Here is a 230,686-nt window from a genome sequence, read left to right on the forward strand (position 1 = left end):
TATTTTCACGCGCTAAAGACCTCCTAGGTTTCTTCTCCGGTACGTGATATTCGCCCGGGCCCAATTAATACATCCTATGCAAAAAAGCCCAGATTTGACATCCGCGAAAATAAAAAAAGCAAAACAAAAAAAAGCCCCGCCATCCACTAGGGATGCGAAGCTCTTCTATGAATTTGAATTACCAGACTTTCAATCCGTCTTGATCAACGATGCTACGGAACTCTTCAAGCAGCTTCAGGGTTACAGGGCCTGCCTGACCACTGCCGATAATCCGTCCATCGACTTCACGAACAGCGATAACTTCAGCCGCCGTACCCGTCAGGAATACTTCGTCGGCCACATAAATATCGTGCATCGTGAACGGCTCTTCCTTCAGCTTGTAGCCCTTCTTCTCGCAAATTTCAATAATCGCTTGACGAGTGATCCCATCGAGTGCTCCTAAATAGCAAGGAGGCGTAGTAATAACTCCATTTTTGATAATGAAAATATTATCCCCGGATCCTTCAGTCACATAGCCTTGAGCATTCATCATAATCGCCTCACCAGCACCGGCAAGGTTCGATTGAATCTTCACTAGAATATTGTTCAAATAGTTCAGTGATTTGATCTTTGGATTGAGCGCATCCGGGATATTGCGGCGTGTCGATACAGATACAGCCTTAAGCCCGTTCTTGTATGCTTCCTCCGAGTAGATGGCGAGTTGTTCCACAATAATAATGACAGAAGCCTTGGCACAACGGTTTGGATCAAGCCCCAGATTACCTGGTCCACGTGAGACGATGAGGCGGATGTAGCCATCACGCATCTCATTACGGCGCAATGTCTCTACCAACGCTTCTTCCATCTCCTTATAGCTCAGCGGAATCTCCAGCATAATCGACTTGGCCGAATCGTACAGACGATCCAGATGCTCTTTACATTTGAATATATTGCCGTTATAGATGCGGATACCTTCGAAGATTCCATCACCATATAAGAAGCCGTGGTCGTAGACCGAGACGGTTGCCTTCTCCTTTGTTACATATTCCCCATCTAGATAAATCCATTGTTCTGCCATTAATATTGCACCTCCGAATTTAGTACTTTGCTAGAATAACTAGGATAGCTTCCAAGCACTCTGACTTGGCATCCTAAGGCCTCAATCTCTTCTATAGCAGAGGGAAGCAACACTGCATCCAGTGCGGCCAATACATCCATATAGAAATAATAACTGCCTAACCTCTTCTTCGTGGGACGCGATTCAATTCTTGATAGATTCAGCTTGCGCCAGGCAAATGCCGATAGCACCTGATGCAGCGCACCCGGGAAATCCTCCGGTAAAGTGACGAGGATACTCGTCTTCATTTGTGCACCATCTTCTATAGTTGGCAAAGGCTTAGGGCCAATCAGCACGAAGCGGGTGTAATTGTTATCATGATCTGTAACTTTACTCGCCAGCACATCGAGACCATGCCGCTTAGCCCCAATCATAGTACCGATCGCTGTCCAGCCTTCCCCTGGATTATGCTTAACTAACTCGACCGCCTCTGCCGTACTTCCTACATTCTCTAGTTCTGCATGCGGCATATGCGACTTAAGGAACTTCATGCATTGCGCCATCGCGACTGGATGGGACAAAACTCGAGAAACCTTGGAATAATCAACGCTATCATCGGCGTCAACAAATTCACTGCGCCGTCCGATCAGATTTTGAACAGAAGGATAGACCCATTCAACCTGCATTGGAACGTCAACTTCATGGACGAGCCAATCCATATGCAGACTCACCGAACCCTCGATGGTGTTCTCCATTGGAATTACGCTGTAATCCGTGAGACCATTCACGGTTGCCAGAAAAACATCAGAGATCTGCTTGTAATGGAGCAGCTCAACAGGCTCATCACCGAACAACCGAAGAACCGCCTCATGAGATACCGTCCCCTCAGGCAACAATGCTAATCGTATCATGCTTTGACTTCCCCTCTTACGTAATCCAGTAATGAACTATCTTTATCCATAGTAAGCTCCTGAGCTCCATGTGTGCAAGGTTTTAGCCAAAGCGTTCTTGCCTTTATATCATGAGACTTAAGCACTTGCAGTAGGTAGGATTCCAACCGCTCTCCCTGTCCCGCCTGAGCATCGACCAGGGCGAGTAGAGTAGGTCCAGCCCCGCTAAGTGCTGTACCTAGAGCTCCATGCTGCGTAGCCTCCTCGAGAATTTGCATCATTCCAGGAACAAGCGAAGCCCGGTAAGGCTGATGTAGCCGGTCTCGCATTGCTGCGGAGATAAGATCAAGCCGACCCATAGCCAGAGCCGCGGTAAGCATCGAAGTATGACTGACATTATAAACTGCATCACCTAGACTTACCTGCTTAGGAAGAACCTCTCGTGCCTTGGAGGTGGATAAATGAAACTCAGGTATAGCAACCAAGACCTCCAATTGCTGTGGCGGCTCAATGCGCAGTATATCGGCATGAGTCCCGTCCCACACAGCCGTAATGATTCCACCATATAGTGAGGCCCCTACATTATCGGGATGGTTCTCCAGCGCTGTGGCCATATCGAATAATCGAGCAAGTGGCAAAGGAGAGCCAATTAATGCATTGGCAGCATATAACGCTCCGACAATCGCAGAGGCACTGCTGCCTAGACCACGGGTTAACGGAATATCGGAGTAGATTGAAATTTCCAGTTCGGGAATCTCGACTCCGACTTCAGCGAATACCGATTGCGCCACAGAATAGATGAGATTGCTCTTATCCTTTGGAAGACCATCCAAATTATCGCCGTAGAGATGAAAAACTGTCGTATCTGCCGGCTTCATCTCAATCCATGAGTAGAGGGATAATGCCATGCCTAACGTATCGAATCCCGGACCCAAATTGGCCGTACTGGCCGGAACCTGAACCCGGACGCCCGAGCTGCGAGTCATACTCATAACCAACCACCTTCATATCTGTCAACAATCATCGTCATCTTGGAATCATTCATACTATATACTCCTTACTCTTAGCCCTCAACACGGTACACACTCTTCACTTTGCGAATAACATCCAACGATTCAAAGTGACTCATAACCTTATCCATTGCTGCCTTGCTAGCATTATGGGTAACAATAATGATCTCCACATCACTCATGCTAGCATTTGGAGACTGCACGACCGATTCCAAGCTCACGTCATATTCAGCAAATACCTGAGTGATCTTCGACAACACGCCTGCCTTATCAGCAACCTGAAGCAGCAAGTAATTTTTATAGGCGATTTGCTCATCATCCTTCAGCTTCTTCGGTTTGTATGGACCAATCGCTCTCAAGCCATTTACACCAAGCTTCTGATTCTTGATTACAGCGACCAGGTCCGCAACAATCGAAGTCGCCGTCGGCATCTCTCCAGCACCAGGACCGTAGAACATCGTCTCACCGACCGCTTCGCCGTACACATATACTGCGTTAAATACGCCATTAACTGCAGCAATCGGATGGCTATGCTTCACCATCGTCGGCTCAACACTGATACTGTACTCATCATCTTGCCGTTCCGCGATTCCGAGCAGCTTAATCTCATAGCCCATTCTCTTGGCATACAGAATATCTTCCTTAGATACTGCAGTGATCCCGCGAACCTTGACGTCTCGTAGATCAACGTTCGTCCGGAAACCAATCGAGCCGAGAATTGCCATCTTACGAGCGGCATCCAATCCCTCGACATCCGAAGTCGGATCTGCCTCTGCATAACCGAGTTCCTGAGCCTCAGCCAGTACGTCATCATATGATGCGCCTTCCTGACTCATTTTCGATAAAATATAGTTCGTTGTCCCATTCACGATTCCCATGATCTTCATAATACGATCCGAGGAGAAGCCCTCAATCAGCGTGCGGATAATTGGAATCCCTCCAGCCACGCTCGCTTCATAGAATATATCGCATTGCTTTTCCCTCGCTACGGCCATAATCTCGGCTCCATAGAGGGCCATCAAATCCTTGTTGGCAGTAACGATGTGCTTGCCGCGGTTCAGTGCCTCTAGAATATACTCCTTCGTCTGTTCCACGCCGCCCATCACTTCAATGATGACATCGATCTCAGGATCGTGAATCACTTCCCAAGGATCCTCCGTCAACTTGCTGCGCTCGATATCTACGCTACGGGTTTTCTCTATGTTCTTTACCGCAACCTTCTCAATCACGATCGGAGAACCTACCTGACTGCTCAGGTCCTCCTGGTGCCCTTCCACAATACGGACGACGCCAGTTCCAACCGTACCGAGTCCAAGTAAACCTACTTTTACTGATTTCACTCGCTGTCCCTCCTATATCCCATGATTGGGTAATTGAATTCAAACCTATCCTTGACCGACGATTTCTGTCTTTCTTACGCCGGGAGTTCCCTGAAGCATCTCAATGATCTCATCCAGTTCCTCTGTCAAACGCGAGGTCTCTACAGAAATTACTACATTCGCCTTGCCTTGCAGTGGAATACTCTGATTTATTGTAAGCACGTTACCTCCAGAGCCTGCGATCAGCCCCAGCACTTTGGATAAAATTCCGGAACGATGCTCCAAGTCAAAAGATATCGTGACGATGCTCTCGCGTTCAATCTGATTCAATAGATGTATTCCGTCCTTGTATTTATAAAAGGCGCTCCGGCTAAGTCCCACTCTCGCCACCGCCTCATTGACCGTCTTCACGTCACCTGAAGCCAGCAGCTGCTTAACCTGAAGCGTCTTGATCACAGCATCCGGCAGAATATCCTCACGAACCAAATAGTAGCGTTCCTTCACAAACGTCCTCTCCTTAGAGACTTCTGTTTTTGTATAGTGGACATTATAACGGAAATCTACTATTCCGGCAATCCATTTTTCGCATAAATTATGTAGGCACACATCCAAAAATAGCACAATTCATAAACTTTTCTCTATACAGATATACAGAAAACGGCTACTGTCCCCTCCAGGAGACGTACCCGTTTTCTGTTCATTGATGATTAATAATAGTAGCTGCTGCCTTCCACAAATTCAAATTCAAAATCGCCAATTCGTACGATCGTACCATCTTCAGCACCGCGTTTGCGCAGTTCTTCATCTACACCCATATGACGAAGTGTACGTGCCAGCTTAAGGATAGCCTCATGCGTATTAAGCTGCATCCGTTTCATCATGCGATCGATCTTTTCGCTCTCGACAACGAACGTCTCGTTCTCGCGGCGGATGGTGAAGCTGTTGTCTTCCTTCTTATCCAGCTTGTAGATCTTGCGTTCTGTTTGCTCGGCAACTTCCTCAACAGCAGGTGCCTCAGGGATCTGTTCCAACAGATCAGCAGCCTTGTACAGAACATCCTGAACTCCCTGCCGTGTCAGAGAGGACATCTCCAAGATTTCAAGCTCTGGGTTGATCTCCCCAATCTGCTTGCGGAATTCCTTCAGGTTGTCCGCCGCTTCAGGAATATCCATCTTGTTAGCGACAATGATCTGCGGCCGTTTTGCCAACTCAGCATTGTATTGCTCCAATTCGGCGTTAATCTTCTGCCAATCATCGAAAGGGTCGCGTCCTTCAGAGCCAGCCATATCGACCACATGAACAATCAGTCTTGTCCGCTCGACATGGCGCAGGAACTCGTGTCCCAGCCCTATCCCTTCATGCGCACCTTCAATTAGTCCAGGTAGGTCAGCCATAACGAAGCTACGGCCATCACCGACATCTACGACGCCAAGATTCGGTGTAATCGTAGTGAAATGATACGCTCCGATCTTCGGCTTCGCAGCGGATACTACCGAGAGCAGTGTCGATTTGCCTACGCTCGGAAATCCGACCAAGCCTACATCGGCCATGACCTTCAGTTCTAGCACAACCCAGCGCTCTTGACCCTCTTCGCCATGCTCAGCGAGTTCCGGAGCCGGGTTATTCGGTGTCGCAAAGCGGATATTCCCACGGCCACCGCGGCCGCCTCTCGCTACTACAACCTGCTGCCCGTGACGCGTTAGATCGGCGATAACTTCCTGGGTATCATCATCAATAATGACAGTACCTGGTGGAATCCGCACGATCATATTCTCGGCATTAGCGCCGTGCTGACTCTTATTACGCCCCTTCTCGCCGCGAGTGGCCTTAAAATGACGCTGATAACGAAAATCCATCAGTGTACGCAGACCCTCATCTACACGGAATATAACGTCAGCTCCTTTGCCGCCGTCTCCGCCGGCCGGGCCTCCTTCTGGTACATATTTCTCACGTCTGAAAGCAACAATACCGTCTCCGCCGTCGCCCCCTTTTACGTATACTTTCGCTTTATCTACAAACATACGTTCACCTCATTTGTATTTTGCACTGATGACTTCATCGGCACTCTTAATCTACAGGAGAAGCGGTTAGAGTCCGTTCGCTCTGCAAGAACTCTTCTGTCAGGGTGCCATTCCTCGATATATCTCTGTAATTTCTCGGCATTTCCCGCTTCACCTTCTGGACAGAACGCCGCAATAACTTCACCATTCTCCTGATACAAGCTCATATGAAGTTCTAGCACTTCATCCCATGAGGAACGCCCCATGAATTGAAAATTTTTAATTGTCTCCACAATCGCTTCCGTCAACTCTTCAGCATCTTCTACCCGAAGCATATGATTCAGCTGCAGTTCATCCCTAATCTCGATTCGGAGATCGATTGATCTGTTCACCTCACGGAAGGATTGCAGGAAGAATACAAGCGCAGGAATGCCAAGCCTTGATATTTTACTCTCAAGTGCCATTTGTTCTTTTATTCTTTCCACACAGCTACCCAGTTTATCATATTTACCTAGCTTCAAATAGCCATATATAAGCTGTAGATCATTCATCCAGTCATGACGATGATGACCCAGCGTAGCCGTGGCCGTTCTCTGTACCGATTCCAGCATATGCTTACGCTCATCTGCAGCCCGTCTCTGGATGTATCTGCTATAGCCCTGAAATAATATCAACAAACAAAGGCTGATAATGATAAATCCGTAAAGCGAATGAATGAAATACATGGACGTTAGACAAGTCAGTACAAGCATTGCGAAAGAGTCGGAATCGCGAATCGACGTTTCATAACCTTCCTCGTTTCTGCACAGATTAGGTACAATCATTACAACTCGATGTATACACAGTATATCACAATCCTTGTCCGAAAACGCTTATTACCTATTGTCCCTGGCAAAAAATACCGTTTGTAAAAATCAAAAAGTCCTTGGCATCTAGGTGCCAAGGACTTTGTAAACCTCGCTATATTAGCAAAGTTCTTAAGCTTCGACTGCAGCTGCTACTGGAGCAACTTCCACTGGGTAGACGCTCACTTTTTTACGGTCGCGGCCCCAACGTTCGAACTTAACTACGCCGTCAACTTTTGCAAACAGCGTATCGTCTTTGCCGATACCCACGTTAGTACCTGGGTGAATTTTCGTTCCGCGTTGACGAACGAGAATGCTTCCGCCAGTTACAACTTGACCATCCGCACGCTTAACGCCAAGGCGCTTAGCGATACTGTCGCGTCCGTTCTTTGTGGAACCTACGCCCTTCTTCGAAGCGAACAACTGAAGATCTAATTTCAACATTGTCCATCTACCTCCTTCTTCAAATAATAACGTTCTGTATCTGAATATACTGTCCGTATGAATCCTCGATATTCTTCAACATTACGACCATAGACGAGAGAAGCAGTTGTACCTGCTCCGACACCTCTGTGTTCAGACCAGCCGGCAGCTTTGCATTGAGAAAGCCGCTCTTCACCTTTGAGTCCATCACAATACCTGTGAGTTCCTCAATGGAATTAACTGTTCCAACAGTGATGGCCGAGACTCCGGCACATACTATATCTTTTCCGCTATCGGCGTAATTAGCATGACCAGACACTTTAAAGCCAACTATGTTGTCATCCTTACTACGTAGTACAGACACGATAATCACTTACCGCACCTTCTTACGCTTGGATTTTCTCGATAGTTACTTTAGTGTAAGGTTGACGATGACCTTGCTTCTTGTGGTAGTTCTTCTTAGGCTTGTATTTGTAAACGACTACTTTTTGGCCTTTGCCGTGCTTCTCAACTTTCGCTGTTACACTAGCGCCGGATACCAACGGAGCTCCCGTTACCAAACCTTCACCTTTGGATACTGCCAATACACGGTCGAACGTCACGCTAGCGCCGTCCTCAGCATTCAATTTCTCGATGTAAAGAACATCGCCTTCTTGAACACGGTATTGTTTACCACCAGTTTCGATAATTGCGTACATTTGCTTGCACCTCCTCATGTCTCAGACTCGCCTAATTCAGGTGCCGCCCTTCAAGGAAACGGTCTTGCATACCTGATCGGAGCGGTTGCAGCATGTGTACAAGGCTCACTCATAACACATACCATAGTATGATAACATGAGCCAAAACGAAAATCAATTATTTTATATGTAGTTCAAAAAGTCCGCTTTTGATCACGAAGAAACTCTAAGAAGTGGATTCGACATCGAATCTTGAATTCAGCCGGGCCTTCCGGTGCTCATGTACAAATTACGTACGTTCCGCTCCTCAGTCCCTGGCTTCATCCAACCTTCTCGGTGCTGAAAACCGGCCTTTTTGAACATTTATTTTTAGAGGTAGCTCAAAAAGTCCGCTTTGATCACGGAGCTAGTTCACCCCACCACTTCATTATTACTGCTGATTAGCACCTCGACATCCAGCTTATTCAATGCATCGATCCATTCCTGCGAACAGCCAGGATCGGTTACGATCATGGAAATCTGCTCTAGAGGGGCGATTTGCGCAAAGGTCGTAACTCCGAATTTGGAGTGATCAGCTACCAGAATAGACTCTTCCGTACGCAGCATCATTTTCCGGGACCATTGCGCTTCCTCCAGATTATACTCGGTAATCCCATCAACAAGCGATATACCTCCCGCGGAGATAAAAGCCTTGTTCACCTTGAACTGGTCAAGTAATTGATGAGCAATCGCATCCGTGGATGCCTGACAGACCTTGTTAACCTCCCCACCAGCAAAAATGATTTTCCCTGAAAATCCTCCAGTGCACTGGTGAGTACAGGTACGGAGTTCGTTATGACTGTCACGTCTGCGCGATGCTTCAGTTCCCGCATAATCTCAAGAGTTGTGGTTCCATTATCAAGGAGAATGGTCTCCCCCTCTCTAACCAATGAAGCCGCAAGTCTGCCAATGGACTGCTTCTCAGCGTGATGCATTTGCGATCGCTTCATAAAAGTCGGTTCAATCCATTCAGAACGGGTCTGAACCGCACCACCGTATACCTTACGCAATTTCCCTTCCTTCTCCAGTCGATCCAGATCACGGCGGATGGTCTCCGTAGAGACATTAAATATTCCCGCTAAATCATGTACCTGGACCTTACCTTCTTTGCTAAGCTGTGCGAGAATAGTCTGACGGCGCTCCTCGTAGGTTAAGGACATGTCGTTCCCTCCTGTATTCAACAAGCTTTATGATTTAAAAGATTGTTCAAAAAGTGTGCTTTTGAAAGAAAACCGATTTTTTTGAACACGCACTTTAATGTGTTTTGTTGTTGTTTTTGTTTTAAGTGTATCGTTTGCTTGGAAATTTTGTCAAACTTCTATCCGCTGCTTACGGCTTACTGCCTTAATAGCTGTCTCTATATTTTACGTAGATTTTACAAACTTCTATAAAAGCATTGACAAAAGCGTTGTCAGGGCATAAAATCAACACGAAAACAACACTAATAAACAAGAATCAACAACATAACAACGAGGAGGGGCATTATGAGCCGCCGTTTATCTTATCGTCAGGATGGAACGTTTACGATTGTACAATTTACTGATCTCCACTGGAAGACTGGAACGGATGCCGACCAGAGCACTCGCAAATTAATGGAATTGGTATTGGAAGCTGAAAATCCTGATCTGGTCGTATTTACAGGGGATGTCATCTACACCGGACACAATACTGATTGTGAGAATCCCGTTCAAGCTTTCAACGAAGCTGTAGCTGCTGTAGAAGAACGTAGTATTCCGTGGTCCGTTGTCTTCGGTAACCACGATACCGAGAGTTTAATTACCCGCAAAGAACTTATGCAGTTAATTTTATCTCATCAACATACCGTGACCGAGGCAGGTCCTGAAGAAATTTATGGTGAAGGTAATTACACCATTGAATTGATCGACACTAAAGGTAGATCTGCATTTAATTTATATTTCCTCGACTCTGGAAGCACCTCGCCACTGGAGCATGTCCCATACTATAACTGGGTACGCCGAGATCAGCTGAATTGGCTAGCCGGTGAATCGGCTCGACTTAATCCTGCGGATCAGGCAGAGAAAGTGCCAGCGCTCGCGTTCTTCCATATTCCTGTTCAAGAGTATCAGCAGATGTGGGATACACAGGTCTGCTATGGTAATAAATTTGAACCCGTTTGCAGTGCCCCCGTCAATTCAGGTCTATTCACCACTCTACTTGAAATGGGAGATGTAGTCGGGACCTTCTGTGGTCATGATCATGTCAATGACTATCATGGTAGTCTGTACGGCATTCGCCTCTGTTATGGCAGAGCGACAGGCATCAACACCTATGGCCGGGATGGATTCCCGCGTGGCGCCCGCGTCATCCGTCTTACTGAAGGAGAGAAGGACTTCGCAACCTGGCTTCGTCTGGAGGACGGTACAGCTATGACCGAGCAACCTGTTCATCAACCTGAAAATGCAAAATAATAGAGAGGCTGCTGTATAACCATGCTGATACCTATTTTACTAGTTCTGGCCTCCGGAATGTGTCATGCAGTCTGGAACCTATTTACGAAACGCAGCATTAATAAGGGCGTCTTCCTATGGACGATCATGATGATCCCATCAGTGCTTCTCCTGCCCTACCTTATTGTGGAGCTTTGGAGAACTCCATTATCTTGGGGCAGTTATGGACTATTATTGTTATCCGTTATTTTACAAGGTGTGTATTCCTGGCTATTGTCCAAAACCTATGAACTCGGTGACTTGTCGCAGATCTATCCGATCATGCGGGGTACGAGCACACTGCTCATTCCTATAATCGGAGTCGTATTTCTCAAAGAGTCCCTATCCGTATTTGGATGGATCGGCATTATACTCATGATCGGTGGATTTTTCGTGCTTAGCGGAGCCAGCCTAGGGAAGAAGCAGACAAATAGACAACCGCAAAGCCTAAAACCATTCGCCTTGGCACTGTGTGTAGGACTATGTACGACTAGCTATGTATTTGTAGATAAACTGAATCTTGGCAATATCTCTCCCTTGGCCCTGCTCGAAGTGACCAACATCGGTTTTGTTGCCGGATTAACCCCGCTCGTATTAACTTCGAAGGCGTTGAAGCGAGAGTGGAAAGCTAACCGTAACACGATTCTTCTTGGTGCGGTCTTGAATCCCGGTTCATATCTACTCTTCCTATTTGCCATGCAGCAGGCACCGATGGCTCATATCAGCCCTTTGCGAGAGATTGGAACCGTGTTCGCTACTTTCCTCGGAGTTCTGATTCTGAAGGAGCAGCAAGGTTTAAAAAGAATCGCCACCTCCATCGTCATCTTCTGCGGAATCTTGTGTATAGGGTTATTGGGATAAATATTGTGGAAGCCGAGTCTAGATAGATATCTCTGGACCCGGCTTTTTTAATACATACCAATCAATTTTTATAGTAATCACTGTTTCGTACTTATACGATTGTAATAATTATACATATTAGGTATCCTAAAATAAGATCATGGGTTTATTCCGAATAATCTTGTTAAGGGGAACTATGAAAAAAGACTTATTCTACTGCTGGTCGTTTGTTTTCTTATCTCCATACTGACATCATGTACGGAACTGAAGGGAATGGAGGATCAATACATACCTGAAACTGATTATCCTTATATGTTTGGCAATAACTTACAGGTAACAACTGGTAATGGCAGCTATTATTTTCGGAATGATGGCCAATTATATAAAATGGATCAAAATAGTAAAAAGCCTGAACCACAGCTAATCGATACCATATACTCAGCTCCCCGGTTACGAGCGGGTAGCGACTCTTTACTGCTGCAATTTTACCAAGACAAGCTATATACTATCGAGCCAAAAAGCCCTCAAACTGATCCAAGCATTCAATATGAACTTGTTCAGCGCGATACTGATGGGAGGAACCGACACACTGTTATAGATCTGCCTCATACCCCAGTTAGCACAGCCATTCATCGCGGTTACCTTTACTATAGCGTCGAAGTCAAAGATCAGGGGAAGAACAAGCAAATGCTCCTTCGCCTCGCTTTGAAAGAATCGTCGCAAGAACCTGAAGTATTATATGAGACTCACAATCGTGATGGAGGAATCGCTGCCGTCATTCCTTACGGTTCACAGATTTATTTCATCGAAAGTGATAAGCAAGCAATTTATACAATGCGCTATAATCTAAGAAACTCACAGGTCACCAGGCTGTTGGATAACGAAGATGAGGGAAGCCCATTCATTAAAGCGATTCATAATCAAAGAATTTATTTCAGCTATTACTATCCCCCTAAGAGTGACGAGATTTCAGATCTTGTAGAGGAACCCGCACTTAAGACGTATTCCTCCCAATTAAACGGCAAGGATATTCAGGTAGAGACTGGCATTCCACCGGCTCCTATCAATTTTAATGCGTTGATTGATGATCAATACAGCTATGTAGGGCCCAGTAGAATTGAAGGGATTTCTGACAAGCTGAAGATCTACAAGGACAATCATCTTATCCAAACCATCCGTATGTCTACTGATGCAGCAACACCAGAAATTCAGCTATTGATTGTCGGAGATGAACGCTATATGTTCATGCTCGGAACTGATTATAGCAAAACATATATCCAGTATCTGGATAAGCGTGAGATCGAAGCCGGGACGGCAAATTTCAAGATGTTGCTGGAAGCCCCGTCAATGTATAGATAGCAAACACAAAGAAACCACACTTCGATTTGATGTGTGGTTTCTTTGTGTTCTCCTTGTATTAACGATCGGGGCCTCGATTAATCATTCAATTGCAGTACACTTTCTTCCGTACCCGCTTACGGGTCATCTCGAGCAGGCCCAGCTTGGTCCAGCCCAGAACATGATGCTGCGTCCGATCCCCGTCCAGTGAAGATTCCAGCATATCTAGTACCTCACTCTGATGCTCTTCCCGATCCATATCAATGAAATCGATGATAATGATACCACCAGCATCGCGGAGCCGCACCAACCTGGCAATCTCCCTTGCAGCTTCCATATTGGTCTGGAATACCGTCTCTTCCAGCGTCTGTCCGCCGGTAAAGCGGCCGGTGTTCACATCGATAACAGTCATCGCCTCGGTATTATCCCATACTATGTACCCGCCGCCTGGTAGCCAAATCTTACGCTGAAAATCCTTCTCCAGTTGCTGACGAATTCCATAATGCTCAAATAATCCTACTTCCCCCTCATACACCGTAATCTTCGGGGATCTTCCTGGAAGCATCGTACCAAGAAAAGCACTCGTCTGTTCCAACTGCTCTGGACAATCCATAATCAACTCATCTGTCTCAGGACTATATATATCCCTCATAAGTCGTTGAACCATTCCAAGATCATGATGCAGTGGACTTGGTGCGCTCATCTCCTCCGCCGTAGCCTGTATATGGCTCCAGCGATCACGAAGCATGTTCAGATCCTCTGCGATAGAATTTGGCTCTGCATTCTCCGCAACCGTCCGCAGAATAAGTCCTTCTTCTTCCGTACGCAATTCCTCGCCAATCGTTTTTAATCTTGTTCTCTCGTCTTCATGTCCGATTTTCTTAGATACCGCAACATACCCTGCTGAAGGCATATAGACAAGCCATCTACCAGGTAATGAATAGTGGGTCGTCACCCTGGCTCCCTTGTTACCTAATGCATCCTTAACAACCTGTACAATTAGTTCTTGTCCTGCTTTGAGCAGGCTTGAAATTGCTGGCTTTTGCCGCGGCTGTCTCTCCAAATGCGGGTGAAGCAAGTCATCAATATAAAGAAATGCATTCTTCTTTTGTCCAATATCAACAAAAGCCGCCTGCATGCCAGGAACAACATTCACAACCTTGCCCTTAAAAAAGCTGCCCACCAATCCCCGTCTCTGGGAACTCTCTGCTGCATACTCCACCAATCTGCCGTCTTCCAGCAGCGCCATTTGGGTGGAATCAGGGCCGCAGTGAACAATCATTCGCTTCATCATCTCACCCTTTGCCTTACTTTCTATCAAAACTGCTCTACCATTATAACATGATATAGCCTTACTAATCCTTAGGCTTGCCCCGTAAAAAGAGGAAATAATTCTCTGTTCCGGCAGAACAACCTCGATATCGCCTTGCTTGTTCATGACATATATGAAATGGTACTTCTGTCTTCTAAATAGACGCAAAATTTGTTCCAAAGGTTTCGCTCTATTCGCTACAATTGGCTGAGCTAACCCCCCGGTCATCCAATGGCGAACAAAGGCCTGGTCCCGATTAACAAGAAAACGCATGAACCTATAGGGGATATTGCGGTAATCTGTCCAATTTGAATAGAGCAGAAATAACCCCACCAGCAGCAAATTCAAATTAGGCATGCCATGTCCTAGCATAGACGGAATTACAGAGTATATCACCACCATGAAGCTGAACAATAAGCTGATTCGCAAAGAATATACTAGTGTTAGATGGAATGGCAGAATTGAGCTGATCAAGGCTTGTGATACCTTCCCCCATCCAGTGGCAGAATGGGTAGCAAATTAAACAAGGCGATGAGAAGATTGCTATATATAAAATAGAGAAAGAAGGCCCCCTCCCATAATCCGCAAACATGCAGCAGCAGCGATACCCCAATCAGTAGAATATTCTGCAAAGGCCCGGCCAACGCAATCGCGATCTCCCGGCGTGCAGTCAGATGACTCGTGTCTTCCATCTCCGCAACCCCACCGAAGGGAAGCATCTGGATCGCCAGCACTTGAACACCGAAGCACCTGGCGGCGAATACATGTCCTAATTCATGAATAAATACGATTGTGAACAAGGCAATAAGCTCCAGGAAATGCCCAGTCAGTACCGAAGCCAGCATGATGATAACAAAGAAAGGATGCACCGAAATCTTGATGCCGCTCCACTTAATCAAACGAGATCACATCCGTTGGATCAATAAATCGATCATTCTTTTTTATCGCAAAGTATAGCGTCGGGAGTGTCTCCCCTCTCTAGAACCAAGGCTCCCGATAGGGTTGCCTCCTTCGACCCAGTCTCCCTTGCTGACCAAGGCTTGTTCCAAATGCCCATATATAGATTTATAGCCGTTCGAGTGCTGCACGGTTACCGTCATCCCTGTCAGGGCATCCAAATTCACGTCCAGGACCCGGCCAGTATCAATACTTCTTACCATCGTGTTATCAGCAGCAAGTTCCTTCGGAATCACTTCCACCCCCTTCAGACTGAGGGCAAAGGGATTTGCCAAATTTCCGGTTAACGGGGATATAAATCCACCAGCCGCGCCTACCTTCATTCCTTTGTCCTCATTATGATTGAAGATCGGAATAAAGGAAGGAGCGCCGCCTATATTCTTCTCATACCAGGCCTCGATAGCACCAAAATCCATTTCCTCCGTTAGAGCCCGGGCCACAAAAGCTCTAACCGGAAATGCCCAATCCGGTTCATAACGCTCGATACCCCAGATTCCGATAAAAATAAGCGCGCTAATGATAAGACGAAGGAACAGGGATGTCCAGAAGCTAGGCCGCCTCTTGTCACCGAAATAATCATCCCCCCGCTCCCTCCAGTATGATAGCTCATGCTATCCTGCCACCGGCCTTGCCCTTCTTCCAGAGCAGTTCTGGATCTGGTTCAGTCCTGTCCGACATACTATTATAGCCGGCCATGTTCCCCTGCTCGGACTGGACGGATGACCGGTATGGGTGATCGTTACGTGTCCTGTCCTGAAGAACCGCTTGTGCCCCTCAGTCGATGTTAGTTGTCTTATTCTCTCTTCACGACGCTTTTTTACATTTGACTTCACATCCATCGTTCTCATTCCTCCGCTCGGACTGCTTGTCATACTCTATATTTATGAACAGCCGCGTCAGAATATGAACAAGCTGATCTTCCGTTCTTATGAGTACTAGCATCAGGGATGCCTGCAGTACGACAACAAAAAAAAACCGATGCCACTGGCATCGGTTCATTCATGTATATATAAGATCAGCCCATCCCAAAAAACTTCTTAAAGCGTTTGAATTTGCCCTGCTTCTGCTCCAGAAGCATCAGCGGCACGGTATCACCGAGAATTCGCCTAGCGATATTGCGGTACGCAATCGCAGCCCTCGAATCGGGATTCATAACTGTAGGCTCGCCTGAATTGGCCGCCTTGATCACAAGCTCATCGTCTGGAACGATACCAAGCAGATCAATATTCAACACTTGAAGAATATCATCAATATCCAACATATCTCCAGACTTCACCATATTCGTGCGAATCCGGTTCACTACCAGTTTGGGAGAAGAAATTTGCGAATTCTCTAACAGCCCGATAATCCGGTCTGCATCGCGTACAGCAGCATTCTCCGGCGTCGTAACTACGATAGCCTGATCAGCACCCGCGATCGCATTTCTGAATCCCTGCTCAATGCCAGCAGGACAGTCGATAATGACATATTCATATTCCTTCTTCAATTCCAGAACGATATCCTTCACCTGCTCAGGCGATACAGAATTTTTGTCCTTCGTCTGCGCTGCCGGAAGCATATACAATTCCTCGAACCGTTTGTCCTTCACCAGTGCTTGATTCAAGCGACAGCGTCCTTCAGCCACGTCAATCAGATCATAAATAATTCTGTTCTCCAGCCCCATGACGACATCCAGATTTCTGAGGCCGATATCCGTATCGACCAGACAGACCTTCTTGCCGAGTAGAGCAAGTGCTGTACCGATATTGGCCGAGGTCGTCGTCTTGCCGACGCCGCCTTTGCCAGACGTGACAACGATAGCTTCTCCCATCAATTACACCCCTTTGAACACGTTTAAATCCGGCCTGACCCGGAGCATATTCGTAATCTTGTCTATCTGCATTTTCCCGTCTCTTAAAAAAGCGAACTCCATGCTTGTCTCCCGATTCTCCCACTCATCCGGTGGCCTGCTGATGACCTCAGCGATTCTGAGCTGCGTGGGTGCCAAATAAGAGGCTGCTATGACCGCTTCCTCATTACCGGCAACGCCGGCATGGGCCATCCCTCTCAGAGCTCCTAATATTAAAATATCACCGGTGCACGTGATTGTTCCCCAGGGTTAACATCCCCTAAGAAGAGCAGGTTGCCTTCATGATGCAGCACCTGCCCAGAACGAACCATTCCGCACATCGTCGTAATTTTTGCCGTATCCTCTTCAGTCACCATGCCCGGCGTGTCCACGGAACGAATCAGTAGATTCCCTTTTTGCTTCAGAATATCAAGCAGGGCTTCCTTCTCCTCGTCCGAGATTATTCTCATTCCGAACTTCACATCAATATGAATAATCGGACCGGTCAATATGTTCTGATGGCTGTGCTCCAATTTATAACGCAATTCGTCAAGAAGAGCTTCGAATTCGCAAGTATCGTCAAACAGGAAAACCAGGCCATCTTTGATGCCCTTTATTGTCACGTGGTTGGATTTCACCGTCATTTGCCTGTCCCTCCCTCTTATTCAATTCGCGCAGAGGCAAACAAGTTCCTGCTTGCATTCATTGAAATATACGAAGTTAGGACTTCTGTTCCGGAGAGCGGCGCTTCGTAATAATCTCAAGCTGACGTCTTAACGGCACATAAATCACTAGCGCAAACACAAATTGAACGAACAGGTTCGGTATAATATGATTGACGAACGCCCACGAATAAGGTTCATGTGTGAGCTCGAACAAAGAATAGATTCCAAACAGTGTGGAGTCCAGCATCAGGCTTCCGAGTGTAATGACAATCAGTACTACCGGAAGAGGCACCGCACGTGATCTCGAGGGAAGCCCCGCCAGATAGCCTATAAATCCCATTGCGAAGGAATAAGCCCCAATAATAGCTCCATAGAACACAACATCATGCAACAATCCGAAAACAATACCTAGAACCAGACCAGAGTGGCGGTTCTCAAAGATGGAGAAATACATAATCACAACGAAGACCAAATGAGGAAAAAGACGTGTCTGCCATGAGTAAGGGATCAGCCAAGGGATGATTGTACCTTCAACAATGAACAGGACGAACAACAGCAAAATCAATATAGATTTTCTCTTCCTCACTATTTCTCAACCTCCGGAGCAAACACTACGAACAGTTCCTTCCAATCAGTAAAGTTTGCTGCTGGTTCCACCGTGGCCGTATAAGTAAGACCATACTGACCGACATCAATCTCCTTCACTGTACCGATCACCATTCCGCGAGGGAATACGCCACCGATACCCGACGAGACGATCAAATCGCCCTTCGCAAGTGAGGTAGGCTCAGTCACCCGTGACATGAGGAATTTACCTGTCGACTGATCGTAGGATTCAATCACGCCGAACACATCATTCTCTTTGCCTTGGGCTGTTACGGCAATGCCATTGGAACTCGGATCTCTTGCATCCATTGTTGTCGCCAGTCTAACGGTAGAAGTAAAGTTGCTCACATGACTAATGACGCCAACCAATCCCTCTGCGGACGATACAGCCATGCCTTCCTTAACACCCTCCCGCTCGCCGATGTTCACGACGATTGAACGGTTAATGGGATCATCATTTACACTTATGACCTGGGCTATCTTCCAAATATAGTCATATTGTTCCTTCTGAGCATTGGTAAAATCGAGATCCTTTTGCAGTCTCTCATTCTCCTGCTCTATCCAGTTAAATCTCGCTTTGTCGCGCGTATAATGGGACAAGGCAATCTTCAATTGCTCATTCTCTTCTTGTAGGGAACGCAGGTTGGAAATATCCTCAGTAATCCCCGCTATATATGAGGTGGGTTTATAAAATACATACTGCACGAAACCAACTGTATCCTTCACAAACTTCTCCGGCCAGGACAAGCCTGCTCTCGATCCGAGGGTAAAGCCCATCACCGCGATAAATAGAATAAGTCCTATCAACAAAACAAATAATCTTTTGTTGCCAAGCAGCTTAAACAGTTTAAGCCCCCTCCAATCTTTTTTATTTCTTCTTATTGTACCTTTTCACAGATCCTCTTGAAACAAGCAATTTGCAAGAAGCACGCCTAGCGGCATGACTTCTTAGACAGCCTGACCGCAATATGTACGGCAATCATGAAATCCGCGATTTTAAACAAGCAGAAACGGCCCCTCGTCTATGACGAACGAATCCGTTTCTGGCAATGGTTAAAATAGAAAAGCGGCTTGGCCATCCATGTCTAGACGGCGCCGCTATTCAATGTGATGTTCAAATTATCCCGCCCACTATTAGCGCCTGGAGCGAAGAGTCGAACTGTTCTTTGTCTTAAACAAATGAATATTATCAAGAGCGCGGCCCGTGCCAATCGCTACGCAATCTAGTGGATTTTCAGCAACGATGACAGGCATTCCTGTCTCAGTGGCGAGCAGCTTATCCAGATTACGAAGCAGCGCACCTCCGCCTGTAAGTACAATACCGCGGTCCATTATGTCGGCGGCAAGTTCAGGTGGGCATTTCTCAAGCGTTACTTTTACAGCATCGACAATCGCGCTTACCGTATCATTAAGCGCTTCTGTAATCTCATCGGAAGTGATTGTGATCGTCTTTGGCAATCCGGTAACCAAGTCGCGTCCACGGATTTCCATTGTCTCAACTTTCTCCAATGCGAGTGCAGAACCAACATCCATCTTCAGTTGCTCGGACGTTCTCTCCCGATCATTAGATTATATTGACGCTTAATATATTGAATGATCGATTCGTCCATTTCATCACCGGCTACGCGTACCGACTTGCTCGTTACGATCCCGCCGAGGGAGATGACTGCAACCTCTGTTGTACCACCACCGATATCTACAACCATGCTGCCCGTTGGTTCCCATACTGGAAGATCGGCTCCGATTGCTGCTGCAAAAGGTTCCTCGATCGTGTAAGCCTCACGAGCCCCAGCCTGCTTCGTCGCATCTTCTACAGCACGCTGCTCCACGGCAGTAATTCCGGAAGGAACACATACCATTACGTTCGGATGGCGTTGAAACATCGAACGCTGTTTCTGTGCCGAACGGATGAAATATTTAATCATCGTTGCCGTTGTATCGAAATCCGCGATAACTCCATCCTTCATCGGACGGATCGCACGGATATTCCCGGGGTTCTACCGATCATCTTCTTGGCTGACTCTCCTACGGCTACGATATTCTTATTATCAGTATGGATGGCAACCACCGAGGGCTCCCTCACAATAATTCCTTTGCCACGGATATAAACAAGGGTATTCGCAGTACCCAAATCAATTCCTAAATCTTTTGAAAAGCCACCAAACATGCTGTAATCTTCCTTTCTTCCTGTATCTAATCAATTATATTACATCAAACCCTGCTCCTTCAAACTTACGAATTGACCGTCTCCAATCACGACGTGATCGAGTACATCAATTCCCACAATCTCGCCAGCCTCACACAATCGACGCGTCATCTGGATATCCTCCGGACTAGGCGTCGGATCCCCACTCGGGTGATTGTGAGCACAGACGATCGATGCACTGCTACATTTAATCGCAGCACGAAACACTTCGCGAGGATGAACAATCGATGCGTTCAAGCTTCCAATGGAAAGCGTCTCTTGAGCAATGATATGATTTTTCGTATTCAAAAAAAGACATACAAAGTGTTCCTTTGATAAATACCTGAGCTGTTCCATTAGTATATTAGCTGCATCATGTGGGCTTCGTATACTCACAGCCTCTGGTAAGCGCGATTTGGCCAGCCTCTGTCCGAGTTCAATCCCAGCCTTGATCTGTACGGCCTTCGCCATACCTATCCCCTTCATCTCGGTCAATTCGTCCAAGCTAAGATCCACCAGGCCGCGAATGCCACCGGTATCGGCAAGAATCCGCTGCGCCATGTGGACGGCTGACTCATTCTTCGTGCCGGTCCGCAGCAATATCGCTAATAGTTCAGCTTGACTTAGCGCCCCTGCTCCAAATTCCATCATCCGTTCTCTTGGGCGCTCCTGACTAGGAAGGTCACGCAGCATATACGGTATCAAATTCATAAAATGAATCCCTCTCTTCCGATTAATTAGTTGCTAAGTCCTTACTTACGGTCCTTAGACAGAAATCAATTCGGAAGGATATGCTTTATCACTTCCTAGAATAAACGGCTGTTAAATTGTTTTTGTTACAACTCTACAATACATGTACTCCGAATTTGCCAAGCATATCAACGAGCAACGATAACGGCAGGCCAACTACGTTAAAGTAGCAGCCTTCTATACCAGTCACAATCGTTGCCCCCAAGCCTTGAATCGCGTAGGCGCCGGCTTTATCAAGTCCTTCCCCACTAGCCGCATAAGCTTCAATCTCACGCTCGTTCAGCGGCTTCATCGTGACGATCGTCGCACGATAGTCAACCAGAGTCTCTCCCGTCCGGCTATCAATACAGGCGACTCCCGTATACACGGTATGGATTCTGCCCTGAAGTGATCGCAGCATGGAAGCAGCTTCCTGCTTGTCCTGCGGTTTACCAAGTACGGTCCCATCTCTGACGACAACCGTATCGCTTCCAACGATAATTCCTGCAGAATCTTCGTCGAATGATGTTGAATGATATACCGCCTCAGCTTTCCGTCTGGCAAGTTCCTGTACAATATGCTCTGGTGTCCACTTCTCCGATGTGCTCTCGTCAGCATAGCTAGGAACAATGTCAAAAGGAATTCCTAAGGTAGCAATCAATTCCCGGCGACGCGGTGAGGTCGATGCCAATATGATATGGCGCGGTGCATTGGATTCCAAGACTAGGTCTCTCCTTCAGGTCACAATATAGTGACAATTCAAAAATATAGTTAAAAACGTAGAAAATATCAAATCATGACGATACAACATACTAATCCGTTGTCAACCTCGCCATTTTTTGACACTTCATTATTATAAGGTTAATTCATCCGCAATACAAACACAAAAAAGGCAGGGGAACTATTTCCAATTCCCTCTCCTGCCCGGATCATCATTATTCCTATGCTTTCCAGCTATTTTAACTATTAAGCAATTCTTGCTCACTTAGAATGAAGTTCATCAGTTCATTTTGCACTTCCCATAAGAGCGATTTGGAAGGCTTCTTGTTGTATTCGGACAACGCTTCAATAGCGCTGTTCATCGCCTTCTCCATTGTGCCCGTCATCGCTTCCGAACTTGCGGATATTTGACCACGAACCTTGGCCGCACTCTCTGTCCATAGCTGATGCTTCTGGCTTAGCTCTGCAATCTCGTTCGCTCCCTGTGGACCCGGATCGACCTCGCTTAATTTTGCAGCCGAAAAAGTACTAAGTAGCTTCACCAGTTCAGCGCTTTGTGTCATATATTGTTCAAGAGGCTTGATATCCCCCTCATACTCCATCATGGCTGAAGTCGGTAAGGCTAGCTCATGCAAAATAAGATTGACTCCCGCTGATTTAAGCTGGCTACTCAGCAGCTTGGCCTGTTCACGGTCTACGGATACTCCCGCATACACCCGTTTGGTATCTACGGTATCCCTTGCTGCTGCAACCCCCGACGATTGCAGTTCTTTCTGAGCCAACTCGACACCTTGAGCCGTACTGAACACACCATACTGTAAGAAATAATAAGTTCCAGCCGGTAAATTGATATTCAGCAGTTCCTTTTGGCTAGAATCACCCTGATCAACTTCAATGATCTGTCCCATGACAGGAATATCTGTGGATTGCTCAGCTGCAGACTGCTTCGGTACACTAATGCCTGGAATCGGTAGAGTTATCTCCTGATTGAAGATAGATAGAACCACAAAACCGAATAACGCTCCGGTCACAATGGCTCCGGTTACCGACCCGATCATCTTCCACCAAGAATTTTTTGGAGGTCTCACAGAACTAGAGGAAACAACGACTCCCCCAGCTCCGGTGTATTCCGAGAAAGGGTCACCGTAATCCATCATGGTCTCGACTGTGCGGTACGTCCCGTGTGTGCGATCTAGGCCATAATCTTCGTATTCGTCGTATTCTGAATCGGTCTTGTGTGATACCTCTGGATTAGCTTGTCCCACCGCTGGATAGGCTCCGGAGATACGAGGCGCTGGTGTCTGATCTTCAAGATTGCGATCCATCGATGTGTGAACCGCTGGAGCTTGAACATGTCGATCATCATTTTGCTCCAATTCATGGTTTTCCTGCGCCATATCTGCATGAATCGATTGTCTGTCATCCCTATGAATCCATGCCTGGTATAATGGTTCTTCTGATACGATCTCCTTGCCCTGCTTGTCAAACCGAAAGGTCATTTTGGCCTTGTTCACGATCCGCACGCTCCTTGTCCATTCTCCTAACATACCTTATGTCCCTACACTGGAATATATGCTCCCCGCAGGACAAGTTGCGAAAAAAAGAAACAGTTCAGACGATGTAAGCTATCTTTTAGACGGACATAGAGTTCTGGCATATATAAAAAAACCTTCATATTCATATGAAACACACATGAACAAGAAGGTTCTTTCTTTCGAATCGATTGTCAGATGCTAAGGAACTACTGGGAGATTCGCTTGGATAATTCGTCGCCAACTCTCCAGATATCGCCAGCTCCCATGGTGAGTACAAGATCCCCAGGTTGGAGTCGGTTCTCCAGATCAGCGATTACATCTTGCTTGGTGGGCAGATATCTCGCTCCGGCATTGCTGTTCTCCTTAATTAAATCAACCAGCTTCGAGGAATTTACCCCTTCAATCTGTTTCTCCCCTGCCGGTGAATAGATATCGGTAATGATTACTTCATCTGCACCGCCAAAGGCCCTACTAAAGGCATCAAGCAGGAAGAAGGTTCTCGTATAACGCTGTGGTTGGAACACAGCGATAATCCGTTTGCCAGTTGCCTTGGCAGCAGCAATCGTCGCTTCGATCTCTGTCGGATGATGCGCATAATCATCGATGATGAGAATGTCCTTGCTGTCGCCGAGCACCTGAAAACGACGCTTAGCTCCATGGAAATGCTTAATAGCCCCAGCTATATCCGCAAATGGCACTCCGGCTTCCAGACAAACAATAACAGCTGCCATGGAGTTATACACATTATGCTTACCTGGAACTGACAGTTCCACGGTTCCCAATTTCTCATCGCCACGCTTCATTGTATACGACACATATCGATCGCCAAGCTCTATATCCTCAGCGTTATAATCGCAGACAGAGTCAATTCCGTACGTGATGATATTACAGTTCAACTTAGGCAGTAGTTCACCTAGAATATCGTCGTCGCCACAAACGATGGCTGCCCCGTCCGGCTTAATCTGATTAAGGAATTGTACGTACGCTTCCTTCAACCGTCCGAAATCCCCGCCGTAATTTTCAAGATGATCCGCCTCAATATTCGTTACAATGCCTAGCGAAGGATGATATTGAAGAAATGAGCCATCGCTCTCGTCCGCCTCAGCAACGACGTAGTTTCCTTGTCCTGCCTTAGCATTCGTACCGATATCCATGATTTCTCCGCCGATAATATATGTTGGATCAACTCCACAATGCTCCATCGTAAGTGCGATCATCGAGGAAGTCGTTGTCTTTCCGTGCGCTCCGGCAACCGCTACACCCGTTCGCTCGTTAAGCAGACGCGCCAGCATTTGTGAACGATGCAGAACCGGGATTCCCCGCTCCTGTGCTTCGACTCGTTCAACATTATCCTTCGGCAGGGCTGTCGAATATACAACCAGATCGGCACCGTCAATTTGCTCGGCCGTATGGCCGATATAGATTTTGGCCCCCTTCGCCTTCAGCTTCTCGATCAATTCCTGGGAAGCTACATCTGAACCGGTCACTGTATAGCCCATCTCCAGCATTACGCGTGCGATGGCGCTCATTCCGTAACCGCCTATACCTATAAAATGTACATGTTCTCTAGTATTTAACAATATGGTCACCAGCCTTTTTCAGAATCGGTGTGATGTAAGAGGGTCGCGCGCACGTCAGAAATCATATACAACGTACCTGTAACCACTCCCAAATCCTCCCGTTCCGTCCGCGACATCAATAGCTCTAGAGCCTTTTTCCAGTCGCGTTCTACGATAATTTCCAAGTTTTCTTTTGCTTTCGTTTCTTTAAGCTGCTCCACAAGATCATGGAGCGCCTCCACATCCATTTTCTTACGAAAATCAGGCTCGGTCAAAATAAGCGTATCCACTATTGGTAATATATGCTCCAAGTAGCCACGATGATGCTTATTTGCCAGCATGCCCATCATCAAATTCAGCTTGCGATACTTATAGATGTCCGGAATGCTTCTGGCTAACATCTGGGCTCCTTCCGGATTATGCGCCCCATCCAGTACAATTCGCGGCTCGCTGTTCACCAGTTCCAATCTTCCCGCCCAAGCCGTACTGCGGAAGCCGGACTGAATCGCTTCATCCTCAAGCACAAAAGCCATATACTGACGAAGCACCTCAAGCACCATCATAACCCCGGCCGCGTTCTTGCATTGATGTTCACCAAGCAGTGAAAGTTTCAGCACAAGCTCCCGGAACGGACCATGAAAACTCATGGACTGCTCATGATCATCGCCTTCTAGCCGTTCATAGCTGAACTGTTCTCCAAGTAAGTATAAGGGAGAACGTTGCTCCTGAGCTGTCTTGCGCAAAACTTCGATCGCTTCCGGCTGTTCTACACAGCTCACAACAGGAACACCTGGCTTAATGATCCCGGCCTTCTCCTTAGCGATCAGTTCTATTGTATCACCCAATACATCCGTATGGTCCATGCCGATATTCGTGATCAGCGAGACGATTGGCGTAACAATATTTGTTACATCCATCCTTCCCCGAGACCTGTCTCCCATACTACGACATCAGGATAACATTCTTCTGCAAAATATAAAATCGCAATCGCTGTGCTTACCTCGAACATTGTAGGCGAACCTAGCTCCGAATCAGCGATTTCCTCTACTAGAGGCAGAATTCGATTCGATAACGATACGAGAGTAGCTTCTGGAATGTCCTGACCATTAAATTGAAACCTGTTCGTAAACTTAGTGATATAAGGAGAAGTAAAGGTCCCTACATCAAAACCGGCCTTCATTAGCGTAGATGTCAGAAAAGCGCACGAAGAACCCTTACCATTTGTTCCTGCAACATGGATAAATTTCAGCTTACGCTGCGGCTCCCTAGACGCTCCATCAAGAGCTCAATACGCTCCAGTCCCGGACGGATCCCGAACGCAATAAGCCCATTAATCCATTCTACCGCTTCGTTATAATCTTGCAGAAACCGCTTGTTTCCTTCCTCAGTATGAGCCCCCATGAAATTCACCTTCGTCTATAATTTAGGTAGTTCAAAAAGTTCGCTTTTGATAAGAAAACCAATCGAGGCCAATTCATGGATGAGCGACCGCGATTCAAAGGTAGGTTTTCTTTCATCCAATCTTCTCGGTGCTGAAAACCGACCTTTTTGAACAACATATAGTTAAAATTATGGATTGCCTGTTCCCTGATCCAAATCCTTATGCCTCAGCGCAGAACAATCGGACTGTTACCTCTGATAACAATCCGATTGTTCTATTGCAAGGACGTAGAGGCAATGGCACTATGCTCTTAATTCATTGATTCGTGCAAGCACCTTGTCACGTTTGGCAGAGTAATCATCCATCTTGGCGCGCTCTTCTTCAATCACCTTGGCCGGTGCTTTGGAGACAAAGCCTTGATTGGACAATTTCTTCTCCACACGCTCTACTTCTTTATTCAAATGGTCGACTTCTTCTCCAGACGAGCGATTTCCTGACTGATATCGATCAGACCGGCCAGTGGCAGATATAATTCCGCACCTGTAACAATCGCTGTCATTGCTTTATCCGGTGCCTCTACCTTCAGTGAAGCCTCGTAGTCAGACGTGTTACAGAACCGGCGAACATAGTGCCCGTTACGGCTAAGGATGTCGAGCAATTCAGAAGAGCCTGGCTTAACGATCAGCTCGATCTTTTTGCTCATTGGCACGTTCACTTCAGCACGAATATTACGAACCGAGCGAATAATGTCAATCAGTAGATTCATTTCCTGAACTGCATCCGGTGCTTCCAGAGCAGGATCATACTTAGGCCACTCAGCCAAAGTAATCGTATCGCCACTATGCGGCAAATGCTGCCATATTTCCTCGGAAATATACGGCATAAACGGATGGATAAGTCTCAGCGTACGATCGAGTACATAAGCAAGTACCGATTGGGTCTTACGCTTGGCAGCCGCATCTTCCCCATAGAAGCTCAGCTTCGCGAATTCGATATACCAGTCGCAGAGATCATCCCAGATGAAATTGTACAATACACGGCCGGTTTCGCCAAATTCATAAGAATCGATCAGACGGGTTACATCCCGAGCCGTCTCATTGAAACGATGCAAAATCCAGCGATCTGAAGTCGAAAGGTCTCCACTGATGTCAATGTCCTCATAGGACACTCCTTCCATGTTCATCAGCGCGAAACGTGAAGCATTCCAGATCTTATTAGCGAAATTACGCGCTTGTTCTACGCGTTCCCAATGGAAGCGAACGTCCTGCCCAGGCGTACTACCCGTCGAGATCATGTAGCGCATCGCATCAGCGCCGTATCTCTCGATAATATCGAGCGGATCTACCCCGTTACCCAGGGATTTGGACATCTTCTTGCCTTCGCTATCCCGAACAAGGCCGTGCATCAATACATGCTTAAACGGCATTTTGTCTGTGAACTCAAGCGAAGTAAAGATCATACGAGCTACCCAGAAATAAATAATATCATATCCAGTAACTAGTACGTCTGTCGGGAAGTAACGTTTGAAATCCTCGCTCTCCTCATTCGGCCAACCTAGAGTAGAGAATGGCCACAATGCAGAGCTGAACCATGTATCAAGTACATCCTCATCCTGCTTGAGGTCATCCCGTCCCAACTTAGCGCGAGCTTCTTCCTCACTTCGAGCAACAACCATCTCTCCGGTCTCTTCACTATACCAGGCCGGAATACGGTGCCCCACCATAACTGCCGGGAGATACACCAGTCGCGAACGTTCTCGATCCAATGCAGGTAAGTCTTCTCGAACCGATCTGGAACAAACTCTACACCTTTGCCCGAGCTTTGTTCAGCGATCGCAGCATCAGCGAGCGGCTTCATTTTAACGAACCATTGAGTCGACAAATAAGGTTCTACAACAGCTCCGGTCCGTTCGCTGTGACCCACTTGATGCAGGTGATCTTCAATCTTAATCAATACACCCATATCCTGCAAATCTTTAACGATCTGCTTGCGACATTCACTGCGGTCCAGGCCCTTATACTTACCAGCAGCATCATTCATCTGGCCGCTCTCGTCCATCACTGTAATCTGCGGAAGATCATGACGCAATCCTACCTCGAAGTCATTTGGATCATGGGCAGGAGTGATCTTAACAGCGCCACTACCAAATTCCTTCTCTACATATTCATCGGCAATAATCGGAATTTCGCGGTCAACAATTGGCAGAAGAAGCGATTTACCGATCAAATGGCTGTAGCGTTCGTCCTTAGGATGAACAGCAACGGCTGTATCACCGAGCATCGTCTCCGGACGTGTGGTCGCTACAGTAATATATCCGTCTCCATCCTTAAGTGGATATTGCAGATGATACAAATGTCCATTAACTTCCTTGTACTCTACTTCAATATCGGACAAAGCCGTACGAGCAACCGGATCCCAATTGATGATATATTTGCCTCTATAAATCAGGCCTTTTTCATACAACTTCACGAATACTTCGCGTACGGCCTGAGACAGACCTTCATCCAGTGTGAAGCGCTCGCGAGAATAGTCAAGAGACAGCCCCATTTTAGCCCATTGTTCATGGATCGTATTGGCATACTGCTCCTTCCAATCCCATACTTTCTCGAGGAACTTCTCACGGCCCAGATCATATCGGCTTATCCCTTGCTCACGCAGTTTCTGCTCCACTTTGGTCTGGGTAGCGATTCCCGCATGGTCAGAGCCTGGCAACCATAAAGCATCATAACCTTGCATCCGCTTGGTACGGATCAGAATATCTTGCAGCGTGAAGTCAAGCGCATGTCCGATATGCAGCATACCGGTTACGTTAGGCGGTGGAATTACAATAGTAAAAGGCTCGGCTTCTGGCCGCATGCCCGCTTTGAAGAACTCGTTCTCCATCCAGTAACGGTACCATTTGTTCTCTGCTGCTTTCGGATCATAAGTCGTTGGCATTTCTGCCGTAGTTTGTGGTGCTTGGTTTTCTGTCATTTTTGCTTCAACCTCCATTAACAATTCAGCGTAGCCTAGGCGAACTCAGGCCAACAAGTTCAAGAAACCTGTATTCATTCGCGACGGCAGAAAACACAAAAAGCCCCTCGTCTCAAAGGACGAAAGGCTTTATCTTTCGCGGTACCACCTTTGTTTCGCAAGCTGCCGGAATTCACCAGGCGCTTCAATTAAGCATAGCTATATCGCTTGCGACACTTATACAGATAACGGCTGCGACCTGCCGTTCTAATGGTGAGACCTCACCAGCTCAAACGGACGACTCCCGGGCGACTTCGGATAGTAGTATCCTGCGGAATCTTCCAGCGCTACAACTCCGCTCTCTGAAGGGCTCACTTCCTACTCTTCCCGTTCCAAGTCTTTTCATTAGTTTGTTCATAAAATCCCATTTTGATAACTATGGGCGTCTAAAAATACGAAAAACCTTGTAAATCTATATCATCATAACTTGGATGAGGCCGAGAGTCAATATGACAAACGCACATTTGGCCCACTTCCTTCTAAGTTGCTAGCTCACCCTATCAAAAAGGACCATCCTTATCGGGCCTAAATTGTCCTCTGGACAGCCCTCTGAATGGTCCTTCACTTAACTTAAATAGATGATTACGAATTAAGGTAAATATAACACTTGTCCTTCAGCTACATTATGCTCGGACAGACGGTTATACAGTTGCAGTTCGCGCGTGCTTAGTTGGTAACGCTCCGCTATGTCGTCCAGCGTCTCTTCCCGTTGCACGATAACTAGGCGGACCTTACGGAACGGAGTTTGATCTTCGGTATTACCCAGGAACAGGCTCTTCCAGCGAACTTCCTCTTCTTCTTTATCCGGGATGACGACAGCTTCCTCGAAGTAATCTACACTACCATCCTTATCTGGACGATTGTGTAACAGCTTACTGATGCCAAAGCCTTCATCGTGACCCTTGCCATCCTGCTTCTTACTGCCAAAGGCGACCTTCATCTCCTTCTTCTCTTCTTGAGCTGGGGCTACCTCTTCCTTCTCATGTTCAATACTTTCCTCAAAAACATCTATAGCTTCCGCCTCATCAGCGTCCGCGGTTACATTTACTGCTTCAGCCTCAACATAGTTGTCTGTCTCCAGAACGGCTTCCTTCTCATCCACTCGCTCGGAATAAGTATAGACTTGATCTTCATCTCCGGACCAAACCGCCGAAACCGGCTCCTCTGATTCTTCCCACTCCGCTGTCTCCAATGGACGTTCTTCGTCATGCCCCTTGTCCGTCGTAAATGTCGGCGTCAACAAAGGAGCAGAGTCAAGCCACGATAACGCCTCTTCATTCTGTTCTTCGTGCTGCTCACGAGCCCCGAACTGCTCTGCAATTGAGAAAACTTCCTGTACAGCATACGAATGATCTTCTGAAACTTCAGGTACCTGATACGAGTAATCATTTTGCTGCGCCTGAATCGTTCTCTCTTCTTCTGCACCTAGAACGGGTTCATGTGCTGCAACATACTCCCTGTCCATCCATTCTTCTGCCTCCGAACGAATAGTGGCCGTCTCAATTCCCTGCAGAGAAAGAACTCCGTAATATTCAAGCTACGAGCGCTAAGCAAATCAACGTCAAAATTATCGATTTCAACCGTGATCTCCTCCAGCTTGTTAACCCGACTGAGCGGAATCGTAATCTCAACAGGGATCCAATGCTCCAGTTGCTGAGTCTCCCCCTCACCACGATAAAGGCCCGACAACAGTAAATGACCGCGCAGAGCCGCATATTCATCACCGGGATATACTTGGATTTTCGGGAAAAGTTCAATCTCCTCCAGTTCCTCGATACCGATCACATCTTCGGACAGATGGACGCGCTCGTAAATATCAAAACGCAGGCCGTAGGAATGATCTACCAAGAACACTACCTCCTTTTTAGCAAATCTGAAAATGACCCACATCCCCATAAAGAGGTCGTTCAAAAAACCGACCTTTTGAACTCGTACTTAAAGATGGATGGTCCAAATCTTCGCTCGTTCTATCTATATGCAAAAAAAGGAAGAGCATGCCTTCTATTTCCCGGCTTGCTCTTCAGAATCACTTCACACTCTTTTATTTAGTTAGCTGCTCGCGTAGTCGAAGCCACTCCTGTGGCCAAGGATCATCTACCTGGATCAACTCACCCGTAAGCGGATGTGCGAAAGTTAAGCTCTCGCCATGCAGCGCCTGGTAGGGAATCAGCTTCGTGCTACCTCCATATAGAGCATCCCCAAGCAGAGGATGCCCGACATAACTCAAATGGACACGGATCTGATGAGTTCTTCCAGTCTCTAGCATCAGCCGAACCAGACTGGTCTGATCCAGTGTCTCTACTAGTTCAACATGCGTAACCGCGATTTGCCCGGATGGAGAGACTCGCCGGCGCTGATTATGGTGCCGATCTCGTCCAATCGGCTCATCAATCCTCTTAAGAGTAGGACTGACAATCCCTTGCACCAACGCAACATACACCCTTGCGATCTCTTTCCGTGCCATCGCCGCATCGAGCTTAAGCTGGGCATAAGCATTCTTCGCATACAGTACAGGTCCAGACGTATATTCATCCAGCCGATGAATATGCAGCGGTGCGATTCTCTCTCCGCGTTCCGCATAAATAGCAGAGACTTGATTTGCCAACGTAGGTTCATTGCTCTCTCCATCAGGATGAACCTTAACCCCGGCAGGCTTGTGTACGACGAGACAGAAGTCATCCTCATACAAGATTGCCGGAAGCGTGCCCTTGGGTTCAAAAGACGACTCTTTGGCGGGAACAAATGCAGACGGAGGCGATCCCCCGCCAGCTTGATGCCGTCCTCGGCTTCTAGCATCGTTAATAGTTTGGGCGGGGCTGCTAGTTCATTTTCCAGCCAAGCCATAACCGCTTCATACCGTCCGCCATTCTCCAGAACCGGTAGCTTGCCAGGCATTAGTTCCAACCATTCTCCCCGCCTCTGCCCTGCCGACTTCAAACTCACAGCCGCTTCAGCGCATTGCGATGCGCTTCAATAGTCAGCTCGATATCTTCATCCGTATGCACGCCTGAGATGAACATGCCTTCGAATTGAGATGGCGCGACATTAATTCCTTCCTCAGAAAGCGCGGCGAAGTAGCGGCGGAATAGGTCGAGGTCACTCGTCTTAGCCGTCTCAAAATTAACAACCGTCTGTTCTGTCAGGAAGGGACACATCATCGAACCAACACGATTGATCGTGCAAGGAAGCCCACGTTCCTTCGCATTTGCCGTAAAACCTGCCTCTAACTTGGCCGACAAGCTCTCAAGTCGATCATATACTTCCGGAGTCAGAGAGACAATGTCGTGAAGCCTGCGGTCATCGCGAGCGGGTTCCCGCTCAGTGTTCCCGCTTGATAAATAGGACCAGATGGAGCAATTTTCTCCATAATCTCTTTCTTACCGCCATAGGCGCCGACAGGCAAACCGCCTCCGATCACTTTACCGAGACAGGTCAAATCTGGCGTGATGCCAAACCGCCCCTGCGCACAGTTCAATCCTACACGGAATCCGGTCATTACTTCATCAAAAATAAGCACGCTGCCATACTCTGTCGTCAGACGGCGCAAACCTTCTAGAAAGCCTGGCTGTGGCGGTACAACGCCCATATTACCGGCTACCGGTTCTACAATGACACCAGCAATTTCTTCACCGAAGCGCTTGAATGCCAGTTCAACCGATTCCAGATCATTATAAGGCACGGCAATCGTATTAGAAGCAACCCCTTCAGGAACGCCCGGGCTGTCCGGGAGGCCTAATGTCGCTACCCCAGAACCAGCCTTGATCAACAAACTATCCGCATGACCGTGATAAGAACCTTCGAATTTTAAAATTTTGCTTCTGCCTGTGTATCCCCGAGCTAGCCGGATAGCACTCATCGTCGCTTCGGTACCTGAGTTAACCATCCGTACGATATCGATTGACGGTACACGTTCTACTACCAGTTTCGCCATCGCTGTCTCTAACAATGTAGGCATACCGAAGCTCGTACCCTTGGCAGCAGTTTCTTGGAGTGCCTTCACTACTTCAGGATGAGCGTGGCCCATAATGAGCGGACCCCAGGAGCCCACATAGTCAATGTAGCTGTTGCCGTCGATATCATATACTCTTGAACCGGAAGCATGCTCCGCATAGATCGGCGTTAATCCGACGGACTTGTAAGCCCGCACCGGACTATTTACACCTCCAGGCAAATATTGCTTCGCTTCCTCAAAAGCCGTATAAGAACGTCCATCTTGCTTGCGTCCTAGCATTTCATTCATTGCAGCTTCACTCCTCACCTTGTTCGGTATAATCTATTGGAATCAATTATTTACCTTCACGCAGCCAACGTGCAGCATCTTTGGCAAAATACGTAATGATGATATCCGCGCCCGCCCGCTTCATGCCAAGCAGCATCTCAGTGACAATCGCGCGTTCGTTAATCCAGCCCTGCATCGCTGCAGCTTTAACAAGAGAATACTCACCGCTGACATTGTAAGCCACAAGCGGAAGATCAAATTGATCACGGACGACACGAAGTACATCAAGGAAAGCCAGGGCCGGCTTCACCATCAGCATATCTGCACCCTCTAGTACATCGGACTCAGCTTCGCGTAGCGCTTCCCGTACATTGGCCGGATCCATCTGATACGTCTTGCGGTCACCGAACTGAGGAGCAGAGTCAGCCGCCTCACGAAATGGGCCGTAGAATGCAGAAGCATATTTTACAGAATAAGCCATGATTGGCACTTGGCTGAAGCCTGCTTCATCCAAACCTGTACGAATCGCCGCGACATAGCCATCCATCATGTTAGATGGAGCTATAATGTCTGCTCCTGCCTCAGCCTGGGAAACCGCCGTGCGAACCAACAATTCCAGCGACTCATCATTCAGCACATCGCCGCATACATGGCCGTCTCGCTCATAGGTATGTACCATACCGCAATGCCCATGATCTGTGAATTCACACAAACAAGTATCAGCCACAACGAGCAGATCCGGATACATCGATTTAATCTTGCGTGTAGCCTGTTGCACGATACCGTCCTCAGCGTATGCTCCCGAGCCTACACTGTCCTTGGACTCCGGTATACCGAACAGCAATACCGCACTGATTCCCAGTTCGGCAATCTCCTTAACTTCTTGTTCCAAGGTATCCAGTGAGAACTGATATACCCCAGGCATCGAAGATATTTCATTCTTAATTCCGCTGCCAGGAACAACAAAGATCGGTTGGATAAAATCATCCACGGTTAATACAGTCTCACGCACCAAGCCTCGAATAGACGCGGATTGGCGTAAACGGCGATGTCTTACGATTGGAAAAGCCATATATAATTCCTCCTAGTTCTATCAGTAGGTTAACGTATGTCTTGAATTTTGCTTCCAGGCGCATAGCCCGGCTACTAGACTTGGAATCGTGGACTCCTCAGCAATCACTGCCACATTCAATCCGGCTTGCTGTGCCGTCTTGGCAGTAACAGGACCGATACAGCAAATTGCTGCACCTTCAAGTACCTGAACCGGATCAGGTACCCCCATCCTGCTCAGAGCTGCCAGGAAATTGGTGACGGTCGACGAGCTGGTAAAAGTGACGGCATGAATTCCACCTTGCTCCAGCAGATTAAGCAATTCATTGTCTTCATCCCCAGTCGGTACGGTCTCGTACATTACGGCATCCGTTACATTGAGTCCTCTATCCTGAAGCACCTCAGTCAACCAGGCGCGAGCCAGATTGCCACGGGAAGAAGAACTTTCTGGCTGGCCAGCAATTGCTGATCAAAAGCTTCGAACAAACCTTCCGCCTGAAAATGGCTAGGCAGCTCCTCAGCAGCAATTCCGTAACGGCGCAGCGCTTCCTTGGTCGCTGGACCAACCGCGGCAATGCGTGCGGCGTGCAGTGCGCGAATGTCTTTTCCAAGTCTGTCCAGATGCCTGAAGAAATACTCTACCCCATTCACGCTCGTAAAGAATACCCAGTCGTACTGCCCTAAATCCTCTAGAGCCTTGCTTGTCTCAGTCCATCTTTCTGGACCAGGCATCACCGTCTCAATGACCGGGAATTCATAGGTTTCCCCGCCCAGTTCCTCGATCTGCTTCACTAATTCGCTTGCCTGTGAGCGAGAACGGGTCACCAGAATCCTAGTGCCGAAGAGAGGCATATCCTCGGCCCACTTCAGCAGTTCACGCTGCCGCACCGCTTCGCCGACGACGATCACAGCCGTGCTCGAACCTTGAATCGAGTACCTTCTGTTCGATATCTTCCAGCGTACCGATCAATACAGCCTGCTCAGCGCGGGTCCCCCATCGAATAAGGGCCACCGGCGTCTCCGGTGGTCTGCCGTGGATAGTCAACTGATTAGCGATATAGCCAATCTTAGCCAAGCCCATCATAAAGACGAGTGTACCTGTAGCTTGGGTCAGCTTAGCCCAATCAATCGATTGATCCAGCTTGTCCTGGCTTTCATGTCCGGTAATGATCGATAGGGATGAGGCAATATCTCGATGGGTCACGGGAATCCCCGCATAGGCTGGAACAGCAATCGCTGCGGTAATACCCGGAACGATCTCATACGGAATTCTATGCTGCCTCAGCAAACCGGCTTCCTCGCCAACACGGCCAAAGATCGTTGGATCCCCGCCTTTTAGACGAACGACGATTTTACCCGATAGTGCAAGATCAACAAGTAGCTGATTAATCTCTTCCTGCTTCATCGTGTGTCTATTTACCGTCTTGCCCACATAAATCTTCTCTGCGCCGCGCTTCATCCGCGTCAATAGACTGGGATTAGCCAGCCTATCATATACGACTACGTCCGCTTTCTCCAGGCACTCAAGCCCTTTCAGCGTAATTAAGCGCGCATCCCCTGGGCCTGCGCCAACTAAATATACCTTTCCTGCTCCAGCCATTCCTCCATCACTCCCTGGCCGCGGCCAATATTCGATCTGCACCTTGTGATTTCAACTTCTGTGCAACATCTTCCCCAAGCTGGACCGGATCATCTCCGGTAAGGCTTTCTTTTAGAATCTGGCTTCCGTCAGGTGCACCAACCATACCGGTCAAAGTAATCAATCCTGTGCCCGATCCAGCTGCAACACCGTCAGCGCCACCGTTCCAGATGGCATAGGCCCCAATTGGAACCTGACAACCTCCGTTCAATACGGCTAGGAACCGCCGTTCCGCGGTTACGGTAAGCGAAGTAATGTGATCGTTATACAAAGACAGTAGAGCCTTGAGTTCTGTATCATCCTCACGGCACTCCAGTCCAAGAGCCCCTTGTCCAACGGCCGGAAGACAGGCATCAACAGGAAGCAGTGATGTAATTTTATCTTCCCAGCCCATCCGCTTGAGTCCAGCAGCTGCTAGAATAATTGCATCGAAGCCTTCTGTCTCCAGCTTGCGTAGGCGAGAATCAATATTGCCGCGAACCGACTCCAGCTGTAAGTCAGGCCTCAGCGCACGAAGCTGACTGGAACGACGTAGGCTGCTCGTCCCCACTTTGGCGCCATAAGGCAGTTCCTCCAAGCTAAGCCCATCTTTAGAGATTAGCGCATCCCTAGGTTCAACCCGCTGCGGAATAGCTCCATTAATAAGCCCTTCCGGAAGCTCAGAAGGCATATCTTTCATGCTATGTACAGCCAGGTCTATCTCCTTGTCAATCATAGCCTGTTCGATCTCTTTGACGAACAGACCTTTACCGCCTACTTTTGACAGGGTCACATCCAGAATACGATCGCCCTTCGTCACAATCTTGCGAATTTCAAACATAAACGGAAGCCCATGCTCAGCACAAAGCTTCTCCAGGGCATCGATAACCTGTCCCGTCTGGGTCAGAGCTAATTGACTCTGTCTCGTTCCGACTACTATCGTACGCTTCGTCATTCCTTACTCCTCCTGCTGTACATTTATCCAAGATATCAGGTCGTTCTCACTGCTAAGTGAGAACTTCCCTGTTCGTATCTCTTTCAATACATCGATCGCAGCCAATTTCTTAAATAATAGCCTCCTTCGGGAGACATCATGTACTTGCTTCTTAATCACCTGTCTAGCCCATGACAAAAAACGGATATATTCTTCGTGCTCATCTCCGAATTGCTCCTCGATCTCGGCACATACTCTCTTGGCCGCTTCTGGAGCTGCTCCGGAAGTAGAGACGGCAACGACTAGATCCCCTCGTCTGAAAGAGCTCGGTGAGATAAATGATCCCCGTGCACCCTCCCCGGAGTGGTTAATCATAATCCCTAGTTCCTGGGCCTCAGCAGCAATCTGATCGTTAACGGACGGCTGGTCTGTCGTAGCAAAGACCATAAATGATCCCTGTAAATCACCTTTTTGATAACAGCGCTGGATCCAGGTAATCTGCCCCTGCTGCCAAGTCTGCTTAAGCTTTGGTGTAAGTCTAGGACTGACGATCAGGATCTCGGCTCCGGAAGGCAGTAATGTTACCACCTTTCGTTCGGCGACAAGACCACCGCCAACCAGAAGGCATTTACAACCTCGAAGATCAAGCATGATCGGTATATAATGTGCCATCGTATCCAACACCTACTCCCGAGTCCACTTTTGATAAGAAAAACCACTAACTTAAGCGTAAAACATGGTAATGAGTATAGGATAACCTACCCTGTTGCATTTTTCCATCGAGCTTTCGCGATTAAGGTTTCAGCCTGTAAGTCTATTTCGATTAAAAAACAAGCCCCGTTGCCAATCTGTATGACTCTCCTACCTGCAAATGGTACGGTGGCAATGAGAATCAAAGCAATGGCCTCAGGGCAAAGCATTCTTTAAGAGGTTATTTAAAAAGTCCCCTAGCTTCATCCAACTGAAGCATTTTGGAAAAGCGCACATCGGAAGCAAATGCTTCGGTGCTGAAAATCCGACTTTTTAAACACGCACTTTGTATTTATAAAATGTTTAGACCGAAGCCTTCATCATTGGAACTGGCACCTTGTCCGGACTAACTTCCACGCTAATTGTTATTGGCTCCGGAACCGGGGCTTCCACTGTCGGCGTCTCCATAGATGCGCTTTGCTCTTCAAGCTGCTCCTCTAGTGCAAATATCTTGGTGAACATATCCAGCGCTGCCAGACTGTCCTCCTCTCCGCTCATTTCCTTGAGTCGCTTGATTGGATCATGCATCATCTGATTGACGATGCTCTTCGTCAGACGCGTAATTACTTTACGCTCCCGTTCGTCTAAGTCGGGGAGCTTATTGAACAAGCTGTCTAATGTGCTTGCATGAATAGCGAATGATTTCTCCTGTAGAGCTTGAATAACAGGCTGAACGCCCAAAGTTTGTAGCCAACTGTTAAAGGCAACAATCTCCTCTTCTATCATCCGTTCGATAATGACAGCTTCGCCGCGCCGCATTTCCATATTACTCTCAATGATCCCTTCCAGATCATCAATGTCATAAAGGAACACATTCGGAACATCTCCAATTGACGGCTCGATATCCCGTGGTACAGCAATATCAATAATGAATAACGGACGATCCGGACGAAGCTCCATGCTCTTCGTCACCTGCGCCGAAGTGAGTACATAGCCTTCAGCCCCGGTAGAGCTAATCAGTATATCTACTTCAGATAAACGCTTCATTGCATCCTGCATCGTGCACGGCGTTCCGTTGAACTTACTCGCTAGCTCCTGTGCTCGAGCAAAGGTTCGGTTCGCAACAAGCACCTCTTCCGTCCCTCCGCCGCTCAGATGCTTCGCGGTCAGCTCACTCATCTTCCCGGCGCCAAGGATGAGAACCCTTTTGCCAGAGAAACTGCCAAACACCCGCTTACCAAGCTCCACAGCCGCATAGCTAACCGAGACCGCACTCTCACCAATCGCAGTCTCTGAATGTGCGCGTTTACCGAGGGTAATCGCCTGCTTGAACAGCATATTGAACCATTTTCCAGTAGCCTTCTCACTTTGTGCAAGCAAAAAAGCACTGCGTACCTGTCCGAGAATCTGTGTCTCCCCAAGCACCATAGAATCCAGTCCACTAGCTACTCTGAACAAATGCCGAACCGCTTGATCCTCTTCATACATATATAAATGCTCGGTAAATTCCTCACGTGGAATACCAAACCACTTCTCCATAAAACTACGAATGAAATATCCGCACATATGCAGTCGGTCAACAACTACATAGATTTCCGTGCGGTTGCAGGTCGCGAGAATAACTCCTTCCATTACACTTTTGGTACGTGTTAATTCCAACAGCGCCTGCGGCATATCCTGTTCTGAAAATGCAAAACGTTCTCTGACCTCCACAGGTGCCGTCCGATAATTTAGCCCGACAACGACAATGTGCATAGAAGTCCACCTGCCTTCACAAGACTTTGAGAGGTAGTTTAAAAAGTCACTCTTTGATCACGAAGTAAATCATGAAGCTATTCGACATCGAATCTTGAATTCAACCGGGCCTTCCGGTGCTCACGTACAAACTACGTACGCTCCGCTCCTCAGTCCCTAGTTTCATCCAACCTTCTCGGTGCTGAAAGTCTGACTTTTTAAACACACACTTTAAGTGGTAGTTTAAACTCTCACTTTTAGCATGATTACAATACAAACAATGTTAATTATATCACAGGGCCAGTCTATCACCCGGTAAATTAATCGGATATTTTTGAATTATTTATGAATTTCCACAAATAAACAAATAACCATGGAAATGTCCCATGGTTATTCTATATTTCCCATTTTTAATTTTTATAGAACAGGATTAAATTTATCTTTAGACGAACTCCACCTGATTGATCTCAGGCGTTTCAACTTCCATCTCGCCCATGCCGCGAACCAACTTCTTGGCAAAGGTTTTCTCCGGTTTCAGAACGGATACCAGGTAATCGACCGCTAACTGTGGATCAACCCACTCCCCACAAGTATAACAATCAATTGCAGCAAACCCTCTCTCAGGATACGTGTGAATCGAGAGATGACTTTCCGACAGTAATACAAGCACTGTAGCACCTTGAGGCTCAAATTGTCTGGATTGCATAGAAATTATGGTAGCACCGCAAGCTTCGGCGGCTTCCACCATATACTCCTGAAGAAGCTCAGCATTATTCAGCAGCTCAAAATCTACTCCCCAAGTATCAACAGCAACGTGTCTTCCGAAAGTAGTATATTCCATCTTTCGGTTCCCCCTTCCTAGGAATAAAATGTTTGAAAAAATTTCATCCGCTAGGACCTACGTCATTCACTGCTCGAGGGAAAAATGTCTCGCAACATCTCCATGTCCTGAGTGAATCCTGGTTCCTATATTGTTTTCAACGAGATTAAAAATACCATCTATTTCAGACAAATGCAACACTTTTTTTTACAGCTGTGCCCAGTTGGAGCCTGTAAAAAAGCTACCCTATTTAAGGGTAGCCTACATTAGTACTTTATGTGGTTCCTATTCTGTTGGTGACTAGGTCAAAAAGATGATCATACCCCTTGAAAACTCTAAGCTTCCAAGGCGAACAACCGCCGCGAATGCTCGCGAAGCTGATCGTCGATTTGATTAACCACCACGGAGTCATTCGTTATAAAACGTGAATCAAGCAAAGCATTGATGCTCTCGTGAATTCTGCTGATCTCCTGCTCCACATCATTGTTGTGGTACATTTGCTGCAGATTACCCTCCGCATCCTTGTGCTCGAACACGAGCTTGTAAGAATCCCGAGAATATTCCACGATCTTACGAACGCGACCTTCTTGATAATAATACATCATCATGAATCCGTTAAAAATTCTGGTTACAAGGCCAGACCCCTTAAAAGCAGAGAACAAAAGTCTCATTACATTCGTTAAACGTGGTTGTTCCAAGCGGAAAGACAGTTCACAGACGTAATATCCGTCTCTACGGTCAAAAGGTAAGCAGACTTCTTCACCCCCGTCATCCTCAAGTACAACCTCATGGCTTCCGTTCTCAAGCACTTTTACTTTCTGACGGACACGGGGATCATAGACCTTATGAACAAACTGTGACATCTGGACTTCTGACAAACGCAAACTGGCATTAACATATTCTGTGGCTAACCGCTGAGCCATAAAAATCTCCTCAATTCTTTTAACGATTATAATAATTATACACTACTCGCTAAAGAATTTGCTCAGCCACTAAACCGTGAATTCCAGCCATATTTCAGAAAAAACCGGAATAAGCAGTTTTTAGCTGCAAAAATCCCCAACATTCTCACTTTCCTACCGAGTGTTCTCCGAATCCCTTCTTAATCCGTTGAAAATGGCATTCGTTTATTCTTCGATAATCTCCGCTTCTGGCTCGTTCGGACGGGCGAACTCCGCGATATGTGCCCATAATTCGTCTTTACCGATTCCTGTCTCAGAAGAGAACATAATCAGTTTATCGCCACCGCGCATGACGAGTGCTTCCTTGATGATCTTGATATGCTTTTGCCAACGTGAACGTGGAATCTTGTCCGCTTTCGTGGCGACGACGCACACCGGCGAATCAAAGTGTTTGAGCCAATCATACATCATCTCGTCATCTTTGCTAGGCGGATGTCTCAGATCGATTACGAGCAGGATCAGACGTAGAGTCTCACGCTCAAGCAAATATTTCTCGATCATAGCTCCCCATGCTTGCCGCTGGGTCTTAGAGACTTTGGCATAGCCATATCCCGGCAGGTCAACAAAATAGAGCTCCTCATTAATCCGATAGTAATTCAGATGCTGGGTCTTCCCTGGCGTCGAACTCGTTCGGGCCAAATTTTTACGGTTAATCATTTTGTTAATAAGCGACGATTTGCCCACGTTGGAACGCCCTGCCAGAGCAATCTCTGGCAAGGCGTCCTGAGGATAACCACTCGGGCCCACAGCGCTGATCACAAATTCTGCATTCGTTACTTTCATTCGTTCAATTTCCTCTCTATTGCAGCCGTTCAACGAGCGCATGTTTCAGGACCTGATCCATATGCGCCACAGGCACAAATTCAATATCTTCCTTCACGCTGTCCGGAATATCACGCAAATCGCGTTCATTATCCTTAGGCAGCAGTATCTTCTTGTAACCAGCCCGATGAGCCGCTAAAGACTTCTCCTTCAATCCGCCGATTGGCAGTACCCGGCCCCGCAAAGTAATCTCGCCAGTCATCGCGATATCCTTAGAGACATGACGACCGGTTAGGGCAGAGATCAGAGCCGTTGCAATCGTAATTCCTGCCGAAGGTCCATCCTTAGGTATCGCTCCCTCTGGAATATGGATGTGAACATCATTCTTCTCATGGAAGTCGGTCGGAATCCCCAATTCTTCCGCTTTGGATCGGGTATAACTGAAGGCCGCTTGAGCGGACTCTTTCATTACATCGCCCAGCTTACCGGTCAGAATCAGCTTACCACTACCAGGCACAACGGTTACTTCTATCAGCAGCGTCTCTCCGCCAACCTCAGTCCAGGCCAGCCCAGTCACCATACCAACCTGATCCTCCAGCTCGGCCACACCATAACGGAATTTAGGAATCCCCAAATAATCCTTGACCTGATCCGCCGTAATCTCCAAGCGTTCGATCCCCTCAGAGACGATTCTCTTGGCAGCCTTACGGCATAGAGCCGCTACCTGCTGCTCAAGATTTCTTACTCCAGACTCTCGTGTATATTCACGGACAGTCTTCAGCAATGCGGACTCATCGATCTGCAGTTGCTCCGGCTCCAGCCCGTGCTCTCGCTTCTGCTTCGGAAGAAGATAACGCGTCGCAATCTGCAACTTCTCCAGCTCTGTATAACCTGGAATGAACAACATCTCCATCCGGTCGAGCAGCGGCCGCGGTATGTTATGAACTGCATTGGCCGTCGTAATGAACATCACGTTGGACAGATCAAACGGTACTTCAATGAAGTGATCGCTAAAGGTGTTGTTCTGCTCCGGATCAAGCACTTCCAGCAGGGCAGCCGACGGATCACCGCGGAAATCCGAGGCCATCTTGTCGATCTCGTCAAGCAAGAATACCGGATTCAGCATCCCCGCCGTCTTCATTCCTTGAATGATTCTACCCGGCATTGCACCGACATAGGTTCTTCGATGCCCGCGAATCTCTGCTTCATCACGCACGCCGCCTGAGAGACGCGTACGAATTTGCGTCCCAGCGACCTGGCAATGGAACGGGCCAGTGAGGTCTTCCCGACCCCTGGCGGACCAACAAGGCATAGAATCGGGCCCTTCAGCTTCTTGACGAGCTTTTGCACCGCTAAATATTCAAGCACCCGCTCCTTCGGCTTATCCAGACCGTAATGATCTTCGTCAAGCACCTGCTCTGCCTTAGCAAGATCCAGATCATCCTCACTTTGCTGATCCCAAGGCAGACTTAGCAGCCAATCGACGTAATTACGAATCACACCACCTTCGGCGGAGCTGATTGGCATTTTCTCGAGGCGGTCTATCTCCTTGAGCGTCTTCTCCCGCACCGAATCCGGCAGCGTCTTTGCTTCCAGCTGGGAGCGAAGCTCTTCTACCTCCCCAGCACGGCCTTCCTTCTCGCCAAGTTCCTTCTGGATTGCCTTCATCTGCTCACGCAGATAATATTCCTTTTGCGTCTTCTCCATCTGCTTCTTAACACGTTGGCTGATCTTCCGTTCAAGCTCAAGTACCTCGCGCTCATTATTCAGTATGTCGAGCAGCTTCTCCAGACGTTCCCTTACATCGATCGTCTCGAGAATCTCCTGCTTATCCTTGATTTTGAGAGATAAGTGGCTCGTAATGACATCAGCGAGCCGCCCAGCCTCCTCAATATCGGATACTGCCGCTAAAGTCTCGGGTGTTACTTTTTTGGATAAGTTAATATAATGTTCGAATTGAGTTAACACCGTGCGCATGAGAGCATCCACTTCAGGCTCCGAAGGCTCGATTTCTGGTCTCTCGACCGCAATGACCTCGTAATATTCTTCAATATCCAAATATTCCATAATTTCAGCACGTTCCGTACCTTCAACTAGAACTCTGATCGTCCCATTGGGGAGCTTCAGCATTTGCCGGACCTTTGCTACCGTGCCGATTCTAAATATATCTTCTTGCGTCGGTTCTTCAATGTTCACTTCGGATTGAGAACAGAGGAGAATCAAATTGTCGTCAACCATCGCTTTTTCCAGCGCTTTTACGGATTTATCCCGTCCAACATCCAAATGCAGTACCATGCTTGGATAGACGAGTAAACCACGTAAAGGCAACAGAGGAAAACGACGGCCTTTGTTTTTATGAGGTCCCATCGCTTTCGCACCTCCAGTCGTTCTCGTAAGATATCATTCATATTTTAGCAAATGTTACATGAAAACACCAATGAAGAACGGCTGCACAAAGGCAGCCGCCAAGAGGAAAAGTTGTACTTCACATTCACATTGAACTGTTCGGAGTGGGCGATTCGGCATGAAGGAATGGCGCGGGCGATGGCGCAGGGGCGAAAAGTTCCTCTTCCCCAGAAATTAGGCCCAAATCCTTCTGCATTTCTGGACCGAATACATGCTGGAATACCTCATTGATTGACTCAACAGGTATGACTCTCAGCCCATCCAAGCCTTCAAACAAGGATTGCCAGTTCTCCTTCGGAATTAGAACTGTCGTTGCTCCTGCCTGGAAGGCAGCCTCTACCTTGGCGACAACACCACCGACCGGTTTGGCATTGCCGTAGATACCCAGTTCCCCGGTCATCGCGATCCGATGATCTACCGGGATCGATTTGATGGCTGAAGCAACAGCTGTGGCGATGGCAAGCCCTGCGGAAGGACCGTCTATCGGCGTTCCTCCTGGGAAGTTGATATGAATATCATACTTGCTGATATCAAGGCCGATTCGCTTCATTACAGTCAGTACATTCTCGACCGAGCCCTTGGCCATGCTCTTACGGCGCAGTGTTCTGCTCCCGCCTCCTAGCTCCTCCTCATCCACAACGCCCGTGATCGTGAAGTTTCCTTGCCCTTTCTCAACAGGTATTGCGGTTGCCTCGATCTCCAGTAAGGTGCCCTGGTTCGGCCCGTAAACGGCCAGACCATTCACAACACCCACCTCTGAGCGGGATGGAATCTTCCGTTCTGGTCTTGGCGTTAACTGACTACTCGTAGCGACCCACTCCAGGTCAGAAGCAAGCAGATGATCCCGTTTCTCCGTCAGCGCCAATCCCACGGCTAGCTGTACCATATTAACAGCTTCGCGCCCGTTCGTAGCGTATTTCGTAATTACATCAACGGCTTCCGGACAAGGTTGAAAGCCAATTCGTTTGATCGCTTCGACGGCGATTTGCGCGATCTCATCGGGCAACAGCGGACGGAAATAAATTTCCATACACCGTGACCTAAGTGCCGGAGGAATCTCTTGCGGAGAACGGGTCGTTGCCCCGACCAGCCTGAAATCCGCAGGCAGACCATTTTGAAAAATATCGTGAATATAGGCAGGTGTATTCGAATCTTCAGAGCTATAATATGCACTCTCCAGATACACCTTGCGATCCTCTAGTACTTTTAGCAGTTTATTCATCTGCATCGAATGTAATTCACCAATCTCGTCTATAAACAATATTCCACCATGCGCCTTCGTGACTGCTCCCGGCTTAGGCTGGGGAATGCCTGCAACCCCCATGGCGCCTGCCCCTTGATAGATCGGATCATGAACCGAACCGATCAGCGGATCGGCAATACCACGTTCATCAAACCGAGCAATAGTCGCATCGATTTCGAAAAACTTGGCATCCACTTTAAAGGGAGAGACCGGATTCTTCTTAGCCTCTTCCATTACAACGCGAGCAGCAGCCGTCTTGCCGACTCCAGGCGGCCCATAGATAATCACATGTTGCGGATTCGCGCTGCACAGCGCCGCTTTCAGTGCGCGAAGGCCGTCCTTCTGACCGACGATATCGCCTAATGAAGCAGGCCTTGTCCGCTCAGCCAGCGGTTTCGTCAGTGAAATCGCCCGCAGCTTGCGTAGCTTCTCCATTTCTTTCCGCGATTCACGATCAACTGCACTACGATTACCTTTCTGGCTGCGTAGCTGATTCCAGAAGTAAAGCCCGATCACCACCGCAAAAAACATTTGTACGGACATCAGAATGACACTTAGTTCCATAATCAATAAGCCTCCCACACTTTAGCTACATCTAACCTTCTTGATGCTGAAAACTAGCCTTTTTAAACTTACATTATAAGGATAGTATTGCCCTTTCGCTCAGTCATAAAACGCAGATGGGCTCTAAATTGTCGGGAAAAGCAAAAACCGTAAACTGCATACTGCAGCTTACGGTTAATAAACGACTCTATTTTATTTTATACACCAGCGTTTGCTTTCAACTTGGCAGCAATCTTGGCCTGATGTTCTTTGCGTCCAGGGATCTCTCCTGTCTCTTCGAAAACCTGTGCGATATAGTCGATCTCCTTCTTCAGCTCAGCGACGAGTTCCTCCTCCGGAACCTTGCGAACCATCTCCCCATAACGGAACAACATTCCTTCGCCGCGAGCTCCAGCGATCCCGATATCCGCCTCACGAGCTTCACCAGGACCATTGACGGCACATCCAAGTACCGACACCTTGATCGGCACTTTCAGATTCGAGAGATATTCTTCTACTTCGTTAGCAATGCTGAACAAATCGATATCCAGTCGGCCACAGGTCGGGCAGGATACAAGTGTAGGAGCATTGGTAATGAGACCAAATGACTTCAGCAACTCACGTGCTACCTTAACCTCTTCTACCGGGTCCGCACTAAGCGAGATCCGCAGCGTTGATCCGATCCCACGTGAGAGCAGCGCGCCGATCCCTGCCGCACTTTTCACGGTTCCCGCGAACAAGGTGCCAGCTTCTGTAATACCAAGATGTAGCGGATACGGAATGACTTCAGCCGCCTTCGTATAGGCCTCAATCGCCATCGGCACATCCGAAGCTTTCAGCGATACGATAATGTCGTGGAAATCCAGTTCCTCCAGAATCCCGATATGAAATAGTGCGCTCTCTACCATAGCTTCCGGTGTCGGATAGCCGTATTTATCAAGCAAATGCTGCTCTAGAGATCCGGCATTTACGCCGATACGAATTGGGATTCCCTTCTCCTTACAGGCGTTGACGACAGCTTCAACCTTCTCGCGGCGCCCGATGTTGCCCGGATTAATACGAACCTTGTCAATTCCGTTCTCAATAGCTTGCAGCGCTAGCTTGTAGTTAAAATGAATATCAGCTACAAGAGGAATATGAATCTGCTTCTTGATTTCCTTGATTGCAGCAGCCGCTTCCTCATTATTCACGGTAACACGTACCATTTGGCAGCCTGCTTCTTCGAGACGGAGAATTTCAGCTACCGTCGCGGCAACATCCGCTGTCTTGGTCGTGCACATACTCTGAATGATTACTTCGTCGCTACCGCCGATCGTCAAATTACCTACTTTGACCGGACGTGTATCTTGTCTCAAGAATGTCATTTCACGTCTCTCCCATAACGTCAAAGCTCCACCCCTGTGAAGGAACGCGCCCGAAAAAGACTGCGCCAAATACAAAGGTGGAGGGATTGACATTTATTTAGCAGCGTAACACGCTGTATTATTTTTACTTATGCGCTCTCTTCTTGCTTCTTGCTCTTCTTCGCTCCGAGTTCAGGCATCGTCTTCTCTTCAACGACCTGCTCGGTGATAACGCAATCCTCGATATCTTCTCTGGATGGAACTTCGTACATTACATCCAGCATAATACCCTCGATAATTGCCCGAAGTCCACGTGCACCGGTATTCCGTTTGATAGCTTCACGCGCAATTGCTTCCAATGCCTTAGGCTCAAAACGTAAATTCACGTTATCAAGCTCCAGCATCTTCTGATATTGCTTCACCAGTGCGTTCTTCGGTTCAGACAAAATACGAACCAAGGAACTCTCATCAAGCGGCTCCAACGTCGAAATCACTGGCAGACGACCGACAAACTCAGGAATCAAACCGAATTTGAGCAAATCCTCTGGAAGAACCATGCCCAGATATTCACCCGGCTTAAGATCCTTCTGGCCTTCACTAGTTGCATTAAAGCCAATGACCTTCTTGCCGATCCGGCGCTTGATCATTTGCTCGAGGCCGTCGAAGGCACCGCCGCAAATGAACAGGATATTCGTTGTATCAATCTGGATGAATTCCTGATGTGGATGCTTGCGTCCACCTTGTGGTGGAACAGAAGCGACCGTACCTTCAAGAATTTTCAGAAGCGCTTGCTGCACACCTTCACCGGATACATCACGAGTAATAGAAGGATTCTCGGATTTACGAGCTACTTTATCGATCTCATCGATATAAATAATTCCACGTTCCGCCTTCTCCACATCATAATCAGCAGCTTGAATCAGCTTGAGCAGAATATTCTCTACATCTTCGCCAACATAACCAGCTTCGGTCAATGAAGTAGCGTCTGCAATGGCAAACGGTACATTCAAGATTTTAGCCATTGTCTGTGCCAGCAGTGTTTTACCGGAACCGGTAGGTCCCAGAAGTAGAATATTACTCTTCTGCAGTTCAACATCATCAATCTTACTCTGTGTATTTACACGCTTGTAGTGATTATATACTGCAACTGACAGAGATTTCTTCGCTTGCTCTTGACCAATGACATATTGATCGAGAATTTCACGAATCTCTCTCGGTTTTGGGATTTCTTTGAGGTCTAGTTCCTCTTCGTGTCCCAATTCCTCCTCAACGATCTCCGTGCAAAGTTCAATACATTCATCACATATATAAACGCCAGGTCCGGCGACAAGTTTGCGAACCTGATCCTGCGACTTACCGCAGAACGAACATTTCAGTTGCCCTTTCTCGTCGTTGAATTTAAACATGTAAACACCCCTTTAATGTTTAGTGGGCCTGATAAATCACCTTATCAATAATCCCGTAAGCCTTCGCTTCTTCCGCGCTCATGAAGAAATCGCGGTCTGTGTCGCGCTGAATTTTATCCAGGGGTTGACCCGTGCGATCTACATAGATCTGATTCAACTTCTCTCTGGTCTTAATAATCCAGTCAGCATGTATTTTGATATCAGCCGCCTGCCCTCGAACTCCTCCAAGAGGCTGATGAATCATAACCTCGCTGTTCGGCAGCGCGAAACGCTTGCCAGGCGCGCCTGCTGTAAGCAATAAAGACCCCATGCTTGCAGCCATTCCCACACAGATCGTGGAGACGTCAGGCTTGATATATTGCATTGTATCATATATACCCATTCCGGCTGTAACTGATCCGCCAGGCGAGTTAATGTACAAATGGATGTCTTTCTCAGGATCTTCTGCTGCTAAAAACAGCAATTGGGCAATCACGAGATTGGCAACATCATCATCTATCGCGCTGCTTAGAAAAATGATGCGATCTTTGAGCAGTCTTGAGTAAATATCGTAAGACCGTTCACCCCGATTTGTTTGTTCAACGACCATTGGAACCAGACTCATGCGACCAACCTCATTTCTTTTCAATTTCTTTGCTGCTCTCACCAAGTATTTTATCACGTTCAAAGGTCTATGTCATTTTTCACACGATACAGTCTATGACCTCAGAAAGAGAATATATACCCTCGAGCTCGTCCGAAAACGATTGGAAATAAATGTATTACAAAAAGTTGAAAAATTAAGGCACGCATTTAATATACGTGCCTTAACATTTAAAGGTTACAGTGTTATGTTACGGCGATCATCGCCGTTGTATCTAGATGCTGCAAGGGAATATTATTCGCCTTGGGTTGCTTCTTCTTTAGCTTCGGACTTTGCAGCCAGTTGCTCAGCAGGAACTTCCTTGCTGTTAGCAAGAAGGAATTCAATCGTCTTGCGCAAGAGTACTTCTTCTTTCAAGCTGCTCAAAGCACCGTTTGCTGCAAGAATGTTACGGATCTCTTCTGGAGAACGCTTGTAAGCATCAGCCATGTCCGCAAGTTCTTTAGTGATTTCTTCTTCAGTTGCTTCAACTTTCTCAGCCTTAGCAATTTGCTCAAGAACAAGATTGTTGCGAACGCGTTTCTCAGCGTCAGCTTTCATTTGTCCTTGCAGATCTTCAATCGTTTGGCCGGAGAAGTTCAAGAACAAGTCAAGGTTCATACCTTGAGCGCGAAGACGGTTGTCGAAATCGCGAACCATGTTTTGTACTTCTGTTTGTACCATAGCTTCAGGAATTTCAACTTCAGCGTTAGCTCCAACAGCTTCTACAACCGCTGCTTCACGAGCCGCTTTGCCTTCGTTCTCTTTACGAGCGACGATTTGTTTCTTCAAATCTTCCTTGTACTCGTCAAGCGTATCAAATTCACTAACGTCTTTAGCGAATTCATCGTCAAGTTCAGGCAGTTGCTTGCGTTTGATTTCATGTACTTTCACTTTGAATACTGCTTCCTTACCAGCAAGCTCTTCTGCATGATAAGTCTCAGGGAAAGTAACTGTTACGTCTTTGAAGTCGCCTGTTGCCATACCGACAACTTGATCTTCAAAACCAGGAATGAACGAGTTGCTTCCAAGCTCAAGCGAATAGCGCTCGCCTTTGCCGCCCTCGAAAGGTACGCCATCAACGGAACCTTCGAAGTCGATTACAGTAACATCACCATTTTGTGCTGCTTCTTCATCGATAACAACCAATTCAGCATGACGCTCTTGCATACGAGTAAGTTCTTCGTTGAGTTCTTCTTCGCTAACTTCAACGTTGATCGCTGCAACTTCGACTCCTTTGTAGTCGCCAAGAGTAACTTCAGGTTTAACCGTTACTTTTGCTTTGAATTTGAAAGGTTGTCCCTTAACAAATTGTTCTACGTCTACTTCTGGACGATCTACTGGGAAAATGTTAGTCTCATCGATCGCTTCTGTGTAAACTTCTGGAAGCAAGATATCGATTGCATCTTGGTACAAGCTCTCTACACCAAAACGAGATTCAAAGATCCCCCGAGGTACTTTACCTTTACGGAAACCAGGAACGTTGATCTTCTTCACTACTTTTTGAAAAGCTTTATCCAATGCAGAGGCTACGCGTTCTGCCTCAACTTCAACCTCGAGAACGCCGAGGTTTTTTTCTATTTTCTCCCAAGTTGCTTTCATTTATGCCTTCCCCTCCAAAATTCATATATACTAAAGTACTGAAACCGAATCGCGATAAAGCAGCTATCAAGGTTCCAGTATAGCTGTCCTTATTCCACGTTCAGAATAACCATTCCATTATAAACAACAATGTATCTTTTTACAAGAGCCTGCAAAAGACTGGGAGAGATCGCCACTACGCCTTACTATGCCTTGTCTTATTTTAGACCGGAACTGGTAAACTGACGCATCGAACGATACGCCTGTTCAAAGCGCAGTCTTAAATGATCGGTTATTCCATACAAAGCTCGAATCTCTTCATCATTATGACCACCCGGCAAGGTATCTGATACGATCTGATGCAGGGCAGCCGCCCAAATATCGATGATATCATCCTCTTCTACCAGCATAGATCGGTAATCTACGGTCCCGTATATGGCCATCACGAACTGAAACCACAGCTCTTGGGCGAAATAAAAGAGTGTTGGATCATGAACTTGCGTCTGTTCTCCAACCCGCTCCAAAATACTCTGGACCGAGGGCGGAAAATCCTCCTGTCTTAGAGGAACGGATTCAATATCGATATCTACCCGCTCTCCTGAGCGCAGAAATGTAACATGCCCAGTCTGGCCTCTCCGACGCAAAGTTTGCAGAACTCTGTATTGTAGTAATGGATGTAATTTCTGGCGTCCAAGCCATTGAACGAGAACTTCATCCACATCAGATGACTCCAAATAAGAGAGCTGATCTAATGCCAGAAAAGTCTGTTCCGACAAAGGTTGATCCGTTACTGTCTGAAGCAGCTTGGCGGCATACTCCTTATCCTCGGCTGCTTTGGACCGAACATGCTGTCTGGCCATTTCTTCTTCGGCCTCATCTGACAGATCAAATTCATTATCCTCTAGCGATTCATCCTGCAAACCGGGAAAGCACCAATAAGCCAATCCAGGAGTGCCTGCCATTCATCATAATTTTTCTGGTCCAATCCCTGACATTGCAATAAAAAGCGAAGGAGGTTAGCCGCCTCTTTATACTGCTCCCGTTCAAGCATCCTTGTCAGCTCAATTTGATAAAAATCTAAAGTTTTGGGGAATAAAAAAAGATTATCCTTTTCATCGGGCCGTAAGTTGTTAATAGCAGCAGCCCCCTTCTTCCGAAGCAATTTATTTGAAATTATAGCATAGACTTTGTGTAGGGCAAAAATGTGGCCGTAGGAGCCAGTTCAAAATCTAGTATTGCCTAACTCCTCCTCAATATGTTATGATACTTTTTGCTTGCTTTGATTTGTCCCAGTAGCTCAGCAGGATAGAGCAACGGCCTTCTAAGCCGTCGGTCAGGGGTTCGAATCCCTTCTGGGACGTAAAAAAGTCCAGTTCATATGAACTGGACTTTTTTGCGTCCTTTGGGATGGGAAGGGGTTCGTCGGAGTAAACCTTCTGGACCCTTTTTCAGTTTCTTCGTATTACCTTAACATAAGCTTCATTTCGGATTTGAATTCCCCTCTGTAAACCAAATCAAGCCTGGAAGAACAAACATGATTCAATCCGCGACGTTAGTGTTCGGGACAGAATAGTAGCTTCCAATCTGAAGTATAACTAAACTACATGGAACATCTCTAACGAAACACCATATCGTTATTTGCGCTAAAAAAGCCGCTCCAAATTTGTAACGAAACTGGGGATCGCTATTGGGGAAAATTCGTAGCTAAAAGCCCATATTTCTCCCGAATAACGTTCTGTAGTTTCGTTAACTTTCATTTACTGCTGTTTTTGAGTAAATAACGTTCTGTAGTTTCATTAGAAGTATTTAATGCTGAAAATTACGATCCAGAGAATCAAAAAGAAAGGCAGCGATAGTATGCAAAAGAAAATCTGGCAGCGGCGGACACTGAAATACGGTCTGATCGGTCTGACACTGTATTTGATCTATATAGCTGCATTCGGCCTCATTCCATATGCTTTTTTTCCAGATGTGAATCAGCAATTTAAAAATAACTTTGAGCCTGCCACCTTTTACGGGACTGACGTCTCTTCCGTGGACAGAGCGGGAATTATGGAGATGGGAGAAGTAGGACTGGAGGCGCGCATCGGTATAATCCATTCTGCTCGTAGCAGCCTGGATGTATCGTATTACTCGACTCATTGGGCGACAGTACCCAAGTCTTCTTCGGTGCTCTACTCGATGCCGCGAACCGGGGAGTCAAAGTCCGCTTTCTGATCGATGGGGTTGCTCATCATTTAACAAGACAAGCCAAGACGACTGCTTATGCGCTGGCCCAGAACCCGAATGTGGAATTGAAATTTTATAATCCCATCCACCTACTTAAACCATGGACTTTTAATGGAAGGTTGCACGATAAGTACATCATTGTCGATGATAAGTTTGTTTTACTTGGTGGGCGCAATATCGGAGACAAATATTTTGAAACAGAAGGATATGACAAGTCATTCAGTCTGGACCGCGACGTGCTTGTGTACAATACAGCGGCTGGAACATCCCATTCAGCTCAAAGTGTCATCCAACAAGTTAATCAGTACTTTGAGGAAATATGGGGATTGAATACATCCAAGCATAAATATCGTAGATTATCACCTGCTCAGGCCGCTGCGGGACTGACACAAACCGAACGATTGGTCGAGAAATATCAATCTTTCGTGGATAAGAAGCCTTATCTCGTATCCGAACAAATAAATCCAGATAAAGTCACCGTACCTACAGCAAAAATCAGTTTCATTCACAACCCGAGCCACACTCAGAAAAAAGAGCCTCTTCTATGGTATCAACTCAGTGAGCTAATGCGGAACGCCAACCATAAAGTCATCATTCAAAGCCCTTACACCGTTCTGAATCGGTCGATGGAGAATACCTTACGACAGGTTGGTGAAAATTTGGATCAGTTCAGTCTGCTAACGAATTCGCAGGCTTCTTCACCAAATGTACTTGCTTATTCTAGCTACCTGGCCTTACGGCCTAATCTGACAGCTACTTTTGATGAAATCTACGAGTATCAAGGCGAACATTCCCTACACGGAAAGTCCTATTTGATCGACGATGATCTATCGTTGGTTGGCTCCTACAATCTGGATCTAAGGAGTACTTACATTAATACCGAGGTTATGCTCGTTATCCACGGGCAGCAGTTCCATGATCGGCTCGAAGACCACATGAGCGCTTACCAGAATGCCTCTCTCATATATGACAAACAGAACGGATACTCTGAGAATCCGCAAATCCCTTCAAGAGACATCCCTTTATTCAAAAAGTGGATCTCATATCCGCTAATGAAGTTATCATGGCTGTATAAGTTCTTACTATAAAAATGAAGCAAGGGGCAGACGCCCCCCTAAGCCTTGAATAACCTTCGTGCAGCAAATTTTATATGCTAGAGGTCTCCCCCAACTCCTTCGGATGTATAGACTGAGGCCTTACCGGCCATAAAACATGCTGCATGGCTAGGCATACAATGCCAATGATTAAGACTAATATCCCAAGCCAGAAGAACACCTTGCTTACCCCCATACCATGAATCAGTAAGCCTCCGATTAATGGCGCACCAATCATCAATGTGCTGGTGGACATATTTTGGATTCCAAAGATTCGGCCTGTCATTCCCTCGGGTGATTCTTTCTGTAGAAGATAATTATAAGTGACTATACAGAGCCCGTTACCGATTCCGATCACAAAGCCCAGAAGAATACTCCATATCTCTTGCGATCCTACTGTTAGCAACCCCATGCTTGCTAGAGCGGCTCCGATCAGCGCGGCTCCTCCCCGATGCCAAACCCATATCTTACTGTCCCAAGCCGGTTCAGCAGTAAAATAGTAATGAACGCTCCGACTCCGGTAGCCGCCAGCATCCAGCCAAGCAAAGACTCGTTATGGGGAGCGATCTCCCGGTACAGGGTCGGAAATTGAAAATCGATCATCAAAATGATTAGCATCACGATCATATTAACAATAAAGCTGCTGAATAATATCCGGTTCTGAACGAGCGCTGCCCACCCCTGCTTCCATAGGAGAACAAATCCCATCTTAGCTTCCTCATGATCCACCGCTTCAGATTCTCTCTGCTTCTCATCCATCGTATTTTGATCAATATGCCGCAATGTAAACAGCAGAGTGCAGGAAGCAAAACGTGTGACGGCATTCACCAGAATGCATAACTGCGGAGAGATCAACGTTAAAGCTACTGCCCCAGAAGAGGCCCGACAATTTTAGAGAATTGATTTACAAGCCCATTGTATGAAGTAGCCTTTAGCAGTTGATCCTCTCTGACAACCTGGTGTGTTAACGCTTGATGTGCTGGAACTCGGAACACACCCATGGTGGCCCGCAGTGCAAGCAAAGGCAACAGCCAATACATTCCAGGGGCGAAGAGCAACGATATGGTAAGCAGTGTCTCGGCCAAATCAGCCAGCATCATAAGCTTGACCTTCTTCCACCTGTCGGCGATCACGCCGGCGAATGATCCAAATAGAATCCCGGGAAGAGCGATCATCACTGGGATCAAGGCGATCATCATCGGATCTGCACGCCAACGAAATGCTACTAGAATCTCGATGGCAAAAGCATCGAACCAATCACCAAATGATGAAATTGCATAAGCCATGTACATTTTCGTAAAGATCCGATTGCGCCAGACAGAGATCTGGGGCCTCGTTGGAACAAATGCAGTTGTAGACATAAATATTCCTCCACTATTATGAATTGAATCCACTCTAACGGAGAAATATCAGAGGAATATCAGACAGGGCCCAAAATCCGCTCGATCATCTGTTCGATGGGCTGCTTATGGGCTGCAAGTTTATATGTCCTCTCCAATTCATTATATCGTGCCTGGAACATAGCCAGCAGTTTAGTATCGGTATACGCCGTCTGCAGAAAGTGAAGCATACCTACGATCAAGCGAACAAGCAGCGGGACATTATGTGCCGTCTCACTAGCTTTCAAGGCGTATTCCAAAGCCGATACTGCCTCCTGTCGCCGATCCTGTAGGAGTAGCAATCTGCCCTTCATGCTATGATAAGCGCCGATCTCCCGCAAATAAGGAGTCTGAACCAGCATCTCCTCAATCTGCAAGGAGCAGCGTTCCGCTTCCGCTATATGTCCTGCAAGTAGATGAATCTGCATTTCTGATATTGCTATATGGATCTTAAATATTTCCAGCTCACCGCTTGCCCTCTCAACAACTTGATAAGCTTCCTGCACACGCCGCAGATCTTCTTCAACACGTCCATTGCTTGCATATAAACCAAGAATGTTTAATATTTTCAATTCCCGATGTTGCTCAAACGGTAAAATCTCCAGTTCGATAGTCCGTTCATAGAAGTCCAGGCATTTTTCAGGCTCTATGTAAAAAGCGCAATAAAAATTAAGTAGCCAATATAATTTATCTCGATCTCCCCTATCACTCTCTAGAAACCAGTCCAGATCTGCCCGTACAAATCTCAGGAACATATAATGCATGGAATCGATACTCACCCCAAGCAGCTCCTGCTGATTGACGAGGGCTAGCATCGATTGACTCTGCCCCAGCCTCAGGTAGGTGTCCAGCAGCTCCCCGACTTGCTTCTTCACTCCGCTATCCGTCAGAGACGGAATCGACATGTCTTTCGTTGCTTGCAGAGTAAGACTATATCCCAGCCCTCTAACCGTGCTAAGCTGCACCATCCCACTCCATAGCTTCAATTTTTTACGAAGCCGATACACATGATCATCCACCGTACGTTCCCCAGGGTATTCCATCGGCCACACTTGATCGAGCAGTTGCTCCCGAGTGAAGACCTGACCCCGATTCTGGTACAGGAACAGTAAAAGCGCGTACTCTTTTGCAAGCAGATTTATTTTCTCAGCCTGAAAGCTGACGGAATAATCATGAGGTTCAAATTCAAGCCTGGGCATATGTTTCCTTCTCCCTTTCTCCAACATGAAATACTCTTCTAGTTCTATTAAAGCATGTTTCAGAAACGGCTCTCAACCCGCCGAAAGAATTTGACTTATCCCGCAATGTCCGAAAAAAGCCGCTCGCACCTTAGGTGCAAGCGGCGTTCTGTATAACAAGTTATTCCGGCATATTGTCCACATTGGGATCAGGCGTGTAGCCACTCTGATAACCGTTATATTTAACGTCGGTAACCATCCCTGCAGAGGCATGATGGAGATCATGACAGTGGAACATCCAATCCCCTGGATTGTCTGCCTCGAAGGCCACATCATATTTTTCACCCGGCTTTACATTAAGAGTATCCTTAATTACAGGCGACCCATCAAGCGGCTGTCCATTCTTGCTCAACACTTGAAAGAAGTGGCCATGCAAATGCATGGGGTGATCGTCTTTTGTGGAGTGGTTCATAAAAGTGACCTTGACCTTCTCTCCTTTATCGACCCGGATCGGATCTGTGTCGGGAAATACTTTGCCGTTAATCGTATAGACCATCTCTCCACCCTTCATCGCCGTGTTCAAATTCAGTAGAACTTCCTGATCGAAGGATTGACCTATCGAAAAGCGTGTCTCGGCTTGTTTGCCGTATTTAAGCAGATCGAATTGCGGCAATACCTCAGAAGCATTCGATACATCTATCTGTTTATTCTCAGCGCCTTCATAAGCAATAACGGCCTTCATATTCTGTACACGAGCTTCACTGCCATGCTCCTCCAGTAGCCAATTCCCCGGATTGTTCGCTGTAAATTCGAGATCATACCTCTCTCCCGGAGCGATAGCTATCCCTTGATCTGTAATGACGGCTGGACTGTTAACTGGTTGTCCATCAGAGGAGACGATCTTGAACTCATGACCATGTAAATGCATCGTATGTGTTAAATAACCGGCATTAATCAGGCGGATTCGAACCTTCTCACCTTCTTTGACGGTCAGCTTATCGATCGCGTCGCCTGTCTTACCATTGATGGTATAGAGGTCATACATGCTCATGTCATGCCCCATTCCGCCCATGTCCCCCATATCCATCTGGCTGTGGTCCATTCCCTCCATATCACTCATGTCCATATTCCCATGATCCATGCCGTTCATACCGCCATTCTTCGTAGTATCCGCATGGTTCGCATCGCTGCCCATATCCATGCTGCCAGCACTCATCCACTCATCAAGCACAAGGGTATAATCACGATCATAGTCTTCATCTGGACCCTCCACAATCAGTGAACCATAGAGCCCTTTATCCAGTTGATTAACGCTATCTTGATGTGAATGGTACCAATATGTACCTGGGATTGTTGCCTTGAACTCATATGTGAAGCTTTTACCAGGTACGACTGCATCCTGCGTAACTCCAGGGATTCCATCCATCCCGTTCGGCACAGGATAACCGTGCCAGTGGATAGAGACGGGTTCCTCAAGTTCATTCTGCAATTTAATCTTAACGGTGTCGCCGACCTTCACACGAATTTGTGGACCTGGTACGGAATTGTTAAAGGTCCATACCGGAAGTGTCTTACCCGCAGACACCTGCAGGTTACTCGCTTTTGCCATAATTGTGTATTCCTTACCATCGACAACGAGCGTTTCTCTTGTTAGAGTTAGCGGGCTTGATGGGCTAGCTGTAGGTCTGCCTGCGGTTTCCGTAGCACCAGACTTTGCGCAGCCCACCGCCACGATGCTGATCGCTCCGACTGCCAGCCATATTTTAAATTTCTGAATCATCCTTCTGATCCACCACTTTCATATTCTGATAAATGTTACTTTACCCAGAAAATGTGTGGAAACGGTGAGGACTGCTTAATTTTTAATTTCTTCTATTTAAAATAATTTGAAGCAAGCTTATCTAGATGCTTCTCTCATTTTGACAGGCAAAGAAATGGGTTAACTAAATACCCAATTTTCAATATAAGGTTGGATAAAAAAACATGGCTATCCATGAAATAAAAATATAAACGTATGCTTCTCTGCCACTTTTCCAATTATCGTCCTTGCGGAAAATAACGGTTAATTGGGGACATGCTTCTTTTAATACTACGAAGCCCAAATACCCGATTATTGTCCCGAGGGTATTCATCAATAAATCATCAATATCTGTTGCACGATAGTTAAATAGTTGAGATACCTCAATCGCTAGAGACATTAGTAGGCCACTCGTCCATGTTATATATGGATTTTCGAATTTTTTCCATAGCAAGGGTAGAAACAAACCAAAAGGAATGAAAAGAATTATATTTTCTATATACTGAATAAAATTAAATGTAATATCTCTGAATGGAATTAAATTCAGGTTTATAAACACTTTTGAATACAATACAGATGGGATTCCGGTCACAGATAGCATTCCTGCCAAAAAGAAGCAAAACAAATAAGTCATTATCGTATAGGCCACAGAAGTCTTGTTATTATTCTTTTTGCTTTTCAGTATCACAAACTGAAAAATCAATACCATAGGTAAAATAGCGATAAATCCGCACAATGATTTTATAACTAAATTTATTACAAACATGATTCTTCCTCCGAGAAGAAAATGATCTATCCCACATCTACAACGCAGGTGCGGGACGGTATGGCTTGTATCTATCTATCAATCATACACAGTCACAATTATCCCCCGGTATTATCACCAGAAATTTCATATTGCCAGGTTTATTGGAACTTCAATAGCTGGAGTTTGAGAAGCCGGATAATACGATATTGTATAAACTTTTCCTTTAACTTTGACCGAGATCTCCCTCTCCTCCTGCAAATAACTTAAATACTCCTCCAGCACATAATTCCGCTCATGCATAATCGCGCTATGAGGTAAGCCGACATAACGGATATGCCAAGGTTCGTACTTTATCCCGGTAATATCGATCTTGTCCTTCGGATAGCGTAAAACGAAGCCGTACTTCCAGGCGTTCTTCTCGATCCACCGCCCTTCAGGAGCTTCTGACATCTTCGATTGGGTTGATCCTACATCAAGCGATAGTCCTAAATTATGCTCGCTGTTCCCTGCTGGCAGTGCATATTCCGAGCCCATCTCTTCATATAGAGCGTTTTGCTGCTTGAAATCCCGATAACCACTGCTGATTAGAAAGCCTTTGACTCCGTCCTTGTTCGCAGCCGCGACCATATCCATAAACTTCTGCGCTACCTCTTCAGATAGGCGAATGTTGTTATCTAGCACTCCGTAACCCTGCATCAGATTCTGGTGATCGAATAAATTGACAATATCTGTTCTTACACTCTCTTGTTGTACTGTGAATTGTTTGTTAACCAGCAACAAGTTGCCTTGATATATATCGCTGTTCTCAACATGTATTTTCCTCGTTGTCTGGGATGCCTTATGTTGAGACGTATCGGAATTATTAGACAGCCTAAGACTTTTGATCTTCACATCTTCCTGCAAAAAAGGCTCTATTTTAATAAGTAAATAGCATAACCCCAGCATAAATAGCACGACAAATACCCTCTTCTTCATTCCCCAGCTTCCTCCTTGAAATCTGCTTGCCCATTAAGAATAGAGAAAACTAATAAAATAAAGAGTAGGGTATTCTTAAAATATTTCTTAAATTTTCCGCATTATCCGTAGTTACTCGGCTTTTTCACCCTCTTGCGGAAAGCGTACCTCGAATACGGTTCTGATCAAGCTGCTCTCCGCAGTAATTGATCCCTGATGCTGTTCCACAATATTTTTGGCAATAAACAGGCCGAGTCCTTTGCTGTCCTCTTGATGTGATCGTGCCTTATCTCCATTAAAGAACATGTCAAAGAGATAAGGTAGATCCTCAGGTGGATACTATCTCCGTAATTGACAACTTGTACAATGATTTCCTCATTCTCTATATACCCGTTAATATCAACGAATTGCCCATCTGTTCCATAACGAATCGCATTGGTCAGGAGATTCTCAAATACACGAGCCAGTAGATCTCCATCACCGGTCATGGATAGCGCCGAGACTATATTCATGCGAACCTTCAAGTTATTCTTCTCAAATACCGGATACAATTCCTCACTCAGCTGAATAAGCAGTTCACTTATATTGATCTTCGTCTTCTTGAGCTGCAGCATGCCATAATTCATTCTCGTTATTTCGAACAGTTCATCGATCAGCTTCTCCAGTCGCTGGGATTTGTTGAAGGCGATCGTAAGATAATGACTCACTTGTTCCCGGGTCAATTGTTCATCCCTTAGAAGCAAATCGAGGTAGCCCAGAACGGAGGTCAGCGGCGTCCGCAAATCATGCGCCAAATTAACCACCAACTGATCCTTACTGCTCTCTGAAAAATCCCCTCTCTCCACAGCTTGTCTGAGCTGCATACTAGCCAGATTAATATCCTCCGCAATCGCTCCGAATTCATCCTTTGATGGAATCTGCACCTGCTGTTTGAAATCACCGCGGGCAAGATGATTAATCCCCTCAGAGATTCGCTTAAAATAAATAGAATATGGCTTCGAGAGCAAATAGAAGAATAGAATAGAGAGCGGGATAAACAAGATAAGGAAGAAGTTTACATCTCCAATACTTTTGATCACTTTTCGGTAATATGCCATTGAATCCTCAAGACGCACATTATTGCGGTAATAGCTCTGCAGGATCTTATAAACGGTATAAGTAATAGCACCAGACAATCCCATACTTGCCCCAAACAACATCAGCATCTTTGAACGGAAGCTTTGTGTGATTCTAGCCATTGAACGAATACCCTACCCCCCATACCGTTTTTATCCATTTATCCTTTTGCTTATCTTCCTTCAGCTTCTTGCGCAAGGTACGGATATGAACCATCACGGTATTACTGCCTTCGAAATAAGCTTCACCCCACACTTGCTCAAAAATATTCTCCACACTGAACACTTTTTTCGGATGACTGGCTAGCAAATACAAAATATCGAACTCCTTCGGCGTCACGACGATATCCTCACCATATAATGTCACGGTCCGGTGATCGACAGAGATCACTAGCCCACCGAATTCAATTACCGTAGACTGCTCTGCTCTAGGTTGGTTCAGCTTAGTATATCTTCGCAGTTGCGCGTTCACACGGGCCACCAGCTCGATCGGAGTGAATGGTTTCGTCATATAATCATCGGCTCCGATTACAAGACCATGAACTTTATCGAAGTCAGATGTTCTTGCACTGAGGAAAATGATCGGCATGTTGTATTCTTCACGTATTTGGCGTGTTACATCGTACCCATCCATCTTCGGCATCATAATATCCAAGATAAGTAGATCGATCTGCTGCGATTGGATGACCTGCATCGCTTCATGTCCATTATAGGCTTTGATGACATGGTAGCCTTCCTTCTCCAAATGGATCGAGACCAAATCAGCAATCTCTACTTCGTCATCGGCGACCAGAATTGATATGCGTTCCACTACTCCACTCCCTTATTAAGTCACGTCCAATTCTCTATCTATTCTCTATGATTTCCATTTTTTATTCAAGAAAGGAGTCCAACGGTCATCAAAAATAAAACAACCCTTTGATTCCAGCAAAGGATTGTTCATGTCGCCAACTAAAGCCGCTCATCCGGTGGCATGCCGGACCATTGACTCTACTCATTATTCATAAGAGTATCCTCGAAGGTCTTCTCAACCGCCTCCGCATTATTCGCGATGATGAGTACGACATATGGACCGATCTGTTAATGATCCGGTTCTTCACCTTTTCATATTGATCCGGTAAATAACTTACCCAGAGCTTCTCCTGATTTTCGCCTTCTGCTTCAAGAGCTTCTTTAAAAGCATTAACATTTTTCTTACCTACTGCCTTTAAAACAATCAACTCGTCCGAACGAATGGTTATCCGTGCTTTTAATTATATCAAAACTAGTGTTTATCGTATCCGAAGGAAGGTGAAAATAACCTCTTTACCTGAAGAACCGTTAATCCGTTACATAAAAAGATGCACTTCGATCATCTGTGATCTATCGGTTATAATAGCAGTATGGAAATTTATTGAATAATTAGGGCGAACCAGCGGAAGAGAGGTATAGGATGGCTATTTACATTGCATTATTAAGAGGGATCAATGTTGGCGGTAAGAACAAAATTAAAATGGACGATTTAAAGCGAATCCTTACAGAATCGGGTCTGAAGCAAGTCCAGACCTATATCCAGAGCGGGAACGTTCTGTTTGAATCCGATGAGACGGAAGCCAAGCTAAGGCAACATATAGAACAGCAAATCGAAACAGCGTTCGGATTTCCGATAAGCGTCGTTTTGAGAACCGAACAAGAACTGCAAGCCGTAGCCGCAAAATGCCCTTTTACAAAGGAGCAAATCGCTGCGGCGGATGCTGCTTCAGATACGGAAAGTCTTTATGTTGCATTTTTAATGGACATGCCGATGGATCAGGATTTAGAGCGATTAAGCAAATATGAAACGGATCAGGAGCAATACAATGTCCTCGGCCGGGACATTTACCTTTTATTCTCGGATAGCGTCCGCAACTCCAAATTAGCCGTACAGATTCAGAAATTAAGCTCCCCCTCCACCGTGCGGAATTGGAAAACGGTTAATAAGCTCCTGAGTCTGTCTGAAGAAATGAAATAATAACGCAATTAAGCGAACACCTGAGGTGTTGTGAATATGATATGGATATAGTGCCGATCTAACAACACCGAAAAGGTGGAGAAAATATGACTGTGCTCATTGCGGTTTTATGCGTCATCTTAGGGGCGATATCTGTTATCTTCCCAGGCCCGATCTGGTACCTGTCTTACGGATGGAGGTACAGGGACATGGATCCTAGCCGCGCTGCGCTAATGACTCAGCGCGTTGGTGGCATTTTGCTATCACTCATAGGTTTCATCATGATCGCAGTATAAATTTATGATCATCAGACCTCTTGATCTTACCGCTGCATAGCATTATAATTAATAATGCTCATTGATGCGGGTGTAGTTCAATGGTAGAATGCCAGCTTCCCAAGCTTGAGGCGAGGGTTCGATTCCCTTCACCCGCTCCATATATCAGCACATCCGACCTTTGGAGGACTCCAAGGGTCTTTTTAATTTCTCAAGGTCTATTTTACAATTTTTGCCTAATAAAAGGGTTGAAGTAAATAACGGAGCGATGTACAATAGATAGCATGCTTTCTAACTCATACTATCCTACAGAAAGGCTTTGATGACGTGAATAAGTTAATTGAGCGGCTCCCAGAGAATTGGAGAGGCTGGCTTCCCTTGTTGCTTATGCTTATTTTTCCAGTGCTCGGCGCTCTGTACAAACTTGTAAATCGCCCGAAGGGGCATGTCTACTATCTTGGCACCTCATTCGATCAGGCGACGCCATTCATTAAGTATTTCGCACTTCCTTATGGAGTCTGGATATTCTTCATTTATGTATGTATTGTATATTTCTTCTTCAAGGACCGTAAGTCGTATTATAGATCCTTATTACTGTACACGGTCTCTGCCTTGTCTTGCTATGTTATCTACCTGATGTTTCAGACTACTGTGCCCCGGCCAACTGTAACCGGGAATGACCCATTCAGTCTAATTGTAAAATATATATACAATCGCGATCTGCCATACAACTGTTTTCCAAGCATTCATTGTTTCTCGAGTTATATGGTAATGCGACTGATCTGGACTAGTCCGGCCCGCAACCGCGTAAATGTGGCTCTCATTAGCGCCATGTCCTTAACTATCATCGCTTCAACACTGCTTATCAAGCAGCATGTCGTTGCCGATGCCTTCGCAGGCATTGCACTTGTTGAATTTTATATTCTGGTATTGTTCCGGCTTCCAAGCCTATATCGCAGCCGTTCTTCCAAAGAACAGGTGCATCAGCGTGGTTTAAATGCCTAAAGTCAGATAAAGAAGAAGCTCTCCATTCACTGGAGAGCTTCTTCTTTTATATCATTTTAAGTTCATGTCTAAAAAGTCAGACTTTCAGCACCGAGAAGGTTGGATGAGCTAGGGCTTATCAAAGGGGGACTTTTTAAACAACCTCTTTAAATAAAATAACCTGCTACAGCCCCAACAACACCACCATTATCCCCAAGGATGCCGCAACAACTCCAATCTCCTCTGCTCTCTCCCTAAAAACGGGGAGCAATTGCTGCGATAGTTGACTACGAACCGGATTCAGTAAGAAATCCCCTTGCCCGGTAATGGCTCCTCCTATCACGATTCCTTCCGGATTAAACATATGGACCATGTTCGCCAGCCCTACCGCAATATACCTACTGTATTGCTCCAGGACATGAATGGCCGCCTCATTCCCGTTCTGTGCGAGGACAAATACATTTTCCGGTTTATGAACTTCCGCGAGATCTGCCCCAACTTCCCTCACTAATTTCATCAAGCCTGTAGCAGAAGCATACTGCTCCCAACAGCCTGTTCTTCCACAATTGCATGGGTATCCGTCAAATTGAATAACATGATGGCCTATTTCTCCAGCGAACCCGTCACGCCCCGGATATCGCCGGTGATCGATAATCAGACAGCCACCTACTCCAGTACCTAAGGTAATACAGATGAAATCCTTCCATTGTCTGCCGGCTCCTACCCATGCTTCCCCGAATGCCATCGCATTGGCATCGTTATCAACCAATACAGACAAGCCTGTCATGGATTGCAGCCAGTTGCCAAGCTCCATTCCAGACCATCCCGGCAAATTGTCCGTGGCTCCCATAACGATACCTGTCCGGCTATTAACTTGACCAGCCGTTCCAATGCCGACACCCGTTACTTTCCATCCTCTGCTGTCCGAGTACTGCTTCATTTCCTCCGTAATTTCGGTAATTCGGCTTAATAATGCCTCTCCGCCTTCATGGGCCTTTGTAGGAAGATTCAAATGGTGAATAACTTCCCCGTTGGCATTTACAATCCCTGATTTGATGTTCGTACCGCCAATATCCAAACCGATGGCCACTTCTTCGGTATGCCTCATTCATTCAGACCTCCATCTCTATCGGTTCACAAATAGATCTATTACTATCGTAGCGCATCAGTAAACTTCTTTGTAATTAATTGCGGTCTAGTGATGGCTCCTCCAATCACAACGGCGTACGCCCCTGATTGAAGACACTGTGAAGCCTGTTCAGGGCTGTAAATCTTTCCCTCAGCCAAAACAGGAATACTGACACTCCGGCTTAGATCAGCAACCAATTGTATATCCGGTTCTTCACTTTGTGGACTATACTCCGTATAACCAGATAAAGTAGTAGAGATTAGATCGAATCCCATACTTTCAGCTGCTTCCCCTTCTTCGACGGTCGATACGTCTGCCATCAATAGTACTTGATGCTTCTCTCTGATCTCCTTCACTAAATCTGTTAGATTCTTACCGTCCGGCCTTGCACGCAGAGTGGCGTCCAAGGCTACAATATCAGCTCCGGCCGCAATTACACCTTCGATTTCTCGTAAAGTAGGGGTTATGTAAACGTCAAACCCGTTATATTCTTCCTTCCATAGACCGATAAGCGGTAAATTTGTCACCTTCTTGATGGCACTGATATCCTGAGGCGTATTCGCTCTAATCCCCACCGCATTACCCATTTCAGCCGCTAGAGCAAAGCGTGCCATATATTCACTTCCATAGAAAGGCTCACCCTCGAGGGCCTGACAAGACACAATAAGCCCCCCTTTAGAGCTTGAATGATTGGATGCAGCATAGCTCAACTCTCCTTATATCGTTTTTTTCTTTATCTTGATCTCAATACATAATCAACTTAGGAGATAATCTCCTTTTACCGTATAAATAAAGGTTATTTTCTTCAATTATAAATGTCTACCTGTTCTTTGTAAACACCTATTCACCTCTGAAATCGCTTATACTTCTCCTTAACTAGCCTAAATAAAACTTAAAACCCCTCAATATCCTTGTTATAAAGGGTATTAAGGGGTTCTCATTCCATAGGACGCAAAAAAGCTCTCCACTATGGAGAGCTTTTTACTATACGTCCCAGAAGGGATACTCGCGCTCCAGCGCGAGACTCCGTTCGCCCTCACTTGCTGGCGCAGTTGGGCTCACTTCGACGATCCCCTAGGGGTTCTCACCCCAAAGAACGTATGGAAAAAGACCAGTTCAAATGAACTGGTCTTTTTCCATACGTCCCAGAAGGGATTCGAACCCCTGACCGACGGCTTAGAAGGCCGTTGCTCTATCCTGCTGAGCTACTGGGACAAAAAAAGAATGCGTTATTAATTATATCGCATCTAGCTTTTTTTTCAAGAGGTTTTATTTTACGTTTAATTACATATTATGGGGGTTGGGACTGGAAGAGAACTTCTCCTTCAAGCTCTCGGAAATACCTATATATCCAAGCAATAACTGTTTGAACTGCTCCCGTTGCACTGCGGGCTCGGGCCATCCCTCATCTCCGAACTGATCCTCAGTAATGACACCGCAAGCTTGGTGCATATCATTATTGAACCAATCCGTCTCCAGACTAGCTTCACTACGCAGCATTCTGACGATCTCATATTGTTCGCCACCTTGGTTCCCGAAAGAACGGGCCATATATACTAACAGCTCGGGGGCATCTACCTCTCCTGGGCTCACTATGATTTCTACACACATCATCCCATCTATTTCAGTTAACCGTCTGACCTTGGCATCTTTTATATAGTACATTTTCCCACTTATCCTCTCAGAAGCCTTAATTCTCATATCCTATACGCTGTAGTAACTGTCTAGTCTCCTCCGTACCAAGTCGGTAAATTTCACGGTATAAATCATCAAGTACACTCTGATAGCTGCTATTGACCGTATCCTCTGGGCTGTCCGGCCATGGGTACGTATAGGCGAGGAAGGTGCTCTCTTCTTCTCACCGAGTAACTCCAGCTTATGGCTGATCGAATCAACCTCCTCCGGGGCCGCCATGATCACCCATTCATAAGAAGTCACCTGTGGATCATCAAGCACCGAACGCCCATGTACAGACACATAATACGTCTTTTTCTCCATTTATTCCGCTCCCTCCAGGCCTGGTCATCTAATTTAGTCATAGTTTTCCGTAATGGACAGACATTTTATGCCTACTTCCGGCATAATGTGTTATTACTTTTCGCCCGGCCAACGAACGAACGGGAACGGAAGCCATCATAGAGAGGAGAAACCATAAATGTGTGGAATTGCCGGCTTTATCGAATGGAACCGGGATCTGAGCAGAGAACTGGATCTTGTTCTATCCATGACATCCTGCCTCGAGACAAGAGGACCTGATGCACAAGGTACTTGGATTTCCGGTCCTTGCGCCTTTGGTCATCGTCGCCTAAGTGTCATGGACCCTGAGAACGGGGCTCAACCGATGACCATTCAAGAGGAACAAGCAGTCTTTACCATTGTATATAACGGTGAAATTTACAATGCTCCTGAGCTTAAAGAAGAACTACGGCAACGAGGGCGCCAATTCAGAACTAACTGCGACACTGAGGTTCTGCTCCAAGCCTATATTGAATGGGGACCTGAAGCTGTACAACGTCTTAACGGAATATTCGCTTTTGCAATATGGGACAGCGTTCGGGAACATATATTTTTTGCCCGGGATCGACTCGGTGTCAAACCTCTCTTCTATAGCGAAGCAGGGGATACCCTTGTTTTCGGTTCCGAACCAAAGGCCTTACTCCAGCATCCGAAAGTAGAAGCTTCAGTCGGCCCCGAAGGCCTAGCAGAAATATTCGTTATCGGCCCGGCCCGAACACCTGGACATGGGGTTTACCGAGACATCAAAGAATTGCTGCCCGGACAGGTTATGATATTCAACCGATCGGGACTACGAAGCTTCGCATATTGGAAGCTTGAGGCCCAGACTCATGAGCACAACGTGGAGGAAACAGCAGCTCATGTTCGTACGCTACTGCAGGACACGATGGATCGTCAGCTTATCTCCGATGTTCCTGTCTGCACCCTTCTATCCGGAGGGCTCGACTCCAGCGCTCTGACCGCGCTAGCCGTCGATTATTATCGCAGAAGCGGCCAAGGCCAAATGCATACTTATTCGGTTGATTATGAAGGGAATGATCAATACTTCAAGGCCCACAGCTTCCAGCCCGGAGCCGATGCCCCATGGATCAAACGGATGGTTGATGAGCTTGGAACCGAGCATCACTGGATTACCTTCGATACTCCAGAACTCGTTGACGCTCTAACGGACTCCACTCTTGCCCGTGACCTCCCCGGTATGGCCGATGTCGACGCTTCACTGCTCTTATTCTGCAGAGAGATCAAAAAGGGAGCGACCGTAGCAATTTCCGGTGAAGCTGCCGATGAGGTGTTTGGGGGATACCCCTGGTTCCACCGTAAAGAATTACTGGAGTCCGGTACTTTCCCCTGGTCAATAGCTACGAATCTGCGCTCAAGCCTGTTGTCCCCAGAAATTAGAGACTGGATTCGCCCTGAGCAGTACGTAGCAGATAGATACAGCCAAGCTGTATCTGAAGTTCCCCATTTAAACGGGAAAACGAAGATCAAGCTCGTATGAGAATGATGTCATATCTTAACATCACCCGATTCATGCCTACATTGCTGGACCGCAAGGATCGGATGAGCATGGGCGCCGGACTCGAGGTCAGGGTCCCCTTCTGTGACCATCGACTCGTCCAATACGTATGGAATATTCCGTGGGAGATTAAGACCGTTGGCGGTCGCGAGAAAGGTATCCTGCGCAAAGCGCTTGAAGGCTTTCTCCCTGAGGATGTTCTCTACCGCAAAAAGAGCCCCTATCCGAAAACGCATCATCCCGACTATTTAGCCAAAGTGAAAGGACAAATGCTCGAAATTCTCGATAATCCAGCATCGCCGATTCTCCCACTGATTGATGCGGACAAAATACGCTCTATCGCCGCATCACCAGAGGCATCCAGCAACCTCCCCTGGTTCGGCCAACTGATGTCTGGGCCGCAACTATTCGCCTATCTAACTCAGGTGAACTATTGGCTATCCCATTATCAAGTCTCCATCCGTTAACAAGAGATGATAATTCAAGAGGGACTGTCCCCGGCCAATGGCCTGGCGGACAGTCCCTCTTTATTAACTACTTAATTAATTCGATAAGCCGAGTGAACGAAGCATTCTCATCACTGTGGCGGCCATTTGCGCTTTCGTTACATTCGTTCTTGGCGACAAGGAGGTAGCGGAGACACCCCTCATAATGTTCTGCTCTACCATCAGTGCCATGGAACTCTGCGCATAGTCAGCGATCTCCTGACGATCCTTAAATCCTGCCAGCAGAGTCGTATTAGCTGTGTGGCCCTTACCAACGTATTTCATCACATTGGCCAACATCACAGCCAGCTCCTGACGGGTAATCGCTGCATCTGGATCAAAGCTGTCTGCGGATCTCCCCTGAACCAAGCCCGCCTGCTTCGCCGCGGCGATTTCTTCCGCATACGGTGAATCCAAACTTACGTCAGCATACGGCGCTACGCTGCTCTGATCTTGAATGAGTCCCAGGCCTCTAACGATCATAGCGATAACCTCGGCGCGTGTAATATCACGTTTGGTACCGAACTGGTCAGCGGAATCTCCGAAAGCGATCATCTTCGTGACGGCCGATGAAATATCCTGAGTCGCCCAGTCCAGATCATCCTTGAAGCTGGAACTACCGTTATCGATCAGAGTGAAAATACCGTTAGCATTTAATTTCAGCTCGGCCGTGATCGCATCGGCGTTCTTTGCGAATAAGGCCGGTACGGCATGTAAATGAACCTTAACCGGAATATACGCCACGCCTGCGATGCGCCCAGTACTTACACCCGCCGCACTGAAGTTCACCTTACCGCTCACATAAATATTGCCAAAGGAAAGCGGTTCGGTCGTCTTGCCATCTGCGGATATTTTCTCAAGCTTGAGCTGGAAAGGTTGACCATAGGTTTTCTTTCCGGCCAGCAGTGCTTGCAATGCTTCCTCTAACGAAGGATCAATCCCTCCTAACGTCAGCTTAATCGCGGTACCTGCAGGGAATATTGAAACAGGGAAAGTAAATTCCATCCCGTTTAAGACGATGGTTAAACTGGAATTATCGATCCCGGCAAAAGCCGCTATCACCTCTTGCGGCAATGTAATCTCCGCCTGCTTCAAACCCTCCTCAATAACAAGCTTGAAGGAACTCGTCTGTGCATTTTTAATGGATTTTAACGTCTCTGCGACTGGAAGAGTGACAATGGCTTTCTCACCTTCCTTAACAATCTTCGCCGTCAGTAATCCCTTGTCATTGGATCCAGGTTGAGATGAAGGTGTAGTTCCTGAACTGGAACCGCCACCTGACGGAGAGGATGGTCCGGAAGGTGAGCCCGAATCTGTATCTGCGTCCGTCTTCACGTTTAGGCTCTTAGAGGCAGCGGAAACTCTATTGAACTTCTCACCGTCCCGATCAATTGCCAGAGTATGAACCTTATAAGTGGTAGCAGATGTCAGTCCCCCACTGTATAGCTCGTTGTATCAGAATAACCTGCAAATTGGTCATTTACATAAACTTCATAAGCATTTGCCCCAGCTACCGCATCCCATGTCACTTTTATAGACTTCGTCGAAGTTGAAGCGACCTTAGGCTGACTTGGTGCTGCAAGCTCTTGTGTATTCACTTTACCATCAATCGGCAGAGCACTGTTCAACGCCGCAATCAGCTTCTTGTCACGGTCACCGCTTATTTCCCAGTTCATCGTACCGGCGATATCAAGAGTTTTTACCAATGAGGCAGTATATAGCATCGTGTTCTCATCGTTGTACGTCATAAAAATTTGTTTATCCGCATTGTACAAATAAGCGACCTTGGCCGCATCGTTCCAATGACGTTCATAACCGTTCTTATTCACATAATTGTGATCCAAATCAGTGAAATCGAAGATTCCGGTCTCCCAAGTACCAAAGGAGGTTGATGATTTAGAGCAAGTCTGATATTCGCCGCCTGCAGGACAGCCTTCCCAGCCCTTCCCGTAAAAAGGTACGCCCACAACGAGCTTGTAATTTGGCACGCCACCGTTCAAATGACCAAGCAGACCGCCTCTTACATTATTTCTTGGCGCGCTTGAAGTAGGCAGCTTCTTGTCATAAAACAGCGGAGAATTGTGGTTGGCCAGCTCATCCCACTTACCGCTATAGTCGTACGTCATAATATTAATGAAATCAAGATAAGCGGACGAATTGGCAAAATCGGCATTGACGACAAAATTGTCGCCTTGTCCGGACGCCATTGTCAGAAGATAATACTTCCCGTCCACAGATCCTGCCGCATCGAGCGCATCCCGTAAGGCAGCCATCATCAGGGTGAAATTCTGCTTATCTTCTGGTCTTCTGGAGTTTGAATCATCTCCTCCCTCAACCGGATATTCCCAGTCAATATCGATGCCATCCAGTTCATATTGTCTTAGAAATTTCACTACCGAATTGGCAAAAGAACGACGGGTAATTTCATCGGCAGCCATATTAGAGAAGTTCTTTGACCAGGACCAGCCGCCTACGGATACCATTAGCTTAAGGTTCGGGTGTTCATCCCGGATTACACTGAAAACCGCGAAATTGTCTATATCTACTTCTGGATCACCCACGATGATTTCACCGTCAAATACATAATCCTCCTGCAGCGGAAGATCCTCGTTCTGGCATTCAGCTCCACCCGAGCCAAACTTCTTCCAGCAGAGATCAGCGAAGGCGTAATTGATATGAGTGATCTTCGATACGGCTACATCCTCAGGATAGAATTTCCGATCATGGACAGACCATCCCGTATAATAACTCACTAACGTATAATCACTACCCGGAACGGCAGTTATCGCTGCACCCATAGAAGATTCCCACAGTTCGTTCTTGGCTATGACGGCAAAAGAATAAGATTTCCCTTCCGTAAGACCGCTAGCTACATAGCGATTATTCTCGCTGCTACCCAGGAAATTATCGTCCATATCGACATCATAATACGTTGCTCCCGGTACAGGTGCCCATCCCAAGGAGACGGTCTGACGAGTCGCTGTGATCACTTGCAGATCCTGCGGAGCCTCCAGCGCACCCCAGGTGATTGTCACCGGATTGCTATCAACAGAAGGTGAAACCCCAGTTTTCTGAGCCCCGACAGTGAAGGTGAACTTCGTACCGGCTTCAATCTGATCTCCTAGTGAATAGGTGACGGAAGTGGCCGTATTTTCCCAGGTTCCCGTTTTCCAAGCCCCGTTCACATACAGATCATAACCTGTTGCCTCAGGGCTGACCCCCAGTTCAAAGTGACATCTTGATCCGTTATATCGATTATTTTTAAATAGCTAGGCGGACTCAAAGGCGGGTCCTTGTATTCGCTCGTATCGGCGAGTGTAGTAAAGGTCACAATGTTACTCTTATAATCTAAAGATGGCCTGTCTTTGTCCCAGGTAATAAATACTCTATACGTCGTTTCAGGCTCTAGGCCAGTAATCGTCATGTTCCAGCGACTTCCATACGTAATCCATTTCCCGGTATCAGCATTCCAAATATCGATATTATTGGGGTCAGTTTCATCCCCAACGAGATCCCACTTTATTACGGCTCGATTATGGTAAACCTCTGCTACCGCAAGATTCGTTGGCCCCGACTTTACGTCAGAATCGCTACTTAATATTGCAGCATCTGTAGCTTCATTATCAGGTTGGGTAAGTTCTACAGGTGGATCGGAAGGTTCTTCAGGCTGGAAAGTTACGATCGGTTGATCTGCCGGTTCTTGCTCAGCGGCATAAGTTCGTGAGGAATCAAGCAATGGCCCAAAGGCCAAGAGGAGGGCTAGAAGAACAATAGCAGCCCTAAAAAACTTTTTACGGTAACGAAAAAGCAATCTGGTCACCCCTCTATTCAACTAAATTTCGAAAATAAGTGCTTGTTCAAGAAAAAGTGTTATTCTTGGAAGTGATGTAAGGTCTACAAAAGCTTGAAAGAATAATGTTTTGCCTGCTGCACGTGATCTCGTGTGTATCATCATTTTCAAAATCCAGTCTTTTGAAAGCGGTTACCGAAACTAGTATATTAATGCATCCCCCTCCCTCATTACGTTAAATCTTACTTTGAATTCATTGCCCCTTCTCTTTCTTCCAAAGCCAAATGGATATCAGATTAGCGAGAAGTGATATGAGTTACATTACATCATGGGACCTCCGGGATAAGAACGGAAGGGATAAATTTTTATCATATAGGGGTAAAAAATTACATAATCTACCTTTTATGACAAACCTATTGTTAATTATTAATAATACGACAAAGTTTGTATCTAAAAGTGTGCGTTTAAGAACATAAAAAAGCTTGACCCAAGAGGAAATATCCTCTCGAATCAAGCCTATATCCACATTATATATTATTGACGTGCACGTTGTTCCAGCTTCTCAGACAATTGCCTTAGTGCAGCTCCGCGATGGCTGATGGTCTGCTTCTCTTCCATGCTTAATTCCGCCATCGTCTTCTCATACTCGGGCAGGTAGAACAACGGATCATAGCCGAAGCCTCCCGATCCCGCTGGCTCCGCCGTAATCCAGCCGTCTACCGAGCCTTCTGCTTCAATAAATTGTCCATTAGCCGGATCGTATAGAGCCAGATGGCAGACGAATTTTGCCGTACTCAGCAGCGGCTGATCGGTATCCTCACCCTGTTGCTTACGCTCTAGAGCTTTTAATAGCTTCTCATTGTTAGCTTCATCCGAAGCTTCTTCCCCAGCATAGCGAGCAGAATAGACCCCTGGTTCTCCATCTAGTTGATCAACACAGAGCCCTGAGTCATCGGCAAGTACAGGCTGTCCAAGCCGATCGCCTACCTCTTTAGCCTTCTTGCGCGCATTATCCGAGAAAGTCTCTCCATCCTCAACCACCTCAGGCACATCGGGGAAGTCGTACATGCTCTTCACCGGCTTGTTCAGAAAACCAAGCGCATGCGCGAATTCACGAACCTTGCCCTGGTTGCGGGTAGCAACAATAATTACATTACCGTCCAAGCCCACTACGCTTGTCCTCCTGTCTCATTACCACTTATTTTAAGCGCAATCGGTCCCAGAACCTCCTGCTGCTGCAATATCATTTCGTTAATTCCCTGCTCCGCCAATTCCAGCATACGATCAAGCTCTTGGCGCGAGAACGGATTCTCCTCCCCGGTTCCCTGCACTTCTACGAACTGGCCTTGTCCGGTCATGACCACATTCATATCAACCTTGGCCTTGGAATCCTCTTCATATTCGAGATCCAGTACTATATTCTCGCCGACAATCCCGACGCTAACAGCAGCCAGGAAATCCTTAATCGGGAACTTAGGCAGATTATGCTTCTGCACGAGCTTATTAATAGCAAATGTCATCGCCACAAACGCACCTGTAATCGATGCGGTCCGCGTACCGCCATCCGCTTGAATCACATCGCAGTCCACCGTAACAGAACGCTCCCCAAGAGCATGGAGATCCACGACCGAACGCAGTGAACGACCGATCAACCTTTGGATTTCCATTGTCCGACCACTAAGCTTGCCGCGCGCCGATTCACGCTGATTCCGTGTCTGCGTCGCACGTGGTAGCATCGAATATTCCGCCGTAATCCAGCCTTTGCCTTGCCCTTTCATGAACATAGGAACTTTCTCGTCAACTGTCGCTGTGCAGATCACCTTTGTATCGCCAACCTCAATAAACACGGAGCCCTCTGCATATTTATTTATGTTTACGGTCAATTTCATTGGCCGCCGTTCATTCACTTTACGTTCGTTAGGTCTCATAATAATTGCCTCCTACATTTTTCATGCTGTCTGTTTGCTTCCCTATTCTACCAAAACATAGACATAAAAGCATCTTTTCGCTTTACCTTAACCCAATTATCCTGTGATTATCCGAAGCATAAATACTTCTAGACCTCGTCCCCCATCTAGTCTGCAAAAATAAAGGAGGGACCTTATGGTGCCCCCTGAGCTTTACATCTCGCACTTATAGCGCTATATCGTTGATCCCCTGCGGACGCATAACCGGTTGACCATAATCTTGATTGTCCGTTCCGACCACTTCTTTCTCGCCGTTCAGCCAAATCCGGACCTTGTCCTGTGCTGAATTCTCCGATACCGTAAGCACCAGCGACTGCATCATTTGCGCGGGAAGCTTCTCCCGGGATCGAACATATCATCCTCAATCGATACGGTGACTACCCCATTGTCAGAACGTTCAACCCCGTCAAGCACCGTATTTTGTGTAACTGCATTCTCGAGACCATCACCTTTCATTGGGCCCTTGATCAGTTCATCGACGGCCGCAGCTACAAGGTCGCTTCCATAAGGGACGAAGCGTGTCACTGGCACGAAGTAAGCTGTTCCGTCCTCTGTAGCAGCTGAGAAGAAGACCGTTACCGGATTGGATTGCGATAGATTTGTCTCATTGTCGAGCTGAAGATTTATTCCGAGCGAGCGGTTCAAAGGTCTGTCCAGCGGCATGCCACCCACCGGCATTTCGTTCAGTTTGGCACCATCCATCCATAGCTGTACGTTCTCAATCTCTGGATTGTCGATTAAGGTCCAAGTAAGCGCCTCGACAATTTTCCGCTCATCAGCGGCGGGGTAATTGGCGAATTCCTTACTGAATTCAACGACGGCCAACTTCTCATCCGATTTCAACGTTACCGCCTTCACTTCCGTTCCTTTTGGAAGCCCCCGCGAAGCCAGCGGGAAGCAGCTTAGCATATGGACCGTCGCTGACTAGTGCTTCCAGCGCCGCCATCGTCTTCGCCGTAGCATCATCCCCCTGAGACAAATGCAGTGAGATTGGGGCGAGAAGACCGTGGTCATTTTGCAAATATACAGTCGATACCGCTTCTCCTGCCGCTAGGCTTGTCTGACCGGCTGCGCCTGTTCCTTGCATCATTTGCGTCTCAAGATCTGTAGGCGGTGGATCGATCTGTGATGAGGGGCCTGTACCAAACAAGCTGCAGCCTGATAACACGATCGGCAGGGCCAGCACACTGACCATTGCCGAGTTTCGAATCTGGCGGTTCCATTTCATAACCTGGGTTCCTCCCTAACAATTTACTAAAGGTTTGTATTACTATATATACGAGCCCCCTCGCGAAAAATAACTATATTTTTCCGGGAAGTGGACATACTGCATCATGCAATCGTGTGATGAAACTATTAAGGAGTAGAGGTGATGGCTATGGAACAACCAAAAGCAAAAACGCCTTATAGTCTTAACAGTAAAAAGTCGCCAACGCGACTAAGGACTGGCTGCATAAGCGTGGAGTAAGATTGGAGGAAATTGCGGAGCTGGTCTTATTCCTCCAGCAGAAATACTATCCGAACCTAACGATGGAGGAATGCCTACATAATGTCGAGCAAGTGCTGACGAAAGAGAGGTTCAGAACGCTGTTCTGACTGGCATTCAACTCGATATTCTCGCCGAACAGGAAGCTTTAATTCCCGAGCTCCAGGACATGATCTCCAATGATGAAGGTCTGTATGGAGTGGACGAGATACTAGCCTTCTCCATCGTAAACGTCTATGGAAGCATCGGCTTCACCAATTATGGCTATGTCGACAAACTAAAACCGGGGATTCTGGAACGGCTGAACGATAAATCACTCGGTCCAGTTAATACCTTCCTGGACGATATCGTCGGTGCCATCGCCGCTTCCGCTAGCAGTCGTATTGCCCACCGTAAGCAGGCGGAACGTGAACGTGATAACGGTGAGGAAGTTAACGAAGAGGATCATAAATAAGAATATAGAGAAACGAAACCAAAGGCTGCTTGTGAAAGTGAAATCAAACTTTCTTCACAAGCAGCCTTGTTTATTTTTCAGCAAATAAAAGGGTTGCACTTGCACCGTATGGATCATCGGTCATACCGTCGCCTGGAATCTGTTCAGCTTGTCCCCGTCTTACTAGTTCAATCAGATGGGCGAGCGCCTCTGACATGGCGAACCGCATCTGATGGATCCCCAGCTCGGTTCCGAACAACGCACTACAAACCGCAAATCCGCTCATAGGTTGCTTCGTCAGCAGCGCCTGTACAGTCGCAAGGCGCTCTTCATGATGCCTAACCAACATTGCGGTTCGTTCGGTAAAATGCGTAAAAGGGCGACAATGTCCCGGAAAAGCTAGAGCTACTTCATATTTTCCAAGCTTCATAAGCGAGTCCATGAACGATTTGAGCGGCTGTGGATCGCTTCCTGGCATCAGGCTTACGTTAGGAGAAATTTGCGGCAGAACCGCATCGCCACACAAAATCAAGCTCCGTCTCTCGTCATAGAAGGACAATGTCCCGGTGCATGCCCGGCGCTCTCAATGGCCTTCCAACTATGCCCGCCCATCATCATATCGTCTCCTTCATGAACATACGTAATATCAGCTGACGGACAGACCTGCGGCATGAAGCTCTCCATATGTGCCGGGAGCTGTTTGATCCACTCAGCTGGCATGCCATGAGCCTTATACAATTCAGGCAAAGACTTATTCATCGTACTCCCCGGTCCCCACATCCGCAGCGTCTCCTCATGCGCGCGATGCGACATGTAGACCGGGGCACCGCTCCATTGCTGCAAATAACCCGCCATCCCGTAATGATCCGGATGGTGATGAGTTATGACGATCGAGCAAATATCCTGCGGCGCTAGACTTAGGTCTTGTTGAATAGCTGTCCATGCGGCTTCCCCGGCCACAGTATGCGGTCCTGGATCAAGGATGGTAATGCCCTCATCCCCTTGGAGTATGTAACTGTTAACGTAACGCAATGGAGGTGCCATTGGGACAGGAATACGGGTGAGGCGGTATTCCTCCCATGCTTCAATCTGCCAATTCATGACGATATTTCACCCACCATGATCTTCTGTTCATACCATTCTGCCATTTCTGTCTTCTCCTTCTCCTCTCTAACAGCTCCGATCCAACATTAGGCTTTGTTTTCCCTTCATTGTACCGAATCTATTCCTGAACTCAAAGCACGAAAAATTTGAGTGATTGACTCAGTAATAACAATAAATTTATGTAAAAAAAAGAGGGAGCATAATAAATATGCCCCTCTTACCCGTTTTATCTTATTTCACAGCCGTCTTATCCAGCTGCATCTGCGCTATCAGCAAGCTTATTTGTAATTTTTGCTTTACCACGCACTTCATCAATCCATGATGAAGACATTTCCGATACTTGCTGGGAGACAAGACCTTTGCGGATTTCATCTTTCTTCTCGTCAAAAGTAGCCGTATGCGCTTCTTTACGATCGGTTAGTTTGATGACAGTGTAGCCATCAGCGGTTTTAATCGGAGCACTAATCTCGTCCTTAGCTAGCTTGAAGGCTGACTGCTCAAGAGCTTCATCCTTTTCGCCTTTACTGAAAAATCCGGTATCGCCGCCACTATCCTTCGTTGCTGTATCCAGCGATTTACTCTTCGCCAATTCAGCGAAATCTGCACCACCGTTCAGTTCCTTGATAATGCTCTTTGCCTCATCCTCTGTTCCTACAGTAATAACGGACAGACGAACTTCCTCAGGTGTGTTGAAGGAATCCTTGTACTGCTCAAATGTCTGTTTGACTTCTTCATCCGTAACCTTAATTTGCGGCTCGAGCAGTTTAGTCAGCTTGAGCTGCATATCCAGGCGCTGTTTAAAATCATCAATTGTCATGCCGGAAGAGGCCAGCGCTTGATTAAATGCTTCTTCAGAACCAAAGTTCTCTATATAACTTTCGATTTCTTTATCAATATCAGCAGAGGTAATCTGAACCTTCGCTTTCTTCGCTTCTTGGTCCACCAACTCACGGTTGATGAGATTGTCGAGTGCTGCTTCCCCTCCACCAGAAGAAGACAGTTCGTTAAACAGGGTATCTTTTGAGATTTCCACTCCATTTACGGTAGCTATCGCTTCTGCTTTGTTGCTAGCAAACGGTGGTTTAATGAGCACAATAATCAACAATACGGCAAGCACCAGCGAGACGATTGGCCATACCTTGGAGCCAGATTTCCCGCCACCCGCAGGTTCTTGAGATGGCGTCCAACTGTAATGCTCAGCAGGCTTCTGGTCGCTATTGGCTAGACCTTCCTCCGCCTCATTTCCTTCTGTCGCTTCACTATCGTTCTCAGCTTGTAATTGCTCTTCTATATCTGTCTGATTATTCTCTGTAGCCTCTGCCGAAGCATCTGTTTCCGTTGTAAGATTTACTTCCTCGCTGTCAGGAACAGCTTGTCCAGCCGAATCCTCGCGACCGTTCTCCGGTTCGCCTGCTGATTCCTCTTGCTTTCCTGTTAGCTCAAGATCTTTCTCTTTATCTTCCATTCAACCTGTGACTCCCTTCTTCAATTGAAAACTCTTTCACATCTATGACTTTAACAGATTTGTCTCGTTTTAACCTTAAAGAATCATAAAAATTGTTTTTTTATTTGCTTTTTGTGCACAATCAATATTGAATCGTTAATATAGAGAAAAGCAATCATTTCTGTTCTTGCCTAAAAAGTAGTAAAATAAAGAGGAAATGATAAGGAAAATATGTTCGGGAGGAACTGACACAATGGATTATCAAAATTATTTCCAAAATAACCGCCAGACTCATCTGGATGAACTGACGGACTTACTGAAAATTCCTAGCATCTCGGCTCTGTCCGAGCATAAAGGCGATGTACAAAAAGCGGCTGAATGGATTGCTGATGCGCTCCGCCATGCCGGAATGGAGAATGTAGAGGTTACCCCTACGGCTGGACATCCTATCGTATATGGTGAATATTTGCATGCTCCGGGAAAACCGACGGTGCTCGTATACGGACATTATGACGTACAGCCGGTAGATCCGCTGAATTTGTGGGAAACACCACCATTCGAACCTTCAATCCGTGACGGCAAGCTATTTGCTCGCGGTGCTACAGATGATAAAGGACAAATGTTCCTACATATTAAAGCTGTAGAAGCGATTCTGAAACAGGAGAAAGAGCTTCCTGTAAATATCAAGTTCTGCATCGAAGGTGAAGAAGAAGTCGGCAGCCCAAATCTTCCTATCTTCCTGGAGAAAAATCAGAATAAACTCGCGGCAGATGTCGTTGTCATCTCCGATACCTCACTTCTTGAACCTGGCAAACCAGCAATCTGCACCGGACTTCGTGGCCTCTGTTCCCTAGAAGTTAGCGTGCATACAGCAAATACAGATCTGCACTCCGGTACATTTGGGGGTGGGGTACCAAATGCTCTACATGCGCTCGTAGCTTTGCTCGCTTCACTGCATGATGATAAAGGTCGTGTAGCTGTGGAAGGCTTCTATAAAGGTACGCCTGAATTGCCTGCGGAATTGAGAGAGGAAATCTCCAAGCGCGGACTGGATGAGAACAAGTTAGCGGCAAGCCTCGGTCTGGAGACGCTGTATGGCGAAGAAGGCTACAGCTTCGCGGAACGCACTGGTGTTCGTCCAACCTTGGAACTGAACGGTGTATACGGCGGTTTCCAAGGCGAAGGCAGCAAGACCGTTATTCCGAAGGAAGCTCATGCCAAGATTACTTGCCGTCTGGTCGGTGATCAAGATCCACAGGATATCCTCGATAAGATCGAGGCTCACCTAGGGCAACGCGTTCAACCTGGTGCCAAGCTGATCGTGAAGCAAATGGAGAAAGCGCACGCCTTCAACATCGATCCAGAAATTCCGATGCTGCAGAAGGCTGCCGACGCTTACGGAAAAGTATATGGGACTCGTGCTCTGTTCACCAAAGACGGCGGCTCAATTCCAATCGTTGAGACCTTGTCCCGTGTTCTTGAAGCTCCAGCCGTAATGATGGGCTTCGGGCTTCCTGACGAAAATCTGCATGCGCCGAACGAACACTTCAACCTCGACAATTTCGACAAAGGTCTGCTGACCATCGTTGAATACCTCAAATCTCTGTAATATTGAGATGAGACAATAAGAAGGCTATCCTCCGATGGTCACAAGATCAGTAACAGACTTTAATTGTAGAGATAAATAATCCCATGCAGCATATAACTACTGAACGCTGTTACTAAAGAAGCTGTCGATATCGACAGCTTCTTTGTTTTGCATAGCCTCCAAATATAAGCTGAATTGATTTTGAGCACATCTTAAGGGCTGATCGTATGAAGTAATAATCCAATCGGTTACTTCTGATCGATCTGGTTCACAATATAGATTACACAGACATACATACTATCAAAATAAGAGGTGTTTCTTGATGTGGCATTCGAAATCACAAGAAGAAGTACTTAAGGAGTTACAAGTTGATCCGGCTGTTGGACTTACTGAAGAAGAAGTACGCGCGAGGCTGGAGCAGCATGGACCGAACAAACTAAAGGGTAAGCCTAAGAAAAGCATGCTCGCTCTATTTCTGGCCCAGTTAAAGGATATGCTCATTTATGTGCTCTTGGGTGCAGCCGTAGTTACCCTAATCGTAGGGGAATATGTGGATGCCATCATTATTCTGGCTGTTGTTCTACTCAATGCATTAATCGGCGTATTTCAGGAGCAAAAAGCGGAGAAGGCTATTGAGGCACTTCAGCAAATGACCACGCCCAAGTCGCTCGTTCGCCGTCAAGGAGAGGTAAAGGAGATCAATTCCGAGGACATTGTTCCCGGGGATATTGTTATATTGGATGCGGGGCGATACATACCGGCTGATCTCAGACTGCTCGAGAGTGCCAATTTGCAGATTGAGGAATCCGCTTTGACCGGGGAGTCTGTTCCTTCGGATAAAGATGCCGCTTCTCTGCTCGAAGATCCTAAGACTCCACTTGGGGATATGTCCAACATGGCCTTCATGTCTACCCTGGTGACCTATGGAAGAGGGGAAGGCATTGCCGTAGCTACGGGGATGAGCACAGAAATGGGGAAAATCGCGACGATTCTGGATGAGGACATCCATGATCTGACCCCGCTGCAGAAGAAGCTCGAAGAGCTCGGCAAGATACTTGGCTTCATCGCCATAGGCATCTGTGTTCTGATCTTTGTTATAGGTCTTATTCAGAAGCGGGATCTATTTGAGTTATTCCTGACGGCCATCAGCTTGGCTGTGGCAGCGATTCCGGAAGGCCTTCCGGCGATTGTTGCGATTGTGCTTGCACTTGGCGTGACTAGAATGTCTAAAATCAATGCCATCGTGAAGAAGCTTCCTGCTGTGGAGACGCTGGGCTCCGTCAATATTATTTGCTCTGACAAAACAGGTACACTGACCCAAAACAAAATGACGGTCGTGAAATACTACACTGCTACTCCTCTCGGTGACGAACCTCCGGTGGAATTAATTAAATCATTTGTGCTCTGTTCCGATGCGACGCATGAGAATGGAGAAAGCACGGGAGATCCGACCGAGGTTGCCCTCGTCATTTACGGCCAACAGAACAATATTATGAAGAAATCGCTGGAGGCCGAGTACAAAAGAATCTCAGAGAAGCCTTTCGACTCCGATCGTAAGCTCATGTCCACATTAAACAAGACGAGAACGGGATACCGCGTGCATACTAAAGGGGCCATCGATCAATTGCTGAATATTTCAACCTCTGCCGTTGTAGACGGGGAAGTTGTTCCTTTAACTGAGGAACTGAAGCAGCAATATTTGAAGGTTGCCGAAGGAATGTCAGATGATGCCTTGAGAGTGCTTGGCGCAGCATTCAAAGACACAGAATGGCTTCTATCGCCGGATGAGATGGAGTTGGATTTAACGTTCCTTGGCTTCGTTGGCATGATCGACCCTCCGAGACTTGAAGTGAAGGATTCCATTCGGGAAGCGAAGTCTGCTGGGATTACAGCTGTGATGATTACGGGTGACCATCGGAACACAGCTGTAGCGATTGCCAAGGAGCTCGGCATCGCCGATTCGATCGACCAGAGCATGACAGGTGCGGAAATTGATGAGCTCTCCGACGAGGTGTTTGCGCAGAAAATCAAGAACATTCGAGTATTTGCCCGCGTCTCGCCTGAGCACAAAGTGAAGATTGTGAAGGCGTACAAAGCGCAAGGAAATACGGTATCGATGACCGGTGATGGGGTAAATGATGCTCCTTCCTTAAAGAACGCCGACATCGGCGTAGCTATGGGAATCACCGGCACCGACGTGTCGAAGGGCGCCAGCGACATGATCCTAACCGATGATAACTTCACCACCATTGTGCATGCGATTCGAGAAGGGCGAAATATCTACTCGAACATCCGTAAGACCGTCATCTTCCTCTTATCCTGTAATTTCGGCGAGGTTGTTGCGATCCTGGCATCGATCCTTTTCTTCTGGCCACTTCCGCTATTGGCTACCCAGATCCTCTGGGTCAACCTGGTAACTGATACGCTACCGGCTATTGCATTAGGTGTGGATCCAGGTGAAAAGGATGTGATGAAGCGGAAGCCGAGAGATCCCAAGGAAAGCTTCTTCGCCGGTGGTGCCGCACTCCGAGCCATTCTTGGCGGTATTCTGATCGGATCCTTAACTTTAGTTGCCTTTTACCTGGGATTAAGAGAGTATGGCTTTAGCCTGAACTCAGCGAATATCTCCGAAGAGGCGATGATGTATGCCAGAACGATGGCCTTCGTCGTTCTTGCTGCATCGCAGCTGTTCTACTCTTTTGCCAAGCGTAGCGACACGAAATCGATCTTCCAGGTCGGCTTGTTCTCTAATAAGCTTCTGGTCGGCGCGATCATCGCGGGTCTAATTCTCCAGTTTGCTTCGATCAGCATTCCATTCCTGGCGGCGGCATTCAAAGTACACAACCTATCTTTGGCAGATTGGGGAGTGGTCATAGGCTTAGCCTTGATCCCGCTCTTCATAAACGAGGTTATCAAGATGTTCTCGCGAATGGGCGCTGCGAAGCAAGCCTGAGACCAGAATGAGATGTATAAATATAATTAAACATAACGAAAAGGCTGTCGATTAAACGACGGCCTTGTTTTATGTGATTTTGGAACCGAAAAACAAGATACAACAAACAAAAAACCTCCTCTTTCTTCCATAACCGGAGGAAAAGAAGGTCCATGTCTCTGCGCCCTTGGTAAAATCGTCAGATTTTTAGCTCCCCAAGCTTGATCAGCTCTACAACCGCCTGCGCGCGACCCTTGACATTAAGCTTTTGCATGACATTCGAGATGTGGTTCCGGACGGTTTTCTCGCTGATGAATAATTGGCCGGCAATGTCGCGGGTCGTTTTATCCTGCACGAGGAGTTCGAAAACTTCCCGTTCACGATGAGTTAACAGAAATTGGCTGTTACGATCGCTACTTTTCAAAATGCGTCACCCCTCCTTGCTCGGGTTTTATAGTTTACAAGGTTAAGGGATACAGTCAAAACATTTTATGAAGAGAACGGATTATTGGTGCCGTACGAAAGTAAAATAGGCGCGCTTAGATGAAAGCTCCGTTTTTTCTACAATCCAGCTCTACCCGTAACCCCAGCGAAACTTTCTATTGACGAGTGAACCATGGTCTATTATCATCTTTTAATGAAAGTGATAATCATTATCATTGAACTCATTAACTTCATATACACATATCAAGGGGTGTCCAACGTCATGAAAATATATTATGCACTTCCAGCAGCAGCCATATCGGCGATTCTGCTACTATCCGGCTGCAACACCGGAGATAAGAATGCGAACCAAGGAGCGTTGGTAGGCGCAGCTAATTCCGAGGCAGCTTCCAAATCAAATGAAGACGACTTCAAGCAAGCGATCGATCAATACCGTGAGTATGTGATCCAGCAATGCGATGCCTTCGTTACTGAGACAGCCAAATTTACGACCGCGGTTAAAGACGGAGATATTGAGACCGCTAAGTCTCTTTACGCCCCTGCACGCATGTATTATGAGCGAATCGAACCGATCGCTGAAGCGCTAGGAGATCTTGATCCAAATATCGATGCCAGAGACGGCGACGTAGACAGTGCAGAATGGCGTGGCTTCCACAAGCTGGAGCAAGCTCTGTGGGAGAATAACACAACAGCTGGACAAGAGGAAATTGCCGATCAATTGCTGAGCGATGCGAAGCTACTCCGTGCCAAAGTAGAAACCGTAGATATCGATGCTTCCTTGCTTGTTACTGGCGCGGTAGAACTGCTTAATGAAGTGTCTACCTCCAAGGTTACAGGTGAAGAGGAACGTTACTCTCATACAGACCTTTATGACTTCGCTGCTAATGTTGAAGGCGCTAAGAAAATATTCGAGCTTTTAGAGCCACAGCTCAAAGCTAAGGATTCTGAACTGAGCAAAAATATCAGTGAACGCTTCACGGCTCTCGAGCAGGAATTAGCTCCATTCAAAGAAGGCAACGGCTATGTTAGTTACGAGAAGCTGCAAGATCAGGATGTCCGTAAACTGAGCCAGAATCTCGATGCATTAGCCGAACCTCTGTCCCAAATGGGTACTCTTCTGGGAGTGTAAAAGATGACTAACAATGAACCAGGAATGGAATCAAACCAATCGAACAAAAGCACTGAACAAGACGCGGCAACTACTGCAACAAATCTATTCTCCAAGAAAATGAGCCGTCGGGACGTGCTAAAATATGCAGGTATTGGAGGGATCGGTTTGCTTCTTGGAGGCAGTGGTGGCTACGGGCTGCTTGCGGCTAAAGAGAAGCTGTCCCCTTCTCTCGGAAAACTGGGGATCGTCGTTCTTCTATGGAACAGATCCCCTTCTACGATCAGTATCAAGCTGGGATTATCACCCGGCACAGAACTTTTTATGCTTCGCATCTTTCGATCTGTCGACGAATTCAATAACTGATGTGCGAAAGCTATTTCAGGCATGGACGGAATCCGCTTCCCTAATGACTTCTGGTCAGATGCTAGGCAATACCAACAACAATCAGAACCTCCCCCCTTCCGATACTGGAGAAGCAGCAGGACTATCGACTGCAAAGCTGACAATCACCTTCGGAGTCGGTCCATCCTTCTTCGATAGCCGTTTTGGTCTGTCGGCGAAAAGACCTGCTACATTTGCTGAGCTACCTTCCTTCCGGGGTGATGCTCTCCAACCAGAATGGTGCGGTGGCGATATCTGCGTTCAGGTATGTGCTGATGATATGCAAGTGGCCTTCCATGCTGTACGTAACCTGGCCAGAATCGCGCGTGGAACCGCCGTAATGCGCTGGATGCAGGAAGGCTTCCAACGTAGCTCTGCGGCTGATCCAAGCGGAGGAACGCCGCGCAATCTACTCGGCTTTAAGGACGGAACTGGAAATCCGGATACTCATGATAAGCAGGCTATGAAAGACATTGTATGGGCTGGAGCTGACAACGGTGCTGGCTGGATGCAAGGCGGCAGCTATATGGTAGCCCGCCGTATTCGTATGCGGATCGAAATATGGGATCGTTCTCCCTTAAGTGATCAAGAACAGACCTTCGGTCGTTATCGCGATTCTGGAGCTCCGATCGGATCCAAGGATGAATTTGCTCCGCTTGATCTGGAAGCGAAGGATTCTTCAGGCCAGCCGCTTATTCCGCTTACTTCCCATTCTCGTCTCGCTCATATGGATGGGAAGATCAAAATGCTACGCCGGGCCTATTCCTATACCTGGCGGTATCGATGCGAAGACAGGGCAGCTGGACGCCGGCCTGTTTTTCATCTGTTACCAGAAGGATATCCAGAAACAATTTATATCGATGCAGCAAAAGCTGGCCGCCAGCGATAAGCTGAACGAATATATTGTCCATGTTGGCAGTGCTGTATTCGCTTGTTTTCCTGGTGTTCGTCAGGGCGGATATATCGGTGACACACTCTTCTAGTGAGAGTTTCAATTACCTCTAATAAGGAGGTGTAGAGAGTCCAATGGAACTCCCACACGTCAAACAGGAAAGCTTAAATACCATACAACTTAAATTTGCCACAGTACTTTTAGCGTTCATATTGATAATCACAGCCTTTTGGTCTGTTCCTGTATCAGCGACAAGGACTGCTTCAGATAATGCTTCCGACCCGACCTACGAAAAGCTGCTTCCGCTGATTGGCGGTGCACTCGTCGAAGTAGGAACTCCAAATTGGGATACGGCTGCTGCAGAGCTAAGCGATTTCAGCAGCATCTGGAACACGCTGGATCACTCCGCCTCACCTGAGCTTGCTAAGGAGATTGAGGACGGATTAACGGCTGCGAAGAATGCCATTGAGGCGCAAGATCAAAGGCAGGCTAAGCTGGACCTCTCTTCACTGGCGAAAAAGGTGAATGAATATACCGCAGCACACTCTGCCGATGCAGAGAAGCCTGATGGCAAAGAATCCGCCAGTCAGCTGCTGGATATGACAGGTAAGACATTATCTGCGCTGGAACAAGGTTCGGAGGAACAGGCACAGGCCGAATACAAGCAAATTCTGAACACATGGAAAAAGCTCGAAGGACCTATCCGCGGCGGAAACTTTAACGTATATAGCGATATCGAGACACATATGAGCTTAATCAGGATAGCGTTGCAAGCAGTCCCCGTCAGAACAGAGCAGGCTATAAAAGAATTGACTACATTAAATAGCTTGCTTCAGGATTACACGGAAGGTAAATTGGACAGCTTGGCAGATTCTTCATCGACGCAAAAGAACACTCTAGTGGATACACTACCGCTGCTTGAAAAAGCCAAGCAGGCCGTTGCAGCCAAAAATGCAGAACAAGCAGCTGAGCAAATGAGCCAGTTCATTAAGCAATGGCCCTCTGTTGAAGGTGAGGTCTCTGTATCTTCCGCCAAGCTGTACACCTCAACAGAGAATCGTATGGCAGAAGCGCAGAGCTATCTGATTTCTAGTCCACCAAATTACAGTAAAGCCGAACAGATTATCGAGGCGATGATTCAGGATCTTCAGCCGCTTGCCGAACGTTCGGCGTATACCGCCTGGGATGCCGCGCTTATTCTTCTACGGGAAGGATTCGAGGCACTTCTAGTACTTACCGCCTTACTTGCTTTCGTGAACCGGTCCAAGGATACTGCACTGCGTACTACTATTTGGGCTGGGGCAGGAACTGGACTACTGATTTCGGCCATTCTAGCTATCATCTTGACATATACCATCTCTCAAGCCATCTCTGGCGGTGCAAGGGAAATGATAGAAGGCTTCACCGGACTATTTGCAGTCGTTATGATGCTCACGATAGGTTGGTGGCTGCACAGTAAGTCCAGTGTCAAAGCCTGGAATCAGTATTTATCTGAGCGGACCCACGGTGCAATCCAACGCGGCAGCCGCTGGTCTTTATTTCTTCTATCCGCACTGGCCATATTGCGAGAAGGAGCCGAGACAACGATATTCTACATCGGAATGATCCCTTCTATCCAGCCACATCAGCTGATCATTGGAATTCTGGGAGCTTTGATTGTTCTTGTCGTTCTTGGATTTTGCTTGATTTATTTTGGAATCAAACTGCCAATCCGGCCGTTTATGCTATGCGCAACGTTGCTGATCTACTACCTAGTTGTCCGCTTCCTAGGAGAGAGCATCCATTCTCTGCAAATTGCCGGATTGATCCCGGCTCACAGCCAGTCATGGCTTCCTTCAGCTGGCTGGATTGGGGCTTATCCTACTTGGGAGACGATGATTCCCCAACTATTGGTGCTTCTCTTCATCATCTGGCAGCTCACTAGGCGCAATAGTACGGATTCACACCGCACCTCCTCAGTATCATAACATATAGACAATAAGAAACCGCCTTTGACTAACCCGTCAAAGGCGGTTTCTTATTTACATGAAAATCACTTCAGTTTGCACGCTGGAACATCAGATTGCCCAACGGTTCCTATCTTCTCTATAACCTGGATCATAACCTCAAGTTCGTGGGGCTCCAGCTCCTGAAGATAGCTTCGAACCACTTCTCTGGATTTTCTCCCCGCCTCTGCGAATACCTCCGCACCTTTATCGGTTACCGATAGAAGTACCGATCTGCGGTCCTGTTCATCGTGACGACGTTGAACATACCCGCTCTGAACGAGACGGTCAACCATAACAGTAATCGCACTAGGCTTCACTTCCAGCGCGTCAGCCAAATAACTCACATTGCACGGATCAGTTCGGGCAATAAGAGCAAGCATATGGAACTGCGGTCCTGTTAATCCAAGATCCCGATGCTGCATAATTTCGGTTTGCATTTTCTTGAATGTCTTAGACCAGGCAGCCATCAGCCGCTCCACATAATCATCAAGATTCGAATCCAATGTTACTCCCCCTCTTCGAATCATAATGCCTGATTCAAGTGTATTATGGGAACGTCGAAAATACAAGGAAACTGTCATAATTTCCGGTCTGTTGTGCTGTAATCCCTTGATTTTAACAACAAAATAAACTATGATGAAATCGAAATAATTTTCATCTATTCAACAATAATTGCAAAAATAATTTTCATGACTAAAGAGGGTGATTTCAATGCTCACTCCTATCCTGCATGCGCTCTCTAGTAATCTGGATAATTTACCCCCTCAAGAGCGCAGGCTTGGAGAGTACATTTTGCAGGCCCCTTCTTCCGTGATTCATCTCGGCATAACTGAGCTTGCTTACGCTTGCAGCATCAGCCCATCAACCGTAACACGATTTTGCAAAACCTTTCATTTCAAAGGCTTTCCGGATTTCAAAATGAAGCTGGCCGGTGAACTTGGTCAGATGACGGAGGCAAATCAATATCAGGATCTGAAGGCTGGCAATGACCTGCAGGAAATCGTCAAAGCGATCGAAGCCAATCATCTGGCCTCCATTACGGATACAACGAGGCTGCTCGATATGAATAAGCTTGAGACGGCTGTGCAAATACTGTGCAGAGCAAGAAGGATCGATCTGTATGGTGTTGCAACCTCATCCGTGATTGCTCAGGATTTCTATCAAAAATTAATCCGGATTGGCAAGAACTGTACTGCCTTCTCCGATTCGCATATGCAGATCACTTCTGCTTCCACACTGGGGGAGGATGATGTTGCGCTAGCTATTTCCTATTCCGGAGAGACCCCGGAGACAATCGATGCGCTAAGATGTGCCAAAGATAGCGGAGCCGTTACGGTATCACTCACACAGTATGGGAGCAATCAACTCGCTTCCCTTGCTGACATATCCCTATTCTCTTCATCATTGGAGAAAGGTATGCGTCGCGGTGATATGGCATCCCGCATCGCTCAGCTTCACGTTATCGATATTCTGTTCACAGGCATGGTAAGTATGGAATTTGAAGATTTCATTCCCAAGCTGGAAAACTCTTATCAGAATGTTCAAACCTATAGGAAACGACAAGGAGGTTATTAATAATGATAAATATTATTAAAGTTAACAATGAGCAGCAATTTAACGAGACAGGTGCGGGAATCATTGCCAGTCTTGTTCAATCCAATCCAAGAGCTAATCTCGGTTTAGCCACAGGTAGCACACCGGTGGGAGTCTATCAGAGACTCATTGAGCTGTACAATGAAGGTGTAGTGAGCTTCAAGCTGGCAAGTAGCTACAATCTAGACGAGTACATCGGACTGACCGAGGATCATCCAGAGAGCTACAGACGCTTCATGAACGAGAAGCTGTTCAACCATATCGACATGCCACAGGAGAACACTCACGTTCCTTCCGGTAATTCCAGCAACCCTGAACAGGCTGCTGATGAATACAATCGTCTGCTGGATGAAGCAGGCCAGATTGACCTTCAATTGCTTGGACTAGGACATAACGGTCATATCGGGTTCAATGAACCTGATGAGGATCTGCAAGCTCAGACGCATATCGTAACCTTGGATGAGCGTACACGTGAGGCTAATGCACGCTTCTTCGATTCCATTGATGAGGTGCCAACGCACGCAATCACGATGGGTATCGGCTCGATTCTAAAGGCGAAACAAATTCTGCTTATGGCCAAAGGCAAAGATAAGGCAGAGATCGTCGCCAAAGCGCTAACAGGACCAATTACAACAAAATGTCCGGCCTCATTCTTGCAAACCCATCCTAATGTCGTCGTTATTCTAGACCAAGAAGCAGGGAGTCTTGTATAATGAGTAACTATAATTTTCAAATGGTGAATGGCAAAATCGTCACTCCAAAAGGCATCATCGAAGACGGAGCCGTTACTGTGGAAGACGGGGTCATCACCTATGTCGGTTCGACAGCAGGCATCCCCCAAGAAGCAGCTGGATTGGATACCCTAGATGCAGCGGGAAAATATATCCTGCCTGGATTTATCAATGTCCATGTACACGGTGGAATGCTAGAAGATTTCTCCAAGCCAAGCAAAGCCGGTATCGACGCTATCACGAAGATGCATGCAAGCCAGGGAACAACTACCATGCTGGCCACAACAATGACTATGCCGAAGCAAGTGCTCGATGGAGTACTGTCTGAAGTAAACAGCTATATGCAGGATGATATGCCATATGCTCAACTCGGCGGTGTCCATCTGGAAGGACCGTTCATTAGCCCAAAATGGCCTGGTGCACAGAACCCAGCTCATATCGTTCCTCCGAATAAAGAGTGGATCGAGCAATGGGAAGAACAGTATCCTGGATTAATCAAGCAAGTTACTTTCGCACCGGAGCGCGAAGGTTCACATGAACTTATTCGTTTCTTGCGCAAAAAAGGAATTGCCGCAGCAGCCGGTCATACAGACGCTACCTATGAAGATATTATGTCTGCTCAAGCTGTTGGCTTGAACCATTCGGTTCATATGTTCAACGCAATGACTCCGCTGCATCATCGTAAACCTGGAACTGCGGGAGCTATTCTGAGCACTCCAGCGATCAGTGCAGAGATTATTGCTGACGGTATTCATGTACACAAAGCAGCTATTAAATTGCTGGCTAGTGTGAAGACAGATCACAATCTGCTGCTTATTACCGATGCGATGTCAGCCGCAGGACTAGGAAATGGCGATTACATGCTGGGCGACCTGCCTGTAGTTGTTAAGGATAATGTATGTACTCTGAAAGAGAGCGAAGGAACGCTGGCTGGTAGTACGCTAACAATGATCCGCGGCTTCCGCTATCTTGTACAGGAAGTTGGTCTGTCCATCGAGAGAGCTTCTGAAGCGGCTAGTGGAAATCCAGCAAAATTACTTCGTATGGACCATGTCACCGGCTCCATTGAGACAGGCAAGCAAGCGGACCTGCTGCTGGTAGATAACGATCTCGAATTGCAAGAAGTTTGGATTAAAGGTCGTCAATTTCAGAAATAAAATGAAATGAATTAGAGGCTCCTTATTATAGATAAGGGAGCCTCTTTTTACGTTGATCTAAGAAAATTAGCGATGCATTGGAGCTCGGTAGCCGTCGGTGGATAACCCATTAACTCCACTTGGGGTTGGGGTATATCCGCTAGGGCCGGTCATCGTCCCGGCTCGTCCCGGAAAGATTCGTTCCACCATTCGTTCAAAATCACGAATATTTCCATTCAGGGTCGCACCATCACGTGATTTGGTCGTATATCCCCCGCACCCGTTACAAAGTCCGGATCCGATGAAATATAGACGTTCTGAATATGTGGCGCTGTTTTCTTAATCTTCTTCGTTATTTCATCCTTTACATGTTGTGGAACATAATCCCTAACAGCACCTGTACCAGTACCCGTACCACTCGTACCGAATGGTCTCACCGAATTAGTCCGAATACCATGAGTCCCACGAGTCCCATTGGTCATGAAATTATTCGTTCCGTAGGTACCAGCCATACCGTCTGTTCCAGGGGTACTGTAAGTTCTCCCCCATCCTGTTCCATTTCTATGAGGCCCATTAAGCCCGTCCGTATTAACCCCATGCAATCCATTCGTGCCATAAATACCGTTCATTCCGTAGGCTCCATAACCTCTAGTCCCATAATTCGTACCGTTGTTCAAGCCTGTTCCTGTTCCTCTCATAACTCCTGAAGGATTCAATGGAGTAGTACCCATTCCTTTGGCCGAAATTCCAGAGCTATGATTGACCCCGTGAGGATTGTGCAAAGTTAAAGCGACATAGGCATCACGATCCGATACTAATACATGTGCGGTCTGAACATCGGATAGTCCAGATATTTTATTGCTTAATATTGGACTGGATTTCAGAGAGTGAATGCGGTGCGTCGTTCCGTGACCGGCACTACGTGTGAACATCCGATTGCCGGGCTTAATGGAATTCACGTCATAACGATGCTCAGTCTGACGCAGGCTCTGCGTACGGACATTGTTGTTCTTCGTTGTCGTACCGCAACCGGTAATACTCACCATCCCAGCAATTAGAGCAGCGGAGAGTGATAAACTAACGATTTTGTATCCTCGCATGTAGTCATCCCCTAACAAATAATTTTATGATGATCAGAACTTAGGATGCTCTTATCGCGAATACGAAATTCAGGTAAACTTAACCGCACCGCCCATGCCTGGCGCCAAAGCTTCCTCCCCTTCATACGATACATATTATGTAGGTCTTAAGGGAGGATAATAATTTGAAGAAAGTAGTCGTGACGGGTGGGGCCGGGTTCATTGGTTCACATCTTGTGCAGCACTTGATCGGCCAAGGAGACGAGGTACACGTTATCGATGATTTGAGCACCGGGAAAATAGAGCTCCTGAATCCTGGGGCCAAGCTGCATGTGCTTGATATCCGTTCAAATGATGCCGCTGAACTGATCACGGCAATCCGGCCTTCACTGGTAGTACATTTGGCAGCACAGGCCGATGTTCAGCACTCTGTTCTCGATCCCGCAGCCGATCTTGACATTAATGTCAACGGAACCTTAAATATCCTGAGAGCCTGCCGGGAAGCAAATGTTAGTAAGATAATATTCACATCAACATCAGGGGTCTATGGGAGAATATTCAAGAACTCCTTGTGGAGTCAGATCCGGTCAAGCCGATCTCCTTCTATGGATTATCCAAATTAACAGCAGAACAATATATCGCTCTATTCGACCTTTTATTTGATCTTCCCTATACGATTCTCCGGCTTGCTAACGTATACGGACCTGGTCAGACTCCTAAGGGAGAGGGCGGAGTCATCGCGATATTTATGGATAAGATTAGACGAGGGCTTCCACTCACCGTGAACGGAGATGGAGAGCAAACTCGTGATTTCATCTACGTCGAGGACGTCGTACTCGCCATATTAGCAGCTGCAGATTGCGGAGATCGTAATATTATTCATGCAAGTACAGCGAGTCGGACCTCTCTGAATGAATTGATCAACCTTCTGAGATCACTTCATACTCACCCGATACAGGTCATGCATCGTCCAACCAAACCTGGAGATATCAGGCATAGCTGCTTATCTAATACGAAGGCCTCTCAGCTTCTACAATGGGAACCACGCTATACCTTACTGCAGGGGCTAGAAAAAACTTACCGCAGTGCTATGATGACCCCCGATCCACCAGCAGCCGGAACATTATAACTTCTTATAAAAATAAGCCGACCCCTGATCCAGGGGTCGGCTTTATTTCTTCATTCTCCATTTATATGCTGTAAAGCATATTAATGAAATTTTTGCAGTATTTATCGATTCCGAATTCCTTATAAATATGGTAATAGGCGGCGTCACGAAAATAATCTCTTTGGACATGATTATTAATCAAATCCCTCGCTTCGCTTACAGCCTGGCCGATATCGCCCAAGGTATAGCTCTTGCCGGTCACATTATGAATAACCGATGTGGCGACACCGTCTGAATTCGTAGCTAGAACGGGACATTTACAGCTCATCGCTTCCAGAATAGATTGCGGCGCACCCTCAACCTTAGATGTTGAAATCAAGAATCCACCGGATTCACCCACTGTAGAGAAATAATACCTCATCTCAGAATTTGGTACATTGGAGAGCAGTCGGACCCGGCCATGTAGGTTCAGCTGATCGAGCATTTGGGTAAATTGCTCACGTTCTGATGGAATAGATAGATTGGAATCCTCGAACATCAACATCTCCAGATCCGGATAATAATAACTCAACTGATGACCTATCACGAGAAATTCTCGCCAATTTTTATTATCTTCTATTCTGCCGACCCAAGCGATAATGGGATGCAACGGACTATAGACAGGCAGATAGGTGAAATAATCAGAATCAAAGCAATTGTTGAAATTAAAATGTGGAATAGAAGGATACAGCTCCTTAAATAAATCAGCAATATGTGGTGTTCTCGGATTCAACAATGCGGAAGCATGAGCATTGACAGTAGGAATAGCTTCGGTCAGTTTTGCTCGTGCGGTCTCTTTTGGTCCATAGCCTTGAATCTCTAGAATAAATTTCCCATAATACCCCATCGAGCGGAATCTCTCGAAGCATTTATGATCTGTTGTTACAATAATCGTCTGATAGTTTCCAAAGTCCAATATCTGCTTCGTCTCATAATCATCACTTGTAATAAAAATGGGAAAATCAACGGGATTTTGTATCCCAGCGCCCCAATTATAATATAAGCAATCTGCTTGGATCCCATATCGGCGTAATGCCTGACAACGCTGCCGATTGACCGAATCTACACCGCCGCTCGGTACGAAAAATACAAACAGGATGTTCAGTGCACCCACCTCCAGCCTCCTAATTAATTCTGACCGCTTCCTCCTGAGTAAATATAGCTACGGGATTCGCACCATTCCAAGCCCTCAAAGTCACAGCCGTCATGTCATATTGATTGATATTGGTAACCATAATTAGTTGGAACGGAGAAAATTGGGTCGTAATGCGCGGAATGACGACATTAACCCCCTGAGCTAAATGATACAACCCTCGATACAATAAACCCTGCGGCGTATAAACTGTAATTAGCATCTCGAATCCTTCATTACCTAGATTGCACAGTTCTAGGTCAAAGGCTTGAATAAATCGAGAATTAATAACACCATAATCATCCGAAATCAATCGTAAAATGGACATATCATGCCTCCAGCAATCTGTATGATTTCTAACCATCATATGCTCCTTAAGCCATATGTCTATTGATGCTGATCTCCAAAGCGAAGAGACAGAACTATATTGTCTGGCAATTGATAATCATGCGGTAGCAAGGCAAATATTCTATTCCAGGTTACATAATCCACCTCTACTTCCGAATGGGACGTCTGCACGGTAAAGATCCGGTTATACAAATCCGAGATAATCATAAAGCGATCGCTCATCATGAAGCCCTCCTTAGTGATATTGATTCAAAGCCTTGTGATAAACCTCGATCAAGCGGTCCACCATTCCATCCATGGACCAGTGTGAATCCGCCCATTTCTTTGCTTGCCTTGCGATCTCTAACCTAAATGGTTCATTCTCCAACAATAATCGCATATGCTCCGACAGCACCATCGGATCCTTAACAGGATGAATCAATCCCGTCCTGCCGTGCTCCGCCATCTCAGGCAATCCACTGGCGTTAGAGATACATACAGGAACCCCTGCCAATTGGGCCTCCATCACAGAAAAAGGCTGATTATCCTGGATACAGGAATGAACAAAAATATCGGATAGAGCCAATAGTCCTGGCACATCGTCCCGCTCTCCGAGGAATAAGCAATCATTTTGAAGTGATAAACCTTGCACCTGGTTCTCAAGTTCCTCCCTTTGCTCACCCGCTCCGACTATCCAGCATACCCAATCATTACGATAGTTTCTCAATATACCAAGTGCTGAAATTAGAACATCGATCCCTTTGACGAAGGTTAGCCGGGCCGGACATATGATCACTTTCTTGCCTGCGGGCTTCGATATCGTAGTTCCTTGGCTGGCTTTATTCCAGAATGTTCGAGCATCAATTCCGTATTGAATCACCTCAATGTTCGGATTGAATACACTGAGCTCATACACCAGCAAGTTCTTCATCCAATGATTCGCCGTAATTGTTGGCGTTCCTGACAGCGCGCCATAATGCTCAATCGACTCAAAATATTTCCATTCAGGATCATTATTCGTAACACCAGACTGCGGATTCATCTGAAAGAATCGTTTCAGTTCAGCCGATACTGATCCATGTACATGTGCAACAAGCGGCTTATGGGACGGTTTCACCCGGCTAAGCGCCCGTGCCGCGAATATATCCTGCGTATCAATAATGTCATATTGATTGAGATCAAAATAGGCGGCCGCCAACTCTAGAAAATAACGATCCATCTCATAGAAGGTGATCAAAGGTCCTGCAAATAAAGCCGGTGCGCTGTCTGGATTCAACTTGGCGCTTAGCATCGGGCGCAGCAGGTCCTTCGACAATTCCCAACCTCGATTTGGCACATGGAACTTAGAGTAATCCGTACTGTTCCCGAGTAGATCAACTTCATGTCCACGAGCTTCGAGTGACTCCTTAAGCTGGGTCATATATTTCCATACCCCACCTACATGAGGAATCAGCCAATAAGTGGCTAACAATATCTTCATATTTTCTCCTTCCCAGACGAAAATCCGTTCCCTTCCGGATCTCTCCTATATCATCATGTTCTGCAGTGCTTATTACCAATAGTGGCTGTTTAGAAGATCAAGATAGTACAATATATTGAAATACTGGACAGCAAGACACGACATTTGAACCCCTACCCGAAAAAACAGTCAAGTATAAGCAACCTAAAATATATGTAAACAAGCAGGCGACTGCGCATTCCAACTATGCATGCGAGCCGCCTATCTTCTTTACGAAATGAGTCGCTTCTTGGAATTCCCCTATCACAACATATAACCCTATCTAGCAGCCTCCATTTTTATATATTAGCCCCATTACAGCTTCTCGCGATCGTTCTTGAATATGACTATATTCCATCCAAATTTCGTCTGAGTGGCGGCGGGTACCCATATCATCATGCCATCTATACATCGTCAACGGTTGATTCAAGAACGGGAAGAAAATTCCCGCTTGAACGACCCGCACCCAGAACTCCAGATCATGCGTATAGCGAAGCGATTCATCAAACATTCCAATGTATTGAAAGAGGTCTTTGTGCATCATGACCGTACAACCGTTAACAGGATTAGCATTCAAAAAGGTGCGATAGAACACTTGCAAATTGTGATACCGGTTGTCGGGGACAACATTTGCATGTGTAATTCGCCCCAAGCTGTCGATATAATGGTAATTCGTGTGTGAGATGAGGGCTTTATGCTGAATCATGAACTGAACCTGGTTATTGATCTTATCTGGGATGAACAGATCATCAGAGCTAAGCCAGGCAATGTAATCCCCTGAAGCATGACGGATTCCATAGTTAAGTGCCGTAGCCGTCCCTCCATTTGCTTTGCCCAAATAATACACTCGATTCAAATAAGGGGTCACCAGTTCCTGATGACTTGTAGATCCGTCATCTATAACGATAACTTCAATGTTCTGATAAGATTGTTTCAAGGCGCTTTCTATCGCCTGATTGACATAAGAGCAATTATAGAAAGGTATTATGATCGTAACTAGAGGGTTCATCGAATCTCCCCTTCCGTAGTGCGAAAATATTCAATAACATCCCCTAGCGATTGTATAATAGGAATTTGCGGGTACCAGCCGAACCCCTCTATCTCCGCTGCTTGCTCTGAGAAGCTAGAGCCTGCTGAAGGCCGCTCATCCCCCCAAATCAGAGGGACGTTCTGATCCGCTACGAATAGCATTTTATCTGTAATCTCTCCCAGACTTCGCTCAATTCCCGAACATACCGGATAGACTTCTCCAAATGAACCTGATAGCAGTAAATACCCGTAAGCACGAACAGCATCGCGCACATCCAAGAAATCACGGCGGTCCGCTCGTGAAGAGATGCGAAAAGGGATAGGTGTTCTCCCTAGCTCGCTTTGCACAACATATCTGCCCAGCAATGAGCAGAAACCTGTGGACCTACCTGGACCGATTAAATTTGACGGTTCTGCCAAAATTACTTTCTGGTTGAACAACTTTCTCCAAGACAAGGCTACCGCTTTCTGTAAACCCTTGCTTAAACCGTAAGGATGCGTGGCCTTGTCAAGAGACGCCAATTCTACCGAAATTTTCGAACCAACGACAAGCATGATGCAATCTGGTCTAGCACGCATTGCCTCCAGCAAGTACAGCATAGGCATTAAATTGGATTGTATATAGAGTAAAGGCATATCCCATGACTCGGAAACCGAATTCTTTCCTCCAAGATGGAGAATATAGTCGGGAGCAATTCTCTTAACGAGATCGGATACGCGGGAATGATCCAATAAATCACAAGAATAATACTGGATACCATCCACCTTCAGAACTCGCTTCATATCGCGTACAAGGGCTGCAACTTGCATCCCAAGCTTAGAGAAATATTCGCAGGCATGTCTGCCAGGTAAAGCCAGAAGCGCCGGTAATGAGAATTACTCGACCTCGGAGTGCTTCTGTCTCATCCATATTTCCATCTCCTCTAACATATCGCGATAATGAGGGACCGTGTATTTCCAATCCGTCCGAGTAGATATAATACTTCGATCAAGCACAGGGGTATCACTTGGCACAATCTTTACCCCTGTTACATTCCAAATCTCCTGCATGAGCATGAGCAGCTCATATTTACTGATCCGCTTCGGATAAGACAGATGGACCAGACCGGATATAGGAGAGTCCAATAAAGAATCTATCGCTTTGGCCAATTCCAAAGTGGTCACGCCATTCCATAGTACATTGACATATCCCTGGACGACTCCACTGCTCTGCATGAACCAATGCATCAGGCCAATGCCAGACTTTCGAATCTCAGGGCCGATAATAGAAGTGCGGAGGGTAACATGACCCGGAGCCCGTACTTCCCCAAGAGCCTTCGTTAATGCATACACACTGACTCCATCCGGTTCATCATCCTCCTGGTAGCCTCCACGAGAACCCAGGAATACACAATCCGAACTAATATGAATCAATCTTGCGCCCAGGTTATCAGCCATCCACTGCAGGCGATGTGGAGAAAACCGTTGATGTGGTAAGCATTTATTTTGTCGTTCTCTGCGAACTGATTCAGGACCCCTACGGCATTAATAATAACCTGAGGTCGGACTGCTTCAAGCACCTTCTCCACCTTAAGGCAGTCTGTTACATCGAGTAGCAGACCGCCTTCATCGGATTTATCCCGGGTCGTATAAAATACGGTATGTCTCCCTTGTCGCCGGAAATATTCTATAATGAGATGTCCGGCCATACCCTGGCCGCCCAGAACGAGCAGCTTCATGAGAGAAAACCTCCACGCTTTAACATCGCCTTGATTTCATTCTTGGACATCAAATGCTGATTTGAACTGAAGCTGCTGAAGGATACTAGCTTGCAATTTTTGTAGTGTTCCTTCAATTCTGGTATATTGACCGTCGGCAGAATGACCAAGTATTGTTCATCGTACACAATGGTATTCATACTTTCGAAGTCGCTCATCAATATCTCGTGGATTTTCTCACCAGGACGTATTCCGCTTTCCACCAGTCCTACCCCTGGTATTCCAGAATTTTCAATGAGCACCTCGGCCAGATCTACGATCCGGCAGGTCGGCATCGTCATGACGAAGATCTCCCCGCCTATGCTTTCCACAGATGCCTTGAACAAGAGACTAATCGCATCGCGCAGCGTCAGGAAGAATCGTGTCATATTGTAATCTGTAATGAAGACCTGCTTCTTCTTTTGGATCTGATCTTTGAACAGATGGACTACACTTCCGTTCGTACCAAGTACATTCCCACCTCGAACGGTTACAAATCGGGTTTTACTATGCAGCAAATTAGCGTAAACGATCAACTTCTCTCCGATCGCCTTAGTTATTCCGTAGAAATTGGATGGATTCGCCGCTTTATCTGTGGATATATAGATGACCTTGCTGACACCGTTATCTATCGCTGCTTCAATCACATTTTGTGTGCCGATAACATTTGTCTTGAGCGCTTCATATGGCTGGTCTTCACATACCGGAACATGCTTGAGTGCGGCCAGATGGAACACATAATCCACACCTTGGCATGCCGCTTTGAGCGCCTCCTTATCGCGAACATCCCCGATGCAAAAGTTCAGTCTCGGATCCTCAAATTTACGGTTCATTTCCACCTGGGTTGACTCATTCCGCGAATATATAATGACCTCTTTAGGCTGCTGAGGCAGCAATTGGGTAATCAATTCATACCCCCATGAACCGGTGCCCCCAGTCACCAATATACGCTTATTCTCAAACATGCCATTTCCCTCCAAACATAAATTTGACTACTCTCTCTGCAACCCGGTCGGCCATATATTCCTTAGGGCACTCCCAATTTCGATCCATCTCAGTCATCAATTGTACTGCCGCATATATACTCCTGGCATGAAGCCCGGATACGATGTTGCTACCGCAATCCACTGTCTCTGGGCGCTCGGTAGATCTTCGCAATGTCACCGCTGGTACATGCATGATGCAACATTCCTCCTGCACTGTACCACTATCAGTCAGAGCGCATAGCGCATGCCTCTCCAGCATGACGAAGTCGAAGAAACCAAAAGGCTCATGGAACTCAATTAATGGGTTCAGCTTAAGCTTAAGATCGCTCGTCATTCGCGACTTCGTTCTTGGATGAAGACTACATATCATGCGGTGTCCGAACTTTTCAGCTACCAGATTGAGCCCATTCATAATTTCCAGCAGATTCTCAGGATGATCTACATTCTCAGCACGATGGGTCGTAACTAGGAAATATTCACGAGACTTAAGCGCCAACCGCTCCAGAATATTGCTCCCGGAAATATCCTCCTTGTAATGCTCAATCACTTCAAGAATCGGATTTCCAGTAGTAACAATCCGATATCCGGGAACTCCTTCGGCAATCAAGTGCTGTTTGCTCTGTTCTGTATACGGCATATTAATTGAGGAAATGGCATCAATCACTTTTCTATTCTTCTCTTCTGGCACCTCCAAATCAAAGCATCTGTTCCCCGCCTCCATATGGATGACCGGGTATCCCATTCGTTCGGCAAGAATAGCGCACAGCGCACTATTCGTATCTCCCAAAAGCAGCACTCGGTCCGGCTTCTCAGTATCCAGAATTTCTTCCATTTGCGAGAACATGGCTGCCATTTGCTGACCTAATGTCGCTTGCCGATCCTGAAGGACATAATCTGGTTGTCTTAGTCGCAATTCCTGGAAAAAGATCCCACTCAGGCTATTGGTAAAGTTCTGTCCCGTATGCACCAGAATGTGCTTATCCGCATAACGATCCAGTAACGGAATAATTAGACTTAATCTGATAATCTCCGGGCGTGTACCTAAAATCGTCATGATTCTCACATTCTCAACTCCTTCGTATATAGCTTAGGGGGTCGTTCAACTTTATATGGGGTATGGGACACTCGATGCCATTTAGATTAGCGCAGATTCCCTAACGCCCCCTACGCCGACGGGATGACTTTCGCCGTGTTGGCCGCTGCGATAATCTCTTCGCTGTCTTACGACTAGATCGTGAATTCGCCCATGATCTCCTTTTCCTACGTATACCGGATGTAGAACGGCGCTTATGTCTGACCTTCATCTTTGACTGGGTCATCGGAGGATTTATGGGAGACACCAAGATTGAATCCACTGGATCAACGACTCTCTGAAGCATAGTCGGAGCAGAATCAGGAATTAAAGGAAGTTGAACCATACTTCCGCTCACCTCCCGATCCGACTGACCATATCCTGCATTCGTTCGCTGTACGATTCCATTCCGAAATGGGTTATTGCCCCATAGTGGTTATGTCTTCCAACTTGTTCCTCCAACCCCGGTGTCTCAAGTAATTCTCTTGTTTTCTGGGCTAACTCCATCACATTTCCGGTGGTGACCAGATAATATCCACTCCCAACGGATGTCAGAATTTCTTCTAGCCCACCCGAGGCATATGCCACAACCGGCTTACCGAATACCATCGCTTCCAGTGCCGTCAATCCAAAGCCCTCTCTCACTAAGCCCGGAATAATAACGATATCCATGGCACAATATGCCGCCTCAACGTTTTGCTCATGATCTACAAAAATGAACATGTGCTTCAAACCAGAGGAAGTAACTAGACTCCTAAGTTTACGAACGAACCCTTTATCGATCTCTCCCCGATAATGACAAATCGTGCCTCAGGATGCGCCTCTCCAATCAGAGTTGCCGCCCCAATGAAATGATCAGCCCCCTTCTCAGGGGTCAGGAATGAGGAGATATAACCGATCAGCTTCTCATTCTCCGATATTCCCCATTTCATACGCTTCTGCTGTCTGAGGCTTTGCCATTCGGATAAATTGAGTTCTTCATGATTCCATGAAGGATAGAACAGCACGAGCTTGTTATCCATCTGATAGCCAAGAAATGGAGACATGGCCGAATTTGAAATACAAATAATCAAATCACTGTATCGATCAATCGTATTGATCGTATGCTGGATATAAGCAGTATTTGTGATGACCTCGGTAATATGCCAGATCACAGGAATGGCTAACGACTTGGCAGCAATCGCCGGAATAACATTTACACATGTATTCACGAAGACATAATCAGGACGCTCGTCTTGAAGAAGGGTAATCGCCTCCTTGCAACCTGGGGATAGGGCATATGCCTCAATATCCCGGATCAATCCCTCATAAGGAGCAAACATCCCATACTGCAGCGGAAATTCATGGATTACAGTGCGAATACCCGCTTCTGCAGCCAACTGTGTCAGTCTCCCATCCAGCGGCATAACGATCGTACAATCGAAATGAGAGGAGAAAGTACGAGCCAGAAAGAGCAGCAGCTTCTCTGCCCCTGTAATGTTCCGAGAGTTACACACATGCGAGAAAAGCATCAGCTTTTTTTTATCTGACATCATTGGCTTCCCCGTATCCCTCTATCCCTCCCGCTCAAGAAAGTGATAGCTGGAGTGCATTTCCATTTGATATAAGTGAACTTTTTGAACTACCGTGCCTCTATTTGAAAATATAGTTAAGCAGTTCATTAAGTCGGTGGCTATACATATGATTTTGGAAGGTTCTCTCTAGACCTCTCAATGCAATCTTCTGTCGCTCCATCTCATGAGACAAGTAATAATTCATCTTATCCATCAACTCATCCGAATTTGAGAATGTCTCGATTTCCAAACCTGGTTTGTAGAAGGATGATATATCCCCACGAGTGTCCACAAGCTGCAGCGTTCCGCTCGCTGAGATCTCAAACGTGCGGGGGTTAGGAGAGAGTGCTGCGATCTTGGCTGTATTGTTATTCACCGTGTCATCAAACGCAGAACGATGCAGATTAATTACAATTTTAGTGCCACTGTATACTTCAGATGTCTCAACCAGCCCAGCCATTTACCTATCTCAATCCGATCAGGGTATTGTGTGTATTCCGGAAGTCGGTCCCACCATAACCCATTAATCCTTAATCCCTTCTCCATAAGCCCGCCAATGACCGGGCGCAGGAATTCTACACGATTCCAATAGGCTGATCCGATGAAGCTGATCTCCCGGCGAACCATTGAGCGAGTTAATGTCGGACGGTAATGACCTGCATATGCAGCAAACGGTAGATAATAGACATTACGGCATCCAAGAGAACGGTAGAGATCGATGCAGTTCCGTTCCAGTGTAAAGACATAATCATAATGGGATACGATCTTCATCGATATGTCGGTATAGTATGGATCATCAGTCAACCAGATAGCTGTTCTAATCCCTAACATCCGAACCGCATCGATCTGCTCGACCTGGCAGATCCATACCGTCGAGCGCGAGTAATAGATCAGGCTGGTGCGCTACCGCCAACTCCCGAATCGGTTGATTGGTTTCTGTTCTAATTACAACTGTGGTCAACGTCTTCAGAGTCTCAACAACTGCTTCATCTATCGGCGAATACGGGAAGCCTTTACCAGAGCTCACATACAGAACCTTAATCTTTCGAACCGGAAAGGACGGCCCGGGCCTCTCTACAATGACCTTCGCGCGCCCCCTCAAGTATCCTTCAGCATATCCGTCTCTGAGCCCGTCTTCCCATCCTTTTCTTCCGGAGTCGTCTGACGGATTCCCCGGAAATGGCCGAATGGAATCCCCCCTGGTTGTATCACGAGCTGTCACTCCTCCTTTAATGAAAATTAGATGACGAACTCAAGCAGTTGACTGACCCGATGAGCAAACGTATGGTTTTGCCGCGTCGTCCATAGAGAACGCCAAGCAATCGCTAGACGCTCTTCTTCATGATGAAGATAATAATCAATTTTGGATCGCAAATCGGAGGCACCTTCAAACGTTTCAATATCGTACCCCGGACGGTAGTTCCGAAGCAGTTCGCTTCGGATATCGGTGATTTGCAATGTTCCACAGGCTGAAATCTCATAAGTCCGCGGATTGATTGAGCTACCAGTTAACCCTCTACCATTGTGGTTATCCGAACCTGCCGCCGTCGGACGATGGAGATTGATCACTATTCTGGAACCATTGTAATAAGTGACCGTCTCCGGTACGGGAACCCATCCGTCACGAATAAAGCGTGATAATTGATCATGACGACTGAGCCGATCCCAATGCCCTCCTGCGATGATCACTTTCTTATCCTGCAGGAATGGCGCCAATTGATCGAACAGCTCAACTCTATTCCAAAAAGCGTTGCCTATGAAGCAAACATCGAATTGCTGCTTTGGCGTTGTCCTGACTGGTACGAACGTATTCGGAGATACGGCTAAGGGCAAATAATAAACCTGTGAGCAGCCTACCTCCTTATAGAAAGAAACGCAGTCCTGCTCATGAGTGAAGACTATATCATAAGCCACTGATAACTCCGCCGTATCATCCGTGAAATAGGGGTCATCCACAAACCATACCGCAGTCTTAATTCCTAACTGACGAATCGTTCTGATATGCTCCACGTGATCGGTGGGAAAGACGTGCAGCCCGTTCATTACAAGCACCAGATCCGGTCGGTGATTTCTAGCCGTCTCAAGCATCCTATCCGGAGTGGCGATGATGCACTCTGCCGCCACCTGCTTGAGCGCCTCGCTCACCCCTTCATCAATAGCCTCGAATCCTTGAGGGATGAACAGGACCCTGATGTTTTTTTTGCCGGGTATTTGCTGTCGAATTCTATCCAAGACAGCTTGACACCCACCATAACGGTATCCCTCTCGGTCAGCCAGCTGGTAATCCTCGCTGAGAGTACTCTTGTTCGTAATCTTCAAGGCATTCATCCTATCTGTGGAATGGATTTCCTAGGTCTTTATAAATATATGCTAGGAGGATAAGTGCATCATGGACGACTACCCCACGTCCACATAAATTGGCGAATGCCATCTATGTATAGACAGAAAAGCCCCTGCCAGGCCTTAAGACCGAACAGGGGTTAACAAGCTGCACTCTATGAAATTAGTAAACTATACCTGCTCTTTATACCCTATTTTATGCCCGTCCTCGAACCCTTGGGAGAACCCGGAATCGAACCCCTTCTGATAGGCATCATCATAATAATTCTGATGGCTTCCCAAGTTATTCTGCGCCTTCGGGGCCCTAACTGCTGTAGACCTTGGCGATGAATTTCTTTTACGGCGGCGATTGAAAAAGCGCCTGCGATGTAGCTTGCCTCTGCGCTTCAATTTATGCCTACGAATACCTCTGCCAAGCAGCCTACGTCCACGTTTTTTAGTAATCTTACGCTTACCCTTATGAGCCCTGCCAAGCCTTTTTGATTTGGATCAGCCGCCGGCACGAACCTTCGCCCTTAACATGTTTTATCTTCCTCCTGTTCTCCTCGGGTATCATTTGCTGCTGCATAACAAGAATCAGTAATCCAGGGCGATGAAGGAGTTCCATAATGGACGATATGCAGTGTTAACCCGCCTATCGTGCGGGCTATCGCTTGCTGGTATTCCACCAGCGTTTTCACATTTTCCGCAAGTTGGTGAGCTGTTCTGTCAGAATGAGCCACATCTGCCATGCTATCTAGAATGCGCGCCAATGCCATTTGGCTTCTGGCAATGGACTCTATAACGCTTATTTTAGCCTTCTCTCTAGCATGAAGATCGATCATCATTTGTCTTTATCCCCCAAATCGAAGCCGTCGCCAAACAATCCGTCGAGGCCCCCTTCCTTATCCCCTTCCTCTTCCGCTGGAGTAAGCACGGTCTTCAAATTTCTGCATAAGCCGTTCTGCAATTTAGTAAGTGCCTCCAACACTTCAACGATCTGTTCATGAATGTCAAGCGGCTCGGACAGCTGCTTCTCATCCTCATCGAAGCTGTGATGTTGGACATGATTCAATATCCAGTTACGCACCTTCTCGGCTTCGAGTGCCTTAGCCTCCAGGATCATAGCGACATTCCATTGGACTTTGGAGGCTGCATCTAATATTTGCAAATAAGCCTGCTCTCTGCTCATAGCAACCTCCCCGCTTTCAAGCTATTACTCTTCATCCTGGCTTCTCATCTCTTTTAAGACGAGGCCCAAATTCTCAGCCATAGCCTCTTGAAGATCAGCGATAACATTTAAATAAGAAATTACGCTTTTATTAACTCGGCCCGTATTCGCGATTAGACCGGGCACTCCATCAAACTCAGGTAAAACGTCAGGAATGGCATGAACGATTTGTGACATACGAACAACAACCTGACGCTCAGCATCCATCACTCTTGCCATCTGCTGGTGTGAATGGGACATGTGGACAATAATCTCTGTAATCTTCTCCTCCATCCTGATTCCTCCAAGCCAAATATAATACTTGTATGTTCGTGTTCAAAAAGATCGGTTTTCAGCACCGAGAAGGTTGGATGAAGCTAGGGTCTGAGGAGCGGAGCGTACGTAGTGGGTACGTGAGCACCGAAAGACCCGGATGAATTCTAGATTCGATGCCGAATTAACTCGCAGTATTACTTCGTGATCAAAAGCGGACTTTTTGAACTACCTCTTGTATATACAGCACAAGACTACGCCCAGCATGCATCTTTGTTCCAGCATATGCACTGCTATGACCTGTCGTTCCTGTATGAGAACCTATAAATCCTCCGACATCAATCGGGTGGGTGGCGCGATCGGAAGGGCTTCTGGCCATTCGTGCCATGCTTCGTACGAGGAAGCATGCTGCGGAATATTAAATCCCCAAGCTGTACAAGCATATTGAGATATAAATTCTCTCCTTGCACCCTGATCGAGCTGATAGATCGTCCCGTTCTTCGCCATGACTACCCTTCCATCCTGTGATGGATCTCCCTTGATCTCTGCCAGCTCCGCTTCTCCGTACTCTAATCCCGTTGGAATTTGCAACAATTCCATGAAGGATAATCGAACCGCAGATGCCATAATCGCCTCGCTCCGTATTCTGAAGGTCAGAGGATGCTTCACGCCATGCTGCAGCCAGAATAGCTTCCCGCTGGCACTTCTAATCCAGGTATGCGTTGGAAAAAAATCAGTGGCCTGATAGAGCAGGCGGTCGATTCCTTGACGTTGCTCCGTACCCATTCGTAGCGATCCCCCCATTTCTGTGTGTAGAACCGCCCGTTTCTGTCATTGATATCAGATAATCGCTGCCCGCCAAGCCCCTTCATTGTCACGCTTCCGATATGGTGAACAAAAGTATCGCCGGCAATCCGTATCCTTTTACCTTGCAAGCGTAAACGCAAGTTCCAGTCGTCATCCTCGAAATTTCCGATTTCGTACCCCTCATCCAAGTATCCTACCTGTTCAAAGGTGCTTCGCTTCATTAGAATACAGAAGCCTACAAGGCGACTTGTATCCCGCCATTTTCTAGCGTCACGACGATTATAGGCAGCTGCAAATCGAGGCATTTCCGATATTTCATGATAGGGAACATTGATTTTCTGCTCCCCGCTAATATAATTCGTAACCGGGCCAACCGCCGCCGTATCCGGACTTTCATGCAAGCAGTTCAACATTTGGGCTAACCATCCCTCAGTGACGAATACGTCATTGTTAAGCAATACGATCGTCTGTCCCCTGGCCATCATGAGTCCGGTATTTATTGCCTGTGCAAAACCCAGATTAGTAGGATGAACCGCGACACGAAGCGAACCTTTGCGGCGGCGTAGTGCCTCCGCCGTCCCATCCTGAGATCCATTATCGACAATAATAATTTCATACGGTGACACGGAGTGGGCCTCTACATAATCTATACACTGAAGTAGTAATTTCTTCTGATTGTATGTTGGAATAATGATGCTTGTTCCCTCAAACCAAATACCAAATGTCTCATGACCGGCTTTTAGACCCTTGTCATAACCCGAACGATACCCCTGCTGGAAATCGGCAGTACGGGCCGTATGCCTGGTATTCCGCAAGAAGCTACCTCCTCTCTCATGTGAGCGACAATTCACCTGAAGTGATTTTATTCGTCAGATGCCCCATATCAAGAGCGACCTTGCTGAGCTCATCAGCTATCCTTACACATAAAATGACGGCAGCAATCCCTGCCGACACAAATGCAATATCAAAGTCGAAATGTGCGATTTGATTCATCACCCTCGGAACATCGGATACACCATGAACTGGAGCGACATTTCCCTGAATCTGAATCCCCTGGCCTTGCAAATACTTCGCCATGCCGGGTGTCTCATTGCCAACCAGCAGAACTTTGCGGCCAGTCAGCAGTCGTCTCAACCGGCCCTCCTCATTAAGAGCATAATTAACCGTGGACCAGGCCAAATTCAATCTCCTGTAGTCAATTCCGTAATAGCGCAATACCGGGAACAATAACCCCTGATAAGAAGGATGCCGTGACATAGGAACACCAACAATGTTTGCTCTGGAGATTGCTCTGGCCAAATCAATCCGCACCTGAGAATCAGGAAGGTGTACACCCGCATATGGCAAAAACCATCCCCAGCGTCGAACTTGCTCGACGGGCATCACCGTATCATGGGCTAAGGTCAGCAGTTCTCCATCGCCAAGGCGTACTAATGAGAAGGGCCTAGCATTCTCAAGCGCCTCATCCAGCTCTTGGTAAACCTCAGCAGTAGTCATAATCGGTATGAATGATGAGCTCAGGCTCTGTATTCCAGCTTGTATAACATCATCTATCGTCAACTCGGGTAGTATCATCTGCTCCGGTATAAATTTCTCTACCTTTGCATCACCACCATCATACAATCCTTGGCGATAGCCTTCCTCAAAGTCAAATGTTTCGGTCCCTCGCCGCGTTCCGTGTTGATGCGGAAGAACAGAAGCCCGCAAAGGTACCTCGTTAGATGACCTTCCTGCTTGAGGGAGACGCTTTTTACTGCTCCGCCTTGACCTGTCCGTTCCGCTTCGTGCATTCGATCCCTCCAACCTATGCCGTTGCCTACGCCGTCGCATCGGTCCTCTTCGCTCCGGCAAACCATCATATATGAGACCGACCTGACGAGGCATCCTCCTGCTTTTCCGACTTCTGCCGGCTGTTCGGGATTCATATCCTCTAACCGACATCATATTTTCTCCTCTCCAAGCGGGTTGGACTATTTCAGCAAATCACTACGATTGGAAGCTTGATTACAAATCGCTTCCACTCCTTGGATCAGGGCAGCACACCCCTCATATATACTTCTGCTTCACGTAAAGATTCCGGTGTGCCTGCATCCCCCACCACAGCTTCAATACGTCGTATTCCAGCGAACCCTGCTCTGCATAACGACTATTCACATCCGTAATCTCCAACTCCCCCCGGGCTGAACGTGTGATGTGCTTAATCATACTGAATACCGAATAGTCATACATATAAATTCCTGTCACCGAATACCTCGACTTCGGATGCTTCGGCTTCTCTTCAATAAACGAAATAAGCCCAGGCTTATTCTGATCGAAGACAGGAACTCCATAACGTCTCGGATCATCTACAGGTTTGAGCAGTACCCTGGCACCACTGCGTTGCTGCTCGAACTTCTCAACATATGGAGTGAGATCATCAAGGAACAAATTGTCTCCAAGCAATACGACGAATTTCTCCCGGGAGCAATGAATCCTTCAGCCAATTCCAGTGCTTCGGCGATTCCTCCGGCCGATTCCTGGACCCGAAAGTTCAGCTTAATCCCAAAGTTTACGCCGCTTCCAAAGAAATCAGCAAAGAGGCCTGCGGACTGCTTGCCGATAACCATGAGAATATCGATAATTCCAGCCTGGCGCAGGCGTTCTATGCCATAGCAGACCATAGGATATCGCCCGACCGGAAGCAAGTGCTTATTTACTAATCGGGTTAGCGGGTACAGTCGTGTTCCGGTCCCGCCTGCCAAAATCACACCTTTCATGAGCTCCCTCCCTAAAAAAACCATCTATATGTTCATGTTCAAAAAAATGACAGTTGTAGGGCTAAATAAACTGCCAAGGGTCTATGCCCCATTTCTCAATAAACAAATCTCGGTTCCGCTTGATCAAGAAATCCCATCCCTCGGGGTGACGCTGTCTGAAGCTGGCGCTACCGGCGTGATAGATTAGCGTATCCCCGCTAATAAGCAGGCGGTATCCATATTGCCTAGCCCTATAGCAATAATCATCATCTTCATAGTGTCCCGGTGAGAATCGTTCATCGAGCGGACCGAGTTCAGTGAACAATTTTCGCTTAAGCATTAGGCACATTCCGACAAGTCTCGGTACCTCTTGCCACCGCTCAGGGGAAGAGTGATTATACTGCTCCGCAGACTCGTAATACTCTGCAAGTCCATTCCAATGAATATCCACCTGCTGCCTTCCACTGCAATAATTCGTCAAAGGTCCGACCATTCCGACGTCCTCCGAACTATAGAGTGTTGTTAACATATTGCTGAGCCATCGCGGCGAGACAATTACGTCATTATTAAGCAGTAGAAGCTGGTGACCCGATGCAATGCTTAGCCCCCGATTGCATGCAGCTGGAAAACCCACGTTATCAGGCAATGAAATAACAATAAGTTCTTCACGTAAGCCGTATTCCGCAGTACCGTCGGTCGAACCGTTATCCATAATAATGATCTCATAGGGAACCTCTGTGAAACGGCGGATCGCCTCTACACATGGGATCAATAAATGTAGGCCGTTATATGTTGGAATAATGATGCTGGTCAAACCGAACTCGCTCAACTCCCATTCCTCACTTTCGCAAGCGCACTGCGAGACATCCTCGTAAACTTCAATCGAGGACCATATATCTTCATCACTTCTGCCAGCGCCTCTATATGATCACCGATAATTAATCCGCTCATCACATTGCCTTTACCTGTGTTCGTACTGCGAATACGGTTGTTCTTCAACACATTTACCGAATAGGGAGCTGTTACAGTAAGTCCGTTAACTAGGGCTAGTGCATGCGCCTTCGGAGGTACAACCAGGCTAGCGTGGCCTAACGTATCGATAGCTCTTCTGGAGAGAGCATGTGGAACTGCCGTAAGCGAATTAGCTAATAAATCCGCACGTCCAAGCGACATATTAAGAAACACCTTACTATGTGTGACGTTGTCCTGCCTCATGAATACAGGCAAGAACGGTGTAATATTATTGAGAGCAACATCGCTCCCTTGCTCAATCGCTAGCAGAAAAGCCCCCAAATCCTCCGCAGGCAGCGGCAAGTCCCCATCGACGAACAAGACTGTATCCTGGGTCGTTACCATGGCGCCGAGAGCTCGACCCACATCATGTCCCAACCGTTCCGGGAAGCTCAGCTTAATGAGGCTAGGGTGATTCTTCAATGATGTGAAGCTCCCATCGCTACATCCATTTAGTACCACGATAATCTCCCCGAATGGCAAGCGCATTAACTCTGTCAGCACTTTATTCAAGGTCTCTCTCCATTGCTGGCGACAACTACAGCTCCAGCCGTCTTTGCAAGTGGAAGCGGAATGTATCCGCTCAGCGTGCTATCCCTATCTGCATAGCCATGCGCAAACGCTCTAGAAATACGGAGCAACGAGGAATACCCCATTCTGGTTCCCGCTATTTGCTTCATATACCAGGTATTGAAGCTCTGCTGCATATGGTCACAGGAGCGACTGCTTTCATCGGCAGCGGCCGACCTTCCGCCCTTCAGCGCCAATCGCTCCATCCCACCGTTCGGACTGTAGGACCGAGCGGCCATTCGATTGGCGCCTGGATAATACAACTGTTTCTTCCGCCTGGCAACATACCTCTTTCTTCTGCTGCGCTTAACTATATTGTCCCGTCGGGTTCTAGCAGCAAAAGCTGCTACTCTCATTCTTCGTATCCGCATGCTATCACCTCACTTTGCCCCGTTGTCGGTTCAAGTCACTGTAGCCCCCGCGTTGACCGCGTTCCTGAATCAACCAATGAACCGCATCTAGATGATCACCGACTATAAGCGAGGTAAGCGGATCCTTCCCCTGTCCTCCTGCGCGAAGGATTCGCGCTACCTACCGCGACAGTATTCACTATTTGGATGTTCAGCCCCTTCACTGCAGCTGCGGTGTGGGCCAACGGGGGATCTCTAGCAACTTGGATCCTATAGCGGAAAGAGCCTGTCGGCTGAGTGCATGAGGTACTGCTGTCATTGAGGCACCATGTAGATCAGGTCGCGACAGCCAAGCATTTAGCGTATGCTTCGCGACAACGACAGGATGAGCCGTCTGTCTACCAACCGGACCAGAATATCCGTTCAAGGCGACGTCTACACCAGACAATACGGCTTTGACGAAAGGTCTCAACTCAGCGGCTGGAATGACCATATCCGCATCCATAAACAGTAGAACCTGCCCCCTGGCCACTTCCGCTCCGACCCGCCGTCCAACATCATGGCCAAGCGGCTCGGTAAAGTGAATAACCCTCGCTCCAAGTGCAGAGGCGATCTCAGCTGTACCGTCATTAGATCCGTTAGCTACTACGATCGTCTCGCTTCTCGGATGAACCTTGCCAGCTTCACGCAGAACGGAGGGCAACCTTGCTCTTTCATTCATAGCCGGAATAATAATAGAAACCACTGGATCGTAATGATTAACGATCTTCGGCAGTATCCTTGAAGCTTGTTTTCTAGTACCTGAGCCCAAGCCTCTCTTCCTTCTTCTGATCAAGCCTGCACCTCCCCGTTTTGTTGTACCAGTCTATATAAACCAGTGTATGTTCGTGTAAAAATGACGCAACGGCAAACGTACATTCATGTAAATGCAAAAGAATAGGTGCGTAAGCTTCTTACGCACCTATTCTTGCAAGTCTATTCAATACCTTTCATTAAATCTCCCCAACGTTCCGCTGTATGCTTCCAACGGAATCTGCTGCGGGCAAGTTCACGCCCAGTACATCCCATTTCCCTGCATACCTCTTCATTACTAAGCAAATAAGATACGTACTCAACAATGCTATGCTGGAGGGAGCCCGGCGGCAGTAGTAATCCAGATTGCCCATCCGATACAACTTCGGGGATCCCTCCGGTGTTAGTAGCAACAACCGGTATTGCAGCGGCCATCGCTTCAACATTGACCAGACCAAAAGCTTCTTCCTCACCGGAGGGAACGACAACGACATCAGCCAAATTATAGTAGTCAGCAACTCTAGGATATTCAACATATGGCAGGAAGGCGATATGATCCCGATACGGTTCAGCCAGCTTCTTCAGCTCCCGGACGTAGGCCGTCTCCCGCTGAATCCCATAAAACGCACTACCTACAATAACCAGCATTGCATCTGGTACTCGCTTCTGAATCGCTGGCCAAGCATTCAATATATGATGAACACCTTTAGCCGGCAGTAGCCTGCCTACATATAGAACAACCTTGCGGTTCTCCCAACCGAAATCAGCCAGTCTGGCAAGGCGGAGCGATTCACCTAGCGGAGTCCAGCGAGGTATGAAATCCTCTAGGCTTACCCCTAATGGGTTTACTAGAATCGGAACCTGCAAGTCCGGGAATCGAAACAACAGCTCTGAGCGCAAGTATTTGCTATTCACGACAATGCCATCTACCTCATTCATCCAACGAGAAGTCTCGGCCAATGGGCTATAGGTCGTACTTATAAATGTTGTCGAATGGAGTGTCAACAGAACACGGGTGAACGGGAGCTTGCTCTTGATTTGATAAGCCAATCTAGGGCGGTTATGCACATCTACGGTATCCGGACGCCATTTACGGAGGTGCTGCAGGATCGATTGTAAATAACGGCGCCCACCTGGCATGCGGTAGCACGGAATATGCCCTACCATGCCTATATTCGGGAGCTTACTATCAGACAGCCCAAATATGCGAATTTTCAATTGATCGGATGCTAGCGGTACTACCTTCTCAATCACTCTCTACCGAACTGCTCCTGCCTGATGGGATGATGAAGGAACCGGGAGTAATCACCGCTACCTTGTGCCGCTCCAGCACAGACTTATGTTCCCGTTCTGCCGTGACTATACTATTCATTTCCAGCCCTCCGCATAAATCTCTTCAAGTCCACTTTTGATCACGAAGTAACACTGAGAGCGATTCGACATCGAATCTTGAATTCAGCCGGGCCTTCCGGTGCTCACGTAGGTTTTGCCTACGTTGCGCTCCTCAGTCCCTAGCTTTATCCAACCTTCTCGGTGCTGAAAACTGGACTTTTTGAACACTCATTATAATAGATAAATATACGACAATAACCTGCAAAACGTGCATATCGAGAGTGATTATAAAAGAGGCTGTTACCACAGAACAGTCGTCCACGCTTTTGGGTCAGGCCAACATAGAGTGTAAAAGAAGCCTCAGTAGGAAGGAGGGACACCATGGGACCAGACCAAATTGGTATTTTACTTAATTCCAATATGTATCGTGGTATTCCCACAAGACGTACTGGTCAAGAATCGATAAATAACTACGAAGAAGTCGCTGAGGAATTCGATCTCATTCCCTGCTTCCTCCGCTTGGGCGATATTGATCTGAAACAAGGGAAATGCATCGCCTATATGTACAATGGCCGGGAATATGCCAAAGCTATCATTACTATTCCAAAGGTTATCCATAACCGGGCTCTTTACACAGATCCGGCCGCCCACAGTAATGTCCTTCAGCTTATATCACAGGGAACAATTATGTTTAATGCCAACAATCGATATCGGAAGGATCTCATCCATAAAATGCTGTGGGATAATAAGTATCTTCGCAGTTACTTACCAGTCTCTGTCTCGGCAACATCCTCCGGACTGCAGCAAATGATGGAGCAGTATTCCGATCTTATTCTCAAGCCAGTACGCGGATCAGTAGGCCATGGTATCATCCGATTGCGAAAAGGAAACAAAGGCTGGGAAACCATCCATTATTCCGTACGCAAAAAAAGCTGGATCATAGCGCAGTTATATCCGAGAAATTTACCACTATGGCTCGGAAACTTGCTTGCCCGCACACCTTATTTCCTACAAGAGCGGATTCCCCTACTGGAGTACAATGACAGGCCACTAGATCTCCGGGTGACTGTACAGAAAGGGATTAACGGATCTTGGAATGTTACCGGTCTGTACGCTAAGGTTGCCCCCTCAGACAGCTTCATATCTAATATTGCCAAGGGAGGGACGGCATACCAAGCTCCTACGCTACTGAACAATCTGCTATCTGCGCCTCTCGTCGCCGGCATCTTGGCTCATGTTAAATCTCTATCCTTAACTATCGCTTCAGAGCTATCCGCAAATTTGCCGATGTTAGCTGACATTGGACTAGACATTGGACTTACTGATAACGGGCACCCTTTCTTTATAGAATGCAACGGACGTGATCAACGCTACGGATTTCGCAAAGCAGGAATGACAAATATCTGGAAGGATACTTATCGAACTCCAATGGCTTACGCGAGGTATTTATTGAACCATCAGAAATTGACAGTAAGCGAAGATAGTGACATGGATCTGCTTTAAGCGTAGCGAATGCTGTATAAGAGGTTGTTTAAAAAGCCCCCTTTTGATCACGAAGTAACACTGTAGCTTCTCCAACCTTCTCGGTCTGAAAGTCTGACTTTTTAAACTCGCACTATAAGTGAAATTCGAACTTGAGCACCACAAAAAGGCATGTCAAACACGATTTGACATGCCTTTTTACGATTTATTCATAAGTGGTATCTTACATCGGCTACCCCGAATGGTGGCAACAGAATCGATAATAGTAGCGCAGCTCCAACGACCGAACACAGCAAGAGAATAACCCAGACATCATTTCTCGAATACTCCGAGGGATAATAGTAGCTTCTCCTTCCCTTTCCATCAAATGCCTTCGTCTCCATGGCAACTGCTACTCGGTGGGCCCTCCTAATTCCTTGGACTAGAAGCGGAACAATATATAGTTTAAGATTACCAATCCACTTCATCCCTCCCCGTGATGAGCTGGCTCCACGGATTTTCAAGGCGTTACGGCGAATCTGCAGCTCCTCCCAGATCATCGGCAGCAGCCTGATCGAAGCCATAAAGCTGTAAGCGAATTTAGGCGGTAGCTTAGCCTTCTGCATCAAGGCATAGAACAGAGCAACCGACGGTGTTGTCAGTACAAACAACAAACCTTCCGAGGCAAACGTCACTGCCTTGAATCCGATGTGTATGCCTCGATAGAAACTCTCCTGCGAAATTCGAATCAGCCCCCATGACCACCAGATCATATCTCCCTTACCAAACAAAATCATTGTTGAGGATGAGGCCAGAAAGACGATTAGAAACGGGAGCATAATAATTGATATTTTCCACAATCTATGTCCGCTGAAGAATACTAGCAATAGCAAAAAGCAAGTCATCTGGTAAAAGATAAAATCTAGCCGTGCGTGAAAAGCGTCAGCATAAATAGCGAAATCATGCAAATCAGCTTAGCGACCGGATTCGCACGATGAAATGTATTCACACGATTCGGAACTAATAAATCGTTCATGCTCTGGCCACGCTCCTATCACTACATCTCCGGTTAGCCATTGTCTCTCCTCGCTTGGTCAGCCTACTATCAACGAGTCGCCCATTCTCGACTCTCCATTCCGAAGTCGCTATCGTGTCAGCTAGCTTCTCCTCATGCGTAACCATTACAATCGCAATTCCCTGCCTTCGCAGTTCCTCACACAAGCCTAAAATAGCAAAGGTGCTTACAGCATCCTGTCCGAAAGTAGGTTCATCAAGCAGCAGCACCGGTTTATTCAACACTGTCGCTCCTGCCACGCTCAGACGTCGCTTCTGTCCAAGCGAAAGCTGATAGGGATGACGGTGCTCCATTCCCTCTAATCCGAACTGCTTTATCGCCTGCTTCACTAAGGATGAAATGTTACCTTTGTCATACCCTTCTTCATACAAGGAGAAGGCAATTTCCTCACTCACTTGATCAGCCACGAACTGCAGCTCCGGATTCTGAAATACAAAGCCGATCTTCCGAGCAGCTCTCTCGGTTCGCCTCTGTTTCGCCTTGGCTCCGCTCATATCAATCCCTTGCAGCCTGTAGGTTCCATCTGTAGGCAAGAGTCCCATCAAACTGAGCAATAATGAACTCTTCCCGGCGCCATTTGGCCCTGTAATTACGATGAAGTCTCCCGGATATATCTCGGCTTGGTCCACCTCAATCACAGCTTTCCGCTGCCTGTAACCGTGGAAATGCTTCAACTCAATCAGCGGATCTGCAAATGAAGAAAGTGGGGCATCAATAGTAGGACTCAGAAGTCTCTTCCCGTTCCGGGACATGAAGAACACCTCCCATACCCCAGGGTACCAGATTCCGAATTGCTCTAATTGTTCACAGAATGAGGCAAATAGCTTCACTGGAGGAGCCTGCCCGAGAATTTGCCCATCTGGACCAAACAGGACTACATTGTCCACGAGCCCGATCATTTCTTCAATCCGATGCTCGACAATGACTAGAGTTCGCCCTTCGGCTATAGAATGAATCGCCTCCCAGATCTGCTTGCGACCTTCGGGATCAAGCAATGCAGAAGGCTCATCTAGGAACAGAACTTCAGGATCGGCAAGAAGCACCGAAGCGAGCGCCAGTCGCTGCTTCATTCCCTGTGATAGCGTATTAATCGGAACATGAAGATCCTCGAAGAACAGACCAACCTGATCCAGAGCCTGCCTCATTCGCGTCTCCATGTCTTCCCTAGGTATACATAGATTCTCCAGTACGAAGGCCAGCTCTTCATCGATGTAAGGCATGCAGAACTGCGTATCCGGGTCCTGGAACAACACTCCTCGCGATTTGGGCACGATCCTCTCCTTGAATCGCATCGGCACTTCGACCATTTCAGGTATAATTCCACCCAGCACTTGGAGTAAAGTGGACTTGCCACTGCCACTTGGCCCGAGCAGCAGCACCTTCTCACCACGCCGGGCTGAGAAGGACAAGTCCTTGAATACAAAATCAGCTTCTCCTGGGAACTTCAGCCGAAGGTCTTGCACCCCCAAAATGATATCGGTACCACAGCCGCTTGCTCAGCGACCTCAATATCAGACTCTGCAATCATATTTATATAAGATGTGTTCATCATTAATCATCCAACGCCGCCAGATCTTTGGATTCAACAGGACGAAGTAGATTGGTTACCCCTGTTCGCTCAACTGCTTTTGCCAAGCTGTGGGCTAGGAAGCCAGCGATTACGACCGAGCTGACCGCACGCATCGAATATTTGGCGATGAACATCCACGGTGCATAATCTCCAACATATCCATAGAATATATCCGGAATCAACGAACCAATAGAAGCGGCAAGACCTGCCAGACTGGCGACTGGGGCGGAGAAATTACGATAGCGAAATGCGGCAAATACGAGCTCTGCAGCCAGACCCTGAAGCAGACTGTAGACAAGCAACTGAATTCCCCAGGCGCTGCCGAATAGGATCTCCACATGAGCGGCTGCGACTTCGGCAATCAGCGCTACACCCGGCTTGCGGATCAATAGAAATACTAGCGTCGAGGCGATGAACCACATACCGTAGACCAGTTCATCCGCCTGAAAGAATAGCGGAGATAAAAGACCATATACCGAGCTCCACAAATGATATACGACTCCGAGAATGACCGAGATGAGCACCGTTACCAGAAGATCGCTAAGCTTCAGTCCTCTTTTTCCCTTTTGCAAAATAACTTCTTTCATTTCTTATCACTCCTTAATGAATTTATTGCGGGATATTCCGTCTAGAGAACAACAAAAAACCGGCTGAATAAGCTCAGTCGGTTGTATAGTCCTAGAATGTAGACATGAAGAGTCCACAGAACAAGCATGAACAGGACGATAGATTCTCTACGCTGGCATTATCCAGATCAGATTAACGGTCTGCAGCGGAGTATACTGCCATCTCAGCCTGATTCACTCAAGCCCCCGTATCCCTATGCAATTAACATTACAATACACCACATGTTTCCAAGTGCGCAAGTATCAATTACAATATTTTCATATTTATTGCTTTCACTCTTATTCTATGTCAAGATAGCGGAAGTAGATTACGGCAGTTCCAACTGCTCTTCACCTATGGGAGGAAATAATAATTGGCTACCAAATGGATGATATGGATGACAGAGCTCTCCTCACGGAAATCGATTTGTCGGCTCACTGGCCGCTTTTCTCATTCCAAATGGAGTAGGTTCGTCATACCACGCTTTGCTAAAGCTTATGGAATTACCCTGGATGAAGCGGAGAAAGAACTCAAAGAATATCACACTTTGAATGAATTCTTTACGCGTAGGCTTAAGCAAGGGATGCGCCCGATTTGTCAGGAACCAGGTGGTGTGGTAAGCCCAGTTGATGCGCTTATTACTGCCATGGGGAAGATCAAATCCAGTACAATTTTGAATGTAAAAGGACAGGACTATTCCATAGATGAATTGCTTAACCACTCGCCGAGAAGCGAGGCTTTCCGCAATGGCTATGCTATCGTGCTCTACCTCAGCCCGACCGACTACCATCGCATACATGCGCCTGTTAGCGGACGCATGCTGGAGAGCGAGCATATTCCGGGAAGAGTATATCCCGTGAACGACTTTGGCATGACAAATATGCGTTCTGTACTCAGCCGCAATGAGCGACTCATCACATATATTTCCCATGAATATGGAGAGACTGCCGTCGTTAAAGTCGGAGCAATGAATGTTAGCAGCATCAAATACGTTGACAACAACGCCAAAGAGTGGGAGCGTGGCGACGAGTTGGCCTATTTCGAATTCGGTTCCACTGTAGTTCTTCTGATGCAGGACAATTTTGGGCCAATGTCCGACCTGGGAGTTGGAAGTAAAGTCAAAGTCGGTACCCTACTCGGACAGTTCCACAATTCTGTACCAAATCAGCAATAATATAAACAAGAAATAACCTGAGTGCAGCTCAGGTTATTTCTTGTTTGATCCTCCCGGATCACCTTATTTCAGAAGGATTCTTCCCCGTATACTGCTTGAATTGGCGACTGAAGAAAAAGATGTCCCTATACCCAAGCGCATCAGCCACCTCGGTTACATTCATACCTGCATGCAGCAGCAGATGCTGGGCACGGTCAATCCTGCATTTTATGATATAGGACTGTACCGACGTTCCGATAATCTCCTTGAATTTATTCGAGAAGTAGCGTGCTGACAATCCGGCCCGTGCGGACAGATCCTCGACCTTATGAGGCAGTCCAGGATGCTGCAGAACATAATTGGCCACTTCACGAACGACCTCAACCAGCTGATTGCTAACTTTCTTCTCCCGGGGCACTTCGCGTTCCTCGCGCAATAAATAGATGAGTAGTTGCTTCAGGATCAGGCGGGCCTCCTCCTCAGCTCCGTATGCATCCACAAGGAACAAGCGTACATAGCGAGACAGCATATATTCGAAATCGAGTGTATTATCCAGCATTCGGTAAGATTTAGGAACCTCCATAACGGGTTCATCAATGTCAAAATGTATATATGTAAGTACTAGCGGGCGTTGTGGGTTATGTGTAGCTGTCGGATGATCGCCTTTGCGGAACAGGAAGCAACTTCCTTTACTTACCTGAATAGACTGGTTGTTCAGGACAACGTTCCCTTCCCCGCTCCACACATAGAACAAATCATAGTTCTCCAGCGCTTTATCTCGCTTACGCCATTTCCAGTTTGGTTCGCATACAATTTTGGCAAATGCCGGCTTCAGTATAAAAGATGATGGTGAAACGTGAAGCATGTCCTTCCCTCCCCCATAGTTTTTGCTTGTCAGTATTATACTCATTTTCATCCCTGTTGAAAATCTTTTGTGACTGTTCTATTCACCCTAAGGAATAGAAGGAAATCATCGTGACGGCTTATGTTGTAAATGTTATAATGTAAGGCAGTCTAAAACAGTCGCTTTTGATCACGAAGTGAAACAAGAGGTTAACTCGACATCGAATCTTGAATTCAACCGGGTCTTCCGGTGCTCACGTACAAACTACGTACGCTCCGCTCCTCAGACCCTAGCTTTATCCAACCATCTCGGTGCTGAAAATCGACCTTTTGAACTTCTTAACTATAGAGACAATAAAATAAATAATCGGAAGGATGGAACGAGAATGAGCCTGAATCCACTTGCAGAGCAGTTGAACCAGACCTTGCAGCAAGGCTATGCTTACGACATGTTATCTACGCTGGGTAAGGAGATTTTCTTCCCGAAGGAAGGGATCCTGAGCCAATCCGCTGAAGCATCCGCAGGGGCTAAGAAGTATAATGCCACGATAGGTATCGCAACCGAGAATGGTATCCCTATGCATCTTGCCGCTATTCAAGACACCCTATCTGCCTATAAACCGCAGGATTTGTACCCTTATGCACCACCTGCAGGCAAACCGGAATTACGGAAACTATGGCGTGAGAAGATGATCGAAGAGAATCCTACGCTGGACGGTAAAAACTTCAGCAGCCCGATTGTTACGAATGCGCTGACGCATGGCCTAAGTGTAGTTGCCGATCTGTTCGTGGATGAGGGCGACGCCGTCATATATCCAGATAAAAATTGGGAGAACTATGAGTTAACCTTCGGCATCCGCCGTCATGCCCAGATTATCAATTATCCCCTCTTCACTGAAGATATGAAGTTCAACAGTGCTGGTCTTCGCGAGGCCCTGCTGTCGCAACGAGACAAAGGCAAGGCGATCGTAATCCTCAACTTCCCGAACAATCCGACAGGCTATACTCCGGGCGCTAAGGAAGGTCAAAAGATCGTATCTGCGATCCAAGAAGCCGCTGAAGCTGGCATCAATGTCGTTGCCGTCACGGACGACGCCTATTTCGGTCTATTCTTCGAAGAATCGATGACAGAATCATTGTTCGGCAAGCTTGCTGGTCTCCACCCGCGAATTCTTCCAATCAAAGTGGACGGAGCAACGAAAGAAGAGTATGTATGGGGCTTCAGAGTCGGCTTCATTACTTATGCGAATGATAATGCCGATGTTCTTGCTGCACTGGAGCAAAAAACGACAGGCATTATTCGTGCCACGATCTCCAGCGGGTCGCATCCTTCGCAAACCTTCATCCTTCAAGCGCTCAAATCCCCTGATTTCCACGCGCAGAAGGCAGAGAAATTCCAAATCATGAAGAGACGCGCTAATAAGGTGAAAATGCTGCTCGATAGTGGAGACTACGGAGATGTATGGGACTACTATCCATTCAACTCCGGTTACTTTATGTGTCTCAAGCTGAAAACAGTGAATGCCGAAGCACTGCGTCAGCATCTAATTAGTGAGTATGGCGTAGGCACAATCGCACTTGGCGATACCGATCTGCGCATCGCATTCTCCTGTATCGCCGAGGAGAATCTCGAGGATTTGTTCAATCTGATCTATCAAGGTGTTCTGGACCTACAGGCGTAAGTACATTTTTCAAGAGACAACCGATACATTCGCCCAAGCACATCCCCGGCTATTGTCATACCATACCATTGTATAAATAATCTTCTTAATCAGAAAGGGGAATAGTACATGGGCGGAGTTATCGAAGAAGAAAGAGGCGGATACGGAGGTATGTGGACCAGTACTGGAGTTATTCTTGTACTCTTTATCCTGCTTGTCATTGTTAGCCGTACATTCATGTAATTAGAAAATTCCTTCAAGCTAATTTCAACAGGCCAGCGGCGTAAGCCGCTGGCCTGTTGTTCTTTTAATCCACGTTCAAAAAGTCCGATTTTCAGCACCGAGAAGGTTGGAACTTCCTTATATTATTCGTCTTCGTCCTTCCATCTCTTAACCCATGTAGATCTTAAACCAAGCACCATAAGTACAGCGATCACAAGGCTGACCAAGACCCATGTCAAATTATCCATCCACGACGCAATCGCTAAAGGTATCCACATCAGAATCGTCAAAGCCAGAAGTAAGCGCGATGCGAGACGAATTGCCGCTGTCTTATGAGCCCCGATTGGAAGCGGATAGAAGGCTGCAGCCGGGGAATCAGCATGGATTTGATGCAAAGATGTAAGCTGAGTAGCGATCAGAAAAGTAAAGAACAGATAAAGACCGATCCCAAGCCAGCTTGCACCGTTCCAGCCGGTAAGCACCATCCCCAGTAATGTCAATCTTGTTACAATCCCCAGTAGTTCACTGCGTATAAACGTCTTCGTAATTAAGAACCTGTATGCAGTAGAACGCTGCCAAGGAATACTGCTACCTACCGCGGACAGCCAGCGTCTGCGAATCACCTTCTGCCCGTCAGCAGGCACCTCAACGAACCAGCCCAGCAACATCATCACTTTGGCCGCTCCTGTCTTCTCCGCTTCAATCAGATTGTCCCATGCCACCGCATGCTTCATCGGGAAGCGCAATGCCAATACATAATTAACGCTGACTAGTAGCATAAAGATAAGGCTTTTCCATGCGGGCTGCCATAACCAAGCGGCCAGCATAAGCAAAATGACGCACCAGCGAAGCAGGCGATACCCCATTCTGGCCCGGGCTGTTGTAATTCTAAGCTCCTGCCACGAGCCATAGGCGCTAAGCACCTTAAGCAGTAGCAGGACGAGCAAGACCATCCAGAGCGGTTTGGTATCCACCCCACTACGGATGTACAGCGGCCAAACAAGCACTAATATAATATATAGACCGACCAGTTTGTAAATAACCCCGCTACGATAGGCCGGAGACAAATATTGCTTCATGCTAGCTTCCCTCGGCAGAAGGAAGATAATATCGGCTGCCTGCATATAGGTTCGGAATCCCGAATAGACTGTCATCGGACCGAGCAGGAGCAGCATAATCCACAGGACGGGCAGTCCTGGCGGGATATTTTGCAGAAAATTGCTATACCAGGCCGCGAAGGCGATCAACAGTAGTAAGAACAGAACGGCTACCCCGCTCTGAATGACATAGGGCACGAACGGGAATACCTTGCTCCAAAAGGAAGATTTGCGCTTCCGGCGCAGCTCCTGAAGTTCCATTTTCTAATCTCCGCCTTTAACTAAAGAATAGAAAATGTCTTCTAGCGCTGCTCCTGGCAGTTTGGCCTGCTCAGCAATCTCAGTAAGCGTCCCCTGAGCAATGACCTCCCCCGGTGCAGTACAATGAAGCGGTCGCAATAGTTCTCTATCGTGGACAAAATGTGCGAACTGAGTAGAATCGATGAACCTTGGGCCCTCATCTCCATCATGAAGTCCAGCAAGGAGCGAATACCTAACGGGTCCAATCCCAGGAAAGGCTCATCAATAATATAGAGCGGTGGTCTGGCGACGAAGGCGCACATGATCATAACCTTCTGCTTCATCCCTTTGGACAAATGCATGGACAAGCTGTCCGCCTTCTCCTCCATATTGAAGAGCTTCAGCAGCCTTGCAGTTCTCTCCTCATAGTCTTCCTTCGCAACATTGTATGCTCTCGCTGCGAATTCAAGATGCTCACGCACTGTCAGCTCCTCGTACAGTAACGGAGATTCCGGTACAAAGGCAAGTGAGGATTGGTACGCTTCTGGATCTTCCTCCCGGCTCTTGCCTTGAACCGTGATTCCGCCACGTTGTGGCGACATGAGGCCAAGAATATGTTTCATCGTCGTGCTCTTGCCTGCACCATTCAGACCGATTAAACCGACCATCTCGCCTTTATTCACATTAAACTGAACGTCATGCAATACAGGACGTCCTATACTATATCCGCCACTTAGTTCCTCCACTTGCAATACGGGTGTCTCACTCATCGATGAATCCCCCTTTACTTTCACGGATTATTGATTATTTTGCTTGTCCTTCAGCCATTTTGGAGCCCCTTTATTCTTCCGGTCTTGATCACGGGCCTTTTTACGGGAAGGTGCAGGAGCCGACTTATTTACCCGATTCCCGGCTTTGTTTGTCTCCTTGTCCTTGATTGGTCGTCTCGATTGTCCAGACTCCGAGATACGAGCTGATTCAGTATCCCGTTCTCTCCCTTTAGCTGCGGTTCTTCCCGAAGACGCATTGCTTCTCGTTGCCGGAAGCGCATCTCCTTCACGAACCTCTCCCTTATATAAATTGCGCGGTGTTATCTCGATGCCTAACTCACGCGAGAACTTGCGCATAATGAATTCTTCCTTGGGCGAAATCAGTGAGACAGCCAGACCGTAGCGCCCCATGCGTCCGGTACGACCAACGCGATGAACGTAATGCTCTGCATCAATAGGCGGATCGAGGTTGACGACCAGTGTCAGATTCTCAACATCTAGACCTCGTGCAGCAACATCACTGGCAACGAGCAAGCGTATCTTGCCTTCCCTGAATCGGCGAAGCGTTACGCTACGCACGGTCTTGTCCGCATCGCCATAGAGCGCTCCTGCACTCAGGCCGACGTAGTTCATCTTCGCCTCAATTTCGGCGATATCGGTCGTATTGTTGATAAATACAATCGCTCGCTCAGGATTAAAATGACGTACTATCCGGCGTAGCATATCGATCTTATTACGTTCTTCACACTTGAAGTAAATATGCTCCAAGCTACGGGATGTCCGCTGCTCAGGCTCGATTCCTATCTCGACGGGCTCCTTCATCTCCCGGCCCGCCAGAGCGCGTATATGCTCGTCAATCGTTGCAGACAGGAACATCAGCTGACGTTCACGAAGCGTACCGCGTAGAATCCGCTCGACATCCGCCGTCCCGCCAAGCTTGAACATCTGATCGACCTCATCAACGACGACCGTCCGCAATGTATGAAGCTTAAGCTTCTTCATTTCGACGATCTCACGGATTCGTCCTGGAGTGCCGACGACAAGCTGCGGATGTAGACGCAGCCGTTCCAGCTGCCGCTTAATCGCCGCGCCGCCAATCAGAGCCTGGACGGTAATCCCAGTGCTTCCCCATATTTCTCTGCTTCGCGATGAATCTGCATCGCTAGTTCTTGAGTAGGTGCAAGAATAAGACCCTGAAGTGATTTATCAGGAGTCATCTTCTCCAGTATCGGTAGTAGATAAGCCAAGGTCTTACCGGTTCCGTCTGGGACTGGGCCAGCACATCACGGCCGGCCAGAGCAGCCGGAATGCATTCCTCCTGTACTGGAGTCGGCTGATGGATTCCATAGTCAGCCAGCTTCCCTGCGAGTATTTCTCCGATTCCAAGACCTGCAAAAGTTGTATTAGACATTTTATTCATCCTTATCTTAAAGTACGTGTTCAAAAAGGTCAGTCTTCAGCACCAAAGCTATTGCTTCCAGCATCCGATACTCTATAACGGGACTGGAAATCGCTATGTAAGCCGAAATGGGCTTCCTCTAACCAAATCATTATTTCCATTATATGCGATAATGGTAGGACACAACAAATCATCAATAAAAGATACAAAGCCGGCTGCTGCCAGCCGGCTGTAATGCTACTTATTTCTTATTCAGCATACGGTAACTCAAGCGGTCTGCAAGCCTCGGAAACATCTGATACAGCTTGATTCCTACAGCAGCTATCCTTGGCAGATTCACTTCAGGTTTGCCCTTCTCAATAGCGGATACAATAGCTTTGGCGACCCGTTCTGGCTTCATCATGAACCACTTCACATTGTTCACGTAATGACCATCTGGATCAGCAATATTGAAGAACGGCGTATCAATCGGGCCCGGATTAATCGTCGTGACCTGAATCCCGTAATCGCGAAGCTCCTGACGCAGTGAGTTACTGAAGCCCAGCACCGCATGTTTTGTTGCCGAATAGGCTGTTGATTTCGACGTTCCAAGCTTTCCAGCCATCGAAGCCACATTCACGATGATCCCGCTTCCCGATTTCTTCATATGTGGAAGCACCGCTTTGGTACAGCGTACGATCCCCATATAGTTCACATTCATCATTTCCGCAAATTCATTTACAGGCATGTCCTCACAATTTTCGAACTTCCCGTAGCCGGCATTATTGATCAGGCAATCAATATGCCCAAACTCCTTCTTTACTTGGTCAAAAGCGGCCTGAACCGATTCATCTTCCCCTACATCAAGCTCAAGCATCCTGCAAGGCCCCATCATTCCGGAGCTTACACTTTGTAATTTATGTAATGATCTTGCAGCGATCACGACCGTTGCTCCCTGCTCCGACAACATCTGCGCCGTCAATGCACCGATACCACTAGAGGCCCCTGTTACAACGATCACTTTATTATTCAGCGTCATGATATTCAACTCCTAGCCTCTATTATAAGCCAGGGACTTCTTCTTATGAAACCATGACTTGAATGTCGAGTTCGCCAATCCCTTCCATTAACAACGGAATGCATAACGCCTTACGTGTGGGTAGGTCGTTCTGCCCCGTCTTGATGATGCGAGGCGGAGTGATATCCACGATAATCCCCTGATTTGATAAAATCGTACTCGCGTTGCCACTGATCATATTTCCAAGCTCAGAGATGGCACTCTGCCCCATCTCATCCATTTCCGTCAACACGAACCCGCCCATCATCGCCGATACAATCCGTAAGGCTACGTTCTCTTGCAAACCAAAGACGACCATACCGCTAAAATGACCACTCATATCAATCTGAATCCAAATATGATCCTGGGCCGGAACTACATCCTTAATCCCTAAATTGCCGGTAGAAGGGCAAACCTGTACTACTTGTTCAATCACTGACCGAGCTGACTCAAGAAAAGGATTTATCATTTCCGCTTTCACTATTTGGTCCCCTTTTCACAGAAAGTTAATCGATACTAAAGTCCCGTAATTTGATTAGAATATATTATACTTTATTCCCAGATATAAGTCATTATAAATTGATTTATGCTGAATGAACTAGAACTTTGTCATGTGATATCGTGACGGACACCATGTCATTGCCTTGCACTATAAAAATCACCTATAATTATTAAAATAAATATAATAAGATTTATGACCGCACTCGGCGGACCTAAGGAGTACGGTGGAAGAAAGGAGGACATGGGATGAATATCAGTCAACTGGAGACACTAATCACCATTTCCAAAACGAAAAGCTTCCGCAAAGCGGGAGAACTGCTGAACTTGACCCAGCCTGCCGTCTCAGCGCAAATCAAAAGCTTGGAAGATGAATTCAAAACCGTCCTAGTCGACCGCAACCAACCAGTAACACTAACGGACCGCGGTCAAGTATTTCTGGAAAAGGCGGAGCAAATTCTCGATATCGTCGAAGAACTGAAGCAGAAGCTATCCGATATGGAGCATACGCCGCAAGGGCATATTGTGCTTGGCACGACGACCTCTATCGCCATTCAAATACTGCCACGGATTCTATCCTATTTCCAAGATCAATTCCCACTAATCAAGACGACCATTCAATCTATGCCCTCGTCGCTTATTTATCAGAACGTGGAGCAAGGATTGGTGGATATCGGTATAGGCTACCTGATTGAGAATAATCCCCATGTATTATCCTCAGTGCTATACTACGATACGTTTGAACTGGCTGTATCTCCACTTCACCCCTTGGCCAATACGGCTTCGCCTACACTAGACGCGTTGAAGGATGTTCCACTGATCATGCTCTCCCCGGATACCGTTGGAAGAATGTTCGTTGACACTCTCTTTAAGCAGCATGGCATCGAACCCCATATCGTCATGGAACTCTCCAGCAGTGAGGAAGTAAAGCGAATGATCGAAATTAATCTGGGAGCCGCTATCATTTCCAAACAGTCCATTTTGCGTGAGCTTCGCCAGGGAACCTTGAAGACCATCCCTATTCCTGAACTGAAGGTCACCCATCCAGTCGGCGTCATCTATAAGTCCAGCAGATATATTAACTCCGCGATGCAGCAATTCCTTGGCGATTTGAAAGGGATGCCGGAGACCCATTTTATTAGCTCAGAATAATCTCAAACCTTAAGACAGCTAAGAAAGGAGTCCTTAATATGAAATTTGATCTTCATACTCATCATCTCCGTTGTGGTCATGCCGACGGCAACATCTCTGATTATATTGAAGCGGGAATCGCCGCCGGATTGTCCGTCATTGGCATCAGCGATCATACCCCTTACTTTGGGAGTGAAGAGGATCAAGCTCAGCCACGCATTGCAATGGCCAAATCTGCATTTGCAGGTTATGTCGAGGAAGTACTGTCCCTGAAGCAGAAGTATGCAGGAAAGATCAATGTCCTGCTCGGTATCGAATCAGATTATTTTCCAGAACACGTCGAGATTTATAGAGATATCCTCAGCCAGTATCCGTTCGATTACGTAATTGGCTCTGTGCATAGCGTCAAGGGTGTTAGCATCTTCAATAAGAACCGCTGGAAAGGACTTAGTCCTGAACAGAAAATTGCTGACAAAGAAGCATACTATGAATTAATTCGCGATTCGGCACGCTCCGGGATGTTCCAGATTCTCGGTCACATCGATGCCATGAAGGGAAACTATCCCGCCTTCTCGGATATCCCCGCTACAGCTGCGATCGATGAGACACTACAGGTGATCGCCAATCACGAAATTGCAATTGAGATCAACACCTCCGGCAAGACAAAGCTGTCTGGAGGCTGGTATCCTTCCGATTCCATCCTTGAGCGGGCACTCCACTATGGAGTTGAAGTTACCTTCGGATCGGACGCCCATACTCCATCCCGGGTCGGGGATGAATGGGACGCCGTAGCCACCCGACTGCGTGAGATTGGATTTGATCATTGGGTATACTTCAAAAACAAACAAAAGGTAATTGTACCTCTTTAAGAGGAAGTTCTAAAATCCACTTTTGATCACTGAAGTCACTCGAGAAGCGGACTCGGCATCGAATCTTGAACTCACCCGGGTCTTCCGATGCTCACGTACATGCTCAAATAGACAAAAAAAGGGAACCCGCGCATTCACGCCGGATTCCGGATTCAAATATATTCAAAAGGGGGTCATGTATTAAGTGTACCCCCTGACTGTTAGGGTTCGATCACAGTAATATTTCATTTGTGTAACAAATCACTTTAAGATTAAAAGAGAACCTTATGAACACCTCTTATAATCTTAGCGAGTACACTTTCAATCGGCTGTATGCATGATCACGATAGCCTACGCTGTTGTCCGCATACCCCTGAAAGGATAAGCCCAGCTTCTGCAGCACCCGTTCGGAAGCAGGATTGTCTACCCCACATCGTGCCTCAACCTCATTCAGTCCAAGCACATCAGTACCATAGCACAGTACCAACCCAGCAGCTTCAGTCGCTAACCCCAAGTTCCAGAAGGAAGGCGAAATCAAATACCCTAGCCGCGCTTTGCCGCTCATTTCTGACCACTGTTGGAGGGAGCAGATGCCAATGACCTCCCCTGTCTCTTTCCAGATCACCGCGAAATGCAAATCATGCAAACTTCTATAAGTCTCTTCAAAATAGCGATATAGACGCTTCGGAAAAAGCAAGGTATCCGATTGAAAAGACATATGCCGCTCGATCCTAGGATCTGTCACATATTGAAATAATAACTCACTATCCTCAGACTCTATTCTTCGCAGCAGCAACCGTTTGGTCTCCAATACAGGAAACTCCTTCTTCAGTTGTTGCTTTATGCTTAGCCGCTGCTTCATATCCACGTTCTCGCTCCCTTTCAATGGCAGCCATACTGCTCCCGAGTCTCCCAAATAAATAGAGCAACAAATAACAAAAGGCAGTAATCAAAAAAATCCATTTGCAGAAGCCTATCGCATGTCGTAAATTATCGATTTGCAAAAAATACTTCACCGTCTCCCGCAGTACAGTCATCGGGCTACGCAGAATATCCCAACTATTCCAGCGAATGAAACGACCTAGATAAATCCCGAAGCTGCTAAGTAACAAAACGACAATAGCAAAACCCCAACCGATGAAGCTGCCGTACGCTCTCCGTACCAATTGATGCACCGAAGCGAGCGCCAGCGAGCCTAGTGCCAGACCAATAATGGCCGTAAAGAATACCGTATTCAAATGATTCCAGAAGGAAATATCCTCCCAAAAGCGTGATGATTGTGTCGGATAACGTACAAAAGGATGCAGCATGTCAGTAATCAGATAAGCTGCATTCGGATAGAAGAACAGCCATAACATACCAACTATCAAATATAAGCTTCTTCTTAAGGAACGAGATTCAAACAGGCTGACCAGATCCAGAACTACCGCAAGTCCAAGCGGAATCCAGGCGAGAAATGTGTTCCAGATCAAAAATAAATAAGGAGGTCTGCCTCCGTCCGGTAATCTAGTCTCCGCTACATATCTCATTCCGATAATAGTTGCGATGAATAGCATGATATAGATAATGAGCTTCATCGGATAACCCAATTCCTTGAATCGCTGTTGCAAGGCATTCTCCTCCTCTCGGCCTACTAACGAAGCATGTTCAGATTCTGTATCTCATATACGTATCGGGGTAACGGATAGTTACGGCGCAGATCAGATATATGTGACAATCGATAATTTGCAAGGTCAGCCCTTCTATTTATTCCTTCTCCTCATTGCGCAATACCATATGAATATGATCCTCCCATACACCATTGATCTTTAAATACTTATACGCCAATCCTTCATGATAGAAGCCGAGCTTTTCTACAACCTTCAAAGACGCGCCATTCCTTGGCATAATATTCGCTTCGATTCTATGCAAGCCTAGCTCTCCAAAGGCATATTCCACAACCCGCTGTAGCGCCTCCGTCATGAATCCCTGATCACGCTCTTGTCCATCCAGTCCGTATCCCAAATGACAGGATTGGAAAGCCCCTCTTGCGATATTGCTTAGCGAAATAGAACCGATAATCCGCTCTGGCTGATCTTTACGAGATATCCACCACTTGCACATCTCACCCCGGTAACTCATCATTATGCTTTGTCTAAGCTGCTCTTTTTGATACAATTCTGAATAGTAATCCTCTGTTCGGTACGGCTCCCATTCGGCCAAGGATACACGGTTATCCTGAATATAACGGGTTACAGCAGCACTATCCTGGTCATCCAGCATTCTCAAGATCAGACGATCTGTATAAAGTATAGATTTCATCATTAACCTCACATTTCCAGTTCAATAACTTTGATCAGATTCGAATCGATAAAGGAGCGCTCTTGTATGCAGCCGTTTACTGTACAGGTTATTCATATTATTTCATCCATTCCGAAAGGGAAGGTAATGACCTACGGTCAGATCGCCAAAGAGGCCGGAAGCCCTCGCGCGGCCAGACAGGTCGTACGTATTCTTCATTCCATGAGCCGCAAATATCAGCTTCCCTGGCACAGAGTGGTGAACTCACGGGAGAAATTGCCCTTCAGGATGATGAGGGCGCTTCGCTTCAGAGAATGCTTCTGGAGGCAGAGGGCGTATACATCGGGCTTAAAGGAGGGATCGATTTAGAGCAATACATGCATCAACCCTCTCCATCATCCGTACAAAACAGCCCTCAACAAGAACTACTTTAATTTATATTCAGTCAAAAATTGTTGGATACGCTTGTTGATCTGTTTGATATCCGGCCCTTTCGCCAGGTCATCGGTCAACTTATATTTCTCCTTCAGCTCAAGCACCTTGTACACACGATCATTGAGTACGTCCATCGGGATCGTTCCCTGCTCTACAGCAGCGGTAATTGCTTGAATGGCTGCCTTCTCCTTCTCGAACTCGTGTCCGATCAGCAAGATATTTCCGCCTGCCAGAACGAACTGAACGGCGGCATCTTCTATTGTATAATGCTCAGAAATAGCTCCCATCGTCATATCGTCTGAAATAACGACCCCGTCGAAGCCAAGTTCATCGCGTAGCAGTTCTTGAATTACCGCCTTGGAGAACGATGCTGGATGATCCGGATCGAGATGCGGTATCAGCAGATGAGCAACCATCACAACGTCAGCATCAGCCTCAATCGCTGCCTGAAAGGGAACGAGCTCCAGCTTGCGCAGTCGTTCCATGTCATGCTCAACGACTGGAAGTCCCAGGTGTGAATCAACGGAAGTATCTCCATGTCCCGGGAAATGCTTGACGACAGGGATCACCCCTCGCCCACTCAGCCCCTTCATCTCTGCAAGCCCCATCTCAGTGACCGCCTGGGCTGATGAGCTGTACGAGCGGTCGCCGATCACCGGATTATCGGGATTGCTATTGACGTCTAGCACAGGAGCAAAATCCAGATTTAATCCGAATCCAGCCAATTCCGTGCCTATAATATCTCCCAGTTCTTCCGCCGCCTTTGCATCTCCTACCGCGCCGATCTTCGCTGCAGCTGGCAGCCTGGTATATTCGACAGGCATTCGGGAGACCCGTCCTCCCTCCTCATCGACGCTGAGGAATAACGGAACCGGATTATCTTTATTCTCCTGCTTGAGCTGGTTGAACAGGGATAAAGCTTGTTTCGTATTCTCTATATTATTCTTATAGAAAATAACCCCTCCAACATGCTGCTGTTGCAGCAGTTCCCGAATACTGTCATTGCTCGTAGTCCCGTCCATGCCAACGATGAACAATTGTCCAATCTTCTCGGACGTACTAAGCGAATCCAGCTTCACCTGCACCGGATCTGCAGGCTCGGGCGATGGAGATGGCTGGTGATTCCCTTCACCATTCTGCTTGCCCGTCAAGTTTCCATCTGTCTCAGATGACGTGTTTCCACCATGATCGTTATGACCAGAGTTCGAACCACCGCTACCACTACTGCAACCCGCGACTATTAATACAGCTGCAAACAGGGGAATACATACATATCGAAAAAGAACTCGTTCTCTCATTCCTTATGCCTCCAGTAAATGATACCTTGTAATGACCCTTTACAAATGAGCCGATCCCTTTCATTGTAGCTGTGTTTTCTTTATTTTTCCAGACGCCTTGAATAGAAAAGGAGACATCCTACTGAACAATGTCTCCCCTTATCCAATTTACCTCTTACTAATACCACTCATGCAGGAGCTGCTCTATCTGCTTCTCCGCTTCTTCCATAGAACTCGCAGTAATCGTTATAAAATCACTGTCCACATAATTCTGCTCCGAGTAGGCGTATCGTTTGTCATAATAATGAAGTAGCAGCAATTCCACAGCTCGCGCATATTCCCCTTGCTCTAAGCAGTCAGCAATTTCTGCAGCAATAGGTACATGAATCTTCGAGCGTATTTTCTGAAAATCAGCGATACAATCCTGTGGATACTTCCAAGGCTCATAGTCATTCAAAATATTTTGCACGCGGACTTCGAGTGGTAGCTCCAACTTAACATGTCGTCCATAATTCTTCTTAGACAAGATGAAGTCAGGCACGCAAATTTTACCGATTCGCTTGCTCTCTGCCTCCAGCATGATATAGTCACTCTGTTGCTGACGTAGTAGCTCATCCAGAAGCAAGGAATCGAACATCCTCTGATTATTTGCTTGCAGTCCAATATGCCCGAAGGCCGAACCACGATGACCGGCCATTCCCTCCAGATCAACCACCGGATAGCCCTTGGCCTGCAAATTACGTAAAATAACCGTCTTCCCATTTCCAGTATTCCCGTGAATAACTAGAGCATTTGGTTTAAATTCCATGACCATGTTCTCTAATGTCGCGACGACCCATTTCCTATATTCCTGGTAGCCTCCAGCTAGTCGATAGACATGAATATCCATCAGAGACAATAATGTCGCTGTCGTCTTGCTACGCATGCCCCCCGCCAACAGAACACGGACTTGGGTCCTTGTATATCGGCAAATTGACGGATAAACTGGGAAGCTTGGCAGACACAATCTCCAAGCCCCGTTCTTTGGCAGCATCAACGCTTACCCTTTTATATAACGTTCCTATCTCGGCCCGTTCCTGATCATCAAACAAGGGAATATTAACACTGCCTGGAATCGTCGATTCGGCATATTCTGAGGGAGAACGGACGTCGATCATCGTCATACCCTTGTCTTTTTCTCTAACCACTCCGTAATGCTAAGATCCTGAAACATTAATCCCTTTCCCTTCCTGCTGCTTGTAGAGGTTGTTTAACCTTACTATTCAACGACAATACGGCCTGGGTGCTGATCTGTTACTTCACCAATCAGACTCGCCTCAACCCCTGCTTTAACTAGCTCATCCAGCAAGGAATCAGCTTCTTCAGCCGCAACGGCAATCAGCAGACCACCTGAAGTCACAGCATCGCAGAGAATCCAGCGATCGATCTGATCCATCGTATCTGGGAACGAAATATCTGTCTCCACATGAGCGAAGTTATTCTTCGTTCCGCCAGGGATGAACCCATTCTCGGCCAGCTCGCGCACGCGTGGCAGCACTGGAACCTGATTCTGCTTGATATGAATCCCCATTCCACTTCCTTTTGCCATTTCCAGAGTATGTCCCATCAAGCCGAATCCAGTCACATCAGTACAAGCATGAACCGTGTAAGGCTCCATAATTTCTGCTGCCTTTCTATTCAGCGTCGACATCACGCGAGTAACACGCTCTGTCTCCTCTGCAGTAAGCTGACCTTTCTTGATCGAGGTCGTCATAATTCCGACTCCGATTGGCTTCGTCAGAATCAGCTTATCACCAGCCTTCGTACCGGCATTCGTTCTGACCTTGTCCGGATGCACTAAACCAGTAACAGCAAGGCCGAATTTAGGCTCCTTATCATCGATCGAATGACCACCGACCAAGGTTGCTCCAGCTTCCCGTACCTTGTCCGCAGCTCCACGCAAAATATCAGCCAGAATATTCTTGTCCAGCGTTGAAATTGGAAAAGCTACAATGTTCATAACTGTCAAAGGCTTACCACCCATTGCATATATATCGCTAATCGCGTTGGCCGCAGCGATCTGTCCGAAGGAATACGGATCATCAACAATCGGCGTAAAGAAATCCAGCGTTTGTACCAGAGCAAGATCGTCGCTGATTTTATATACTCCTGCATCATCGCTTGTGTCCAGGCCGACCAACAAATCCGGATTTGGCTCTGTTGGCGGTAAGCTACGGATTACCTGCATTAGATCTGCAGGACCTATCTTGCAGCCACAACCTCCTTTGCTTGTTAAGGTTGTTAATTTCACTGTATTGGAAGCTTCCATGTAAACGTCACTATCCTTCCTATCATTTATTGCTTGCCATAAATATTTTAGATATACGTGTCAAAAGACTGGTATTCAGTACCGAGAAGGTTGGATGAAGCTAGGTACTGAGGAACGGAACGTACGTAGTTAATCGTACTCCTATACCCTAATGTAAGGCAACTACTTCAAATAGTATTGTTACTCTTCAGCAGAAGCGATAGTCTCCGACTTTTCCACAGTTTTGATACGAAAAATAAAATAATAGTACATAAACGAGATAAGTAGTAGGATACAACCTCTGCCGATCCAATTCTGCATCACAATAAAGGATACTGTCATCATAGAAGTAGCTAGTATAAGTATACCGATTTTGGCGCGAAGCGTCATTGAACGAGAGTTAATGAATTCTTCTAAATGTTCCTTGTACAGCTTCGTATCGCAGAACCAACGGTGAAACCGATTCGAACCTTTGGAGAAGAAGAACGAGGCGAGAAGCAGGAACGGGGTCGTAGGCAGTACGGGAAGAAATACTCCAACCGCCCCTAAGCCTAAAAACAAAAAACCTAATGTTACATATAAATACTTCATCATTGGCCTCCTAAGTTAAGGTGCAAGGTCAATTTATATATTTTAAATATAAGTGAAATAGTTCACGTGAATAGGAACGGGCTAATATCATATTAGCTTCGCTAACCTTAGCATGCGGCATCGGAGATCGTCAATCCGAAGGCTAGCGCGTATCTTTCTGGTATCCTTCCTTCTTTTTTAGTGCGTGTTCAAAAAGGCCGGTTTTCAGCACCAAGAAGGTTGGATGAAGCTAGGGACTGAGGAGCGGAGCGTACGTTTTGGGTACGTGAGCACCGGAAGGCCCGGATGAATTCAAGATTCGATGTCGAATAAGCTCTCCGTGTTACTTCGTGATCAAAAGCGGATTTTTTGAACAACCTCTTTAAGACAAAAAAATTCCTATACCCCAGTCTATTCATGGGATATAGGAATCCATTCTACGCGCGGTATTACACTCCTAACCAACGCTTGAACATATGCTTGGTTGTCGCTTTATTCATCTCAGCGATCGAGGTCGTCAATGGAATGCCTTTTGGACATGCACGTACACAATTCTGCGAGTTGCCGCAGCCCTCAATGCCTCCATCTTCCATCAGTGCTTCAATCCTCTCCTCGGCGTTCATTTCACCTGTCGGGTGAGCATTGAACAGACGCACCTGAGAAATCGGAGCTGGACCGATAAAGTCTGTCTTCTCATTCACATTCGGACAAGCTTCCAGACAGACGCCGCAGGTCATACATTTCGATAGCTCATATGCCCATTGACGCTTCTTCTCTGCCATTCTTGGTCCCGGACCGAGATCATAAGTACCATCGATCGGAATCCAGGCTTTTACCCGCTTCAGAGCGTTGAACATCCGGCTGCGATCGATAACCAGGTCACGTACGACCGGGAAGGTACGCATCGGTTCGATGCGAATCGGCTGTTCCAGATTATCAACCAGAGCCGCACAGGCCTGACGCGGCTTACCGTTAATCACCATCGAGCAGGCTCCACACACTTCTTCAAGGCAATTCGATTCCCAGCACACTGGCGCAATATGCTCACCCTTGGCATTAATCGGATTACGCTGAATTTCCATTAAAGAACTAATTACATTCATACCCGGGCGATAGTCAATCTCGAATTCCTCGGTATAAGACTTCGTCTCCGGTCCGTCCTGGCGCGTTATAATAAACTTTACTTTTTTGCCTGCTGCTCTTGTTTCCGCCATTGCCATTGGTCTCCCCTCCTACTTATCCTTCGAATAGTCGCGAATACGCGGCGGAATTAGTGATACATCAACATCTTCATACGAAATCTGTGGCCCATCCGGCGTCCAAGTCGCCTTAGTCGTCTTCAGGAACTCTTCATCATTACGTTCTGGATAATCCGGTTTGTAATGGGCGCCGCGGCTCTCATTACGGAGCAAGGCACCAAGTGTCATCGCTTCAGCCAACTCCAGCATGTTCCACAGTTGACGGGTAAAGGCAGCCCCCGTATTATTCCAGCGCGAGGTGTCATTAACATTGATATCTTTATAGCGAACCTTCAGTTCTTTGATTTTGTTAATCGTTGCTTCCAAACGGTTGTTATGGCGAACTACTGTCATGTTGTCCGTCATCCACTCACCAAGTTCTTTATGAAGCGCGTAGGCATTTTCTTTACCATCCATCTTAAGCAGTTTCTCGAATTTATCCTCTTGAGCCTTACGAGCATTATCCTGCATTGAAGAGCTCATATCTTCGACCGATTTCTTCAAGCCGCGGATATATTCCACTGCCTTCGGACCAGCTACCATTCCACCGAAAATAGCGGACACGAGTGAGTTCGCACCAAGACGGTTCGCTCCATGATATTGATAATCGCACTCTCCAGCTGCAAACAGGCCTGGAATATTCGTCATCTGATTATAATCAACCCACATGCCGCCCATTGAATAATGGACCGCCGGGAAGATCTTCATCGGAACCTTACGCGGATCATCGCCTACGAATTTCTCGTAGATCTCGATAATACCGCCGAGCTTAACGTCCAGCTCCTTCGGATCTTTATGCGACAAATCGAGATACACCATGTTCTCGCCATTGATGCCAAGCTTCTGATCCACACATATAGAGAAGATTTCCCGTGTGGCAATATCCCGTGGAACGAGATTTCCGTAGGCTGGGTATTTATCCTCAAGGAAATACCAAGGCTTACCGTCTTTATAAGTCCAGATCCGTCCACCCTCGCCGCGAGCTGACTCCGACATCAGACGCAGCTTATCATCGCCTGGAATCGCCGTTGGATGTATCTGAATGAATTCACCATTAGCGTAATGAACGCCTTGCTGATACACCGCGCTTGCTGCTGTTCCCGTGTTAATAACAGAGTTGGTCGTCTTACCGAAGACAATCCCGGGTCCGCCTGTTGCCAGAATAACAGCATCCGAAGCGAAGGTTACGATCTCCATTGAGCGCAAATTTTGCGCTGTAATGCCGCGACAAGCTCCTTCGTCATCAAGAACCACCGATAGGAACTCCCAATTCTCATATTTGACTACAAGGCCTTCTGTCTCATGACGGCGTACCTGTTCATCCAGAGCATAGAGCAACTGCTGACCTGTCGTCGCACCGGCGAACGCCGTACGATGACGCTTCGTACCGCCGAAGCGGCGGAAATCTAGCAATCCCTCTGGAGTACGGTTAAACATAACTCCCATTCTGTCCATCAAATGGATAATGCCTGGAGCCGCTTCGCACATCGCCTTCACAGGCGGCTGATTGGCCAAGAAATCACCGCCATATACGGTGTCATCGAAGTGCTCCCAAGGAGAGTCGCCCTCTCCCTTGGTATTTACCGCACCGTTAATTCCACCCTGTGCGCACACCGAGTGCGATCTCTTAACCGGAACAATTGAGAATAGATGAACCTGAACCCCAGCTTCGGCCGCCTTAATCGTAGCCATAAGCCCGGCTAGCCCTCCACCGACGACCACTATGCTTTGTTTCGACATCCTTTTCAACTCCTAAAAGTTTTGTGAGCTAAGCTACTAGATTTACTTCGTACAAAACTTACATCGTAAGATTTATTACCTAACCCAGCATTTTAATGGTTTGCAATAGAGACGTTGCCTCTGCAAATTCCACATTACGGAATGCGAACAGCGACCATACGAACATCGCCGATACGATCACGAACATAGTCATGCAAATATATGAGGATACACGCTGCGAGCGTGGCCCCACTGTAATTCCCCAGCTAACAAGAAATGACCACAGGCCATTGGAGAAATGGAAGGAAGCAGACACGACAGCGATCACATAAATAATAAAGAATATCGGCTGCATCATAATGTCATGCATCACACTACCCAACTGGTCATGTGTTACATTGCCAAGCGCCACTTGGATCCGCGTCTCATACACGTGCCAGATAACAAACAAAAATACGATCATTCCGGTAATCCGCTGCAGCAGGTAACGCAGGTTGCGCTCCGTTGCGAAGTTGCCATTATTCGGCTTCGCTTGAAAAGCAATATATATACCATAGACACCGTGATAAAGCAGCGGCAAATAGATGCCAACAATTTCCAGCACCAGGACCAGCGGCAGACTGTTCAGGAACGCAACACTGTCTTTAAAACCTTGACTTCCCCCCTCAACCGCAGAGAAATTCGTAAGCATGTGCTCTAAAATGAAGAAACCTAGCGGAATAATGCCCAGAAGCGAATGCAGTTTCCTGGAATAAAACCCTTTCATAAGTTCGTGTACCCCTTTCTCATCTCCATCGTCCTATTTCATACTCATACATCAACATTCGACAGCAGCCTGCAAAATACAGCGTAAATGATAATTCGCACAAACAGCCATCTATCCTGCCTTGTTACAAAAGTAACATGTGAACAACTTGTGTCACTTTCATGTTACTCCTTTTTAGCTTATAATGGAATTGCAATATAATTATTAACTGTTATAACAATTATGCATAAGATAAACTTCATAATCCGTCGAAATATATTGAATAAAGAGGGGGATCGAATTGCTGGAAGAACTGATTGTCTTTATTACCGTCGTAGAACAGTCTAGTTTAAATAGAGCTTCAAAGCTGCTGAATTTGTCTCAGCCTGCCCTATCGAGGAAGATCGCTAAGCTGGAGGAAGAATGGGGAGTCGCTCTGTTCAATCGTAACGGCAAGAAACTGGAGCTGACGCGCGTTGGTCATGAGGCCTACCTGTATGCCCTGGAGCAGCGCCAGCGTCATCAGAACTTCCTACAGTCTGTCTCTCGCTTCAAAACGGCTAATCGCAGTACTGTAACACTAGGCGCCAGTCTCACGACACTGCAGACGACACTACCTCCCTCGTTACAGCGCTGATGAATAACTACCCCGATATGGAGGTCAAGCTGCTCACCGGTAAAACCCATGAAATTGTCTCCTATGTAAAGGAGAAAAAAGTCGATATAGGCGTCATTGCGTCCTCTATTAATGAGTCAGGCTTAAAATGCATTCCACTTTTCCAGGATCATCTTGAGCTTGTCGTCCCACGAGGTCATGAGCTTGCGGAAGGTGGTCCAGTAGCGATGGAAGATCTGAACGGACGTTCGATGATTATTTTCTCTAAAGGTACATGGTATCGCAAACTGATCGATGAAGTATTCGTACGCTACGGCATTATCCCTGATATTCGGATGGAGATTGATTCTTTCGAAGCGATCGTACGTCTCCTGCCAACTTGCAAAGCTGCTACCCTACTTCCTAAATCCTATTTGCGCAATCAACTCCTGAAAGACAATGATCTAGTCACCCTGCCGATGAGAGAGCTTGCACAGACGCGTCGGGAGACCTGCCTGATCTACGGCAGCAAGACGAATCTGAGCAGTGAAATCAAAGAGTGGGTGAACGATATTCGGAGCCATTTGATCGAGATTCTTACTATATAAATAGAAAGTAAATTTATTCGAACGACTGCTGTCAGAATTAGATATGTATACAAAAGCAGTGCGCCTTCTTAGAGGCGCACTGGGGATATCAATAAGGACTTTAAGAATTCCGGGAACCGTACCGTAGGAGCCGTGATATAGATTGTAAAGGTTGCCACAGTGGTAAATCACAACTGAATAACGGGTTTAACAAACTAACGGTTGTCACAGGCGCTATTTCAGTAATTTCGTAGAATTTTTCGCTAAAACACCGTAATACCCCCTGGCACAACCGTTAAAAATTAAAACCGGGTAAAAATAGTGAATTAACCTCGATAGCAACCGTTAGAGCGCAATCAATAGGTTTACAGCAACAAGAGGTAATATAGATTGTAACGATTGCCATAGGGGTTAATCACAACTGAATAACGAGTTTAACAAACTAACGAAACTAGGTATCGCTATTAAAGCTAATTAAGGGATTAAAGCCTGTATTTCTCCCATATAACGATATGGAGTTTCCTTAAAACTATAATACGGTTGTTTATGAGGAAATAACGGTCTGGAGTTTCGTTAGAGCCTACGGGCGTGCCGCTTCCTTGCTTACTTCAAGCCCCAGCTTCCGCGCTACCCATCCCGTCGTGCTGGCCTGGACGATAATCGTCAGCATAATAGCCATAAAGGCAATCGCTGATATAATCTGGGCATTGGCTACGCCCATCCCTACGATCATGCCTGATAAGGCCGCAGGAATGACTCCCGTCTCCCGCACCCAGCACATGAAGAGTAGTTCCTGCCAGGTCCACTTCGCCTTACGATCTGGCCAAGCACAGATCAATACCGTTAACGGACGAGCCACGAACATCAATATCAAGACGGCAGCTAGACTCTGCCAGAAGTAATGTCCCAGCGTGGTGAAATTCACCTGACTTCCTAATAGGACAAAAATAAGCATCCGCATCATTAAAGTAATGTTATCGGAGACGATGCTGATCTCGGAGTGCTTCTCTTCCATATTCAAATTGAATATATCCGCATTTCCCCAGATCACGCCGGCGACAAAAGTTGCCATAAATCCACTAAAGCCACACAGATCAGCGACTAAATAGCTAGCCAACGCACATACGATCATGACGAGTGTCGTATATTCACGCAGAATCCCGCGTCGAACATGTCCAGAGAAATAAGATAGACAGCCCGATATAACGAGGCCAACGGCAATGCCACCAAATGCTGTCTTCACAAAGTCCCATCCCATCGTGCCAAGATGAAGCTCGCCTCCTCCGACCACTGCTGCCAGAAATGCGAAGGTCAAGATCGAACCAGTAGCATCGTTAAAGGCTGACTCACTCTCCACAGTCTCCCTGACCCGTTGCTTGATGTTGACCTGTCTAAACACAGGGATAATGGATGCTGGGTCCGTAGAAGCGATCACAGCACCCGCCAGGAATGCGAACACCCAGTCTACCCGAACAAGTAATGTACGCCAACACCGACAACAGCCATCGTAATAAGCACACCAGGTACACTTAGCAGCGATAAGCTGATCCAAATTTTCTTTAGCCCACTAAGCCTTAAGTTGCGTCCTCCATCAAACAAGATCAATACCGACCCAACCGTCAGTATAATTTGATTGACAAGCGAGCCGCTCGCTTCATGAATCCAGCCCAGTCCTGGACCTAGAAGCATTCCTGTTGCAATGTAGACCGCAACATCCGGGAGCCTGAGGATAGAAGCAATTTTCCCTGAGATCATGCCCACCGTAATAACAAACAAAATCAAAATAAGTAAGTGCCTGATAGCCTCTGTAGCTGCAGATTCCATCTATTATCACACCTTAGGGATTAGATTAAGAAATATTCTCGTTCACCATCATTTCAAACTCTTCAACATTCTCATTGGAGCCGATAATGACCATAATGTCTCCGGTTTTCAATTGGTCCATCGCTGTCGGTGCAACGATCACACCATCCTCTCGGTGAATAGCCACAATTGTACAACCAAAGCGAGCTCGCGGATGAAGTTCCCCTACACTTTTACCACTAAGGCATTCCGGTACATTCATTTCCACGATGCTGTAATTTTTGGACAATTGGATGTAGTCGAGCAGATTCGGTGTCACCAATTGATGTGCTACCCGAATGCCCATATCCCGCTCCGGAGAAATGACCCGATCCACGCCCAGCTTCTCCAGTGCCCTACCATGAAGTACAGAGATCGCCTTGGCTACTACCATCGGCAAACCAAGATCCTTAAGCAGGATTGCTGCCAATATACTCATCTGAATATCATTGCCGATCGCCACGATTCCGCAGTCGAAGTTGCGCACTCCAAGCGATTTGAGAACCTCTTCATCCGTTGCGTCAGCCACGACAGCGTGTGTCAGCTTGTCGCTCCATTCATCAACTATTTCTTCATCCCGGTCGATCCCTAGTACCTCATAACCGAGACCCATCAGTTCCAGTGCCAAACTAGATCCGAAACGCCCCAGTCCGATCACTACAAACTGCTGTGTTTTCATGCTAAACCTTCCCCTTATCCAATAATAATTTTACCTTCCGGATGTCTATATAATTCTTTGCCTTTCTTCGGTCCGAGTGCATACGCCATCGTCAGTGGACCAAGCCGTCCGGCAAACATCGTGAAGCTGATAATAAATTTACCTACTATTGTCAATTTACCCGTCAATCCTACTGTCAAACCGACCGTACCAAAAGCCGAAGTCGTCTCGAACAAAATGCTAAGGAAGCTTGCACTCTCGGTTGTTGATAATACCATCGATACAGCAATGACAAGGAACAAGGACAGCATCGTCAGCGTGACCGCTTTAAAGATGCGGTCCTGAGTCAGACGATAGCGGAACAGTACCAGATCAGACCGCCCGCGGATCATCGAGATCACAGCGCCGACCAAGATCATGAAGGTCGTCGTCTTGATCCCACCCCCTGTAGAACTTGGGGATGCACCAATAAACATTAGGATGACCATGAAGAATTGAGTCGCCTGCCTAAGCGAACCCAGATCAACCGTATTTGCCCCTGCCGTCCGCGGCGATACCGATTGGAAGAAAGATGCCCAGATCTTTTCTCCCCAACTCAGAGTCTGGAATGTACCCGGATTCGTATACTCAAATATATAAATAACCACGGCTCCAACCAAAATAAGCGAAGCCGTCATGGTCAATACCACTTTGGAATGAAGCGACAACTTGCGGTTCTTTCGGAAGTCAACGAGATCCGACAACACGATAAATCCAAGGCCCCCCGATACAATCAGAAACATCGTCACCAGGTTAACAATCGGATCGCCTACATAATGAGTTAGACTCTGATAATGACCGAATAAGTCAAACCCCGCATTATTAAACATGGAGACCCCATGGAATATTCCAAAATATAGCGCACGTCCGAACGGCATATCAAATGACCAGCGAATCGTAAAGATTAGCGCGGCGCTGCTCTCAATGACCAGGGAATAGATCAGAACCTTACGAATCAAGCGAACGATCCCTTCCATCGTGTTCTGGTTCATTGCCTCTTGCAGCAGCAAACGGTCCTTAAGCGATATTCTGCGTTTGAACACGATCGAGAATAAAGTGGCCACGGTCATGAACCCAAGACCGCCAGTCTGAATCAGCAGCATAATCACGACCTGACCGAACGTAGAATAATATGTCCCAGTATCCACGACGATCAGTCCAGTCACACACGTTGCTGAGGTTGCAGTAAAAAGTGCATCAACGAACGGCAAAGATTCCCCTGTTGTGCTTGATATCGGTAGCATTAATAGCAGCGCTCCGACGAGAATAATGGCTGCAAAGCCCATTACTAAAATCTGTGGCGGGGAAAATTTGAACCATTTAACCCACATGTTTAACAGCAACTTAATCACTCCATCCTTTTTGTAGCAAAGAAAAAAAGCACTGGAAATCCAATGCCTTTTGATTGGTCCCTGCTCAAAGGCCTACGAGGTTAGCTGTCGGATTCGGACATGCACGGTTGCCCTATTCGCTTGGATCCAAAAAAATATCCAGGACTCCAGCGAAATTCACCCCTAAAAATCGGTTCCCCGTTTTCGTAAAGAAATTCGGCCGTTAGTTATTTAGTTAATTTCATTTCATTATTTTCATTTCATTTTCGTCAAAATGGATTATAAGCCTTATCGGCGTGTATCACAAAGTTTCTATTGGATTAAATAACTCGAAAAAGTCGTAAAAGGGGTGAAACTATGATCAGGGTACTCCATTATCTGAGCCGCACGACCCCTTATCGGAGAATATTGCAGGTTTTCGTATAGTACGCCCGGATTGGCGAACCTCGCCCCCTATGTTATCTTTAATTGAATGTGTTTTCCAAATTTTTTAAACACCACTTTTTAGAAAAAAGCGTTAAAGGAGCTGTAAAAATGCAAACTTCCAAGAACTCATCTGGGATATTGCTTAAACCTAAAGCACTCTGGATACTTGCTGCCATTGGATTAGTCCTCTTCATCGTCTTACAGCTGTGGTTGCCTTCTCTGAACGAGCCGGAGCAACAATTAAGTAAGAACATCAGCAAAGAGCAAGCCAGGCAAGCCGCTGCTTCGTTCGCTCAGACGGAGCTTGGCATCAACGGCGATTTTCAGAATGCTCACGTTACATACGATACAAAACCTGAATTGTATGGCTATCTGGCAAAGGAAAATTTGGTCAACAAATATTCAAAATCCTATGGCAGACAATTCCCTTATGATGTTTTTCATGTTTCCTTTAGCGACCCGGATGACGTATTAAGTCTTTTAAACATCGACGTTAATATGCAGGAAGGCAATGTCGTCGCATTCGAGAAGGTCATCTCAACGAGTAATGCTACTAAACAAACCCTGCTTGACTACGGTCGCGAGAATACGCAATCTCTAATCGCTCGGGAAGGGGATATTAGCCTGGCCGATAAGGAGCAATTGGCTCGACCTTACCTGAAAGCCTTAGGAATCAGTGAAGCCGATCTGAAGCTGGCTTCCTCCGAAGGGCAATATGGCCTGCTGTATGAATTATCAAATTACGAGATCGGGCAGTCTCAAGCTCAGATACAATTCCATTTCGAATATGGCATGGTATCTTCGATGGAATCGTTGTTCACCGTTCCGAGCTCCTACAACGATTATCTCGGCGGTCAGAAGACACTCGCCTACATTCTTACCTTTGCAGGCTATGGGTTGCTCACGTTCGTTCTAGCCGTATTAGCGATCGTGTATAGCATTTTGACAAGAGCTCATACCTCATTTAAGCGTGGTCTCTTTCTTGCCTCTCTCTATTTTGTCCTAAGTATGGTTGGAGCAATCAACATGCTGCCCTATTTGCAAAAAGATAGCCTGAGCAGCGGCATACTCGTCTTCAGCTTCGTTCTGCAGGGCGTAGTAACTCTGCTGATGTCCGGTTCCATTTATGTATCTCTAGTCGGTGGCGATGCGCTCTGGAGACAAAAAGGGCGTAATCTTTGGCTAAGAGCTAAAGAGCCCGGTTATGGTCGACACGTGCTGACAGCGATGAAGAACGGGTATGCCTGGGCGCTTATTTTGCTCGGTGTCCAGTCCATCATTTTCCTGGCTCTCGAGAATACGATTCATACCTGGTCGACAACCGACGCTTCTCAATCGACATACAACATGCTTCTGCCGCTGCTATTCCCGCTGCTGGCTTGGGTAGCAGGAATCGGGGAAGAAGCCGTCTATCGTCTGTTCGGTATCGCTATGCTTAAGAAGATGTTCAAGAGTACATTCGTAGCCAGCCTGATTACTTCGTTAATCTGGGCCTTTGGTCATACTCTATATCCGATATATCCAGTCATCTCACGGCCAATTGAGCTCATGTTCATCGGCTTGCTGTTCAGCTTTGTGTTCCTGCGTTATGGATTTATTACTGCCGTCTTCACCCACGTGATCTTCGATACGATTCTGATGGCAATCAGTCTGATGGTCATGGGCGGAGGACTAAATCTTGTTGCTGGATTATTCTATCTGATCTTGCCTGCTATCGTCGGTTATCTGATCTACCGCTTCAATCCAGCGCATAAGGATCATCCAACTCCGCCAACAAAAAAGAGGAGCCGATTATTCCGACTCCTCATCCCGAAGCGAATCTATAATTGTCTGAGCAAGTTTATCACCAATAGAAAGAGGCCGAAAATCTTCGATGGAGGCCTCTTTTATTTTTTTCAGCGATCCAAAATGCTTCAACAGCAGTTTACGACGTTTCTCGCCAACGCCAGGAATCGCGTCAAGCTGAGATACGACCATCGATTTGGCACGCTGCTCGCGGTGGAAGGATATTGCAAAGCGGTGTACCTCATCCTGAATTCGCTGCAGCAAATAGAACTCCTGGCTGTCCCGGCCAGATTCACGGCTCAGGCGGATCACCGATAATCAATTGAGCCGTCTTATGCTTCGTATCCTTCACAAGGCCGCAGACAGGAATAAACAGTCCTAGCTCATTTTCCAGCACATCCTTCGCCGCAGCCATCTGCCCCTTGCCTCCGTCCATAACGATCAAATCAGGTAGTGGCAAATTCTCTTTGAGCACCCGCTCATATCTACGCCGTACAACCTCACGCATCGTCTCCACATCGTCAGATCCTTGAACAGTACGGATTTTATACTTCCGGTATTCTTTCTTCGCTGGCTTACCGTCAATGAACACAACCATTGCTGATACCGGATTGGTCCCCTGAATATTCGAGTTATCAAACGCCTCGATCCGTGACAGATCGGTCAGGCCGAGAGCAACTCCAAGATTCTCTGCTGCCCTTGAGGTCCGTTCCTCATTCCGCTCGATCAGACGGAACTTCTCATCCAGTGCGACACGGGCATTATCAATCGCCATCTGCGTCATCTGACGCTTCAATCCCCGCTTAGGAACGAGCGCCTTCACATTCAGCCAGTTCTGTAGGGCGGCTGCCCCACTCTCTGCATCAAGCAATTCTTCACCTTCATCAGAGGCCTCGTTAACCTGCTCTTCCACTTGTTCCTCTGTCTGTTGCTCCTGCTGCACTGGCTTCATGTCCGGCAGAAGAATTTCCTGAGGAAGCGCTGGATTGTCGCTGTAATACTGTGTCACATAGGACAAGAAATCTCCATAAGCCTCTCCATAGAACGGAAATACCGAGGCATGGCGCTCGATCATTTTTCCTTGACGCACATACAGAATCTGCACGCACATCCAGCCCTTATCGACAGTAAAGCCGAATACATCACGATTTCTCGCATCATTCATCGTAATCTTCTGCTTCTCCATCAGCGCATCAATGCTTCTGATCTGATCACGCAGTTCCTTCGCCCGTTCGAAGTAAAGTTCCTCGGCTGCTTCTTCCATTTTGCGCTGAAGCTCCTGCTTGATCTCCTCATGCCCACCGTTCAGGAAAGACACGATCTCTTGGATCATCTCATCATACGTCTGCTGCGACACTTCCTTCACACAAGGTGCCAGGCATTGTCCCATATGATAGTACAGACATACTTCCTTGGGCATCACATTACATTTACGTAGCGGATACATCCGGTCGAGCAGCTTCTTTGTCTGCTGTGCTGCATAAGCGTTGGGATACGGTCCGAAATACTTAGCCTTATCCTTCAGAATTCTACGCGTGACTTCCAGCCTTGGATGAGGTTCATTCGTAATTTTGATATATGGGTAGGTCTTGTCATCTTTCAACAGCACGTTATAACGGGGAGAATGTGTCTTGATCAGGTTGCACTCCAGAATGAGTGCCTCCATGTTGCTGCCGGTAACGATATATTCGAAATCGCGAATCTCCGATACTAACCGCTGCGTCTTCCCGTCATGACTGCCTGTGAAATAAGAACGCACACGATTCTTCAGGATTTTGGCCTTCCCGACATAAATGATCGTGCCGTTCTTGTTCTTCATCAAATAGCAACCCGGCAAATCGGGCAGCAACGCTAGCTTGTGGCGGATCGCCTCCAGCGCTTGCTCCTGCTCTTGCACTTCCTTGGCATAGTTATCTGGATAATTGCTATTACTCATTGTCCTCTCCCCCTCTCAGCTTCATGATGCCCTCTGCACGAAAACGCCCCCGGACATGCCGGAGGCGTAGATGTAGCACCTTCTGAATCAGCTAGCCAAATTAATGTTTGGCGATCATGTTTTTCAGTGCGTCTTTGGAGTTCAAGCCAACAACTTTGTCGACAGGTTGGCCATCTTTGAACAATATAAGAGTTGGAATGCTCATTACGCCAAAGCGGGATGCAGATTCAGGATTCTCGTCCACATTTACCTTTGCGATCTTAACCGAATCACCCAAATCACTGGACAATTCCTCCAAAATTGGTGCTATCATTTTGCAAGGACCGCACCAAGGCGCCCAAAAGTCAACCAGAACGGTACCTGTACTTTCGACTTCACTATTAAAAGATTGATCGGAAACATTTACTATTGCCATGATATCTCCTCCTTGTATGTTACTGGAATGCCTGCATGATGCCAGCCAACATTCCCTAACTAATCGGTATAGGTTAGTTTGCGTCAAATTATGACACTATGGATTTCATTATAACATAACTTTTTAGTAAATGGGAATTCGCGTCCTGGCACCATCTTTACAAACTTGAAAGCGATTGGTTATACTAAGAATATCCAAATCCTGTTTTGTCTATGATATTTTTAATTGACAGTACATAAAGTGTTAGAAGGAGGCCTCGCCCGCATGGATGCTAACCCGCATGTGAACGACCCACGCCAGCATATCAATGAAGAACCACGTAATGATTTTTTTGATTTGATGAACGGTTTCTTCGGTATGACCACCCTTATGGCCGTTATTTTCTTCGGCATGGTCATCTTGAAGTTTATCGCCAGCTAACAAGATCGCTGGCGGTCAGGCAGCCTAGATAGAATCTTACCTATTTACTCTTCTGAATAACACAAAGAGGACCTCGCAATCCCGTTCATGGGTTATTGCCGAGGTCTTTTTGCATGATAAATTATTTATCTGATCTATGATCTCTTGCCGCGCTTATTACTACCGGTCACCGTAACCACGTCCACGAACGGAGCGATCCGATCCATCAACCGCTGCCCTTTATGCCGTTCTTCCCCATCCTTGCTTGTAAAGCTCAGATGCTGCTCCAGCGCATCCAGGGAATAATTCGAGGTGTAGAAAGTCGGCTTGCGGTTCATCCGATAATTCAGAATCGAGCCCATTACATGGTCGCGAACCCAAGGATTCAGATTTTCCGCTCCAATATCGTCAAAAATGAGCAGATCCGCCTGTTTCATCACTTCAACGGTCTCCTTCAGCTTCTGCGAATCCTGAAGCATCGATTTCAAATCCTCTACAAATTCCGGCATATACACAATCGCCCCGGAATACCCTGACTTCGCCAGCTTATGCAGTAGATAGCACATTAAGAAGGTCTTACCCGTTCCGAAGTTTCCTTCCAGAAATAAGCCTCGCGGCTGCAGTCCATTCTCTTCCGTATCGCTAATATAACGAAGCACTTGGGTCACAGCAGGAGCACGAACGCGATCCTTCGTCAGAATCTCGACTTCGTCATACCCTTCCTTCAGAGCCCGTTCATCCACATAGAAGCTGCGGATCTTCTTCTGAATCAACAGTTCGTTCTCCCGTTGCAGTTGCTTGGAGCAAGGTACCTGACGGGCGACAATTTGCGGTCCGAGCGTGTTGTTCTCTACCGACAATTTCGTGAAATGGCCGGGAAAATCATTAGGACATTGATCAAGCCCGGGACACTTGGCACAATGGCGGCTGTCATTCACATATTGATACAGCTTGGCCATATCCCGAACCAACTGCTCCTCTTCCAACTCAGGATGCTGCGCACGCAGTTCGAGTACAAGCGGATCGTTCAATAGCTCCGCCTTAAGTTGCTCCGACCGCCTGCGTAAGTTGTTATTCTTCATCCCAGACAGCATTTGACCGATTGAATCCATCGCTTCCGTCCTCCTTTCCCATTAAGCTTCATTATTCTTGCCAGCTTGCATCCGTTCCGCAAGCTTCAGCATCTCTGCGAATTCCTCATCGGAGACGCCCTCTTCCTGGGCAGAGCTTTGCACAATCGGAATTTCCGGTTTGCTCTTACCAGCAGGCTGGCGCCCTTTGTAGGTACGTCTGCGGTTTGTCCCCTCTTGCGACTCAGAGGCGGATTTTGCCTTCACCTTGGATTGCTCGCGGATGTATCCGACCGCCTTCTCATAAGTATTTATCTGCTTCATCAGCATATTGGAAGCAATAGCCTCCACAAAATTGCGGTTAATCCGCTGATCAGTATTGGAAGTGAGTAATGACATCAAGTAGTGAATCAGGACATTGATGACTTCGCCAGGCAATTTATAATTCAAATCGATCTTCGTAAAGATATCTAGTAAATTGTCCGGAACAGCTCCCGGGAAAAAGGTTCGGAGCAGGCGCGTATACGGCTCGTTGCGAAGCATCATATTGTATTGATGAATATCACATTTATTAATGAATTGCTTCGGTACCTCCAAATAATATTCCATCTGTACCGCGAACTCTTCCAATTGAGCCTCTTCTTCATGAGGAGAAGAAATAGAGACGACCTTGGCATAGGCGACCTCTCGCTCCTCCTTACGCCTCTTACCTTGGCGGAAATGGAGATTAGCCCGGTGCTGCAGTTCGTCCAGCAGGATTCCGCCACTCGGATCGAATACCCCATCCTCGTCCAGTAAACGGCAAAGATCCTGCACGCTCAAATCGAATTTATGGGCCACAAAATTAAGCACTCCCATCCCTTCCAGATTGAAGCGAAGCCCTTCAACATGAGCACGGTTCACCGAATCGCGAGGAAAGCGAAGAATAATATCCGCGTAGTTAATCTGCTCCTCTTCATCCACCATTGGCCCTCCACTCTGACGTGCTAAGGCTGTCTCGGCAATTGCCTGCTCCAATTCATAGTCGATAGAGTGGGTGTTCAATTCAAAAATATCATAGAACGGCACTGTAATATTTTCTTTGTTGTAAGACAAGCCGTACATATCCCCTGGTTCCTTACTGAAGAACCGTTCACGCAATGACAGAACAGCAAACTTCCCTATCTTGTCGCGCAGTAGCAGCGTCAGATGCTGAGTATTGAAAAATTCTGTCGGCGATAAAGGAGGCTGCAGCTCGTATTCGTACATATATTCATCACTATCCGTCATATACATGCGGCTCGTCTGCAGTAGACCGACTGCCTCCAATTTGGAAGTCTGCTCTACGAGCAAAGAACGCCCCTTCTCGCTTGGATCGATCCCCAGCGTCAAGAACAGCACCCGCTGCTGCTCGACCTGTGAATAACCGACCTGATCTTGAGGCACCTGCTCAACCAAAAGCCGATATAGTGAAATAGCAAAAGCCCCGACCATAGGTTGATAGATTAGACTTAGCGTCTTCCCGTCAACTGGACTGAGACTGAAGTCACGATATACGCAATAGCGGTGATTTTCAGTAAAATGCAGCATGTTGTTCATGCGCACAGCTTCATCGCTCCTTCACACAATTGGATTCTTTATTCTCTATTGAAACGTCTAACAAAAATCGAATCCAACTCTGAAATTCGACCCTTGAACTCTCGCACGTTCGATCAATGTTTCTCTATTCTATCACAAAATGGTTCCGCTTGAATCGTTAAAACCATACAAAAATCATGCCATTTCCCTGGCAATAATTCTAAAAAAACGACAAAAAAAGGCCGATTAACGCTTAAATCGCAGCATTATCGGCTTTTTCTTCATAAATATGTACATGCTAGCATTTTGTTTAAAACGACCTAGAAGAGTTTAGAACATCTTATATCCAGCGAAGCGCAACTTGCGGATCGTCCATCCGCTCAAGATCGCCCCTGCCAGACCCGCCAAAGCAGTCAAATAATCAACAAGACGGAATGAGGACAAATAGAGTCCTAGACTCTTATCATGATCCCATAGTGTGTATACTACAACCGGAACAATGATAATAACGAACACGTAAGCTGGGAACCAGGTAGTCTTCATTAACATGTTAAGAATAAATCCGATCCCGAACATCATAACAAAAAACAATACCATCAATATCAATACGATGAGCCATCCCATGTTTCTCACCCCTTATGTACACTATAACAAAGGTCACATAATTTATAACTAGTAGATAGTTTACTAAAAAAAATGTTGCAAAGCAATGAACTTTGTATGATTTAATAACGTTTTCATTTGCCCCTGCCGATCATAATAGGATACAATGGTGACAGTGCATAAATTTATGCCTACCTAATGATTATTTTAGGAGTGATCATACAAATGAATGAAGCTGCATTAACCCTGGAAGGCTGGTATGCTCTCCATGATTTCCGCACCATGGACTGGACGGCCTGGAAAGAAACCGACGATGAAGAGCGTGCTGGCGCCCTGGAGGAGCTTCACAACTTTCTGCAGGAATGGGACTTATTAGAGCAATCCAAGACCGGTAGTACTGCCGTTTATTCGATTATTGGACAAAAGGCAGATTTTGTATTCATGCATCTCCGTGAATCGCTTGAGGAGCTGAATGCGCTGGAGAATGCTTTTAATAAAACGACCTTTGCCGAATATACAAAAAAAGCCTATTCATATGTCAGTGTAGTAGAACTTAGTAATTACCTCGCCTCTGGTGGAGGAGATCCGAAAGACAATCCGGAAATCATGGCCCGTTTGCAGCCGATTCTTCCCAAGTCCAAGCATATCTGCTTCTATCCTATGAACAAGAAACGGGATTTAAGCGATAATTGGTATATGCTCTCCATGGACGAGAGACGCGCGATGATGCGCAGCCACGGTTTGATCGGACGCAGTTATGCCGGTAAAGTCAAACAGATCATTTCCGGTTCGGTTGGTCTCGATGACTGGGAATGGGGAGTTACGCTGTTCTCAGATGACCCGCTACATTTCAAGAAACTCGTCTACGAGATGCGCTTTGATGAAGTTAGTGCCCGTTATGGCGAGTTCGGCTCCTTCTACGTGGGTAATCTGTTAAATGAACAACTATTCGAAGATATGCTCAAAATCTAATAGATGTAGTCAAAAAGTCCACTTTTGATCACGAAGTAAATCAGGAAGTCCACTCGGCATCGAATCTTGAATTCAGCCGGGCCTTCCGGTGCTCACGTACCTACTACGTACGCTCCGCTCCTCAGGCCCTAGCTTCATCCAACCTTCTCGGTGCTGAAAATCGGACTTTTTGAACATGATTTGAAACGCTTAGTCTAAACTCAAAAAAGGGGCACCTTCCGATCGGAGGGTGCCCCTTAATATTATTATTCTTCGCTATCGTCCTCTTCTTCAAGCCTGCGCAGCGACTCCAGAAATTCCGCTGTTGCGCGATCACGGTCCCTGCTCTTCTCCTTCAATCGTTCAATGGCAGGCAGAATCAGAATATCGACTTCCTTCTGGACAACATAAGATAAATCATATTGTCCTTGCGACTCCAAATAAGAACCGACCTCCATCAAGCCGTTATAACGATCCAATTCTTCTCGGGTTAACAAACCTCGTACCTGCACACTGCAATGTCTCATTTTACAGGAATCTGCCTTTCTTTAGAACGAGCGGAATCCCGCCGATAATAAATAAATAACGGATATCGACCAGCTTCTTGATTTGTGCAGCTACCCAGCCTTTGTACTTCTTGCCGAATGCACTGGCTACAGCCTCACCTTTACCCAAGGAAGCTACCGTCCCCTTATTACTGAAAGCGAATTTCTTAAGTTCTTTGTTACGAATCGAAGCTACGACATTCTGCGCACAGGTCACCCCTTGCTGCATAGCGATTTGCGCAGTCGGCGGATATGGTCGACCTTCTGGATTGAGCATGATTGAGTTGTCCCCAATAATAAACACATGGTCATAACCCGGTGCATGTAGATATTCGTCAACCTTCACCCGGCCTCTGGATGTCTCGAAGCCAGCGGCCTCTACCAAACGGTTGCCGCGGATTCCACCGGTCCATACTACGGTAGCCGAACGTATAACTTCCCCATTCGCCAATATAACTCCGTCTTCCATGCACTCCTTGATCGCGATACCAATCTTGAACTGAACACCCTTCTTCACAAGCACATTCTGAGCATACTCCACCAGTTCAGGGTCGAAGCCTGGTAATATCGCCGGAGCAGCCTCTACATTATAAATATTAACGAGACTAGGGTCCACATCATATTCTTTGCAAAGGCGCGGAATGCGATCAGCCAATTCGGCAACGAATTCAATACCACTAAAGCCGGCTCCGCCGACTATAAAATTCAGGCGATCCGTCCGGCTCTCATCCAACTTGTACAGAGCGAACTGATATTCAATATGCTCGCGAATCAAGCGAACCGAGTTAATGCTGCGAATCGTCATCGCGTATTCAGATAGTCCCGGAATACCGAACGATTCAGGCTCTCCACCCAGTGCAATGATTAGATAATCAAAAGACAAAGTCCCATCCTGAAGAATCACCTTGCGGTCAGACAGACGAATTTCTTTGACATTGGATTTAACCAAATCTATCTTAAATTCATCAATCAGCTTCGAAATGGACACCCGGGTATGCTCGATCGAATCTGTTCCAGCTGCCGGCATATGTAGGTGCGTTGTGAAATAATGATAATCGTGACGATTTACCAAGGTTACATCCGCTTCATTATAATTCAGTTCCTTTTGCAGACGCTGCGCCGTTAAAATCCCGCCATATCCAGCACCGAGAATGACGATTTTAGGTATGGTACTCATCTCTAGTACTCCTTCCAGTTTCAAACACTCTATTTTTTTACTTTTTCCTATCCGAATCCTATTTTAATGTGAAAATAACCACATAAAAAAATAATGATCAGTTTGTATATTTGTCTATCTTGATGTTTATGATATTTGTCACAAATATTGTAACCCTTATTGTAACTCTAATAACCATTTTAAAGCAAAATTGTAGTAAAAAAAATGACAATACCCATTTTCAAATGTGCTTTTTTCGTCACAAATTTATGTGCATACATTTTGAATAATATCGACTTTTGTATAAAAGATCAAGTCTTATTTTATGCCGCTTGCGGGCATTTCAATGGTCGCATAAATTGGAAATTCGACAAATATCGTGTTAGCTTTGCAAGTCAACGATGGGCGATTATAATAAAGTAGAAATGACAATATAAAACTTCAAGAAATGATCTGGAGGTGTAAGACTGTGTCATCCCTGAATGCCAGCGGAGAATTTACCGACCTTCTCATTATCGGAGGAGGCCCGGCAGGTATGTTCGCCGCTTTCTATGGTGGAATGAGAAAAGCTTCCGTCAAGTTAATCGAAAGTATGCCTCAGCTAGGCGGACAAGTAGCAGCCCTCTATCCTGAGAAATATATTTACGATATTGCCGGCTTTCCTAAAGTTACAGGTCAGGAACTAGTGAACAATTTAACGGAACAACTCAAAATGTTCAACCCTGACATTCGTCTTGAGGAGAAAGTACTACAAATTGAAAAGAAGGATGAGCGGCATTTCATCGTAACGACCGATAAAGACGTTCATCACGCCCACGCTATTATTATCACCGCAGGCGTCGGCGCATTCGAACCGCGTCGTCTTGATCTTGAGAACGCTCTTGCCTTCGAGAAGCAGAATCTGCATTATTTCGTCAACGATATGGAGAAATTCCGGGACGGAAAGTACTGATTAGCGGTGGAGGCGACTCGGCCGTGGATTGGGCGCTCATGCTTGAACCGATTGCCGAGCAAGTAACGCTCGTACATCGTCGTGATAAATTCCGGGCTCATGAACATAGTGTTGAGAAGCTGATGGCTTCCCGCGTTAATATCGTAACGCCAACAGAGATTACAGAACTTCACGGCGAGGATCAAATCAAGCAAGTAACGCTGACCCATGTCAAGACGAAGGAAGAATCCATCGTTGATGTCGACGATGTGATCGTTAATTTCGGATTCGTATCTTCACTGGGCCCAATTGCTGAATGGGGTCTCGATATTGAATCGAATGCCATTGTCGTAGATTCGCGTATGGAATCTTCGATTCCAGGGATCTTTGCTGCTGGGGATATCGCTACTTATCCTGGCAAGCTGGATTTGATTGCGGTCGGCTTCGGAGAAGCTCCTACAGCTGTAAACAACGCCAAGGTGTACATCGATCCGGAAGCGAAGCTATCGCCAGGTCATAGCAGCAATATGAAGCTATAAGATAGGCTATTCCTTCCCGGTGCTGAAACCGGACTTTTGAGCTTCTATTAAATAAGTAGAATCAAATCTACATGAGATTTAAATAAAAAGGGTATCTTAACTTTACGCAGGAAAATGATGTCGTAAAGGAGAGATACCCTTTGCTTTATGTCTGCCCGTTATGCAACGGCCTGGCCCCATTAACTGCAGCTTGTCCGGATTGTGGATATACTCTGGATAACGCCGGTCGAAGAGAAGATTATGCCGGGCCATATAGTCCTTATGGCTCCGCAGATCAATATACATCCGCTCTCTCACTCCACAGTCTTGAAGGCTGCGAACACGTAGTCCAATGTCCACACTGCCACGAGGCTTATATTTATCGAGTTAATCTTTGGGAATCCCCTTAACTACGAGTGAAGTGACTAGAGATTTCACAGGTTAGGAGAACCAAAGCTTGTCCAACTTAGTGCAAAATAGAACCGTCCGATGTATTTAATTCACGTCTATGGATCTCTGCCAACAGAAGTGCGATGAACTCCCGATCCAGGTTCAGTTCCGTGGCCAGATAATAGGATTCAAGCAACATTTCATCTGTTAACATCGCCATTGATCATACACCCTTTCTATTTTTTTCTAATCATAACAAGTTTCTCCGATCAGAACAAGCGTTCTGTTATCCACAAACACCTGTGGAAATCCTGTGAATAACTTGTTAGTAAAGTGCGTAGTTGACTGTAAAATCTAATTGGATAATGTGGATAAAAGTTATTCACAGGATTTTTGTGTCAAAATTTCCGAAAAATTTTTTTTAGATATAGAAGTGATAAGTGATCTAATTACGCTGATGGAATTCTATTGTGGTCTCGTGTTGACCTCGAATATCCATACTCTACCGTTCACATCGATTCCATAATCAAAGCCCAATTCCCCGATTCCCGGAAACGATCTCTCCATAATCCCGACGCATGTGTTTGTTAATTTACGCATCTCCGCCCGTTTCGTCCTGGCCATTCCCCAGACAATGACTGGCTTAAGGCTGTGCGGGCTGTCAACTGAGTCCCTCCCTTGCACAAATTCGTAACGAATAGGCCAGGACGGGCCAATCTTCCAACCATCGCTCGATACACCCATTTTCCATTCTGTTTGACAACCTTCACACGATAATCGATCGGCCGGCCGCCAATTCTGGCCAGATGGATTCCTTGCTGAATAATATAAGGGCGGCCAACCTTTGTTCGGTTCAGTGCCCGAAACATAGTATCATAACTTGTAAAGGATGATCTTCTAGACATATTGGTAAATGAATAGGTACCGCCTGAATATGTTACCTTGATTACGCCATAACCACCACCGCCACGGACTGGCTTGATGACGACCATACCGAAACTGTGCAACATTTGTTTCAAGGATTCAGAATTATACTTACGAGTTTGTGGTATGTGGGCAGCCACACTATCGTTACCGAGCAGTGCTTCCGTCTTGAGCCACTTATTGGCTAACTGTCTTCCCACGGGTGACATCCCCCTTTCCGTTATGTGATATTCATACTCGAACTATCATTTTTTTTCTTGTATGTTTGTCCGCGTCAATGGCCTCTTTTATAACGCAAACGCTTTCTAGGCAAAATTTCAAATTTAACGTATAGTAGGTAGGAGATATATAAGTTGAACTATTGAACGAACAGATCTAGGCAGCCGGGTGAACTGTTCTTCCGATCGCTGTTGCTCACGAATTTCTTTGATTTTATACAATTCAATATAGAAGAAATTCGTTCACAAAGGGAACACTTTGCTTCTCCAGAATCACTTCACCCTATTGCCTATCACTGATCTTGCTTTTAGTTCAACTCATATATAATTGGAGGATCTTAGGTTCACCGGGAAGGGGCGCTAATTATGTCGGCTTTATTTGAAGTATTGTATTGGTTCGCTATGATTGCAATGTCGCTGGTACTAGCAGCGATTACGGTAGCTGTGTTCCTGTTCGGCTTCAAGGCGATTAAGACATTACGCAAAGGGCTCGGAATCAGCTGTATCATCTTCTCGGTCGTCGCCGCTGGAATGATCGTACTTATGGTCAACAAGCAATTTTTCTAATTGCTACATATTCAAACAAAAGAGATTCGTTCCTTTTCATTCATTGAAAGGGCACGAATCTTTTTTTTCTGAAAAATTTGAAACTATATCATATTAAAACGTATTATTTATATAACAAGTCCTCGGGAGGTTCTACACCAATATGGAAAATTCACAGACATGGAGCGGAAGGTTCAAGAATCTGTTCATTAACAACCGTTTCGTTCTTTTTCTATTGATCTTGCTCTTGATCGGTTTAAATATATTCGTCTTCGACAAAATTTCTTTCGTATTCAGGCCATTAACGGTACTGCTTAAAACTGTACTTCCTCCAATATTATTGACAGGTGCCCTCTATTACTTGCTTAATCCATTAGTCAATTGGTTGGAGAAGAAAGGGATCAAACGCATCTATACAATTGCAGGCCTTTACTTGCTCATTATTGGCCTGATTACTATCGTTATCGTCTCTGTAATCCCACCTCTTCAGGAGCAGATTACCCGGCTTATAGATAATTTTCCAGAATACAGCTATGAGGTGCAGCTGCAATTCGAGAGTCTAACCGGAAGTGACATCTTTCACCAGTTCCAGACGACTACGGGCTTTGATCCAACAAGTGTTGGAGAGACATTATCCCAGCAGGCTACAAAAATCATGAATACTGCATGGTCGGGCATCGGCGGCTTCTTAGGCGCACTCAAGGATGTGGTTCTTACGATCGCAACCATACCTTTTATCCTGTTCTATCTACTCAAGGACGGGAAGAAGCTTCCACATTACTTTTTGAGATTTGTACCCAGCAGGTTTCGGGAGAACACACATACGGTCATGACCGAAATGAACGACCAGATTAGCCATTACATCCGTGGGCAAATCATCGTCAGCTTCTCTGTCGGAATATTGATGTATATCGGGTTTTTGATTATTGGACTGGATTACTCATTAATTCTGGCTCTGATTGCTTCCTTTACCAATATCGTTCCTTATCTGGGTCCAGCAATCGCCTTTACGCCAGCGCTAATTATCGCATCTGTTACCTCACCGTTAATGTTGTTCAAGCTAATCATCGTATGGGCAGTTGTGCAATTCATCGAAGCCAAACTTATTTCGCCGCAAATTATGGGCAAAAAGCTACGGGTTCACCCTATAACGATTATTTTCGTTATTCTGACTGCAGGTCATCTTTACGGTTTCATCGGTATCCTACTGGCTGTTCCAGGATATGCGGTTCTTAAAGTAATCGTGACTCATCTCTTTAAATGGTTTGAGCAACGTTCCCATTTATATGATCCGATTGAACCGGATGAGACGAATGAGGGCAAGCCTCAGACAGTAGACAGTGGCCAACCTCCACTAACCGATAATTAAAACTTTGACCTAATATTAAAAAGCACAGCCCTCACGGAGACTTCCGTGGGAACTGTGCTTTTTGCCATTTCTACGAGCTAAATGCTCAGCATCATGAACAAGGAACTTCTAATCACAAAGCTCCGGTTTGCCCTCTTCATCACGCATGCGGAAGGACTGTCCACAGCCGCAGGTAGCGGTGGCATTTGGATTATGGATGGTAAATCCACCGCTCATTCCAGATTCTTGAAAATCGATTTCAAGACCGTTCAGGTAGCGAAGATCCTCTTTCTCCACGACAACTTTTACGCCCTTGATATCCATAAACACATCTGCTTCACTCTCTTCATCGTCCAGACCCATACTATATGAGAAGCCGCTGCATCCGCCTGGTTTCACCGCTAAACGCAAGAACATATCCGGTATTTCCTGTTCGGCCAGCATATCTTTGATTCGCTCGATGGCACTTTCAGAAATTTCAATCATTTTAGCCCTCCTTAGGATTCCTATTCAAGAGGTCATTCAAAAAATAATGCTGCTTTTTTGAATTCTCATTATTAAAAGTATACTCCACATGGCAAGTCCCCTCAAGAGACTGGTTCAATTACATCTCTATAATTGTCATGTTTTTCCTCTAAAATTTAAGTCTTTTCTTCCAGACTTATTGCCGCCTATAAGATTCAAGGTTTATAATAAGGGTTGTTCCGCTTTTGATCACAAAGTGAATCAGGAAGTAGAATCGGCACCGAGAAGGTTGAATTCACATTATAAGCTAAGGAATTTAAGAAGTTTTAACGGGATATGATGAAAATTGCATCCATATAAGCCGGATAACGTATGGGCTATTTCGTTCATTTTTTTCACAGTTCAGATCCAAACCAGAAACGGAGGTAATATCATGATTCCAACAGTGATTGAGACAACCGATCAAAGAATGCTTGAAATCGTTAATAAAGTAAGAAACGGTGAGCGATTAACTCTTGAGGACGGGGTATACCTGTACGAGAGTGATGATATTCTAACAATCGGCCAACTGGCCAATGAGGTCAATTTAAGAAAAAATGGCAAGAAGGTCTATTTCATCGAAAACATGACCTTATACTTCACTAATGTCTGTGAATCGCACTGCGCATTCTGTAACTTCCGACGCGATGAAGGAGAAGATGGCGCGTACACATTGTCCGGGGCAGAAATGATCACTTACGTTGAGCAGCATATTCATCCAGGCGTACGCGAATTCCATATTACAGGCGGACATAATCAACATGTTCCGTTCCAATATTATGTCGACTCGCTGAAGGCACTACATGAACGTTTCCCTGAGGTAACGCTCAAGGCCTACACGGCTGCTGAGATCGAGTTCTTCACTCGCATTAGCGGGCTAAGCACGAAGGAAGTGCTTATGGCGCTGCAGCAGGCAGGCCTTAAATCGCTGACGGGCGGCGGAGCGGAGATTCTGTCCGATCAATACCGCGAGAAGATGAAGGTCGAGAAGGCTAATGTTGATCAATATCTGGATGTCCATCGTACAGCTCATCAGTTGGGAATGAAGACGCATACTACAATGCTGTATGGAGCTATTGAAACCCATGAAGATCGCGTACGTCATATGACACAAATTCGCGAGCTACAGGATGAGACAGGAGGATTCATGGTATTTATCCCATTATCCATGCAGCCTCGTAACAAGAATGCTGGAATCATGCGCCGCAACTCCGCCTTCGAGGATTTGAAGACGATCGCGATCAGCCGCCTAATGCTGGACAACATTCAACATATCAAGGCTTACTTCATCAACATCGGCGTACAGCTCACTCAGATGGCACTGGCTTTCGGAGCATCCGATGTACACGGAACGCTCGTTAGAGAACGGATCAGCCATGCGGCTGGAGCCAACACACCTGAAGGACTAACCCGTAAGGAATTGATGTGGTTGATTAAAGGTGCTGGCAGAATTCCGGTGGAACGTGACACCTTCTATAATGAGATCGAAATTTACGAATAATCTCGACTGATATTCAACAGCCGGGGGATAGGAACCTATCCTCCGGCTGTGTTATTTTCACCTTGAATGTAACCAAGCCTCTAGTCATCTATCAGCTCGATCTCCCTGATCTCGGCAATAATCCGTTCGTGTAACGCTTCTGCGGTCTCGGCTTCGACGCTCTCCCCATTCACAAGCGCATATGGCGACAAATAACATAGACCACAGCTTGTCAAACATCCGTATTCATAGACATCGCAATTGGGCTGCTCTCTTAGTTTATCCATAATTTCCTCAGTACCATGGGCTGTATTGTGGGTACAATACTCTATAATGGCTCGCACGCGAATCTCCTCCATATATTCAGGCTTGGTCACAAGCATAATTATTAATAAACTCTATAAGCATTTAAATTTAAAGTTATATGTAATATAATAAGATGCGAAAGGAGCTGAAGACAATGAGTGAAAATGTACAAGATAAATTATATGACGAAGTATCCGAAGTACTGGACAAACTTCGTCCATTCCTGCAACGTGACGGCGGTGACGTAGAACTGGTCGACGTCGAAGACGGAATCGTCAAGTTGAAGCTGGTAGGTGCTTGCGGTAGTTGCCCAAGCTCGACGATCACCCTGAAAGCAGGGATCGAGCGCGCACTGTTCGAAGAAGTAGACGGCGTTCAAGAGGTTGTACAAGTATTCTAAGGACGTCCTACGGAATTAAATCCAGCATTTATGCTGTATCATGAACCTGGCCCCTTCGTTATAACGAAAGGGCCAGGTTTTTTCATATTATCGATCTCAAGATTGCTTGATCCAGGGCCGTATCGGATCTAGTCCCCGGAAATATCCATCACATTCCCCGTAATAAAATCCGAATCCGAATGGCATAAGAAAGTGATAACACGGGCAATATCCTCCCCACTGCCCGGCCGACCAAGAGGAGTCTCCCCATCAGATAGCTCGCGAGCCTCTTGGATGGAAATCTCTTTGTTGCCACCACGAATGTCTCCAGGGCACACCATATTCACCGTGATGCCAAATGATGCCTCCTCAACGGCTAGTGTCTTGGTGAAGGAGACAAGTCCGGTCTTGGCAGCAGCATATACAGCCCGATGCGGCCAAGCACGGGACTCAGCGGCATGACCAAAGCCAAAATGGATAATCCTTCCCCATCCCTTCTTTCGCATCCCCGGCAGGACAAGATGATCCAGCAACATCGTCCCAACCAGATTGCCGTCAATCATCGCCATGATATCCGCCTGATCATAGTCTGTGAACATGCGCCGCTCACGAATAAACGGACCCGCGTTATTCACAAGTATGTCCACTGTACCTAGCCGATCATTCACCTGTTGCACTAGACCTTCAAGCTGCTCCCTGCGAGAAATATCCGTCTTAACCGCAATCGCACGTACGCCCATTCCTTCGATCTCGCTCTGCAGAAGCAGTGCTTCCCGCTCACTATGTACATAATTTATCGCAATATCGCATCCCTGCTCCGCCAGCATTAGCGCTGTCTTCTTCCCAAGACCTTTGGCACTTCCGGTAATAAGGGCGACTTTTCGCATCTTTTGTCCTCCTTCTTTTTAAAGGTTGTTCAAAAAGTCCACTTTTGATCACGAAGTAGATCATAAAGCTATTCGACATCGAATCTTGAATTCAGCAGGGCCTTCCGGTGCTCACGTAGGTTTTGCCTACGCTCCGCTCCTCAGTCCCTAGCTTCATCCAACCTTCTCGGTGCTGAAAACCGGCCTTTTTGAACTCACACTTAAAGAGGTTACTCAAAATAGATATCGGGCTTTTTGATCACGTACTTAATCCCTTTTTATTAAGTATAAGAGATTTGAAGCATTCCCTCAAACGCATTTGTCTATAGCATTCAGATCTACCATTTATTTTCCATTTAAAATAGACTATTTTATTTACTTTATGGATTATTCTATCTAGTCGCAGCAAATGACGTTAGAATTACTGGTGGGGCTGCAAAGCTATGATAAAATATGTTTAACAAATTGAAGGGGCAATTGTATGTTACGTCAATTTAAAATCCAGCATCGATTAATTGGTACCTTCTTAGTCGTGTCTATCCTTCCAATCCTGTTCCTTGGCTACTATTCTTATCAGCTGTATTCGCAATCCATCAATGATAAGCTCAGCAAATCGACGTTCCAGGCATTAACTCTGGTCAACAAAAATCTGCTGGCCGAGCTGCAGAACTATCAATTTCTATGCGGCTCCATCTCAACTAACAATTTCGTACAGGAAAGCCTGTCCAAGGGATTAGATCATCAGCAAATTAATGAAACAGCCAAAGAGGATGCAATGGACGCAATATTTCGTACGATATTTCCATCTCATGTTGTCAACGTAAGCATATTCGACGCGAACCATCGTCTTTTCTATGAATTAGGTTTCGAGACGGTCGATAATCACTCTCTAGAGAAGGCAATGCATGATGTGGATGCCAATGCCCCCTACGACGGCCTTACTTATGTCAAGACAATCCGTTCGTATGATACGGTTGTGCTCGGGCGCAAGATTCATGCTATGGACGATAGTACGGTGCCCATCGGTTATGCTTTTATTTTTATTAGCGGGGACTTGTTCTCCAGAAATATTCTATCCAGCGTTAATCTTGGAACCGGTTCCAAACTGATGATTATGGGCCGCGACGGAAGCGTACTGTCAACCAATGACGAAGAGATTCCTCTGGGCGGGCCTTATGCCGACCCCGATCTCATTCGGCAAATTAAAGAACATCAACAACGGGACGTCCATTCCTTCTCCCTACAGGTGAATAATGCAGGGCAGCAGGTCTCCTATATATACAATGAACAAATCGGCTGGTATCTCATCTCCATGATGCCCTTCTCCTATATCAATTCGGAGACGAGCAAGATTACCGTCAGCATGACGATTATTATGATCCTGATGGCCATAACCTGCATCATTATTATCTCTTTTATGAGCAGCAGCATTGTCAAACCGATTAAGAAGATTATCAGCTTCTGCAATCAAATATCGACAGGTAACTTCTCTAATCGAATTAAGGATGATCAGGAGGACGAGATGGGGATTCTCTCCTACAAAATTAATATGATGGTGGATGAAATCGAGCACTTGATGCATAACCAGAGGTTGGACCAGAAGCGAAAACGGGAATTGGAGCTTCAGATGCTGCAGTCACAGATCAATCCCCACTTCCTGTTCAATACGCTTAACACACTGCGTTGGCTTGCCATTATTAATCATGTTCCTGTACTGAGCAACGGGATCAGTTCCTTATCAGAGCTGCTGCGCAGCACGATCCTGGACCGTGACGAGCAAATTACAATCCGTCAGGAAATCGATAATCTGAGCAATTATTTTGAAATACAGAAAATTCGCTATGCCGACAGCTTCCAAGTTGAATATGACATTGATGAGGAACTACTCGATTGTCTAATCCCAAAATTCATCCTGCAGCCTGTTGCCGAGAATGCGATTATCCATGGATTGTCGGAGCATAGCAAAGCAATTGAGATTAAGATCAAAGTCCAACAGAAGGATGATCTCATCAGCATCGAGATTATCGATAACGGTAAAGGCTTCGATACAAGCGTAGTCCATGACCCGGATACGGCGGCGAATAACAAGAAGCTGTCAGGGATCGGAATAACCAATGTGGACGAGAGAATCAAGCTCTATTATGGGGAACACTACGGACTCTTCATTACCAGTGTTATTGGAGAAGGCACCTGCTGTAAAATAATTATTCCTACGCATAAGACACCTTAGATGAGGAGGTATCTCAATGTATAATGTACTGCTAGTTGATGACGAACCTATCGTAAAAATCGCACTGAGAACGATGATTGCCTGGGAGGCTCTTGGCTTCCCAATCTGTGGAACCGCTTCAGATGGAGCAGAGGCGCTAGCATTAATTGAGAAATTACACCCTGACATCATCATTACCGATCTGAAAATGCCGAATATGGACGGTCTGCAATTAATCCGAGAATTGAACAACCTGAACTATCCTGGCAAGGTGATCGTCGCCAGCAACTTTGGCGATTATGAGCTAGTCCGCGAAGCTCTACTACTGGGCGCCGTCGATTATATGCTCAAGATCAGTATCAAGACCGATGATCTGATTGCCCAGTTGCACAAGACTGCCAAGCTGCTCGAGGAACGGCAGCAATCCCTGCAGGAGCAGGATATGAGACAAATGATGCAGAACAGCCTCAAAAGTGTGAAGAATTCTATTCTGAAGGATTATTTTAATGATGCAGACTATGAGCTGGAGCATTTCGTACAGGACAAGCAAATCAAGCTGAATATGACGGATACCCCTTGCTATCTGTTCTATATTACATTCGACCAGGACAAATCCGCAGGCCATAATGAGAAATCCGACATTTCCCTCGCGTTCATTGAGAATACGATTCTCGATCTCATCGATGACGCTAGCGACATTGAACTGTTCCAGGTTGGTATGGGCGGCATCGCAGCCATGATCTCCAAGAAGCAGTTAGAGAAGCACCAGGGCGATCCACTCAGCTTCATCAACAAAATACACAAGTTAATCCAGATGTACATTTCTGTAGAGCCGCTGATTGTCTATTCCCATGGAATCAAAGGCTACGAGGAAGCAAGGAGGGCCTATTGGGCTTGTAAAGATGCCTTGAACATGAACTTCTATGAGCATTCTTCCGTAATCTACGAGCAGGATGTCAGGTTTCTGCTGGAGCTGGAGCATGCTAATTACGTGGACTATTCCAACTCTCTTCTACGCCACTGGCAAGAGCTGGGACGAGAAACCATCCCAGCTCTGCTTGAGGAATTTATCGGGCAGTGCAGACAGAGCGGCATCCATCCTACCGTTGTCAAAGCCTTTATACTCAAATGCCTCGAGTACATTCCATTATGTGAGGACAAAGTACGAATCAATCATGAAGAGGAATATGAACGCCATAAGAAAGCTCTACTGCATTGCAAAGATACAGCTTCCTTATTGGATACCGCCGCATTGGCCTTCGGACATCTTAGTCTGGTGAACGACTCTTCCGATGCGCCTGCCCTGAAGAAGGTCGTACTAAATGTCATGGACTATGTCGAAGCCCATTACCAAGATAAAATCACGCTGGAAATGATCTCAACCTACGTGAATTTCAGTGAGAACTATCTATGTCGTGTCTTCAAAGAACAGGTCGGCATGAGCCCGATTAGCTATATCAATACGGTGAAGATGAATAAGGCCGCCGCTTTGATTGCCGGTGGACATACTTATATGAAGGAAGTAGCTGCCCTCGTAGGTATCAGCGATCAATTCTACTTCAACCGGCTATTTAAGAAACAGTTCGGCATTTCTCCCTCGAAATATACTGGCCAAAATAAGCAGGCGAAATAGAATCTATTTTACGGGTGTGTGCATCTCTGACTGAATCTGCGCGAAGACATGCTCCACCCGTTCCATCCATTGTTCTGTCGTCATCTTCCCCGTCATGATCGGTGTCATGGACTGTCTGAATAGAGCATTTTTAATATCAATCTTCGATCCCTTCGGTAGTGCCTTCCAATCTTGAAAGATCGTCGTTGCTCCTTCATAAGCGTTGAACATTTCGTATACGCCTGGTGTCAGGTAGGGCTTCGAGAGCTCCTGGGCTCCCTTCAGAGCAAAGATACCATTGGATTTCTCCGCGAACAATTTGACCGATTCATCAGTGTAGAGGAACTTGAGAAACTCCTTAGCCAGTTCCGGGTTTTTGGCTCGGAGAGGAATCGAGAATTGCTCATAACTAGACAAAATGTAGCGCTCGTCGTCCTTGTGGAAGACCTGCACAGGAATCATGCCGAATTCGAAGCCCTCTTCCCGCGGCGAATCCTTCATTTCGTTCTCCATCCAATTGCCGTTAACGATAAAGATGGCCTTACCCTGCATCATATCGGTCTGAGACTGGGTATGGTTCAAATTCACCGTACCGTCCATTAAATAGCCTTCTTTCCCGATCTTTGCGAAGGTGTCCAGAACCTGCTTTACTTCCTCCGTCTTGAACGAACCTGGCTCATAGGAGAAGATCTTCTTCAATTGATCCATTCCCGCCGCATTCGCTAGAGAAGGATACATGATCTCCTCCAGATAATCCGGATAAATCCCCTGATAGGTAAACAGAGCCCTCTTAATCTTATGGCCGTTCGTATCGGTCAGGTAATTCTCCTCTTTCTCTAATTCCTTACCCAGCGCAAAGAACTCGTCCCAAGTCTCCGGCGGTTTCCACCCCTTCTCTCGGAACAGATTCTTATTGTAGATAAGGCCCATTGGCCCTGCATTGAACGGTGCCATGTATATTTTGCCATCCTGATAAGGCGAGAATCTCGTGCTCTCAAGCATTCCCGGCAGAATCATATCCTTGAGCTTCATATCTTTATCGAGTGCCTTACTCTCAAATACATCTGTAAGATCAAGCAGGCCCTGCTCTTTCACCAATGAAGTAATTAAGCCGCTCTGCTCCGTATCGGCAACTGCTAACAGATCCGGCGGATTGCCCGCGACGAGCTGAGGCCGTACAACATCACCAATCCTCGGGCTAATCGTCATATCAACCTTGACCCCAGGATAGGCTGCTTCAAATTTGCTGACGATCTCCTTCCAATATTCAGGGCTATATCCTCCCATAAATACCGCAATGCTCAATTCCTTATTCTTGAACTTTCCCGCGGCATTATTCTGATCACCATTCGAGATTACTTCACCTGAAGTCTGCTCCAACCCACGGCCAATAATGAGATGGTTACTTATATAAATAATACAGAAGAGACTTATCGCTACAATTACTAATAAGCTAACTTTTTTCTTCATGGCGCTTCGGCTCCTAGATCCTATTAAGTCTTATACCCTTTCATTCTACTATAACATTCGATCCTCCCTCATAAGCGTAAAAATCCATGTACAAAATTAGCTTTATTCCTATGTTATGAATGACGTAGCCCCTATCCAGACTCCGATTATAGATAATTTTTGCATATCCATGGACTATTCTCATGACATCGCCGGAACCCATTGAAAGCAAGGTTTCGGATAGGCTAATTTGAATATGCGGGAAGTCATTCAGCATCATCCAAATGAATTGATTTCCGTGAAATCTGCAATATCGCAACACAAATATTTGTACAGACAAATTCAGGAGGGGTAAACATGAAAAAGCTTCTTAGCCTTGCACTCGCGGCAACACTTACATTAAGTCTAGCTGCGTGCGGCGGCAATAACAGTAGCAGCACAGGCTCCAATTCAGGGAATGCGCCAGCAAAGGCCAACACTCAAACATCCAGCAACGAGACACGTACTTTAAAAGTATCCGCTTTGGAAACCGCTTACGGTGCAGATGTATGGCATGAAATTGCAACCGCTTTCGAGAAAGTAACCCCCATGTCAAGGTCGAACTGACTATCGACAAGAACCTTGAAGATGTTATCGGACCGGGCATGAAATCTGGTGACTTCCCCGACGTCATCCATCTGGCAGTGGGCCAGCCAAAAGGCCTAACAGAAACCTTCGTTAAGGATAACAACCTCACTGATCTTACAGATGTACTCTATATGACGGTCCCTGGTGAAAGCGCTACCGTCGGTGACAAGATTATTCCAGGCTTTACCGATACTTCAATCACCAATCCTTATGGAGATGGTAAGACCTACTTGATGCCAATGTTCTATAGCCCTTGCGGCCTGTTCTATAACGCCGGATTGTTCGAACAAAAGGGTTGGGATGTACCGAAAACCTGGGATGAAATGTGGGCGCTGGGCGACAAAGCCAAAGCCGAAGGTATCTCTTTATTCGCCTATCCGACTACTGGCTATTTCGACGCCCTCTTCTACGCATTACTTAACGAGACCGGCGGACCTGAATTCTTCAAAAGTGCGATGAATTATACAGATGGAATCTGGCAAACACCAGAAGCCGCTAAAGCATTCGACGTTGTAGATAAATTGGCTAGTTACACAGAAAAGACCGTACCTGCCAACGGCAACAAAGATAATTATATTAAAAATCAGCAATTGATCCTCGATAACAAGGCTTTGTTCATGCCGAATGGAACTTGGGTAGTAGGAGAGATGGAAAAGGCACCACGCGCCGATGGCTTCAAATGGGGCTTCACCGCATTGCCTGCCCTTTCTCAAGACGGAGATCGTTACTCCTATACGTTCTTTGAGCAAATCTGGGTTCCGGCCAAAGCGGAGAACGCTGATCTGGCCAAGCAATTCATCGCTTATTTGTATTCCGATGAAGCGGCATCCATCTTCGCTAAGGTTGGAGCGGTACAACCGATTAAGGGGATGTCCGACAAGCTTGAAGGCGATAACAAGTTGTTCTACAGCATTTATGATTCCGGCGCCAAAGCTGCCATGGGCGCATTTTCGACTACAGATCCAGTGGAAGGCGTAAGCATCTCGGATACTGTATTCGGTACAGTGGATTCCTTGGTGAACAAGTCCAAGACAAAAGATCAATGGATCGAAGCTATTACAAAAGCGAGCGATGCTCTGCGTGGTGCATTGAAGAATTAGGCAATCCGCCCGTTATGAGCTAAGCAAGCATATTAAAAATGATGGTGGTCAGCCCTGGCTGTCCACCGTTATTTTTACCTTAGGAGGGAGCTGGACCCATGAATAACAGAAAAGGACAAGGCCGGTTCATATTTTTCTGTCTTACGCCTGCAGTCATTCTCTTTGTCATCTTTCTGATTATTCCTACGTTTGACGTATTCCGCATGTCTCTATATAAATGGGGCGGCTATACAGATCATAAAACCTTTGTAGGACTGCAAAATTTCACAAAGCTGTTCCAGAGCGATAAATTCTATCAAGCCTTTCAGAACAGTATCCTGCTGATTGTCATCGTGTCGATTGTGACCTTCGCCTTCGCTCTCATCTTTGCATCTATGCTGTCGCGCGAGAACTTAAAAGGACAAAATTTCTTTCGGATCATCTTTTATATTCCAAACATCCTGTCCATCGTCGTCATCAGTGCAATCTTCTCAGCGATCTATGACCCAAACAGCGGACTCTTAAACGCATTTCTGAATTTGTTCCGCAGCGCCACCTCAGACCCGATTCTCTGGCTGGGTGACCAGAAGATCGTTATTTACAGTCTTGGCGGTGCGATGGTCTGGCAAGCGATCGGCTACTACATGGTGATGTATATGGCGAGCATGGCCAATATACCCGAGAGCCTGTATGAATCTGCCGATCTCGAAGGAGCAGGCCGGATTCATCAATTTTTCAGCATCACCATTCCGCTGATCTGGACGAACATTCGTACAACGCTAACTTTTTTCATCATCAGTACGATCAATATGAGCTTTCTGTTCGTCATGGCGATGACGGGCGGCGGACCGGACGGTGCGACCGAGGTATTCCTCAGCTATATGTACAAGGAAGCCTACACGAATTCCTCATATGGCTACGGTATGGCCATCGGCGTTATCGTATTTCTGTTCTCGTTCGCGCTTGCCGCTATCCTGAATGCGGTCACCAAGCGAGAGCATTTGGAATATTAAGGAGGGGACAAAATGAATCCAGAACATCAGCATAGCAGCAATAAATTGTATAAATTCTTCATTTACCTTCTGCTGATTACCCTTGCGGTCGTCATCATCGTCCCTGTCGGCTGGGCCTTCCTCGCTTCGATCAAGCAGGACGTTGAATTCTATGGTAGCCCGTGGGCTCTGCCGGAAGGATTCCATCTTCAGAACTTTGCAGACGCTTGGCAAAAAGCGAAAATGGGCAGCTATATGCTCAACTCCGTGGTTACGACGGCGATTGCCCTTGTCTTGCTGCTTATCATAGCCCTACCGGCAGCCTATGTGCTGGCAAGATACAAGTTCAGAAGCAGCGGCTTCTGGAACATGCTATTTATGGCTGGTCTATTTATTAACATCAACTATATCGTCGTTCCGATCTTTCTCATGCTTAATAATGGGGATAAATCGCTGCGCAGCCTGCTCGGACAGCCTTTTCTCCTCAACAATCTGTTCATTCTTGCGCTCGTCTATGCCGCGATGGCTCTACCTTTCACGATCTACCTGCTATCGGGCTATTTCAAGACATTGCCTAAGGAGTATGAAGAAGCAGCTTCTGTTGACGGCGCCGGTTATTTCCGTACGATGGTTCAGGTCATTATGCCCATGGCCAAGCCGAGCATCGTTACCGTCATCCTGTTCAACTTCCTCTCGTTCTGGAACGAGTATATTATCTCGATGACTTTGCTGACCAAACCGGGACTCAGAACACTACCTGTAGGTTTGATGAACCTGATGGCCGCTCAGAAATCCGCCGTTCAATACGGTCAGATGTATGCGGGTCTGGTGCTAGTTATGTTGCCGACCCTGATCCTCTATATGCTCGTACAAAAAAAGCTCACCCAAGGCATGACTATGGGCGGGTTGAAAGGGTAAGGTGCCATTATGAACGATTCTCCGAGAACTATGCTGCGTTATTTACTCATGCTGATCGTTTTTGTCATCGCCATGACCCTGGTCATTACCGGGCAGAAAAGCATTGGCCTCGCTGGGCTAGGCATGATGTTGAGCGGACTCGGTCTGCTGGTTGGCCTGCTGTGGTTCTACAATCGACAATATAAATAGGAGTGATTCTCTATGGCTAACAGACAAGGACGTGTCACGATTCCAACAGATCTAGACGTCATCTCGCAAACTCATGAAATAATGAAGCGCTGGGTGCCGATGCTATACGGGACTGCGACGGCACTGATTTCCCGTCCGAGCTCAGCCAGATTGATGCCAAAGTCTACTCTACTTACTACACGACCCGCAAGGATAATGAATGGGCGCTGGCAAATCCGGATGAGATTCAGCAAATGTATCTGATGACCCCATTCTATACGGCTACAAGCGATCAGCTGACGATTCCGCTGATGAAGGGTCTGTATCCGGATATGCTCAAGGTGAATAATCGCGATGATATTACTCGCTGGTGGGAGGTAATCGACCGCACGAGCGGCGAGGTTGTGCCGACCGTGCGGTGGACCTATGATCCGGCAGCGGAGAGCGTGACGATTCAGGCCGTGCCGTATCATGACTATACAGTAAGCTTCCTCGCGTATATCATGTGGGATCCGGTACATATGTACAATTCTGTAGTTAATGACTGGAAGGATGTCGAGCATCAAGTCACCTTCGATGTAAGACAGCCTAAGACTCATAAATTTACGATGGATCGCATCCGCAAGTTTATTGAAGAGCATCCGTATGTCAATGTGATCCGGTTCACGACGTTCTTCCATCAATTTACGCTCATTTTTGATGAGCTTGCACGGGAGAAATATGTGGACTGGTATGGATATTCAGCTTCTGTCAGCCCATATATTCTCGAGCAATTTGAACAGGAAGTCGGATATACATTCCGACCAGAATTTATCATCGATCAAGGCTATTTCAACAATACGTATCGGGTCCCTTCCAAGGAGTTCAGCGACTTCCAGGCCTTCCAGCGGCGTGAGGTCTCCAAGCTGGCCAAGGAGATGGTCGATATTGTTCATGAATGCGGCAAGGAGGCAATGATGTTCCTCGGCGATCATTGGATCGGAACTGAGCCGTTCATGGAGGAGTTCGCCTCGATCGGATTGGATGCCGTTGTCGGGAGCGTCGGCAATGGCTCGACTCTGCGCCTGATTAGTGATATCCCCGGCGTAAAATATACAGAAGGACGCTTCCTGCCTTACTTCTTCCCGGATACCTTCCACGAAGGTGGAGATCCTGTACAGGAAGCCAAGGTGAACTGGGTAACGGCCCGTCGTGCCATTCTCCGCAAGCCAATCGACCGGATTGGTTATGGCGGGTATCTGAAGCTGGCGCTCGATTTTCCCGAATTCGTCGATTACGTGGAGAGCGTCTGCGATGAATTCCGGACGCTGTATGACAATGTTCAAGGAACAATACCCTATTGCGTGAAGACGGTAGCCGTACTCAACTGCTGGGGCAAGATGAGAGCCTGGGGCAACCATATGGTTCACCACGCCCTCTACTACAAGCCAAATTACAGTTATGCCGGCATTATCCAGGCACTCTCCGGGGCACCGTTTGACGTCAAATTCATCAGCTTCGATGATATTAAGCAGAATCCGGCTACGCTGGACGATATCGACGTCATACTCAACATCGGAGACGGCGATACCGCACATACTGGTGGTGACTGGTGGCTAGACCCGGACATCGCAACCGCCATTAAGAAATTCGTTCATGAGGGCGGCGGTTTCATCGGCGTTGGCGAGCCTGCAGCTCATCAGGCCAACGGACGCTACTTCCAGCTCACGGGTATCCTTGGTGTAGAGCAAGAGCGAGGCTTCACACTAGGGTACGACAAATACAACTGGACTGAGCATGACCATTTCATTACGGCCGATTGCAAAACCGATGATCAAGGTCATAAACTGATCGATTTCGGAGAAGGAAAGAAAAATGTGTTCGCCCTCGAAGGAGCGACTGTCCTCCGCCAGATCGATAAAGAGGTCCAACTCGCCGTGAATGAGTTCGGTCAAGGACGCGGGGTTTATATCAGCGGCCTCCCTTACAGCTTCGAGAACAGCCGACTGCTGTATCGCGCCATTCTGTGGAGCACCCATAGCGAGGATGAGCTGCATCGTTGGTTCAGCGACAACTACAATGTGGAAGTTCATGCTTATGTGAAGAACGGTAAATACTGCGTAGTCAACAACACCTATGAACCGCAGCTGACTACTGTCTATCGTGGAGACGGTTCGAGCTTCGAGCTGCAAATGGAAGCGAACGAGATTAAGTGGTACGAAATTTAATAAATAGCCATACAAATAAAAAGAAACCAATCCCGGCGGACTTTGAACGTCCGCGAAGGATTGGTTTTTTGATTTGTTGCTGCCACCATACAAGGCGGGGTTTTTGAACTTCCTTTTCAAATAAAGGTTCAAAAGAATCTGTTTTCAGCACCGAGAAGGATGGATGAAGCCGGAAGGCCCGGCTGAATTCAAGATTCGATGCCGAGTCCACTTCCCTGAAACACTTCGTGATCAAAGGCGGTCTTTTTGAACTTCCTCTTATTATTAGAATACTGGTACGAGTGCACCTTTATAAGTATCCTCGATGAATTTTCTTGTATCGTCGGAAGTCAGCGCCTTGGCCAGCTTTTGGATTGCATCGGAATCCTTGTTGTCTGGACGGGCAACGAGAATATTCGTATAAGGTGAATCCTTATCCTCAATGAACAGTGCGTCCGTCAACGGATTCAGGTCAGCCTTAAGCGCATAGTTCGTATTAATCAGGGCCAGATCGACCTCATCCAATTGACGTGGCAACATAGCTGCATCCACTTCTTTAACTTTCAAGTTCTTTGGATTTTCCGTAATATCCTTCGAAGTAGCTGTGATGCCTGCATCCGGGTTCAGCTTGATCAAACCTTGCTTCTCCAGCAAGAGCAATGCACGTCCGCCGTTAGTAGCGTCGTTAGGAATAGCGACCGTTGCACCGTCTGCAAGTTCATCTATAGATTTAATTTTTTTAGAATATGCACCAAATGGTTCAATATGAACACCTACAACCGATACCAGATCGAAGTTATTCTGCTTGTTCTGCTCATCAAGATATGGCTGATGCTGGAAGTAATTCGCATCCAACTGCTTCTCATATACTTGTATATTAGGCTGAACATAATCAGAGAATTCCTTCACTTCAAGATCAACGCCTTCTTCTTTCAAGACTGGAGCAATATGCTTAAGAATGTCCGCATGAGGCGAAGTCGCACCAACGACCAGCTTCACCGGCTTATCCTCGGTTCCGGCAGCGCTGCTATTGCCCGCCGTATTATTTGCTCCTTTGTTACTTCCGCATGCGGATACCACCAACACCAACACAAGAGTTAACAGGGTAAGACTCCACTTCTTCATACAGTATGACCTCCTAAATTTAATTTTGAATAAGGACTCGCATTTATATATTAGTAATTCCTTATTTCCTTGTAAAATAAATGACCAATCGATCGCCCAGCATTTGTAGTACTTGCACCAAGATGACCATAAAAATAACCGAGATGATCATAACTTCCTTCTCATAACGGTAATAACCATACCGGATGGCCAAGTCCCCTAGGCCTCCGCCGCCAATCATCCCCGACATCGCGGTATAAGAGACAAGAGTAACTACCGTAATCGTGATTCCTGCGATCAGCCCCGGCAGCGATTCTGGCAGCAGCACCTTGCGGATGACCTGGAACGGGGTCGCTCCCATCGCCTGCGAAGCTTCGATTACGCCGCGATCTACCTCGCGTAGCGCTGTCTCAACAAGACGGGCGAAGAATGGCGCAGCGGCGATCACAAGCGGAGGAATTGTCCCCTGTACACCAGAGGATACTCCGACAATGGCTCGGGTGAGCGGGATCAGAGCGACGATCAAAATAATGAACGGTACAGAACGGATGATATTAACGACAAATGACATGACTCTGTATACCCATTGCAATACCGTGGAATTGGAACGTGAAGAAACATATAACAACACGCCCAGCGGCAAACCAATAATGAGTGTAAACAGGGTTGAGTACAGCATCATCTGCAGTGTATCCACCGAAGCCGTCCCCATCTCGGACCAATCAATCTTTGAGAAATCCAAGCCCCACATCACTCCATCACCTCCACATCAAGCTCACGTTGTCTTAACAGCGCTATTGTTCGGTTAATATCTTCCTTGCTGCCTTCGAAGGATACCTTCAGCTTCCCGTAAGGCGTATCTTTGATCGTCGATATCGTACCTTGCAAAATAGCGAAGTTAACGCCTGTCTCGCGAACGACCTGTGACATGATCGACTCATACGTCTTCGCACCGAGGAAAGTGATCCTTACGAGCTGCGAACCGCCTACCAGAGAAGCAGCTGACAGTCTGAATCCATCCTCTCCTTGAGAATCGCGATCAATAAATTCCTTCGTTACAGGATGCTTTGGCTTCAGGAATACTTCCGTGACCGGCCCCTCTTCGACAATGCCACCTGCATGAATGACAGCGACTCTGTCGCAGATACTCTGGATAACATGCATCTCATGCGTAATTAGCATAATTGTCAGGTCAAATCTCTTGTTAATGTCCAGCAGCAGCTTGAGAATCGAATCCGTTGTCTGAGGATCGAGTGCAGACGTTGCCTCATCGCAGAGCAGCACATCTGGATCACTGGCCAACGCCCGGGCGATACCAACACGCTGCTTCTGACCACCGGACAACTGAGACGGGTACTTATTACGATGTTCCTTAAGCCCAACCAGCTCAAGCAGCTCATTGACCTTCTTCTCAATCTCTTGCTTTGGCGTATGAATCAGCGTCAGCGGAAATGCGATATTATCAAATACCGTTGCCGAAGAGAGCAAATTAAAATGTTGAAAAATCATTCCGATCTTGCGCCGCTTCTCCTGCAAATCCCGCTTGTTAAGCCCAGTTAGCTCCACACCACCGACCCAAATCTCGCCTTCCGTCGGACGCTCCAGGAGATTGATACAACGGATCAACGTGCTCTTCCCTGCACCGGAATGACCGATGACGCCGAATATTTCACCCTTACCGACGGATAAATTCAACTCGGATAGAGCTGTAGTCTTCTTCTTTTGTCGCCATATGTCTTTGTTAGCTGTTTGAGTTCTATCACAGCGAATTGCCCCCCACTACAATGATGGATTGCGGTATGACCACTCATCTCATCACTGTTAATCACGCATCTTCCAGAAAATACAAGAAAAGAGCCCCTATGCAGATTCAAAGGGCTCTCTTTACGTAAAGACAATGCCTTCTCATCTGTCAAAGCCCTCTCTACATTAAGCAGAACAGACTTTGAAGGAATTAGCACCATGACATCTATCGATGCTGGTTATCGAACCAAACATCAAATAAATCGGTTGCCGGGCTTCATCGGGCCTTTCCCTCCACCACTCTAGATAAGAAAAAATTATGAAATTATAAATTAATGTTTCTGAAACTATTCTGAGTATAGTAACATTCTCACAGTTTGTCAAAGGAAATTTGACACAGTCATCAAAAACAGCGTATTACCAACGTATTCTACCTTTCGGCAAGCTGCTTCCATCTTTGATTCGTATAGACAAATACCGTCTCCAGCGTCTCGCACACCATTTGATAACCTTGCTCTAGATCGCGAATATGTAGATCCAGATCCTCCAGTTCGATTTTACCGAATAAAGCTTGATGTCGCTGCCATAAATCGTCCCGCATCTCCGAATTCATATAATGGATCTCAGTGTTGCGACGGCGTCTTAGCTGGGATAGCGCTTCACGATAGTTATCCTTGATAACGTTCATTCTCTTGCCCAGATCGGCATACTTCGGCATGAGAAGAAGTTGACGCATTACGGTAAAGAATGAAAAATGAGGCTTAATCTTGGCCATCTTCATATCGAATAATTCGTTCAGTACAGTCCCGAGCTTGTCCAGAATCGCGAAGACGCGGATGAACCCGTCCTTATAGAAGAATACGTAGCGTGCATAATTTCCCTGCTCTTCAGGCTCCATATCAGTCACAGAATCATGTGTAACTTTGTTGCGAAACAGGATAGAAGCAAATAAGCATTCCTCAAGTTCATCCAGCGAGGAGATCAATCCCAAAATCCAAATCTCTAGCTTACGATAATCATGAGTCGGATCAGAGTTCTGCTCGATTTCCTTACGCAATAAACGAACGGTCTCCTTCATTGCCCTCTGCACTTTGTCCAGTTTCTCCTCCGCTTGTCTGGGCGGCTCTCCGAGCAAGCTACGCAGCATGGTCTATTCCTCACTTCCCGCTAGAAGTTGTTCATAAATTCCCCCGACTCATCCTTATAGGATGCACCGGATACGACGAGACATCCGTCATGGAAGACAGAAATTTGGCTGATCTCAGCGATGCCATATTCGGCCGACGAGACCCATCAACAGATTCATAGCAAATATACAGCAAAAGCCCGCGAACAGTTCGTGGACTTTTGTTCCTAACTAATTTTTTATAACATTTCACCTATGCGTCTATGCGTCGATCCGCTCCCCGCTAGCCTTGCTGGAGATCTGTCTGCTGAGTTGCCACGTTCTGACGCTCAAATAACATAGCACTCCAAACAAGGAAGCCAGCACGATAATATGGGCAAGTGAAGTAAATAAGTATACTTCGAAATTGTTCAGAGTGAATACGATACCCGCACCCGTGAACACCTGAATCACAATCAGGACCGTTGCCGCAATGCCCAATTTACGAATCTCCCTGTGATGCGGATGCTTCCAATAAGCCAAATGTCCGACAAGCGCAATTAGTACCAGCAACAGTAAAGCCGCGATACGGTGAATAAAAGCGATGCCTGTTCCGCCAGACAAATCTGGAATTAGTTCATTATTGCACAGTGGCCATCCGCTGCAGCCTCCGGCTGAATTTGTATGGCTGACATAGGCTCCTATGTATACAACGATATAAGTATATAGTGTGGCAAACCAAGTCAAATTACGAAATCCTTTTGATACTGGATATACATCTGATGGAGCAATCCCCTGACTGGATTTCTTCTCTGCTGTCTCTTCAGCACGTATACCGAGTGCTAACATGATCGAACTTGCAAAAGCAATTAGTGAGAAGCCAAAATGCAGCGCCATTACACCAGATGATGTGGGATAAATCACTGCCATCGCTCCCATAAAAGCTTGTACCATTACAAAAATAAGCGCCAGCAGAGCGTATAGCTGGAGATCCTTGCGGTTCTTACGGTATAGCCAAAAAGCGACGAACGCTCCTACAGCGAGCAGCCCGGCGGCTCCGCTTACGGCACGATGTGAGTATTCAATCATCGATGCAAGCGTATGGGCAGGTACAAATTTCCCGTGGCAAAGCGGCCATTCATTGCCACAGCCGAGTCCCGACTCCGTCTTCGTCACCACACTCCGCCCAAAGTAGCAAGAAACATGACAAAACAGGACAAGTAACTAAGCCATTTCAAATGCTTGGTTTTCAATGGTTCTCACCTGCTATAACAAAGTGTTAGGAAATTTTCACAATTCATACCACTTCATTATACCTGATATTCCCTGTGCAATCATAGGGGAACATGACAAAATATTCAAAACAAAACGCGCCACCCACCATATGAGATGGGGCAGCGCATTATTTTTAAGCTTTTGTTCTATTTGCTGTCCGCCGTATTATGCAGAACAGAATATACATCCAGTGCTTTATTCAGGAAATCCTCGATCTCCTCGCGTGATTTACGGAGTTTATTGACGAAGCGAACGAGTTCTCTTCCGTCGGTATAAGCGACAAAGCTAGGGATGCCCATAATGTTCTGCTCCTGACTTACGTCTCCGACCTGATCCACATCAACCTCTACAAGGGTCAATCGACCTTCATAATTTTGCTCTACTTCTGGCATAAACGGATCCATAAATTTGCAATCTCCGCACCAATCTGCTTTGAATACAGCTACGATCAAATTACTGGATTGAATACTGACTTGAAAATCCTCAGCGGAAGTAATTTTTCTCATTGACTTTCATCCCTCTCTAATATATTGCCTAAGTGTCGATGTATCTCTAGTCAACCAAAATGAAGTGTGGAAGTCAAATATTTCGGCCATACTTATAGAAGTTGTTCAAAAAGTCCACTTTTGATCACGTAGTTAATCAGGAAGCAAATTCGACATCGAATCTTGAACTCAGGCCCTAGCTTCATTCAACCTTCTCGGTGCTGAAAACCGACCTTTTTGAACCCACACTTATATCAACTACACGATTAATTGCTTAGAAAGCGAGGTCCTACCATGACGCAGCAAGTCCCCCTGATCCGGATAGCATGACCAAAGACGGGCTGAAAAAATTGATTTTTCGTCTGCCGTCAGCCATCGGCGAAGCTGTTAAAGACAAGGCTACTCAGTGGTCAAACTCCAACAAATTAAGGGAAGATCGAGTGGCTCTCGACTGGAACGATGCCGTGGTCAACGCTGTTAAAGCGGAAATCGAGGATTTGCTGCGCCGTAAATCTACATTGGGGAGTATCGCAGAGCAATGGACGGAAGCCGAGCTAAAGCTCGCCGAAGAGATCACTGAAGCTACCCGTAAGGCTGAAATCAGCAATATCACAAGAAGTGAAGCCTACTGGTTATTCTATGAACAATATCCTGAGCTACATTGGGCTTTTCTGGCTCATATGATGTCGCGCAATACCGGCTGGTGTATGACCGACCTACAAGGCAGCAGATTAAAGAATGCACTTGATGATGAGAATAAACAGGCCATCTACCGTTTTTCGAGCGCAGCAATGCGCTTATCTTCCAGGATGCCTACCCGCAGCTTCTACTTTATGCCAAGAGCCGCGAGATCGGCCGCAGCCTGTTCCACTTGCTTTCGTACTTCCATGTCTCCCGCTTCATGCAGCCCTTTTGGGAGCGATTCTGGATCGACCGCAGCAGTCCGCTGCTCACCGTCGGACTTATCATTAATGCGCAGAACTATGTAGAGAAGCAGGTCTTTCGCCATCCGCATTATCAATTATTTATGGACAATACGGATGAACCGACTCTGATTCAACAGCTTGGCATGAATCATGTTATCTTCCCGCTACTTGAGAACAGCGGGGATGAAGACGGACTCACGGAACAGGAGTCCGTCTTAGATGGGCAAGACTGCCTTGAAACCTGCGATGTACACCGGCTGGCCGGTCGTAGCATCGTCAATCTAGGCAGTCTGCCCGACCGCATCGCGTTAGGCAAGAGCCTATACGCGATGCTGTCGGCCTGCGCGCTGTGCACAGCGGCGCGCAGCGCTTCGCCGCGAGCGTGCCGCACACCGGCTCGCGGGCAGACTATTGGCCGGACTTGTTCACGGCCAATCCAGCGCAAGCACTGCCCCTTGAACAAGGGGCAGTGCTTGCCGATGGCGAGACGCTGCCTGACGGCCAGCGTCTCTATAGCCCCAAGCTGCTGGACGCTTGGGGCGACGCCGCCTATGAACCAATCCTGCGTGAGGATTGGTTCGAGGACCAAGCGCGCTGAATGGAATCAGCGCGCCACAGCCGCCGTACCTATGCGACATCAGTCGCGAGTACAGGTACGGCATAACGAAGGCGGCGCCCCTGGAGGGCGCCGCCGACTAAGACCTTACATCGTTCCGCCTGTCCCGGCTGAACCTGAACCACGCTGCAGACGCATAAGTGGTCTGAAGACCTTCTGTAACGCCCGCGGATAAGTTCCAAGCTCTTCCTTGCGAACTACGCGTAGAACGACGAGCAATACTGGATAAAGTGCTACTACTGCGGCCCCAACAATGCAGCATGTAATGAAGAAGGCCACGCGTCCTGGCATAAAGGCTTCCATACCAATGCCAAGCTGATTCAGCCCATAACCGACTCCCGTCAAGACAATAACGGTAAGCGAGAATCCGACCCAGCGTCCTTGCATAATCGAGAATGGAACAATCTTCTTCATCGAACGCAGATTAAGCAGCGTAATGACGAGGAAGCATAATGCTGTTGCAATAATAATGCCATAGATTCCAAGCAGTGGAGCCAAGGCATAACTGGCTACGAGCTTAACGATAATTCCGATCATGACGTGTACCATGGATAAAGTTGCCTTGTTGATCCCGAGCAGAATCGAGTTGCTCGTCATCATCGTAATCTGGAAGATCGTTGCAAAGGTAAGCAAAGCCACGATTCCACTTCCGTCACGCGTACTAAACAGCAAGCCATTTACCGAGTAAGCTGCCGTGCCTAAAGCGAGAATAATCGGCATCCCTGTAAGTACAGCGACCTGCATAGCCAAGGTAACCTGCCGCTTCAAGTGCGCCTGGTCCCCACGGGCAAAGGCTGCCGAGATGATCGGAACAAGCGATTGACTCAGTGCAATAGCCAGGATCGGCGGAATACCAGCAATCATCTGTGCCCGGTTGCCTAGAATCCCAAGTACATAAGTCGCCTCATTCGGACCAATTTGTCCTGACAAGAGTGGCTTCAGAATCGAGTTATCAATGAAGTTCACGGCGGACACCGTCATCGAGGAGACGACGATCGGGATCGACAGCTTGAAGATCTCTGCATAGATGCGGCCATAGGACATCCTAGCCTGTCCATCTTGCGCCTGAAGTGGCAGCTCAGTACGGTCCTTACGGCGTACCTTCATATTGTAATAGAGCATAACGAGCAGAGCGGCTAAACCGCCGATGACTGCCCGAAAGTAGCTCCGGCAGCAATCTTCTCTCCCGAATATCCCCAATGATAGAATAGGAACGCCAAAATAAGACAGGTTCCTACACGAACAAATTGCTCAATAACCTGCGAGATACCGCCAGCAATCATAATGTTCCGACCCTGTAAGTACCCGCGGATAATTGCGATCAGTGGAAATAACAGCAATGCCGGCGCCAGCGCACGGATCGTCACGGCTGTCTCGGGTATTCCCGTGGCTCTAGCGTACACCGGTGCGAAAACATACAAGAGTACGAACATCACGATGCCTGAAATCGCGGCGAACATCAGCCCGGCATGATAGATTCGTCTTGCTTCCATTGGACGGTTCAACGCATGACGCTCCGATACCATTTTACTTAGCGTACTAGGGATTCCCGCCGTTGCAATCGTCAACAGCATGAAATAAGCGGCATTCGCCTGAGAGTAGGATGCATTCCCGATATCGCCCAATATATGCTCCAAGGGAACGCGCTGGAACAAACCTAGCACTCTAGCAATCAATGCCGCTCCGGCAAGAATTAACGTGCCTTTAATAAATGATTCTTTCTTAGACAAAAATAATTCCTTCTTTCCAGGATTACTTTAAGAGTAATGCGCAATTCTTACAAATTTATACAACCCAAATAATGAATATAACGATCATGACAAGCTGGAGGATAATTTTGACCACGAAGCTGCTTAATAAGCCTACAACCGAGCCGATCCCTACCTTAAAAGCTTTCTCTAGACTCTCCCCTCTGATCAGTTCCCCGATCATCGCACCAATCAAAGGACCGAGAACAAGACCAAAGGCCGGAATGACAAAGGGACCGATAATGATGCCGATTGTACTAAGCCAGATGGAGAGCTTGCTGCCGCCAAACTTCTTGACACCCCAAGCCCCGACTGCATAATCTGCCACCATCAGAACAACAACTATCAGCGTCTGTACGGTCCAGAATACCCAGCCGAACGATTCGAACGAGAAGAACCAGCCATATACGAAAAAGGCAAAATAGACAGCAAGCACACCCGGCAAAACAGGATAAACCGCCCCCGCCATCCCTATAGCAAATAGTAGGATGACCAATATCCAGCCCAGCACTGCCATGCAACGCTCACTCCTCCGTCAAAATATAATCGCGGATAATCAGCGCTATCCCATCATCATTGTTGGAAGCCGTAACGACATCCGCATTTTCCTGAACGGCTATCTGTGCGTTGCCCATCGCTACGCCCAGACCAGCCGCTTGGATAACGGCAAGATCATTTAAGCTATCGCCGATCGCTACTACCTCTGACATTTTTACATCAAGCAATTCACAAACAGTACGAATTCCACTCGCTTTATTAATACCAGCAGGATTGATCTCCAAATTATAAGGCGATGAATTGGTAATCTCAAGTCCGCCGATATTTTGCAGCTCTAACATTAAGGAATGACGAATGTCATGATCCTCGGTATGATATCCGAACTTGAGCCATTGATTTCGATCCAACAACTCCGGCTCCCAGTTCTGCTCATTATAGTTTCCTTCTACAGCATCCGCCCAGAACCACACATTTTTGTCCCGGGACATTTGATACATTTGAGAGACAATCGCCTTATCAAGTAATTCACGATGGTAAAGCTCATGTGGAGTACGCCATACTTCACTTCCGTTAACTGTCACCATTGGCGTATCCAAGCCAAGCTGTTCACCGAACGGTACAGCCTCAATAAACCTACAGCCCGTAGACAAGCAAACATGTACTCCGGCCGCCATTGCCTTGCGAATCCATAATTCAGTCTCTGGGGAGATCTGGTGTTGATCCGTAAGTAGTGTACCATCCATATCCAAAGCCAGCAATTTATACTTCAACAAGTAATCCCCCGTTCTGTAAATGAATGTCTAATTGAGATTTTAAGGTTTTAAGCACAACATAACGTCATTTTATCATAATCATTGCCACTCCACATAGACGTCGCTCACACCTGACCATTTATCCAACAAACTGCCGAGTTAATGAGAATCGGGCACATATTTTCCCGAGTAAATCATGATCATACATATGGGGTCCACAATTTATCACATACGGCCTAGCCTCGATTCCATTAAATCTCACTTATCCAATAAAGTAAAAAAGAACCTCCCGCAGGAGATTCTCTATATCTTTTTACATCGTTGTTATTTTAATTCACTCTGTGATCTGTTTCAAGCCGCTAACTCGCATCTGCCAGGCGTTTCATCCAACGAGAGATAAGTCCATGCGAAGGCGAGAGCAGGAAAGTCAGTACGAACAGAATGCCACATACCGTAATCATCGAACCGGCAATAGAAGCATCGAATAGCTTCGCCATATAATAACCGCAGGTAGAGCTGATGGCCCCGATAATGACACTGTATAGCAACATTAGTCCAAGACGATCGGTCAACAAGTATGCTGTCGCTGCAGGGACAATTAACATCCCGACGACAAGTATAGCTCCTACACTTTCAAAGGAAGCTACCGTTGACAGGGAGACCAGCCCCATCAAGAGATAGTGGAACAAGGCCACCGGTATGCCTAGGGCTGCGGCGAGTGCAGGGTCAAAGGCACATATTTTGAACTGTTTATAAAATAACACGACCGTAATCAGCACAATAAGGAAGGTTACTCCCAGCATCCAGATAGCGACAGGACCTAGATTGTAGCCATTCCAGATCAAAGAATCCCATGGCACATAGGCTATTTCTCCAAACAGCACACAATCCAGATCGAGGTCTATATGCTGGGCATTTCGGCTGATCAGAATAACCCCGATCGCGAATAATGCCGTAAATACAATACCGATTGAAGCATCTGATTGCAATCCGCTTCGCTGCAGCAGTTGAATCAAGAATACGGTAACCAGTCCAAGCACTGCAGCCCCGAACAACATCAAGAACGAATCCCGCGAACCGCCAATGAGGAAAGCAATTGCGATACCGGGAAGCACGGAATGACTGATCGCATCCCCCACCATCGCCATTTTGCGTAGGATGAGGAAGCAGCCAAGAATTCCGCAGGTTGCCGCGACTAAGGTGCCGGTAAGTATAATCCAGAAATCCATCATCCGTCGAGCCCTCCTTCTACAGTTCCTGTGCTGTGGCGAGCGGTCTTAAGCGATTGGCTCTGTCGTATATGCTGCTTGGTGCGAGCCCTGCGCCATATTTTAGCTACAAGGCCCCGATTCGGAGCAAACACTGCCGAGACAAAGAACAGAGAAGTTGCCGCCAATACAGTAACTGGACCAGGTAGGTAGATTGGACAACGTTCCGCTTATTAATGTCCCCGTAACACCTGAGAATGCGCCGATCACTCCGGCAATGATAATCATGACTCCAAGTGAGTCCGTCCAATATCTTGCCGACACTGCTGGAGTGATAAGTAGTGCAGCCACCAGTACGACGCCAACCGCTTGAATCCCTACGACGACAGCGATAACTGTCATGAATAAGAGCAGCTGCTCCAGCAACCCTACCTTCATCCCCATCCCTCGGGCAAAGCCAGGATCAAAGCTGATAAGCTTGAATTCCTTGAATAATATGAAGCATATCAAGATCAATAGCAGTGAAACGGCGCCCATCATATATACATCAGACTTCATCATCGACGCCGCCTGTCCAAACATATATTTATCGAGTCCGCTCTGATTCCCGTTCCCGCTGTGCTGAATCTTCGTCATCAGTACGACCCCAACTCCGAAAAATACCGATAAAATAATGCCAAGTGCTGCATCCTGCTTTATACGTGAATAACGAGTTATAGCATATATGCCAAAAGTAGCTATCATTCCTGACACGATGGAACCGATCATGAACAACCCAATCGATTTAACGCCGCTTAGCATGAAGGCGATGCAAATTCCCGGCAATGCAGCATGGGCTAGCGCATCCCCAACAGGCTCTGCTTGCGCAAATAAGTGAATGAACCAATAACTCCACTGCCAATTCCAAGCAATAAGGATCCCATCAGAATCCATTGCATATTAGGATCTGCGAACCAGGTCAATAAGGAAGACATCATGTGCGGCTCACCGCCCCGATCGGTACATGTGCTCCTTCCGCTTCATCCGGCAGCCCCATACCGCTCTTCACACTCGTCTGACCAGTTTTCGCGTTGTCTACTTTCTTTACGCTCTTGCTTGTCTTCGGCGGGTTAGAACTCTTATTTTTTTCTCCTTCATTGTCAGGCACATCGATTTCCTTCGCTACATCCTGCAGCATGGCTATTCGTCCACCGTAAGTCTTCTGCAGATTGGAGGAGGTAAATGTCTCTTCGGTTGGACCTGCAGCCACCAGCTTGCCGTTAAGTAGTAGGACTTCATCGAAGTACTCCTTCACGGTGGACAGATCGTGATGAACAACGAGGACTGTCTTGCCTTGTTCCTTAAGCTCATGAAGCAGACTGATGATCGCTTTCTCCGTCGTCGCGTCGACACCAGCGAATGGTTCGTCCATGAAATAGAGCGTTGCATTTTGCGCTAGAGCTCTAGCTAGGAATACTCTTTGCTGCTGTCCCCCGATAATTGACTAATCTGCCTACCAGCGAAATCAGCCATTCCAACCTTAGCCAGACACTCCATGGCGATTTGCCGTTCCTTCATTCCCGGACGACGAATCCAGCCTAAATGTCCATATCTGCCCATCATAACAACGTCCAGCGCGTTCGTTGGGAAATCCCAATCGACTGATTCACGCTGTGGCACATAGCCGACTTTCTTTCGGTTCTCTTGGTAACTGTGGCCAAATATCTTTACCGAACCTTCAACGGTCGGAATAAGTCCCAACACCGCCTTAAGCATCGTCGATTTACCTGCCCCGTTTGGACCGAGCACGCCAATCAGCTTCCCGAAGGAATCTGAAACGAGACCGAATTCAATACTGGCTTCTTCTGATAAGCCACCGTCAAATTACTCACTTCAAGCGGGTGCATTTCCATAGTTATATCGCTCCTTATCTCCTTGGCGTTTATCATCGCCTATATTTATTTCAATGCGTTTATGATCGTACTTACATTGTGCCGGACCATTTTGATATAAGTATCAGCATCAGAGCCTGGCTCTCCTAAGGAGTCCGAATACAGCTCGCCACCGATTTCTACCTCATGGCCCTTCTCTTTGGCTCCGGCAATGACTGCCTCCATCGATTTCGTAGGAATACTGGATTCTACGAATACTGCCTTGATCTTATTGTCAACGAGGTAATCTCGCAGCTCACTCACATCCTTGGAGCCGTACTCTGCAGCCGTACTGATTCCCTGCAACCCCATGACCTTAATCCCATAGGCTTCTCCAAAATATCCGAAGGCATCATGCGCAGTTACAAGCACGCGGCCAGATTCAGGTATCTCGGCGATGACCATTCGCACTTCTTCATCAAGCTCTCTTAGCTGCTGAATATATTTATCAGCATTGTTCTTATAGAGATCGCCATGCGCCGGGTCATAGTTGGCTAAGGCATCACTAATCGTCTCTGTTGCTGAAATCCAGTGCTTCACATTGAACCAGATATGAGGATCATACTGTGTTCCTCCTGCATTCTCTCCAGAGCGAAGTACAGAAGTATCAATATCTCTAGATACAGCCACCGTCGGCTTACTGCGCTCCAGCTTCTCGAAGATCTCTGTCATTTTCCCTTCCAGATGCAGACCACCGTAGAAGATCATATCCGCCTGGTCCATTCTCGTCATATCTCCTTGAGAAGCCTTGTATAGATGCGGGTCTACCCCGGCCCCATCAATCCGATAACCTCAACCTCTTCCCCGCCAACCTCCTGAACGATATCAGTAATCATTCCAATTGTAGAGACAACCTGAATTTTACTTCCATCCTCTGTTCTTTCGAAATGCGAGGCCTCTCCCTCCACTTTGGAGCAGGCTGCAAGGATGACCAGCACCAGTACACTGATTGTAATTTTCGCCCTCTGCAGAGGTCCTTTTTTAACGTTAATTTGTTCCATAGATTAGTCCTCCTAATATTTCGAGCAGCACGCTCTGTTTTTTGCATAGCTGAATAAATGTTTCTTTAATAAATAATTGTTTCTTTTTATTAAAAATGTTTCCTTAATGCAAATTCTAAAGTATAAACGGGCCAAAAAGCAAGAACTATTTCCATTTTAATTGAAAATAGTTCTCACTCTAGCCCGTAAAGCATGATTTAACTAACAAATCCACCGAATAACATGACTAGGGTATATACTCCCCTGACAGTCATAAATATCATGACCACAACTTACATAGTTAGTCCATCTATGATACTAACCTCACTTCGCCGAAACGCAAAAAGAGATCCCCGTTAAAGGAGATCTCTATATCTTTTAATACTGTACCCGTTGGAGATACGATGGCTCTCATCCACCTGGGATCAACCTGTTACGATAACCAGCACCAGCACACTAAGTGTTATTTTAGCCCTCTGTAAAGCGCTTTTTTTCACTCGAATTTGTTCCATTGATTAGTCCTCCTATTATCTAGAGCAGGGTGTTCTGTTTTTTACTCAGAAGAACAAATGCTTCCCATATCAAATTAATGTTTCTTATAACTAAAAAAGTTTCCTTAATACAAATTTTAAATAATAAATAAGCCAATAAGCAAGAACATTTTAAGTTATGTTAGGAGAAATCGTAGCTAATACACGGCTAAGCCTTATTCCAAATTATATTTATATCGACCCTCTAGAGTATCAAAAATAACTTTTTTCTCATTTATCCATTCCGGCGTTTCAAAATTAAAAATTTCTTTTTTAGATGCACTCATATGATATTGATAATAAATAAAAACAAAATACAATAATTACAATTACACACGCTAAATCTCTAGAACTTCTAACCTTCTTAGCGATCAAGAAAAACATGATAATATTAAGAATGATGGGGATTAAGCTATTCGTCTTTTTTAGAAAGATCACATCGTAATTGTTAAGTAAAAGAAATAAGAAAACATCCATTACCGATACAATAAGTATTACATAAAATGAAAGCTTCTTTTTAGTAAATACAGTCATAACCTAAGCTCCATTCTCTGTCTGCTCAAATTCTTCCCTTCTCGGAATTCCCTCCAGCCCGTATTCCCGATCATAAGCATCAAAGATCTTCCTTGCCACCGGTGCAGCACTCCATGCTCCAAAGCCGCCTTCCGGAATGATTACCGCAACGGCAAGCTTCGGATTTTTGCGCGGGGCAAAAGCGATAAATACACCGTTATCTTGAAGTACTCCTTTGTACGCTTGCTGTGAAGTCCCTGTTTTTCTAGCAAAGTCGTAAGGAAATCCTTCAAAGGCCCCCGACACATTTGTTCTCATTCCGTTAATAACAGCATCCCAATAAGCATCTTTAAACTCGGCCTTATTGAGAACGGTCGGTTTAAATTCCTTAATAACATTTCCGTTCTCGTCTGTAATTTTGTTGACGATATGTGGCTCCATCCGCTCACCGCGGTTCGCTAATGTTGCTACATATTGAGCTAACTGCATTGTCGTATAACCCGCTTGCTGGCCAAAGGAGGCATACGCCAAGCGCGATAATACAGTCTCGGATTTAGCCTTCTTATAGTTCAGGTTACCTAAATATTCTTTTGGCAGGTCAACACCGGTTGAGACGCCAAGACCAAACTCGTTCATATATTCATCCCAAACATCGATCCCATCGGAGGGATGTTTCCTCCATAATCGCTCCCCAACCATATTGACCATAAAGGCATTAGAGGAATGGAGAATCGCTTGAGTAGGGTTGATCCGACCGTATGCACGACTACCAGAGTTACGTACGCTGGAGGAATCATTCTTCCCGAAATAAGCAATACCTGTATCATTGTAAGAATCAGTCGTCTTGAAAAGCCCTTCGTTAAGTCCAATTAATACGGACAAAGGTTTAATCGTTGAACCGAGTAGAACAGCAGAATCAAAATTATGTCCTGATTGGCCTGAACTAATCGGTGTGACCGTCCCATTCTGATAATTGGTCATGATCTTGCTCCAATCATCGGAGTTAATCCCCCCAGACTGCCATACATTGGTATCATAATCAGGCATGCTGGCCATAGCTACAACATTACCTGTATCCACTTCCATCGCGACTGCGTACCCAGTCTTCGCATTAGGATGGACCTCACCTGAAACCGGATTTTTATGAACCCATTCGATCTGATCCAGAATCGCTTGTTCAGCAACCATTTGGATTTTTTTATTTATGTTCGTATGCAGGTCATATCCCTTCTCAGGTGGAACGATCTCCGATACACCGGTCGCCATATTCCGCGGGTCGATTGGAACCTTTTTATAGCCATTTTTGCCGCGTAAAAATCCCTGATAGTACATCTCCAGTCCATCGGCACCAACGAGCTCCGGAGCTGTGTAATCCAGAGCAGGATCCTTATCCTCTGAAGCATTTGCTTCCCGGATCGGGTTATACCAAGCCACATCGTCCATTGATTGAAACTTTTTCAGATAACCAACCGTTTGGACAGCTACCGTATCCGTATCATAATGCCGAATGCTTTCCTCAACGATATCAATGCCCGGAAATTCAGATTTCCGCTCGATGAAATAAGCCATCTCCTGTTTATTTAACCCTGACTTAATAAGTCTAGGAGAATATCCATTTCCCAGGTTAAAATTAAGGTCCATTTTCTTGATAATATCGTCTACAGTCATCGGTTCATTGACCTTATCGCCATACTTATCAAATACTTCTTTCAATTTCTCGGCGAATTGTACAGCTTCAGGACGGTTCTGCCTCCCTCGCTCCGAGTTACTGTAGTCCTTCTGCAGTGTAATATAAAGCGTTTGTATCGGCGTTGAATAAGCCAGCTTCTCACCGCCCGCCGCATAGATCGTACCGCGAATCGGCAATAACGGGACATCCTTCACTCGCATGTTCATCTCCTGCTGCGACAAGTCCGGTCCTTCAACGAATTGTAGGATCGCCAATCGTACAATTATAATCGTAAAAATAGCAAACGCACCAAAAAAGAAAAGGTTCAGTCTTATATTAAGACGGCTTTTCAGGGCCGCTTCCTGCTCACGTTGGTCTTTTGGAAAGAAGTTCTTCAATGGATCCCCCTACTTTCTTTTTACATAAGAAAAACGCCTGAAGGCTTCCTATAAACCTTTTAGTTTCTTACGGTTGTGACAGCGGCTATTACAGCGATATAATCGCTTTTGAATTTCTAAGGGTTGTGGTAGGGGTTATTGGGGCAATTATAGTGAGTTCTTGGTAAAAAACAGCCAAATAAGCTCACCCGCAACCGTTAGAATTCGAATCGGAGCATTTTTAGTTAAATAAGCGCTGTGACAACCGTTAGAGTTCTCGCTCTATAATGCTCGGGATGATAAACATAAGGTCCTCTACCTTTATAACGGCTTCTTGCGATTATAGAATTGTTCAGCGTAGCAAGAAAACTTATAAATTCTATAATCTAAAAAAACAGCGACCTTTCCCAAGCTACGCTGTGAAAGATCGCTGTTGTATCGATTTATTCTATTTATTCCCTACTCAGTCTTACCCGTCTGATCGGTGGTCTGACCATCTGCCTGCTGATTTAAACTCTTCTTAGGAATTCCGTCGAGTCCATATTCTTGATCATAAGCATCGAAGATCTTCCGTGCAACCGGCGCGGCACTCCAGGCTCCAAAGCCACCTTCCGGAATAATAACTGCAACGGCAAGCTTCGGATTTTTGCGTGGAGCAAAGGCGATAAATACACCATTATCCCGGTTTGCTCCAGCGCCCCATTGCTCTGAGGTACCCGTCTTCCGTGCAAAATCATACGGGAATCCAGCAAAGGCCACCGGTACACTCGTCTCCATCCCGCTGATAACTTCATTCCAATATTCATCCTTGAAATCGACCTTATTCAACACCGTTGGTTTGAATTCTTTGATGATATTGCCGTTCTCATCTGTGATCTTGTTGACGACATGTGGCTCCATTCGCGAACCGCGGCTCGCTAGAGTCGCCGTATATTGAGCCAACTGCATGGTTGTATAGCCACCCTGCTGTCCGAAAGAAGCATATACCAATCGAGAGAGTGCTGTCTCTGATTCATTAGTATATCCAAGCTGACCCAGGAACTCTTTAGGAAGGTCCACTCCCGTTGATACCCCTAGACCGAACTTCTTCATATATTGATCCCAAACGCCGATTCCTTCGGATTTGTATTTGTTATATAGCCTTTCGCCAACCATATCTACCATAAAGGTATTGGAGGAATTACGAATCGCTCCCGAAGGTCTAATCGAACCATATGCATGTCTTCCCGAGTTTCGAACGCTAGAGGAATCATTCTTACCAAAATAAGCGATACCAGTATCATTATAATAAGTGTTCGTAGAGAATAACCCTTCATTAAGACCAATCAATACAGACAAAGGCTTGATTGTTGAACCTAGTAGTACGTTAGAGCCAAACTTATGTCCAGAAAGCCCTGAACTATACGGGGTAATCGTCCCATTCTGATAATTTGTGTTTATTTTAGCCCAGGCATCGGGATCAATTCCACCGGATTGCCATACGTTCGTATCATAGTCCGGCATGCTCGCCATAGCCACAATATTACCCGTGTCCACTTCCATCGCAACGGCATAACCCGTCTTCGCATTAGGGTGAACTTCACCGGATACCGGATTTTTATGAACCCAATCGATCTGGTCCATAATTGCCTGCTCTGTAATCATCTGAATATTCTTATTAATGTTGGTATGCAGGTCATACCCCTTCTCAGGAGGAACAACCTCCGATACGCCTGTGGCCATATTCCGCGGATCAATCGGCACCTTCTTATAGCCATTCTTGCCACGGAGTTCATTCTGGTAATACATCTCCAATCCATCAGCACCTACAAGCTCCTCGGATGTATAGTCCAGGGCAGGATCCTTGTCTACTGAATTATTTAATTCCCGGATTGGGTCATACCATTTAACAGCATCCATTGATTTGTACTTTTTAAGATATCCAATAGTTTGAACAGCTACGGTATCCGTATCATAGTGTCGGATGCTATCCTCAACGATATCGATGCCGGGGAACTCCGATTTCCGTTCCAGGAAATATGCGATTTCCTTATCATTCAAGCCTGCTTTGATCAGCCTTGGCGAATAACCATTACCCTTGTTGTAATCCAGGTCCATCGCTTTAATGATATCTTCCTCTGTCATCGGTACATTGACCTTATCGCCATACTGATCGAATACCTCTTTCAGCTTCTTGGCGATGGCTAATGCTTCAGGCCGGTTTCATCCCCCGCTCCGACTTGCTGTAGTCCTTCTGCAGTGTAATGTAGAGCGACTGGACTGGGGTCGAGTAGGCGAGCTTCTCACCACCTGCCGCATAGATCGTGCCACGTATTGGTGACAGCGGGACGTCCTTCACCCTCATACTTGTCTCCTGTTGGGACAAGCTTGGCCCTTCTACAAATTGCAAGATGGCCAGACGAACGATAATTACGGTAAAAATGATAAATGTACTGAAAAAGAACAAATTTAAGCGAATATTAAAATGACGCTTTAGCTTAGCTTCCTGCTCGCGAGGATCGTCATTGTACGTGTTTTTCATGGGCGTTTCTCCTCTTCATCCTTCCAGACTTCATAACTTATATTAACATAACGATTCAATCCGATGCGAGGTTACACCCGGTACTACTTAAATACGTGTTCAAAAGGCCGGTTTTCAGCACCGAGAAGGTTGGATGAAAAGCGGACTTTTTGAACAACCTACTTAAGCCATTTTGTCAGGAACATGTGTATCATTGAATGCGGGCGGATTGAACCAATCCCCACTTCGCGCCCAAGTCGAATCAAGTGGAATCCACTTATCCTTCTCCGTCAGATAAACCTCATTCCAGGCATGTGGTCCGTATCCTCCACGGCCGTCGTAGCCTAATCCAGTCACAACCTTCACCTGAAGACCCTGAGATCTAGCCATAACCGCATACAGACGCGAATAATCGATGCATACTCCCGTCTTCGTATCAAAGGTCATCTGCGGAGTCTGTTCATGCCAGATTCCCTTCTCTTCATAATCCTTGACCTTATCATAATCATAGCTCACTCTGGAGCCGACCCAGTCATAGAGACGCCTTGCCTTCTCTTCATCGGTCTTGGCGCCTTCCGTCACTTTAGCTGCGGCCAATTCGATATCCTGCGGAACGTTGGCATCTATCACTTCATACTTCCGTTGTAGAATACCGTTCAGTTCTGCCTCAACGCTACGTGTGAACACCGGCAGCTTCTCCTTAATCAAATCACCGGTCAGCGGCTCAATCACCGTACGCGCTCCTTGCTGGTATACTGTAGAAGCCTGCACATATTGACTGAAATTGCTGTTTGGAAACAGCGTAACGACGATAAATAAAAGGACAATCACCATCAGGCACCTGGCAGTACCGATCACAGTACCAATACATGCGCCGGTAATCCTGCTCAGGAATGATGCCCTGCCCCCTCCGCTGAATGGAGCACGATTTAGTGAAGAACCGCCCAATAAAAATGCCGAGAGCAATCCCAGTACAGTACGAATCAGCCAATAGCTAATGATAAATAGTACCGCGAACCGCATCAGTGGAAAATCCCGAATCGCAGTGACGATCGTATAATATACTTGTTCCCAGGTTGCCATATCCCGCTGCGGGTACGTAATGGATGAGAGCCAGTCCTGTACCTTCGGGGATAACCACATCGTTAGCGGAATCGATCCGACAATACTTACAACAGACAGAATTCCCCCGCTAACCAGCGTGAACAGTCTCCCCGCCGAACGGGAAGCCCCACGTGCCCAGCCTTGTAGTACAGATATAAGCAGAATACATATCAGCAATGCGTTAATCCAATTCATTTCTTGTATGCTTTGAGCCAAGACCATCGTCATGCTAGCCCCCTATCTTGATGACTTATGGTCATAATATTTTAGACGGACCTTAGGCGCTACTTGCGCTTCGCTTCCTCAATAAATGCCTCTATCGTATCATTAATCTTCCATTCACCCATGGAGATCCCATGGAACTTGACCTTTACTTTGCCATCGCCGTCACTACCTGTAACTTCAAGATTAGGTGTCTTAATCGTAAAGGTTCCATCGCTATTCTTGGTGATTTCCGCTTCCGCCGCTTCCTTCTTCATCATCTGCAGAACTTCCGATTTGGTTATATCAGCAGCCTGATCCTTCACTGTCTCTACCGCATTGCCAATATCCTTAAGCGATATGCCGCTGTAGATAATGATGAATGCAGCAATAACAACGACCAGCGCCCATTTGACCATGGTCTTAACAAAATTAAGCACCAGAAGTAGGATAACTAGAGCTACGACAATAACGAGCCAGTTCTGTTTAAGAAATTCAATCCATACATCAACATTCAAATCCATCTTCATTAACACCCCTAAACTCTTATAATTCGTGAGCGGACGCTCCCCTATTATACATGATGGCCCCGTCTAATGACAGCTTAACCCCAATTTAACAGGAAATCACAGAAATAATATGTGGCTGTACAAAGGGGACTTTTTGAACTTCCTCTAAAAGAGGGGGTATAAGTTCGTCCCAAGTAACGTACAAGTATAGCATAATACCTTTTTAGAGGAGGGCAAGGCTGTGAAAATCGCTTTCTGGCTTTATTTTTTTATGTTCCTCGCTTTCTTCGACCTGCATGCGCAATATCCTATTCTAACGCCCTTTGCATTGTCGATCGGGGCCGCTCCTGCCTTTATCGGCTGGATGATGGGTATATATGCGTTGACACATCTACCTGGCAATCTGATAGCCGGACAGGGAGTGGACCGTCACGGGAGCCGAGGCTATATGATATTCAGTCTGCTCTCTGGCGGAGCAATCCTGTTGCTGCAAGCCCATGTCACGGAGCCATGGCAGCTTCTTGTACTGCGCTCGATCAGCGGATTTGTGCTCGCTTTTCTGTCCCCAGCCTGTCTGGCCCTGCTTGCTTCTCTATCGAAAAACACGGTGAAGCAGGGGAAATTAATGGCAGGGCATGGAGTTGTGCATACTCTTGCTTCCGTCGTCTCTCCGGCTGCCGGTGCCTTCCTGGTGGCCCGCACTGGATTTTCCCTTACCTTTCAAACGCTTGGCTTCCTTATGATCATCACCGGTTTTATCGCCATGTTTACGATCAAGGAGCCACCCAAATTAAGGACTACCCTGCAACAGCCCACGCAGAAGGTGGCTGTTAAGCTCAATGTCATTCCTTTATATTTCTACTTGCTGCCCTTTGCAGTATCCTGCGCCCAAGGGATTCTATATTTTGAGCTTCCGCTTCAGGCTGGTGGATTATCAGGAATTATGAATACCGGGATCTATTTCTCCATTATCAGCCTCGGTGCCCTAACGACCCTATCATTATTGTTCCTGAACCACTTCTCACCCTACATCCGAACATATCTAGGAATCCTCGGTATCGCCCTATCCTTCTTCTCGTTAGCGGCGCTTAATTCTGTTCCCATTGTCATCTCGCTATTTGCGCTTGGTATGGCCAAAGGCATTGTTTTCCCTGCTCTGGCTTCCATCTTTATAGACCTATGCGGGGGCAAGCGGCTTGGGACTGTGTTCTCGTTGCAATCCATTGCGATGTCGATTGGCTCCTTCCTCGGCCCAATTATAGCGGGAACGATGCATAATAACTATTCCCCTACTTCTTCGCCTTCTTGCTGCTAATGCTGGTCATCATCATCGTACCTACATGGAAAAAGAATATCCCCGCCTCCATCACCGCACCGACGGAAAGATGAAGCAACCCTTGGGCATTCACATATAATTTCTGGGGACTGTTGGGCCATTGCACAGGGCATGAGCGTAGATCAAACATAGTATATCTTGTAGTTACCGACCCAATCGTAAAAAGGGAGGTGAGCAAAAGTGGGTCATATCGAACCATGTGGGCCAGGAGTTGGCGGTGGTTGGTCATCAACAGGAACCATTTTGGTACTGTATATTTTGCTGGTGATTATCCTTAGTGCCCCGCTTTGGTAATATGAAATCATGGCCCGCGGTCTGTCCCCCTCCCGACAGGCCGCTTTGTTATGTTTTTGCATGAGATAGCGGTCAAGTATACACTATAAGTACGTGTTCAATTTTTTGAACAACCTTTATAAGAATGAAGAATTTCCACTGTAATCGAGGTGAACACAGCCATGTCGATCAGCATTATCGTTGAAGGCAAGAATGATCGGAGTAAGTTGCGTAGACTGCTTCAAGAAGAGATACATATTCATTGTACCTTTGGGACATTGAACAATATCAAACTGGAAACGCTCCGCAAGCAGGTTGGAAATGATGACGTGTACCTATTCATGGACAACGACTCTTCAGGCAAGAAGATCCGTGCCATACTGCGCGATACCTTCCCGGACGCTGTCCATATCTATACGAGAAGAGGCTACGCCGGTGTGGAGGGTACGCCTGACGAATATGTTATTTCCCAATTAGAAAAAGCCGGGCTAGAAGAATATATTCTATATCCTCCACCCGACTTTATCTGAAAATGAGACAAGCCTCTATAAAGCACAAATAACTATTCTTTTGCCAGATCAATAACCCCTTGAGCTATTTCCTTCGCCGTAGCCTCTGGGCGGTATATTGCCCGCAAATTTCCGTTTCGGTCAACCAGACCGATCAGATCCATATGCACAAAATTGTTATTCTGATCCTTGTTAATTAAAATTTTGAAAGAGTTCATCGCCAGATCCATCGTCTTCTGCTGATCACCCCGTAAGAAATACCAGCCTGAATAATCGGCTTTGAATTTATCTCCAAACGCCTTGATGGCTTCGCGCGTGTCGCGCTCCGGATGAAGGAAATCGAGATAATCTCGGCATCCTTGCCGAACATTCCTTTATCCTGAAGTAGATCCTGTACTTGACTTAAACGAAAGGTTGTTACTGGACATACATCCGGACAACTGGAGAAGAAGAAATAAAATAGTCGCACCTTACCGTTCGTATCTTCTAACGTAATGTTGCGCCCATCCACATTTTCCATACTGAAGCTCTCTACAGGCCGGATGATCGGTAGTTTAGACTTGGCGTAGGTGGTCCAGAGTAGATACCCCGCCAAGATAATACATATAGCCAATAAAATCCAGGTCCATTTATATTTCTTGAGCAAGGACATCTTAGACCTCCATTACAATCGTACTGTATCGAGAATCATAACGATCATGCTGACTGTCAGATAGTTGATTGAGAATAGGAACACCCGCTTCGCCCAAGCATCATTCTCCTGTGAACGGAAGCCTTTGAGCGCCATCAGCAGCCAAGATACAGACAGAAGCTCACCGATGATAAGGAACCATATCCCTGTATAATCGTAAACATACATTAATACGGGAATAGGCAGCAAAAGAATCAGATAAGGTATCATCTGCAGTTTTGTTCTTGGAATTCCCTTCACGACAGGTAATAGCGGGAAGCCTGCCGCACGATATTCCTCAACACGCCGAATGCCAAGCGCCCAGAAATGAGGAGGCTGCCATAAGAATAACATCGCGAACAGCAGAATAGCACCGAGATCGACTTTACCTGCAGCCGCTACATATCCGATCACCGGAGGCATGGCTCCTGAGATCGCTCCAACCGAGGTACTCCAGGTCGAGGAACGTTTCAGCCACAACGTATACACAACAACATATACGAGCATGCCTACGATACCAAACACGCCGGCTAGTAGCCCATTGCCGATAAATAATACAGACAATCCCAATACGCCTAAAATAATTGCGTACCAGAGTACCGTCTTCGGCGACATCTTCCCAGTAGGAAGAACGCGGTTCTGTGTCCGGGCCATCTTCATATCCAAATCGCGGTCAAAGTAATTGTTGAATACGCAGGAGGAAGCCATAACCAGTACGGTTCCTAGTAACATGAGTATCAAATTGACGTATTGTAAATGCCACCCAGAAGCAACCCAAAATCCAGCAAAAGCCGCGATAAGATTTGAACGCAAAATACCTGGTTTGGTTAGCGCGATAAAATCCTTCCAAGTCGCTGTTTCTCCTGGAGGAGTAGGTCTCACGGACAATGCTGCCGATTCTGAAGGTGCAGAGTAAGAAATTCTGTCCATTGTCGGATATATCCCCTATACAATAATTTTTTGTCTTCCTATATAAAGAAATTCACGATTAATTCAATGAATCCACATTACACTATAAACTTTATCATACCAAGAGGGAGAAATGTTTGACAATCATCTGATAAAAAGTAGGAATTGTGACAATTTAATGACAAGAATTCTATAGTAGAGTATTAATTTTTCTATCAAAAAAGCCCGGGCAACAATTATGCCCGGACTAAGTTCTGAATTAAATAAATTATATGTTCAAAAGGTCAGTTTTCAGCACCGAGAAGGTTGGATGAGCCTGGGCATGAGGAGTGCAGCGTACGTAGTGGGTACGTGAGTACCTAAGATGTTTCCGTAGGAAACATGACTTCGTAAGCATCTGCCTAGGCCCTGGTGAATTCAAGATTCGATGCCGCGATCGCTTCCTGATAAGCCTCGTGATCAAAAGTGAGCTTTTGAACTTCCTCTAAGAGAGGAATCCCATCATTCGTTGTACATCCTGCAGCACCTTCTCCGCTTCTTCGTTAGCCTTCAAAGCGCCTTGACGCAGAATGTCATGAATTTCTCCGGAGTTACGGATCTCACGATAACGCTGCTGAAGCGGTTCAAGCACGCCAACGACAACCTCAGCCAGATCCTTCTTGAACGGCCCGTACATTTGGCCTTCATATTTCTGCTCCACCTCAGCCACGGACAAACCAGAACATTGGCTGTAGATAGTAATGAGATTGCTTACCTCCAATTTGTTCTCTGTGTCAAATCTAACCTCACGTCCTGAATCTGTCGTTGCCCGACTGATCTTCTTACGAATTTCATCTGGTGAATCAAGCAGAGCGATATAGCTTCCCGGGTTCGGGTTACTCTTACTCATCTTCTTGGAAGCATCGTCAAGCGACATAATTCTGGCGCCAACTTTCGGAATATAAGGATCTGGAAGTGTAAAGTATTCACCAAAGCGGCTATTGAAGCGTCCCGCCAAATCACGAGTCAATTCAAGATGCTGCTTCTGGTCTTCCCCTACTGGTACTAGATCAGCATTGTAGACCAAAATATCCGCAGCCATCAGTGATGGATAGACAAACAATCCTGCACCTACAGATTCTTTACCTGCCGCTTTATCCTTGAACTGGGTCATCCGCTCCAGTTCTCCCATCGATGTTAAGGTTGTTAGAATCCATCCGAGTTGAGCATGCTGACGAACATGGGACTGCATGTACACATTAGATTTATTCGGATCAATACCAGCAGCTACGAACAAGGCCGCTACCGCTTCAGATTGCTCCCGTAGATTAGCCGGATCCTGCGCAACTGTAATTGCGTGCAGATCAACTACCATGAAATTACAGGAGTAATCATCCTGCAGCGTGACGAAATTTTTCAGAGCTCCAATATAATTACCGAGCGTAAGCTTACCACTAGGCTGAATGCCTGACAGAACTTTTTTCATAAAAAACTGCCTCCTCCATATATTTAGATTTAAGTTTGAAGTGAATGTTCAAGATTCGATGCCAAATCCATATCTAGATTCACTTCATGATCAAAAGCGGACGCAAAAAAGGCCCCACATCCCTGTGAAGGGACGTGAGACCGTGGTGCCACCCTTATTCGTATAGAACGTGAATCAACAGTCATAACGATTTATTCGCCCTAGGCCGTTGAGAACTATACCTTCATTGTCCGTAACGTGGAAAGACCGTCCGGTAATACTTGCAAAAGTCTTGATTCCCTTTTGTGTTCATCCGGAACTCCGGGTCCATTCAGCAATGTCATTTCCACCGGTTCACATCCAACCACCGGCTTTCTGGAGGAAATTAGAACATTGTTTACTTGTCCCCATCATCGTGTTCGTTTATGATATTCTAAATTATACTCATCATAATTGGCTGATTCTACAATGTCAAATCTATTTTTCGTCCTCGAAAAAAAGTGTTATGATAGTGCTAAGCTTATTTAAAACCGATTATTTCAGATGAATATGTGGGAAAAGGAGCAACGATATGAAAAAAGTGACCAAAGGACAATGGAACGGTTATGATACGTACATTTTGAATAGCCGTGAACTTGAAGTCACACTGCTACCCCGCCTTGGCAATAATGTAATTAGCATTTGGGATCATGTTGAGAAGCGCCATGTTCTTCGTCATCCCGAAGAGAATGAGCTTGAATTCTACTTGCAGAAGCCTTACCATTTTGGCATTCCGATGCTCATTCCACCGGGTCGTATTCGCAAAGGACATTTCACCTATGCAGGACAAGAGTATCAATTTGACCGCAACACGGCCAATGACAATCATATTCACGGACTTCACCGTACACAGAGCTGGTGTGTCAGCGATATCGAGGAAGACGATGAAGGCTGTGCCGTAACTACTGAGTTTTTAACTTCTGATGACCCGAATTGGATGCGTCAGTATCCCGTTCCGCTCAAATTAGAAATGACGCTCAGGCTCCAGGGTGCTTCGCTGAAGCAGACTTTCAAGGTTACACATCTAGGTGACAAGCCAGCTCCGTTCGGCATAGGTTTACATACCTGGTTCCTGCTGGATGGCAAGCCTGAGGAGTGGACGCTCAAATTACCGGTATCCAGCATCTATTCTTCTAACGAGGAACTGATTACTACCGGAGATATAGTGCCTTTGGGCGAGCTTAATGCCCTGAATGACGGATTAAATCTGAGCGGTACTAACTTCGATACGATGTTCCAAATTGGAGACAAACCCGTATCGGCCGAGCTGCTCCGCAAAGATGGATACGGACTTCACTACTCCGCAGATCCAGCTTATTTCAAGCATTGGGTGCTGTATACTAAAGGCGAAGCCGACCAATTCTTGTGTATCGAGCCATATACATGGCTACCGGATGCCCCTAATTCCAAGCATCCTGCCTCTGTTACAGGTCTGATCGACCTTCAGCCGGCGCAAACATTGGAATTCTATGTAAATCTCGATATGATTTATCGTAGCTAACTAAGAATGATATAGCTTGGGCCCTCCTTCGTCGGAGGGCTCTTATTTTTGTTATACAGAACCTAATTATTTGAAACAATTACCACTTTGCAAATTAGCAGTTATACTGAATATTTTATTCTGCAAAAACCATACTAACATCACAAAGGCATAGGAGGTGACAAACACATGGCAGGTCAAAACCAAGGCCGCGGAAGCCGTTCCAACAATCTAGTTGTTCCTCAAGCAAATGCTGCATTGCAGCAATTGAAAATGGAAGCTGCACAAGAGTTGGGCGTATCTATCCCGCAAGACGGTTACATGGGAAACTACACTTCTCGTGAAACTGGCTCCCTAGGAGGATACATCACTAAACGTCTGGTTCAAATGGCAGAGCAGCAATTGTCTGGTCGTTCTAACATGTAATTCGCTCTCTCCTGTTCGTACCTATAGAAAGACAGGTGATCTGCATTAGCAGGTCGCCTGTCTTTCACTATGATACCCAATGTTCATTAATTCACTTGAAAGATTATGAAGATAAATCTGATCCCTTGTATGTATTCGCTGTACTTACTCTTGGATATCTCTGTATCATTAAATTGGCCATGTTGTAATTTGACTCTAATATAGCATCAATCATAACGGTTCCCTGCTTCACTGCGAACTCATAACTAATCTCTCCATGAGTCCAATAACGCTTGTACTTCAAAGCCTCGAGTGCCATCACGCGAAAAGAATGAATTTGTTCCGAAGACAAGCCATGATCTTCTTCCTCCAAATGACCGTTGCGACCTGCGATTGGATCGTGCCGGATGCCGAATTTACCAATGATATTATTGCGAATTTGGATGAATACGGTACCCAATGTCATACCTCCAAGTTCTACCGACAATTCCTTAAATACAATATCGACCTGTCTTGCCAGAGAGAGCTGATCAGTTGTCAGCATATTCCCCTCCCTTCCTACATAGTACCCTTTGATCTAGGGCTTATGTCACATTATATTCCATTATATTCTATTATTCAACATTTGAAAACAAAATTGGTTATAAATGACTATACAAATAACGACTTTATACCCTATATTCATGCTTAAATTACATTATTAAACAGTAGTTTGAAATTAATTGACGTTTTTTGTTCCCCATAAATAATGCCCCTAAGGCACCACTGTAATCCCGAATGACAGAGCTAGTGAATTAAAATCAGCAAAAAAAACCGTCCCAGGTAGAAATATCTACCTTAGAACGGCTTATTCGCCTTACTTGGTCATATCAAGGAACATTTGTGCATCTGCTACAGCCAGAGCCATCGCTTCGCGCCAGAAATCAGGCTTAGTTAGATCTACGTTCAAATGTTTGGAAGCCAATTCTTCCACCGTCATCCGACCTGTATCACGAAGCAGAGCATCATATTTCTCCGCGAAGCCCTCTCCTTCCTTCAACGCTCGGGCATAGATTCCGGTGCTGAACATGTAGCCGAAGGTGTATGGGAAATTATAAAACGGTACATCTGTAATATAGAAATGCAGCTTGGAGGTCCAGAAGAGTGGATGATAACTTCCAAGCGCTCCATGATAAGCCTCACGCTGGGCTTCCTCCATCAAAGCGGACAGTTCGGAAACATCCAGCATGCCTGAATTCCGTTGCTCATAGAAGCGAGTCTCAAACAGGAATCTGGCATGAATATTCATGAAGAAGGATACGCTATTCTGCACCTTCTCGGCGAGCAGTGCCAGCTTCTCTTCTTCGCTTCCCGCATTCTTCAGAAGTGCATCTGCCAGAATCATCTCAGCAAAGGTTGATGCCGTCTCGGCTACGTTCATTGCGTAATCCTGATTGAATTGTGGCAGCTCTTCCATCAGATATTGATGGTACGCATGTCCCAGCTCATGAGCTAGGGTAGAGACGTTTGAGTAGTTACCGCCGAAGGTCATGAATATCCGTGTCTGCTTGCTGACTGGAAGCGAAGTACAGAAGCCCCCGGACGCTTACCTGGGCGGTCTTCAGCTTCAATCCAGCCACGGTTAAATGCATCAGCTGCGAAATCAGCCATCTTCGGACTGAATTTTCCGAATTGCTTCACAATATCTTCTGCTGCTGCTTGATAACTTATCTTCGTCTCTGATTTGGCAAGCGGTGCATCCACATCGCTCCAGCTAAGCTGTTCCACTCCGAGCATCTTGGCTTTACGTTCTAAATATGAGACAAAGATCGGTTTGTTCTCTTCAATGACCTGCCACATCATATTCAGTGTCTCTCTGGACATACGATTAATTTGCAATGGTTCCTTCAATGCGTCTTCCCAGCCGCGCTTCTCATACAGCTTCAATCGGAAGCCGGCCAATCTGTTCAGCGTATCCGCACTATAATCAGCTACTTCTCCCCATGCCTTCTCCCATTCCACGAACGTCCTCTCGCGAACCGCACGATCTGAATCGCTAAGCTTATTGGCCGCCTGACCGACGGATAGCGTAGATTTCTTCCCTTCATCATCGGTAAATTCCACGCCAACTTTGGCTACAATCGTATCATAATGCTGTCCCCAGCCATGATATCCGTCTACAGCCAAATCCGCAGCTAGACTTTCCAATTCCGGAGAGAGCTTCTCACGCGCGGAATCACGCTTCTCATTCATGATGAAGGCGATTGGGGCAATCTCATCCCGAGCGATCCATTCCAACCAAACCTGATCCTCCGTGTTGCGCAGTAAACTTTCGAACAATGTCATTACATTCTGCAGCGCTGCCCGTAGTGAAGTCACTTTACCAGTAAGCTGAACCGCCTTCTTATCATGCTGATCCTGAGCCGTCAGACATTCAACAAAGGAACCTGCCTCAAGCACTCTTGCCTGTGCACTTTGCAATCCACCAATCGTCTGATCCAAAGCTCGCGTCTCATCTACATTTTTTGGCGCCGATGCTTGCTTCAATACCGAGTGAAGTTCAGCAATACTACCACTTAATTCATTCAGAAACTTCGCGAATTCTTCTGATGCAGAACCTCCGGGGAAGATGGAGTCCAAATTCCAAGTCTCTACAAGCTGGTCATTTACAGATATCTGTGTCATCGAAATATCATCCTTTCTTGATTAACCTGCCTCGCAGGAACTGTGGAACTGATTCGATTAAAAGTGTATAACTATAGGTATACGTTTTACTCTTATTTTAGACAGGAGGCATGTCCCATTATGAAACCATTACAAATCTCGCCGGAGACGGCCGTGAAGCTGGCCGCAGAACTGAAAGTTCCGATCGAGCATCTGATGCATATGCCACAGCATATTCTGCTGCAGAAGATCGCTGAATTAGCCAGCAAAGACAGCGGAGCAGCCCTTCAGATGTTAAGGATGAACCAAAATGATTCCTTTTAATAAAGCACTGCCTTATGACATCATTATGGGCGACGTTTATGTCCCTCAATGCCCTTTCTGCCGAAGCGACAACGTTCTGCTTACAAAATTTAAGCCAGACGATATTGTCCTTGTGCGGGAAGGTAAGAAAAAACTGCTGGTTTTCCCATGCTGCGGCAATAAGATCACGGTGCTGGACAGCGACAACGATTATTTGTTAACCGATACGATAGTACGCAAAGATTAAATAACCAAAGGTTAATTAAAATTCATAATAATAGGGGCTATTTTGAGATCTGAAAGACCAGATAAGCCCCTATTTTCGGTTAACTTTGCATCTCCTCTGGCAATTCATGCCCGCCATTCAACATTTCTTCACGAAGTACAGCCCACTGTTCTCTCGACGCTCGAATCATGGAAGCATCCATAATTTTCTTGTCATTAATGACTCTAGAGAACCACTTCACGGCGTCATTTAAGTTCCCTGTACGACGATTCAATTCGCCGATCAGGTACATCAGTCTGGCGTCACTGCCAAGATTGCTCTCCGTCTCGAATACGCGTATGTAAGATTCTAATGAGTACTTTAAGAAACGCTGTTCCTGTTCACGATTCTCTTTATATCGATATAGCCATGATATATGATGCAGAAGACTTGCGATGATCCGTTCTTTCTCATTAATCGTCTGGGCGCATAACAATCCGAGCTTATAAGTCTCGAGCGCCGCGTTCCAGTCCCGCTTGCCTCCGTAATCCCGCTTGATGAATCGCGTCTCAATCTCCTCATGAAAACGGGCGGACTGTCGTTCATTAAGATGCTCGGTTGAATTTTCCGTAGAGGCAAATCCACAGAACGGACATACCCGAACTACGTAATAATCCGGATTCTCATTGCGATAATATCCACAGAAATCGGTATCCGTTCTTACCGCTCTTTTGAAGCTTGGCCGAACACGAGAGGTCGTGAATTCATTCTCGCAATAGTTGCAGGTCACCTTAATCGTAAAGAGAGGTTCTAGTTCCAAGCTGCATACTTCCTTTCCGTCTCTCATTAAAGGGGTTGTTTAACAAATCAATCATTCGTGCTGCTTTCTGTATTCACAAAATGATGAGCAGGACCCGACAGGCGCTGAATAACGAAGCTCCGAAGCGGCTCGTCCACTCCAATCTCCTCAAGCGCTGCACTCATACAAGCTAACCAAGCTTCTGCCCGCTCCGGAGTAACCGGAAAGGCCATATGACGTGCCCGCATCATCGGATGACCGTACGTATCGGAATAAAGAGATGGCCCCCGAAAAACTGGGTCAGAAACATATACTGCTTCTCCATTACCGGATCAATATCTTCTGGGAAAAGCGGACCGATAAGCGGGTTTTCTACAACTCGCGGATAGAAAGCCTCAACCAGACGTCTGAGGGTCTCTGCCCCGCCAAGATTATCGTAAATACTCAGATTGGGGTTCACCCTACACTCATCTCCTAACTTCCTCACTTAAAGGTAATTCAAAAAGTCCGGACTGGATTTTTGAATCTCCTCATAATATAGAGCTTGTACTTAGATAAATTATACCAAAAAAAAATAAAAGCTCCTATCGGAGCTTGTTACAAGTAATAAATTTAGTTCATTAGTAGCTATGCCAATCCTCTTCACCAGGATGGACAAGAGAGGCACGAATGACGTATACAAAGGCGCATACGAGAATACCAGCAACAAAACTCATATTCAACACCCCATCCAAAAACGATTTTATAGTGCTATTTTACCATATGGATACAAAAAAAACAGCACTTTATGAAATCGCTTTCCTATTTTTTTGGTGATGTTTGTCCTTCCGGACTCATACACTGGATTATGACCCAAGTGGAGGCGTTATCCATGAACAAAAGCTGGACAACAGCGATTATTCCTCTATTAGCACTTATTTTCACCGTAATGATGCTGATCTATCCTACGGTTTCCTGGGAGGCGGGGGTACGCGGATTAGCCATTTGGTGGACGTGCTCTTTCCGTCCTTATTCCCCTTCTTTGTGATTTCTGAGCTTATGCTTGGTTTTGGCATTGTTCATTTTATAGGCAAACTGCTCGATCCTCTAATGCAGCCGTTATTTCGTATTCCTGGAACAGGTGGCTTCGTCGCCGCTATGAGCTTCGCATCAGGCTATCCAGTCAGCGCTAAGCTAACCACTAAGCTACGTAGACAACTGTTAATCGGCCGTGAGGAAGGGGAGCGACTTGTCGCCTTCACTACAACTTCGGACCCGATTTTTCTAATTGGAGCTGTATCCGTCGGCTTCTTTGGCAATCCGAAGCTAGCCTGCGCTCTCGCTCTCGTTCATTACGGCAGTGCCATCATCGTAGGCTTTATTATGAGATTTTATGGTACGAAACGAAGTACAGACGGATCAACAAATCCCACAACCAAGAAATCAACCGAAGCGCGCTTTAGTATCCGGCTTGCTCTAAGAGCTATGCATGAAGCAAGACTTGTGGATGGACGTAGCTTAGGAGAACTGCTGCGCCATTCAGTAACTTCGTCCCTTCAGCTCATGGTCGTCGTGGGTGGATTGGTTGTATTTTTCTCCGTCATCCTCGAGGTGTTGACCGCTGCAAATGTAATGAGCTTCTTCTATAACATTGTGCAAGGAATGCTTACTCTTCTGCATCTGCCCCTGAGTTAGCCCAAGCCTTTGTAGGCGGAACGTTCGAAGTCACACTAGGAGCTAAAGCATCCGCGGCCCCCGTCGGTGTCCCGCTCATGTTCAAGGCAGCAGCAGCGGCCTTCATTCTATCTTGGGGCGGCCTGTCGGTGCATGCACAGGTTGCCAGCATCCTGAATGATACCGATCTGCGCTATCTCCCTTTTTCTTCGCCAGACTAATTCATGCTTTTCTGGCCGCTACACTAATGCTCCTTGTCTGGAAGCCGCTGATGGGTGTAACCCCCTCCCTCAAGCCACTGGAGCAACCCGAACAGCTACTGCAACGATGGAAAGAAGTACCTAGTCTTTTTATACTGTTCATAAAAATTGTAGTGACGCTGCTTATTTTATCTCTTTTGGCTCGAATCATTCAGCAGATCCTGTCATCTTTGCCTTGGCAAAAGGGAAAACCGAAAAAATGAAACGTTGTGTTATTTTTCATAATTGATTATGATCTTTACAGGAATTATATAAAGTTTGCAAAGGAGCCTATCATCTTGAGATATTACGTTCTGGACCGCGGAGATCAGCTGTCTTGCGATCTTAGCAAGTCCTTTCACAAGCTGGCGGGGGAGCAAGGACTAATACTGGATTCCGAGTCCCCAGATATTGTTGTGTCTATCGGCGGGGACGGCACGATGCTCCATGCATTTCATACATTCATTAACCGCATCCCTTCCATCGCTTTCGTGGGAGTACATACAGGCCATCTCGGTTTCTACGCCGATTGGAAAGCAGATGAAATCCCCGAACTAATTCAACTCATGAGCGGACAAAAAGACAGGCGCCAGCTGAATCCCAGAGTCGTCCATTATCCCCTACTGGAGGTGGAAATTGTTAAGAAATCCGGTACCTCCTCCTTCATCTGCCTCAATGAATTTACTCTAAAAAGTGTGGATGGCGGGACAATTGTAGCCCAAGTTGACATTAACGATCAGATGTTCGAAATGTTTAGAGGGGACGGTATTTGCATATCTACACCTTCGGGAAGTACTGCGTACAACAAGAGCCTTGGGGGCGCCATGGTTCATCCATCCATAGAAGCCATGCAAATCTCTGAGATTGCCTCGATCAACAATCGTGTTTTCCGTACGATGGGCTCGGCCTTGGTCCTACCTAAGCATCACCATTGTGATATCTACTCACGCAAAGAGCAGAATTTGATGCTTACCATTGATCATATCAATACACCTGTAACTGATCTTATCTCGGTCCGTTGTCGGGTTGCCGAGCAGAAGATCAGTTTTGTGCGCTATCGTCCTTTTCCATTCTGGAATCGGGTTCGCAATGCATTTCTAGGTTAATCTTATTTTGCAAAGGATGGACAATGATGAAGTTGAATAAGTTAGGTAGGAAATTTATCGTTCCTCTGCTGGCCCTGATGCTCACCCTTCCGCAGGCAGCAAGCGCAGCCGCCGATAGTACGGAGCAGACCAAGGATTCGGAGCTTGAGGTTCTGCAAGAGGTGCTCGACTATTTGGATTCATATAATATCGAGGGAGCACAAAGGCAGGAATTTATCGATAATGCGATACGTGGAATGATCTATACCCTGGATGATCCATACAGCGATTATTTATCTCCTGAAGATATGGAGCAATTCGCAGGTAGCATCAATCGAGAATATGTCGGCATCGGCATTACGCTTAGATATGCCAAAGACAATCTGTATATTACCAGCGTGCTGGACGGCTCCCGGCCAAGAATACCGGACTTAAGCAAGGAGATATCATTACTAAAATTAACGGCGCTCCCGTCGCCGATATGGAGGATATCGATCTTAGTGGACAAGCGGATACAATTATCCGTATCACAGTTAAGCGCGGTACAAGTAACCTGACCTTTCCTGTCAAGCGTACTGAATTCTCGCTCAATTCGGTAACAGGAAAGCTGATTCCCTCTAGCACAATTGGATATATTTCCATAGCTTCATTCTCAGAGGACGCGGACGAGGAATTCGCCAAAGTATTAAGTACGTTGAAGGGCCAAGGTATGAAATCGATGGTGCTCGATCTGCGTGATAATCTGGGGGGCTATGTTGAGTCGGCACAGAACATCGCCAGTCAGTTCATGAAGAGTGGTACACTTATGTACACGGCTGACAAGAGCGGCAAATTGGAGAAAGTAAGCATCACAGACGGCAAAGATATTGGGATGCCCGTCATTGTTCTAACGAATGAATGGACCGCCAGCGCTTCTGAGATCCTTACTGGTGCACTGCATGATAATGGAATCGCCAAAGTGATCGGCGCCCAAACCTATGGCAAAGCCCGCATTCAGAACGTCTTCCAATTATCTAACGGTGGATATCTCAAGATGACAATCGAGCGCTATTTAACGCCGAATAAAGTAGACTTCAATCATATCGGCCTGAAGCCCGATATCGAGATCACAGGCAGTCCGGTCGCTCAGCTCATTGCTGGCCTGCACAAAGCCGGTCTGAAACATGTTGACCTTAGCGGCAGTGCTTATTCGTTGAAAGTGAATGGTGTTGAACTGAACGGTTATATCGATACTGTGCAGAACGGCAGCAAGGTCTACGCCCCGGCCCGAGTACTCGCGGCTCTCATACAAGGCAGCACGACTTGGAACAAGGCGGCACAGAAGTTGGTTATCACAGATCAAAGCGGGAAGAAAACTGGCTTCACCTTAGCATCCAAGAGTATTAAAATGATCGACGATGAGTCTTATGTAGAACTGCATGATTTCGCACAGAAGTTCCCGAATTTGAAATGGAGCTATGGGCAGGGTATTATTCATTTATCTTATTAAAATAACACCATAATAAAACGGCTGCCGATTTACTCGGCAGCCGTTTTCTCTTCTTCATAAGCTATTTTGTTGGAAGGCTCTTTCGGATTATCTTTCATCTTCTGCAGAACAAAGTAGGCACATCCAAAGTTGCAATACTCGTTAATATACTCGGTAATACCGGAATATGCCGTGTCGCGTGTTACTTTCGGATGATTGTCACGCAGAAAGCCCTTTAGACGCAGCTTCTCATAGCCCCAATCACCGATGATGTAATCATAGCGGTCCAGCACTTCGCTGTATCTTTGCTTGAATGCTTCCTGATCCCAAGCATCCTTATGATTGTACATCAGTTCATATGTTCTGCCGCCAATGTGGATCACTGGCTCCCCCTCCTTAATCGCCCTTAAGACAACGTAGCCGCGCCGTCTTTGTGGCTCTTGGCCGATTTAACCTGTTCATGCGCATGATAAGAACTGCGAACGAGTGGACCTGATTCAACGTGGCTGAAGCCTCGCTTCATTCCCTCTTCCTTCAGCTCTGCGAATTGCTCAGGTGTATAATACTTCTCGACCCGAAGATGCTTCGGTGTCGGTTGTAAGTACTGACCGATCGTAAGAATATCGCAGTCTACTGCCCGCAAATCATCCATCGCCTGCAAAATTTCATCCCATTCCTCACCTACACCAAGCATAATACTTGATTTCGTAGGAATATCAGGCTGCATCTGTTTCGCTCTTTGCAGCAACTCTAGAGAGCGATGGTACTTCGCCTTCGCCCGAACGCGATCAGATAGACGCTCTACCGTCTCAATATTATGATTCAGAATATCAGGTTTAGCATCCATGACAATACGGAGAGAAGCCTCGTCCCCCATAAAGTCAGGAATCAATACTTCAACAGAGCAGAGAGGTAGACGCTTGCGCATAGCAGCGATTGTTCCTGCAAAGATCGAGGCGCCGCCATCCTTCAAATCATCCCTAGCTACACTGGTAATAACGCAGTGACGTAGATTCATATTTTCAGCAGCTTCAGCGACACGTTCTGGCTCTTGTAGATCCAGCTCAGTAGGCATTCCTGTATTAACCGCACAGAAGCGGCAGGCGCGTGTGCAAATATCGCCCAAAATCATGAAAGTTGCTGTACGATTAGCCCAGCATTCATATATATTCGGACAGCGTGCCTCTTCACAAACCGTATGTAAAGTTTTTGAACGCATCATTTTTTTAATGTCCTGATAGTTATCGCCTGTCGTCAGTTTAATTCTAATCCAGTCCGGTTTCGGTTCATTTGCGAGCTTCGACAAGATAAGAAACCTTCCTTCTTCATTGTTTTGTATTATAGATCTTTGTAATCCCACAATGACATTTATTATACCATGAATCCACTGGGAATACCTACTCAATAAATTGGAATAAAAACACAACATTTGTCCCAACCTAAGTGTCAGTGTGGACCTGCGTCTATCGATTACAAACCTCTCACAAAGGAGGAGACGATACCTTGAAAATATCCTTTTCATCCCTATGTAACAAGACGATCGGCTGTCTTATCATCGTCTCATTGACAGTGGCTTCGCCTATCGTTGAGCCAGTAATCACCAAAGCCCAGACCACGGCTACTCCTGAGAAACCAGGTACAGCCCAAACCAGTCTGAGCATCTATGAAATGAGACGGGAGCTATATGAGAAGGTCAGCATTCAAACACAAATTCCGTGGTACTGGCTTGCTGCTGTTGATCAGTATGAACGTACGATAACGCCGCGCTCGCGCAAAAAAGCGAAAAAGGATAATCAAGTCGACCGGTTAACCAGCATTAGGTTTAAGGAGGGCATCTGGTCCGGACCCATTAATCCCGATCCAGCCGACAAAAATCTGGCTACGATTGCCTTGTTCGGTGGGATCGGCAAGGATGCTTCAGCAGATGGAGCCGCCGATCCAGCGGATGACCATGACGCCATGTTCACGATGGCCTCTTATCTGATCAGTCTCGGTTATGAGGAAGAAGATTTTCAGATTGCCCTGTGGCGATATTATCAGACTGATTCCGCCGTCAAGCGCATTCGCCAATTCGTTAAAATCTATAAAACGTTCGGGCATATCGATCCTACCGCCAGCGCATTTCCACTCCCAATCAACAGCATTTACACGTATCGTGATACATGGGGAGATCGGCGAGGGTGGGGCGGCCTACGCACGCATGAAGGAACAGACTTGTTCGCCTCCTATGGAGTACCGGTACGGAGTGTATGCTATGGAATCATCGAGACCAAGGGATGGAATCCCTATGGTGGATGGCGCATTGGCATTCGCGATCTGAACAATCGATATCATTACTACGCCCATCTACAAGGATATGAGAAGAAAATCGAGATCGGCGATTTAGTCACACCAGGCCAGGTGATCGGCTGGGTCGGCAGTAGTGGATACGGTCCTCCGGGCACGCAAGGAAGGTTCCCTCCCCATCTTCATTACGGGATTTACCGCGATACCGGTACAACAGAGTGGGCCTTTAATCCGTACCCCCTCCTCCAGCAATGGGAAAAGGCCGAGCGAAGACGTAGCAAATAAGCGAAGAAATTAACGGCTCACTCATCTGCTACAGACCAGCATCAGCCCATACTTTTAATGCCCCGATGACTGCGTCGTATCTTGCCCGGTCTCCTGCTCCCCATCTTTCGGGATGACCGTTCCATCTCCAGGCGAGTTGCTGTCTCCATTAGACGGCAGCTCGCCTGTTTTATTTGGGGACGGTAATGCTATGTTAGGAGCTCCGGCTTGACTCCCTACCGGATTTCCTTTGCTGTCATAGTAATACATAGGGACATCGCCAACGACAAGTAGGTAGGAGACAGGGATTTCCGTCTCTACAGATTGCGGTTCCATATCAAACGGCACGACGACGGACAATTCCGCTTTCACCCGCAAATACACCTCGACCAGAATCATATTGATGCCGGCGTCCTGTTTACGGGTGTTCAAATCGACCTTCACGTCCCCTTGAGGCTCGATCTTAATCGGAATTCGTGGTCCGAACGAGGCTAGAATCGGGCTGCCCAGTGCTTGCCCAGCGGAATCGTCTCCGACAAATGCGATACTTCCTCCAGCGTGTTACGTACCGTTGCGATCGTATCCGATGTGATTTTCATATGCGAGGAATAGTTCAGCATGAACCCCGATACTTTCCCGTTACCATCCATCTTCCAATCAATCAGCCGATCAACCTGATCCGTATTCGCCACCTGCGAAGTGATCGCTTCATTAATCGATTCCGTTGCAAGTTGCTTAACGCGAATGCTGGCCAGATGCATGATGGGCCCCTTCATATGCCTGTCAACATAATTATAAAATTGCACAAACCCAAATAAGGTGATCATCGTGATAATCAACCACAACCAACGTCTGCTTCCAGACCTTCTTCTCGGCCGTCTTCTCCTGCTATGCCAACCTCTTCTGAACCGCAGCATCTCTCACCCTCCCAGCCAGCAACAACTTCTAGAGATTCGTTGTTCAAGTCCGCTTGAAAACTGGCCCTTTTGAACACACATATCTATACAAGTTATGCGGAACCTGTACAAAAAAGAAGGACTGCCATTCTAGGGGTCATTCTCTGGAGAAATATTATTGGTAGTCACGGATCTTCTTTCTTTGGAATACAAAAAGACTGGAAAAGATCAAATAGAACACTGATTCTTTTCCAGTCTTAGTCCTGTTTGGACAGGAGTTATTTACTTGTTAAAATACCGCTGTCGTAACCCTTCGTACAACAGTACAGACGCGGCCATGGCCACATTGAGTGATTCCGCTTGGCCGCGCATCGGGATAATCAGTCCGTCATCCATCAATGTGCGAACTTCTTCACTTAACCCGCCGCCCTCACTACCAAACAACAGCCAGACTGGCCGGTGAAATCATACTCATAGCAATTAACCGCCGCCTGCAGGCTTGTGCCTGCAAGCCGGATGCCCCGTTCCTTGGCTTGTGGTAAAACTTCCGGTAATCTACAACGCAAGATGGGTAAATGGAACAACGAACCCATCGTGGAACGGATGACCTTGGGCTATAGATGTCAGCACTACCCGAGCCGACAATAACGCCATCAGCACCTACGGCATCCGCAGTGCGAATAATAGTGCCGACATTGCCGGGATCCTGGACTCCATCGAGCACAACGACGAGGCTGCGATCCTTGTCCAACAAGGACTTCATCTGCACCTGCTCGTCTACCTTACGGAGAACAGCAAATACAGGTTGAGGCGTCTTCGTATCGCTGCACTTGGCGATCACCGCCTCTGATACCGCGATCCAGTTCACATCGAGTCGCGCAGACGCCGCCGCAGATAATTCCGCAGGGACGCCACTCTCCTTCTCATAGCATACACACTCTATGTCCGCACCTGATCGAAGTGCCTCCTGGACTAAATGGATGCCTTCAATCAAATACTTATGCTGCTTATCTCGATGCTTCTTCTCGAGCAACAGGGCCCATTCTTTTACTCGGGCATTTTGCGGTGATAAAATTTCTATCATGTTCATTTCATCCTAACCGGTGAAGATTCTGAATAAGCCAGTTCCAGCTTCGTTAAATCATTCTTCTGTCCTACGATAATCAGAATGTCACCTTCCGCAAGACGATCATCCGCTGTAGGCGAAATATTCATCTTCGTCCCCCGCTTGATCGCCATGACGTTACAACCGAATTTGGCCCGAACGTCCAGCTCCTTCAGGTTCTGTCCAAGCATGGCAGAAGTAGCCCGCATTTCAGCAATACTGTATTCATCTGATAATTCTATATAATCCAGAATATTAGGCGAAGTAAGATGATGCGCTACTCTAAGCCCCATATCTCTTTCTGGATAGATCACTTTATCGGCTCCGATCTTGTTCAGCACTTTACCGTGCAGCTCATTCTGGGCTTTAACGACGATAAGCGGTCCACCAAGATCTTTTAATATTAGAGTGGTTAGAATACTGGCCTGAATATCCTGACCAATCGCCACAACAACTACATCGAAATTACGGATACCAAGTGCTCGCAGCGCCTCTTCATCCGTCGAATCTGCGGATACCGCATGTGTAACAATATTGGATACGGCCTGGATTCTTTGTTCATTGGCATCGATAGCAAGTACATCGAATCCCATACCACTAAGTGCATTCGCAACACTAAGACCAAATCTTCCCATCCCTATAACGGCAAATTGTTTCTTTTCTGTGCGTGCCACAATTCATCACCCCGAACTTTTGGATTCGATCTAGTATACCATATTCGTATTAAAACTTGAATTTATACAGGATGGATCGGGAACATTAACGACTGGGCCTATACTATTTCAAGGAGGGTTCTCCATGTCAATTATGCTCGATTTGCGCCAGGCTGTCATTCACAAGGTACATGGCAAAGACAAGGAAGGGCTGCGCGAGATGATTGAGGGCTCTATTGATGCCCAAGAAGCAGCGCTACCCGGTCTTGGCGTCATGTTCGAGATTCTCTGGAAGAACATCGATCAAGCCAAGCAGGACGAATTGCTCGCCATCCTCGATCAGCAGCTTGCTCAAATGGAAATGAAGCCATTGAAATAAGATTGTTGCCCCAGTTATACAACAAGCCTTTACTCAACCGTTATTCGGCCAAGTAAAGGCTTGTTGTATAAGTCCCCTTTGATCACGAGGTAAATCAGGAGGCTATCAAGGCATCGAATCTTGAATTCAGCCGGGCCTTAGCGGATGCTTACGAAGTCATGTTTCCTACGGAAACATCTTAGGTGCTCACGTACCAACTACGTACGCTCCGCTACTCAGTCCCTAGCTTCATCCAACCTTCTCGGTGCTGAAAGTCTGACTTTTAATTAAGGAGCAGTCTCCTGGAACTTCGCGTCCGGATTTTTCTCCATCGCCGTCCGCATCGCATACTCGTTCTCGAACAGGGCTACATAGTTGCCCTTCTTATCCGTAACAAGTGTCGAATTAATACGGAATTTGGATGGATCGATCTTCTCGGCAATGATCCAGCGAGCGAATTGAAATGGCATGCGCTGCAATTGCACGTCTACACCATATTCATTTTTCATTCTGTATTCGAATACTTCGAACTGAAGTTGACCTACAACGCCTAATAGTGTGTCTTCAAACCCAACCGTTGTAAATACTTGAATTGTACCTTCCTCGGTCAGTTGATCGATACCCTTCTGATATTGCTTATGCTTCAGCGCATTCTTTACAGTAACCTTGGCGAATATCTCAGGTGAGAAGGTTGGCATTTCGTCAAAGACAACGCCGCCTCCCTGGCTTAACGAATCACCGATACGGAAAATGCCCGGATCGAACAATCCAATAATGTCTCCTGGATAAGCCTCACTTACAATATCCCGATCCTGAGCCAAAAATTGCTGTGGCTGAGATAGCTTAATGTCCTTGCCGGTTCTCGTTTGCTTCACCGACATACCGCGTTCGAATTTGCCGGATACAATACGCAAGAAGGCAATTCGGTCACGGTGGGCCGGGTTCATGTTCGCCTGAATCTTGAACACGTAGCCCGAGAACTTCTCGTTCGTAGGCTCAATTGGCCCTTCTGTGCTGCGGCGTGGCTCAGGTTTAGGAGCCAACTGAAGGAAGTTCTCAAGGAAAGTCTGTACCCCAAAGTTATTCACCGCACTACCGAAAAATAACGGAGTAAGCTGTCCATTCTTTACCTTCTCCAGATCAAATGGATCTCCGGCCACATCAAGTAGTTCTACATCCTGACATAGCTGATCATGCAAATATTCTCCCGCCATCTCACGGATGATTGGATCATTGTAGTCCTCAACCTTCTTCACTTCAATTTGGTCGTGATCGTCTCCTTGGAACAGCTCTACCTGATTCTTCATGCGGTCATAAACACCACACAATTCGCGCCCAGAGCCGATCGGCCAGTTCATCGGAACAGAACGAATGCCCAGTACCTGTTCAATTTCCTCCATCAGATCAAACGGGCTACGCCCTTCACGGTCCAGCTTATTAATGAATGTAAAGATCGGGATGCCCCGCTTGGCACAGACCTGGAACAGCTTGATCGTCTGCGCCTCGACCCCTTTGGCCACGTCGATCAACATGACGGCTGCGTCAGCAGCTGTCAATGTACGATACGTATCCTCACTGAAATCCTGGTGACCCGGAGTATCCAAGATATTAATCCAATGTCCTTTATAATCAAATTGCATCACGGAAGAGGTTACTGAAATCCCCCGCTGCTTCTCAATCTCCATCCAGTCACTCGTTGCATGCTTGCTGGCTTTACGAGCCTTAACCGAACCGGCTGAACGAATCGCTCCCCGAATAGCAGCAATTTCTCGGTTAAAGTCGTCTTCCCGGCATCCGGGTGGGAAATGATTGCAAACGTTCTGCGTTTATCCACTTCCTGCTGCAGCTCTTGCTCCAATGCTTTGCTCATTCTCACTTTCCTCTCGCTTCACAAATTCATGCCTTTTATTTTAACATATTTTCTGTATCAAGTACGCATATTACTTCACGGCACTCGGCAAAAAAAGACGCACCAAACTGATTTCCGTTTGGCGCGACTCTCTACACTACTTATTATCGTTAAATCCAGTATCGGATATACTTACTGCTTGATCCAAATTACATTGTCCTCTTCTTGTCCGTTCACTGGCCACCAGTGGAATCCATCAAGGCCGAGCAACTCATCAGCTTGCTCAGGACCCCATGATCCTGCAGGATACATGTGGATGTCAGATGGGTTCTTAGCCCAAGCTGAAGCGATACGATCCACGAAGGACCAAGCTGCAGCCACTTCATCCCAACGAGTGAAGTAAGTGGAATCACCATTAGCCGCATCATAAATGAGACGTTCATAAGCTTCCGGTGAGTTAATGCCTACCTGGCAGCTTTGGCAGAATTCCATAGCGAACGGTTCAATCTTCGATTCTGATCCCGGCTTCTTGGCATTGATCTTGATATATATCCCTTCCATCGGATTGACACGGATGACGAGCAGATTCGGTTCAAGATTATGCTTCTGACCCAGATATACATTCGTAGGCATTTGCTTGAATTCTACCACGACTTCAGTAGTCTTTACTGGCAGACGCTTACCGGTACGAATATAGAACGGTACACCGGCCCAGCGGAAGTTATCTACAAATACCTTAGCGGCAAAATAAGTTTCCGTATTGGAATCCGGATCTACCTTATCTTCTTGGCGATAGCCTGGCAATTCTTTGCCACGGCTCTCTCCCGCTTTATACTGGCCACGAACGACATGAGCCTTAACATCTTCCTCGGACTCATACGGACGCAGTGAGCGAAGTACCTTAACCTTCTCATCACGGATGTCCTCCGGATATAGACGGCTTGGCGCCTCCATGGCAATCATCGTCAGCATCTGCAACATATGGTTCTGGCCCATATCGCGTAATGCTCCCGCATGATCATAGTAGCCACCACGTTCTTCAACGCCGACTGTCTCGCTCAGCGTAATCTGCACGTTAGCAATATGCTTATTATTCCATAAAGGTTCGAAGAAGGAATTCCCGAAGCGAATAACTTCGATATTCTGAACCATCTCTTTGCCGAGATAGTGGTCAATCCGGAAAATCTCCTCTTCCTTGAACACTTGGCTTAATTCTTCATTTAACTTCTGAGCAGAGCTCAGATCGTAACCGAACGGCTTCTCGATCACAAGGCGATGCCAGCCTTCGCTAGCAAGCATGCCGCCCTTCTTAAGGTTAAAGGACACGCTGCCGAACAATTCAGGAGCCAGCGCAAGATAGAACAAGCGGTTACCTGGTATATTAAAGCGATCTTCTACGGATTCGGTCAAATCCCGTAATTCATGGTACCCATCAATATTGTGGATATCCAGCGATTTATAAGAGAAATGCTCCGCAAATTTCACCCAAGTCTCACGATCATTGTCTTTGACTTTATAGCGGCAAAATTCTTGAATGGATTGGTACAGATCGTCCCGGAACTCATCATGAGTGCGCGGTCTCCGGGCAACGCCGATAACTGCAAAATCCTCAGCCAGCTTCCCTTCGCGATATAGCGAATAGATAGCAGGAAAGAGCTTACGACGCGCCAAGTCCCAGTTGCACCAAAAATAAAAAATACCGCTCCCGGTGTCTGAAGTGATTCTAGATTTTGATTTTCAGTCATGGCTCCTCATTTCTTTCTATATATTATAGTGTATGTTTATTCAATTCCTATCAATACCATCACCTTACAAGGGCATCACTAGGTAGTGATGTAATTTTAGCACATTAACGCGAAGGTTGCATCATATTCATATCGAAAATCGTTAGCTTTCATGAAAATTCATCTAATATTAATCTAACATTAATTTTAAGTTCATCTTGTTCATCATAATCAGTATTCTACCGTAAGCAGTGGGGATCCGATGGAGATTTCCCGCCCTCCGGTTTCTTCATTATAATGAACCGCCATTTGCAGTGCGATTTCATGATCTCCGCTCTGAACGGATATTGGCAGTCCGCCAACTTCATAGGATCGGCTTATTGTCTGCGATTCTTCATCAACATACTCTTCAGCGCTATGAAGCCCCAATTCCGGTCCTGTCTGCTCTTCGATCTTATTCAATAGCTTCTGAATTGACGCACTAGAATATTCGGGCGACTGGGCCACCATTTCTAATTCTTTGGAAAGACCTGATACTACAGAACCTTGCAGAGCCGCATTCCAGTTCACGTCAACCCCCTCATCCTGAAGCGAATGACCGTAGGTGGTCTGTAATTCACTGAAAAGATCAGCATTCACACGGGCATCCCCATCCATGAGTAGGATGACATAATAGGAAGTTCCCCCTTCTTCGGGCATAACGGATAATTTGGAATAGACTCCTCCGTTAGAGCCAAGAGCGTTATAAACACGATGACCCTGAACTTCATTCTCTATCGGGGTAGACAAGCCAAGCCTTGAAGCTAGAGCATAAGCAGCTTCGCTAGGCTCGAGCAGCGAATTCCAGGTTCCCTGCCATTTCACAGTAGCACGAAGCGCTCCATCCGTTGAGCGCTCTGCTAGCGCAAGCACGCTTTTCCATTGTTTATCAGCTGTATCTACTTTATTCATCTTATTCCCATCCAGTGCTGAGAAGCCAATGATCACCATAATAATTGCGAAACCTATCATCATATAACTACAACGCTTCAGTGTATTAAGCCAAACTCGTTCTTTTCCCGGCATGCTAAGCCCCCGAATCTGAGAATCTAGTAATCTATGAAACTAGGATTCCCTTCCCGGCAGCTATTTATACTTCATTCCCTCCCTATCGATCTACCGTCCAACAAATTGAAAATAAAAAAACGCCTAATGGCGTCTTCTCAGAACTAATATGAATTTAATCTTATTCTGCAAGCCCATTCTTGTAAGCATAGATTGCCGCCTGAGTACGGTCATCTACACCAAGCTTAGCTAAGATATTCGTGACATGGAATTTTACCGTCTTCACACCAATGATCAGATCATCAGCAATTTCCTGGTTGGACTTGCCTTGTGCTAGCAGCCGGAGCACGTCCATCTCCCGGTCAGTAAGCTCCTCGTGGGCAGGCGTCTCCGCCTTCGGCTGTCTCAGCCGGTTCATCATCTTCGAGGCCACCTGCGATTCCAGCACCGATTGCCCTCTGGCAGCTGCACGAATCGCTTCAGCAATCTCGGAGGCACGAGACGTCTTAAGCAGATAGCTGAAGGCTCCCGCTTCAATGACAGGGTACATCTTCTCATCGTCCAGATAACTCGTCAGCACAATGACTTTGCAGTCAGGATACAATTTTAGCAACTCTCTCGTCGCTTCAATGCCATCCATCCCCTCCATGACCAGATCCATCAGGACTACATCGGGTTTATATTCCTGGGCAAGGCGAATTCCTTCCTCCCCGCTGCTTGCTTCACCGACGACCTCGATTCCATCTTCGGTTCCGAGTACAGCAGCTAGACCAATCCGCACCATTTCATGATCATCAACTAGTAGTACTTTGATATCCCTTTCATTATCTATTTCATTCTCCATGACATGTATCCTCCCCGTTCTCTTCGTTCATTAACGGTATTGTGATTTCGATACAGTACCTTTACCGGGAGCGGTAATAATCTGGATTGAACCTCCGACCTCAAGCACTCGCTCCTGCATCGTCGACAAACCATAGGAGGCTTGCTTCTTCTCATCTAGCTGGAATCCCATTCCATTATCACGAAGCGTTACCTTGACGATATCACCCCGCCGATGAATACGAATTTCCATCTTATCCGCCTTGGCATGACGCATCGTATTCGACATCGCCTCTTGAATGATGCGGAACAGATGATTCTCAATCCCTTTCCCGAGATTAAGTCCTTCGTCCATTTCTAGCATCATCTCGATTGGTACCTTTGCTTTCAACTCGCTAACGAGCTCCAGCAAACCTTGGGATAACTGCTTGCCCTCCAAATAGACCGGACGCAAATGTAGCAGCAGTGCCCTCATCTCGGACTGGGCTACTGAGGCCATCTCCTCAATCAGCTCCACCTGTCGCCTTGCTTTCTCAAAATCCCTGTCCATTGTCCGACCTACCGCCGTAGCGGTCATCGATATAGCGAATAACTGCTGAGATACGGCGTCGTGAAGCTCACGAGCAAGGCGCTGCCGTTCCTCGACAATCGCCGATACGCGAGCTTGCTCAGCAAGCTGCGCATTATGAGTTGAGAGGCGCTGTAAGGAAGATACCTGCTCTTCCCAGCGCTTGCCGATTCGCACAAGTTGCTCGCCCAGCTGTCCAATCTCATCTTCACCCAACTCCGGAACCGTTCCGGTCTGGTTCCCCTTCTCCCATTGCAACAACGCATCGCGCATCAAATCTACTTTTTTCTTATATTTGTAGCCTTGCCAGAAACCATAAATCGAACCGAGACTGATCAGTAGCGTCAGCAGGGTCAGCCCTGCCATAATACCTTTCTGCCAAGAATCAATCAGTTGAAAATAACCGTATGTATATAGAACGTATAGAATAACCGCCAATAGAATAAAACAGAAGAGGATCCCTCCCGCATACTGCGAGAGACCATGCTGACAGGCTTCTTTCTCTTCATGTGGTGCAGATCCTCCTCTGTTTACTAGTATAAGTACGTGTTCCGAAAGGCGAGTGGACTTTTGGAATAACCTCTTTAAGATATCCGTATATCAATATCTCCTACAACATAGGAGATCATTATTTTCACTTTTTGCTCACAGGTATCATAGTTCGGCGATCTCCAGTTCACCCGATTCAATATGCCTGTTCGACGTTCTTGTCCCAATTCGATTTGCCCGAAGAGTACAAAGGCTTCGATTTCAATTCCATAACCCTCGAATAAGCTCATATCAATGTCACCGACGATCCCTTGGAACATCAATACATGATGAGGACCTTCCATGATCGCTAGTGACAGATCAATATCTAATTCACCAAGAATATGCCACATGCTCGTATTCTGCAGCACCCAGGGATCGCGATCCCAATGGACGGAAGAAGTAATATTTTGCCTTTGAGTATAGCTGCCATGCGGTTGGACTTTGCGTACCTTCGCATAATAAAAACCAAGTGAGATCATCAAAATGGCTACGACCAGCATGAAATTGTTCAGCAGGATCAAACCTACACCAACGGCAAGCAGGATATATCCTGTCTTTACGTCCTCTCCTTGGCGAACCTTATATATGCCATAGCCCAATAAGAAGAGCGCAACAATGGTAAAGAAGCTAAGCCCTTTCCCGAATATCATCATAACGCCGAGAGCAATCAATCCTGCGGCCAAGAGTCTTTTTCGCTTATCCATGTCGCACCTCCTGCCGTTCTAAGAGTTGGAAAAGCCATAACGGTATATTCTACCGTATGGCTTCACCACGTCTAGCATAACATATTGTCTTTGAGACTTGTAGCTATTATTCTGCGCTCTCTTCACCCGCTGGGGTTGTATTAAGCTTAGCTTTCAAGGCTTCCAATTGTGCGTCTACCTTCAGTTGTTTCTCGGCATCTGCTGGGTTTACATAGGTCGTAGACGGCTCTCTGCGGTATACCACGCCTGCCACTTCAGCTTCTGCTTCCATTTGCATGATCTTCTCTTCCATGCGTTGGAAACCGACCGATGCGCTGCCGTTGTCGATGGAATGTAGGCTGCTGACTTGCGACATTTGCTTTCTCGCCTTAGCCATTTGTGCACGGCTTACGAGTTCATTGCGTTTGTTACGCAGCTTGTAGAATTCATCCTTCATTTCATGAAGCTGTTCTTTCAATTCAGCAGCATGAGCTTCAGAACTGGCATGCAATTGGCTGAATTCAGCTTGCTTCTGATCATAGTGGATTTTCTCTTCCAGCAATCTGCGGCAACTTCCTCTTGGCCATTCTTCAGAGCAACTTCCGCTTGAGCCTCTCTCTGTGCCGAGATGCGTACAGCCTCCTCCAAGCGCTGCTTCATTCTGCGTTCATCCGCCATTTGCTTGGCAACTGTCACCTCAGCATCACGGATTTCCTTCTCCATGTCACGCAAGTACTGATTCAACATGACAATTGGATCTTCCACCTTATCGAGCATATCGTTAACAGACGCCTTTGTAATATCCTTAATTCTTTTGAAAACTCCCATTTTATTATTCTCCCTTCTCGTAATTGGAGACCTTCTTGCGAAGCTCCTCGAGTTCTTTTTTCATTGCTTTCATTTCAATGTCTTCCATCATAGAGTCCAAATCCGAACTCCCGCGGTTAGCGGAGTTAACTCCTGAACTGCCGAATTGTCCTGACGGACCGTTATAGAAATTGCCGCCATATGACCGACCATTCCCGCCAAAGTTGCTTCCACTTCCTCCTGGGCTGCCTGGTGATCCTCCGCCAGGTCCGCCGAAGCCACCGTTACCACCGTTACCGTACCCCCCGCTATTTTGCCACCCGCTGTTAAAATACGGGTCACGGGGAATATATGGTTCTTTGGAGATGACTAGGGAGGCAATCAGATAGATCATGATCGTCGTCCCGCCCGTAAAGAATACACTGAAGATCATTACTACTCTAAGTAATGCAGGACTTATTCCGAATTTCTCACCTAATCCGCCAAGCAACTGGTGAACCATCTGTCACGTCTTGAGCGGTACAATCTATCCATAAGCTCACTCCTCTCCCTTGCCTTGCAGCTTCTGCTTCAGACGAGAGAGCTCATCATCAAGCGTAGAGTTCGCTTGGGTTACGAAATCCTGTCCTGTCTTGCGAAGTTCGCGAAGGCTGCGGGCTTCCCATTCCATATCGGATACCCGGTCCTCCAGACGATTGAACATCTTGGGAACATCCTGTGTTCCAAAGCCATTCATCCGCTGATTCATGCGCTGCTGCAAGCGAAGTGTTTCCATTCTTGCGAAATAATATTGTCTCTTACTATAGACTACCTGATATTCGGTCTTTAATTCATTCAACTGACTCTCAAGATCCTGCAGCGACTGCCGGCTTTGTTCATAAAGATCAGCGTACTGAGTAATTTTCTCCTCATACAGCATCTTCTCTTGAAGCGCGAGCTTGGCCAGATGTTCTTCCTCAGCCTTGAGGGCAAGCAGTGCCTGTTCTTCACGTTTATCACGCATCACTTTGGCTTGATCAACTTGCTGCTTCAATTGCTTGGTATGGCCGGCATATTGGTAATGCAATTTCTCAGCCTCAGCAATCTCCTGGCGGGTCTCGATCAGGAACTGATCGATCAATCTTACAGGGTCCTGTGATTCCTCCAACCATTCATTCAAATTCGCTAATGTAATATCTCGCACTCTACGAAACACGCTCATGGCTTTCCTTCCCTCCTATACGATCGGTAGTACGTTCGTAAGTAAATTCATTATCCACATCAATATCCGTGGTTCTTCCCTCTAAGTAAGGAGACACCGTAGATGATAATACCAATACCAATTGCCGGTACGATCAACCAGGCTAATTTAGAGATCAAGGACAGGATCCCGAAGATCAGGACGATCCATCCAAAAAATGCATTTCCACGGCGGATTCCGTAATAGCCTAGTGCAACCATCGCAACTGCGAACAATATTCCGAACAAGCCGCCGAGTACAGTTCCCAGAAGCGGGGACAACTTGCCGAGCAGGATCAGAGCGCCCAGAGCAATTAGTATAACCGCAAGACCATTTGACCTGTTGGTTCTCATTCCATATTCACCGCCTTTCAAATTGATTAACCTTATGTCTATATTGTAGGTCGAATCAAGCTTCTTCAAAACGGACCGGGACGGTTCTTTATACTAGACCTAAGTCGGGGATACAATCAGACCTTAGAGAGGTAGTTCAAAAATATCGATTTTGATCACGAAGTATACCTAGGAGCGGACTCGACGTCGAATCTTGAATTCACCGGGTCTTCCGGTGCTCACGTACCTACTACGTACGCTCCGCTCCTCAGACCCTAGCTTCATCCAACCTTCTCGGTGCTGAAAACCGATCTATTTGAACACACATTTTATGAATACACTGTTTCCAACGCGATTTGAAACACCGTATTTACATTCGTAACCATTTATAATAGAATATAAAGCAGTGTAATTTACACAACAGATTTAATACAACTTAAGACGACAGTTAACGGAGGAGCCTGCCATGTTGCGGGCTCTTTTTTTGTCTTGA

At 46.6% G+C, this 230,686-nt stretch carries 193 protein-coding genes, 3 tRNA genes, 45 pseudogenes, 3 riboswitches and 2 other annotated features (1 of these 246 cut by a window edge); of the genes and pseudogenes, 61 read left to right on the forward strand and 180 right to left on the reverse strand.

The annotated features are described in order from the left end of the window. From RE628_RS22890 to RE628_RS29810, 12 genes and pseudogenes are all read right to left on the reverse strand, one after another. On the reverse strand, window positions 1–9 hold the 5' portion of the coding sequence (locus RE628_RS22890) for a LysM peptidoglycan-binding domain-containing protein (protein WP_309155257.1). 1,818 nt of this gene lie to the left of the window's left edge; 9 of the gene's 1,827 nt are visible here — the first part of the coding sequence; it begins with the start codon at window positions 7–9; the stop codon falls past the left edge of the window. A 169-nt stretch (window positions 10–178) separates the two neighbouring features. Beyond that, window positions 179–1,057, reverse strand: a complete 879-nt coding sequence (gene ilvE, locus RE628_RS22895; protein WP_309155262.1) for a branched-chain-amino-acid transaminase — start codon at window positions 1,055–1,057, stop codon at window positions 179–181. Further along, window positions 1,057–1,947 carry a prephenate dehydratase gene (gene pheA, locus RE628_RS22900; protein ID WP_309155264.1) on the reverse strand — a complete coding sequence of 297 codons (891 nt, stop codon included), beginning with the start codon at window positions 1,945–1,947 and terminating at the stop codon, window positions 1,057–1,059. Before pheA ends, ilvE begins: the two co-directional genes overlap by 1 nt. Next, window positions 1,944–2,912 (reverse strand): homoserine kinase, encoded by a 969-nt coding sequence (gene thrB, locus RE628_RS22905; protein ID WP_309159540.1) that lies wholly within the window; start codon window positions 2,910–2,912, stop codon window positions 1,944–1,946. Before thrB ends, pheA begins: the two co-directional genes overlap by 4 nt. Window positions 2,913–2,989: 77 nt before the next feature. Then, complete coding sequence (locus RE628_RS22910; protein ID WP_309155266.1) at window positions 2,990–4,276, reverse strand: homoserine dehydrogenase; 1,287 nt, start codon at window positions 4,274–4,276, stop codon at window positions 2,990–2,992. A 45-nt stretch (window positions 4,277–4,321) separates the two neighbouring features. Next, window positions 4,322–4,759, reverse strand: a complete 438-nt coding sequence (locus tag RE628_RS22915; protein ID WP_309155268.1) for an ACT domain-containing protein — start codon at window positions 4,757–4,759, stop codon at window positions 4,322–4,324. A 203-nt stretch (window positions 4,760–4,962) separates the two neighbouring features. Beyond that, window positions 4,963–6,276, reverse strand: a complete 1,314-nt coding sequence (gene obgE, locus RE628_RS22920) for a GTPase ObgE (RefSeq protein ID WP_309155271.1) — start codon at window positions 6,274–6,276, stop codon at window positions 4,963–4,965. Further along, the gene (locus RE628_RS22925) at window positions 6,267–7,079 is read right to left on the reverse strand and encodes a Spo0B domain-containing protein (protein ID WP_309155274.1); all 813 of its coding nucleotides are present in this window, start codon (window positions 7,077–7,079) and stop codon (window positions 6,267–6,269) included. The genes obgE and RE628_RS22925 overlap by 10 nt, the downstream gene beginning before the upstream one ends. A gap of 153 nt (window positions 7,080–7,232) precedes the next feature. After that, on the reverse strand, window positions 7,233–7,544 hold the full coding sequence (rpmA, locus tag RE628_RS22930) for a 50S ribosomal protein L27 (protein ID WP_068697198.1): 312 nt from the start codon (window positions 7,542–7,544) through the stop codon (window positions 7,233–7,235). Between the two features lie 19 nt (window positions 7,545–7,563). Beyond that, a complete protein-coding gene (locus RE628_RS22935; protein ID WP_309155283.1) occupies window positions 7,564–7,896 on the reverse strand; it encodes a ribosomal-processing cysteine protease Prp in 333 nt (110 codons plus the stop codon). 13 nt (window positions 7,897–7,909) lie between these two features. After that, a complete protein-coding gene (gene rplU, locus RE628_RS22940) occupies window positions 7,910–8,221 on the reverse strand; it encodes a 50S ribosomal protein L21 (protein WP_044481735.1) in 312 nt (103 codons plus the stop codon). Window positions 8,222–8,234: 13 nt separating this feature from the next. Continuing rightward, window positions 8,235–8,318: a sequence feature (ribosomal protein L21 leader region), on the reverse strand. A 293-nt stretch (window positions 8,319–8,611) separates the two neighbouring features. Beyond that, window positions 8,612–9,399 (reverse strand): annotated as a pseudogene (locus RE628_RS29810) (DeoR/GlpR family DNA-binding transcription regulator). Between the two features lie 324 nt (window positions 9,400–9,723). On the opposite strand from RE628_RS29810, the gene RE628_RS22955 reads away from it, so the two are divergent. The 3 genes from RE628_RS22955 (at window position 9,724) to RE628_RS22965 (ending at window position 12,885) form a co-directional block, all read left to right on the forward strand. Next, window positions 9,724–10,668 carry a metallophosphoesterase family protein gene (locus RE628_RS22955; RefSeq protein WP_309155291.1) on the forward strand — a complete coding sequence of 315 codons (945 nt, stop codon included), beginning with the start codon at window positions 9,724–9,726 and terminating at the stop codon, window positions 10,666–10,668. A gap of 21 nt (window positions 10,669–10,689) precedes the next feature. Then, a complete protein-coding gene (locus RE628_RS22960) occupies window positions 10,690–11,547 on the forward strand; it encodes a DMT family transporter (RefSeq protein ID WP_309155293.1) in 858 nt (285 codons plus the stop codon). A 252-nt stretch (window positions 11,548–11,799) separates the two neighbouring features. After that, window positions 11,800–12,885, forward strand: coding sequence for a hypothetical protein (locus tag RE628_RS22965; RefSeq protein ID WP_309155295.1), 1,086 nt, complete (start codon window positions 11,800–11,802; stop codon window positions 12,883–12,885). Window positions 12,886–12,970: 85 nt separating this feature from the next. On the opposite strand, the gene RE628_RS22970 is transcribed toward RE628_RS22965, so the two are convergent. The 34 genes and pseudogenes from RE628_RS22970 to RE628_RS23135 all read right to left on the reverse strand — a co-directional run bounded on the left by RE628_RS22970 (window position 12,971) and on the right by RE628_RS23135 (window position 52,337). After that, complete coding sequence (locus RE628_RS22970) at window positions 12,971–14,155, reverse strand: Rne/Rng family ribonuclease (protein ID WP_309159542.1); 1,185 nt, start codon at window positions 14,153–14,155, stop codon at window positions 12,971–12,973. A 78-nt stretch (window positions 14,156–14,233) separates the two neighbouring features. Further along, window positions 14,234–15,075, reverse strand: a pseudogene (locus RE628_RS22975) (M50 family metallopeptidase); the annotation flags it as partial. A 42-nt stretch (window positions 15,076–15,117) separates the two neighbouring features. Continuing rightward, entirely contained in the window at window positions 15,118–15,549 is a 432-nt protein-coding gene (locus RE628_RS22980; protein ID WP_309155297.1) for a peptidoglycan DD-metalloendopeptidase family protein, read from the reverse strand. A 388-nt stretch (window positions 15,550–15,937) separates the two neighbouring features. Next, window positions 15,938–16,132, reverse strand: a complete 195-nt coding sequence (locus RE628_RS22985) for a hypothetical protein (RefSeq protein WP_309155299.1) — start codon at window positions 16,130–16,132, stop codon at window positions 15,938–15,940. Window positions 16,133–16,148: 16 nt separating this feature from the next. Continuing rightward, a complete protein-coding gene (minD, locus tag RE628_RS22990; protein WP_309155301.1) occupies window positions 16,149–16,943 on the reverse strand; it encodes a septum site-determining protein MinD in 795 nt (264 codons plus the stop codon). Between the two features lie 3 nt (window positions 16,944–16,946). After that, window positions 16,947–17,605, reverse strand: a pseudogene (minC, locus tag RE628_RS22995) (septum site-determining protein MinC). Between the two features lie 76 nt (window positions 17,606–17,681). After that, window positions 17,682–18,212 carry a rod shape-determining protein MreD gene (gene mreD, locus RE628_RS23000; RefSeq protein WP_309155305.1) on the reverse strand — a complete coding sequence of 177 codons (531 nt, stop codon included), beginning with the start codon at window positions 18,210–18,212 and terminating at the stop codon, window positions 17,682–17,684. Further along, window positions 18,212–19,042 (reverse strand): rod shape-determining protein MreC, encoded by an 831-nt coding sequence (gene mreC, locus RE628_RS23005; RefSeq protein ID WP_309155307.1) that lies wholly within the window; start codon window positions 19,040–19,042, stop codon window positions 18,212–18,214. The genes mreD and mreC overlap by 1 nt, the downstream gene beginning before the upstream one ends. A gap of 324 nt (window positions 19,043–19,366) precedes the next feature. Next, window positions 19,367–20,399 (reverse strand): annotated as a pseudogene (locus RE628_RS23010) (rod shape-determining protein). A gap of 39 nt (window positions 20,400–20,438) precedes the next feature. After that, a complete protein-coding gene (gene radC, locus RE628_RS23015) occupies window positions 20,439–21,128 on the reverse strand; it encodes a RadC family protein (RefSeq protein ID WP_309155309.1) in 690 nt (229 codons plus the stop codon). Window positions 21,129–21,261: 133 nt separating this feature from the next. Beyond that, entirely contained in the window at window positions 21,262–21,867 is a 606-nt protein-coding gene (locus RE628_RS23020; protein ID WP_309155310.1) for a Maf family protein, read from the reverse strand. A 238-nt stretch (window positions 21,868–22,105) separates the two neighbouring features. Then, window positions 22,106–23,380 (reverse strand): SPOR domain-containing protein, encoded by a 1,275-nt coding sequence (locus RE628_RS23025; RefSeq protein WP_309155311.1) that lies wholly within the window; start codon window positions 23,378–23,380, stop codon window positions 22,106–22,108. A 227-nt stretch (window positions 23,381–23,607) separates the two neighbouring features. Continuing rightward, complete coding sequence (murC, locus tag RE628_RS23030; protein ID WP_375142991.1) at window positions 23,608–24,981, reverse strand: UDP-N-acetylmuramate--L-alanine ligase; 1,374 nt, start codon at window positions 24,979–24,981, stop codon at window positions 23,608–23,610. Window positions 24,982–24,986: 5 nt separating this feature from the next. Further along, a pseudogene (locus RE628_RS23035) lies at window positions 24,987–26,361 on the reverse strand (bifunctional folylpolyglutamate synthase/dihydrofolate synthase). Between the two features lie 282 nt (window positions 26,362–26,643). Then, window positions 26,644–29,314: pseudogene (locus tag RE628_RS23040) on the reverse strand (valine--tRNA ligase). A 112-nt stretch (window positions 29,315–29,426) separates the two neighbouring features. Next, window positions 29,427–29,697: a binding site (T-box leader), on the reverse strand. A 245-nt stretch (window positions 29,698–29,942) separates the two neighbouring features. After that, window positions 29,943–30,818, reverse strand: coding sequence for a LysM peptidoglycan-binding domain-containing protein (locus tag RE628_RS23045; RefSeq protein ID WP_309155313.1), 876 nt, complete (start codon window positions 30,816–30,818; stop codon window positions 29,943–29,945). After that, window positions 30,779–31,201 (reverse strand): hypothetical protein, encoded by a 423-nt coding sequence (locus RE628_RS23050; RefSeq protein ID WP_309155314.1) that lies wholly within the window; start codon window positions 31,199–31,201, stop codon window positions 30,779–30,781. Before RE628_RS23050 ends, RE628_RS23045 begins: the two co-directional genes overlap by 40 nt. A gap of 193 nt (window positions 31,202–31,394) precedes the next feature. After that, window positions 31,395–32,296: pseudogene (locus RE628_RS23055) on the reverse strand (RluA family pseudouridine synthase). After that, a pseudogene (hemL, locus tag RE628_RS23060) lies at window positions 32,293–33,593 on the reverse strand (glutamate-1-semialdehyde 2,1-aminomutase). The pseudogenes RE628_RS23055 and hemL overlap by 4 nt, the downstream one beginning before the upstream one ends. A gap of 46 nt (window positions 33,594–33,639) precedes the next feature. Next, window positions 33,640–34,644: a porphobilinogen synthase gene (gene hemB / locus RE628_RS23065; RefSeq protein ID WP_309155316.1), complete on the reverse strand. Its 1,005-nt coding sequence runs from the start codon at window positions 34,642–34,644 to the stop codon at window positions 33,640–33,642. 21 nt (window positions 34,645–34,665) lie between these two features. Next, window positions 34,666–36,222 (reverse strand): annotated as a pseudogene (gene cobA, locus RE628_RS23070) (uroporphyrinogen-III C-methyltransferase). 7 nt (window positions 36,223–36,229) lie between these two features. Further along, window positions 36,230–37,195: a hydroxymethylbilane synthase gene (gene hemC, locus RE628_RS23075; protein WP_309155318.1), complete on the reverse strand. Its 966-nt coding sequence runs from the start codon at window positions 37,193–37,195 to the stop codon at window positions 36,230–36,232. A gap of 3 nt (window positions 37,196–37,198) precedes the next feature. Continuing rightward, window positions 37,199–37,846, reverse strand: a complete 648-nt coding sequence (locus tag RE628_RS23080) for a precorrin-2 dehydrogenase/sirohydrochlorin ferrochelatase family protein (protein WP_309155320.1) — start codon at window positions 37,844–37,846, stop codon at window positions 37,199–37,201. A gap of 381 nt (window positions 37,847–38,227) precedes the next feature. Further along, window positions 38,228–39,619, reverse strand: a complete 1,392-nt coding sequence (hemA, locus tag RE628_RS23085; protein ID WP_309155322.1) for a glutamyl-tRNA reductase — start codon at window positions 39,617–39,619, stop codon at window positions 38,228–38,230. A 421-nt stretch (window positions 39,620–40,040) separates the two neighbouring features. Continuing rightward, window positions 40,041–40,439: an adenosylmethionine decarboxylase gene (speD, locus tag RE628_RS23090; protein ID WP_309155324.1), complete on the reverse strand. Its 399-nt coding sequence runs from the start codon at window positions 40,437–40,439 to the stop codon at window positions 40,041–40,043. Between the two features lie 314 nt (window positions 40,440–40,753). Then, window positions 40,754–41,341 (reverse strand): non-ribosomal peptide synthetase module, encoded by a 588-nt coding sequence (locus RE628_RS23095; RefSeq protein WP_309155326.1) that lies wholly within the window; start codon window positions 41,339–41,341, stop codon window positions 40,754–40,756. 204 nt (window positions 41,342–41,545) lie between these two features. After that, window positions 41,546–42,163 carry a ribosome biogenesis GTP-binding protein YihA/YsxC gene (gene yihA / locus RE628_RS23100; RefSeq protein ID WP_309155328.1) on the reverse strand — a complete coding sequence of 206 codons (618 nt, stop codon included), beginning with the start codon at window positions 42,161–42,163 and terminating at the stop codon, window positions 41,546–41,548. Between the two features lie 16 nt (window positions 42,164–42,179). Next, a pseudogene (gene lon / locus RE628_RS23105) lies at window positions 42,180–44,509 on the reverse strand (endopeptidase La). A 124-nt stretch (window positions 44,510–44,633) separates the two neighbouring features. Further along, the gene (gene lonB / locus RE628_RS23110; RefSeq protein WP_309155330.1) at window positions 44,634–46,355 is read right to left on the reverse strand and encodes an ATP-dependent protease LonB; all 1,722 of its coding nucleotides are present in this window, start codon (window positions 46,353–46,355) and stop codon (window positions 44,634–44,636) included. A 197-nt stretch (window positions 46,356–46,552) separates the two neighbouring features. Next, window positions 46,553–47,698: a flavodoxin-dependent (E)-4-hydroxy-3-methylbut-2-enyl-diphosphate synthase gene (gene ispG, locus RE628_RS23115; protein WP_309155333.1), complete on the reverse strand. Its 1,146-nt coding sequence runs from the start codon at window positions 47,696–47,698 to the stop codon at window positions 46,553–46,555. Between the two features lie 128 nt (window positions 47,699–47,826). Continuing rightward, window positions 47,827–49,083 carry an ATP-dependent protease ATP-binding subunit ClpX gene (clpX, locus tag RE628_RS23120; RefSeq protein WP_309155335.1) on the reverse strand — a complete coding sequence of 419 codons (1,257 nt, stop codon included), beginning with the start codon at window positions 49,081–49,083 and terminating at the stop codon, window positions 47,827–47,829. A 19-nt stretch (window positions 49,084–49,102) separates the two neighbouring features. Beyond that, a complete protein-coding gene (clpP, locus tag RE628_RS23125) occupies window positions 49,103–49,687 on the reverse strand; it encodes an ATP-dependent Clp endopeptidase proteolytic subunit ClpP (protein WP_309155338.1) in 585 nt (194 codons plus the stop codon). Between the two features lie 273 nt (window positions 49,688–49,960). After that, window positions 49,961–51,307, reverse strand: a complete 1,347-nt coding sequence (gene tig, locus RE628_RS23130) for a trigger factor (protein ID WP_309155340.1) — start codon at window positions 51,305–51,307, stop codon at window positions 49,961–49,963. Window positions 51,308–51,504: 197 nt separating this feature from the next. Then, a pseudogene (locus RE628_RS23135) lies at window positions 51,505–52,337 on the reverse strand (hypothetical protein). Between the two features lie 235 nt (window positions 52,338–52,572). On the opposite strand from RE628_RS23135, the gene RE628_RS23140 reads away from it, so the two are divergent. The 3 genes from RE628_RS23140 to RE628_RS23150 all read left to right on the forward strand — a co-directional run bounded on the left by RE628_RS23140 (window position 52,573) and on the right by RE628_RS23150 (window position 54,603). Further along, window positions 52,573–52,646: transfer RNA gene (locus tag RE628_RS23140), tRNA-Arg, on the forward strand. Window positions 52,647–53,095: 449 nt separating this feature from the next. After that, window positions 53,096–53,503, forward strand: a complete 408-nt coding sequence (locus tag RE628_RS23145) for a hypothetical protein (protein WP_309155343.1) — start codon at window positions 53,096–53,098, stop codon at window positions 53,501–53,503. Further along, on the forward strand, window positions 53,428–54,603 hold the full coding sequence (locus RE628_RS23150) for a phospholipase D-like domain-containing protein (RefSeq protein ID WP_309155345.1): 1,176 nt from the start codon (window positions 53,428–53,430) through the stop codon (window positions 54,601–54,603). Before RE628_RS23145 ends, RE628_RS23150 begins: the two co-directional genes overlap by 76 nt. A 58-nt stretch (window positions 54,604–54,661) precedes the next feature. Here the strand turns inward: RE628_RS23150 and RE628_RS23155 are convergent, their stop codons facing one another. From RE628_RS23155 to RE628_RS29815, 10 genes and pseudogenes are all read right to left on the reverse strand, one after another. Continuing rightward, window positions 54,662–55,021 (reverse strand): MFS transporter, encoded by a 360-nt coding sequence (locus RE628_RS23155; protein WP_309155347.1) that lies wholly within the window; start codon window positions 55,019–55,021, stop codon window positions 54,662–54,664. Window positions 55,022–55,041: 20 nt separating this feature from the next. Continuing rightward, window positions 55,042–55,464 carry an MFS transporter gene (locus RE628_RS23160; protein ID WP_309155349.1) on the reverse strand — a complete coding sequence of 141 codons (423 nt, stop codon included), beginning with the start codon at window positions 55,462–55,464 and terminating at the stop codon, window positions 55,042–55,044. A gap of 8 nt (window positions 55,465–55,472) precedes the next feature. Continuing rightward, window positions 55,473–55,970, reverse strand: coding sequence for an MFS transporter (locus RE628_RS23165; protein ID WP_309155351.1), 498 nt, complete (start codon window positions 55,968–55,970; stop codon window positions 55,473–55,475). A 59-nt stretch (window positions 55,971–56,029) separates the two neighbouring features. Further along, window positions 56,030–57,187 carry a winged helix-turn-helix domain-containing protein gene (locus RE628_RS23170; protein WP_309155353.1) on the reverse strand — a complete coding sequence of 386 codons (1,158 nt, stop codon included), beginning with the start codon at window positions 57,185–57,187 and terminating at the stop codon, window positions 56,030–56,032. Between the two features lie 160 nt (window positions 57,188–57,347). Next, window positions 57,348–58,946 (reverse strand): multicopper oxidase family protein, encoded by a 1,599-nt coding sequence (locus tag RE628_RS23175; protein WP_309155356.1) that lies wholly within the window; start codon window positions 58,944–58,946, stop codon window positions 57,348–57,350. 178 nt (window positions 58,947–59,124) lie between these two features. Next, window positions 59,125–59,730 (reverse strand): VanZ family protein, encoded by a 606-nt coding sequence (locus RE628_RS23180; protein ID WP_309155358.1) that lies wholly within the window; start codon window positions 59,728–59,730, stop codon window positions 59,125–59,127. A 78-nt stretch (window positions 59,731–59,808) separates the two neighbouring features. Then, window positions 59,809–60,687: pseudogene (gene vanY / locus RE628_RS23185) on the reverse strand (VanY-A/VanY-F/VanY-M family D-Ala-D-Ala carboxypeptidase). A 111-nt stretch (window positions 60,688–60,798) separates the two neighbouring features. Next, window positions 60,799–61,904: pseudogene (locus RE628_RS23190) on the reverse strand (ATP-binding protein). Then, complete coding sequence (locus RE628_RS23195; RefSeq protein WP_309155361.1) at window positions 61,897–62,592, reverse strand: response regulator transcription factor; 696 nt, start codon at window positions 62,590–62,592, stop codon at window positions 61,897–61,899. The pseudogene RE628_RS23190 and the gene RE628_RS23195 overlap by 8 nt, the downstream one beginning before the upstream one ends. Before the next feature lie 190 nt (window positions 62,593–62,782). Then, window positions 62,783–63,022, reverse strand: a complete 240-nt coding sequence (locus tag RE628_RS29815; protein WP_375143132.1) for a DUF4358 domain-containing protein — start codon at window positions 63,020–63,022, stop codon at window positions 62,783–62,785. Window positions 63,023–63,213: 191 nt separating this feature from the next. On the opposite strand from RE628_RS29815, the gene RE628_RS23200 reads away from it, so the two are divergent. The 4 genes from RE628_RS23200 to RE628_RS23215 all read left to right on the forward strand — a co-directional run bounded on the left by RE628_RS23200 (window position 63,214) and on the right by RE628_RS23215 (window position 65,030). Next, the gene (locus tag RE628_RS23200; protein ID WP_309155363.1) at window positions 63,214–63,771 is read left to right on the forward strand and encodes a DUF1697 domain-containing protein; all 558 of its coding nucleotides are present in this window, start codon (window positions 63,214–63,216) and stop codon (window positions 63,769–63,771) included. 86 nt (window positions 63,772–63,857) lie between these two features. Beyond that, the gene (locus RE628_RS23205; protein ID WP_309155367.1) at window positions 63,858–64,046 is read left to right on the forward strand and encodes a DUF6199 family natural product biosynthesis protein; all 189 of its coding nucleotides are present in this window, start codon (window positions 63,858–63,860) and stop codon (window positions 64,044–64,046) included. 66 nt (window positions 64,047–64,112) lie between these two features. After that, window positions 64,113–64,186, forward strand: a tRNA-Gly gene (locus RE628_RS23210). Between the two features lie 166 nt (window positions 64,187–64,352). Continuing rightward, a complete protein-coding gene (locus tag RE628_RS23215; protein WP_309155371.1) occupies window positions 64,353–65,030 on the forward strand; it encodes a phosphatase PAP2 family protein in 678 nt (225 codons plus the stop codon). 163 nt (window positions 65,031–65,193) lie between these two features. Here the strand turns inward: RE628_RS23215 and RE628_RS23220 are convergent, their stop codons facing one another. From RE628_RS23220 to RE628_RS23240, 5 genes are all read right to left on the reverse strand, one after another. After that, complete coding sequence (locus RE628_RS23220; RefSeq protein ID WP_309155374.1) at window positions 65,194–66,117, reverse strand: ROK family protein; 924 nt, start codon at window positions 66,115–66,117, stop codon at window positions 65,194–65,196. Between the two features lie 44 nt (window positions 66,118–66,161). Next, on the reverse strand, window positions 66,162–66,848 hold the full coding sequence (locus RE628_RS23225; RefSeq protein ID WP_309155378.1) for an N-acetylmannosamine-6-phosphate 2-epimerase: 687 nt from the start codon (window positions 66,846–66,848) through the stop codon (window positions 66,162–66,164). Between the two features lie 431 nt (window positions 66,849–67,279). After that, window positions 67,280–67,353: transfer RNA gene (locus RE628_RS23230), tRNA-Arg, on the reverse strand. Between the two features lie 69 nt (window positions 67,354–67,422). Then, window positions 67,423–67,803, reverse strand: a complete 381-nt coding sequence (locus RE628_RS23235) for a hypothetical protein (RefSeq protein ID WP_309155380.1) — start codon at window positions 67,801–67,803, stop codon at window positions 67,423–67,425. Between the two features lie 39 nt (window positions 67,804–67,842). Further along, window positions 67,843–68,136: a hypothetical protein gene (locus tag RE628_RS23240; protein WP_309155382.1), complete on the reverse strand. Its 294-nt coding sequence runs from the start codon at window positions 68,134–68,136 to the stop codon at window positions 67,843–67,845. A gap of 157 nt (window positions 68,137–68,293) precedes the next feature. On the opposite strand from RE628_RS23240, the pseudogene asnB reads away from it, so the two are divergent. Then, a pseudogene (gene asnB / locus RE628_RS23245) lies at window positions 68,294–70,137 on the forward strand (asparagine synthase (glutamine-hydrolyzing)). Between the two features lie 75 nt (window positions 70,138–70,212). On the opposite strand, the gene RE628_RS23250 reads toward asnB, so the two are convergent. From RE628_RS23250 to RE628_RS23285, 8 genes are all read right to left on the reverse strand, one after another. Next, window positions 70,213–71,490 carry an S-layer homology domain-containing protein gene (locus RE628_RS23250; RefSeq protein WP_309155383.1) on the reverse strand — a complete coding sequence of 426 codons (1,278 nt, stop codon included), beginning with the start codon at window positions 71,488–71,490 and terminating at the stop codon, window positions 70,213–70,215. Between the two features lie 92 nt (window positions 71,491–71,582). Beyond that, window positions 71,583–73,340, reverse strand: a complete 1,758-nt coding sequence (locus RE628_RS23255) for a glycoside hydrolase family 18 protein (RefSeq protein ID WP_309155385.1) — start codon at window positions 73,338–73,340, stop codon at window positions 71,583–71,585. Then, complete coding sequence (locus tag RE628_RS23260; protein WP_309155389.1) at window positions 73,337–73,966, reverse strand: fibronectin type III domain-containing protein; 630 nt, start codon at window positions 73,964–73,966, stop codon at window positions 73,337–73,339. The genes RE628_RS23255 and RE628_RS23260 overlap by 4 nt, the downstream gene beginning before the upstream one ends. Window positions 73,967–74,479: 513 nt before the next feature. Beyond that, the gene (locus RE628_RS23265) at window positions 74,480–75,115 is read right to left on the reverse strand and encodes an XTP/dITP diphosphatase (protein WP_309155391.1); all 636 of its coding nucleotides are present in this window, start codon (window positions 75,113–75,115) and stop codon (window positions 74,480–74,482) included. Further along, window positions 75,115–75,873, reverse strand: a complete 759-nt coding sequence (gene rph, locus RE628_RS23270; protein WP_309155393.1) for a ribonuclease PH — start codon at window positions 75,871–75,873, stop codon at window positions 75,115–75,117. The genes RE628_RS23265 and rph overlap by 1 nt, the downstream gene beginning before the upstream one ends. 205 nt (window positions 75,874–76,078) lie before the next feature. Beyond that, window positions 76,079–76,234, reverse strand: a complete 156-nt coding sequence (locus RE628_RS23275; RefSeq protein WP_309155396.1) for a hypothetical protein — start codon at window positions 76,232–76,234, stop codon at window positions 76,079–76,081. Beyond that, the gene (locus RE628_RS23280; RefSeq protein ID WP_309155399.1) at window positions 76,231–76,821 is read right to left on the reverse strand and encodes a GerMN domain-containing protein; all 591 of its coding nucleotides are present in this window, start codon (window positions 76,819–76,821) and stop codon (window positions 76,231–76,233) included. The genes RE628_RS23275 and RE628_RS23280 overlap by 4 nt, the downstream gene beginning before the upstream one ends. Next, complete coding sequence (locus tag RE628_RS23285; protein ID WP_309155401.1) at window positions 76,742–77,140, reverse strand: hypothetical protein; 399 nt, start codon at window positions 77,138–77,140, stop codon at window positions 76,742–76,744. The genes RE628_RS23280 and RE628_RS23285 overlap by 80 nt, the downstream gene beginning before the upstream one ends. Before the next feature lie 144 nt (window positions 77,141–77,284). Between RE628_RS23285 and RE628_RS23290 the strand changes: the two are divergent. Beyond that, window positions 77,285–77,852: pseudogene (locus tag RE628_RS23290) on the forward strand (phosphatidylglycerophosphatase A). 70 nt (window positions 77,853–77,922) lie between these two features. Here the strand turns inward: RE628_RS23290 and RE628_RS23295 are convergent. From RE628_RS23295 to RE628_RS23305, 3 genes are all read right to left on the reverse strand, one after another. Next, complete coding sequence (locus tag RE628_RS23295) at window positions 77,923–78,363, reverse strand: MBL fold metallo-hydrolase (protein WP_309155403.1); 441 nt, start codon at window positions 78,361–78,363, stop codon at window positions 77,923–77,925. Continuing rightward, a complete protein-coding gene (locus tag RE628_RS23300; RefSeq protein WP_309155405.1) occupies window positions 78,360–78,932 on the reverse strand; it encodes an MBL fold metallo-hydrolase in 573 nt (190 codons plus the stop codon). The genes RE628_RS23295 and RE628_RS23300 overlap by 4 nt, the downstream gene beginning before the upstream one ends. Window positions 78,933–79,182: 250 nt before the next feature. Beyond that, entirely contained in the window at window positions 79,183–80,400 is a 1,218-nt protein-coding gene (locus RE628_RS23305; protein ID WP_309155408.1) for a peptidyl-prolyl cis-trans isomerase, read from the reverse strand. A 232-nt stretch (window positions 80,401–80,632) separates the two neighbouring features. Between RE628_RS23305 and RE628_RS23310 the strand changes: the two genes are divergently transcribed. Together RE628_RS23310 and RE628_RS23315 are read left to right on the forward strand one after the other, a co-directional pair. Beyond that, the gene (locus RE628_RS23310) at window positions 80,633–81,988 is read left to right on the forward strand and encodes a dipeptidase (RefSeq protein ID WP_309155410.1); all 1,356 of its coding nucleotides are present in this window, start codon (window positions 80,633–80,635) and stop codon (window positions 81,986–81,988) included. 301 nt (window positions 81,989–82,289) lie between these two features. After that, window positions 82,290–84,920, forward strand: a complete 2,631-nt coding sequence (locus tag RE628_RS23315; protein WP_309155412.1) for a cation-translocating P-type ATPase — start codon at window positions 82,290–82,292, stop codon at window positions 84,918–84,920. Window positions 84,921–85,098: 178 nt separating this feature from the next. Here the strand turns inward: RE628_RS23315 and RE628_RS23320 are convergent, their stop codons facing one another. Continuing rightward, window positions 85,099–85,323, reverse strand: coding sequence for a helix-turn-helix domain-containing protein (locus RE628_RS23320; protein WP_309155414.1), 225 nt, complete (start codon window positions 85,321–85,323; stop codon window positions 85,099–85,101). A gap of 282 nt (window positions 85,324–85,605) precedes the next feature. On the opposite strand from RE628_RS23320, the gene efeO reads away from it, so the two are divergent. The 3 genes and pseudogenes from efeO (at window position 85,606) to RE628_RS23335 (ending at window position 89,694) form a co-directional block, all read left to right on the forward strand. Beyond that, window positions 85,606–86,472, forward strand: coding sequence for an iron uptake system protein EfeO (efeO, locus tag RE628_RS23325; RefSeq protein ID WP_309155416.1), 867 nt, complete (start codon window positions 85,606–85,608; stop codon window positions 86,470–86,472). Window positions 86,473–86,496: 24 nt separating this feature from the next. Beyond that, window positions 86,497–87,818: pseudogene (efeB, locus tag RE628_RS23330) on the forward strand (iron uptake transporter deferrochelatase/peroxidase subunit). A gap of 43 nt (window positions 87,819–87,861) precedes the next feature. Next, the gene (locus tag RE628_RS23335; RefSeq protein ID WP_309155420.1) at window positions 87,862–89,694 is read left to right on the forward strand and encodes an FTR1 family iron permease; all 1,833 of its coding nucleotides are present in this window, start codon (window positions 87,862–87,864) and stop codon (window positions 89,692–89,694) included. A gap of 65 nt (window positions 89,695–89,759) precedes the next feature. Here RE628_RS23335 and RE628_RS23340 read toward each other — a convergent pair whose 3' ends face one another. Next, on the reverse strand, window positions 89,760–90,218 hold the full coding sequence (locus RE628_RS23340) for a MarR family winged helix-turn-helix transcriptional regulator (RefSeq protein WP_309155423.1): 459 nt from the start codon (window positions 90,216–90,218) through the stop codon (window positions 89,760–89,762). Between the two features lie 208 nt (window positions 90,219–90,426). Here RE628_RS23340 and RE628_RS23345 point away from each other — a divergent pair, with 208 nt between their 5' ends. From RE628_RS23345 to nagA, 3 genes are read left to right on the forward strand one after another with little or no spacing between them, the layout of a single operon-like run. Next, window positions 90,427–91,290, forward strand: a complete 864-nt coding sequence (locus tag RE628_RS23345; RefSeq protein ID WP_309155425.1) for a MurR/RpiR family transcriptional regulator — start codon at window positions 90,427–90,429, stop codon at window positions 91,288–91,290. Between the two features lie 2 nt (window positions 91,291–91,292). Next, entirely contained in the window at window positions 91,293–92,021 is a 729-nt protein-coding gene (gene nagB / locus RE628_RS23350; RefSeq protein WP_309155426.1) for a glucosamine-6-phosphate deaminase, read from the forward strand. Next, window positions 92,021–93,196: an N-acetylglucosamine-6-phosphate deacetylase gene (nagA, locus tag RE628_RS23355; RefSeq protein ID WP_309155429.1), complete on the forward strand. Its 1,176-nt coding sequence runs from the start codon at window positions 92,021–92,023 to the stop codon at window positions 93,194–93,196. Before nagB ends, nagA begins: the two co-directional genes overlap by 1 nt. Window positions 93,197–93,411: 215 nt before the next feature. On the opposite strand, the gene RE628_RS23360 is transcribed toward nagA, so the two are convergent. Next, entirely contained in the window at window positions 93,412–94,275 is an 864-nt protein-coding gene (locus tag RE628_RS23360; RefSeq protein ID WP_309155431.1) for a hypothetical protein, read from the reverse strand. 164 nt (window positions 94,276–94,439) lie between these two features. Here RE628_RS23360 and RE628_RS23365 point away from each other — a divergent pair, with 164 nt between their 5' ends. Together RE628_RS23365 and RE628_RS23370 are read left to right on the forward strand one after the other, a co-directional pair. After that, the gene (locus RE628_RS23365; RefSeq protein WP_309155433.1) at window positions 94,440–94,877 is read left to right on the forward strand and encodes an NAD-dependent epimerase/dehydratase family protein; all 438 of its coding nucleotides are present in this window, start codon (window positions 94,440–94,442) and stop codon (window positions 94,875–94,877) included. Then, window positions 94,826–95,383, forward strand: coding sequence for an NAD-dependent epimerase/dehydratase family protein (locus RE628_RS23370; protein ID WP_309155435.1), 558 nt, complete (start codon window positions 94,826–94,828; stop codon window positions 95,381–95,383). The genes RE628_RS23365 and RE628_RS23370 overlap by 52 nt, the downstream gene beginning before the upstream one ends. 61 nt (window positions 95,384–95,444) lie before the next feature. Here RE628_RS23370 and RE628_RS23375 read toward each other — a convergent pair whose 3' ends face one another. From RE628_RS23375 to RE628_RS23500, 26 genes and pseudogenes are all read right to left on the reverse strand, one after another. Beyond that, complete coding sequence (locus RE628_RS23375; protein WP_309155437.1) at window positions 95,445–96,515, reverse strand: glycosyltransferase family 4 protein; 1,071 nt, start codon at window positions 96,513–96,515, stop codon at window positions 95,445–95,447. 10 nt (window positions 96,516–96,525) lie between these two features. Beyond that, on the reverse strand, window positions 96,526–96,861 hold the full coding sequence (locus tag RE628_RS23380; RefSeq protein ID WP_309155439.1) for a hypothetical protein: 336 nt from the start codon (window positions 96,859–96,861) through the stop codon (window positions 96,526–96,528). 59 nt (window positions 96,862–96,920) lie between these two features. Continuing rightward, window positions 96,921–97,106: a hypothetical protein gene (locus tag RE628_RS23385; RefSeq protein WP_309155441.1), complete on the reverse strand. Its 186-nt coding sequence runs from the start codon at window positions 97,104–97,106 to the stop codon at window positions 96,921–96,923. A 10-nt stretch (window positions 97,107–97,116) separates the two neighbouring features. Continuing rightward, window positions 97,117–98,340 carry a glycosyltransferase family 4 protein gene (locus RE628_RS23390; RefSeq protein WP_309155443.1) on the reverse strand — a complete coding sequence of 408 codons (1,224 nt, stop codon included), beginning with the start codon at window positions 98,338–98,340 and terminating at the stop codon, window positions 97,117–97,119. 301 nt (window positions 98,341–98,641) lie between these two features. Further along, on the reverse strand, window positions 98,642–99,367 hold the full coding sequence (locus RE628_RS23395) for a glycosyltransferase (protein WP_309155445.1): 726 nt from the start codon (window positions 99,365–99,367) through the stop codon (window positions 98,642–98,644). Continuing rightward, complete coding sequence (locus RE628_RS23400) at window positions 99,364–100,197, reverse strand: GDP-mannose 4,6-dehydratase (protein WP_309155447.1); 834 nt, start codon at window positions 100,195–100,197, stop codon at window positions 99,364–99,366. The genes RE628_RS23395 and RE628_RS23400 overlap by 4 nt, the downstream gene beginning before the upstream one ends. A gap of 66 nt (window positions 100,198–100,263) precedes the next feature. Next, window positions 100,264–101,105: pseudogene (locus tag RE628_RS23405) on the reverse strand (dTDP-4-dehydrorhamnose reductase family protein). Beyond that, the gene (locus RE628_RS23410) at window positions 101,102–102,088 is read right to left on the reverse strand and encodes a polysaccharide biosynthesis protein (protein WP_309155449.1); all 987 of its coding nucleotides are present in this window, start codon (window positions 102,086–102,088) and stop codon (window positions 101,102–101,104) included. Before RE628_RS23410 ends, RE628_RS23405 begins: the two are co-directional and overlap by 4 nt. Beyond that, window positions 102,081–103,172 (reverse strand): non-hydrolyzing UDP-N-acetylglucosamine 2-epimerase, encoded by a 1,092-nt coding sequence (gene wecB / locus RE628_RS23415; protein ID WP_309155451.1) that lies wholly within the window; start codon window positions 103,170–103,172, stop codon window positions 102,081–102,083. Before wecB ends, RE628_RS23410 begins: the two co-directional genes overlap by 8 nt. Window positions 103,173–103,535: 363 nt before the next feature. Further along, window positions 103,536–103,904 (reverse strand): glycosyltransferase, encoded by a 369-nt coding sequence (locus RE628_RS23420; RefSeq protein ID WP_309159543.1) that lies wholly within the window; start codon window positions 103,902–103,904, stop codon window positions 103,536–103,538. A gap of 23 nt (window positions 103,905–103,927) precedes the next feature. After that, window positions 103,928–104,677 carry a glycosyltransferase family protein gene (locus RE628_RS23425; RefSeq protein WP_309155453.1) on the reverse strand — a complete coding sequence of 250 codons (750 nt, stop codon included), beginning with the start codon at window positions 104,675–104,677 and terminating at the stop codon, window positions 103,928–103,930. 136 nt (window positions 104,678–104,813) lie between these two features. Then, a pseudogene (locus tag RE628_RS23430) lies at window positions 104,814–105,923 on the reverse strand (glycosyltransferase). 50 nt (window positions 105,924–105,973) lie between these two features. Next, on the reverse strand, window positions 105,974–107,053 hold the full coding sequence (locus RE628_RS23435; RefSeq protein ID WP_309155455.1) for a CgeB family protein: 1,080 nt from the start codon (window positions 107,051–107,053) through the stop codon (window positions 105,974–105,976). A 536-nt stretch (window positions 107,054–107,589) separates the two neighbouring features. Next, window positions 107,590–107,901 (reverse strand): hypothetical protein, encoded by a 312-nt coding sequence (locus tag RE628_RS23440; protein ID WP_309155457.1) that lies wholly within the window; start codon window positions 107,899–107,901, stop codon window positions 107,590–107,592. Further along, window positions 107,898–108,245 carry an alpha-helical endospore appendage domain-containing protein gene (locus tag RE628_RS23445; RefSeq protein WP_309155458.1) on the reverse strand — a complete coding sequence of 116 codons (348 nt, stop codon included), beginning with the start codon at window positions 108,243–108,245 and terminating at the stop codon, window positions 107,898–107,900. Before RE628_RS23445 ends, RE628_RS23440 begins: the two co-directional genes overlap by 4 nt. 24 nt (window positions 108,246–108,269) lie before the next feature. Then, a complete protein-coding gene (locus tag RE628_RS23450; protein WP_309155459.1) occupies window positions 108,270–108,557 on the reverse strand; it encodes a nucleoside-diphosphate sugar epimerase in 288 nt (95 codons plus the stop codon). Window positions 108,558–108,857: 300 nt separating this feature from the next. Then, window positions 108,858–109,163: a hypothetical protein gene (locus tag RE628_RS23455; RefSeq protein ID WP_309155462.1), complete on the reverse strand. Its 306-nt coding sequence runs from the start codon at window positions 109,161–109,163 to the stop codon at window positions 108,858–108,860. A gap of 38 nt (window positions 109,164–109,201) precedes the next feature. Continuing rightward, window positions 109,202–110,158, reverse strand: a complete 957-nt coding sequence (locus tag RE628_RS23460) for a glycosyltransferase family 2 protein (RefSeq protein ID WP_309155464.1) — start codon at window positions 110,156–110,158, stop codon at window positions 109,202–109,204. A 16-nt stretch (window positions 110,159–110,174) separates the two neighbouring features. After that, on the reverse strand, window positions 110,175–111,227 hold the full coding sequence (locus RE628_RS23465) for a GT-D fold domain-containing protein (protein ID WP_309155466.1): 1,053 nt from the start codon (window positions 111,225–111,227) through the stop codon (window positions 110,175–110,177). Window positions 111,228–111,372: 145 nt separating this feature from the next. Beyond that, window positions 111,373–112,099 (reverse strand): annotated as a pseudogene (locus RE628_RS23470) (sugar phosphate nucleotidyltransferase). A gap of 61 nt (window positions 112,100–112,160) precedes the next feature. Beyond that, window positions 112,161–112,907 (reverse strand): glycosyltransferase family 2 protein, encoded by a 747-nt coding sequence (locus RE628_RS23475; protein ID WP_309155468.1) that lies wholly within the window; start codon window positions 112,905–112,907, stop codon window positions 112,161–112,163. Next, complete coding sequence (locus RE628_RS23480; protein ID WP_309159544.1) at window positions 112,904–113,593, reverse strand: glycosyltransferase; 690 nt, start codon at window positions 113,591–113,593, stop codon at window positions 112,904–112,906. The genes RE628_RS23475 and RE628_RS23480 overlap by 4 nt, the downstream gene beginning before the upstream one ends. 5 nt (window positions 113,594–113,598) lie before the next feature. Next, on the reverse strand, window positions 113,599–114,015 hold the full coding sequence (locus RE628_RS23485; protein ID WP_309155471.1) for a hypothetical protein: 417 nt from the start codon (window positions 114,013–114,015) through the stop codon (window positions 113,599–113,601). Window positions 114,016–114,229: 214 nt separating this feature from the next. After that, window positions 114,230–114,844 carry a glycosyltransferase family 2 protein gene (locus tag RE628_RS23490; RefSeq protein WP_309155474.1) on the reverse strand — a complete coding sequence of 205 codons (615 nt, stop codon included), beginning with the start codon at window positions 114,842–114,844 and terminating at the stop codon, window positions 114,230–114,232. Between the two features lie 140 nt (window positions 114,845–114,984). Then, the gene (locus RE628_RS23495; protein WP_309155476.1) at window positions 114,985–116,055 is read right to left on the reverse strand and encodes a glycosyltransferase family 4 protein; all 1,071 of its coding nucleotides are present in this window, start codon (window positions 116,053–116,055) and stop codon (window positions 114,985–114,987) included. Continuing rightward, window positions 116,048–116,173, reverse strand: coding sequence for a hypothetical protein (locus tag RE628_RS23500; RefSeq protein WP_309155479.1), 126 nt, complete (start codon window positions 116,171–116,173; stop codon window positions 116,048–116,050). The genes RE628_RS23495 and RE628_RS23500 overlap by 8 nt, the downstream gene beginning before the upstream one ends. A gap of 341 nt (window positions 116,174–116,514) precedes the next feature. Here RE628_RS23500 and RE628_RS23505 point away from each other — a divergent pair, with 341 nt between their 5' ends. Then, on the forward strand, window positions 116,515–117,636 hold the full coding sequence (locus RE628_RS23505; RefSeq protein ID WP_309155481.1) for a YheC/YheD family endospore coat-associated protein: 1,122 nt from the start codon (window positions 116,515–116,517) through the stop codon (window positions 117,634–117,636). A gap of 188 nt (window positions 117,637–117,824) precedes the next feature. On the opposite strand, the gene RE628_RS23510 is transcribed toward RE628_RS23505, so the two are convergent. The 3 genes from RE628_RS23510 to RE628_RS23520 form a co-directional block, all read right to left on the reverse strand. Continuing rightward, entirely contained in the window at window positions 117,825–118,487 is a 663-nt protein-coding gene (locus RE628_RS23510) for an energy-coupling factor transporter transmembrane component T family protein (protein ID WP_309155484.1), read from the reverse strand. A 139-nt stretch (window positions 118,488–118,626) separates the two neighbouring features. Next, the gene (locus RE628_RS23515; RefSeq protein WP_309159545.1) at window positions 118,627–120,132 is read right to left on the reverse strand and encodes an ABC transporter ATP-binding protein; all 1,506 of its coding nucleotides are present in this window, start codon (window positions 120,130–120,132) and stop codon (window positions 118,627–118,629) included. A gap of 88 nt (window positions 120,133–120,220) precedes the next feature. Beyond that, the gene (locus RE628_RS23520; RefSeq protein ID WP_309155487.1) at window positions 120,221–120,826 is read right to left on the reverse strand and encodes an ECF transporter S component; all 606 of its coding nucleotides are present in this window, start codon (window positions 120,824–120,826) and stop codon (window positions 120,221–120,223) included. 127 nt (window positions 120,827–120,953) lie between these two features. Further along, a riboswitch (TPP riboswitch) is annotated at window positions 120,954–121,065 on the reverse strand. A 153-nt stretch (window positions 121,066–121,218) separates the two neighbouring features. Between RE628_RS23520 and asd the strand changes: the two genes are divergently transcribed. Then, window positions 121,219–122,019 carry an archaetidylserine decarboxylase gene (asd, locus tag RE628_RS23525; protein WP_309155490.1) on the forward strand — a complete coding sequence of 267 codons (801 nt, stop codon included), beginning with the start codon at window positions 121,219–121,221 and terminating at the stop codon, window positions 122,017–122,019. A gap of 58 nt (window positions 122,020–122,077) precedes the next feature. Here asd and RE628_RS23530 read toward each other — a convergent pair whose 3' ends face one another. Further along, window positions 122,078–122,863, reverse strand: a complete 786-nt coding sequence (locus RE628_RS23530) for an AraC family transcriptional regulator (RefSeq protein ID WP_309155492.1) — start codon at window positions 122,861–122,863, stop codon at window positions 122,078–122,080. Between the two features lie 370 nt (window positions 122,864–123,233). Between RE628_RS23530 and RE628_RS23535 the strand changes: the two genes are divergently transcribed. Both RE628_RS23535 and RE628_RS23540 read left to right on the forward strand, forming a co-directional pair. Beyond that, on the forward strand, window positions 123,234–124,523 hold the full coding sequence (locus RE628_RS23535; RefSeq protein WP_309159546.1) for an aminotransferase class I/II-fold pyridoxal phosphate-dependent enzyme: 1,290 nt from the start codon (window positions 123,234–123,236) through the stop codon (window positions 124,521–124,523). 108 nt (window positions 124,524–124,631) lie between these two features. Further along, window positions 124,632–124,745: a sporulation protein YjcZ gene (locus tag RE628_RS23540; protein WP_309155494.1), complete on the forward strand. Its 114-nt coding sequence runs from the start codon at window positions 124,632–124,634 to the stop codon at window positions 124,743–124,745. 122 nt (window positions 124,746–124,867) lie between these two features. Here RE628_RS23540 and RE628_RS23545 read toward each other — a convergent pair whose 3' ends face one another. From RE628_RS23545 to RE628_RS23565, 5 genes and pseudogenes are all read right to left on the reverse strand, one after another. Then, a complete protein-coding gene (locus RE628_RS23545) occupies window positions 124,868–126,082 on the reverse strand; it encodes an ABC transporter permease (RefSeq protein ID WP_309155496.1) in 1,215 nt (404 codons plus the stop codon). 3 nt (window positions 126,083–126,085) lie between these two features. Beyond that, window positions 126,086–126,831, reverse strand: a pseudogene (locus RE628_RS23550) (ABC transporter ATP-binding protein). Window positions 126,832–126,858: 27 nt separating this feature from the next. After that, window positions 126,859–128,242, reverse strand: a pseudogene (locus RE628_RS23555) (DEAD/DEAH box helicase). A 229-nt stretch (window positions 128,243–128,471) separates the two neighbouring features. After that, entirely contained in the window at window positions 128,472–129,248 is a 777-nt protein-coding gene (locus RE628_RS23560; RefSeq protein WP_309155498.1) for an SDR family NAD(P)-dependent oxidoreductase, read from the reverse strand. Window positions 129,249–129,291: 43 nt separating this feature from the next. Then, entirely contained in the window at window positions 129,292–129,747 is a 456-nt protein-coding gene (locus tag RE628_RS23565; protein WP_309155501.1) for a chemotaxis protein CheX, read from the reverse strand. A gap of 266 nt (window positions 129,748–130,013) precedes the next feature. Here RE628_RS23565 and RE628_RS23570 point away from each other — a divergent pair, with 266 nt between their 5' ends. Then, window positions 130,014–130,916, forward strand: a complete 903-nt coding sequence (locus RE628_RS23570) for a LysR family transcriptional regulator (protein WP_309155504.1) — start codon at window positions 130,014–130,016, stop codon at window positions 130,914–130,916. Between the two features lie 38 nt (window positions 130,917–130,954). After that, on the forward strand, window positions 130,955–131,764 hold the full coding sequence (locus RE628_RS23575) for a histidinol-phosphatase (protein ID WP_309155506.1): 810 nt from the start codon (window positions 130,955–130,957) through the stop codon (window positions 131,762–131,764). Between the two features lie 277 nt (window positions 131,765–132,041). On the opposite strand, the gene RE628_RS23580 is transcribed toward RE628_RS23575, so the two are convergent. The 3 genes from RE628_RS23580 to RE628_RS23590 form a co-directional block, all read right to left on the reverse strand. After that, entirely contained in the window at window positions 132,042–132,554 is a 513-nt protein-coding gene (locus tag RE628_RS23580) for a GNAT family N-acetyltransferase (RefSeq protein WP_309155509.1), read from the reverse strand. Further along, on the reverse strand, window positions 132,514–133,353 hold the full coding sequence (locus RE628_RS23585) for a DUF1361 domain-containing protein (protein ID WP_309155511.1): 840 nt from the start codon (window positions 133,351–133,353) through the stop codon (window positions 132,514–132,516). Before RE628_RS23585 ends, RE628_RS23580 begins: the two co-directional genes overlap by 41 nt. 136 nt (window positions 133,354–133,489) lie before the next feature. After that, window positions 133,490–134,047, reverse strand: coding sequence for a GNAT family N-acetyltransferase (locus tag RE628_RS23590; RefSeq protein ID WP_309155513.1), 558 nt, complete (start codon window positions 134,045–134,047; stop codon window positions 133,490–133,492). 63 nt (window positions 134,048–134,110) lie between these two features. On the opposite strand from RE628_RS23590, the pseudogene RE628_RS23595 reads away from it, so the two are divergent. Then, window positions 134,111–134,457, forward strand: a pseudogene (locus RE628_RS23595) (MGMT family protein). On the opposite strand, the gene nagZ reads toward RE628_RS23595, so the two are convergent. The 8 genes from nagZ to RE628_RS23635 all read right to left on the reverse strand — a co-directional run bounded on the left by nagZ (window position 134,449) and on the right by RE628_RS23635 (window position 142,315). Then, entirely contained in the window at window positions 134,449–135,756 is a 1,308-nt protein-coding gene (nagZ, locus tag RE628_RS23600; RefSeq protein WP_309155515.1) for a beta-N-acetylhexosaminidase, read from the reverse strand. The pseudogene RE628_RS23595 and the gene nagZ overlap by 9 nt on opposite strands. A 157-nt stretch (window positions 135,757–135,913) precedes the next feature. Next, a complete protein-coding gene (locus RE628_RS23605; RefSeq protein WP_309155517.1) occupies window positions 135,914–136,660 on the reverse strand; it encodes a tRNA 2-selenouridine synthase in 747 nt (248 codons plus the stop codon). Continuing rightward, window positions 136,653–136,922 (reverse strand): rhodanese-like domain-containing protein, encoded by a 270-nt coding sequence (locus tag RE628_RS23610; RefSeq protein WP_309155519.1) that lies wholly within the window; start codon window positions 136,920–136,922, stop codon window positions 136,653–136,655. The genes RE628_RS23605 and RE628_RS23610 overlap by 8 nt, the downstream gene beginning before the upstream one ends. A 71-nt stretch (window positions 136,923–136,993) precedes the next feature. Further along, window positions 136,994–138,043, reverse strand: a complete 1,050-nt coding sequence (selD, locus tag RE628_RS23615; RefSeq protein WP_309155522.1) for a selenide, water dikinase SelD — start codon at window positions 138,041–138,043, stop codon at window positions 136,994–136,996. Window positions 138,044–138,223: 180 nt separating this feature from the next. Then, window positions 138,224–138,616: a YbaN family protein gene (locus tag RE628_RS23620; RefSeq protein ID WP_309155524.1), complete on the reverse strand. Its 393-nt coding sequence runs from the start codon at window positions 138,614–138,616 to the stop codon at window positions 138,224–138,226. A 425-nt stretch (window positions 138,617–139,041) separates the two neighbouring features. Next, entirely contained in the window at window positions 139,042–139,806 is a 765-nt protein-coding gene (gene sdhB, locus RE628_RS23625; protein WP_309159547.1) for a succinate dehydrogenase iron-sulfur subunit, read from the reverse strand. A gap of 18 nt (window positions 139,807–139,824) precedes the next feature. Beyond that, a complete protein-coding gene (gene sdhA, locus RE628_RS23630; RefSeq protein WP_309155526.1) occupies window positions 139,825–141,570 on the reverse strand; it encodes a succinate dehydrogenase flavoprotein subunit in 1,746 nt (581 codons plus the stop codon). A gap of 79 nt (window positions 141,571–141,649) precedes the next feature. Then, a complete protein-coding gene (locus tag RE628_RS23635; RefSeq protein WP_309155529.1) occupies window positions 141,650–142,315 on the reverse strand; it encodes a succinate dehydrogenase cytochrome b558 subunit in 666 nt (221 codons plus the stop codon). Window positions 142,316–142,595: 280 nt separating this feature from the next. Here RE628_RS23635 and RE628_RS23640 point away from each other — a divergent pair. After that, a pseudogene (locus RE628_RS23640) lies at window positions 142,596–143,497 on the forward strand (LysR family transcriptional regulator). Window positions 143,498–144,056: 559 nt separating this feature from the next. On the opposite strand, the pseudogene RE628_RS23645 reads toward RE628_RS23640, so the two are convergent. The 3 genes and pseudogenes from RE628_RS23645 to RE628_RS23655 all read right to left on the reverse strand — a co-directional run bounded on the left by RE628_RS23645 (window position 144,057) and on the right by RE628_RS23655 (window position 147,346). Continuing rightward, window positions 144,057–145,300, reverse strand: a pseudogene (locus RE628_RS23645) (cation:proton antiporter). A gap of 25 nt (window positions 145,301–145,325) precedes the next feature. Beyond that, the gene (locus RE628_RS23650) at window positions 145,326–145,997 is read right to left on the reverse strand and encodes a potassium channel family protein (RefSeq protein WP_309155532.1); all 672 of its coding nucleotides are present in this window, start codon (window positions 145,995–145,997) and stop codon (window positions 145,326–145,328) included. A gap of 14 nt (window positions 145,998–146,011) precedes the next feature. Then, complete coding sequence (locus tag RE628_RS23655) at window positions 146,012–147,346, reverse strand: TrkH family potassium uptake protein (RefSeq protein WP_309155535.1); 1,335 nt, start codon at window positions 147,344–147,346, stop codon at window positions 146,012–146,014. Window positions 147,347–147,421: 75 nt separating this feature from the next. Beyond that, a riboswitch (cyclic di-AMP (ydaO/yuaA leader) is annotated at window positions 147,422–147,578 on the reverse strand. A 1,541-nt stretch (window positions 147,579–149,119) separates the two neighbouring features. On the opposite strand from RE628_RS23655, the pseudogene RE628_RS23660 reads away from it, so the two are divergent. Continuing rightward, window positions 149,120–149,344: pseudogene (locus RE628_RS23660) on the forward strand (type II CAAX prenyl endopeptidase Rce1 family protein); the annotation flags it as partial. A 219-nt stretch (window positions 149,345–149,563) separates the two neighbouring features. On the opposite strand, the gene RE628_RS29820 reads toward RE628_RS23660, so the two are convergent. The 3 genes from RE628_RS29820 to trxA all read right to left on the reverse strand — a co-directional run bounded on the left by RE628_RS29820 (window position 149,564) and on the right by trxA (window position 151,908). Further along, window positions 149,564–149,869, reverse strand: a complete 306-nt coding sequence (locus tag RE628_RS29820; RefSeq protein WP_375143133.1) for a helix-hairpin-helix domain-containing protein — start codon at window positions 149,867–149,869, stop codon at window positions 149,564–149,566. Then, window positions 149,850–151,493 carry an excinuclease ABC subunit UvrC gene (gene uvrC / locus RE628_RS23665; RefSeq protein WP_375142993.1) on the reverse strand — a complete coding sequence of 548 codons (1,644 nt, stop codon included), beginning with the start codon at window positions 151,491–151,493 and terminating at the stop codon, window positions 149,850–149,852. The genes RE628_RS29820 and uvrC overlap by 20 nt, the downstream gene beginning before the upstream one ends. Before the next feature lie 100 nt (window positions 151,494–151,593). Further along, window positions 151,594–151,908 (reverse strand): thioredoxin, encoded by a 315-nt coding sequence (gene trxA / locus RE628_RS23670; RefSeq protein ID WP_120463350.1) that lies wholly within the window; start codon window positions 151,906–151,908, stop codon window positions 151,594–151,596. A gap of 264 nt (window positions 151,909–152,172) precedes the next feature. Between trxA and RE628_RS23675 the strand changes: the two genes are divergently transcribed. Next, the gene (locus tag RE628_RS23675; RefSeq protein ID WP_309155542.1) at window positions 152,173–152,328 is read left to right on the forward strand and encodes a YqzM family protein; all 156 of its coding nucleotides are present in this window, start codon (window positions 152,173–152,175) and stop codon (window positions 152,326–152,328) included. A gap of 134 nt (window positions 152,329–152,462) precedes the next feature. Here the strand turns inward: RE628_RS23675 and dnaI are convergent, their stop codons facing one another. The 3 genes from dnaI to RE628_RS23690 form a co-directional block, all read right to left on the reverse strand. Continuing rightward, window positions 152,463–153,419 carry a primosomal protein DnaI gene (dnaI, locus tag RE628_RS23680; RefSeq protein WP_309155545.1) on the reverse strand — a complete coding sequence of 319 codons (957 nt, stop codon included), beginning with the start codon at window positions 153,417–153,419 and terminating at the stop codon, window positions 152,463–152,465. A 21-nt stretch (window positions 153,420–153,440) separates the two neighbouring features. Continuing rightward, window positions 153,441–154,961, reverse strand: a complete 1,521-nt coding sequence (locus RE628_RS23685; protein ID WP_309155549.1) for a replication initiation and membrane attachment family protein — start codon at window positions 154,959–154,961, stop codon at window positions 153,441–153,443. 303 nt (window positions 154,962–155,264) lie between these two features. Next, on the reverse strand, window positions 155,265–155,558 hold the full coding sequence (locus tag RE628_RS23690; protein WP_127002441.1) for a YuiB family protein: 294 nt from the start codon (window positions 155,556–155,558) through the stop codon (window positions 155,265–155,267). Window positions 155,559–155,762: 204 nt separating this feature from the next. Here RE628_RS23690 and hemQ point away from each other — a divergent pair, with 204 nt between their 5' ends. Then, window positions 155,763–156,509, forward strand: a complete 747-nt coding sequence (hemQ, locus tag RE628_RS23695) for a hydrogen peroxide-dependent heme synthase (RefSeq protein ID WP_309155557.1) — start codon at window positions 155,763–155,765, stop codon at window positions 156,507–156,509. Window positions 156,510–156,754: 245 nt separating this feature from the next. Here hemQ and RE628_RS23700 read toward each other — a convergent pair whose 3' ends face one another. Together RE628_RS23700 and RE628_RS23705 are read right to left on the reverse strand one after the other, a co-directional pair. Continuing rightward, window positions 156,755–157,015, reverse strand: a complete 261-nt coding sequence (locus RE628_RS23700) for a hypothetical protein (protein ID WP_309155560.1) — start codon at window positions 157,013–157,015, stop codon at window positions 156,755–156,757. Window position 157,016: 1 nt separating this feature from the next. Continuing rightward, on the reverse strand, window positions 157,017–158,210 hold the full coding sequence (locus tag RE628_RS23705; RefSeq protein ID WP_309155563.1) for an NAD(P)/FAD-dependent oxidoreductase: 1,194 nt from the start codon (window positions 158,208–158,210) through the stop codon (window positions 157,017–157,019). Window positions 158,211–158,637: 427 nt separating this feature from the next. Between RE628_RS23705 and RE628_RS23710 the strand changes: the two are divergent. Continuing rightward, a pseudogene (locus RE628_RS23710) lies at window positions 158,638–159,659 on the forward strand (NAD(P)/FAD-dependent oxidoreductase). Between the two features lie 102 nt (window positions 159,660–159,761). Here the strand turns inward: RE628_RS23710 and RE628_RS23715 are convergent. The 3 genes and pseudogenes from RE628_RS23715 to RE628_RS23725 all read right to left on the reverse strand — a co-directional run bounded on the left by RE628_RS23715 (window position 159,762) and on the right by RE628_RS23725 (window position 161,161). After that, on the reverse strand, window positions 159,762–159,998 hold the full coding sequence (locus RE628_RS23715; protein ID WP_309155566.1) for a hypothetical protein: 237 nt from the start codon (window positions 159,996–159,998) through the stop codon (window positions 159,762–159,764). Window positions 159,999–160,104: 106 nt separating this feature from the next. Beyond that, complete coding sequence (locus RE628_RS23720) at window positions 160,105–160,248, reverse strand: sporulation histidine kinase inhibitor Sda (RefSeq protein ID WP_309155569.1); 144 nt, start codon at window positions 160,246–160,248, stop codon at window positions 160,105–160,107. A gap of 245 nt (window positions 160,249–160,493) precedes the next feature. After that, a pseudogene (locus RE628_RS23725) lies at window positions 160,494–161,161 on the reverse strand (YheC/YheD family protein). A gap of 375 nt (window positions 161,162–161,536) precedes the next feature. On the opposite strand from RE628_RS23725, the gene RE628_RS23730 reads away from it, so the two are divergent. Continuing rightward, complete coding sequence (locus RE628_RS23730) at window positions 161,537–161,737, forward strand: hypothetical protein (protein WP_309155571.1); 201 nt, start codon at window positions 161,537–161,539, stop codon at window positions 161,735–161,737. Between the two features lie 142 nt (window positions 161,738–161,879). Then, window positions 161,880–163,085: an AI-2E family transporter gene (locus RE628_RS23735; protein ID WP_309155573.1), complete on the forward strand. Its 1,206-nt coding sequence runs from the start codon at window positions 161,880–161,882 to the stop codon at window positions 163,083–163,085. Between the two features lie 108 nt (window positions 163,086–163,193). Here RE628_RS23735 and RE628_RS23740 read toward each other — a convergent pair whose 3' ends face one another. Continuing rightward, on the reverse strand, window positions 163,194–163,550 hold the full coding sequence (locus RE628_RS23740; protein ID WP_309155575.1) for a HesB/IscA family protein: 357 nt from the start codon (window positions 163,548–163,550) through the stop codon (window positions 163,194–163,196). Window positions 163,551–163,962: 412 nt separating this feature from the next. Here RE628_RS23740 and mqnE point away from each other — a divergent pair, with 412 nt between their 5' ends. Then, entirely contained in the window at window positions 163,963–165,069 is a 1,107-nt protein-coding gene (mqnE, locus tag RE628_RS23745) for an aminofutalosine synthase MqnE (protein ID WP_309155577.1), read from the forward strand. Between the two features lie 80 nt (window positions 165,070–165,149). Here the strand turns inward: mqnE and RE628_RS23750 are convergent, their stop codons facing one another. Beyond that, complete coding sequence (locus tag RE628_RS23750) at window positions 165,150–165,392, reverse strand: YuzB family protein (protein WP_309155581.1); 243 nt, start codon at window positions 165,390–165,392, stop codon at window positions 165,150–165,152. A gap of 116 nt (window positions 165,393–165,508) precedes the next feature. Between RE628_RS23750 and RE628_RS23755 the strand changes: the two genes are divergently transcribed. Continuing rightward, a complete protein-coding gene (locus RE628_RS23755) occupies window positions 165,509–165,754 on the forward strand; it encodes a NifU family protein (protein WP_309155582.1) in 246 nt (81 codons plus the stop codon). 96 nt (window positions 165,755–165,850) lie between these two features. Here the strand turns inward: RE628_RS23755 and RE628_RS23760 are convergent. Then, window positions 165,851–166,620 (reverse strand): annotated as a pseudogene (locus RE628_RS23760) (SDR family oxidoreductase). Between the two features lie 460 nt (window positions 166,621–167,080). On the opposite strand from RE628_RS23760, the gene RE628_RS23765 reads away from it, so the two are divergent. Continuing rightward, entirely contained in the window at window positions 167,081–168,829 is a 1,749-nt protein-coding gene (locus RE628_RS23765) for a sensor histidine kinase (protein WP_309155584.1), read from the forward strand. Window positions 168,830–168,845: 16 nt separating this feature from the next. Beyond that, complete coding sequence (locus RE628_RS23770) at window positions 168,846–170,441, forward strand: response regulator (RefSeq protein ID WP_309155589.1); 1,596 nt, start codon at window positions 168,846–168,848, stop codon at window positions 170,439–170,441. A 3-nt stretch (window positions 170,442–170,444) separates the two neighbouring features. Here RE628_RS23770 and RE628_RS23775 read toward each other — a convergent pair whose 3' ends face one another. Next, window positions 170,445–171,890 (reverse strand): carbohydrate ABC transporter substrate-binding protein, encoded by a 1,446-nt coding sequence (locus tag RE628_RS23775; protein ID WP_309155592.1) that lies wholly within the window; start codon window positions 171,888–171,890, stop codon window positions 170,445–170,447. A 336-nt stretch (window positions 171,891–172,226) separates the two neighbouring features. Between RE628_RS23775 and RE628_RS23780 the strand changes: the two genes are divergently transcribed. The 6 genes from RE628_RS23780 (at window position 172,227) to gnpA (ending at window position 177,860) form a co-directional block, all read left to right on the forward strand. Further along, window positions 172,227–172,475, forward strand: coding sequence for a hypothetical protein (locus RE628_RS23780; protein ID WP_309155595.1), 249 nt, complete (start codon window positions 172,227–172,229; stop codon window positions 172,473–172,475). A gap of 2 nt (window positions 172,476–172,477) precedes the next feature. Further along, entirely contained in the window at window positions 172,478–173,596 is a 1,119-nt protein-coding gene (locus RE628_RS23785) for a carbohydrate ABC transporter substrate-binding protein (RefSeq protein ID WP_309159548.1), read from the forward strand. A gap of 98 nt (window positions 173,597–173,694) precedes the next feature. Next, the gene (locus RE628_RS23790; protein ID WP_309155598.1) at window positions 173,695–174,588 is read left to right on the forward strand and encodes a carbohydrate ABC transporter permease; all 894 of its coding nucleotides are present in this window, start codon (window positions 173,695–173,697) and stop codon (window positions 174,586–174,588) included. 12 nt (window positions 174,589–174,600) lie between these two features. Beyond that, window positions 174,601–175,485 carry a carbohydrate ABC transporter permease gene (locus RE628_RS23795; RefSeq protein WP_309155600.1) on the forward strand — a complete coding sequence of 295 codons (885 nt, stop codon included), beginning with the start codon at window positions 174,601–174,603 and terminating at the stop codon, window positions 175,483–175,485. A gap of 9 nt (window positions 175,486–175,494) precedes the next feature. After that, complete coding sequence (locus RE628_RS23800) at window positions 175,495–175,674, forward strand: DUF6903 family protein (protein WP_309155605.1); 180 nt, start codon at window positions 175,495–175,497, stop codon at window positions 175,672–175,674. Window positions 175,675–175,778: 104 nt separating this feature from the next. Continuing rightward, complete coding sequence (gnpA, locus tag RE628_RS23805; RefSeq protein ID WP_309159549.1) at window positions 175,779–177,860, forward strand: 1,3-beta-galactosyl-N-acetylhexosamine phosphorylase; 2,082 nt, start codon at window positions 175,779–175,781, stop codon at window positions 177,858–177,860. A gap of 264 nt (window positions 177,861–178,124) precedes the next feature. Here the strand turns inward: gnpA and RE628_RS23810 are convergent, their stop codons facing one another. The 6 genes and pseudogenes from RE628_RS23810 to RE628_RS23835 all read right to left on the reverse strand — a co-directional run bounded on the left by RE628_RS23810 (window position 178,125) and on the right by RE628_RS23835 (window position 183,572). After that, window positions 178,125–178,964, reverse strand: coding sequence for a MetQ/NlpA family ABC transporter substrate-binding protein (locus RE628_RS23810; protein WP_309155607.1), 840 nt, complete (start codon window positions 178,962–178,964; stop codon window positions 178,125–178,127). 61 nt (window positions 178,965–179,025) lie between these two features. Beyond that, window positions 179,026–179,694, reverse strand: a complete 669-nt coding sequence (locus RE628_RS23815; RefSeq protein ID WP_309159550.1) for a methionine ABC transporter permease — start codon at window positions 179,692–179,694, stop codon at window positions 179,026–179,028. Beyond that, window positions 179,694–180,706, reverse strand: a pseudogene (locus RE628_RS23820) (methionine ABC transporter ATP-binding protein). Before RE628_RS23820 ends, RE628_RS23815 begins: the two are co-directional and overlap by 1 nt. A 139-nt stretch (window positions 180,707–180,845) precedes the next feature. After that, a riboswitch (SAM riboswitch) is annotated at window positions 180,846–180,999 on the reverse strand. A 117-nt stretch (window positions 181,000–181,116) separates the two neighbouring features. Then, window positions 181,117–181,833: a Cthe_2314 family HEPN domain-containing protein gene (locus RE628_RS23825; protein ID WP_309155609.1), complete on the reverse strand. Its 717-nt coding sequence runs from the start codon at window positions 181,831–181,833 to the stop codon at window positions 181,117–181,119. Window positions 181,834–182,073: 240 nt separating this feature from the next. Further along, window positions 182,074–183,044, reverse strand: a pseudogene (locus tag RE628_RS23830) (heme A synthase). A 168-nt stretch (window positions 183,045–183,212) separates the two neighbouring features. After that, the gene (locus RE628_RS23835) at window positions 183,213–183,572 is read right to left on the reverse strand and encodes a thioredoxin family protein (protein WP_309155613.1); all 360 of its coding nucleotides are present in this window, start codon (window positions 183,570–183,572) and stop codon (window positions 183,213–183,215) included. Window positions 183,573–183,877: 305 nt separating this feature from the next. Between RE628_RS23835 and RE628_RS23840 the strand changes: the two are divergent. Continuing rightward, window positions 183,878–184,749 (forward strand): annotated as a pseudogene (locus RE628_RS23840) (DUF2515 family protein); the annotation flags it as partial. A 153-nt stretch (window positions 184,750–184,902) separates the two neighbouring features. Here RE628_RS23840 and RE628_RS29825 read toward each other — a convergent pair. The 12 genes and pseudogenes from RE628_RS29825 to RE628_RS23900 form a co-directional block, all read right to left on the reverse strand. Continuing rightward, window positions 184,903–185,139 (reverse strand): hypothetical protein, encoded by a 237-nt coding sequence (locus RE628_RS29825; protein WP_375143148.1) that lies wholly within the window; start codon window positions 185,137–185,139, stop codon window positions 184,903–184,905. A gap of 41 nt (window positions 185,140–185,180) precedes the next feature. Then, window positions 185,181–186,823 (reverse strand): annotated as a pseudogene (locus RE628_RS23850) (oligosaccharide flippase family protein). Between the two features lie 55 nt (window positions 186,824–186,878). After that, window positions 186,879–187,358: a DUF456 domain-containing protein gene (locus tag RE628_RS23855; protein WP_309155616.1), complete on the reverse strand. Its 480-nt coding sequence runs from the start codon at window positions 187,356–187,358 to the stop codon at window positions 186,879–186,881. Between the two features lie 7 nt (window positions 187,359–187,365). Next, the gene (locus RE628_RS23860) at window positions 187,366–188,109 is read right to left on the reverse strand and encodes a Cof-type HAD-IIB family hydrolase (protein WP_309155618.1); all 744 of its coding nucleotides are present in this window, start codon (window positions 188,107–188,109) and stop codon (window positions 187,366–187,368) included. A gap of 341 nt (window positions 188,110–188,450) precedes the next feature. Beyond that, on the reverse strand, window positions 188,451–189,323 hold the full coding sequence (locus tag RE628_RS23865; protein WP_309155620.1) for a metal ABC transporter permease: 873 nt from the start codon (window positions 189,321–189,323) through the stop codon (window positions 188,451–188,453). Continuing rightward, window positions 189,320–190,273, reverse strand: a pseudogene (locus RE628_RS23870) (metal ABC transporter permease). Before RE628_RS23870 ends, RE628_RS23865 begins: the two are co-directional and overlap by 4 nt. Before the next feature lie 194 nt (window positions 190,274–190,467). Beyond that, window positions 190,468–191,191: pseudogene (locus tag RE628_RS23875) on the reverse strand (metal ABC transporter ATP-binding protein); the annotation flags it as partial. A gap of 45 nt (window positions 191,192–191,236) precedes the next feature. Beyond that, window positions 191,237–192,210, reverse strand: a pseudogene (locus RE628_RS23880) (metal ABC transporter solute-binding protein, Zn/Mn family). A 1,046-nt stretch (window positions 192,211–193,256) separates the two neighbouring features. Then, window positions 193,257–195,299, reverse strand: a complete 2,043-nt coding sequence (locus RE628_RS23885) for a peptidoglycan D,D-transpeptidase FtsI family protein (protein ID WP_309155623.1) — start codon at window positions 195,297–195,299, stop codon at window positions 193,257–193,259. A gap of 438 nt (window positions 195,300–195,737) precedes the next feature. Further along, window positions 195,738–197,799 (reverse strand): annotated as a pseudogene (locus tag RE628_RS23890) (peptidoglycan D,D-transpeptidase FtsI family protein). 162 nt (window positions 197,800–197,961) lie between these two features. Beyond that, the gene (locus RE628_RS23895; protein ID WP_309155627.1) at window positions 197,962–199,110 is read right to left on the reverse strand and encodes a transglutaminase domain-containing protein; all 1,149 of its coding nucleotides are present in this window, start codon (window positions 199,108–199,110) and stop codon (window positions 197,962–197,964) included. Between the two features lie 56 nt (window positions 199,111–199,166). Further along, entirely contained in the window at window positions 199,167–199,613 is a 447-nt protein-coding gene (locus RE628_RS23900) for a hypothetical protein (protein ID WP_375142995.1), read from the reverse strand. A gap of 220 nt (window positions 199,614–199,833) precedes the next feature. On the opposite strand from RE628_RS23900, the pseudogene RE628_RS23905 reads away from it, so the two are divergent. The 3 genes and pseudogenes from RE628_RS23905 to RE628_RS23915 all read left to right on the forward strand — a co-directional run bounded on the left by RE628_RS23905 (window position 199,834) and on the right by RE628_RS23915 (window position 201,731). Then, window positions 199,834–200,981 (forward strand): annotated as a pseudogene (locus tag RE628_RS23905) (MFS transporter). Between the two features lie 127 nt (window positions 200,982–201,108). Then, a complete protein-coding gene (locus RE628_RS23910) occupies window positions 201,109–201,222 on the forward strand; it encodes a YjcZ family sporulation protein (protein ID WP_375142996.1) in 114 nt (37 codons plus the stop codon). Between the two features lie 161 nt (window positions 201,223–201,383). Continuing rightward, window positions 201,384–201,731, forward strand: coding sequence for a toprim domain-containing protein (locus tag RE628_RS23915; protein WP_309155629.1), 348 nt, complete (start codon window positions 201,384–201,386; stop codon window positions 201,729–201,731). 32 nt (window positions 201,732–201,763) lie between these two features. Here the strand turns inward: RE628_RS23915 and RE628_RS23920 are convergent, their stop codons facing one another. From RE628_RS23920 to trpS, 4 genes are all read right to left on the reverse strand, one after another. Further along, complete coding sequence (locus tag RE628_RS23920) at window positions 201,764–202,015, reverse strand: SCO family protein (RefSeq protein ID WP_309159554.1); 252 nt, start codon at window positions 202,013–202,015, stop codon at window positions 201,764–201,766. Next, the gene (locus RE628_RS23925) at window positions 201,925–202,362 is read right to left on the reverse strand and encodes an SCO family protein (RefSeq protein WP_309155631.1); all 438 of its coding nucleotides are present in this window, start codon (window positions 202,360–202,362) and stop codon (window positions 201,925–201,927) included. The genes RE628_RS23920 and RE628_RS23925 overlap by 91 nt, the downstream gene beginning before the upstream one ends. A 12-nt stretch (window positions 202,363–202,374) precedes the next feature. After that, window positions 202,375–203,310, reverse strand: coding sequence for a heme o synthase (gene cyoE / locus RE628_RS23930; protein ID WP_309155633.1), 936 nt, complete (start codon window positions 203,308–203,310; stop codon window positions 202,375–202,377). Between the two features lie 463 nt (window positions 203,311–203,773). Continuing rightward, window positions 203,774–204,754, reverse strand: coding sequence for a tryptophan--tRNA ligase (trpS, locus tag RE628_RS23935; RefSeq protein ID WP_309155635.1), 981 nt, complete (start codon window positions 204,752–204,754; stop codon window positions 203,774–203,776). A 550-nt stretch (window positions 204,755–205,304) separates the two neighbouring features. Between trpS and RE628_RS23940 the strand changes: the two genes are divergently transcribed. After that, window positions 205,305–206,273, forward strand: a complete 969-nt coding sequence (locus tag RE628_RS23940) for an aldose 1-epimerase (RefSeq protein WP_309155637.1) — start codon at window positions 205,305–205,307, stop codon at window positions 206,271–206,273. Window positions 206,274–206,441: 168 nt separating this feature from the next. After that, on the forward strand, window positions 206,442–206,678 hold the full coding sequence (locus RE628_RS23945) for an alpha/beta-type small acid-soluble spore protein (protein WP_309155639.1): 237 nt from the start codon (window positions 206,442–206,444) through the stop codon (window positions 206,676–206,678). A gap of 103 nt (window positions 206,679–206,781) precedes the next feature. Here the strand turns inward: RE628_RS23945 and RE628_RS23950 are convergent, their stop codons facing one another. Together RE628_RS23950 and RE628_RS23955 are read right to left on the reverse strand one after the other, a co-directional pair. After that, entirely contained in the window at window positions 206,782–207,201 is a 420-nt protein-coding gene (locus RE628_RS23950) for an O-methyltransferase (RefSeq protein WP_309155642.1), read from the reverse strand. Between the two features lie 312 nt (window positions 207,202–207,513). Further along, window positions 207,514–209,321: pseudogene (locus tag RE628_RS23955) on the reverse strand (M3 family oligoendopeptidase). 120 nt (window positions 209,322–209,441) lie between these two features. On the opposite strand from RE628_RS23955, the gene RE628_RS23960 reads away from it, so the two are divergent. Both RE628_RS23960 and RE628_RS23965 read left to right on the forward strand, forming a co-directional pair. Then, complete coding sequence (locus RE628_RS23960) at window positions 209,442–209,624, forward strand: YycC family protein (protein WP_309155644.1); 183 nt, start codon at window positions 209,442–209,444, stop codon at window positions 209,622–209,624. Further along, entirely contained in the window at window positions 209,611–209,850 is a 240-nt protein-coding gene (locus RE628_RS23965; protein WP_309155647.1) for a hypothetical protein, read from the forward strand. Before RE628_RS23960 ends, RE628_RS23965 begins: the two co-directional genes overlap by 14 nt. A gap of 79 nt (window positions 209,851–209,929) precedes the next feature. Here RE628_RS23965 and RE628_RS23970 read toward each other — a convergent pair whose 3' ends face one another. Together RE628_RS23970 and RE628_RS23975 are read right to left on the reverse strand one after the other, a co-directional pair. Next, entirely contained in the window at window positions 209,930–210,628 is a 699-nt protein-coding gene (locus RE628_RS23970; protein ID WP_309155649.1) for a DUF2225 domain-containing protein, read from the reverse strand. A gap of 47 nt (window positions 210,629–210,675) precedes the next feature. Continuing rightward, window positions 210,676–211,067 (reverse strand): annotated as a pseudogene (locus RE628_RS23975) (globin). Between the two features lie 359 nt (window positions 211,068–211,426). On the opposite strand from RE628_RS23975, the gene RE628_RS29830 reads away from it, so the two are divergent. The 5 genes from RE628_RS29830 to RE628_RS23995 all read left to right on the forward strand — a co-directional run bounded on the left by RE628_RS29830 (window position 211,427) and on the right by RE628_RS23995 (window position 215,073). Beyond that, entirely contained in the window at window positions 211,427–212,281 is an 855-nt protein-coding gene (locus RE628_RS29830; RefSeq protein WP_375142997.1) for a nucleoside recognition domain-containing protein, read from the forward strand. A 77-nt stretch (window positions 212,282–212,358) separates the two neighbouring features. After that, on the forward strand, window positions 212,359–212,481 hold the full coding sequence (locus RE628_RS29835; RefSeq protein WP_375142998.1) for a hypothetical protein: 123 nt from the start codon (window positions 212,359–212,361) through the stop codon (window positions 212,479–212,481). A gap of 317 nt (window positions 212,482–212,798) precedes the next feature. After that, the gene (locus tag RE628_RS23985) at window positions 212,799–213,605 is read left to right on the forward strand and encodes an NAD kinase (protein WP_309155651.1); all 807 of its coding nucleotides are present in this window, start codon (window positions 212,799–212,801) and stop codon (window positions 213,603–213,605) included. A 23-nt stretch (window positions 213,606–213,628) separates the two neighbouring features. Then, complete coding sequence (locus tag RE628_RS23990; protein ID WP_309155653.1) at window positions 213,629–214,141, forward strand: S41 family peptidase; 513 nt, start codon at window positions 213,629–213,631, stop codon at window positions 214,139–214,141. Beyond that, entirely contained in the window at window positions 214,066–215,073 is a 1,008-nt protein-coding gene (locus tag RE628_RS23995; RefSeq protein ID WP_375143000.1) for a S41 family peptidase, read from the forward strand. Before RE628_RS23990 ends, RE628_RS23995 begins: the two co-directional genes overlap by 76 nt. A gap of 29 nt (window positions 215,074–215,102) precedes the next feature. Here the strand turns inward: RE628_RS23995 and RE628_RS24000 are convergent, their stop codons facing one another. Both RE628_RS24000 and lipA read right to left on the reverse strand, forming a co-directional pair. Further along, window positions 215,103–215,435: a YutD family protein gene (locus tag RE628_RS24000; RefSeq protein WP_309155655.1), complete on the reverse strand. Its 333-nt coding sequence runs from the start codon at window positions 215,433–215,435 to the stop codon at window positions 215,103–215,105. Between the two features lie 23 nt (window positions 215,436–215,458). Further along, window positions 215,459–216,358: a lipoyl synthase gene (gene lipA, locus RE628_RS24005; protein WP_309155657.1), complete on the reverse strand. Its 900-nt coding sequence runs from the start codon at window positions 216,356–216,358 to the stop codon at window positions 215,459–215,461. 197 nt (window positions 216,359–216,555) lie between these two features. Here lipA and RE628_RS24010 point away from each other — a divergent pair, with 197 nt between their 5' ends. Then, window positions 216,556–217,623, forward strand: coding sequence for a M23 family metallopeptidase (locus RE628_RS24010; RefSeq protein WP_309155659.1), 1,068 nt, complete (start codon window positions 216,556–216,558; stop codon window positions 217,621–217,623). A 54-nt stretch (window positions 217,624–217,677) separates the two neighbouring features. Here the strand turns inward: RE628_RS24010 and yunB are convergent. From yunB to RE628_RS24025, 3 genes and pseudogenes are all read right to left on the reverse strand, one after another. Beyond that, a pseudogene (gene yunB / locus RE628_RS24015) lies at window positions 217,678–218,447 on the reverse strand (sporulation protein YunB). Window positions 218,448–218,780: 333 nt separating this feature from the next. Then, window positions 218,781–219,579 (reverse strand): annotated as a pseudogene (locus RE628_RS24020) (TrmH family RNA methyltransferase). Window positions 219,580–219,584: 5 nt separating this feature from the next. After that, entirely contained in the window at window positions 219,585–220,277 is a 693-nt protein-coding gene (locus RE628_RS24025) for a potassium channel family protein (RefSeq protein WP_309155661.1), read from the reverse strand. Between the two features lie 124 nt (window positions 220,278–220,401). On the opposite strand from RE628_RS24025, the gene sspI reads away from it, so the two are divergent. Continuing rightward, on the forward strand, window positions 220,402–220,635 hold the full coding sequence (gene sspI, locus RE628_RS24030) for a small acid-soluble spore protein SspI (RefSeq protein ID WP_309155663.1): 234 nt from the start codon (window positions 220,402–220,404) through the stop codon (window positions 220,633–220,635). A 266-nt stretch (window positions 220,636–220,901) separates the two neighbouring features. Here the strand turns inward: sspI and RE628_RS24035 are convergent. The 10 genes and pseudogenes from RE628_RS24035 to RE628_RS24080 form a co-directional block, all read right to left on the reverse strand. Further along, window positions 220,902–222,484, reverse strand: a pseudogene (locus tag RE628_RS24035) (peptide chain release factor 3). A 171-nt stretch (window positions 222,485–222,655) separates the two neighbouring features. Continuing rightward, window positions 222,656–224,208 (reverse strand): annotated as a pseudogene (gene zwf, locus RE628_RS24040) (glucose-6-phosphate dehydrogenase). A gap of 210 nt (window positions 224,209–224,418) precedes the next feature. Continuing rightward, window positions 224,419–225,252 carry a hypothetical protein gene (locus tag RE628_RS24045; protein WP_309155665.1) on the reverse strand — a complete coding sequence of 278 codons (834 nt, stop codon included), beginning with the start codon at window positions 225,250–225,252 and terminating at the stop codon, window positions 224,419–224,421. A gap of 160 nt (window positions 225,253–225,412) precedes the next feature. Further along, entirely contained in the window at window positions 225,413–226,075 is a 663-nt protein-coding gene (locus tag RE628_RS24050) for a response regulator (protein WP_309155666.1), read from the reverse strand. After that, window positions 226,065–227,130: pseudogene (locus RE628_RS24055) on the reverse strand (sensor histidine kinase). The gene RE628_RS24050 and the pseudogene RE628_RS24055 overlap by 11 nt, the downstream one beginning before the upstream one ends. 75 nt (window positions 227,131–227,205) lie before the next feature. Further along, a complete protein-coding gene (liaF, locus tag RE628_RS24060; protein WP_309155667.1) occupies window positions 227,206–227,856 on the reverse strand; it encodes a cell wall-active antibiotics response protein LiaF in 651 nt (216 codons plus the stop codon). Window positions 227,857–227,962: 106 nt separating this feature from the next. Continuing rightward, a pseudogene (locus tag RE628_RS24065) lies at window positions 227,963–228,600 on the reverse strand (PspA/IM30 family protein). 67 nt (window positions 228,601–228,667) lie between these two features. Beyond that, a complete protein-coding gene (locus tag RE628_RS24070; RefSeq protein WP_309155668.1) occupies window positions 228,668–229,144 on the reverse strand; it encodes a PspC domain-containing protein in 477 nt (158 codons plus the stop codon). Between the two features lie 36 nt (window positions 229,145–229,180). Then, window positions 229,181–229,843, reverse strand: coding sequence for a PspA/IM30 family protein (locus RE628_RS24075; protein WP_309155669.1), 663 nt, complete (start codon window positions 229,841–229,843; stop codon window positions 229,181–229,183). Window positions 229,844–229,902: 59 nt separating this feature from the next. After that, window positions 229,903–230,214 (reverse strand): hypothetical protein, encoded by a 312-nt coding sequence (locus tag RE628_RS24080; RefSeq protein WP_309155670.1) that lies wholly within the window; start codon window positions 230,212–230,214, stop codon window positions 229,903–229,905. Window positions 230,215–230,686: the final 472 nt, after the last annotated feature.

Source organism: Paenibacillus sp. D2_2 (genome assembly GCF_031199965.1).
Lineage (GTDB): Bacteria > Bacillota > Bacilli > Paenibacillales > Paenibacillaceae > Fontibacillus.

Coding starts and splice junctions, on each gene's coding strand:
- ilvE (WP_309155262.1), bottom strand. CDS start 1,057: ATGGCAGAACAATGGATTTATCTAGATGGGGAATATGTAACAAAGGAG.
- pheA (WP_309155264.1), bottom strand. CDS start 1,947: ATGATACGATTAGCATTGTTGCCTGAGGGGACGGTATCTCATGAGGCG.
- thrB (WP_309159540.1), bottom strand. CDS start 2,912: ATGACTCGCAGCTCGGGCGTCCGGGTTCAGGTTCCGGCCAGTACGGCC.
- obgE (WP_309155271.1), bottom strand. CDS start 6,276: ATGTTTGTAGATAAAGCGAAAGTATACGTAAAAGGGGGCGACGGCGGA.
- RE628_RS22925 (WP_309155274.1), bottom strand. CDS start 7,079: ATGATTGTACCTAATCTGTGCAGAAACGAGGAAGGTTATGAAACGTCG.
- rpmA (WP_068697198.1), bottom strand. CDS start 7,544: ATGTTGAAATTAGATCTTCAGTTGTTCGCTTCGAAGAAGGGCGTAGGT.
- rplU (WP_044481735.1), bottom strand. CDS start 8,221: ATGTACGCAATTATCGAAACTGGTGGTAAACAATACCGTGTTCAAGAA.
- RE628_RS22955 (WP_309155291.1), top strand. CDS start 9,724: ATGAGCCGCCGTTTATCTTATCGTCAGGATGGAACGTTTACGATTGTA.
- RE628_RS22960 (WP_309155293.1), top strand. CDS start 10,690: ATGCTGATACCTATTTTACTAGTTCTGGCCTCCGGAATGTGTCATGCA.
- RE628_RS22965 (WP_309155295.1), top strand. CDS start 11,800: ATGGAGGATCAATACATACCTGAAACTGATTATCCTTATATGTTTGGC.
- RE628_RS22970 (WP_309159542.1), bottom strand. CDS start 14,155: ATGAAGCGAATGATTGTTCACTGCGGCCCTGATTCCACCCAAATGGCG.
- RE628_RS22980 (WP_309155297.1), bottom strand. CDS start 15,549: ATGGATTTTGGTGCTATCGAGGCCTGGTATGAGAAGAATATAGGCGGC.
- RE628_RS22985 (WP_309155299.1), bottom strand. CDS start 16,132: ATGAACCGATGCCAGTGGCATCGGTTTTTTTTTGTTGTCGTACTGCAG.
- minD (WP_309155301.1), bottom strand. CDS start 16,943: ATGGGAGAAGCTATCGTTGTCACGTCTGGCAAAGGCGGCGTCGGCAAG.
- radC (WP_309155309.1), bottom strand. CDS start 21,128: ATGAATTTGATACCGTATATGCTGCGTGACCTTCCTAGTCAGGAGCGC.
- RE628_RS23045 (WP_309155313.1), bottom strand. CDS start 30,818: ATGGACAGGGAGTATGTTGCAGCACATGAACCCGTTCTAGGTGCAGAA.
- hemB (WP_309155316.1), bottom strand. CDS start 34,644: ATGGCTTTTCCAATCGTAAGACATCGCCGTTTACGCCAATCCGCGTCT.
- hemC (WP_309155318.1), bottom strand. CDS start 37,195: ATGACGAAGCGTACGATAGTAGTCGGAACGAGACAGAGTCAATTAGCT.
- RE628_RS23080 (WP_309155320.1), bottom strand. CDS start 37,846: ATGGCACATTATATACCGATCATGCTTGATCTTCGAGGTTGTAAATGC.
- hemA (WP_309155322.1), bottom strand. CDS start 39,619: ATGCACATTGTCGTTGTCGGGCTAAATTATCGGACGGCACCTGTGGAG.
- speD (WP_309155324.1), bottom strand. CDS start 40,439: ATGGAATATACTACTTTCGGAAGACACGTTGCTGTTGATACTTGGGGA.
- RE628_RS23095 (WP_309155326.1), bottom strand. CDS start 41,341: ATGGCTCAGCGGTTAGCCACAGAATATGTTAATGCCAGTTTGCGTTTG.
- yihA (WP_309155328.1), bottom strand. CDS start 42,163: ATGAAAGTAACGAATGCAGAATTTGTGATCAGCGCTGTGGGCCCGAGT.
- lonB (WP_309155330.1), bottom strand. CDS start 46,355: ATGGAACTAAGTGTCATTCTGATGTCCGTACAAATGTTTTTTGCGGTG.
- ispG (WP_309155333.1), bottom strand. CDS start 47,698: ATGACATTCTTGAGACAAGATACACGTCCGGTCAAAGTAGGTAATTTG.
- clpX (WP_309155335.1), bottom strand. CDS start 49,083: ATGTTTAAATTCAACGACGAGAAAGGGCAACTGAAATGTTCGTTCTGC.
- clpP (WP_309155338.1), bottom strand. CDS start 49,687: ATGAGTCTGGTTCCAATGGTCGTTGAACAAACAAATCGGGGTGAACGG.
- tig (WP_309155340.1), bottom strand. CDS start 51,307: ATGAAAGCAACTTGGGAGAAAATAGAAAAAAACCTCGGCGTTCTCGAG.
- RE628_RS23145 (WP_309155343.1), top strand. CDS start 53,096: ATGCTGAAAATTACGATCCAGAGAATCAAAAAGAAAGGCAGCGATAGT.
- RE628_RS23155 (WP_309155347.1), bottom strand. CDS start 55,021: ATGGGGTTGCTAACAGTAGGATCGCAAGAGATATGGAGTATTCTTCTG.
- RE628_RS23165 (WP_309155351.1), bottom strand. CDS start 55,970: ATGTCTACAACTGCATTTGTTCCAACGAGGCCCCAGATCTCTGTCTGG.
- RE628_RS23170 (WP_309155353.1), bottom strand. CDS start 57,187: ATGCCCAGGCTTGAATTTGAACCTCATGATTATTCCGTCAGCTTTCAG.
- RE628_RS23175 (WP_309155356.1), bottom strand. CDS start 58,946: ATGATTCAGAAATTTAAAATATGGCTGGCAGTCGGAGCGATCAGCATC.
- RE628_RS23180 (WP_309155358.1), bottom strand. CDS start 59,730: ATGTTTGTAATAAATTTAGTTATAAAATCATTGTGCGGATTTATCGCT.
- RE628_RS23200 (WP_309155363.1), top strand. CDS start 63,214: ATGGCTATTTACATTGCATTATTAAGAGGGATCAATGTTGGCGGTAAG.
- RE628_RS23205 (WP_309155367.1), top strand. CDS start 63,858: ATGACTGTGCTCATTGCGGTTTTATGCGTCATCTTAGGGGCGATATCT.
- RE628_RS23220 (WP_309155374.1), bottom strand. CDS start 66,117: ATGAGGCATACCGAAGAAGTGGCCATCGGTTTGGATATTGGCGGTACG.
- RE628_RS23235 (WP_309155380.1), bottom strand. CDS start 67,803: ATGTACTATATAAAAGATGCCAAGGTCAGACGGTTAACTGAAATAGAT.
- RE628_RS23240 (WP_309155382.1), bottom strand. CDS start 68,136: ATGGAGAAAAAGACGTATTATGTGTCTGTACATGGGCGTTCGGTGCTT.
- rph (WP_309155393.1), bottom strand. CDS start 75,873: ATGAGACCTAACGAACGTAAAGTGAATGAACGGCGGCCAATGAAATTG.
- RE628_RS23275 (WP_309155396.1), bottom strand. CDS start 76,234: ATGATGCAGTCGCTGGTGCTTACGGTATCGGAGAATTCAGCACAGGAC.
- RE628_RS23280 (WP_309155399.1), bottom strand. CDS start 76,821: ATGCTAAGCTGCTTCCCGCTGGCTTCGCGGGGGCTTCCAAAAGGAACG.
- RE628_RS23285 (WP_309155401.1), bottom strand. CDS start 77,140: ATGAAATGGAACCGCCAGATTCGAAACTCGGCAATGGTCAGTGTGCTG.
- RE628_RS23300 (WP_309155405.1), bottom strand. CDS start 78,932: ATGAATTGGCAGATTGAAGCATGGGAGGAATACCGCCTCACCCGTATT.
- RE628_RS23305 (WP_309155408.1), bottom strand. CDS start 80,400: ATGGAAGATAAAGAGAAAGATCTTGAGCTAACAGGAAAGCAAGAGGAA.
- RE628_RS23310 (WP_309155410.1), top strand. CDS start 80,633: ATGGATTATCAAAATTATTTCCAAAATAACCGCCAGACTCATCTGGAT.
- RE628_RS23315 (WP_309155412.1), top strand. CDS start 82,290: ATGTGGCATTCGAAATCACAAGAAGAAGTACTTAAGGAGTTACAAGTT.
- efeO (WP_309155416.1), top strand. CDS start 85,606: ATGAAAATATATTATGCACTTCCAGCAGCAGCCATATCGGCGATTCTG.
- RE628_RS23335 (WP_309155420.1), top strand. CDS start 87,862: ATGGAACTCCCACACGTCAAACAGGAAAGCTTAAATACCATACAACTT.
- RE628_RS23345 (WP_309155425.1), top strand. CDS start 90,427: ATGCTCACTCCTATCCTGCATGCGCTCTCTAGTAATCTGGATAATTTA.
- nagB (WP_309155426.1), top strand. CDS start 91,293: ATGATAAATATTATTAAAGTTAACAATGAGCAGCAATTTAACGAGACA.
- nagA (WP_309155429.1), top strand. CDS start 92,021: ATGAGTAACTATAATTTTCAAATGGTGAATGGCAAAATCGTCACTCCA.
- RE628_RS23360 (WP_309155431.1), bottom strand. CDS start 94,275: ATGCGAGGATACAAAATCGTTAGTTTATCACTCTCCGCTGCTCTAATT.
- RE628_RS23380 (WP_309155439.1), bottom strand. CDS start 96,861: ATGTCCATTTTACGATTGATTTCGGATGATTATGGTGTTATTAATTCT.
- RE628_RS23385 (WP_309155441.1), bottom strand. CDS start 97,106: ATGATGAGCGATCGCTTTATGATTATCTCGGATTTGTATAACCGGATC.
- RE628_RS23390 (WP_309155443.1), bottom strand. CDS start 98,340: ATGAAGATATTGTTAGCCACTTATTGGCTGATTCCTCATGTAGGTGGG.
- RE628_RS23395 (WP_309155445.1), bottom strand. CDS start 99,367: ATGAACCCTCTAGTTACGATCATAATACCTTTCTATAATTGCTCTTAT.
- RE628_RS23400 (WP_309155447.1), bottom strand. CDS start 100,197: ATGCAAGTTGCAGCCCTTGTACGCGATATGAAGCGAGTTCTGAAGGTG.
- RE628_RS23410 (WP_309155449.1), bottom strand. CDS start 102,088: ATGTTTGAGAATAAGCGTATATTGGTGACTGGGGGCACCGGTTCATGG.
- RE628_RS23420 (WP_309159543.1), bottom strand. CDS start 103,904: ATGTTCATTTTTGTAGATCATGAGCAAAACGTTGAGGCGGCATATTGT.
- RE628_RS23440 (WP_309155457.1), bottom strand. CDS start 107,901: ATGATGATCGATCTTCATGCTAGAGAGAAGGCTAAAATAAGCGTTATA.
- RE628_RS23445 (WP_309155458.1), bottom strand. CDS start 108,245: ATGAGCAGAGAGCAGGCTTATTTGCAAATATTAGATGCAGCCTCCAAA.
- RE628_RS23450 (WP_309155459.1), bottom strand. CDS start 108,557: ATGGAGGAGAAGATTACAGAGATTATTGTCCACATGTCCCATTCACAC.
- RE628_RS23455 (WP_309155462.1), bottom strand. CDS start 109,163: ATGGCATCTGCGGTTCGATTATCCTTCATGGAATTGTTGCAAATTCCA.
- RE628_RS23465 (WP_309155466.1), bottom strand. CDS start 111,227: ATGCCTCGTCAGGTCGGTCTCATATATGATGGTTTGCCGGAGCGAAGA.
- RE628_RS23485 (WP_309155471.1), bottom strand. CDS start 114,015: ATGAGAGTAGCAGCTTTTGCTGCTAGAACCCGACGGGACAATATAGTT.
- RE628_RS23500 (WP_309155479.1), bottom strand. CDS start 116,173: ATGAATAGTATAGTCACGGCAGAACGGGAACATAAGTCTGTGCTGGAG.
- RE628_RS23505 (WP_309155481.1), top strand. CDS start 116,515: ATGGGACCAGACCAAATTGGTATTTTACTTAATTCCAATATGTATCGT.
- RE628_RS23520 (WP_309155487.1), bottom strand. CDS start 120,826: ATGAAAGAAGTTATTTTGCAAAAGGGAAAAAGAGGACTGAAGCTTAGC.
- RE628_RS23530 (WP_309155492.1), bottom strand. CDS start 122,863: ATGCTTCACGTTTCACCATCATCTTTTATACTGAAGCCGGCATTTGCC.
- RE628_RS23540 (WP_309155494.1), top strand. CDS start 124,632: ATGGGCGGAGTTATCGAAGAAGAAAGAGGCGGATACGGAGGTATGTGG.
- RE628_RS23545 (WP_309155496.1), bottom strand. CDS start 126,082: ATGGAACTTCAGGAGCTGCGCCGGAAGCGCAAATCTTCCTTTTGGAGC.
- RE628_RS23560 (WP_309155498.1), bottom strand. CDS start 129,248: ATGACGCTGAATAATAAAGTGATCGTTGTAACAGGGGCCTCTAGTGGT.
- RE628_RS23570 (WP_309155504.1), top strand. CDS start 130,014: ATGAATATCAGTCAACTGGAGACACTAATCACCATTTCCAAAACGAAA.
- RE628_RS23575 (WP_309155506.1), top strand. CDS start 130,955: ATGAAATTTGATCTTCATACTCATCATCTCCGTTGTGGTCATGCCGAC.
- RE628_RS23590 (WP_309155513.1), bottom strand. CDS start 134,047: ATGATGAAATCTATACTTTATACAGATCGTCTGATCTTGAGAATGCTG.
- nagZ (WP_309155515.1), bottom strand. CDS start 135,756: ATGAGAGAACGAGTTCTTTTTCGATATGTATGTATTCCCCTGTTTGCA.
- RE628_RS23605 (WP_309155517.1), bottom strand. CDS start 136,660: ATGCGTAGCAAGACGACAGCGACATTATTGTCTCTGATGGATATTCAT.
- selD (WP_309155522.1), bottom strand. CDS start 138,043: ATGGAAGCTTCCAATACAGTGAAATTAACAACCTTAACAAGCAAAGGA.
- RE628_RS23620 (WP_309155524.1), bottom strand. CDS start 138,616: ATGATGAAGTATTTATATGTAACATTAGGTTTTTTGTTTTTAGGCTTA.
- sdhB (WP_309159547.1), bottom strand. CDS start 139,806: ATGGCGGAAACAAGAGCAGCAGGCAAAAAAGTAAAGTTTATTATAACG.
- sdhA (WP_309155526.1), bottom strand. CDS start 141,570: ATGTCGAAACAAAGCATAGTGGTCGTCGGTGGAGGGCTAGCCGGGCTT.
- RE628_RS23635 (WP_309155529.1), bottom strand. CDS start 142,315: ATGAAAGGGTTTTATTCCAGGAAACTGCATTCGCTTCTGGGCATTATT.
- RE628_RS23650 (WP_309155532.1), bottom strand. CDS start 145,997: ATGAAAACACAGCAGTTTGTAGTGATCGGACTGGGGCGTTTCGGATCT.
- RE628_RS23655 (WP_309155535.1), bottom strand. CDS start 147,346: ATGTGGGTTAAATGGTTCAAATTTTCCCCGCCACAGATTTTAGTAATG.
- uvrC (WP_375142993.1), bottom strand. CDS start 151,493: ATGAGTAATAGCAATTATCCAGATAACTATGCCAAGGAAGTGCAAGAG.
- trxA (WP_120463350.1), bottom strand. CDS start 151,908: ATGGCAATAGTAAATGTTTCCGATCAATCTTTTAATAGTGAAGTCGAA.
- RE628_RS23675 (WP_309155542.1), top strand. CDS start 152,173: ATGGATGCTAACCCGCATGTGAACGACCCACGCCAGCATATCAATGAA.
- dnaI (WP_309155545.1), bottom strand. CDS start 153,419: ATGGATTCAATCGGTCAAATGCTGTCTGGGATGAAGAATAACAACTTA.
- RE628_RS23690 (WP_127002441.1), bottom strand. CDS start 155,558: ATGGGATGGCTCATCGTATTGATATTGATGGTATTGTTTTTTGTTATG.
- hemQ (WP_309155557.1), top strand. CDS start 155,763: ATGAATGAAGCTGCATTAACCCTGGAAGGCTGGTATGCTCTCCATGAT.
- RE628_RS23700 (WP_309155560.1), bottom strand. CDS start 157,015: ATGAGACATTGCAGTGTGCAGGTACGAGGTTTGTTAACCCGAGAAGAA.
- RE628_RS23705 (WP_309155563.1), bottom strand. CDS start 158,210: ATGAGTACCATACCTAAAATCGTCATTCTCGGTGCTGGATATGGCGGG.
- RE628_RS23720 (WP_309155569.1), bottom strand. CDS start 160,248: ATGGCGATGTTAACAGATGAAATGTTGCTTGAATCCTATTATCTGGCC.
- RE628_RS23730 (WP_309155571.1), top strand. CDS start 161,537: ATGTCGGCTTTATTTGAAGTATTGTATTGGTTCGCTATGATTGCAATG.
- RE628_RS23735 (WP_309155573.1), top strand. CDS start 161,880: ATGGAAAATTCACAGACATGGAGCGGAAGGTTCAAGAATCTGTTCATT.
- RE628_RS23740 (WP_309155575.1), bottom strand. CDS start 163,550: ATGATTGAAATTTCTGAAAGTGCCATCGAGCGAATCAAAGATATGCTG.
- mqnE (WP_309155577.1), top strand. CDS start 163,963: ATGATTCCAACAGTGATTGAGACAACCGATCAAAGAATGCTTGAAATC.
- RE628_RS23755 (WP_309155582.1), top strand. CDS start 165,509: ATGAGTGAAAATGTACAAGATAAATTATATGACGAAGTATCCGAAGTA.
- RE628_RS23765 (WP_309155584.1), top strand. CDS start 167,081: ATGTTACGTCAATTTAAAATCCAGCATCGATTAATTGGTACCTTCTTA.
- RE628_RS23770 (WP_309155589.1), top strand. CDS start 168,846: ATGTATAATGTACTGCTAGTTGATGACGAACCTATCGTAAAAATCGCA.
- RE628_RS23775 (WP_309155592.1), bottom strand. CDS start 171,890: ATGAAGAAAAAAGTTAGCTTATTAGTAATTGTAGCGATAAGTCTCTTC.
- RE628_RS23780 (WP_309155595.1), top strand. CDS start 172,227: ATGAAAAAGCTTCTTAGCCTTGCACTCGCGGCAACACTTACATTAAGT.
- RE628_RS23790 (WP_309155598.1), top strand. CDS start 173,695: ATGAATAACAGAAAAGGACAAGGCCGGTTCATATTTTTCTGTCTTACG.
- RE628_RS23795 (WP_309155600.1), top strand. CDS start 174,601: ATGAATCCAGAACATCAGCATAGCAGCAATAAATTGTATAAATTCTTC.
- RE628_RS23800 (WP_309155605.1), top strand. CDS start 175,495: ATGAACGATTCTCCGAGAACTATGCTGCGTTATTTACTCATGCTGATC.
- RE628_RS23810 (WP_309155607.1), bottom strand. CDS start 178,964: ATGAAGAAGTGGAGTCTTACCCTGTTAACTCTTGTGTTGGTGTTGGTG.
- RE628_RS23815 (WP_309159550.1), bottom strand. CDS start 179,694: ATGTGGGGCTTGGATTTCTCAAAGATTGATTGGTCCGAGATGGGGACG.
- RE628_RS23825 (WP_309155609.1), bottom strand. CDS start 181,833: ATGCTGCGTAGCTTGCTCGGAGAGCCGCCCAGACAAGCGGAGGAGAAA.
- RE628_RS23835 (WP_309155613.1), bottom strand. CDS start 183,572: ATGAGAAAAATTACTTCCGCTGAGGATTTTCAAGTCAGTATTCAATCC.
- RE628_RS29825 (WP_375143148.1), bottom strand. CDS start 185,139: ATGCCGTACCTGTACTCGCGACTGATGTCGCATAGGTACGGCGGCTGT.
- RE628_RS23855 (WP_309155616.1), bottom strand. CDS start 187,358: ATGGCAGTGCTGGGCTGGATATTGGTCATCCTACTATTTGCTATAGGG.
- RE628_RS23865 (WP_309155620.1), bottom strand. CDS start 189,323: ATGATGGATTTCTGGATTATACTTACCGGCACCTTAGTCGCGGCAACC.
- RE628_RS23895 (WP_309155627.1), bottom strand. CDS start 199,110: ATGACGATGGTCTTGGCTCAAAGCATACAAGAAATGAATTGGATTAAC.
- RE628_RS23900 (WP_375142995.1), bottom strand. CDS start 199,613: ATGAAGATGGATTTGAATGTTGATGTATGGATTGAATTTCTTAAACAG.
- RE628_RS23915 (WP_309155629.1), top strand. CDS start 201,384: ATGTCGATCAGCATTATCGTTGAAGGCAAGAATGATCGGAGTAAGTTG.
- RE628_RS23925 (WP_309155631.1), bottom strand. CDS start 202,362: ATGTCCTTGCTCAAGAAATATAAATGGACCTGGATTTTATTGGCTATA.
- cyoE (WP_309155633.1), bottom strand. CDS start 203,310: ATGGACAGAATTTCTTACTCTGCACCTTCAGAATCGGCAGCATTGTCC.
- trpS (WP_309155635.1), bottom strand. CDS start 204,754: ATGAAAAAAGTTCTGTCAGGCATTCAGCCTAGTGGTAAGCTTACGCTC.
- RE628_RS23940 (WP_309155637.1), top strand. CDS start 205,305: ATGAAAAAAGTGACCAAAGGACAATGGAACGGTTATGATACGTACATT.
- RE628_RS23945 (WP_309155639.1), top strand. CDS start 206,442: ATGGCAGGTCAAAACCAAGGCCGCGGAAGCCGTTCCAACAATCTAGTT.
- RE628_RS23950 (WP_309155642.1), bottom strand. CDS start 207,201: ATGCTGACAACTGATCAGCTCTCTCTGGCAAGACAGGTCGATATTGTA.
- RE628_RS23960 (WP_309155644.1), top strand. CDS start 209,442: ATGAAACCATTACAAATCTCGCCGGAGACGGCCGTGAAGCTGGCCGCA.
- RE628_RS23965 (WP_309155647.1), top strand. CDS start 209,611: ATGATTCCTTTTAATAAAGCACTGCCTTATGACATCATTATGGGCGAC.
- RE628_RS29835 (WP_375142998.1), top strand. CDS start 212,359: ATGTTCAAGGCAGCAGCAGCGGCCTTCATTCTATCTTGGGGCGGCCTG.
- RE628_RS23990 (WP_309155653.1), top strand. CDS start 213,629: ATGATGAAGTTGAATAAGTTAGGTAGGAAATTTATCGTTCCTCTGCTG.
- RE628_RS23995 (WP_375143000.1), top strand. CDS start 214,066: ATGGAGGATATCGATCTTAGTGGACAAGCGGATACAATTATCCGTATC.
- sspI (WP_309155663.1), top strand. CDS start 220,402: ATGTCAATTATGCTCGATTTGCGCCAGGCTGTCATTCACAAGGTACAT.
- RE628_RS24045 (WP_309155665.1), bottom strand. CDS start 225,252: ATGCCGGGAAAAGAACGAGTTTGGCTTAATACACTGAAGCGTTGTAGT.
- RE628_RS24050 (WP_309155666.1), bottom strand. CDS start 226,075: ATGGAGAATGAAATAGATAATGAAAGGGATATCAAAGTACTACTAGTT.
- liaF (WP_309155667.1), bottom strand. CDS start 227,856: ATGGATAAGCGAAAAAGACTCTTGGCCGCAGGATTGATTGCTCTCGGC.
- RE628_RS24070 (WP_309155668.1), bottom strand. CDS start 229,144: ATGGTTCACCAGTTGCTTGGCGGATTAGGTGAGAAATTCGGAATAAGT.
- RE628_RS24075 (WP_309155669.1), bottom strand. CDS start 229,843: ATGAGCGTGTTTCGTAGAGTGCGAGATATTACATTAGCGAATTTGAAT.
- RE628_RS24080 (WP_309155670.1), bottom strand. CDS start 230,214: ATGAGAACCAACAGGTCAAATGGTCTTGCGGTTATACTAATTGCTCTG.